This window comes from Mycobacterium sp. AZCC_0083, from assembly GCF_014202335.1.
Taxonomy (GTDB): domain Bacteria; phylum Actinomycetota; class Actinomycetes; order Mycobacteriales; family Mycobacteriaceae; genus Mycobacterium.
The window spans coordinates 1-230,686 of record NZ_JACHGP010000014.1 but is presented as its reverse complement, the minus strand read 5'-3'; the positions used below and the strand labels follow the sequence as shown (position 1 = coordinate 230,686).

The following is a 230,686-nucleotide window of genomic DNA, read 5'->3' as shown; positions in this document are numbered from 1 at the left end:
GCCGCGCACGTACGGGGTCAGCAGGTCGACGACCTTGAGGCCAGTCTCCAGCATCTCGGTGCGGGGCTCGAGCTCCGCGAACGGCGGCGGCTTGCGGTGGATCGACCAGTGGTCGAAGTCCTTGCCGTAGCCAGGCTCGTCGAGGCAGTCGCCGAGGGCGTTGAACACGTGTCCCTTGACGCCGTCGCCGACGGGCACCGAGATCGACTTACCGGTGTCGGTGACCTCGACGCCACGGACCAGACCGTCGGTGGGCTGCATGGAGATGGTGCGCACCAGGTTGTCGCCGAGGTGCTGGGCGACCTCGAGGGTCAGCGTCTTGGCCATCTGCTCGTAGGTGATCTCGGCGTGCAGCGCGTTGAACAGCTCCGGTACGGAACCACGCGGGAACTCGATGTCGACGACGGGGCCCGTGATGCGGACGACCCGGCCTGCGGTCTTCTCTGCGGTTGCAGTCATTTCCTCTTCGCTTCCTACGGGGCCTATTTGGCGTCGGCGAGCGCGTTGGCGCCGCCGACGATCTCGCTGATTTCTTGGGTGATCTGAGCCTGGCGTTCGCGGTTGGCTTCCAGCGTGAGCGCCTTGATCAAGTCGTCGGCATTGTCGGTGGCCGCCTTCATGGCGCGACGGCGCGATGCGGACTCCGATGCGGCGGCTTCGAGCAGTGCCGAATAGACGCGCGTGGCGACGTACCTCGGCAGCAGGGCGCCGAACAACGCTTCCGCGTTGGGCTCGAACGAGAACAGCGTGTGAGGGCCGCTCTCCTCCTCGCCGACGTAGTCGATCACCATCGGTGCGATCCGTAGGGTCACCGCCGTTTGGGACAGCATCGACTTGAACTGCGTGAAGACGATGTGGAGTTCGTCCACACCAAGGATGCCGTCCTCGCCCGGGTCGTCACCTCCATCGTCGGCCCCGGACATGAACGTGGTGACCAGGGTGTCCGCGATCTCCTTGGCTTGCTCGTACGTCGGCCGCTCGGAGAATCCCGTCCAGGACTCGGCCACGTCGCGCTCGCGGAACTTGTAGTAGCCCAGCGCCTTTCGGCCGACGGCGTAGACCACCGGTTTCTTGCCCTCTTCCCGCAGCAGCGAGAAGAGCTCCTCGGACTGACGCAGGACGTTGGCGTTGTAGCCGCCACAGAGACCACGGTCGGACGACACCACCAGCACACCTGCCCGCTTGGGCGACTCCCGCTCGACGAGCAGCGGGTGGTCCAGCGCGCTGGCACCCGCCAGCTCGGTGAGCATGTTCGTGATCTCTTCCGAGTAGGGCCTAGCCGCCTGAACCCGGGCCTGCGCCTTGGAGATTCGCGACGTGGCGATCAGCTCTTGGGCCTTGGTGATCTTCTTGATCGACCCAGCCGAGCGGATGCGTCCGCGTAACTCTCGCAGTGTGGCTGCCATCGGTTACCTATTTCTTCTTCGGCGCCGGCTTGCGGATCTTGACGGATTCCTTCTCGACGTCGTCGGGATCGAGCGCCTCGGCCTCAGCCTCGTTGTCGACCACCGAGCTGCCGTCGGAGGCGGCGAAGCCCTTCTTGAAGTCGTTGACGACCTCGACCAGCTTCTCCTCGGCCTCCTCGGGGAGCTTCTTGCTCTCCCTGATGTTCTTGAGGATGTCGTCGTGGCTCGCCTTGACGTGCTCGAGGAACTCGGCCTCGAAACGCTTGACGTCCTCCACCGGAACCGAATCCAGATGCCCCTTGGTACCGAGGAAGATCGCGACGACCTGCTCCTCGACCGACAGCGGGCTGTACTGAGGCTGCTTGAGCAGCTCCACCAGCCGCGCACCACGCTCAAGCTGCGCCTTCGACGTCGGATCCAGATCAGAGGCGAACGCGGCGAAGGCTTCCAGCTCGCGGTACTGCGAGAGATCCAAGCGGAGACTTCCTGCCACTTCTTTCATTGCCTTGATCTGGGCGGCGCCGCCGACGCGGGACACCGAAACGCCGACGTTGATGGCCGGTCGCACGCCCTGGTTGAACAGGTCGGTCTCAAGGAAGCACTGGCCGTCGGTGATCGAGATGACGTTGGTCGGGATGAACGCCGAGATGTCATTGGCCTTGGTCTCGATGACTGGCAGCCCGGTCATCGAACCTGCGCCGAGTTCGTCGTTCAGCTTGCCGCAGCGCTCCAGCAGACGCGAGTGCAGATAGAACACGTCGCCGGGGAAGGCTTCGCGGCCCGGCGGGCGGCGCAGCAGCAGCGAGATCGCACGGTAGGCGTCGGCCTGCTTGGAGAGGTCGTCGAACACGATGAGGACGTGCTTGCCGTCGTACATCCAGTGCTGTCCGATGGCCGAACCGGTATAGGGCGCAAGCCATTTGAAGCCGGCCGGGTCGGACGCCGGTGACGCGACGATGGTGGTGTACTCCATCGCGCCACCGTCCTCGAGAGCGCGCTTGACGCTCGCGATCGTGGTGCCCTTCTGACCGATCGCGACGTACACGCAGCGCACCTGCTGCTTTGGATCACCGGTGGCCCATGCCTCGCGCTGGTTGAGGATCGTGTCGACGCAGACCGCGGTCTTGCCGGTCTTGCGGTCGCCGATGATCAGCTGGCGCTGGCCGCGGCCAATCGGCGTCATGGAGTCGATGGCCTTGATACCGGTCTGCAGGGGTTCGGAGACGCCTTGCCGCTGAACCACCGACGGAGCCTGTAGTTCCAGGGCACGCCGGGTGTCGGTCTCGATGTCGCCAAGGGCGTCGATCGGCTGGCCGAGCGGGTTGACCACGCGACCAAGGAACGCGTCGCCGACCGGCACCGACAGAACCTCGTTGGTGCGCTTGACCTGCTGGCCCTGTTCGATCTTCTCGAAGTCGCCGAGGATCACCGCGCCGATGCTGTGCTCGTCGAGGTTGAGCGCTACGCCGAGCACGCCGCCGGGGAACTCGAGGAGTTCCTGCGTCATGACCGAGGGCAGTCCCTCGACGTGGGCGATGCCGTCACCGGCGTCTACGACGGTGCCGATCTCTTCACGCTCGGTATCGGCGGAAAACGAGGATACGTAGTCCTCGATGGCACCTTCGATATCAGTAGCGGAGATTGTCAACTCTGCCATGTTTTCGTCTTCCTACCTTGTCCTCTGGATGAGCGTGTGGTCAGTCAGTCCGGCAGCTGTGTCTGTGCGGCAGCCAGGCGGGATGCGATGGCGCCCTCGATCACCTCGTCGCCGACGGCGATCGACAGGCCGCCGAGGAGTTCCGGATCGATGTGCAGTTGCACGGAGACCGGGTGTCCGTAAATGCGGGTGAGCACCTCGGTGAGCCGGTTGCGTTGGGCGTCGGTGAGATCCGCAGCCGCGGTGACGTGCGCGACGACCTCGCCCCTGCGGGACACGGCGAGCTCGGCGAGGTCGATGACGGCCTCGTCGGCACGCTCACCGCGCAGCAGTCCGACGGTCTGGGTCAGCAGCGCAGCAGCGGTACCGTTTATCCCGGAATTCTCGATGACCTTGTTCAGCAACGCGATTCGACCCTCGGCGGGTGTCGTGTAGTCGCTGAGCAGTGTCACGAGCCGCGGCTCGGCGTCGAGCACCCGGCCGAATCGGAAGAGCTGATCCTCCACCTCGTCGACCTCACCAGCGACCTCGGCACGCTTCAGCAGTGCCAGACGGGCGGTGTGCTCGATGCCGTCGACCAGGTTCGACACCGTCGACCACCGTTGCGAGACGGCGGTACGTACGAGGTCGAGAGTCGGGCCGCCGACCTTGCCCGACAGCAGGGTCTCGACGAGGCGGACCTTGGGTGCCGCATCGTCGGTCGGCTCCGCGAGGTGCCTGGCCAACCCGTGTTCGGTGATCAACAGCTTGCCAACCGATGCCAACTCGTCGGCCAGCTTGGTCAGCTCGTCCGCGTCGAAATCGCTGGTCACGTTGTCGAACTCAGCGCCGAGAGCGGCGAGCGCGTCGCGGCTGGCGGCCCGCAACCGAGCGGTGGCGCCAGTTTCGATCACCGCTTCGGACGGCGCCATCTGCTCGAGGTCGTCGAGGAAGCGGTCGACCGTCGCGGCCTGCGCGCCGGGATCGGCCACGTGGTCGCGCACCAGGCCCGCAGCCTTCTGTACTGCCTCGTCTCCGAGGCCCTGGCGCAGGTGCCGGATGAGCTGCTGGCGCATCAGCTGAACATGCTGGGCGCCTTGGGCCTTGATCCGCTCTGCGTCGACGCCCGCCTGCTCGGCGAGCTGAGCGGCGATCCGCTCGGAGTCGTGCTTGGCCTCGTCGGTGACCTTGGTCGACTCCGCCTTGGCCTTCTCGAGCGACTTGGCGTGCTCGGCGTCGGCGTCCTCGAGTTTCTTGGCTGCTTCGGCACTTTCGGCCAGCGCAGTCCGGACGGCGTCCTGCTGCTTCTGCATCAGGGTCTTCACCGGCGGTACGACGTAGCGCCAGATGATGAACGCGATGACGGCGAAGCCGATCAGCTGTCCGATGAAGGTCGACATCTACTGGCTCACATTCCTGGGCGAACCGCCCACGTCGACGCCGAGGATGCGGCTGGCCAGCGTTGCCGACAACCCGTCCACCGACGTCTCCAGCTCGGACTGCGCCGCTGAACCCTGTTGGGACAGCTGCTCGTCCGCCTGCTGCACGGTCTCGGCGACTTCTCCGCTCGCCTCGGCCCGCTTCTCTTCGATCACCTGTCGGCCTGCCGTACGAGCCTCGTCGCGGATCGACGATGCCTCGGTGCGCGCGCCGGCCATCGCCTTGTCGTAATCGGCTTGTGCGGCGGCGACCTGCTCGGCCGACTTGCGGCTGTCCGCAGCGGTCTTGGCCAGCATGGCCTCCCGCTCGGCCAGCACCTTGCTGACCGGTGGCACAACCCACTTCGTGATCACGGCCAGCACGATCAGGAAGATGGCCAGCACGACGAAGAAGGTGGCGTTGGGAACCAGGAAGTTGCTCTGACCCCCGCCGCCTTCTTCCGCTGCCTGGCTGGCCGCCAGGATCGTTGCGCTCAGTTCACCCATGCTGTCGGTGTACTAGCCCGAGTAGGCCGGCGTGGCGAAGACGAACAACGCCATGAAGGCCAGGTTGATGAAGTACGCAGCCTCCACCAGACCGACGGTGATGAAGAACGGGGTGAACAGCCGGCCCTGGGCCTCGGGCTGCCGGGCAATGCCGGAGATCAGGGCGTTACCGGCGATGCCGTCACCGATGCCGGCGCCGATCGCGCCGCCACCCATGATCAGACCGCCGCCGATCAGCGCACCCGCCGTGATGAGGGCGTTTGCATCCATTCCTATTTCCTCCTTGATAGCTGGTGGCGGTGCCACCAGGACTCTGGTCAAACGGGTCGTGCAGGTCTAGTGGGGCTCTTTCTCGTCCGCGTGGTCCAGTTCCATCGACTGGCTGAAGTACAGGATGGTCAGCAGCGCGAAGATGAACGCCTGGATCAGACCGACGAAGAGATCGAAGGTCTTCCAGATGGCGTTCGGCGCCCACTGGATGTACCAGGGGAACAGCGCGATCAGCCCGACCAGGATGCCGCCGGCGAACATATTGCCAAAGAGTCGCAGGGACAACGAGATCGGCTTGGCGATCTCCTCCACGATGTTGATCGGCGCCATGAACGTGACGTGTCCCTTGACCACCTTCTTGACGTGGCCCCAGGCGCCGCGACGCCAGATGCCCGCGGCGTGATAGGCGAGGAATACGAACACCGCGAGCGCCAGCACGTAGTTGATGTCCGAGGCGGGCGGCTTGACCAGCTCGGTGGCCACCCCGTCGGACCCGGCGAACTGCACCGGCAGCACCGACAGCCAGTTGGACACCAGGACGAACACGAAGATCGTGACGGCCAGCGGGAGCACGAACGGCGCGACCTTCATGCCGATGGCAGCCTCGATCTGCTGGCGCATCTGGATGGTGATGGCCTCGAAGAACAGCTGCACTCCCCCGGGCACGCCGGTGGAAGTCACCTTGGCGCGCAGGAAGAACGCCAACGCGATGACGACGATCGCCGCGATGCTCGTCCCGATGATGGTGTCGAGGTTGAACGTCAGGCCGAGCCAGTGCACCTCTTCGTGGTGCCCGACGTGGATTGCCCCCTCGGCGAGAACGGACTCAGTCATTGGTGTCAGCTCAATCCTTCGATTCCGTGTCGATGACTTTCAGACCTTCGGTGCGGATCTTCTTCATTACGGGCAGGCTGGTGCTGAGCACCAGCAGTGCCTGGAAGATCGCGAGACCGAAGAGCACCGCGATGCCGCCGTGTGCCTTGAAGAGGAACGCGATGGTCATGGCGATGACGGTGATGACCAACAACCGCGTTGCGGAGTTGACGGCCATCTTCTTCTTGAGTGGGTGGTCCGTTGCGGTGATCGATTCGACGGCGCGGCGGACCAGGAGTGCGTTGAGCAAACCCAGGATCAGGCCGACGCCGAAGAAGACTCCGAAGAAGATGTGGCCGGTGTATCCGGCGGCCGCGATGGCGAGTGCGGTCAGCGCCAGGCAGATGAGGAACAGGCGGACCGGCCGAAACGCCACTGACGGAAACACCAACGGCGCGTCCTGCGCTGGCGTCGTCACTGCTTCACCTCAATCCCGTTTTCACGGAAGTCGTCCCCTTTGACGAGCGAAGTTCCGGTGCGTGCCCGACGAGCGTATCGAAGGGCGTCGGGCGCGCTGGATTCACCCAAGGGGAATCTCCCTTTGTCGGTCGTAATTCGGCGCCGATCGGTCGATGAACCGATGGGCCCGGGGGCCGGCAACCCGCGAGGTTTTTCGGGTTCTACCAGCACGGTACCACATAGAAGTAGGCCTAAAACAAGGCCTACTACTATTTGTCGTACTTGCTAGTCTGGCAGGTCGCTGGGTACCTCTCCGCCCCGCCGAAGCAGCGGGATGAGCGTGATGACGATCGCGACGAAGATCGCGACCAACATGACCCCGCCGGTGTATCGGGGATCGAAGAAGATCGTGCTCGCCGCGCCAAGCGCGACGATGCCCACCCACATGTAGATCAGCAGAACCGCGCGCCGTTGCGAGTGGCCGATCTGCAGCAGTCGGTGGTGCAAATGCATCTTGTCCGGGCTGAACGGACTGCGCCCGGCGCGGGTACGCCGCACGATCGCCAGCAACATGTCGAGCGCCGGCACGAACAGCACCGCAATCACCAGAAGGAACGGCGACAGCAGCGCGAACACGTCGCGCGCGCCGTACGAGACCTGTGAGATCGGGCCTGCCGCCGTGGTCGACGCCGCCGCGAGCATCAGCCCGATCAGCATCGAGCCGGAGTCCCCCATGAAGATGCGGGCGGGGTCGAAGTTGTGCGGCAAGAAGCCGAGACACGCGCCTGCGAGCACCACCGAGATCACGGCGGGCGGGTAGAACAGCACATCGCCGCCGTGGTCGCGAAGCAGCCCGATGGAGAAGATGCAGATCGCGGCCGCGGTGATGAGGCCGAGCCCCGCGGCCAACCCGTCCAGGCCGTCGACGAAGTTCATCGCGTTGACGATCGACACCGTCAGCGCCAGCGTCAGCAGGATCGACGTGACCTGGTCGAGCACGATGGTGCCGACACCGCCGATCGGGATGTAGAGCACGCTCCACGCCACGCCCATGGTGACCAGCACACTGGCCGCGGTGATCTGGCCCGCGAACTTCGTGAGCGCGTCAAGACCCCACCTGTCGTCGATGAGGCCGATCGCCATGATCAGGCCACCGGCCACCACGACGGCCGGCATGCCCGACGAATAGACGAAACCCCGTGTCAGCGCGGGCAGCTGGGATGCCAGCAGGACCGCGGTCACCACGCCGACGTACATGGCGAGGCCGCCCATCCGTGGCGTCGGCTGGGTGTGCACGTCGCGGTCGCGTGGATAGGCCACCGCACCCAGCCGGGTCGCGAGTGCCCGCACCCACCCGGTTGCGAAGTAGGTGATTATGGCGGCGGTCAGGCCGACGAGGGCGAGCTCGCGCAGCGGCACACCCGCGCCTTGATCCGACAGGGCAAGCGTGCCCGTCGCGAACAGCGCATCGCTCACCACGCGGTGAACCGTACTTGACCGAGCTGTGACGCACGAAGCCGTCAATGGGCTGAGGGGTGTGGCGGATTGCCCTGAGCCGGCGAACCGGCCCCCCATCGTCCGTACGTGCCCTGGATCTTCAGCAAACCTGAGTTCAGGCCGTGAGCGTCTCGGCCTCGATGCCGAGCACGTCGGCGATGGCGGCCGCGGTGACCGGGCCCTCCCGGAGCACCTTCGGCTGCGCGCCGGTGAGGTCGACGATCGTGGAGGCGGCCTGCTGTACCGAGGTGCCGCCTTCCAGGTACACCTCGACCAGGTCGGCGAGTTGCTCGCGGGCGTCGGCGGCGGTGACGGCGGCAGCCCTGCCGGAGATGTTGGCACTCGACACCGCCATCGGCCCCACCTCGCGCAGCAGCTCGATCGCGATGGGGTGCAGGGGCATGCGCAGCATGACGGTGCCGTACGCATCGCCGAGATCCCACTGCAGCGACGGCGCCTGCCGCACGACGAGGCTCAACGCGCCTGGCCAGAAGGCCTGGATGAGTTCCCTTGCGGCGTCGGGCACCGAGTACACCAGTCCGTCGATGGTGTGCCACGACCCGACGAGCACGGGGACCGGCATGTCGCGGCCGCGGCCCTTGGCGGCCAGCAGTGCGGCCACGGCGGTGCCGTCGAAGGCGTCTGCACCGATGCCGTAGACGGTGTCGGTGGGCAGCACGACCAGGCGACCGCCCTTGAGCGCACTGATCGCCGACGCGATTCCCGCCTGACGCTGGCCGGGGTCGGAGCAGTCGAACAGTTCGGTCATGCGTCTAGCTTCTCACTCCACTACGGGTTGCCGTCACGAAGCGGGGGCGCCCCGCGAGGTCGGGACGGGACACCGCGTCGGTGAACACACCGGCCCGATCGAACAGTGCCGTCGTCGCGTCGGCCGTGGTGTCGTCGTGCTCGACGCCGATGGAGGCCCCGGGCCGCAGCAGCCGGGCCGCCAGGTCGACGATCGGGCCGATCACCCGCATGCCGTCGGGGCCGGCGAACAGTGCGTGCTCCGGATCATGTTGGGCCACTTCGGGATCCAACTGAGCATCGTCGGGAATGTAGGGCGGGTTGACCACGATCAGGTCGACCGTACCGTCGTGCTGGGACAGCAGACCGGGCGCGGTGACGTCAGCCTCGATGAGTTCGATCGTGGTGGCGGCACTGTTGCGCCGCGCGTACGCCAGAGCGTCGGCGGAGTCGTCGACGGCGATGATCCTGGCGCCGGGCCGATCGTGGGCCAATGCGACGGCAAGGGCGCCGGATCCCGTGCACAGATCCACGATCAAGGGTTGGGCTGGAAGCGGTTGCGCAAGCGCCCATTCCAGCAGGGACTCGGTCTCGGGCCGCGGTATGAAGACGCCAGGACCGACGGCCACGGTCACGGGTCCGAACGCCGCACTCGACGTCAGATGCTGCAACGGGATCCGTCGGGCGCGGGCGTCGATCACGTCGCGGTACCGGCCGAAGAACGGTTCGTCGGGTTCGTGGAATGCAAGCCGGCCGCGGTCGATGCCCGCGATGTATGCCGCGAGCTGCTCGGCGTCGACCCGAGGGGTGCCGACGCCCGCCGCGGCAAGCGTGCCAGTCGCATCGGCGATCGCCCGACGCAGCCGCGTCATGCCTGCTGCAGCCTGGACTGCTTGTCGGCGGCGGCCAGCGCATCGAAGAGCGCGTCGAGCTCACCGTCGAGCACCTGATCGAGGTTGTGCGCCTTGAAGTTGATCCGGTGATCGGCGATCCGGTTCTCCGGAAAGTTGTACGTGCGGATGCGCTCGCTGCGGTCCACGGTGCGGATCTGGCTGGCCCGGTCGGCCGATGCGTCGGCCGACGCCTGCTCCTCCGCCAGCGCCTGCAACCTGGCGGCCAGCACCACCATGGCACGCGCCTTGTTCTGCAGCTGGGAGCGCTCGTTCTGGCAGGTGACGACGATGCCCGTGGGCAGATGGGTAATGCGGACTGCGGAGTCGGTGGTGTTGACGCCCTGCCCACCCTTGCCGGACGAACGGTAGACGTCGATCCGCAGATCGGACTCGTCGATCTGTACCGCCTCCACGTCCTCGGGTTCCGGGTAGATGAGCACGCCCGCCGCCGACGTGTGCACGCGCCCTTGGGATTCCGTGACGGGCACCCGCTGTACCCGGTGCACACCGCCCTCGAACTTCAGCCGTGACCACACGCCGTCGGCGGAGTCGCCCTTGCTGGCGATGGTGATCGTGGCGTCCTTGTAGCCGCCGAGGTCGGAGAACGTCTCGTCGAGCACGGTCACGGTCCAGCCATGGCGCTCCGCGTACCGGATGTACATCCGGGCCAGGTCGGAGGCGAACAGCGCCGATTCCTCGCCACCCTCGCCGGACTTGACCTCGAGGACGACGTCGTCGCCATCGTGCGGGTCGCGCGGTGCAAGGAGGTCGGCGAGCTGGGTGCTCAGTTTCTCGACACTCGCCTCGAGTTCGGGCACCTCCGCGGCGAACGATTCGTCATCGGCGGCCAACTCGCGAGCGGCCTCCAGGTCGCCGCGGGCAGCCTCCAGCTTGCGCTGGGTCGTCACGATCGGCGCGATCTTGGCGAATCGGCGGCCGACCTTGCGGGCCGCCCCAGCGTCAGCGTGCAGGTTCGGGTCGGCGAGCTGGCGCTCCAAGTCGGCATGCTCTGCCAGCAGCGCATCAATTCTTGGTGTTGCATCCGTCATCACGACCTCCTTCCCCTAAACGCAAACCGACGCCCGTTCTGTTCGGATTCGACAGATCGGGCGTCGGTAAGGCAGCTACTTGTCGGCGTCAGCCTTGGCGGCACCGGCGCGCTTGCCGTAGCGCTTCTCGAAGCGTGCGACGCGGCCGCCGCTGTCGAGGATCTTCTGCTTGCCTGTGTAGAACGGGTGGCACTGGGAGCAGACCTCGACCACGATGTGGCCGCTCTCCTTGGTGCTACGAGTCTGGAAGGTGTTGCCACAACCGCAGACCACGGTGGTCTCGTTGTAGGCGGGGTGAATACCCGATCTCATGATGGTCCTCTTCGTTAGTTGGCCGCCGGGTCGCCCGAGCCCTGACCTAAAGGTCTTCGAGCGTGAACCGGAACCGAGGTGACGGTTCATTATGCCAGGTCAACCGCCAACCTCCTAAACGCACGCGTACCGGCCGCTATTCCGTCCCGCTTCCACAGCACCCGACCGTCTGGGTCGACGCCGAGGCCGATCAACTCGCGCTTGAGGATCTTGTTGGTCGCCGTGCTTGGCAGGTCGGCGGCGATCCACACGTAACGCGGCCAGGCCTTCGGCGACAGGTCGCGCTGCGCGGCGAGGAACTCCGCGAACGCTTCGGGGCTCAGTTCCGCATCGTCACGCAGCACGATTGCGGCCATCACCTGATCGCCGACGTACTCGTCGGGCACCGGGTACACCGCGACCCGGCTGATCACGGGCAACCGGAGCAGGATTCGCTCGATCGGCGCGGTCGTGAGGTTTTCGCCGTCGACGCGCATCCAGTCGGCGGTGCGACCGGCAAGGTAGATCCAGCCGTCGGCATCGCGGTAGGCCAGGTCACCCGACCAGTACATGCCGTGACGCATCCGCTGGTCGGTGGCGCCGGGATCGTTGTAGTACCCACGGAACAGTCCGCTGCCGGAGGTGTTGACCAGCTCGCCGATCGCCGCGTCGGCGTTGGCCAGGGCACCCGTCTCGTCGAAGCGCGCGACGTCGCACTCCCGAACCGTCTCGGGGTCGTAGATGGCGACGCCGGGGAAGCCCTTTCCGATCGAACCGGTCGGGCAGTCCTCGGGCCTGGCGACGATCACCGCCGTCTCGGTCGACCCGAAGCCGTCCCACACCGTGCATCCGAAGCGGCGGCCGAATTCGTCGATGTCGCGGTCGGCGGCCTCGTTGCCGAACGCGGTGCGCAGCGTGTTGTCCGCATCGTCGGGTTGTTCGGGGGTGGCGAGGATGTAGGCAAGCGGCTTGCCGACGTAGTTCATGTAGGTCGCGCGATAGCGCCGGACGTCCGGCAGGAACCTCGATGCCGAGAACGCGGCGGGTGCCATGGCGGCCCCGGAGCCGAGCGCCACGCTCCAGCCCGCATAGACGGCGTTGGAGTGGAACAGCGGCATGGCCAGGTAGCAGACGTCGGAGCCCGTCAGTCCGTACCGCTCGACCAGCGCTCGCCCGGCGAACAGCACCATCGCGTGCGGCACCTCGACCGCCTTGGGGTCACCGCTGGTGCCCGACGTGAAGATCATCATGAACGTGTCGTCCGCCCCGACCTCGCGATGCGGCACCAGGGCGGGCGCGGCGGCGAGCAGATCCGCCCACTGCCCGGTCGACACGTCGAGGACGGTCACGCCGGGCAGGTCGACATCGATGTCAAGGTCGTCGAGGAGGTGCCGGTGTTCGGCATCGGTCAGCACGATCTGACAGTCCACCCGCGTGATGTCGCGGGCCAGGGCGTCGCCGCGACGGGTGGTGTTGATGCCACACAGGACGTATCCACCCAGGCCTGCAGCGGCTAGGGCGGTGAGCATGTCGGGGGTGTTGCCCATCAGGACGCCCACGTGCAGCGGTCGCTGAGGATCGGCTGCAGCAATCAGCGCGGCCGCCTGCGCTGCGGCCTCACCCAGGTGTTCGCGCCACGTCCACGACCGGTCGCCGTACTTGACCGCAATCCCGTCCTGCTCGGCCCGTTCGCGAAGAAGGTGCTGCAATGTATCCGCCATCGTTGGCCGCCTCGATCCGATTGGCTGAACAGATAGTGCAGAGTGTCTACCATCTTCGACCGGCCACGCGGTAGCGTCTGGCCACTGGCAGACTGAGCGACGCTTGCGGAGCGAACATCTGGCACGCAACCGTCAACCAACCGAATCGATCAGGAGTCGCCGTTGACCGGCACCACGTCACCCCCTCCGGCCACCAGGACGGTCCGCGAACGCCTGATCGACGCGGCCGAGGTGTGCCTGCGCGCTAGGGGGATTCGCGCGACGACCGTGTCCGAGGTCGCAGAGGTCGCGGGGGTTTCGAGAGGCTGGCTCTATCGCCACTTCCCGGACAAGGTGTCACTGCTGGGCGCGGCCATCGTGCGTCTCAACGACACGTACTGGTCGGAGGCGCACGCCGTGCTCGAACGGGTCGACGGGCTCGATGAACAGCTCGCGGCCGGCATCCGCCACGGCCGGACGGCATATGACGACCCGGGCGCGCTGCTGATGAAGTTGCGTCGCGACGAGCCCGATGAGTTCGCGGCGTGCGCGGGCGCCGGTGTGCAGGGCCTGGTGCCCGATATCGCCAGCTTCTGGTCGCGGTACCTGGAGGCCGCACGGGACTCTGGTGAGATACATGCCGACGTCCACGTCGGCGAGGCATCGGAATGGGTTGCCCGAGTGATCATTTCGTTTGCGACCGTGCCAGGGCAGCTGCTCGATCCAGCCGATCACCAAGCGGTGCTGACGCATGTCCGCCGCTACGTGATGCCCGGCTTGCGGGCCGATCCCGCCGTCTGACGTCGACCCAAACAACGCAGAAACCCCGCACGCGCAGGTGGCGTGCGGGGCTTCTGTCTCAAATGGCTAGTCGGAGTCCATGTTCTGGGGCGTGGTCTTGGAGACCTGCACCAGGAACTCGTAGTTCGTCTTGGACTTGCGCAGCTGGCTCATCAGCAGATCGATGGCCTGGTGCGAATCGAGTCCCGACAGCACGCGGCGCAGCTTGTGCACGACCGAGAACTCGTCGGGGCCGAGCAACAACTCGTCCTTGCGGGTGCCCGACGGGTTGACGTCGACGGCGGGGAACACCCGGCGCTCGGAGATCTTGCGGTCGAGCTTGAGCTCGGCGTTGCCGGTGCCCTTGAACTCCTCGAAGATCACCGTGTCACCGGTCGACCCGGTCTCGACCATCGCCGTGGCGATGATCGTCAGCGAGCCACCGTCCTCGATGTTGCGCGCCGCGCCGAGGAACCGCTTCGGCGGGTACAGGGCGGTCGAGTCGACACCACCGGACAGGATGCGGCCCGATGCCGGGGACGCGTTGTTGTACGCGCGGCCCAGCCGGGTGATCGAGTCCAGCAGCACGACGACGTCGCTGCCCTGCTCGACGAGCCGCTTGGCCCGTTCGATGGCCAGCTCCGCGACGGCGGTGTGATCTGACGGCGGGCGGTCGAAGGTCGAGGCGATGACCTCGCCCTTCACCGAACGCTGCATGTCGGTCACTTCTTCGGGTCGCTCGTCGACCAGGACCACCATCAGGTGGCATTCCGGGTTGTTCGTGGTGATCGCGTTGGCGATGCTCTGCAGGATCATCGTCTTGCCGGCCTTCGGCGGCGACACGATCAGGGCGCGCTGGCCCTTGCCGATCGGCATGATCAGGTCGATGACGCGGGTGGTCAGCCGGTCGGGCGTGGTCTCGAGCCGCAGCCGCTGGTTCGGGTACAGCGGGGTCAGCTTCTGGAACTCGGGGCGCTTCCTGGCGTCCTCGATCGATCCACCGTTGATGGTGTCGAGGCGGACCAGCGGGTTGAACTTCTGCCGCGGGTTCTGGCTACTGCCACCACCGCCGCCCTCGCCCTCGCGGGCGATGCGGACCGCACCGGTCACGGCATCGCCGCGGCGCAGGCCGTTCTTGCGGACCATGTTCATCGACACGTAGACGTCGTTCGGTCCGGCCAGGTAGCCGGAGGTACGGACGAATGCGTAGTTGTCGAGCACGTCGAGGATGCCTGCGACGGGCTGGACGACGTCGTCCTCGCGCAGTTCGGTGTCACGGTCGCCACCGCCGCCGCCTTCGGCGCCTGTGCGCTCGCCGCGCCGTCTGCGATCGCGGAACCGACGGCCGCGTCGGCCCTGGCGGCCGTCGCCATCGTCGTCATCGTCGTCGTTGTTCGAGTTGCCGCCACCCTGGTTGGACTGGTTACCACCCTGGTTGGACTGGTTGCCGCCGCCCTGGTTGGACCGGTTGCCACCGCCCTGGTTGGACCGGTTGCCACCGCCCTGGTTACCGCCGTCGTTGGACCGGTTGTCCTGACGGGAGTTCTGGGCGCGCCTCTCGTCGCCCTTCTCGTCCGTCTTGGGAGCCTTGCTCTCGGTCTTGTCTTCGGCCTTCTCGGCCTTGACCTCGGATTGCGCGTCGACCTTCGGCTCAGCGCTTTCCTCAGCCTTGACCTCTGGCGTGTCGTCCACCTTGGTCTCGGCGTCCGCGGCCGGCGTGCCGGCCTGGCGTGAGGCGCCTCGACGCTCGCGGCGCGCACGGACCGGCTGTTCGGCGGGCGCGTCGGCGGCGTTCTCGGGGCTCTCGGCGGCCGGAGCGTCCGCGGGTGCGGTCTCCGGAGCATGGCCATTGGTGTCGCTGTTGCCCTCGGCGCGCCGCTCGCGGATTGCCGCGATCAGCTCGCTCTTGCGCATCCCGGATGCGCCCTTGACACCCACCTCGTTGGCGAGCGCCCGCAGGTCAGGCAGGACCATCCCGGTTAGTGAGCCGCTGCGCTCGCTACGGCTGGCGGTGGCCACCGGCGCGGGAGCGGCGACGGCGGAATCCGCCGAAACCGGCTCGGAGATGTCTGGATTCACGGAGTCCGGCGACACGACGTCGCTGCTGTCCGTGGTGAAGAGGTCCGTATCAGTCACGGATTTCCTTTCTTTCCCTCGCTGATTTCGATCGCGCGAGGGTTCATCGCACTCAGCGGAAACGCCGAGTGCCGAGGTCCCACCGTCGCCGATGCAACGGTGATCGCTGGGGTTCGCCGCGATACGGCGAGCCGTCATCCACGAGAAGAATTGGTGGTCGTCCTAGTGTCGGCGCAGAAACAGACGCTGCGATTGCTGGACGAGAGCGAGGATAACCCGCATTGGTGTGGGAAGCAAGAAACACCCTGATTCGCATGTGACTCGTGTCAACTTCGAATCGACACACCGGATGTCCATCGGACACCCTCACCAACCAACATCTCGCTGACGGTGAACCCGCTGGCGGCGCCGAACTCCAAGGCTTGGGCTGGCAACTCCGACTCGGTAGTGAGCGCGATAACCGCAGGTCCAGCCCCAGAAAGCACCGCTGGAATGCCACAACGCCGCAGGATGGTGAGATATTCCGCCGATGCGGGCATGGCGGCGGCGCGTTGCGGTTGGTGCAGCCGGTCGGCGGTGGCTGCCATGAGCAGATCGGGCCGCTCGGTCAACGCCACCACGAGGAGCGCCGCGCGGCTGAGGTTGAACCGTGCGTCGACGTGGCTGACCGCATCGGGAAGCAAGACCCGGGTCTCGGCCGTCGACGAGCGCACCCGCGGGATTGCGGGGAACAGGTGGATGTCGGGGTGCAGACGCAACGGAGCTGCCGCGTAGCGGGCCCGTGGGCCGTCGCCTTCGGTCCACGACACCACCGCACCGCCCAGCACCGCGGCGGACGCGTTATCCGGGTGGCCCTCGAACTCCGAGGACAGCTGCACCAGCTCGGTGTCCGTCAACGGCTTCGAATCCGTTTGAACAACAAGACCGTTGGCGGCGGCGATCCCGCCGACCACGGCGGCCGCCGACGAGCCGAGGCCACGCGAGTGCGGAATGTCGTTTCTGCAGAACACCTTCAGACCCGCGGCTTCGACTCCCGCTGCGGCGAGTCCGCGCTCGATGGCGCGCACGACGAGGTGCGACGAGTCAAGCGGTACTTGGCCCGCCCCCTCCCCCTCGACCTCGACCAGAAGGCCGGAATCGGTTGTCTGGACCTCGATTTCGTCATAGAGGCTGAGTGCGAGACCGAGACTGTCGAATCCGGGGCCAAGATTCGCACTCGACGCGGCGACCACGGCGTTGGCCGCCAGGCCGGCAGGCAGAATCCGAGTCATCCCGCCCCTTCCTGCTCCTCGCGTGCGCGCAAATCCACCCCTACGCCAGTCCGAGCTTGGCCACCACCGCGACGGGGTCCACCGGAACGGCCTCGACGACGGGCATGCCCTTCAGCGCGGTATCCGGATCCTTGAGCCCATTGCCCGTGACGGTGCACACCACGGTGGAGCCCCGCGCCACCCAGCCGTCCTCGACCGACTTCAGCAGACCCGCGATGCTGGCCGCCGACGCCGGCTCGACGAACACACCTTCGGAGCGTGCGACCAGGTGATAGGCCGCCAGGATCTCCTCGTCGGTGGCGGCCAGGAACCGGCCGTTCGACTGCTGCTGGGCCTCGACGGCCGACGTCCACGACGCGGGCGCGCCGATCCGGATCGCGGTGGCGATCGTCTCGGGGTTCTTGACCGGCGCACCGTGCACCAGCGGTGCCGCACCCGCGGCCTGCGTGCCGAGCATGCGTGGCAGCCGGTCGGACAGACCGTCGCGGTGGTATTCGGTGTAGCCCTTCCAGTACGCGGTGATGTTGCCCGCATTGCCGACGGGCAAGGCGTGCACGTCGGGCGCGGTACCCAGCGCGTCGACGATCTCGAACGCCGCGGTCTTCTGCCCCTCGATGCGATACGGGTTGACCGAGTTCACCAGTGCGATGGTCGGGAAGTCCGCGGTCAGCTTGCGCGCGAGTTCCAAGCAATCGTCGAAGTTGCCGTCGACCTGAATGATCTTGGCGCCGTGCATGACCGCTTGCGCGAGCTTGCCCATCGCGATCTTGCCCTGCGGGATCAACACCGCGCAGGTGATGCCTGCACGCGCGGCGTACGCCGCCGCCGAGGCCGACGTGTTGCCCGTCGACGCGCAGAGCACCGCCTTCTGACCGCGGGCTACCGCCTCGGTGACCGCCATGGTCATGCCGCGGTCCTTGAAGGAGCCCGTGGGATTGAGCCCCTCGACCTTCAAATGCACTGTGCAACCGGTGAGTTCGCTGATCCGCTTGGCGTGGATCAGCGGCGTGCCGCCCTCGAGCAGGGTGATCGGCGTCCAGTGATCCTCGACCGGCAACCGGTCGCGATAGGCGCCGATCAAGCCCGGCCACGGTTGGTGCACCGCGGTACGAGCGCTCATTCCGTGGTTCCTTCCAGGCGCAGCACGCTATTGATGCTGTCCACGACGTCGAGATCGGCAAGCGCGCCGACGGTGTCCGACAGTGCCGCATCGGTGGCGAGGTGGGTCACCACGACGATGCGGGCACCGCAGCGCAGACCACCATCGTCGACCATGCCCTCCTGGCGCACCTCGGCGATGCTGACCTCGCGCTTGGCGAATTCAGCTGACACGGAGGACAACACACCCGGCCGGTCGGCGACGTTCATGCTGACGTAGTACCGGGTCGGGATGAAGCCGATCGGTGCGATCGGCAGCTCGGCGTACTTCGACTCCCGTGGCCCCAGCCCGCCCTGCACCCGGTTGCGCGCGGCCATGACCAGGTCGCCCATCACCGCCGACGCGGTGGGGGCACCGCCGGCGCCCTGGCCGTAGAACATCAGGCGACCGGCCGCCTCGGCTTCGACCACCACCGCGTTGAACGCACCGTTGACCGACGCCAGTGGATGCTCCAGCGGCACCAGCGCCGGGTACACCCTGGCCGAGACACGCTGTTGTCCCTCGTCGTTGGTGATTCGCTCGCAGATCGCAAGGAGTTTAATCGTGCAGCCGAGCGCTCGCGCGGACGCGAAGTCCGCCGGGCTGACGTTGGTGATGCCCTCGCGGTAGACGTCGTCGGCGGTCACCCTGGTGTGGAAGGCGATCGACGCCAGGATCGCCGCCTTCGCCGCGGCGTCGTAGCCCTCGACGTCGGCGGTCGGATCGGCCTCGGCGTAACCCAGCGCGCTCGCGTCGGCAAGGGCGCCCTCGTAGTCGGCGCCCGTGCTGTCCATCGCGGAGAGGATGTAATTGGTGGTGCCGTTGACGATTCCGGCCACCCGCAGCACGGTATCGCCAGCCAGTGACTGTGTCAGCGGACGGATCACCGGGATCGCACCCGCCACCGCGGCCTCGAAGTACAAGTCGACGTGAGCGCGCTCGGCGGCGGTCGCCAACTCGCCGGTGGACTGCGCCAGCAAGGCCTTGTTGGCGGTGACGACGGACTTGCCGTGCTCCAGCGCGGTCAGGATCGCCTTGCGGGAGGGCTCCACCGGGCCCATCAACTCGACCACGATGTCGACGTCGTCGCGGGAGACGAGTTCTTCGACGTCGTTGGTCAGCAATTCGATCGGTACACCGCGGTCGTCGGCGACCCGGAGAACGCCGATGCCACGCAGTTCGAGCGGCGCGCCGATCCGGGCGGCCAGGTCAGCAGCGCTGGCCTCGATGATGCGGACAACCTCGCTACCGACGTTGCCCAATCCCAATACCGCCACGCCAACTGGCTTCTCGGCTGTGCTCATGCGCGATCCACCTCCTCTACTCGCATTGTCTTCATTGAGTACCTACCTCCAAACTCAGCAGATCGTCGATCGTCTCGCGGCGAAGAATCAACCGCGCCTTCCCATCCCGCACGGCGACCACCGCGGGGCGGCCGAGCAGGTTGTACCTGCTCGACATCGAATAGCAGTACGCGCCGGTGGCGGCGACGCCGATCAAGTCCCCCGGCGTCACGTCGTCGGACACCCACGTGTCGCGGACGACGATATCGCCACTCTCGCAGTGTTTTCCGACGATGCGGGCCAGGGTCGGCGTGGCATCGCTGAGCCGGGAGACCAGCCGCGCGTCGTACTCTGCGGCGTACAGCGACGTCCTGATGTTGTCGCTCATCCCACCGTCCACACTGACGTAGCGGCGGTACCTATCCGATGCGACGGCTACATCTTTGACGGTGCCAACCTCGTAGAGCGTGATGGTGCCGGGACCGGCGATGGCCCTGCCCGGCTCGACGACCAGCTTCGGCGCAGGTAGGCCGACAGCGGCCGACTCGTTGCGCACGATGGCGTCGAGCTTGGCCGCCAGGTCGTCCATCGGCGGCGGATCGTCCTGCGGCAGATAGGAGATGCCGAGGCCGCCACCAAGGTCGACGATGGAGATCTGCGCGGTCTTCTCGACACCGAACTCGGCGACCACGTCGCGCAGCAGCCCGATCACTCGGTGGGCGGCGAGCTCGAATCCGGCAACGTCGAAGATCTGCGACCCGATGTGGCTGTGCAGGCCGACGAGCCGGAGGTGGTCGGCGGCGAACACGCGGCGCACGGCGTCCATCGCGGCGCCGCTGGCCAGCGACAGCCCGAACTTCTGATCCTCGTGGGCGGTCGAGATGAACTCGTGGGTGTGGGCCTCGACGCCGACGGTGACGCGGACCAGTACGTCCTGCACGATGCCCGCGTCGCCTGCGATGGCGTCCAGGCGATCGATCTCGGTCATCGAGTCCAGCACGACGTGTTCGACGCCGGCCTTCACCGCCGCGATGAGTTCGGCGACCGACTTGTTGTTGCCGTGCAACGCGATCCGCTCCGCCGGGAATCCCGCGTGCAACGCCACGGCGAGCTCGCCGCCACTGGCGACGTCGAGCGACAGACCTTCCTCGTCGACCCAGCGCGCCACCTCGGAGCAGAGGAACGCCTTGGAGGCATAGCGCACGTGCTCGCCGCCGCCGAACGCCGCGGCGATGTCGCGGCAGCGGGACCGGAAGTCGTCCTCGTCGATCACGAATAGCGGCGTGCCGTACTCCTCCGCAAGCGCGGTCACCGATACGCCCGCGATGGACACGGTGCCGTCGGCGCCGCGAACGGTGTTGCGCGGCCAGACGTTCGGGGCGAGCGTCAGCATCTCCGCGACCGACTGGGGACGGGCCGGTGCACCGGAGTGATGAATCTCCTCCGCGTGCCGCGGACCGGCGGGATGCGCGTTCACATCCGCTCCGGGGCGCTGACGCCGAGGATCTGCAGACCGTTCGCGATGACCTGGCGGGTGGCTGCGCACAGCGCAAGCCGCGCGGCGTGCAGGTCGCCAGGGGCCTCGTCGCCCTGCGGCAGCACCCGGCAGGAGTCGTAGAACCGGTGGTAGTCGCCGGCAAGGTCTTCGAGGTAACGGCAGACGCGGTGCGGTTCGCGAAGGGACGCAGCGGATTTGAGGATCCGCGGGAACTCCCCGAGCGAGCGCATCAGGGTGCCCTCCCGGTCGTGGGTGAGCAGTTCCAGATGCGAGGTGTCGGCAGCGATTCCGAGTTCGGCGGCGCTGCGCGCCAAGGCCGAGAGCCGGGCGTGCGCGTATTGCACGTAGTAGACCGGGTTCTCGGCCGACGCGCTGGACCACAGCTGCAGGTCGATGTCGATCGGAGAATCGACCGAACTGCGGATGAGGACGTACCGCGCGGCGTCGACGCCGATGGCGTCCACCAGATCGTCGAGCGTGATGACGGTGCCCGCCCGCTTGCTCATCCGGACCGGCTGGCCGTCGCGCACCAGGTTCACCATCTGACCGATGAGCACCTCGACGGTGGCGGGGTCGTCGCCGAGCGCCGCGGCTGCCGCCTTGAGCCTGGCGATGTAGCCGTGGTGGTCGGCGCCCAGCATGTAGATGCACAGGTCGAAGCCGCGCTGCCGCTTGTCCAGGAAGTAGGCGAGGTCACCGGCGATGTAGGCCGCATTGCCGTCGCTCTTGATGACGACGCGGTCCTTGTCATCGCCGAACTCGGTGGTGCGCAACCACGTTGCGCCGTCCTTCTCGTAGATGTTGCCGGTCTCGCGCAGCTTGGCGATGGCCTGCTCGACCCGGCCGCTGGTGTGCATCGAGTCTTCGTGGGTGTACACGTCGAAGTCGGTGCCGAAGTCGTGCAGCGATGCCTTGATGTGGGTGAACATCAGGTCGACGCCGATGGCTCGGAACGTCTCCTGCTGCTCGTCGGCGGGCTGTTCCAGGACGTCGGGAACCTTGGCGACGATCTGGGCGGCGATGTCGGCGATGTAGTCGCCCGCGTAACCGTCCTCGGGGGCCGGCTCGCCCTTGGCTGCCGCCACCAGGGACCGGGCGAACCGGTCGATCTGCGCGCCGTGATCGTTGAAGTAGTACTCCCGGACCACGCTGGCGCCCTGGGTGGCCAGCAGCCGGCCGAGCGCGTCGCCGACGGCGGCCCAGCGGGTGCCGCCGATGTGGATGGGCCCGGTCGGGTTGGCCGAGACGAACTCGAGGTTGATGTTCTTGCCCGCCAAGTCGGCGGAGTTCCCGTATTCGGCCCCTGCGGACAGCACGTTGTCGACGACGACGGCCTGGGCCGACGCTTCGATGCGCAGGTTGACGAAGCCCGGCCCGGCCACCTCGGCGGCGGAGAGGCCCGAGGTCGCGGTCAGGGCGGTGGCCAGCCAACCGGCCAGCTCGCGGGGGTTGACGCCGACCTTCTTGCCCAGCTGAAGTGCCAGGTTGGTGGCGTAATCGCCGTGCTCGGGATTGCGGGGCCGTTCGATCGTCACGGTCTCGGGCAGCGCCGCGGTGTCGAGGCCGTGCTCGGCCAGGACCGCGGCGGCGGTGGTCTTGAGCAGCTCTGCCAGGTCGGCGGGGGTCACGAGGGACCATCCTATGGTCTGGGGTGGTCACGCCCCGAATCGATTAACGGGGCGGGAGCGCAGGGGCGGACTGACCTCGGGGTGTGATTGGCCCGGCCGCGATGCGTTAGGCTGTCCAGGCCCAATGGCGCACCGGTTTCACCCTTGCGCCCCCGTAGCTCAGGGGATAGAGCGTCTGCCTCCGGAGCAGAAGGCCGCAGGTTCGATTCCTGCCGGGGGCACTTCTTAACCAGCGCAGATACGGTCCCGTGCACGATTGGTGCAACTGTGACAGTCACACGGTCGTCAGCACTGAGCTTCGAATCTGCTGATGACGTCAAAGACCGCTTGAGTTGCCACGAAATGCATAAAAGGGCCCCCGGGTCGCTTTACAGCGGCTACCCTGGGGGCCCGTTGCCGACTAACGCCGACATGCTAGGGGCGCCTAGCGGCGCCGACAAACACGCTACTCTAGGTTCTCGCATTAGCCAACTCCCGCTGTGCGCGATCTGGGATGGGGACAGCCGTGAAGGGGATGCGGGCGCATCTGGGACGACATCCGGTCGAGATCTTCTGCGGCCTGGTGTTAGCTGCTGTCGGTGTCGTGCTCACGACGGTCGGTACCGGTGAGCACGGAGAGGCCTACCAGATCTATACAGGTGGCCTCGCAACCACCTTCGGCGGCATCCTCCTTTCCTGGACGGTCGGCAAAGAAGTCTCGAAGGCTGAAGCACTAGGAGAAGTTCGCTCGCGTTTAGGGCTTGTGAGCAAGACCTTGGGCCAAGCCGCAGGCCAGATGAGCAGAGTCGTTGATCAGTGTGTCGATCACAGTCTGCCCGCCGAGACCGGTTTCGCGATGGTGGGCCAGCAAGCACAGTTGGTAGGCGCTCAGGTATCCGCCATACAAGGAATCCTTGGCGATCCGTTCGAAATTAACGATCTTGTCACTACTATCGCGGAGCTTGAGAAGCTTGCTGAGCGGCTCGACAGGGGAGATCGCGGGGCGATTGAAAAGGTTGCTCAAGAGCTACGAGAAGAATTGAAGGTTCGCAGCAGCGTCGCACCGCGCTTGGACGAGTCTGCGACGTGCCCAAAATGCGACACATTGCAAAAAGTTTCGATCGGCGGCTACCCAGGCGACACATCCGCCAACACTTGTCGGCAATGTGGGCAATCTTTCAATGTCCACCGACGGTCAGATGGCTCTATCTTCTCAAGGCTGCGAGCATCCGCTGGGACGCCCTCGACTCAGCTCCCCGAGACTGCTCGAACTCTGGCTGGACCGTGCCCCGGTTGCGGCAGCGAAGTGAGGATCAAGGCCCCAACTGAAGGAGGCCACAAATTCGCAGTATGCCTCGAGTGCGCCACAAGCGTGATATTCACTGCATCGGGCTCACAGATAACCTCCGATGGGAAGTTCGAGCAGATGTCAGCTGGAGTCGTCGCTCGTCACGGTTCGGGCGGATCCGGGGCGAAACCGGTGGTTAACTGCGACAAGTGCTCACGCGATCTCAGATGCGTTATGCATAAGAACGGTACGCATTATGCAATTGACAGCACTTGTCGAAGACTCTTGACTGTGTCAGACGCCAACTTCTCTGCCTGGCGGACGGAAAACGAGCCAGAGACGTTGGCAATGACTAATGGCGAGGTCCCGGTCGCCACATCGGAGTGACAAACTCGGCGGAACCAAGGACTACTGATGCGCACTGCCGCGGGCCCGTCGACCACCAAGCCGTACGCCGTCCGATCGCACGTGCAGCACGCCCACGTTATGTATGCGCGCCACCGTGGCGTCCCCGCGGCCCCCAGGGCTTGAGACCGACGAGACACCAGTTCGGTCCGAGCCGACGAGACACCAGTTCGGTCCGAGCCGACGACCCACCGGGCAATATGACGCATGGAGATACTTCGGGTCAACGCCTGGTCTTCAACTCACTCGGCTCATGTGCGGCTTTCATCGCCACGGCTGACGCAGACGTACCGGACAAGCCCGACGACGAGTGAGTCCGAAGGGTTTCTATGAGGCCACGCCAAGTAGTTGGGCTGTCACATCTTGGCCGAGGTATGTAAGCAACGAATTCGGGCCGCGAGCGTCTACCGGCGGAGGTGACGCGACGACGTTTCCGATGACTTGGCCGACCAAGACCTCCCACGGCTTGTTTGAAGCGAACACTTGACCGACGATGATCATCCGCAGATCCTTCAAATCCGCAGACTTGCGATTCATCCCGTCATCTACGAACTTCTTCATTTCACCGAATTTGGGATGGCTTGTCACTCGGTCTTGAGTCAACCACTGCGCGACTCGCCCTTGAATGTCTTCCCAGCTTAAACCAAGCGAAGAAATAACTTCATCGGACAGCAGAAGATTTTCGGCTGCGCGGCATTCCAATTGCATTCGGACAACAAGCGGGATGTCATTCCTAACATCCTCCGATTCGTCTCGATCGCGCAAAGAAAATGCTCGCGCGCCTTCGTAAACTGATTCCATCACCTGAGATAGCCGAAGTTCATATTCTCGCATGAATGGAAGGCCGCCACATTCTACCGGGTACAGCTTCACGGCGCCATTACCGGACCTTACCACTTGTTGCCAGATTCGCACATCATCTTCACCCTCGACGAGCAGAGTCGGAGAATTGCTGAACACACGCGTCAGCGGATGAGCACCAAACACCGGCATCAACTGCTTATATATGTCGTCAACCGGTTCAAATGTAAGGGATTTGGCGCGCGCCTTCATCAGGCAGATATTCGCGCCGGCGTAGTCGACAAGCTCCCCAAGTATCGGTGTGCTATGTGTGGCGATCAGAATGTCGAAATCGAATTCTGTTGTCAGATCGCACAAGAACTGCGTCATCCGTGCTTGTAGATCTGGGTGCAGGTGGACGTCGGGCTCATCCATCAGCAGGAGACCGCGCGACTCGGCGCCAACGTTCTGGACGAAGACCAGCGCTTCAATCGCCAGCGCTATTAGCTCAGACTCACCACTACTAATGTTTCCTGCCGATATTTCTACGTCAGAGTCACGATCGTACATCTTGAAAGCACTGTTGGTTGTTTCAGAACGTATCTCAATATTGTCTAACAACGAATTAATACGTTCCAAATAGTGTGAAAAATATATTCGCGGCGTTTCTCCTGCTTTACTTGCTGTTTCGACCGCGCGGAGTACGCTCAACTCTAGTCGACGATATTGCGAAACTGTTTGTTGCTTAAATTGATTGTACTGATTTACCAGGCGCGTATCTACCAACCAATTTGGTGAATTGATAATATTTTGTTCGACACCCGACTCATACGTAAGTGTTCCCGCGCGCTCTGGCGTGATGTACTTGGACTCGCCCCATCGAGTCCCGCCATTTCTGACGTATCGCTGGAACGCCTTTAGGACGGTGCTCTTACCCGTGCCATTTTTGCCCAACAAGACATTGATTCGACCAAGTCCACTAACTGAATAATCCTCGAACGTGAGCAGTTCAGGGATAGCCACATGGTGATCGTACTGTCTCCACCAAGGAAACGAACAATGACCTCGGCAACACTGTAGATACACCGAGGTCACCGCTCGTCGTCCTGTCCGTTAGGCCAGGCAACTTGGTCGCTGAGCAAATGTATTCAGTTTCTTTGCAGCTGAAGGCCATCTTTGAAGCTCCGGGCCGTTCGCCCGTGCAATTACTTCGGCGGAGTTGCCCGGGCTAAAGCAAGAGCCCAGTTCCCCTATGCTTGATGTCGTGCCAAAACGCACTAATCTCTTTCAGCAGGTCGTTTCGGTCATCTACGAGCACCTCGCTGAAGGCGCCTCAATCGAAGAGTCAGCGATGCTGCCGAATCGACTCACCGGCAAGATGCGCGAAGTCGACGTTGTTTTACGCACATTGGCCGCTGGCCACGCCGTGGTGATCGGCATCGAGGCAGCCTCGCGGCAGCCTGACCCCATCTCGGTCGAGTGGGTGGAGCAGATGATCGCCAAGCATCAGAACCTACCGACGGACAAGGTTGTGCTTGTCTCCGAAAGCGGCTTCACGGACCAGGCTCGCGACCTCGCCATCAAGGAGAACATCGACCCCATCTCACCTGAGACCTTGGGCGATGGAGACCCGGCGTTCTGGATCGTGAACGCCGTCCGATCGCTATGGCCTAAGCAGCTCGAACTCACACCCTGGAGAGCACGCGTCTTCGTCGACCGTCCAGGGGAAGGCGTGAAGTGGTTCCATGCCCCTCAAGACCTGGACATATTCATCCAGGAGGGCGTGGGCATGGATCTCGGAACACTGATCAGTGCGCTTGTGGAAGGTCCATTCCTCTGGGACCGGATCAACGAGCAGATCGGCCTCACCGCCATCGCGCAGGACATGGAAACCTACGTCAATTGCGGTACGGGTCCTGGATTTACACTTGATTTCGACGGCCGACCACACTCGTTATACGTACGCCACGACGATGGCGAGAAATGCGACCTGCAACGCATCGACAGCATCGAAATCACGATGAAGGTCGATGTTCACGTCAATGAGGCGATCTCCCTGCAACATCGACGCCTGGCTGAGATCAACGCGAACTACGCGTTCGGCGAAGGAGCTATTGGGGGTACGGCGGCGCTAATCGTCGCAACAGAATGCGAGGAGGGCGGCAAGTTGTCGATCCGCCTGAACCCCAAGCATAAGAACAAGAAGAACAAAAAGTGACCCGTCACAGGCCAGCGACCGATGCAGCCTGACTATTAGTTGGTCTTCGGTCAACGCGTTCGCACGTTGTGTGCGGGTGGGTGCGGTCGAGCATGCAGGTGAAATCGGTGCCCAGCGAACGAAATCCCGCCGATTTCAGTGACGTGCGCGCACCCGAGCCGGAATCGGCGTGTCGGCGACGGCGAACGGCCCTGGCAGGTTGTTCGCCACGGGCAGAGTCAGCCGAGCAGCGCGGGCAGCGGCACGTGCATCAAACCGCAAGCCGCGCGCAGTAATTCGGCCTCCGGCGGCGCAACTTCGCCATCGTCGAGCACTGCCACCACCATCGCCTCGACGAGCGCTTGCTTGGATCTGGGCTCCAATGCGTCCAGCGCGGCCCAGCCCGCGTCGAGCGTCTGCTGCCACGAGCGGTCGCGCGGCTCGCGAGGTGCGTCCGCATCGCCGTACAGGCGACCCACTGCGGCGTCGAGCGCCCGCCTCGCCGCGTCCTGGTCCCGAGCGCCCGCGGCGGCCATCGTCGCGAGCAGGGTCGTCACCAGTGGCCGCACCGGACCCAGCGAGCCGGTGCCCACCTTGCTGCGATGTGCCGGGTCGGCCGCGTCCTGCAGGTAGCTCCAGATCAGACGGGTGACGCAGTACTCGAACATGGTCACCGTGTCGTCGGCCACGGCGAGTTCGTTCAGGGTGGCCACCAGTGCCTTCTGGTAGTCGCGGGGATGGACGGCCAGCTGCGGAAGCGCCAGTTCGACGAAGGGCAGCCGTAGCTCGCGGGGCAAGGTCGCCATCACGCCAGCCAGCGCCGCGGCGCCGTCGGCCTGCGCCCGCCCCAGTCGATGAGCCACTGCGTCGAGCTGGCGAGCCTGCAGCGGGTCGCCGGTCGGTGCGAGCAGCAAGGCGATGGTGGCAGCAGGGGCGGTGCTCGGCTGGGCTCCGAGGCTGCGCACCTCGGCAGGGAGCCGGGCCCGCATGGCGGCACCCCATTTCAGATCGGCCGGGGTGAGCGTTCCGGCCCGAGCAGCAACGCGCTCGGGTCCGACGGCACGGCGACCGGCTGCGGTGCCGACATCGATGGCCGGTACGAAACCTGCTGCCGCATCCTCGGCCAACCCGTTCGGCGGCTGCTGCGCGTAGTACTTCTGCAGGTCGTCCAGCACCTTCGGATCGAAATTGGGATTGAGCGCCTTGATCCGGTCCGCGAGCGGCGGATGCGTGGCGAACAGCGAGGTAAACGACCGCCGGGTACCTTCCCCGAACAACATGTGACTGACCTCGGCCGCTCCGCGGGCGTCGCGAAGTCGGGAACCCGCCGGTATGCCGCCGATCTTCTTCAGCGCACCCTCGAGGCCGTCGGTCTGCCTGGTGAATTGCACGGCGGACGCATCGGCCAACCACTCCCGTTGCCGTGACACGGCAGCCTTGATCAGGTTCGCGAAGAACACCCCGACGAATCCCAGCACCATCATCGCGAACGCGACCGCGACGATCGGTAGTGCGCCCTTGCTATCGCTCCCGCGACCACCAAACTGCAGGAACCGCAGTCCGATCATCCCGACCAACAGGATTCCGGCCAGCAGTCCGATCAGTCGGATGTTCAGTCGCATGTCGCCGTTGAGGATGTGGCTGAACTCATGCCCGATGACACCCTGCAACTCGTCGCGGTTGAGCTGGGCCAGCGCACCCCCGGTGACGGTGATGGCCGCGTCGGCGGGGGTGAAGCCCGCCGCAAAGGCGTTGATGCCAGGCTCCTGCGGCATCACGAACAAGCGCGGCGCCGGTACTCCCGAGGCCAGCGCCATCTCCTCGACGATGTTGACCAACCGCCTCAGCTGTGGGTCCGTCGTCGTCGGGTCGACCGGGACGGCTCCGAGGGACGCGGCTACGGCCGCACCTCCGTGTCGGAGTGAGAGCATCTTGAAGAACATGCGACCGCCGATGAGCAGCAGGGTGACGGCCGTGACGACGACGACCACGCCGAGAATCGCCGATTCATCGAAGTGCTTGTAGGCCATGGCGATCGCGACGGCGCCGTCGATGCCGGCGACCAACGCCACCACGGCGACCACGAAGAGGAACACCAGCTTGAGCGTGGTGCCCTTGGCTGCCCGCTGGTGGTCGAAGAAGTTCATGACCGCCGATGGCTCAGAACTGGACCTTCGGCGCGTCCCTCATCTCGGGATGCTCCGGCGGTATTTCGAGGAGCACCGCCGGGGTGAAGTTGAACATCCCCGCGTAGACGCTGCCGGGGAACGTCTCGCGGCGATTGTTGTAGTTCATCACGGAGTCGTTGTAGGCCTGCCGGGCGAACGCAACCTTGTTCTCCGTCGAGGTCAGTTCCTCGGACAACTGCATCATGGTCTGGTTCGCCTTCAGATCTGGGTACTGCTCGGCGACGGCGATGAGCCGTCCCAGTGCGCCGTTGAGCTGCTGCTGGCCTGCCGCGAGTTGTTGCATCGCCGCGGGGTCACCCAGGTTGTCCTGAACGGCCGACAGCCCGTTCATCGCGTTGTTGCGAGCCGCCACAACGGCTTCCAGTGTCTGCCGCTCATGCGCCATGTACGCCTTGGCCGTCTCGATCAGGTTGGGAATGAGGTCGAATCGGCGCCGCAGTTGAACGTCGATTTGCGCGAAGGCGTTCTTGTACGCGTTCCGCGCGCGGACCAAGCCGTTGTAGCCGGCGATCACGAAGACGACGAGCAGTACGACGACGACTACGGCGACGATGATTCCGATGACGGTCCCCACGCGGCACACCCCCAGGCAGTTCACAGACTTGTGCAGTTGGCGGAAGCGTACCCATCGGCGTCGCCTCGCGTGCGGTTTGCCGAAGCCTCGTTCGAGCCGCCGCCCGAACTGCCCAAACCCCCTCTGCAAGGAACTGTTAACTTCGAACCGTGCACACCAAGTTCGAGTTCGACTTCGCCACCACGGCGACACCGGACCAGGTCATCGAGCTGATGATCGACTTTTCCCCGAACCGGCCGCACCGCTGGCCCGCGTCGTCGACGAAGGCCTTCGAGGTGTACCGCGTCGGCGACACCGACGCCGACATCCGCGAAGGCCAGGACTTCCCGAAGCTGTGGGCCACATGGCACTACGACTGGTCGGTCCCCGGCTCGGTGACGCTGACCGTCGTCGAGAGTGACGCGATCGCTGCGGGCAGCAACATGTCGCTGACCGCCACGCCCACCGACGGCGGCAGCTCGGTGCACGGTGTCTGGGAGCAGACCTCGAAGAACGCCATCGCGCTGGCCGGGGTCACCCTCATGCGGTTCGTCGGCCCACGATTCCTGTCGACGTACTACAAGAAGGTCTACGACGGGCTGGCGTCTCAAAACTGAGACGGCTCAGGTGAATTCCTTGACCACGTCCGCGACGCGGCGCAGCTGGTCGATGCTGGAACTCGTCGGAATCAGGTGCACTTCGTCGGTGCCGATGTCCTCGAACCGGTGCAGCACCTCGAGCAGCTCCTCGTCGGTGCCGGCCCACCCGGTCGTGGGTGCCATCGCGTCGACGTATTCGGCGGGAATCCAGTTCATGTAGCGGCGGAGGTGGCGGTGCACCTGGGCGCGGGCCTCCTCGCGGTCGCCGAGCGCGAACCAGAAGGACGTCGCCAGATGCGGCTTGGGCTTGCCCGCCTCGGCCCAGGCCACGCGAGCGACGTCGTACAGCTCGTTCTGCTTGTCGACGTCGAGGTCGAGGGTGATGCCGGCAAGTCCCTCGGCCCAGGCCGCCGCGCTGCGCAGGGTCTTGGGTCCGATGGTGCCGACGAGCAGCTGCGGTCCGCCTGACTGCACCGGGGACGGACCGACCGGCAGCACGGACTCGGTGATCTTCTCGCCCGCCCAGACCCGCTTCATGATCGCGACCCGGTCGGCCATGTCCCGCATGGTCTGGGTGGCCGGGTCCGCGCCGACGGCCAGGTAGTCCTCGTCGCGGCCACCCACGCCGAGGCCGACGGTGAGCCGTCCACCGCTCAGCAGGTCGCCCGTGGCTAGCGCCTTGGCCAGCATCACGGGGTCGTGCAGCTGCGGGACGATCACCGTCGTCACCAGGCGCACCCGATCGGTCAGCGCCGCCAGCGCTCCGAGCAGCGTCAGCGAGTCCGGGTTGTCGAATGCGATCCTCTCGCCCCAGCACAGTGACGCGAACGGGCCGCCGTCGATGACGCGGGCCCACGACGTCAGCGTGGCCGCGTCGAGGTTGGTTTCCATTACCGGCATCGTCATCCCGATCTGCACGACCGGATTCTGACATGACGCGCATGGCAGCATGGCTGGCATGCCGATCACCGCGAACTCAGTTGCCCACATCCGGCTCACGGTCACCGACATCGGGCGGTCCCGCAGTTTCTACGAATCGGTCTTCGGCTGGCCCGTCGCGCTCGAGGTGCCCGAGGACGCCGACGACGCGACCCGCGAGCAGTTGGGCTTCCTGTTCGGCGGCGTCCTCTACGACATCGGCGGCACGATCATCGGGCTGCGGCCGGGTGCCGACGACAGCTTCGACGAGGACCGGGTGGGCCTCGACCACTTGTGCCTGCGAGTGGCGAGCAAGACCGAATTGGACTCGGCGGCTGAACATCTCGACGATCTCGGCATCGCTCATGAGCCGATCAAGGACATCGGCCGGGCCTACATCCTCGAGTTCCGCGATCCGGACTTCATCGCGTTGGAGCTCAGCGCGCCAAAGTGATTCAGCGGGTGATGCCCACCACGCGCAGCAGGCTGGGACGGCGCAGGACCAGGCCCACCCACATCAGCACGCCGAAGTAGACCGCGAACAGAGTGGCGCTGAACACTGGGGCCTCGATGCGCATGTTCGCGGTGACGGCGCCGCCGAGGTAGGCGGTGATGCCAAGCGCACCGAGCACGGCCGTGCGCGGAATCGCGTACACCAGCACGCAGATGCTCAGCACGATGCCCATGACCAGTGCCTGCCCTGGAGGAAAGCCGAGTGCTGCGGTGCCTTCCTTGACCTGTTGCACGTTGGCCAGCTTGCCCGCGGCGTCGAACACCAGGAACGCGCCGACGAGCACGCTGATCCCAATGCCGACCTTCTGACTCGTGGGCCGCTTCTGCGGAGCGTCGGCGGCGGCACCGGAGCTGTGGGAGGAAATGACGGTCATGGTGGCTACTCCTGGCTGGTCGATGAATTCGGTACCAGAGCAGACCGGCGTCGCGCGGAAAACTCATCGCGACGCCCGAGCGGGGGGTTAACCCCAATGCCGCGCAGTTAGGGGTGTGACTGGTGTTGCAATTGTGACACGCCGTGTGAGGTGCTGATAAGGCAGCGGAACTCCCGGTATCGATGGATTGTCCTCGCAAGACACCATTTCACCTGGGAGTTCCGCTGTCTGTTCAGTCTGCCATCGGTGCGTGTTCATCGGTGAATATGGGTCCCTTCACGCCCGGTCATCTGGGTGAGTTGACCCGGATCGTGTCCCCTGATCTGGTCGATGCCGCCCTGGAAACCACCGGCGCGACCCAACGGCGTCTGCGGGTGCTGCCCTCGCGGGTCGTGGTGTATCTGCTACTGGCCGCAGCGCTGTTCGCCGAGATCGGCTATCAGCAGGTGTGGGCGCGATTGGTCACCGGCCTGGACCCGGCCAGCGTGGCTTCACCGGGTTCCTCGGCGCTTTCTCAAGCCCTGCGACGAGTGGGGCCCGCCCCGCTACGGGAGTTGTTCTCGCTGCTGCGTGGCCCGGCCGCCGGTGCCACACGCTGGCGCGGACTGTTGGTCTGCGCCATCGACGGCACCTCAATGTTTGTGCCCAACAGCGCGGCCAACGCTGCGGCGTTCGGACGTCAGACCGGCCGGCCCGACGCCGAGTCCGGGTATCCGATGCTGCGCCTGCTCACCGTCGTGGCCTGCGGCACCCGCACCGTCATCGACGCCGTCTTCGGCCCCTACCGGATCGGCGAAACCACCTGGGCACCAACACTGCTCAGATGCCTCAAACCGGGCATGCTGTTGTTGGCCGACCGCAACTTCGCCGCCACCGCCCTCGTCGAACAGATCACCGCAGCCGGTGCGGACCTGCTCATCCGCTGCCGAGACACCCGCGTGCTGCCCCCGATCACACAGCTGGGCGACCACAGCTGGGTGGCCCGGATGGGCACGGTCACCGTACGCGTCATCGACGCCCGCATCAGCGTACGTACCGGCACCGGGGCCACCGGGGTCGGCCACTACCGGCTGATCACCACACTCACCGACGAAAAGCGCTACCCAGCAACCGAACTCGTCTCGCTGTATCACCAACGCTGGGAAGTCGAAACCAGCTATCTGGAATTCAAATCGACCATCCTGGGCGGACGCGTACTGCGCGCCACCACCCCGGCCGGCATCACCCAGGAGCTCTACGCCCTGCTGATCACCTACCAGGCCCTACGCACCGCCATCGCCGACACCACCCTGGCCCGACCCGGTACCAGCCCTGACCGCCTGAGCTTCACCGTGGCCCTACAGGCCGCCCGCGATCAAGTCACCCACGCCGCGACGGCCATCGCCGAGACCACCGTCGACCTGATCGGCCGCATCGGAACAGCCGTGCTGGCCCAGCCACTACCCGCCCGCCGACCACGCTCTTGCCCCCGCGTGGTCAAACGCGCCATCTCCAAACACCGAGCCAAAGGCAACATCGACCGCACCAACCACACCACGACCATCACCATCGAAATCCTCGACGGTTGACAACCAACCGCACACGCTAACTGCGCGGCATTGGGGTTAACCCCCCGAATTCTCTCGGGGTATCGCCGTGTCGGGCGGGGCCGTCAGTCCATAGGTTGAAGGCATGGTTGCAGTCACCACCCCGATCGACGAGGTTCCCACGCCACCCGCCGACACCGTCGAGATCGTCGAAACCCCGGGCGCCCGGCCGTTGGGCCTCGTTCCCACCGCGTCGATGATGACCGGCGCCGCGTTTGGCGTGGTGTGGTTCTGGATTCCCCTGACGATCCTGATCCTCGCCATCTCGTCCATCCCGTCGGTGATCGGCTTCCTGCTCGGCGCCATCGTCTTCATCTATCTGATGCGTGGCGTCGAATGGGTCGAGCGCGTGCGCAGCGAGGCCGTGTTCGACCTCCAGATCCCCGTACCTCTCCGGAAGATGTCGCAGTACAGCGGTTTTCAGCGGTGGGCGCATCAGTTGTGGCTGGACGTCAGCAGCGTCAAGTTCTGGAAGGGCGCCGCGCACCACTATCTGCGCCTGATCTACGACATCCTCGCCGCGGGCGTCGCGTTCGCCCTGTTGTTGTTCGCCTTCGTCGGACCCGCGGCGGCAATCGCGATCAGCCGCAGCGACGACGCCATCGGCATGTCGTTCATCTCGCCGCCGTTGGCCTGGGTGCTGGCCGTCGTCGCCTTCGCGGCCGCCGCCGCAATCCTGGTGTTCGCCCCTGCCGTCGACGCCGCGATCGACCGCTGGCTGCTGTCCCCGTCGGCCACCGCTGCCCTGCAGTACCAGGTCAGCGCGCTGGCCGACGCCCGGCAGGGGGCGGTGTCGTCGGCCCAAACCGAGCGGCACCGCATCGAACGCGACCTGCATGACAGCGTCCAGCCCCGTCTGGTCTCGCTGGCCATGACGATCGGCCTGGCGCAGACCAAGCTCGACAACGACCTCCCCGCGGCCCGCAAGCTCATCACCGAGGCCCAGGACGACGCCAAGAGCGCGCTGGTCGAGTTGCGCAACGTGGTGCGCGGGATGGCGCCGACCATCCTGGCCGATCGTGGCCTGGACGCCGCGCTGTCCTCGGTGGTGCAGCGCACCGAAACCTCGGGCGTGCCAACCACACTGAACATCCATCTGCCGTATCGATTGCCCGACGAAGTCGAATCGGTCGCCTACTTCGTCGTCGCCGAGGCCCTGACCAACGTCGCCAAGCACGCGCACGCCACCCAGGCGGTGGTGACGGTGCGGTTCGACGAGCCGGGAAATGCACTGCACGTCTCGGTGTTCGACGACGGCATCGGCGGCGCGGACGTCAGCGACGGCGAGGACGCAACGGGGCTCCGCGGGCTCGACGAGCGCGTGCGCGCAGCCCGCGGCACCTTCACGGTGACCAGCCCGGTGACCGGACCCACCATCGTCTCGGCGGTGCTGCCATGCGCATCGTGATCGCCGAGGACTCTGCCCTTTTGCGGGCCGGCATCGAACGGATCCTCACCGACTTCGGCCACGACGTGGTGGCGGGCGTGTCCGATGCGACCAACCTGCTGCGGATCGTCAACGAGCTCAAGCCCGACCTCGCAATCCTCGACGTCCGGATGCCACCGACGTTCACCGACGAGGGCATCCGGGCGGCAGCCCTTCTGCGCAGCCAGAACCCGGAGTCGCCGGTGCTGGTCCTCTCGCACTACGTGGAGGAGCGCTACGCCGCCGACCTGATCGCCTCGGACACCAGAGGTTTCGGCTACCTGCTGAAGGATCGGGTGGCCGACGTGCCCACGTTCTTGGACGCCGTCACGGTCGTGAGTGGCGGGGGGACCGTGCTGGATCCCGAGGTGGTCTCCCAGATCCTGGTCCGGTCCCGCCGCCGATCGGCCCTCGACGAGCTGACGCCACGCGAGCAGGAAGTCCTGCAACTGATGGCTGAGGGTAGGACCAACTCGGCCATCGCGGGTGCCCTGCACGTTTCGGTCGGCTCGGCCGAGAAGCACATCGCGTCGATCTTCGCCAAGTTCGACCTGGCCCCCGACGACAGCGAGAACCGCCGCGTGCTTGCGGTCCTGCGCTACCTCGAATCCTGAACCGCTGAAAGGGTTTCCATCGTGACGACCACCATCGCTCCTCCCCCACCCGCCCCAGCAGCTCCGCCACCGCTGACCCCCGGCAGCCGCACCGCGGTGCGGGTCCTGCTCGTCGCGGCTGCCGCGGTGCTGCTGATCGGAACGGTAAGCAGCCTGGCCGTTGCGGCGTTCGGCCTGAGCGCGCTGCGCATGACCACCGACACCCAGCCCCTGCCCGCCGCCATGAAGTCGCTGACCGTCGACACCGCCGACTCCACGACGCTGGTGCGCATCGTGGCCGACCGTGCGGCAGCCGAACCGCGGGTGGACCTCCGCCAGGTCGACTCGCGACAGTCACCAGGTGCAGCGGTGTCGGTCACCAACGAGCCGGGCGGCACCCGCGTGACCGTCGCATCGCAGTCCGGCAAGTTCATGGACTGGAATCGCGCGGGCGAGCTCACCGTGACACTGCCGCCCGATCTGGCGCGAAAGCTGTCGGTCACCGTGCAACAGGAGGACGGCGTGGTGATGGCCCAGGCGGACCTGGATCAGTTGGTCGCCCGAACGACCGATGGGGCCATCATGCTGAGCGGCTCGGCCCGGCGCATCGAGATCACCAGCCAGGACGGATCGGTGATCACTAAAGAACCGATCTCGGTCACCGAATCGTTCAGCGCCACCACCTCCGACGGCGACATCTCCGTGGACTTCAAGAACGCCGCACCAAAGACCGTCGACGTGACCAGCCGAGACGGTGACGTCACCATCGCGCTCCCGCCGCACGGCCCCTACCTGGTCGATGCGAACACCGACTACGGAGACGGGTCGACGGAGGTCCAGGTACCTCAGACGAACGACCCCGACGACGCGGCGGCGCTGGTCACCGCACGGTCCGAAGACGGCAACGTGGTCGTGACCACGCTGGGTCACAGCTGACCCCGACGGTCGTCGCCGCCGACATGTGAGCCGTCTATGAATCCGTTGAGCGATCGCACGAGGGTGGAGAGACTGTGAAGATGACGACACCGCAGGTCAGCGGTTCGACTCGACGGCAGGCCGTCCTTGGTGAGCTGCCAAGAACGCTGCCCGCCGACGACGAGCGCGACCTGTCCAACCTGATTCGGATGGCGCTGCGTGACGAGGGCTGGGGAATCGATGTCGCACACCACGCGGCGGAATTCGACCACATCGTCGCGCAGTTGCGGAGCGTGTTGTGCCGGTCGGCCTACCCAACCCCTGCGCGTGACGAGCCAGTCACCGTCGGTGATCTCGTCCTGGACGACGCCAGTCGGACCGTGACGCGGGCCGGATCGTCGATCTCGTTGACCTCCACGGAGTTCGAGCTGTTGCGCTACCTCATGCTCCACCAGGGGCGGGCGGTGAGCCGCAAGGAGATCCTCGCCAGGGTCTGGAACTACGACTTCGGTGGCCGGTCGGGCATCGTCGACCTCTACGTCTCGTACTTGAGGAAAAAGGTCGATGCCGGGCGCGCGCCCATGATTCATACCGTGCGCGGTGTGGGGTATCTGTTGCGCTCCGCTGAATAAGCGGGATGCGGGCCCGAGGCGCAATTTCTCGGCGCGAGTTCATTCATCGCGCGCGAATCATTTCGCAATTTTTAATGAGCATTCCTGGCCATACCAATACGGGAGTGTGGCGTCGTTTATCACGCCACACTCCCGTCGCAAATCAATGCACCCCGACCGCGTCAGCACGCCACGTCGACGAGCACGGTCTTCGCCAGAATCGTCTCGTTCGGCGACCCGCCCCCGCGCGAGTCGACGGTGCTGAAGGTCTGACCCTGCCGGACCGACGTCACCGTGCACGTCGCCAACGGCGCAGCTCCAGACCGGTTCACGATCACGTGGTAACCGCTGGACTCGAGCGTTCGCACCATGTCGTCGACCTTCGACGGACCCCCGGGCGCCGCGGCGGCGACGCCCGCCAGCCCAAGCACCGAGGCAGCCATCGCACCCGCGGCGAGCGCGGAAAACGTATATCTCTTCATCCCCGTAAATCTCCTTTAGTGTCCGCGGAATCCGCTCCGCTTCCCAATGAATTCGACACCTCCAGAATAATGCAGTTCCAAGCACATTCCTGGTTCTCATAGAGAACGCAAAGATAACGAATTGAGGCATGTGACAAGTCGCCAAAGAAACGGTCAGCGAGCACGCAGTCCGTCGACGGCTTGGGTCAGCGCGGTCGCGGCGCGGTCCACCGCGGAAAGATCCTCGGCGTCGGCCGCCTGCCGCAACTCCTGCATCGCGCCGTCAACGACCTCGGGTGCCTGCACCCCGTGCCGGGTGCGCTCCCACACCCGGTCCAATGCCGCCACGTCGGCCAGCAGGAAACCCGCATCGTCTGCTGCGACGTCGACGGGAAGCTCACGCGCCCACAGGGCCAGCTTGGCCAGATCCACGTCGATCACCCGCTGGTACAGCAGGCGCAGGTCGAGCTCATTCTGGGCGATGCGCAGCGCGGCCGCCTGCGCCGACCCCTCATTGGTGGCGCCGTTGAGCGCCTCGATGTCGGCCTTCATCTGTGACGCCATCTGCGGGGGAATCCCCTTGGAAAGCACCCCTTCCCAAGCGCGACCCAACGCCGAGGCGGCTTGCTTCACGTCATCACCGCCCACGGACGCCGTCGCCTCGAAAACCCTTGCGGTGGCCGCGGACAGCGCGCCGAATTCCGCGGGAGCAGGCCCTTGCCTGCTGTCGGTCGGCACCGCCAGCGACACCGCTTCCAGTTCGCCACCTGGGCTTCCGGTGGAGAATTCGCCGTACCCGGGAGCGAAGACCTTTCCCTCACGCGTCCCGTCCATGTGCAATTCCATGACTTCGATTGCCCCACTGATGTTTCCGCTTGGGCCGGCGACGGTCTGGTTGACCTTCTGGACACGCACCTCCTCGAACACGACCTCCGGCGCGTTCTCCGGGCGGTAGATGTTCCCGACGGCCGGCATGGCCGGCATGATCATCGCGGCCGGTGTCTTGTCGCTGGCCACCCACGTTCCCTTGGTATCGGCCACCTTGCCGTCCTCGAAGTTGGAGACATCCTCACCGAAGTACCACACCGAGCCGTCGTCGGCCTGCGCGTACGAGTCGATCGCCACCTCGTGGATGCGACCGTCCGAGTAGGCGACGTACTGGATGATCGCGGTGTCGACCGTTTGTCCACGCCGCTGGAGCGGCTTGGTCCCTGGCAACAGGGTCACCTCGGTGCGAAACGGCTTGCCGTCGACCTGACCGCCCATGATCACCTGCTTGACCTCGCTGGTCGGATGCAGTGGGTTGGTGATCGGGATCGGCTTGCTGAACACCGGTGTCACGAGGTCGACCCGGTCACCGCCCGGCGCGATGGGCAGGCACTCGTCGGTCTTCTTCCCGGATTCGTCGACCACATTGATGCATTCCACGGCGGGCGGGGTGGACGGGCTGTGGGAAGAGTCCTTGCCACATCCGGCATCCAGCGCGACGACGATTGGCGCGCAGATCAACATCGTGGCCAGGCGACGACCGGCGGTGGCATTCACAGTCGGCCCTAGTTGCCGTCGCCGTCGGGCTCGGTGTCTGCACCCGGCCCGTCGGTCTTGTTGCCGACCACCACGAAGTTCTGGTCGAGCTGAACGTCGACCTGGCTACCGTCACCCAGAGTGACCTCCACCTGGTAGAGGCTCTCCTCGTCGCCAACCTCGGTGCCGGTCACGTTGCCGCCGCCCGTGAATGCCAACGCGGCCTGGCTGGCCTTGGCCAGCGCATCGCCGGTGATCGGCGTTCCCTCGCCGTCGTCGGGTTGTGCCGCCGCGATACCGGTCCCGATCGCGACCGCGGCGACCCCAGTCGCTGCGGCAATTCCGATCTTTTTGAGATTCATGGCGGCGATGCTGCCCTGGCTTACCTGACCGCAGCCTGAACCGAAGTCAGCCGTTGTCGGCGGGGAAATGTCACTCCGACGCGCGCCCCGCCGAGTGGCGATCGAGAAATCGATACCGAGCCGCCGTGCGCCCGGACGACCTCGTCGACGATGGCCAAACCCAGACCGCTGCCACCGTCGTCGCGGGACCGCGCTTCGTCGAGCCGAACGAACCGCTTCAGCACCCGTTGTCTTTCGGCCTCGGGAATCCCCGGCCCGTCGTCGCCGACCGTCAACACCACGTCGCCGCCGCGATCGGCGAGGGTGATGTCGACCCGGGTCGCGGCGTGCCTGGCGGCGTTCTCGCCGAGGTTGCGCAACACCCGTCGCAACGCATCGACGTCCCCGTGTACTCGCGCCGCCCCCACAGCCGACGTGTCGACCTGCAACGAGGTGGTGGACCGCAGGCGCCGGGCCTCCTCGAACGCCAGGTCGTCGAGGTCGACGGGCGCACGTTGCGGCGGGACGTGTTCGTCGGCCCGAGCCAGGACCAGCAGGTCCTCGACCAGTCGTTGTATCCGGAGTTCCTCGGCCAGCACCACGTCGGCCAGTTCGGTCGTGGTGATTCTGTCCGGATGTGCGAGGGCGACCTCGGCATGCTGGCGGATCGTGGTGATGGGCGAGCGCAGCTCGTGCGATGCGTCGGAAACGAAGCGCCGCTGACTGTTTCGGGCTTCTTCCAGCCGGGCCAGCATGCGGTTCATCGTTGCGGCCAGCCGTCCGATCTCATCGTCGACGTCCGGCTGCGGAACCCGCCTGTGCAGTTGTGCGGCGGAGATCTCGTCGACCTCGCGTCGGATCGCCTCGACCGGGGCGAGCGCGCGGCCCACCATCGCCCAGGTGGTGACCGCCACCACCACCAGCAGAACCGGCAATCCGACCAACAGCAGACCGGTGACCAGCGTGGTGGTCTCGAAAACGCCAACCAGCGCACGGGCCACCAGCACCGTTCGCGGACCTTGGGGAGTCTGTGTGCCCTCGGCGACGGCCAGAAAGTCGTCGTTGTCCAGTGGCGTGGGGACCTGCGCGGACTCGCCTGGCTGCAACCGCGCCACCGCGGGTTGACCGGTGACATTGCGGCTTGACGCGACCACCGCGCCGTCCGGGCCAAGCACCTGAATAAGCTGCTCGTCGCTGCCGGCAACCTCCAGAACCGGCGGCTGGCCCGATTCGAGCTGACCCGCCACTTCGAGTGCCTGGGCGCGAGCGGGATCCTTGACCTCGTCGACGAGCGTGTAGCGCAGCACGATGAGAAGCACCGCCGCCCCAGCGACGAGCGCAACACCGACGACAATCGTCGCCACGACCGTGGTGGCCGCCCGCACCGTGCCCACCCGGGCGCGGATCCGTCGAACTACCTCACCCATGGTCGGCGACCAGCCGGTACCCGGCGCCCCGAATGGTTTCGATCGTCGGCTCGTCCAGCTTCGTCCGGAGCCGTCGCACGTATACCTCGACGATGTTGGGATCACCGTCGAAATCGAAGTCCCACACGTGGTCGAGGATGTCCTTCTTGGAAAGCACCTCGCCGGGATGGCGGATCAGGAACTCCAGGACCGCGAACTCGCGGGCGGTGAATCCGATTTCCTTGTCGCCCAACCACACCCGACGTGCCGCCGGATCCAATCGCAATTCGCCGACCTCGAGCACCGTGGGCCGGGGGCGTGCGCCTCTCCGCAGCAACGCCCGCAGCCGGGCGACCAGCACCGCGTATGCGAACGGTTTGGCCAAGTAGTCGTCGGCGCCGGTGTCCAGACCCTCCACAACCTCGGCGACCCCGTCCTTGGCGGTGAGCATCAGGATCGGGGTCCAGTTGCCGTCGCTGCGGAGCGTCCGACACACCTGGTATCCATTCGCGCCGGGCAGCATTACATCGAGAACGATTGCGTCGAAAGGGTTTTCCCGCGCCATCCAGATGCCGTCGATGCCGTTGTGCGCGACATCGACGGCGAAACCCTCCGCCTCGAGTCCCTTTCGCAGGCCCGCGGCGAGCCGTCGCTCGTCTTCGACCACTAATAGACGCATCGTGGGGCAATGATCGCAGGCCGAAACTGACGTGCGGCTGAATTCGTGGGGCTACGCCAGGCCCGACATGATCTTGGCGACCGACGCCGCCTTGGCCTGCCGATAACCGGTGCCTGCCCACACGTTGGTGCCGTGCGGATCGCCGGCCCGCACCGCTGCGGCTCGCAGCGGGCTGGTCAGGTAGTGGATCTCGGGATAGCCGAACGGCGCCTCGGCATCGTGCTCGTCGATGAAGCGATTGCGTAGGCCCCGCGCGTACCGCCCGGAGAAGGACCGCGTCACGACGGTCTCGGTGAACTGCGGGTCCTGCAGCGCCGCACGGTGCACTGGGCTGCTGCCCGCTTCGTCGGCGAGCAGGAACGCGGTTCCCAAGCTTGCGGCCACCGCACCGGAGGCCAATACGTCGGCGACGTCGACGGCGGTCATCAACCCACCCGCAGCGATCACCGGCACGTCCAGGCGGACGGTCGTCGCGCGGAGCAGCTGCGAGAGCGGCTGGGTGGGCGGCGTGGCCGACGGGTCGAGCGTCCCGCGGTGCCCGCCCGCCGCCGGACCCTGTGCCGCGACTGCGTCGACGCCGACGGCGACGGCCAGCTCCGCCTCGGCGAGGGTAGTGATCGTGCCGACCGTGGTGATGTCCGCGCCGCGTAGTCGCGCGCACTCCGCGGCGTCGGGCAGCCCGAACGTGAACGACACCACCTCGGGCTTGAGGTCCATCACCACCTCGAGCTTCGCCGACCACTGGTCGTCGTCGTATCGGGGTTCGCCGAGGTGGGCGTCGTAGCGCGCGGATTCACTCTCGAGGGCCTGCGCGTAGCGGTGGATCGCGTAGGGCAGGGCGGCACTCGAGCGCACCACGAAGAGGTTCACGCCGAGCGGACCCGACGTGAGTGCCCGTGCGGCCGTGATGCGTTCGGCGAGAGTCTCGGCGCTGAGGTAACCGGCGGCGAGGAAGCCGAGGCCGCCGGCGTTGGTCCCGGCGGCGGCGAGCTCGGGAGTCGTTGGTCCGCCCGCCATGGGGGCGACGATCACCGGCACGTCCAGTGCACGCAGGTCCAGTCCGGCCATCACCGCACCGCCTTTCCAAACATCAGGCAGTCCTGCGGTTCGGGACCGAGATTGGGAAATACCGCGTACCGCGCGAGGCGGCCTTCGAGGGTGAGGCCGCTTCGTCGGAGAACTCCGGCCGACCCCGGGTTGTCGACGTGGCAGTACGCCGAAACCCGGTACACGGTCGGATCGCGCCGAGCCTCGTCGATCAACAGCTGGGCCACCTCCGACATGATTCCCTGCCGCCACCACCGGCGGCCGATGCAGTACCCAAGTTCTACCGTGTGCGGCGCAGGCCTGCGCCAACCGCAGGTGCCGAGGAATTCGCCGCTGTCGCGGGTTTCGATGATCCACGTCGGGTCGGCGCCGACGTTGAACAGCCTGGTGATGACGCGGCGGGTCTCGTCGACTCCCCGGTGCGGGGTCCAGGACATGTAGCGCGACACTTCGGGGTCGGAGGCCATCCCGTCGAACATCGCTTCCGCGTCGTCGACGTGCGGCGCACGCAGTCGGACACGCGCACCTGTCAGCGTCGCCGGCCGGACCGGGTGGTTCGCCATGGCTCCATCCTGCAGTGCTGTGCTCGCGGCGTCGAAGGTGGTTGACTCGATTGAATGGCCATCACGTTCAACCACACCATCGTGGCCGCCAAGGACCGTCGCGAATCAGCGGACTACTTCACCGAGCTCTTCGGGCTTCCGCCTGCCGCGGAGTTCGGACACTTCCTGGCGGTGACCCTCAATCACGGCGTCAGCCTCGACTTCGCCCAGGCGCCCGACGACGCGGACATCCATCCGCAGCACTACGCGTTCCTGGTCTCCGAAGCCGAATTCGATGCGATCTACGGCCGCATCCACTCACGCGGGCAGGAGCACTGGGCCGACCCTCGTGGCGCCCGTCCCGGCGAGATCAACGACAACGACGGCGGCCGCGGGGTCTACTTCCAGGACCCGTCCGGGCACTACCTGGAGATCATCACCCGGCCGTACGGGTCCGGCGGCTGAGCACCCGCGACGCCAACAGGGTCACGCCGTCGCCGTTCAGTCGTACGAGCGCGCTGGGCCGATCCCCCAACACGGACACCAGGTCGGCCGCGCGGCCACTGACCTGGGGCCCGTCCACGCCGTGGGTCCAGTCCGCGTCGGTCGCGGACAGCCTCAGACCGCGGCTGTTGCGGTACGCCGGGACGAACGGATTCGGAAGCGACACTTGCGTGTTCAGCACGGCGATCAGCACGTCCTCGGCAATCGCGGGCTCACGGTCGAGCGCATAGAGGATGTCGAGTTCGTGGGTGACGTGATCGCCGACCATCATCCGTCGCGGCAGCAACCGGCCGATGCCCTTGGGCTGGTCGATCAGCCGCGAGAAGTCCTCGAGCAGCTCGGCGGGCGACCGCATCTGCGCCAACGAGCACGCAAGCGTGGTGTTGGCGCCGTCGAACGAGCCGCCATGCCTGTACATCTCGGCCACCACAGGGCCAAGACCTCCGCCGTACCCGACGACTAGGTGCGCCAACACCTGGTGATTCGTCCATTCGTCGCACAGGCTCGGTGCGGACCACTCGTCGGGGCTCAGGGTCGACGCGACGTCCAGGAATCGAAGATCGTTGGGACGCAACAAGTCACGACTGGACATCGAGGTGCTCCTTGAGGAAGGCCGTCTGGTCGGCGAGCACCCGACTGACCAGCGGCGGGTGGTAGATCGCGAAGTGGTCCGACGCGTAGTGCCGGGCCACCCCGTTCGGTGCACGCCACGCCACCAGCGCCGCGTAGCGCGGGTTCATCAGGTTCTCCTCGTCGCAGACGCAGACTAGGAGCGGCGCGGTGACGCGGCGGGCGCACCGCAACGCCGACGTGGTCACCATCGCCACCGCGTCGGCCGCGGCGATCCGGTTGTCGAAGCCACAGCCGGGCGGGACGGTGGAGTTCCAGCCGGCCTCCGCTCCTGGCGCGGTCACCATCGCGAGGCTGCCCGGCGGGCCGACGATGGGCACGTGCCTGCGGCCGCGGCGGGTCACTGCGCGCACGGCGTCCTCGACGATGGCTGGGGTCAGCCGCAGTGGACCCGAGATGCCAAGGCTGCGTGCCGCACCCGGCCCGTGCACGATCGGGCACTGGATCACGGCGGCCGCGAGGTCGGGCCGGGTGGCGGCCACACGGACCACGTTCATGCCGCCGAGGCTGGTCCCCCATAGCGCGAGCCGTGCCGGGTCGACGTCGGACCGCTTGCCGAGGTAGGCCAGTGCCGCGGCGACGTCGGCCCGCTGTCGGGGCATCGAGATGCGTTGTCGCGGTTGCCCGTCGGAGGCTCCGGTGTGGCGGTAGTCGAACGCCAGCGTCGCGATGCCCGCTGCCGCGAAGTGCTGCTCGTATTGCGCCAGCATCATGTCGTGCGTCGCGCCGAGACCGTGGACCAGCACCACGGCAGGGTGCGGCCCTGCCCCGGCGGGCAACGTCAACCATGCCGCGCACGTGGTTCCGCCGGACGGGAAGTCGACGCGATGGGTCGGAATCTTCGTGGATGCTGAGCCGGGCATGACCCTCCTCGATAGGTACGGTGTACGTATTCGCTACACTGCATCACGTACGTTGTACTTGTCAAGGTCCCGCATGGGAGGAAACGTGAGAGCGCGATTCACGGTCGACGAAATCGCCACTGCGGCTTTGGGAATCGTCGACGAATCCGGACTGGGTGCGCTCAGCATGCGTTCGTTGGCCGCCGCGCTCGGAACCGGGCCGATGACCGTCTACAACTACGTCGCCGACAAGGAGGGGCTGGAGGAACTCGTCGTCGCCGCCGTGGTCGCCGACGTCGCCGTGCCCGCCCCAACGTCCGATTGGAAGCGCGACGTCCACGCGATCGCGACCGCGATGTGGAGCGGTGTGCGCGCCCACCCCGCCGCCATCCCGCTGGTGCTGACCCGCCGGATGTCATCGGCCACCGGTTTCGCGATCGCCGACGCGCTGGTCGGCGCCTTGGAGCGAGCGGGGCTGGCGGACGAGGACCGGCTCTACGCATTCCACGCAGTGCTGGGCTTCGTCGTCGGGGCGGCGCAGGCGGAGCTGGCGGGCCCGCTGGCGCGTGGCCGATCGGCCGACGCGACGGATGCCGCCGCGCGGATCGGCGCGGTCGCCGGCGAACAGCACCCGCACATCGAGGCGTTGTCGAAGGTCGCCATGCGGACGTCGGTCGAGGAGGACTTCGACGGTGGGCTTCGGATGCTGCTCGACGGGATCGCGCTGCGCAGCCGCTGAATCAGCCGTGCCCGCGCTTCTCCTCTTGCGCGAGGTAATCGCCGGCCAGCCGGCTGACGTGTTCGGGTAACTCCCCGAACGCCACGTCGGCCAACGTCGTCTCCTCGAGCACTGATCGCATGCTGGCCCGCAGGGCGCGCCACACGTCGGTCAGCGCCGCGGTGGGCCCGGAGTACGGCAGGTCGCCGAGCGCGATGTCGCGGACGCTGGCCAGCGGGCCGTCGATGCAGCGCATCACGTCGGCGATGCTGATGTCGGCGGCGGGCTGGGCGAGAGCGTAGCCGCCGTCGCGACCGCGGTGGCTGCGCACCAACCGGTCCGTGCGCAGGTCGGAGAGGATGTCGACGAGGAACTGTGGCGGGATGCCCTGCGCCTTGGCCAGGTCGTCGGTCTTGACCAGCACGCCCTCGTCAACCGTTGCCAGCTGGACCATCGCACGGATGGCGTACTCCGCCTTCGCCGACATCCGCATACGGCGCATTGTGCCACCGACCTTTGCGCGAACCCTGCAAGCCGGATCCATTCTCGGGGTCTCTTCGCTCCTGTGCGCCGGATAGACCACCATCAACACATGACCACACGCGTCACCTGCTGTCAGATCCCCCTGAACATCGGCGACACCACCGGAAACCGCACCACCTCCTCCGCCGCGATCGAAGGAGCCGCCCGCGACGGCGCACAAATCGTCGTGCTGCCGGAACTGGCGTCGTCGGGCTATGTGTTCGCCGACCGCGCCGAACTCGCGTCCCTCGCCGAGACCCGCGACGGCCCCGCCGTCACCGAGTGGGCCGATCTCGCAGCGGCCTTCGGCCTGACGATCGTCGCGGGATTCCCCGAAGCGGCGGGCGACAAGGTCTACAACAGCGCCGCGGTCGTCGACAGAACCGGGTTGCGCGGCGTCTATCGCAAGGCCCACCTGTGGGATGCGGAGAACGCGGTGTTCGACCGCGCCGACGACCTGCCGTTGCTGGTGGACACCGAGCACGGCCGCATTGGCGTGATGATCTGCTACGACGTCGAGTTCCCAGAGTGGGTCAGGGTGGCGGCCCTGGCCGGCGCCGACCTGCTGTGCGCGCCGGTCAACTGGCCGCTGCTACCCCGCCCGGAAGGCGAGCGGCCGACCGAGGTCGTGCGCGCGCTGGCAGGCGCGGGCATGAACCGGATGCCCATCGCGGTGTGTGACCGCGCTGGCGTCGAACGCGGCGTTGACTGGATCGGCGGCAGCGTGATCATCGATGCCGACGGCTACCCGCTGGCCATCGCCGAGTTCGGCAAGCCGGGCGTCGTCACCGCCGACGTCGACCTGGCCGAGTCGAGGGTGAAGAAGTTCAACGAGCACAACGACGTTCACGGCGACCGGCGAACCGACCTGTACCGCCGCACCGCACTACTCGACTGAGGGCCGGCCCGTCATGGCACGCACCGACCCAGGCAACGCGATGCCCGGCGTGAGGTCCGGTGCGGGCTGCGGTTCGCCGTAGTTGACCGTCATCGGCACGACGCCCGCCCAGGCGTCGCCCGCGACGTCCTCGTCCGGGTCCTCTGGCCAGCCGTCGCTGATCTTCAGCGACCAGCTGTCGGCGCCGATCGGCATGCGCAACGCCAGGGTGGCGGCGAGTTCCTTGCGCGTGCTCTTACGCAATTCGGCGACGCGCCCAGGGATGAACTTCTCGGTCACCGTATCGAGGTAGCCGAGCTTGTCGGCCTCGGGGACCTGCTCGAAGACGCCGAACACGGTGGCACTTCGATACTGGAACGACGACTCGAATGAGCTACGCGCCACCACGACGCCGTCCAGCGTGGTCACCGAGACCGCGGCTGGGGCACCGGCGGCCAGCGCACGCATCCACGGCGAGCCCGTCGAACCGTGGATCACCAATTCGTCGCCGATCCTGGCGAACCCGGTCGGGAAGATCACCGGGTGACCATCGCGGACCAGCGCGACGGTGGCCAGCGGCGTGCTGTCCAGGAGTTCGTCGAGCCGGGGGCGTGAGGTGTCCTGTTTCTCGCTGATCCGGGTAACGCGGGTCGAGGGCTGACTCATGTTCGTCATGATGCCTTGAACTGCGGTTCAACGCGACCGATTGAGCCCCAAATCCCGGCCCCACCAGCACTTTCAGGGTCAGTCATGGCGCGCGCCTTGGTGAGGCAGGTCGGGCGCCGTCAGTCCGGGATCGCAACCGCGTCGGGCACCACGACGGCGAACAGGTCGGCGATGCCCGCCAGGCTTGCGGACTGGACGGTCGCGGCAGCTACCGATTCGCCGCCGAGGCCAGGCAGCGACCGGGTTGCGGTTGCGGCGGCCACCACGGTCGGCGCATAGCCGAGGTTGAAGGCGCCCCGCGCGGTCGAGTTGACGCACATGTGCGTCATGAAGCCGGCGATGACGAGATTCGACGCGCCGACCGCCTTGAGACGCTCCTCGAGATCGGTCTGCACGAACGAGTTCGGGTATTGCTTGACCACCACGGGTTCACCGTCGCGCGGCGCCACCCTGGCGACGATCGCGCCGCTCTCGCCGTCGACGTCATACAGCGAACCCGGACCGTCGGAGTGCTGAATATGGATGATCGGAATGCCCGCCGAGCGGGCCCGGTCCAGCAACACCGCGGCCTCGTCGAGTGCGGCCTGCACGCCCTCGAGTTCCATGACGCCGTAGGTATAGGTCTTCTGGCAGTCGATGAGGACCAGCGTCGAATCGGCCAGCGCCGCGGGCTCAAGAGGAAGCTCGGACAGGGCACGCAGCGTCGGGTTGCTCATGTCGTCGAGCGTACTGCGGGCTCAGTCCGCCCATCTGCGAACGATGTCCGCGCACACGTCGAGAGCCGTCTGGATCGCCGGTTCGCCGCTATAGTCGAGCCGCGCAGTCGCGATGAACGCGAACCAGTCCTCCGTGCTGTTCTGATCGTAGCTGTGCATCCAATACTTTTGTTCTTGCCCACCCGGTGGCGCCCAACGCATTTCGTGCCCGCGGACGAACTCGGAGACGGCCGCGAGCTGACGCACCTGTTCGGCCACCTCGGACAGATGCCCGTCGTAGATCTCACGTGCCGTCGTGCTGGCACCGAACGCACGGAGGAAATCCGCTTCGAGCGTCGGGGCTGCCGACGCTTTTCCGGCGACGGCGTCCCAGATGGGCTGCGCGATGAACGCGTAGACGATGACGTCTCCGTCGAGCACGGTCGATGGCGGATAGAAGTTGCCGTAGCGCTCCCAGCACGAGCAGGTCCGTTCGATCACGGAGACCAAGTCCTCGATGCCGCGACCGGCTCATACCCGGTGGCCGTGTGCCGCAGGATCACCGCAGGCGCGCCGACCCGATCGACGCTGACGCCGGTCAACATGCACGTGCAATCGTAGAAACCCACCACCGAAATTCTGCCACCGTCGCAGGGCAGGTCCATGCGGCAATTAGCCTGCGGTGACGGCCAACACCGCCTCGGCCAACTCCGGTCGGCACACGATGAGGTCGGGTAGCGACACGTCTACCTGGTTGTAGATCAACGGCGAGCCGTCGATGCGGGAGGTGAACAGACCTGCGGCCCGGGCCACGGCAACCGGCGCCGCGGAGTCCCACTCGTACTGACCGCCTGCGTGCACGTAGACATCGGAGATGCCCTGCACGACCGAGGAGACTTTGGCTCCCGCCGAACCCATTTCGACGAGCGTGCCGCCCAGAGCGTCGCGGACGGCCAGCGCCACCGCGGGTGGGCGGGTGCGCGAGACGACGATCCGCGGGGTGGCTGGCGCTGCGGGCGGCGCGGCGACGTCGGGGGTGGCCAGGGTGACGCCTTGGGCGGGCAGCGCAACGGCGCCTGCCACCAACTCGCCCGCTTCCCACAGCGCGACGTGTACGGCCCAGTCCTCGCGGCCGAGTTCGGAGAACTCACGCGTGCCGTCGAGCGGGTCGACGATCCACACCCGGTTGGCACTCAGCCGTGCCGAATTGGCCTTCTCTTCTTCGGAGGCCTCTTCGGAGAGCACCGCGTCCTCGGGGCGTTCCGCAGCAAGGGCCTTCATCAGATATTCGTGAGCGCGCCTGTCTCCAGCGTCCTTTCGCTCGGAGACGGTGGCTTCCGCGAACTCGATGCGCACGCCGAGCAGCAGTTCACCCGCCTCGGTGGCCAGCCGTGCCGCCAGCTCGTGATCTGCGGCCAACCCCCGGTCGCTTCGCTGGAGCCGCGCTTGCGCGGACTGCCCGCCGGTCACCGCGGCGCGCTGATCATGTCGACGACCTGCTGTGCCAGCGCCTCCACCGACTGATCCGGCGTGAGGCGAAGGTCCGGCTTCTTCGGCCGCTGATACGGGCTGTCGATACCGGTGAAGTGGGTGATCTCCCCCGCCCGTGCCTTCGCGTAGAGGCCCTTGGGATCACGACGTTCGCAGTCCTCAATCGGGGTGTCGCAGAACACCTCGAAGAAGTCGTAACCCTGGTCGGCGTGCACCTTGCGGGCCAATGCGCGGTGCTCCGCGAGTGGACTGATGGCGGGTACCAGCACGATCTGCCCGGAATCGGCGAGCAGCGTGGCGATGTGGGCCAGCCTGCGGAGGTTCTCGGCGCGGTCGGCCATCGAGAAACCGAGGTCGGCGTTCAGCCCGTGGCGCAGGTTGTCGCCGTCGAGAACGTAAGCGGGACGGCCGCTTTCGAGCAGCTTCTGCTCGACCAGCATCGCCACCGACGACTTACCCGAACCGGAAAGCCCGGTGAACCACACCGTGCTCCCCCGCGACAGGCGGTCCTGCGCGGTGACGAGGTTCTGGTGCCGAATGGCATTGGGGCTCGCCGTCCGACCTGCGGCAGGTGACGTGTCGCGGACCATGCCGGCAGCGACGGTGCCGTTGGTGTCGGGGTCGATCAGGATGAACGATCCGGTGGCGGCATTGCGCGAGTACTCGTCGAGTAACAACGGCACCTGCGTGCGCAGCGTGACACGTCCGAGTTCGTTGAGCTTCAACGCCGTAGCGCCCTTGTCGCGGTGCAGCGTATTGACGTCGAGCCGGTAGTCCAGCGCGGTCACCTTGGCGCGCGTCGTGCGGGTGGTGTGCTTGATGACGTAGTCACGGCCCGGCTCCAGCGCCGTCTCGTCGGCCATCCAGCAGACGGTGGCGTCGAAGTCCTGGGTGGCGTGCGGCTGGTTGTTGACCCGCGTGATCATGTCGCCGCGGGAGATGTCGATGTCGTCGGCCAGGCTGATCGACACCGCCATCGGCGGAAATGCCTCGGCGACTTGACCGCTCGGACCCTCGATCACGGTGATGCGGCTGGTCTTGCCCGTTGGCAGAACCACGATCTCGTCACCGGGACGCATGACACCGCTGGCCACCGTGCCCGCGTAGCTGCGGTGGTCGGCGTGCTCGCGGGTCTGCGGCCGAATCACGTACTGGACCGGGAAGCGCACGTCGACGAGGTTTCGGTCCCCGGCGATGTAGACCTCTTCGAGATGGGTGAGCAGTGCCGGGCCCTCGTACCACGGGGTGAGATCCGACTTGGTCACCACGTTGTCGCCGTTGAGCGCCGACAGCGGGATGGACGTCACGTCGTGGATGTCCAGCCGTGCGGCGAATTCGTGGAAGTCGTCGCGGATCTTCTCGAATCGCTCCTCGTCCCAGTCGACCAGATCCATCTTGTTGACCGCAAGCACGATGTGGCGGATGCCCAGCAGGGACGCCAGGAAGGCGTGCCGACGCGACTGTTCGAGCAATCCGTGTCGGGCGTCGACGAGCACGATCGCCAGTTGGGCCGTCGACGTGCCGGTCACCATGTTCCGGGTGTACTGCGTGTGCCCTGGGGTGTCGGCGATGATGAATTTCCGCTTGGCCGTTGCGAAGTAGCGGTAGGCGACGTCGATCGTGATGCCCTGCTCACGCTCGGCGCGCAGGCCGTCGGTCACCAGGGCGAGGTCGGTGTAGTCGTGCCCGCGCTCCTTGGAGGTCTTCTCGACCGCGGCCAGCTGGTCCTCCATGACGGCCTTGGAGTCGAAGAGCAGCCGACCGATCAGGGTCGACTTGCCGTCGTCCACTGAGCCCGCGGTGGCGATGCGCAATAAGGTTGCCATCAACTGTGCTTTCTCTTCTTCGCGCAAGCGCTCATCAGAAATAGCCCTCTCGCTTGCGGTCTTCCATGCCAGCCTCGGAAATCCTGTCGTCGGCGCGGGTGGCGCCCCGCTCGGTGAGCCGCGATACGGCCGTCTCGGCGATCACCTCGGACACCGTGCCCGCCGACGACTCGACGCAACCGGTGCACGTGACGTCGCCGACGGTGCGGAACCGCACGGTCTTCTCGACGATCTCCTCGTCCTTGCGCGGCTGCAGGTACTTGTGCACCGCCAGGAACATGCCGTCGCGCTGAAACACCTTGCGCTGGTGGGCGTAATAGATCGACGGCAGCTTGATCTTCTCGGCGCCGATGTAGGACCAGATGTCGAACTCGGTCCAGTTGGACAGCGGGAACGCCCGGATGTGCTCGCCCTTGTGGTGCCTGCCGTTGTAGAGGTTCCACAGTTCGGGCCGCTGCACCTTCGGGTCCCACTGACCGAACTCGTCACGGAAGCTGAACACCCGCTCCTTGGCCCGCGCCTTCTCCTCGTCGCGGCGCGCGCCGCCGAATGCGGCGTCGAACTTGTTCTCCCGGATGGCGCGCAGCAGCGTGAAGGTCTGCATCGGGTTGCGCGACGGGATGGTCTCGACCACTCGGCCGGCATCGATGTCGTCCTGCACCTTGGCGACGACGAGCCGCACCCCCGACTCGGCGACCAACTCGTCGCGCGCCTGCAGTACTTCGTCGAAGTTGTGGCCGGTGTCGACGTGCATGACCGGGAACGGCAGCCGGCCGGGCCGGAACGCCTTGATGGCCAGGTGCAACATGACGATCGAGTCCTTGCCGCCGGAGAACAGCAGGACCGGCCGCTCGAACTCGGCGGCGACCTCGCGGATGATGTGGATGGCCTCGGCCTCGAGCGACCGCAGATGGCTCAGCTCGTAGCGGGCCGCCTGCGGATCGACCTGAACCTCCGTCATGACTTCATCACTAAGTTGGTAGATATGACCAGAATTGCAAGCATGACCAGGAATGTAACGAACGGGGCAGTACGGTGTCAATGTTCTACCTGCGCGAGCAGACGCAAACGGCCCTGAAGCGGCCCAAATGAGGGCCCTTTGTGACTGCTCGCGGGAAGTCGCTCACGGCCCGATCACCGCACCGAGGTACTTCTGGCTCAGGGCCGCATACGTTCCATCGTGCTGCGCGATGTTGAGCCACTGGTTGATCCACTGCTGCAGGTCACTCGCGGACCGCGGAACGAGATAGGCCTTCTGCTCGAAGGTGAACGGGTGGTCCAGACTCTGGCCGCACAGTTGCCGGTCTTGATTGGCCTCCCAGCGGATCTCGCTGGCGTCGGTGATCATGACGTCGGCCGCATTGCTGGTGAGTTGCCCGAAGATCGTGTTGTTGTCCGGATAGGTCACGATCTGCGCATTGTGCAGGTGCTCCTTGTCGAAGTCGGCATTGGTGCCGCCGGGGTTGACCACCACTCGGACACCTGGCCGGTCCATGTCGCCGAGCGTCTGGAACTTCGAGGCGTCCGCGCACCGGACGATGGCAGCTTTTCCATCACGCAAGTAGGGCGCGCTGTAGACGGCCTGCGTGGCGCGCTTGAGCGTGATGCTGATTCCGCCCATGGCGACGTCGCACTTGGTGTCCAGATCGCCGACCAAATTCGCCCATGTCGTCGGCACCAGGTCCAGCCGAACTCCCAACCGAGCGGCCATGTCGTGGGCCATCTCGATGTCGAGTCCGCTCCAATTGCCGGCTGCGTCGCGATAGGTGAACGGGCGGTAGTCGCCGGTGCTGCAGACACGGACCGTGCCGCGCTGCAGAACTTGCTGCAGGCCGGCCGTCGGCTGCGACGTGGGAGCCGACGTCGTCGTCGAGCTGCACGCCGCAGCGAGCACGACAACCAACGCGGAGAACACGGCCAGCCGGATCGACCTCATCCGCCCATCCTCCACGCCGACCAGCTCCGTTACCCCACAGGTAATTGATCGGCCCCAGATACTGGAGGCATGTCTCTTCCCGCAACCGCGCCCACTGGCGCCGAGATCATGGCCCAGTTCATCCCGCAGTCACCGTTCGTCGCCAAGCTCGGCATCGTCGCCGAGGTGCTCGACGGCGACGAGGTGCGGCTGCGGATGCCGTGGGACCCGACGAACGTCACGCTCGGCGACATGGTGCACGGCGGCGCCATTGCGTCACTGGCCGACGTCACCGTGATGGCGGCGGCGTGGGCAGGCGTCGAGGCAGCTCCGTCGCTGCGCGGGGTCACCGTGTCGATGGCGATGCAGTTCCTCGCCCCCGCCCGCGCGACCGACCTAATCGGCGTCGGCCGCGTGTTGCGGCAGGGCAGGTCGCTGGTCAACTGCGACGTCGACGTGGTGACGCCGGACGGCGAGCTCGTCGCGAAGGCGATCGCGACCTACAAGGTCGGCTGAGTCAGTCGTTGGGCGTGATGACCGCGCGGCCCTGAATCTTGCCGTGGTGCAGCAGGTCATAGGCGTGCGCGGCATCGTCGAGCGAGAAGTGTTCGACGAGCATCTTGATCTTGCCGGCTTGGGCGAGGGTGACGACCTCGATGAGTTCGGGGATCGATCCCCAGAACGGTGATGCGACCGAGCACTCGTGCGGCGGGCTGTTGAAGTTGACCGGCAAGGTCGCGTTGCCGACTCCGACGATGGCGAGGTGCCCGAGGACGCGCGATACCTGGGCAGCCATCGTGAGCGTCGGGGTGACGCCGACCAGGTCCAGCACCAGTTCGGCGCCCTGTCCGCGGGTGATGTCCTTGATGCGCTTGACGGCATCGTCGCCGGACACCAGCCCCTCATCGGCACCCATCTCCTTGGCGATCTTCAGTTTGTCGTCGGAAGTGTCCACCGCGACAACGGCTGTCGCGCTGCTGAGCGCCTTGAGCACCTGGATCGCCATCTGGCCGAGTCCGCCTGCACCGATCACCACCGCCGTCGAACCCGGTCCCAGCAGATGCACGGAACGCTTCACAGCGTGATAGCTCGTCAGGCCCGCATCGGTAAGCGGAGCCGCCTCACGCGGATCCAGGCTGCCCAGCGGGATCAGGTAGCGGGTAGCCGGAACTAGGACGTATTCGGCCATTCCGCCGTCGGTGCCACCGAGGCCGCCCGGGCTCGGCTTTCCCGGTGTCTCGCAGTAGTTCTCCATTCCCTTGCGACAGTTCATGCACAGGCCGCACCCCCACGGTCCGTACACGATGACGGGATCACCTTGCGCGAAACCCGTTGCGCCAGGCCCCATCTTCTCGACCCAACCCGCGTTCTCATGCCCAAGCGTGAAGGGCAGCGTGAACGACCGTGACCCGGCCGGAGCTTCGAGGAGATGAAGATCCGAGTGACAAGCTCCCGCGCCGCCGACCTTGACCAGCACCTCCCCCGGCCCAGGATCTGGAACCGGGACATCACGAAGTTGGCCAGGCTGTTGCCATTCGACGAACTGGAAGGCCTTCACCCGTCAGGCCCTCCCTTTCCCGTCGCTTCGCTCGCCTTGATCCGGTCGAACTCGACCTGGAGATGCAGCGGCCCGCGGAAGATCTGGTTCTGCCGGTACGGCGGCGGATCGACGACCAGTCGCGGATTCTCGACGCGCCTCAGGAACGTCTCCAACGCGATGTTGACCTCCAGTCGTGCCAGTGGACCACCGACGCAACTGTGCACTCCTCGGCCCCAGCCCACGTGTTGGTTGTCCTGGCGCTGGATGTCGAACTTCTCGGGGTCGGGGAAGCGCTTGGGATCGCGGTTGGCCGCGCCATACAGCAGATGCACCGCAGAGCCTGCGGGGATCACGGTCCCCCCAACCTCGACGTCGGCGGTCACGCTGCGGCTTGGGAAGAACTGAACTGCGGACTGCAGCCGAAGCACCTCCTCGATGGCCTTTGGGATGAGTTCTGGCTTCTCGCGGAGCAATTCGAGCGACTCGGGATTGCGCAGTAGGAGCAGCACAGAGTGTGCGATCGTGTTGACAGTCGAGTCGTGACCCGCGATCAGCAGCAACATCGCGTTGGCAGCAGCCTCTTGCGGTGTCATCGGCCCGTCCGGACCGTCCTTGTCGTTCACCAGCTTCGACAGCACGTTGTCCTGTGGATCCGTCAGGAACCCCTGTATCAGCTCGGCCATATAGGCCGTGAGTGCAGCCGTACTTTCCTTGCCCTTTTGCGCGCGGGCCCGGCCTTCTTCGGTCGCAGCGTCCGGGCCCATGTCGGCGCCCGCCATGAAGTCGAAGATCCAGCCGTGGAAGGTGGGTTCGTCCTTCAACGGGACACCGAGGATCTGGCAGATCACCGCGACCGGCACCGGATAGGCATAGTCATCGACGACGTCGAAGACGTTGGCGCCCTTGGCCTTGATCGCGTCTAGCGAGTCGTTGCACAGTGCCTGGATGTCGACTGCCATGTTGGGGATGACATCTGGGGAGTGTGGTGGCGCGAAGTGCCGCATCACCTGCCTGCGTTGCTTGTCGTGCTTGGCCGGGTCGGACACGATCAGGCTCGGTTCGGTGCCATAGGCCTGCATGTGCTCGGCGCCGATGTCGGGTTGCACGTGAGCCGCCGGTTTGGCCGAGATGGGGCTGCGGCTCATGTCAGAGCTGACATGGGGGTCGTGCGCGAGCTGGAGGAGCTCGCGGTAGCCGGCGACCACGTAGACCTTGTCGGCCACCTGTACGACGGGCGTCTTGCGGAGTTCGTCGAAGAACCGGTATGGGTCGTGCCTGTTGTCGTATCGCATCGCCTCGGTCCAGGCGGTTTCTGCGGTTGTCATGGCTGCTCTTCTCTAGCGGACTCTTGGACGGAATTCGGCGCCTCGCGACGTCGGATCATGGCCGGTGAGAACGACATCCGGAATCCCGGTCGGTTCGCGCGGATCCGGGAATCGGGCCGACATCACCTGTGTATCCGTTGGCAGGTCATATCCCGGTGGCGGGGGTGGGAACGGCGCCGAACGCTCGATCATCGCCGCGTAGTACTCCAACCACTTCCCGTGGTTGAAGGTGATGGCCCCGACGATGCGGCCGTTCTTGCCGAAGGCGGCGGCGAAGCGGAGATCCTCGACCGAGCCCTGGGTGAACACGATCTCGTCGCCGAAGGAGCACACGCCGCAGCCCTTGATGTTGACGCCGAACTGCCCGGACCAGAACTGCGGCAGCGGCAGGTGCGGGCGGCGTCCCATCTCGAGGTTGACCATGTTGTGTGCCGCAGTCTGGGCGCCCAGTACCGCGGCGTCCACGTGCTCGATGGACATGAACTGATACTCGTAGAGCACATGTGGTGCCCGTGCGATATCGCCTGCGACGAAGATGTTGTCGGTCACCACACCGTTGACGTCGAAGGCACGGCAGCCGGCATCGCAGGCCACACCCCAGAACCCGGTGGCGAGTTCAGCACCTTCGAGCCATTCGACGTTGCGGATGGAACCCAGCGACGCGACCACCACGTCGACGTCGAGCGTGGTCCCATCGGAGAGCTTCGCGCGCCGGACGTGTCCGTCGGCGTCGCCTTCCAACGCCTCCACCGCGACACCGGTACGCAGGTCGACTCCTGCGTCGCGCTGCATCTTGGCCGCGATGTCACCGATCACTCCGCCGAGCGCACCGACCAGCGGTGCGCTGGCTCGCTCCGCGACCGTCACGTCCAGTCCGAGATCACGGCACACCGAGGCCATTTCGGAGCCAATGAAGCCGGCCCCGACGATCAACACCCGCTTCGGCCCGGCCTTCAGCGCCGCCTGCAACTCAGCCGCGTCATCGCTGGTGCGCAGCGTGTACAGGCCCTTCAGCTTGGCCTCTTCTGGGTTGAACCACTGCCGGGACCGGACGCCGGTGGCGATCAGCAAGCGGTCGTAGGGCACCTTCTCGCCGGTGGCCAGCAACACCTCGTGGTTGTCACGGTCCAGCCCGGTCGCCGCAACGCCAAGGCGCCAGTCGGCGTCGATCGCTCGCATGCGTGGCAGCTTGGTGTTACCCGCGGGCACCCAACCCTTCAGCACCTGCTTGGACAGCGGCGGGCGGTCGTACGGCTCGTGCACCTCGTCGCCGATCAACGTCAGCGATCCGGTGAATCCTTCGTCCCGCAACGCTTCCGCGGCGCGCAGCCCGGCCAGCGAGGCGCCGACGATGACGATGCGACCCGTTGCCTTGAAACTGGTGACCAGATCAGAGACGAGCGATGCCGTCGTCATTTCGTCGTCCTGTCCGATGGCGGATCCATCTCCGCGATGATCGCCTGTACCGGGCAGGACGCCACCGCCCGCGCGACCTGCTGACGTTGTGAGTCATCGGGATTCGGGTCGTATGCGAGCGCTTCCTCCCCTTGCAATTGAAGGACGTCCGGCGCCAGCGGGACGCATTGCGCGTATCCCAGACAACGATTCAGGTCGACGACGATGCGCATGCGTGATCGGCTCCTTCTCAACCGGCGCTGAGGGCTGGTCAGCGCAGCTCCCGAGATTCGGGGGAACGGCGCTGACGGTACGGTAAATAGAGCTCCCGAAAGCAGCTTTCAGCACAGTCGTCGCTCCCGCAAAGAGCGGCTCACCGCGCGAGGTCGCCGGGGGTTCGGCCGATCCCTACATCGGCGCGTTGGCCGGCTGGAACGCCCCGGAGCCGTCGTCGTCCTCTTCGGCGCGGATCACGTGCACGACGGCGTTGATCAGGGCCAGGTGGGTGAATGCCTGCGGAAAGTTGCCGAGGTGGCGTCCGGTGCGCGGCTCGATCTCCTCGGCATACAGGTGCAGCGGGCTGGCGAAGGACAGCAGTCGCTCACACAGATGTTTGGCTCGGCTGATCTCGCCGATCTCGACGAGTGCCGACACCAGCCAGAACGAGCAGATGGTGAACGAGCCCTCCGCGCCGGACAGCCCGTCGTCGGTCTCCTCGGTGCGGTAACGCAGCACCAGTCCGTCCTCGGTGAGCTCGTCGGCGATGGCCAGCACCGTCGCACGCAGCCGCGGGTCGTCGGACGGCAGGAAGCGGTTGAGTACGGCCAACAACAGCGAGGCATCCAAGGCGTCGTCGCCGTAGCGCTGGGTCAGCGCGCCGCGCGCATCGACGCCGTTGGCCAGGATGTCGGCCTTGATCTCCTCGGCGATCGCCCGCCACTGCTGGGCGTAGCTCCTCTCGTTGTGCAGTTCTGCGAGTTTCGCGCCACGGTCGAGCGCCACCCAGCACATGATCTTGCTCGAGGTGAAGTGCTGCGGTTCGCCACGCACTTCCCAGATGCCGCGGTCGGGTTCACGCCAGTGCTTGATGGCCTCCTCGACCTGACTCTTGAGCACGGGCCACAGCGTCTCCATGATCTGTTCGCGCGATTTGGCGTGCACGTACACCGAGTCGAGCATGGTGCCCCAGATGTCGTGCTGCTTCTGATCGAACGCGCCGTTGCCGATCCGCACCGGCCGGGAGTTGTCGTAGCCGGAGAGGTGGTGCAACTCCTCCTCGACCAGGGTGCGTTCCCCACCGACGCCGTACATCACCTGAAGTGGGTGGGGCTCATCGTCGTTGGCGCCCGACACGTCGGCGATGAATGCGAAGAAGTCGTCGGCCTCACGGTCCAGGCCCAACGTGTACAGACCCCAGAGCGCAAACGTCGAGTCCCGGATCCAGGAGTAGCGGTAGTCCCAGTTGCGTTCGCCCTGAAGGGTTTCCGGCAGCGACGTGGTGCTCGCCGCCAGGATGGCTCCCGTCGGCGCGTAGCTGAGGCCCTTCAGCGTCAACGCGCTGCGCTGAAGGTAGGCCCGCCACGGATGGTCGGGGAAGTCGCCGACGTTGATCCACTGCCGCCAGCATTCGCTGGTGGTCCACATCTTGTCCGCGGCCTCGGCATAGGTCTGCGGTGCGGCATTGGAGGAGAAGCTCAACGCGACGAAGACGTCGTCGCCTTCCTTCAGCCTGGTGCGGGCCCTCGCCTGCCTGCCGTCGAGTCCGATCCGCAGGTTGGTGGTCAAGCGCAGGGTCGGGTGGGCATCCGGATCACGCTTGGCCCTGGCTATCGCCTCCCCGTATCCCTCGGCCGCGTACTCCCAGCCCGCCGGGATGCGGCTGTAGTCGAAGGAGGGCTCGCAGTCCATCACCAACTCGACGGTGCCACTGACGCACTTCACGGTGCGCAGCAGCGTGTGCTCGGCGTCCCAGTCGGTCGGGGTGCGGCGATGCGTGCGCGATCTGCTCTCGATGTCGTGCCACTGACTCATCACCAGGGTGTCCCTGACGATCATCCAGCCGGTGTTGGTCTGCCAGGTGGTCTCCAGAATCAAACTGCCCGGCAGGTATCGCCGCGCCGCGGGCACCGATACGCCATACGGGCTGATCCGAAAGTGCCCGGCACTGCGGTCCAGGATGGCGCCGAAGAAGCTCGGGGAGTCGGGGCGCGGCGCACACAGCCACTCCACCGACCCGGCCGACGAGATCAAACAGGTGTTCTCGCAATCCGAGAGGAATGCATAGTCGGCGATCGGCGGAAACGGATTTCGCGGATTGCTTGCCACGTAGGGCACCGGCGCGGTCGTATCGAGTCGCACGGGGGCGCCGTTCTCATCCGCGGGCGTCGTGCTCTGCAGGACCATGTCGACATCATCGACCGTCGGGTGCTCGGGCGGAGGTAATCGGGTGACATCGCTAAAGCGAGACCTCGTTGAGCTTGCCCGTCGCCACGTCGAAGACGAAGCCGCGCAACGACTCGTGCTTGGTCACGAACGGGCTGGCCTCGATGCGTCGCAGCGACTGCCGCACGTCCTCGTCGACGTCCTGAAACGCCTCGGCCGCCCACTCCGGCTTGAGGCCCGTCTCGTCCTGGATCTGCTGCTTGAAGCCGTCGTCGGTGAACGTCAGCATCCCGCAGTCGGTGTGGTGGATGAGGATGATCTCCTTCGTGCCAAGCAGCCGCTGACTGATGGCCAGCGAGCGGATCTCGTCGTCGGTCACCACACCGCCGGCGTTGCGGATGACGTGCGCCTCCCCCTCGTTCAACCCGAGGATCCGGTAGACGTCGAGGCGAGCGTCCATGCAGGCGACCACCGCGACGTGCTTGCTCGGCGGCAGAGGCAGCGGACCGCTGAACGATTCGGCATAGGCCTCGTTGTTCTTCAGGTACTCGTCGGTCACGGACATGTGGGACCTCCTGACGATCGCGGACATACGCTAGTAGGACGCTACCCGGATTCCGATGGTGCGAATCGGGCTGATTTCATCCCCGCGTCACGCGTGCGGCTGCAGGTCGTAGACGGTAGTACCGCCGACGTCCATCTTGGTGAAGTGCTGCTCGACCCACGTGGTGATGTCGTTCGCGACACCGGTCCGGTGGTTCATCGGGCCGCCTTCCTTGTCGTTGCCTGCGATGAAGTACCGCACCTGGCCGTCGGCCACGTCTTGCTGGAACTGCGCCAACGTGGGCGACGGGTCGCCACCGCTGAATCCACCGATCGCCATCAGTGACGTGCCGGTCTTGAGCTCCAGTTGGTCGATCGTGTGCGAACCGATCGCGGCTGCGGCCCAACGGTTGTCGGTGTCCTGCACCATGGCCTCCAGCGCGGCGTTGTCCCCGCCGCGACCCCCTGGGCCCTGTCCACCGGGACCGCCGCCGCCGAAGCCGTCCTGCTTGGCAGGTCCTGACGTGCTCACCGGCCCGTCGTGTACGGACGACATCGTCTCGATCGAGTACGCCGCCGTCGCGCCGAGGCCGAACAACGCAGCGGCCACGGCGACCACGACGGTCGCGCGGCCCAGCCGGTGCAGGCCGACGGCGACCACGGCCGCCACGATCACCGACCCGAAGAGCACGACCCAGCGCAGCGCAGGCCACCAGTCCGGGGTCCGGTTCAGCAGGACGAACGCCCATACCCCGGTCACCGCCAGCATGGTCGCGAGAGTCAGGCGGGCAGGCCAGGTGTCCTTGCGGCGCAGGAGTTCTGCCACCGAGATGCCGACCAGCGCGGCGATGGCCGGAGCGAGGGCGACCGTGTAGTACGGATGCACCGTGCCATCCATGAAGCTGAACACGGCACCGGTCACCAGTAGCCAACCACCCCACAGCAGCAGGCTGGCCCGCACCTGACCGGTGCGCGCGGTGCGCCAGGTCAGCCACAACCCGGCAAGCAGGCCGATGATCGCGGCGGGCAGCAGCCAGGAGGACTCGGTTCCGAAGGACAGGCCGAACATCCGGCCGATACCGGGCTCGCCGCCGAAGAACACGTTGCCACCGCCACCAGGGCCACCGCCACCAGGGCCACCGCCACCGCCACCCGGGCCACCGCCACCGACGATGCGTTGGATTCCGTTGTAGCCCAAGGCTAATTGCAGAAGGCTGTTGTCGGTGGAGCCGGCGATGTAGGGCCGCGAGTCCGCGGGCCACAGGCTGACCAGCGCGACGTACCAGCCTGCGGAGACGACCATGGTGACGCCGCCGACCAGCAGGGCGCCCAACCGCTTCCACAAGCCGATGGGGGCGGCGACCAGGAACGCCAGCGCGAGGCCCGGCACGATGAGGAACGCCTGAAGCATCTTGGTCAGGAAGGCGAAGCCGACGACGCATCCGGTCAGCGCCATCCAGCGCGTGCTGCCGTTCTCGATGGCCCGCACCGTGCAGTACGCCGCAACGACGAGCAGCAGGACCAGCAGCGCGTCGGGGTTGTTGTACCGGAACATCAGCGTCGCCACGGGCGTCAGGGCCAGCACCGCACCGGCGATCAGCCCTGCGCCGGGGCCGCTGCTGCGCTTGACGGTGAAGTACAGCACCGCGACGGCGGCCACACCCATCAACGCCTGCGGCAGCAGCATGGTGAACGCGTTGAACCCGAACAGCCTGCCGGACAAGCTCATAACCCACATCGCCGCAGGCGGCTTGTCCACGGTGATGGCGTTGCCCGCATCCAGCGACCCGAACAGCCACGCCTTCCAGGACTGGGTGCCTGCCTGCGCGGCGGCGGCGTAGAAGCTGTTCGCCCAGCCCGACGAGCCGAGGCCCCATAGGTACAAAACCGCAGTACCGGCCAGCAGGGCGAGCAGGCCGGGTCGGGCCCATCGCGGGTCCGGTACGGCCGCGGGTTCGTCGGCTGCGTCCGGACGGACGTCTACGGTGATCGTGGTCATCGTTTCCTCGGGTCTCTGGTTTGACGAAGGGGAAGGGTTAGCGGGCACGTCGGGGGTGAAACACCCAGCCGCGCAACAACACGAAGCGCACGGCGGTGGCGACCAAGTTGGCCAGTACCAGCACGGTCAGCTCCACCAATCGCTGCGGTTGGTCGACGACGCCGTTCAAGACGGCCAGCGCGCCGCTGGTGATGGCCAGCGCGATGGCGAAGACGATGAGCCCCTCGACGTGGTGGCGCGCGGCTTTGCCGCCGCCGGTGACGCCGAACGTGAACCGCCGGTTGACCGCAGTGTTTCCGATCGCGGTGACGAACAACGCGACGAGGTTCGCCGCCTGCGCACCGATCCAGCCGTGCAGCAGCACGAACAGCACGAGGTAGGCGGCCGTCGACGCGGCACCGACCGCGCCGAACCTGACCACCTGACGGAACAGCGAGCCAGGCGCGGCCGACCGGCGTGACGAACCCAGTTGGGCGGCAATCGCGTTGACCGGGATGGAGCCACTGGCGAAGCCGCGCAGCAGGCGCCCCACTCCCTTCAGGTCCGCGGTCGCGGTGGCGATGATGTCGACCCGGCTGTCGGGGTCGTCGACCCAGTCGACAGGCACCTCGTGAATCCGCAGTCCGCTGCGTTCGGCGAGCACCAGCAGCTCGGTGTCGAAGAACCAGCCGGTGTCGGCGACGTGCGGCAGCAACCCGTGCGCGACGTCGGCGCGAATGGCCTTGAAGCCGCACTGGGCATCGGAGAACCGAGCCGACAGCGTGGACTTCAGGATGAAGTTGTAGCAGCGCGAAATGATCTCGCGCTTGGCGCCGCGTACGACGCGCGAACCACGGCTCAACCGGGTGCCGATCGCGAGATCGGAGTGCCCGGAGATCAGCGGGGCCACCAGCGGGGCCAGCGCGGCGAGGTCGGTGGACAGGTCGACGTCCATGTAGGCCAACACGGCGGCGTCGGACTCCGACCACACCTGATGCAGTGCGCGACCGCGACCCTTCAGTTCCAGGCGCACCACCCGGACGTCGACGAGTTCGGCGGCCAGTTCCGCGGCGATGCGCGGGGTGTCGTCGACGCTTGCGTTGTCGGCGATCGTGATGCGCACCGGGTACGGGAACGTGTCCCGCAGATGGCGGTGCAGCCGGTGCACCGAGTCGGCCAGCGCCGCCTCCTCGTTGTAGACCGGAACCACCACGTCGAGCACCGGTACGCCGAGTTCCGCTGCCGCCAGCGCGGCGTTGGGCCGGGACCCGAAGCGACGCATCGAAACGGCGTCGGGGCGAAGGGCTTCGGAGAAGGCGATGTCTGTCATGAGATTCATGGTCGGCCGGTGCTGTGTGGCAACCGTTGGCGCCAGCTATGCGCCGCCTATGAGTTCTTCGGCGCTGCGGTGAGGTCGTAGACGACGGTGCCGTCGACGGTCAGCGGCGTGTAGTGAGTCTCGACCCACTCGCCGATCTCGGCGGCCGCGCGACTGCCGCCGTTGTCGTGACCGCCGAACCCTCCGAACATCACCCGGCCGCGGACGAAGTAGTGGATCTTCCCTGCGGCGACGTCGGACTGAAACTCTTGGAGCGTCGGCGATGGATCGGTGCCGTTGAACCCGCCGACCGCCATCACCGGCGCCCCGCTGCCCAACTGGTAGCCCGCGGCGTTGTTGGATCCGACGACCGCCGCGGCCCACGTGAACTGGTCGGCGTCGGCGGTCAAAAGCTCCGACAAGCCTGCTCCTGGCACCGGGCTGTCGAGCAACCCGCCGCCCATGACACCGAACCCACCCGGTCCGCGCGCCGGTCCGACCGACGGCATGGCGCCGCTGTGCGGCGTCGCCACCGTCGCGAGCGTATAGGCCGTCGGCGCAGCCAAGCAGGCCGCGATGGCGAGTCCGGCCGCGGTAAGGGCCACTCGTCGCGGCAGTCGCGCGACGACCAGGAGCAGCACCGCAGCGCCCACCCCCGCGACTGCGATGAGGAGACGCAACCAGTCCAGCCAGTCGCCGTGCCTGGTCAGCAGGGCGGCGGCCAGGACAACGGTGATGGCAACGGTGGCCGACATCGCCGTCGCCGCCCGGACATCGGAACGATTGCGCCACAACAGCGTTGCCCCGATTCCGAGCACCGCGGCGATGGCGGGTGCCAGAGCGACGGTGTAGTACGCGTGCACGATGCCGTTGGCGTAGCTGAACACGACAGCGGTGACCACCAGCCAGCCGCCCCACGAAATCAATGCGCCACGTTGCGCGTCGGTGCGAGGCGCCCGGCGGGTCAGCAGCAGTCCGGCGACCAGGCACACCAGCGCGGCGGGTAGCAGCCAGGCGATGTAGGCGCCCATGCCGCTGCCAAACAGACGGCCCCAGCCGACGTCGAAGTTCATGTTGCCGAGGCCGCCGGGCTCGTTGCCGGTGAGGCGACCGAAACCGTTGTAGCCCAAGGCCAGTTCGACGATGCTGTTGTTCTGGGAGCCGCCAATGTATGGGCGCGCCGACGCCGGCCACAGCTCGACGAGAAGCAGATACCAGCCACCCGAGGCGATCAGCGCGGTCAGGGCGCCTGCCAATCGCAGTACGCGGGCGCGAAGGGGCACGGCGGCCGCAATCAGGTAGGCCAGCCCGAAGCCTGGCAGCACCAGGAACGCCTGCAGCATCTTGGCCAGGAAGCCGAAACCCACCGCGGCCCCAGCCCCGACTAGCCACCACCGGCTGGCGTCGCGCTCACACGCGCGCTGCACGCAGTACGCGCCAGCGACGAGCAGCAGCACCAGCAGCGCATCGGGATTGTTGAACCGGAACATCAACGCGGCGACGGGTGTCAGCGCGAACACCGTGCCGGCCAGCAGGGCCGCCCCCGGACCCGAGACGCGCCGGACCGCGGCGTACAGCAGCGCGACCGCGGCGACGCCCTCCAGCGCTTGCGGCACCAGCACGCTCCACGAGCTCAGCCCGAAAACGCGCACCGAGAGGTCCATCACCCAGATCGCGGCGGGAATCTTGTCGACCGTGATCGCATTGCTGGCGTCACTGGATCCGAACAGCATTGCCGTCCAGTCCTGTCCACCAGCCTGCGCCGCGGCGGAGTAGAAGGCGTTGGCCCATCCGCTGGCCGACAGATTCCACAGGTAGAGCGCGGCGGTGACCGCCATCAATACGCCGAATGCCACCCGCTCGCGCCCGCCGACGCGGGGCCGCACCACGGTCTCCTCGTCGGAGTCGGCGGCAGGCGTCGATGCGCGCGGCAGTACGGCGGTCACCGGTTGATTCTCACGGACCTGGCTAGGCGTCCGATTTGCCCGCGCTGTGGGTCGTCTGTGAACTGCCCGGGAGCCGGACCACGAATTCAGTACTGCCGGGCCGACTCTTGACGTCGATCGTGCCGTCGTGCGCCTTGACCACTGCTGCCACGATGGCCAGCCCGAGACCGGTGCTCCCGCTCTGACCGGACGCCGTCGGAGCTCCGGGGCCGAATGTCGCCGCCGGGGCGGCTCCGGGCCGCGACCGGGACGAATCCCCACGCGCGAACCGTTCGAAGACCTCCGGCTGCAGCGTCGATGGAATGCCAGGACCGTCGTCGGCGACCGACAGCACCACCGCACCGGTGTCGTCACGCCCGAGTGATGTCGTCACCGACGTCCCGACGGGGGTATGCGTCCTGGCGTTGGCCAGCAGGTTCCCAAGCACCTGGTGCAACCGCGCATCGTCACCGACCAGCAACACCGGCTCGTCGGGCAGATCGAGCGACCACTTATGCCCTGGACCGGCGATGTGCGCGTCGCTGACGGTGTCGACGACCAACCGGGACAGGTCGACGGTTTCGCGGATCAACGGACGACCGTCATCCAGCCGTGCGAGCAGCAGCATGTCCTCGACCAACTGCGTCATCCGTCCGGTCTCCGACTCGACCCGGCTCATCGCGTGGGCGACGTCGTCCGGGAGTTGGGCGCGCTTGCGCTGTGCAAGCTCGGTGTAGCCGCGAATCGCCGCCAGCGGCGTGCGCAACTCGTGGCTGGCGTCGGCGACGAACTGCCGCACCCTGGTTTCGCTGGCGTGCCGGACCGACATGGCCCCCGCGATGCGGTCCAGCATCCGGTTCAACGCGGAACCGAGCTGGCCGATCTCGGTGTGGCGACTCTCCGGGTCGACGCTCACGATCAGCGTCGGCAGACGCACCTCGCCCTTGTCCAGCTCGAGGTCGGCGACCTCGCGGGCCGCAGCGGAAACCCTTGAAAGCGGAGCCAATTGGCGACGAATGATCCAGACGCCCGCAATGGTCGCGCCAACCAGAGCCAGCACGGCGATGACGCAGAACATGCCGACAACCCACAGCAGGGTGTTGTCCACGGCGGCGGTCGGCAGACCGGTCACGATCGTCTGCCCGCCGTGCCGAGCGTGCATTCCGATCACCTTGTAGCGGCCGAGACCATCCAGCACGACGGTCTGCGGCTTCCGATTCGGCTCGACTTTCGCCAGCTGCGCATTGGCCGCGGCACTCACCGAGGACCGGCCACCGTCGGCGGTGATCACCCCGGCGTCCACCGAACCGTCCCGCTCGACGACGGCGCCCACCGTTCGGGCGGCCTGGCCAGGAGCGTTCAAGAATCCGGGGCCAGGGCCGGACTCCGGGTCGAACAGCTCCCGGTACATGGGTCCCGGTAGTGGGCCGGGGACGCCGGGCGGCAGGGGATGATGCTGCGGATCGCGATCGCCGGGCTCCATCGGTGGGCCGGGCTCCATGGGTGGACCGGGGCCTTCTGGCAGACCGAGACCATCCGGCGGACCCGGATACATGTGCGGTTCGGAGCCGTCGCGTCGCCCCAGAATGACCGTTGGCCCACCGAACATGGGTGGCGGACCATCGAAGATGGCGGTCGAGCGCCTGCCGGCCTCGACCAACTGATCGTCGAGCTGATGCGACAGGAAGCGCTGAAGCGCGAAGTCGGTGGCACCGCCGATGCACGCACATACGGTGGCAAGCAGCACGACCTGGGTGACCAGCAGCCGAACCCGCAGCGACCACGTGCGCGGCAACCAGAACTTGGTGCGCGACATGTTCGCCTCCGGCTCAGCGTCCAATGTTCGCCTCCGGCTCAGCGAGCCGGCTTGAGGACGTACCCTGCGCCTCGCAACGTGTGGATCATCGGCTCGCGTCCACTGTCGATCTTCTTCCGCAGGTACGACACGTACAGCTCGACGATGTTGGACCGGCCGCCGAAGTCATAACTCCACACCCGGTCCAGGATCTGCACCTTGCTCAAGACGCGCTTGGAATTGCGCATCATGAACCGCAACAGTTCGAACTCGGTGGCGGTCAGCGTGATGGGTTCACCGGCGCGGGTGACCTCGTGACTGTCCTCGTCGAGCACCAGGTCCCCGACGACGATCTGCGCGCCACCCGCTTCGTTCGCCACGCCGGTGCGCCGCAGCAGGGCTCGCAACCGCAGCACCACTTCCTCGATGCTGAACGGCTTGGTCACGTAGTCGTCCCCGCCCGCGGTCAGTCCGGCGATGCGATCCTCGACCGAGTCCTTCGCGGTCAGCAGCAGCAGCGGCAGCCCGGGGATCTGCTCGCGCAGCCGGTGCAGGACGTCGAGGCCGCTCATGTCGGGCAGCATGACATCGAGCACGACGACGTCGGGCGGATTGTCTCGGGCCAGCGAGATCGCCGTCGCGCCGTCGCCTGCGGTGGCGATGTCCCAGCCCTCATAGCGCAACGCCATGGAGACCAGCTCGGCCAACACCGGCTCGTCGTCGACGACGAGCACGTTGATCGGCTTTCCATCCGCCCGGCGCATCACGACGCGCGCGGGATCCTTGTCGGTATCCCTGTCATGGACTGATCCGTTCGCGGTGGTCACGACTCCCAGTATTCGCGCACCCGATAGGCAGGTGCTGTGGTGATTCTATGCGCGAGCTGTGAAGCCCGACATACACATCGTCGGCAGATTCGGCGCACAGCCGACACACGAGTAAAACCCGCACAGTGTTCCCATGGACACCTGGAACCTGCGTGGAACCGCGGTCGCCGTCGGCGTCGCAGCCGTCATCGCCGGTGTCGGCGGAGCCGCGGTGTACGCCGCCACCGATGACGGCCCGCGCATGATGGGCACGCACACAGGCGGGGCCACGACCTTTGGCGATCGTAACGCCGGGCCACCGCGCGACGACGCGATGAGAGCGGCGGCGCCGGATTCCGCTTCGCTGCACGGCGAGTACGTGGTGGCCAACGGGACCGGCGGGTTCAACACGAAGATCTCCCAGACGGGCCGTGTCACCGCCATATCGCCCACCTCCGTCACCGCGCGCAGCGACGACGGGTACAGCGAGACCTATGTGATTGCAACTGCTGGTGTTGCCGCCACCCCGCCCTTCGCCGTCGGCGACGAGGTGACGATCGAGGCCACCCGCACGGGACAGACGGCGACGGTCACCGGGATCGGTGAACCGAGCATCACGGGGCAGCGAGGCCAAGCCCAGCCGCGCTGACCCCGCAATATGAGTGGCTTACGGGGTCGCGAAGCCCTCGGGCGTCGTCGCCGTCACCGGCGGGGTTGCGACCGGTGTCTGCGGCGCCGACGGGGCCGTCGTCGTGGTGGTGGCGGTTTCCCCGAGAGTCGCCGAAGGCGTGTCGGATACGACGGTGTCGGACGGCCCGTGGACGGCCCCGAGGGCCACCGTCAACGCACCCATGCCGACGACCGCACCGGCACCCGCGGCCGCAGACATCAACTTCAACCTGGTGGAATTCACCTCTGATCACTCCCAATTCGATCTCACGTCGGCAACGAAGGGGCAAACGGAACCCCTCCATCCGATGGGTAACCGAATCGGGTGGAGAACAAACGCAGGAAGGATCCTGCCGCTAGTCGATGCCTACGGCAGGCCGACCTCCTCCGATGGCAGCGGCGCGGGACCCTTGATCGACGGCGACGCCTCAGCGACGGCGGGTGCGGTGGGCGGCGTCGTCTCGGTGCTGGTCGCGCCGACGGTCATCGTGCTGCTCTTCGCCATGTCCTGACCAGCGTGTTCCTGCGCGAATGCGGCGTTCATGCCACCGAGAGCCACGACGGCGCTGCCGCCGATGATCGCGGCGAATACCTTGACGTTCCTTCGATTGATCGAACTCATCTCAAATCCTCGAGTCGGGGAATGGGTCATTGGATCTGGGTATCGAGTGAACGCCCCTCGACTGTGAGGACGCTGGTCTTGAGGTAAGAGTTGGCTACGCGCTCGCCGCGCCCAAAACACCACCTCACAGCCGTCCCGTCACAGATCTCCTACCCTGTGCCCATGCGGAATCCGGCGGGCGCGACGTGACGCGTTTCCTGGCCCGCCGGTTGCTCAACTACGTCGTGCTGCTGGCGCTGGCGTCGTTTCTCACGTTCAGCCTCACCTCACTGACCTTCGAACCGCTCGACAGCCTCTTGCAGCGCAACCCTCGGCCGCCCCAGTCGACCATCGACGCGAAGGCAGCCGAACTGAATCTCGACAAGCCCATCCCGATTCGGTACGTGCAATGGGCATCGGACGCGATCCACGGTGACTTCGGCACCACGGTGACCGGCCAACCGGTCTCCGAGGAACTGTGGCGACGCATCGGCGTGAGCCTGCGCCTGGTGATCATCGGCTCCCTGCTGGGCACCATCCTCGGCGTCGTGATCGGCGCGTGGGGTGCGATCCGCCAGTACCGGCTCTCCGACCGTGTCATCACGGTGCTGTCCCTGCTGGTGCTCAGCACGCCCACCTTCGTGGTGGCCAACCTGTTGATCCTCGGCGCGCTGAAGGTCAACACGGTGCTGGGGGTGCAGCTGTTCGAGTACACCGGCGAGACATCGTCCGACGCGGTGGGCGGAGCGTGGGATCAGTTCGTCGACCGCCTGCAGCATCTGGTGCTGCCGACGTTCACGCTGGCGCTCGGCTCGATTGCCGGGTTCAGCCGCTACCAGCGCAACGCGATGCTCGACGTGCTCGGCCAAGACTTCATCCGCACCGCCCGCGCCAAGGGCCTGACGCGGCGACAGGCCTTGTTCAAACACGGGCTACGCACCGCCCTGATCCCGATGGCGACCCTGTTCGCCTACGGCGTCAGCGGCCTCGTCACCGGTGCGGTGTTCACCGAGAAGATCTTCGGATGGCACGGCATGGGCGAGTGGGTGGTGCAGGGCATCGCCACCCAGGACACCAACATCGTCGCCGCGATCACGGTGTTCTCCGGGGCCACCATCCTGCTGGCCGGACTGCTGTCCGACGTGATCTACGCGGCGCTGGATCCGAGGGTGCGGGTGTCGTGAACGAGCCGATCACCACCGAATCCGCGTCGACGGCGAAGTCCGGCCTCGACGCTCACCAATTCGCGTCGCGCCGAACGCTGGTGCTGCGACGATTCCTGCGCAACCGGCCGGGCGTGGTGTCGCTCGCGATACTGGCGCTGCTGTTCATCGGGTGCTACGCACTGCCGCCGTTCCTGCCCTACGGCTACACCGACCTCGACTACTACGCGTTGCAGCAGCCCCCCACGCTCAACCACTGGTTCGGCACCAACTCGCTGGGCCAGGACCTGCTGGCTCAGACGCTGCGCGGGATGCAGAAGTCGATGCTGATCGGCGTGTGCGTCGCGTTCATCTCAACGATCATCGCCGCGACGGTCGGCTCCATCGCCGGTTTCTTCGGCGGCTGGCGCGACCGCACGTTGATGTGGGTGGTGGACCTGCTCTTGGTGGTGCCAAGCTTCATCCTGATCGCGATCGTCACGCCACGCACCAGGGAGTCCGGCACCGTCTTGTGGCTCATCCTGCTGCTTGCCGGGTTCAGCTGGATGATCAGCGCACGCATCGTCCGCGGCTTGACGATGAGCCTGCGTGAACGCGAATTCGTCACGGCGGCAAGGTACATGGGCGTCAGCAACACCAGGATCATCGCCCGTCACATCGTGCCCAACGTGGCGTCGATCCTGATCATCGACACCGCGCTCAACGTGGGCGTGGCGATTCTGGCCGAAACCGGATTGAGCTTCCTCGGATTCGGCGTGCAGCCACCCGACGTCTCCCTTGGCACGCTGATCGCGGACGGCACCAACTCGGCGACGACGTTCCCCTGGGTGTTCCTGTTCCCCGCCGGCGTTCTGGTGCTGATCGTGTTGTGCGCCAACCTGATCGGCGACGGCCTGCGCGATGCGCTGGACCCGGACAGCCGCAAGCCGCGAAAGCGGTCTAACCGCCGATGAGCGCTTGCGCGAAGAGGAAACTGTCATGAGCCTGCTCGAGGTGACCGACCTCGCGGTCACGTTCGCCACCGACGCCGAGGAAGTAACCGCGGTGCGCGGGCTGAACCTGCGCGTCGACGCGGGCGAGGTGGTCGCGGTGGTCGGCGAGTCCGGCTCGGGCAAGTCGGCCTCGGCGATGGCGGTGATCGGGCTGTTGCCCCCGCACGCCGAGGTGTCCGGGTCGGTGCGCCTGGACGGCGAGCAACTCATCGGCCTCGACGATGCGCAGATGTCGCGCATCCGAGGCAAGAAGATCGGCACCGTCTTCCAGGATCCGATGTCGGCGCTCACCCCGGTGTACACCGTCGGCGACCAGATCGCGGAGTCCTTGCAGACCCACCAGCGGGGCATCGGCCGGGCGGCCGCCCGTGCGCGCGCCGTCGAACTCCTCGAGCTGGTCGGCATCGCCCAGCCGGACCGGCGGGCCCGCTCGTTCCCGCACGAACTGTCCGGCGGTGAACGCCAACGCGTCGTCATCGCCATCGCGATCGCCAACGACCCCGACCTGCTCATCTGTGACGAGCCGACGACCGCGCTGGACGTCACCGTGCAGGCGCAGATCCTCGAAGTGCTCAAGACGGCTCGCGACGTCACCGGCGCAGGCGTGCTGATCATCACGCACGACTTGGGCGTCGTGGCCGAATTCGCCGACCGCGCGCAGGTGATGTACGCCGGGCGTGCGGTGGAGGTCGCGCCGGTGCAGACACTCTACCGAGACCGCCGAATGCCCTACACCGCAGGGCTTCTCGGCTCGGTCCCCCGGCTGGACGCCCCGCAAGGTACCCGGCTGGTGCCGATCGCAGGCGCGCCCCCGTCGCTGGCGGCACTGCCGCCCGGCTGCCCGTTCGCGCCGCGCTGCCCGCTGGTCATCGACGAGTGCCGCACCGAGGAGCCGTCGCTCATCGAGGTCGAGACCGGTCACACGGCGGCGTGCATCCGCACCGACGACGTCGCCGGACGTACCGCCGCAGAGGTCTACGGCGTCTCCACCGAGTCGCCCCCTGTCGATGCCGACCCCGACGCCCCCGTCGTCATCCGGGTCGCCGATCTGGTCAAGACCTACAAGCTGACCAAGGGCGTGGTGCTGCGCCGCCAGATCGGCGAGGTGCGCGCCGTCGACGGCGTCAGCTTCGAGCTTCGCGAAGGCCACACGTTGGGCATCGTCGGTGAATCCGGCTCTGGCAAGTCGACCACTCTGCACCAGATTCTGGACCTGACCGCCCCGCAGTCCGGCACCATCGAGGTGCTCGGCGCCGACGTCGCGAGCCTCGACCGTGCGGGCAGGCGGGCGTTGCGCGGTGACCTGCAGGTGGTGTTCCAAGACCCCGTCGCCGCCCTCGACCCCCGGTTGCCGGTGTTCGACGTCCTCGCTGAGCCCTTGGCGGCCAACGGTTTCGGCAAGGCACACATCGACGACCGGATTGGCGAGTTGCTCGGCGTTGTCGGGTTGCGTCGCGAGGACGCCAGCCGCTACCCGGCCGAGTTCTCCGGCGGGCAGAAGCAGCGCATCGGCATCGCACGTGCGCTGGCACTGCAACCCAAGATCCTTGCCCTCGACGAGCCGGTCTCCGCGCTCGACGTGTCGATTCAGGCCGGCATCATCAACCTGTTGCTCGACTTACAGCAGCAGTTCGGGTTGTCGTATCTGTTCGTCTCGCATGACCTGTCGGTGGTCAAGCACCTCGCCCACCGGGTGGCCGTGATGTTCAACGGCGCGATCGTCGAGCAAGGCGACGCCGACCAGGTGTTCGCCGACCCGCAGGACCCCTACACGCAGCGATTACTGGCCGCGGTCCCGCAGCCGTCACGTTAGAGTCGGCGTCGTGAAGATGCGACGCCTGAGCGTGGCCGCGCTGGTCCTGGCCCTGACGATTGCCGGGTGCTCGGGTGGCGACCAGAAGCCGCCGTCGGCGGGTGGCGAGGCCGAGGTCGGCACCACCAGCGACATCAATCCGCAGGATCCGGCCACACTGCGCCAGGGTGGCAACCTCCGGCTGGCGCTATCGGCATTACCGGCGAACTACAACACGCTGCACATCGACAACGAAGCCTCCGGCGCGGCGATGTTGCGGGCCACCCTGCCGCGCGCGTTTCGCATAGCGCCGGACGGTTCGATGATGGTCAACGCCGACTACTTCACCAGTGTCGAACTCACCGGCACCGACCCGCAGGTCGTCACGTACACCATCAACCCCAAGGCGGTGTGGAGCGACGGCGCTCCAATCACCTGGGAGGACATCGCTTCTCAGATCAACGCCACCAGCGGCAAGGACAAGGCGTTCGCATTCGCGAGCCCGAACGGAAGCGAACGCGTCAAATCGGTCACCCGCGGGGTCGACGACCGACAGGCGGTGATCACGTTCGCCGAGCCCTTCGGAGACTGGCGAGCCATGTTCGCAGGCAACACCATGCTGCTGCCGAAGAGCATGACGGCGACCCCGGAGGCCTTCAACAAGGCACAGCTCAACGGGCCGGGACCGTCGGCAGGACCGTTCATCGTGTCATCGATAGACAAAACCGCGCAACGCATCACGTTGACCCGCAACCCGAAGTGGTGGGGCACACCGCCCCTCCTCGACAGCATCACCTACCTGATCCTCGACGACGCCGCTCGCGTCCCGGCGCTGCAGAACAACGCCATCGACGCCACGGCGATCGGCTCGCTCGACGAGTTGACCATCGCGCGGCGCACGGCGGGAATCTCGATCCGGCGCGCTCCCGCATTGAGCTGGTACCACTTCACGTTCAACGGCGCACCCGGTTCGATCCTCGCCGACAAGGCGCTCCGGCTGGCCGTCGCCAAGGGCATCGACCGGCAGGCCATTGCCAATGTCAGCCAGCGCGGGCTGGTCGACAATCCCGTTCCGCTGAACAACCACATCTACGTCGCCGGTCAGGAGGGCTACCAGGACAACAGCGCCGTCACCGCCTTCGACCCGGAGAAAGCCAAGCAGGAACTCGACGCACTCGGCTGGCGGATGAACGGTCAGTTCCGCGAGAAGGACGGCCGCCAGCTGGTGATCCGCGACGTGTTCTTTGACTCGTTGTCCACCAGACAGATCGCTCAGGTCGCGCAGAACAGCCTCGCGCAGATCGGGGTGAAACTGGACCTGGTGACCGCGCCCGGTGGCACCTTGTTCACCGACTACATCACGGTCGGCAACTTCGACATCGGCCAGTTCAGCTGGGTTGCCGATCCGTTCGCTCTGTCTTCGCTGACGCAGATCTTCGCCTCCGGCGGCGAGAGCAACTTCGGCAAGATCGGCAGCCCCGAGATCGACGCTCAGATCGAGAAGACTCTCGACGAACTCGACCCCGCGAAGGCGCGCATCTTGGCCAACGAGTTGGACAAGATGGTCTGGGCCGAGGGCTTCAGCCTGCCGCTGTTCCAGTCGGCGGGCAATTCCGCGGTGCGCAGCACCCTGGCGAACTTCGGGCCCGCAGGTCTTGGCGACCTGGACTACACCAAGATCGGCTTCATGAAGTAGTGACGTAGCGGACCACCCGCGGCGACACCTGGTTCATTGTCCAGTTGCGCTGAGCGGCTTGGTAGTTCGTTCGGTCGTCAGGCACCTTGTCCACCATGTGGCCGTGACGTTCAATCGAGCAGGGCGCGGTTCCACAGCCGTCACGTTAGAGTCGGCGTCGTGAAGATGCGACGCCTTGGCGTGGCGGCACTGGTCGTGGCCCTGACGATTGCCGGCTGCTCGAGTGGCGACCAGAAGCCGCCGTCGGCGGGCGGGGACGCCTCGGTCGGCACCACCAACGACATGAACCCGCAGGACCCGGCCACCCTGCAAGACGGCGGCGCACTGCGTCTCGCGTTGACCGCGTTCCCGGAGAACTTCAACACGCTGCACATCGACGGCAACACCGGCGACAACTACAGCCTTCTCAAGCCCGTCATGCCCCGCGCGTTCCGCATCGCCGCGGACGGCACCGCGACCGTGAATACCGATTTCTTCACCAACGTGGAGTTGACCAGCACCAATCCGCAGGTGGTCACCTACACCATCAATCCCAAGGCGGTGTGGAGCGACGGCACCCCCATCACGTGGGAGGACATCAAGTCGGAGATCGACGCGACCACCGGCAAGAACAAGGCCTTCACCATCGCCGGGCCCAACGGCGCGGACCGCGTCGGCAGCGTGACCCGCGGCGTGGACGACCGACAGGCGATCATGACATTCGCCAAGCCGTACGCCGACTGGAAGGGTCTCTTCGCCGGCAACGGGATGCTGCTGCCGAAGGCCGTCACGGCAACGCCGGAGGCCTTCAACAAGGGCTTCCTCACCAATCCGCCCCCGTCCGCAGGGCCGTTCATCATCTCCTCGATTGACCGGACCGCACAACGCATCACGTTGACGCGCAACCCGAAATGGTGGGGCACCCCGGCGCGGCTGGACAGCATCACCTTCCTGGTGCTCGACGACGCCGCCCTCATCCCGGCACTACAGAACAATGCGATCGACGCATCCGGTCTGGCCTCACTCGACGAGCTGACCGTGGCGCGGCGCACCCCCGGCATCGTGATTCGCCGGGCGCCGGGCCTGCAGTGGTACCACTTCACGTTCAACGGAGCCCCCGGTTCGATCCTCGCGGACAACGCATTGCGGCTTGCTGTCTCCAAGGGCATCGACCGCCAGACCATCGCGAACGTCACGCAGCGTGGGCTCGCCGACAATCCCGTACCGCTGAACAACCACATCTACGTGGCCGGCCAGGCCGGCTACCAGGACAACAGCGCCGTCACCGCCTTCGACCCGGAGAAGGCCAAACAGGAACTCGACGCGCTCGGCTGGCGGATGAACGGCCAGTTCCGCGAGAAGGACGGCAAGCAGCTCGTCATCCGCGACGTCTTCTACGACGCGCAGAGCACGCGGCAGTTCGCCCAGATCGCGCAGAACAGCTTGGCCCAGATCGGCGTCAAACTCGAGCTCGACGCCAAGGCAGGCAACGGCTTCTTCAGCCAGTACATCACCGTTGGCAACTTCGACATCGCCCAGTTCGCATGGGGTGCCGACGCCTTCCCGCTGTCCGGTCTCACGCAGATCTATCTGTCCACCGGAGAGAGCAACTTCGGCAAGATCGGCAGCCCGGAGATCGACGCCAAGATCGAGGAGACGCTGGAGGAACTCGATCCGGCCAAGGCACGGGAGAAGGCCAACGACCTCGACAAGCTGCTGTGGGACGCGGGTGTCAGCCTGCCGCTCACCCAGTCGTCAGGCAATGTCGCCGTGCGGAGCAATCTCGCCAACTTCGGCGCCGCAGGTCTGGCCGACGTGAACTACACCGCAATAGGTTTCACGAAGTAGTGACGCGGCGGACCACCCGCGGTACCACCGACGGCACCGCAGACTCCGCGACCGCGGCCGCCCCGATCGCCCGGACCAGCAGACGAACGCCGATGCCACCTGGTGCCGTGTCCAGTTGCGCTGAGCGGCTTGGCAGTTCGTGCAGTCTTCCGGCGTAGACGGACTTGACGACGTCGAGCGCGGTGCGCTCCCTGGTGTCGATGACGCTGTGCCCTGCGGTGGGCAGGTCGACGAGCGCGGCATCGGGCAACAGTGAGACGATGCGTTGCGCGACCGCCCGCGGGGTGATCAGATCGCGGCCGCCGGAGATCACCGCGGTCGGCCACCCGAAGCTCGGCATCGATGCGATCAGGTCGTAGGGTTCGGCCACGAAATCGACGTCTCCGGTGGCGGTCTCGCGAAAGGCGACGGCCGGGTCGAGCGGCCCGCCGTCGGGCACGGCAGCATAGTTGAGTTCGCGGTAGCCGATGCGGCCGACCAGATCGGGTTCGTGGTGATAGGGCGTCTTGCGATGCAGGAGAAGCCGGGTACCCAAACCCATTGCGCCCCACAACCAGTCGTGGCCCGTGAGGAGTAGGTCGAGCTGGCGGCGCAGTACGTCCGGGCCTGCTAGCCCGTACATTCCCGCGGCGAGCTGGGCGGTCACGGGGGTGAGGACGTCGTCGTCGACGAGACGTCGCACCTTGGTGGCCAACTCGGCGGTATCCGGGTCCGCCCCCTCCCACAGCACGCGCCGGGTGGCCGCCCGCACGGCGTCGATGTCGTCGGCGGACAGCAGCGGTGAGTCCAGGATCATCGCGTGCACGCGGCCGGGATGCCGCACCCCGAGACCCGCGGCCAGGTAGGTGCCGTACGACGTGCCGTACAGCACCGCCGACTGAACGTGGGCGTCGTCAAGCACCGCGGCGATGTCGTCGACGGCGGCATCGACGGTCAGTGCCTCCGGCGGTAGATCGGTACCGGTGTCGTCGTGCCGGGACATGCCCACACCACGGTGCTCGATCATGATGACGTCGAGGCCGTCGACGGCCGCCCTGCGCCGCAGTCCCCGGTACAGCGCGATCGACGCCGCACCTGGACCGCCAGGGATGATGACCAGCGGATGTTCCGACTTGCGGCCCGTGCGGGCGTAGTAGAGGTCGAACTCCTCGTCGGCCCGACCAGGCACGCCCACCGGCCGCCGGACCGGGCGGACGCCGGGAAGCCCGGCGAGCCTGTTGTGGACTTTGCGCCGTTTGGCGTTCATCGTCATCGCCTCCCATTCTGCCCCGCCTCGGCTGACCTTTCCTGGCAGTTCACGTCTTCGTTTCGTACCCGTTCGACAGACTCCTCAGACAGTCACCGAACGGCGTTCTTAGGTTCGGGGTGATCCAAAGCCGTGCACGGCCCCGCGCTGCTTGCGTAGAACGGTTGCCATGACCACTGTCGAGAACGCCAACCGAATCCTGCCCGGTTCGCCAGAGTGGACCGAGTTACTGGCCGGCATCGGCGCAGGCGCCAAGGACCGAGACCTCAACGACGAGAACCCCTTTGATCAGGTGACCGCGCTCAAGCGGGCCGGCTTCGGCACGCTGCGCCTGCCAACCGAGCTGGGCGGCGCCGGATACACCGTGCCGCAACTATTCTCCGCGGTGATCGACGTGGCGCATGCTGATCCCATTGTGGCGCATATCTTCCGGACCCACTTCTGGTTCACCGAGGAGCGTCTGCGTACACCTGGCGACCCCGTCGGGCAGCGTTGGCTGAGCAAAGTTGCCGACGGCAAGATCTTCGGCAACGCGTTCAGCGAGAAGGGTTCGCTGGCGGTCGGCAGCCTGGTGTTCAACACCCGGCTGCTGCCCGACCCCGCCGCTGGATTCCGGCTCACCGGGGAGAAGTACTACAGCACCGGCACCCTGTTCGCCGACTACTTGACCGCAACCGCGACTACCGACCACGACTCGGTGGCCGTCGTGATCGTCCCCGCCGACAGGACCGGCGTGCGCCTCATCGACGACTGGGACGGCTTCGGTCAGCGCCGTACCGGTACCGGCACCACGATCTTCAAGGACGTGGCGGTGTCTGCCGAGGAGGTGCTGTCCGACTCTCCCTATGACGCCGAGCCGACGCCGACCGTGCAGTATGCGTCGCTGCAGCTGTACATCCACGCGGTCGTCGCAGGTGTGCTGGAGGCCGTCGTCGACGACGGCGTAGCGCTGTTGCGTTCGCGCGAACGCAGTTTCAGCCACGCCACCACCGAGAAGCCAACCGACGATCCGTTGCTGCAGCGCCAACTCGGCGTGCTGGCCAGCACGGCCTACGTGGCCAGGGCTGCCGTCCTCGACGCGGCAGAGGCGATCGGGCGGGCCACCGCGTCGGACTCCGGCGACGGCCCCGACCCGGTGCTGGCCGCCGAAGCACAGCTCAAGGTCGCCAAGGTCAAGGTGCACCTCGACGACGTCGCGCCAGAAGCGGCGACCCGGCTGCTCGAACTGGGCGGCGCGAGCGCGGCCAGCAGGCAGCGCAACCTGGACCGGCATTGGCGCAACATTCGGACCATCACGCTGCACAACCCGGTGGCCTACAAGGCCCGCGTGATCGGCGAGAACCTGTTGCACGGCACGGCCCTGCCCGCCAACGCCTACTTCTAGCCCCCTCCCCCAACTTTGCAGCGATTTGTGCACGCTAGGTGGCGGTGGCGGCAACCAGACGTGCACAAATCGCAAGAGAGGTAAAGCACGTGACACGTCAACTGCACCTCGGTGGCTTCCAGATCGCCTCCCAGGTCACGCACTCACATGCGGCGTGGCGGCATCCGGCAAGCGACACCGGGTTCACCCATCCCGAGTACTACCACCGCCTCGGCAGAATCCTCGAGCGCGGCAAGTTCGACTTCGTGTTCTTCGCCGACCTGCTGGCCGCGCCAGTGCGTTACGGCGACGACATCACCGAGCCGCTGCGCCGCGGAACCCAGGCGACGGCGACACTCGACCCCTCCATCGTGGCGGCCAGCATCGGTGCGGTGACGTCCAAGTTGGGCATCGCAATCACCAAGTCCGCCACGTATTTTCACCCCTACGAGCTTGCCCGCATCTTCGCAAGCCTCGACCACATCACCAGAGGCCGCGTGGCATGGAACATCGTCACGTCACTGACCCAGAGCGAGGCACAGAACTTCGGCCACGATGAGCACCTGGAGCACGAGTTCCGCTACGAGCGAGCCGACGAGTTCGTCCGCACCGCGTTGGAGCTGTGGTCCAGCTGGGATCCCGACGCGCTGGTGCTCGACAAGACCAACGGTGTGTTCGCCGATCCGTCGCGGATCCGTCCCGTCGACCACGACGGGCAGTACTTCCGCACGCGGGGCCCGTTGAACGTGCCGCACTCGCCGCAGGGTCGTCCCGTGCTGATCCAGGCCGGCTCGTCGAGCACCGGTAGAGACTTCGCCGCGCGGTGGGCAGAGGCGATCTTCGAGATCGACCCGACGCCGGAGGGGCGTCGCGCCTACTACGACGACATCAAGTCACGGGCAGTCAATTTCGGCCGCGACCCCGACCAGGTGCTGATCTTCCCAGCCTTCATCCCGTTCATCGGTGAGACCGAGTCGATCGCCCGAGAGAAGCAGGCGTTCCACAACGTGCTGGCCGATCCGATCTCCGGCCTGATCACGTTGAGCGTGCACACCGATCACGATTTCTCGCAGTACGACCTCGACGCTCCTGTCGAGGACGTCAAGGTGACCGGCACCCAAGGCCTGTTCGACACCGCTCGTCGCGTCGCCGACCGGGACAATCTCACGCTGCGCGACGTCGGCAAGTGGTACGCGCAGGGTGTCCTGTTGCCGCAGTTCGTCGGGACGGCCGCGCAGGTAGCCGACCAGATCGAGGAGTCGTACAACGCAGGCGAGGCCGACGGGTTCATGGTGTCGGCGGCCCAAACACCGGGCACCTTCAATGATTTCGTCGACTCGGTGGTTCCGGAGCTGCAGCGTCGCGGCCTGTTCCGCACCGAGTACACGGGCGACACGCTACGAGACCACCTAGGGCTCGAGCCTGCCACCTTCAGCGCGCCGACGCGGCTGCGCCCAGTCGCCAGCTAGCACTAGCGGCGGGGACGGTTAGGCCTTCCAGACGGTCTTGAGGTTGCAGAACTCGCGGATCCCCGCGGCAGCCAGCTCGCGGCCGTAACCGGAGTCCTTGACCCCGCCGAACGGCAACTCCGGGTAGGACACCGTCATACCGTTCAGGAACACCGCACCGGCGTCCAGATGGCCGATGAACCAGTCCTGTTCTGCCGCATCATTGCTCCACACTGCCGAGCTCAGCCCGAAGGTGGTCTGGTTGGCCACCCGTACCGCCTCGTCGCGATCGGCGACCCTGTAGAGAGAGGCGACCGGCCCGAACGTCTCCTCCATCACCACGCGCATCTCATCGGTCAGACCGGCAAGCACGGTCGGCGAGTAGAACCAGCCAGGGCCATCGGGAGCACCGCCACCGGTGAGCACCTGGGCACCCTTGGCCACCGCGTCGTCGACCAGTTCGGTCAGGTCGTCGCGTCCGGACGCGGTGGCAATGGGCCCGACGTCGGTGGCTTCGTCCATCGGATCACCGACCACCAGAGCCTTCATCTTCGAGACGAACAGGCTGGCGAACTCGTCGTAGACGTCGGTGTGGACGATGAAACGCTTTCCTGCGATGCAGGATTGGCCATTGTTGGAGGTCCTTGCCTTGACCGCGACCGTGGACGCTTCGTCGAGGTCCGCGCTGGGCATCACGATGAAGGGATCGGAGCCGCCCAGTTCGAGCACCGCCTTCTTGATCTGACCGCCTGCCGTAGATGCGACGGAGCGACCTGCCGGTTCCGAGCCAGTCAAGGTGACCGCCTTGACCCGATCGTCGGAGATGACCGCCTCGACGCCGGCCGAGCCGATCAACAACGTGCGGAACGAGCCGGTCGGGAAGCCGCCCTTGTCGAAAAGGTCATCGAGGTAGAGCGCGGACTGCGGCACGTTCGACGCGTGCTTGAGCAGACCGGTGTTGCCTGCCATCAACGCAGGCGCGGCGAATCGGATGACCTGCCACAGTGGGTAATTCCATGGCATCACCGCCAGCACGACGCCGAGCGGCTGCCACACCGTCCAGGCCTGCGACGCCGACACCGTCGAGGCATCGGCGAGTGGCTCGTCGGCGAGGAAGGACTCCGCGTGCTCGGCGTAGAACCGCATGTTCTTCGCGCACTTGAGTACTTCGCCGCGGGCCTGGCCAAGGGGCTTGCCCATCTCGAGAGTGAGCATCCGGGCTACCCGCTCGACGTCGGCCTCCAGGATGTCCGCGGTGGCGTTCATCCACTGGGCACGTTGAGCAAACGTCGTGTCACGCAACGCATCGGCAGCCGCGGCGGCCTCCGCGATGCGGCGCGCCACCTCGGTGTCGTCGTGGGGTTCGAACGTCTCGACGGTCTCCCCCGTGGTCGGGTTGATGGTTGCGATTGCCATGTGTGCGATTCCTTTCACTTGCTAGCGAAGACTTCGGGGTGACGTGTCAGCTGCAGTCGGGTACGGCGGATGTGGCCGAACAGCACGCGCTCGGCCTCGTCGGGATCGTTCTCCCGGATCGCCGCCACCAGCATGTGGTGTTCGTCGTGCACGATCCGGTTGCTGTCGTCGTCCAGTAACCGGGTGAAGGCACGGCGGTAGTGCTGGGTGGCGTTCCACAGCCGTTCGACCGTTGGGCGCAGAAACGTCGTCTCCGCCGCGCGATAGCTGCCGAGATGGAACTCCCGGTCCAACGCCAGGAAGTGCTCGGTATCGCGGGTGTTGCTCATCTCCTCGGCCAGCTCGCCGAGGCGGTCGACGTCGGCAGGCGTGAGATGGGGCAGGCTGTAGCGCAACAGAAGCGGCTCGATCCGCTCGCGGACTTGGTACAGCTCGGCGCACTCGTCGGCACTCAGGCGTGCGATCCACGCGCCGGCGTTGGCCACCGTCGTGACGAGGCCCTCGGACTCCAGGGTCCGCAGCGCCTCCCGGATCGGCACGCGGCTGGCCCCGTACTGCGCGGCGAGTTCCTCTTGGCGCAGCCGGGTACCTGGCGGATGGGCGCCGTGCAAGATGGCCGCGCGCAGTTCGTCAGCGACACGTGCTCCGGTGACACCGTCACGCACCTGGGGTTGCGCCATCCTGGCTCCGATCGGTGTTAGGGCTTCACTGCGCCGGGGTGTTCGGGTTCCACAACAGCACCGCGGCGTCCTTCTCGTATTCTTTCCCGCGAGGGAAGCTCACCAGCTCGAACTGCATGCCCCAGGGACTGAGAAAGTACACCCATCGCTGGCCTGCGCTGGCATTGCTGCTGGCCGTCGGTTCGCCAAGTACCCGAATGCCTTCGGCGCGAAGGTATTCGACAGCGGCGTCGATGTCGTGGACGTAGAGAGCGAGGTGGTGGCCGCCGATATCGCTGTTGCGCGGGATGGGCGCCGCGGCCTCCGCAGGCTCGTACTCGAACACCTCGAAGTTGGCTCCCGTGCCGCATCGGTAGAAGTGCAGCCGTCGCATCACGGTGCGCGGGTGGACGTTGAGATGTTCGCGCATCCAGTCGTCATCGTGCGCGTAAGGGCCGAGCGTGTAGACGTGCGTGCAACCCAGAACCCGCACGAAGAAGTCGTGGGCTTCTTCGAGATCGGGCACGGTGAAGCCGACGTGATCAGTACCGACCAGACCTGGCAGCGCCATACAACCTCCCGCTAGTGGATCCAATGCCGCCACAATAGTCCAGATTTCTGCATTTTTGTAGCAAATACTGGCCAAAGTGGATCCAATCGGCGTACGTTGACTGAGACCGCCGCCAGTGCCACCGATCGCTCGCGGTCAACGGAAGTAGGGGACATGCCACGCGAACAACGCCTCGAGACCGGCTCCGCCTGGATCGAACTGTCGACCACCGCCGAGGACTGGAAAGCCGCATCGCCACAGCTTCTCGGCACCATGCTCGCCGAGTTGCATCTCATCCGCGCCTTCGAGGAATCCGTCCTGGAGTTGGCAGGCGAAGGACTGGTGCATGGCCCGGCACACTCGAGCATCGGGCAGGAAGGCGGCGCGGTTGGATCCATCGTCGGCCTTCGCTCCACCGACGCCGTCAACGGATCACACCGCGGTCACCACCAGTTCCTCGCCAAGGCCCTGACGCACGTCACGGGCGGTGTGATCGATCCCGCCGCAGCGGTGTCCCCCAAGATCCAGCGGGTGCTGCAACGGACGTTGGCCGAGATCCTCGGGCTGGCCCAGGGCTACTGTCACGGCCGCGGCGGATCCATGCACCTGCAGTGGTTCGAAGCAGGCGCCCTTGGCACCAACGCGATCGTCGGTGGCGGCGTGCCGATGGGCGCGGGCAACGCCTGGGCCCAAAAACACAGTGGTACCAGCGATCTCACCATCAGCTACTTCGGTGACGGAGCCAGCCAGATTGGCTCCGTGCTCGAGACGATGAACCTCGCCGCAGCATGGAAGCTGCCGTTCTGCTTCTTCATCGAGAACAACCTGTACGCCGTGTCCACCCGGGTCGAAGAGATCACCGCCGATCCTCGGCTGTCGGTGCGAGGCCAGGGATTCGGCATTCCTTGCTGGCGCGTCGACGGCATGGACCCGTTGGCCGTGCACCTGGCCACGGAGCAGGCGGCCGAACGGATGCGCAGCGGTGAGGGGCCCGCAGTCATCGAAGTCGAGGTCTACCGGTTCTTCCACCAGAACGGGCCCTATCCCGGCAGTGCGTTCGGGTACCGCGACAAGGAGGAGGAGGCGCACTGGCGCTCTCGTGATCCGCTCGACCGGGTCGCGCGCGAGATGATCGCGCTCGGCTTGATCGACGAGGCGGGGGTGGCGTCGGTGCGCAGCCAGGCGCAGGCTGCGATGACGGCCGCCACGGCCGAGCTGCTCGAGGACGACCCCGACAATGCAGGCAAGCGTCGCATACGTCCAGAACTGTGGCCCGATCCCGGCTTCGTCGACGTCGGGATGCGCGGTGATGCAAGCGAGCTCGGATCACTCACCACCCTGGAACCGACGAAACACGAAGGTCCATGGCGCTCGGTGAAATTCGTCGATGCCGTGGCCGGCGTCATGGACCGCCGGATGGCCTGTGACGATCGCATCGTGGTGTTCGGCGAGGACGTCCACCATCTGAACGGCGGCACCAACGGTGCCACGAAGGGCCTGGCGAAGTACGGCGAGAGCCGGTTGGTGGGGACCCCCATCAGTGAGAACGCGTTCAGCGGCATCGGCGGCGGAATGGCACTCGACGGCCGATTCCGGCCGGTTGTCGAGTTCATGTACCCCGACTTCATGTGGGTGGCCGCCGACCAGGTGTTCAACCAGATCGGCAAGGCGCGGCACATGTTCGGAGGTGACAACCCGGTGCCGTTCGTGCTGCGCACCAAGGTTGCGATGGGCGCGGGCTACGGGTCTCAGCACCTGATGGACCCTGCGGGCATCTTCGTGACCAGCCCTGGTTGGCGGATCGTCGCGCCATCGACGGCCGCCGACTACGTCGGGCTGATGAACGCCGCTCTGGCCCTACAGGATCCGGTCCTCGTCATCGAGCACATCGACCTCTACGGCATCGCCGACAAGGTCCCCGAGGGCGATCTCGACTACGTCATCCCGCCGGGCAGTGCCGCCATCCGGCGGGCAGGCTCCGAGGTCACCGTGATCAGCTACCTGTCGATGGTGAACCACTGCCTCGAGGCGATCGAGGCGACCGACGTCGACGCCGAACTGATCGATCTTCGGTGGCTGGACCGCGCATCAATCGACTGGGACACCATCACCGCCAGCGTCCGAAAGACCAACGCGGTCTTGATCGTCGAACAGGGCGCGCGTGGCAGCTCGTACGGTGGCTGGCTGGCCGACGAGATTCAGCGCAGGCTCTTCGACTGGTTGGACCAGCCCGTCGAACGGGTGTCAGGTACGGAGGCGTCACCGAGCATCTCCAGGGTGCTCGAACGCGCCGCCATCGCCAGGACCGAGGAAGTCGTCGCCGGTCTGGAGAAAGTCCGTGCAGCAATGGGTGTGCGCTGATGGCCACCGTCGTGCGGATGCCCGAGGTGCTGGCCAATGCAGGCGAGGCCGTCATTCAGACCTGGCTCGTGTCAGTGGGACAGGAGATCGCCATTGGTGACCCGCTCGCCGAGATCGAAACCGAGAAGGCCGTCGTCGAATACGTCTCGGAAGTGGACGGGATCGTGGCCCGGCTGATCGCCGAACCGGGCTCGACGATAGCAGTGGGAGAGCCCATCGCCGTGGTGTTGGCGCCAGGCGAGACCGATGCGGACATCGATACCGCCGCGCACAACGGCGTCGCAGTGTCCCCCACACCTGAGCCCGAACTCGCCACCGTTGGTGTCGCCGAGCCCGCCTCGGTGGCCAATGGGCGGCGACTGTTCGCCACCCCGTTGGTGCGAAAGCTTGCGCGCGAACGTGGAATCGAGCTCGAGAGCGTGAACGGCACCGGCCCCGGTGGGCGGATCGTGCGGCGTGATCTGGAACGGCTGCCGCTCGCTGAACCCACCCCCACACCGCAACCGCTGCGCACTGCGGCCGCCGTCGAATCAAACCGACCGGCAACGGGTTTCACGGATGTTCCACTCACGCCGATGCGCAAGGCCATCGCACGCCGTCTCACTGAAAGCAAGACGACGGTGCCGCACTTCTACGTCACCGCGGATTGCCGGGTCGACGAACTGCTCGAGTTGCGGCGTAACGTCAATGCGGCCGCCGCACTCAAGGTGTCGCTCAACGACTTCATCTTGAAAGCGGTTGCCGGGGCCCTGATCGAGGTACCCGACGCCAACGCGATCTGGAATGGCGACTCGATCCGCCGCTACGAGGGCGCCGACATCGCGGTGGCCGTAGCAGTGGACGGCGGCCTTCTGACGCCGGTGCTGCGCGACGTGCACACCGCGTCGCTGTCCACAATAGCCACTCAGACATCCGATCTCGCTCGGCGCGCCAGGGACGGGCGGCTCCAACAGCACGAGCTCGAAGGTGGCAGCTTCTCGGTGTCCAACCTCGGGATGTTCGGCGTCACGGAGTTCTCCGCGATCCTGAACCCGCCACAGTCCGGCATCCTCGCCGTCGGCGGTGCCATCCAGCGGCCCGTCGTCGTCGATGGCGAACTGAGGGTGGGCACGATCATGACCGTAACGCTGTCGGCCGATCACCGGGTCATCGACGGTGCGGTGGCCGCGACGTGGATGGCGGCCTTCGTCAGGCGCATCGAGAATCCGTTGACCGTGCTGATCTGAACGCGCAGAACGTGATCCGGCCCCGAGCCGGTCACAATGCACGAACACAACGACGACGAAGCGGCCGCCATCACGTTGATGGCGGCCGCTCGTACGTGCGCTGGGCTCAGTACTTGTTGGCGATGACGAGTTCCTGTGCCGGGAACAGCGTCAGGATCCGCGGCCCATCGGCGGTAACGACCACTTCTTCCTCGATGCGTGCGGCCGAATAACCGTCCGAGGCAGGGCAATACGTCTCGAGAGCGAAGACCATGCCCTCCTTGAGCTCGATCGGCTCGGTCATCGAGTTCAGCCGCGAGATGATCGGGCGCTCGTGCAGGCCCAGGCCGAGGCCGTGCCCGAATTGCAGTCCGAACGCGGCGAGTTCGTTGTCGAAGCCGAACTCGGTCGCCTTCGGCCAGACGGCGGCCACCTCGTCGGTGCCGACGCCGGGCCGGACCATGTCGATTGATGCGTCCATCCATTCGCGGGCCTTGGTGTAGGCGTCGTGCTGGCTGGAGGTCGCGCTGCCGACGTTGAACGTGCGGTAGTAGCACGTGCGATAGCCGTTGAAGCTGTGGATGATGTCGAAGAAGGCTTGATCCCCCGGCCGGATGAGCCGGTCGGTGAAGTTGTGCGGGTGGGGATTACACCGCTCCCCGCTGATCGCGTTGACGGCCTCCACCTGATCCGAACCCATCGCGTAGAGCCGCTGATTCACCAGCGCGACGATCTCGTTCTCCCGGATCCCGGGCTTGAGTGCCTCGAAGACGTCCTGATAGACCCCGTCGACCATCGCGGCCGCCTGGGTGAGCAGCATGATCTCGTCGGCGGATTTGATCTCCCGCGCGTCGAGCATGCGCTGCTGGCAGTCGACGACGTTCAAACCTTGCCGCTGCATCTCGAACAGGAATGCGGGCTCGACGATGTCGAGCCCGACCGGGGCGTCGCTCAGGCCGGCGTCCTCGAGGATTCCCTTGATCTCGCGGATGGCCGACACCATCAGGCCTGCCGACGGCGCGACGGCACCCCGCATGCCGAGCATGCCGGGGCGGCAGTTCTCGTCGGGCAGCCAGTTCGAGTAGAGCTTGTGATGGCGTACCGCAGAACCGAAGTCCCACAACCAAGGATCGTCGGCCGTACGCGTGAGCAACGCGTACCGCGTCATCTTGTCGCCGAGCGCGCCACCGATCCAGGTCTGGGTCGTGTAGCGGATGTTGTAGAAGTCGAACAGCAGGAACGCACCGCACTCACTGGCCTCCAGCGCCGCCTTCGCTCGACCGAGCCGGTAGTTGCGGAGCCTGGCGAAGTCGACGCGTTCTTCGTAGTCGACACCCATGTGGCCGGGCGCCGGAAGCGGTCGCGAGTCACTCATCCGCGGGGATTCCCAGGCCGTCGTCGACGTCGGCCTCTTCGGAGACCAACTCCACTCCCGAGCGCCTGGCCTGCTCCAGCAGCAAGGTCGCGAAGTCCTCGCTGGTGTAGCCGGCACCGACCGCCGACGACACCATTTCGGCGGTCACCGCGGCGACGGGCATCGGCACGCCGTACTCGCGGGCGGCTTCGAGTCCGAGGTCGAAGTCCTTGCGCAACAACACGTTCGTGAACGTGGGCGTGAAGTCGAGGTTCACCAAGGCAGGCGACTTGTACCGGGTGAAGACCGATCCCATGACTGAGTTGTTGAGGAATTCCAGGAACGCCTGCCGGCTGGTGCCCCCCTGCTCGGCGAGCACGGTGATCTCGGCGAGCGACTGCGCGACCACGCCGAGGAAGACGTTGTGGCAGATCTTGACGAGTCGGGCGACTTCGCCTTCACCGACGTAGGTGACGCCCCGGCCGAGAGGGCGCAGCAGGTGCTCGGTGCTCTCGTAGGCCTCCCGCGGACCCGAGACCGCGAGGGTGAGCTTGCCCGACCTGACCACCTTCGGGTTGCCGCTGACCGGCGCGGCCAGAAACGCGGTCCCCTTGGCGGCGGCCAGGCCGCGGATCTTCTCCGAGATGGCCGCCGAGACGGTCGAGCAGTCGATGATGATCTGGGGTGAGTCGTCCGCGGTGAGAAGCCCGTCCTCGCCGACGATCACGTGCTCGAGATCGTCGGATGCGGCAACCATGACGAAGACGACGTCGCGATCGGCGAGTTGTGCTGGGGTGTCGACCAGCTTCGCGCCCCGCGCGGCCAGTGGCTCCGCCTTGGACCGGGTGCGGTTGTACACCGACACGTCGTGACCGGCATCCAACAGGCGTTCGATGAGCGCGTAGCCCATGCGTCCGGCGCCGATCCACCCAACGCTCTTGCTCTTGTCGTTGATTTCCATTGACTCTCCCGGCTCGACTGCAATCGGTTGCAATCCTGCCGTGCGGTCTGGCTCAAGTCAACACCGCAGCATGTGCGGGTTTCATGAAGGATTCGTCGCACCAGGGACGAGCCGCAGGTAGCGAACGGTTGCAGACGCTTGCAGCGACCAGGGGCAGAGCGCTAAGAGCCCTCAGCGGGGACGAGGCGCTGGCACCGGACCGGTCGAGGACCGGACGACCATCGTCAGTGGCAAGAGCAGTGAACGCGGATGGCGGTCGGGGTCATTGAGCACTTCGAGCAGCAATCGGGCCGCTTCGGCGCCGATCTCGTAATGCGGGATGCGCACGGTCGTCATGGGCGGTGAGACCTTGTCCATGAACGGCATGTCATTGAATCCGACCACGCTGATGTCGTCCGGGCAGCGCAGGCCGCGTTCGGAAAGGGCGTCGTAGACGCCAAGGGCAAGCAGGTCGTTACCCGCCAGCACCGCGGTGAACTCGGGACCAGAGTCCAACAGAGTCCGCATTGCCTTCGCACCCGCCTGCTCGGACCATTCGTCGCAGATAACCGTCCGCGTGCTCTCGGCAGGGAGTTGAAGTTCCTCCAGGCTGGACAGGAATGCGCGACGCCGGGTCACGCCGGTCGACAGGTCCTGCGGCCCCGCGAGATGCACGATCTTGGTGTGGCCCAGATCGACGAGATGCTGCATCGCCAGTGCCACACCTGCCGCGTCGTCGGAGGTGACCGATGGGATGTCGGCGCCGTTGGTTCGGCGGTTGACCAGCACCATGGGTGTCGACGCGGCAGCGAGTTCCTCGAGCAACGGGTGCTTCAAATGCGCGGTCGCGAACACGAAGCCCTCGACGTTGCGCTGACGGAACGATTCGACCGCCGTCTTCTCCACGTCGGGTCGGTTGTCGGTGTTGACGATCCACGCGTTGTAGCCGATGGTGCGTAGCACGTCCTCGACTCCCCGCACGATGGGCGGGAAGAGCGGGTTGGTCAGGTCGGGGATCACCAGCCCGATGCTGGCCGAGCGAGATGTCTTGAGGCTACGGGCGATTGGGTTGGGCGAGTAGCCCATCTCGGCAGCGACCTTCTTGATTCGGGCAGCCGTTTCGACGTTGACCAAACTCTCGGTCTGCTGGTTCAAGGCGCGCGAAGCAGTGGCCGGATGGACGCCGGCCATGACCGCAACCTCACGCAGCGTGGCTCTGTGCACTGACCCCCACTCCCCTCCTCGACTGCAATCGGATGCAGCGTCCCGTCAATGATGGCGTGACCCCCGCGCACGTGCAATATACCCAGACCACTCGCAGGTGAACGATGGGCCGGCGCGGCAGCTCACGTGTGTCGGCCCGTGCCAAGGCCTGCAGTTGCCAGCACCGTGTGCCAGGTGGACGCCACCACGTCGAGATCCGGGCTCGGGCTGTGCCGACGTCTGAGGTTGATAAGGGTGTCGATCGACGGCTCGTCAACGCGTCCATCGGTGATCAAACCGTGGGTGGGATCCAGCAGGCAGTCGAGGTGCGCCTGGGCTTGCGGCTGCGCCAACCCGAGCAATCGTCCTGCAGCCTCGAGCACCTCCCCATGCAACTGACCGGCGACGACGTCACGAGCGGTGTCGATCACCACCTCTGCGAGACGTTCTCGCGGACCGGTGATTTCGGGGTCGTCGGCGGACATCGCCGCCATGACGGTGCCGAGATAGGGACCGACGTCCGCGACCGTACTCACAACACGGCACCCGGCTGCGATCGCCCGCAGCTCGTTGCCTGCATTGAGGACCGTGGCCGCGCACGCTCCCTGCGCCAGCGCCGCAGCGCGCCGAGGGGTCGATCCCAATGACTCGATCGTATATCCGTCCTTGCCGAGGCCTGCGCTCTCCAGGAGGGCGAACGCGACGAACGCGAACCCCGACCCCGGCACGTCGACCCCGACGACACGGCCACGGACGTCCGCGACGTCCGTCACCGACGGCGCGAGGCACAACGACAGCCCGAGTCCCCGGTCAACGCCGGCGAGAATCTCCACCGGTAGGTTGCGCTGGAGTGGATTCGCGCTCAGGAACCGATAGGCGAGAACGTTGTCCGGGCTCGTCATGACCACGTCGAACTCACCGGCGTCGAGCGATCGGAATTGAGCAGGCGACGAGGGCACCGGGGTCTCGGTGACGTCGAGTTCGGCGCGGTCCAATCGCCCGGTGGAGCGGGCGACGTCGATCAACAGCGACGGCGTGAACGTTCCGATGCGTAGCTGAGCGCGGGTCATGACCACATGCTGCCATAGCTGCAATCGTTTGTAGAGAGTCTTGTTGATTGCCCACGTGGTGGGTTCCTAGCGGGCCTCCGACCTTTTCTTCGAGTGCCCATTGACATGACCCACGTCACATCGCAGGATGGAGCAAACGATTGCAGTAACAATGCGAGTGCAGAGATAGAGGTTGCGATCTTCATGAGTCAGGCCGTTCCATCGGTGACCCAACGCCCGCGACCGAGCGCCGACGACGCACCGACTACCCAGCCACCACTGATCGACATTCGCGGCGTCAGTGCCGGATACGAGAACAAGCGGCAGAAGACACGGCTCATCGCCCTTCGGGACGTGAACTTGGACGTGCAGCGCGGCGAATTCCTCGCCATCGTCGGCCCGTCCGGCTGCGGCAAGACCACGCTGATCAACATGATCGCCGGATTCATGAAACCCCTCGAGGGCACGATCCGGGTCCATGGGGAGCTCGTTCACGGACCAGGCGCCGACCGGGCCATGGTGTTCCAGGACTATGCGGTGCTGCCATGGCGCACGGTGTACAAGAACGTCATGTTCGCGCTGGAGAACCGGCACCCCCGCCCCTCCAAGGAGGTATCGGCGGAGCGCATCGCCCATGCCCTCGAACTCGTCGGCCTGACCGGATTCGAGAAGTCCTATCCGTACGAGCTATCTGGCGGAATGCGTCAACGGGTCGGGATCGCAAGAGCATTGGTATCGGAGCCGGAGATCCTGTTGATGGACGAACCGTTCGGTGCCGTCGACGCCATGACGCGCGAGGCGATGCAGGCGGAGTTCGAGAAGATCATCGCCCACACGGGCCAGACCGTCTTCTTCATCACCCACTCGATCGACGAGGCCCTGACGCTGGCCGATCGGGTGGTCATCGTGTCCAACCGACCGGGCCGGGTCAAGGAGATCCTCGACGTCGACCTGCCAAGACCCCGCTTCGACGAGGGCGTGCGGCGAAGCGAACGCTTCGGCCAATTGCGCGAACACATTTGGAACCAGCTCCAGGCCGAGGCACTGGGCGCGAAGGCGGGAGGGGACCGATGAGCGCGGGCACACTGCCGACGACGAAGCCAGGAGCCGACTCGAACTCGGTCACCGAGGCCATCACGCGCAGCAGATGGGCGCCGTTCCGGAGCTTCTTCATCACGGTGATCAACCTGACGCTGTTCTTCGTGATCTGGCAGCTGGTCGCACTGTCGGAAGTCATCAACCCGTTGTTCTTCCCCAAGGCCACCGACATGTTCTCGGCGCTCTACCACGGCTTCGTCGACGGCATCATCGGTCCGGAATTGCTCCACAGCGTGCAGAACTTCACGGTCGGCATGTTGATCAGCGCCGCGATCGGCATCCCGCTCGGGCTGTTGATGGGCGGCGTGCGGATCGTCGACCTGATCCTGTCCCCCTACGTGTGGGCGATGACGGCGTTGCCGCGCGTCGCGCTCATCCCCCTTCTGATTCTCGTTCTGGGCTTTGGCAATTCGATGCAGCTCACGATCATCGTGCTGTCGGCGGTCTTCCCGATCATGGTCAACTGCATGGAAGGGGTGAAGACCGTCGATCCGTCGCTGGTGCGCGCCGGTCGCGTCTTCGGTACCAGCGAGGCGCAGCTGTACCTCAAGGTGATCCTGCCGTTCACGCTTCCGTTCGTCGTCAGTGGCATCAATCAAGGCATTGCCCGTGGACTGGTCGGGATGCTCATCGGGGAGTTGCTCGGCGGCGGCGGAAAGGGGCTCGGATTCCTGCTCGACCGAGCGGGCGACCAGTTCGATGCGCCAATGATGTACGCCACCTTGGTGCTGCTCGCGGTCCTCTCGGTGGGGCTGGTGCAGGGAATGCGATGGATCGAACGCCGGGCCGCACCCTGGCGCGACTTCTCGCGTGCGTAGACACCCAAAAGATTTCCCCGACTTCACAACAAGGAGAAGTGCATGAGGAAAAGCAAACGATTGCTCGCATTGCTCGGCGTGGGTTTGACGTTCGCGATGGTGCTCACGGGTTGCGGTGGGGGCGCGAGTAGCGGTGGCGGTCAGGCGACCAGTACTCCGACCAACGCAGACGAGATCGATGGCAAGATCGACACGTCGAAGGTGAAGAAGTCGCTCACCGTCGCCGTGGACAACCCGTACTACCTCTTCCACGAGGACATCCTGGTAGCGCAGGACAAGGGCTACTTCAAGGAAGTCGGCATCGACAACGTCGAGATCATCACCGTCGAGGATCCGCTGCCTGCGCTCATCGGAGGATCGGTGGACTTCGCGCTGTACGACACCGACACCACCATCGCGGCGGCGAACAAGTCGAAGTCGGGAGTGCGGTACCTGTCGCCCTACCTCGGCGGTGAGGCGAACATCCTCGGCGTGCACGAAGGCATCAACACCGCTGCCGACCTCAAGGGCAAGACCATCACCGGCGGACAATTCGGCAGCCGCAACGACTTCCTGATTCGAAAGCTTCTCAAGGACAACGGTCTCAACCCCGATACGGACGTCCAACTGGTGAGCACGGGAGGTCAGTCCAACGAGCGTCTGCAGAACCTGATCGCAGGCACGGTCGACGGCGCCAGCCTGCAGCTCCGACACAAGGCACTTATCGAGAAAGCGGGTGGCAAGTTCCTGTTCCAGGAGCTGGGACGGGCACCGCAGAACGGTTGGGCCGCCAACAAGATCCTGACCGAGAGCCCCGAGACCGCAGCCGCGTTCCTGACTGCGACGCTGAAGGCACGCCAGTTCATCAACGACATGAAGAACAAGGACGCGGTGCTTGACCTGATGGCCTCCAAGGGTTTCGACCTCCCGCAGCCGTACCGCGATGCGTACGCCGATGAGCAGAACGCCAACTACCACACCGGCGACGGAGGCTTCGACGTCAAGGACATGGATCAGTTCGTCAACGAGCAGATGGATCTGAAGGTGATCCCACCGGGAACCAATTGGCACGACTACGTCGACCTGGTCCCGCTGTGGCGCGCGCAGAAGGCGCTTGGCCTGCCCTTGCGGCCCAACCCCGCCGACTTGACCAAGTGACGACGGAAACCGCCTCGGCCCAAGGTCTTCGGCTCCTCGGCCAGCACGACCTCGACGGACGTGGCGACGGCATGCAGATCATGCGTCATGGCGACGCACTGTACGTCGGACACGCCGGGACCAGCGGGGCAGGCACGTCGATCCTCGACGTGTCCGCCCCGGATCGTCCACAACTGGTGTCGCAGTGGGACGCGCCCGCCAATACCCACACCCACAAGGTGCAGGTCGCAGATGGGCTCTTGCTGGTCAACCACGAGCGGTTCCCGTACCGGCCCAAGAAGCCGTTGGGCCCGCACTCGGCCGGTGTCGCGGTCTACCGGATCGACGAACCGTTCGAGCCGAAGCAGGTCGGGTTCTGGGAGTCCGGGGGCAAGGGCGTCCACCGCATCGTCTGGGAAGGCGGACGCTACGCCCACATGTCCGGTGCGCCAGACGGATTCACCGACCGCATCTGGATGACCATCGACCTGATCGAGCCCGAGAAGCCCGTGCTCGCCAGTCGGTGGTGGTGGCCTGGGCAGTCGAGCGGCGGGGGCGAGACCGCCGACTGGCCCGACGGTCATCGGGTCGCGGCGCACCACGGGCTCGTCGAGGGCAAGTACACCTATCTGGGTTATGACGACGCGAATCTGGTCGTGCTCGACACGTCCGATCCGACGACCCCCCGGGAGGTGTCACGCCTGCAGTGGGGAGGTGGGGCGACCCACACCTGTATGCCGCTGATCGGTCGCGGACTGCTCGTCGTCACCGACGAACAGCAACACGACGGCCCGCACGGCGAGGAGCGACGGATACACCTGATCGACATCGCGGACCCGTCGGCACCGCGATACCTGCGGACGCTGCCCGCTCCGGGAAAGCCGTACGACGAACTCCCCCAACGCTACGGACCCCACAACCTGCACGAGAACCGGGACGGGTCCTACCGCAGTGATCGGCTGGTGTTCGCAACCTACTTCAGCGCCGGCCTACGGGTGTACGACGTGTCGGATCCGCAGAATCCGCGGGAGGTCGCGCACTGGGTGAGCGAGGCACCGGCAGGTTCGGCCGTGCCGCAGTCCAACGATCTGTTCGTCGACGAGCACGGCCTCATCTGGGTCACCGACCGCGGCACCGGCGGGGTCTTCTGTCTGGAACCGCTGCCGGAACTGGCCGATCTGATGACCCAGGCGGCTTCGTGAGCGGAGCCCCACCCGGCTTCACCTCCGACGGTGTCGAATTCATCGGGTACCACGATGTCGGCGGCAAGCCCGTGTTCAAGCTGGCCATGCAGGTCGTCGACAAACGCTGGTACCTGTATGCCAGCCACTTCTGGGAACCTCGGCTGTCGATCTTCGACGTCTCCGACCCCACCGACCCCCACCTCGTCGGCGCGATCGAGGGACCCGACCATGCCGCGACCTGGCAGGTGCAGGTCGCCGACGGGCTCCTGGTCCAGGGCATGGAGCATCGTCCGCAGGCCTGGGGAGGCGATCCCGCCCTCAACGCCGCCGAGGGCATCCGGTTGTTCGACGTCAGCGATCCTGTGACGCCGAAGTTGTTGAGCGAGTGGCACACCGGTGAGCATGGTGTGCATCGCAATCACTTCACCGGTGGCCGCTACGTCCACGTGACGGCGAGCCGCCGCGGGTTCGACGGCAACATCTACGTGATCCTCGACATCGCCGATCCGCGGCGTCCCGAGGAGGTGGCGATGTGGTTCCTCCCGGACCAGTACGTGGCCGCCGGCGGAGCCTGCAATTCAACTCGAGCAGGGGCCACCCCGCCGCGGCGCATCTCGTTGCACGGACCGCCGTACGTCCTCGGGGATCGCGCCTACCTCAGCTACGGGGCCGCTGGAGTCGTCATCCTCGACATCTCCGACATCCAGCGACCGAGGCTCATCTCTCGGCTGGACATCGGGGCCGCCTTCTCCAGCATGATCGCGACGCACACCGTCGTCCCCCTGCCGTCGCGAAACCTGTTGCTGGTCAATACCGAAGCCATCGCGGAACGGCAGCAGGAGCCGTACAACTTCGCGGGCATCGTCGACGTCAGCGATGAGCAGAACCCGCGCCTGATGTCGCTGCTGCCGATCCCCTCGCCTGCTGCGGGTGCTGGGTATCCGAACTTCAGCACGCGCGGCGGCCGGTTCGGTCCGCACAATCAGCACCATCCACAAGGGCCCGAGCTCCTCGCCGACGACGACCTGATGTTCATGACGTGGTTCAACGCGGGGCTGCGGGTCTACGACATCAGCGACGCGTATCTACCGCGTGAGATCGCCTGGTACCTACCGGATGACCCCACCGAGCGGCGTGGCCTGCTGCCGAAGACGTTGGTCACGCAGTCCGAGGACGTCCTGGTCGATGCGCGCGGCAACATCTACTTCTCCGACAAGAACCACGGCCTGCACATCGTTCGGCTGACCGGACGCTGAGCGGTCAGGGCACCGACATCGGCGCCGACAGCCCGAGGTCGGCGAGCACCGTCCGTGCGGTGTTGCGCCCCGGCCGCCCCGACACCGAACCACCGGGGTGCGACGTCGAGCCGGTCAGGTAGAGGCCGGGGACGTCGGTGCGATAGTCGAGCCAGCCAGGGATGACGGTGCCGTCGTCCATCGCGAACTCGCCGCCATGACACGATCCGCCGATGTTCGACAGATTGTGCGCAGCAAGCGATGTGGGCGATTCGGGTCTGATGGCCAGGATGTCCGCGCCCTCGATCCCGTCGATGTGGCGGCGTGCGATGTCCAGAAGCACCTGCGCGTACGCCATCGCATCGGCATCCGACCACGCGCCACCGTCGTGGAGCATCGGCGCCGCGGTCAGGAACTTGAACGTGCCGCCCGGTGCCCGGTCTGGATCGACCGCCGTCGACGACATCATCAGCAGCCACGGGTCCTCGATCTCGATGCGCCCTGACGACAGTCCCTCGACCTGGCGCACCAGCCCTTCCGGGCTGCCGAGTCCCCCTGCGGCCGACGTGATGGATCCGCTCCCCGATCGGTAGCGAGCGTCGGCACGAAGCGCGAAATGCACGGCGAACAAGGGAATCCCCGGGCGCCAGCAGCGTGCGGCCTCGTCAGCGACCGTCGATGCGGTGTTGAGCATTGCGGGTAGTTCGCGTAGATGGCTGCCTGCGACGACGGCCCTGCCTGCTCTGAACTCGCGCCCGTCATCGGTGCGCACCCCGACACAGCGCCCCTCCTCCACCAGGACCGACCGCACCCATGCCGACGTCTCGACCGCACCGCCGTGGTCGGTGATGTGGGCCGCCAGAGCATTCGGCAACGCGCCAGAGCCTCCGACGGGGGTCGCCCAGCCGTAGGCCAGGCGGCCGGCCATGATCGCGGCGGGCAGCGCACCGGTACCTGGTCGCTGCGGCGGCTGGATCGTGGCGAAGCTCATCCAGGCCATTACCCTGCGCGACACCGGATGCTGGAACGTCGAGGCGATGACGTCCCACGCGCTGCGCTGCCGCAGCTGTTCGTAACTGCGCGACCAGGATTCGTCGGGCAACGGAAGCCCAGCAGACACGTACGCATGCGCGACCCGCTGGCCGGCGCTCCAGTCCTCGATCATCGTGACGAGCGCGTCGGCGTCGGCGCGAGAGTAACGGGCGAACTCCGCGGCGGTGTCGGCCAAGTTCGGGTGGACCGTCAGCAGGTCGCCGTCGGGCAGCGGGAAGGCCACTGCCGGGTCGGTGACGATGTACTTCAGCCCATAGCGTGCGATCAACCCGAGTTCGTCGTCGCGGATCAGCGGGTTCGACTGCAGCACGACGTGGGCCGTCGAGCACGAGTCGTGATGCCAGCCCGGCAGTGTGAGCTCTTCGGTCACCGTGTTGCCACCGATCACGTCGCGACCTTCGAGCACGGTTACGGACAAACCGGCCTCGGCCAGGTATGCCGCGCAGACCAGCGCGTTGTGCCCGCCGCCCACCACGATGACGTCGCTGACCGCCGAGGCTGGAGCCACTTTCGTCCTTCCGTCGATACATCGCTGCTGCTACGGTAGACGCTGACCGCAATCGTTTGCAATAGCCGGATCGAAGGGGACTCGAGCATGGACGAATACGTCGCATCCGCCCGTTCGCACTGGGGTCCCCGGTTCACCGCCAACGGTGTACCCGCGGCCGACTTCGATCGCGTGATGGCCGGGCTGCAATCCTGGGACGACTGGTGTACCGCCTGGTCGGCCGCGGCGAGCGTGCACGAGGCACTCGGACTCGAGGCGCTCGAAGACGGCCGACTTCGCTCCGCGGGCGCACACCTGAGCACCGCGGCCGTCGTGTATCACTTCGCGAAGTTCGTCTACGTCCGCGATCTCGAGCAGATGCGTACCGCTCACCAATCGGCCGTGCGCTGCCTCGACGCCGCACTGCCGCACCTAGACCCGCCCGGTGAGCGGATCGAGATGCCGTTCGAGGGCTCCACGATGTACGGGATTCTGCGCAAACCCGAAGGCCCATCGCCTCATCCGACCGTGATCTGCGTGCCGGGCCTTGATTCGACCAAGGAGGAACTACGCGCGACCGAGCAGCTCTTCCTCGAACGCGGCCTCGCCACGTTCAGCGTGGACGGCCCCGGGCAGGGCGAAGCCGAATACGACCTGCCGATCCGCGCGGACTGGGAGGTGCCCGGCCGGGTCTTCGTCGACACGCTCATCGCCCGCGACGACGTCGACGCCGACCGCATCGGGGTATGGGGCGTGAGCCTCGGCGGCTACTACGCACCCCGATTCGCCAGCGGCGACGACCGGATCAAGGCGTGCGTGAGCCTTTGTGGCCCATACACTTTCGGTGAGAACTGGGACGTCCTACCGCCACTGACACGCGAGACGTTCATGGTCCGGTCACGCTCGAAGAACGAGGACGACGCCCGCGCCTTGGCGCTCACGCTCACCATGACCGGTCGGACGTCGTCCGTGCGGTGCCCGACGCTGGTCATCGCGGGTAAGAAGGACCGGCTGATCCCGTGGCAGCAGGCCGAGCGGCTGCACCACGAGGTGGCCGGAAGCGACTTCCTGGCACTGGAGGACGGCAACCACGGCTGCGCCAACGTGCTTGCCGCACACCGGTATCGCACGGCGGACTGGATGGCGGCTCGCCTCAAGGCGTGACCGCTCAGGACTGCGCGTCGATGGCTGCGACGATGTTGTCGGGTGTGAACGGCAGCGTCCGTACCCGCACGCCGAGGGCATCGGCCAGAGCATTACCGATCGCCCCAGGCACCGGTCCCTGAGTCGCCTCGCCTGCGCCGAGCGGCGGCTCGTCGGGACGGTGCAACAGGTGCACCTCGACCTGGGGCACCTGGTCGAATCGCGCGATCGGGTAGGACTCCCAGTCGGTGCTGGTGACCGAGTGCCTGTCGAACCGGACCTGTTCGAACAAGGCCCAACTGGTCGCCTGGATGGCGCCGCCCTCGACCTGGTTGCGAACCCCATCGAGGTTCACGGCCTGGCCGACGTCGACGGCGATGGTCAGTCGGGTGACGCGCAACCGGTCGGTCGCCTCCACGTCGGCGACGACGGCGCAGTACGAGCTTCGATTCTTGTAGCGGCAGAACGCCACACCGCGACCCCGCCCCTCGGCGAGCGGCGCTCCCCACCCGGCTGCGTCGGCGGCGGTGCTGAGCACCTCGCGTGCGCGGGGGTCCGACAGGTGGGCGAGCCGCATCTCCAGCGGGTCGCGCCCGATCGCCAGGGCCAGCTCGTCGATCGCGGACTCCACGGCGAACGTGTTGAGGTTGCTTCCCAGCGAACGCAGCGACGACGTGCGGATCGGCATCGTCAGCAGCCGGTGGGCTGTCACGTCGACTCTCGCGAAGTCGTAGTACGGGTCGGCATTTCGCTGCGAGCCGTATCCTCGATCGGCAGGTGGGTCCACTGCTGGAGGGAGCATCGGGACGCCTGCGCGGTGCGCATCGGCCAGCAGTACGTGGCGCGGTGCATATCCCGGGCGCGACATGTGTCCGTTGCTCCACAGTTCGTAGGACCAGTCGGTGATCGTGCCGTGCTCGTCGACGCTGGCGGTGACGTCGGCGACCATGGCCGCGCCGAACGGTCCCCACGACAATTCGTCGGCGCGGCTCCAGAGCACCCGCACGTGCGTGCCGGGCATCCGGGTGGCGAGCAATGCGGCATCCATCGCAACGTCGTCGGCAGCGTTGTGGCCGTAGGCGCCTGCGCCCTCGACGTGCTGCACGACGACCGCTTCCGGACTCAGATCCAGGGCCGCCGCGATCGCACGGCCCAATGTGAACACACCTTGGCTGTGGCACCACACCGCGAGGCGTCCGTCGTCGTAATGCGCGACGGCACAGCTGGGCCCGATCGACGCGTGCGCGAGGTAGGGCCTCGAGTAGGTGGCGACCACGGTTGGCGCGTCGCCATGCCGAGCGCCGTCGGTGCGGACGTGACTCGTCTCGGCATCGGCAGTTCGCAACCAGCCCTCGAGGTCCTGCGGGTCGGGCAGCTCGATGCCCTCCGACCACGATGCCGCGACTGCCAGCGCAGCGGCCGCCTGCGTGGCCTGACCCTCGCGACGGGCAATGACGGCGAGGAAGTCGCCATCGCGCACGACCTGCTCGACACCGGGCATCGACGAAACATGTTCCGCGGGAGCATCTTCGAGGTGTGCGCCAGGGCCAGGCGGGCGCACGACTCTGGCGTGCAGCATGCCGTCGAACTCCAGGTCGTGGATGAAGCGTGGACGGCCAAGCACCTTGTCGGGCAGGTCGATACGAGCCAGGTCCTTCGATGCCGGAGAGGCGAGCTCGACGTCGAGGGTTGGGTCGCCGACCCGGACGTTCAGGTCGACGACGCCGGAAAGCTCGCCATATGACGCGATCCGGCTGCCGTCGGGACCAACGAACGCACCGGACACAAGCCGGACGTCGGCGACGTTCAATTCGGCCTTGCGCGCGGCCGCGCGACGGAACAGCTCGCGCGTCTCCGCGCACACGCGCCGCACCGCCGCCCCGGAGACCGTGATCGACAGGCTGCCTGCGGTGTATCCCTCGTCGGGTGACGTGACGGTGTTGGCAGCGGCAGCCGTGACGGTCTCGGGCGCAACGTCGAGTTCGTGGGCTGCGAGCTGAGTCAGCGCGGTGAGGATCCCCTGCCCGAGCTCGACCTTGCCGACCCGCAGCCCCATGGTTCCGTCGGCGGCGACGGTCAGCCACGTCGAGATCCACGGGTTGGTGATGAGCGACGGGGGCAGCTGGGTAGTCACGTTTCGGAACCTGCCGCCGCGAGCACGGCATCGACGAACCGCCCGTGTGTCCCGCAGCGGCACAGGTTGCGTTCCAATGCCGCTGAGACCTCGTCGCGGGTCGGCCGGGGATTGTCGCGCAGCAGCGCGGCGGCGCTCATGATGATCCCTGCGATGCAGTAGCCGCACTGCCCGGCCTGCAACTCGAGGAACGCGGACTGCAGCGGGTGCAGGGCGCCTGCACGGCCGAGGCCGGCCAGCGTCCGAACTTCACCGCGGACGTACTCGACGGGGGTATCGCACGACGGCGTCGGATGACCTTCGATCAAGACGATGCACGCCCCGCACTGGCCGAGCCCGCAGCCGAACTTCGGTGACTTGTCGCCGATGTCGTTGCGCAGCACCTCCAGCAGGGACGTGTCCGCGGGAACGTCGACGTCGTACTCCCGGCCATTGACCGTCAGTGTGAACGAAGCCACGTCGCCGTTGTATCAGGCTTGGCTGGTGGCAGCCCAGTAATGGGGGTCCGCCTTGCTGACGACCAGCTCCTCGGCCGTCTCGAAGCCGGGGGCCATCGACGCGGTGGTGCCTGCCATGTACTGATGATGGTCGATGCCGAGCAGCCGGATCCAGCTCTGCTGGCCGAAGGTCAGCGCGATGCAGCAACCCAGCTCGACGAGCTCCTGCTCGGAGAAGTGGGTGTGCAGCCGGGCCCAGAGCCCGTCGAGGTCTTGGCTGCCCCAGGCGATGGCCTCGGCGTACGCGAGCGCCGCCTTCTGGCGGTCGTCGTACAGGTCGGAGGTCTCGAAGTTGAGGAGTTGGTCGTACTGCTGCTCCTGCAGGCCCGCCGTTGTGGCCTTCTCCGATCGCTGGTTGCCGCAGAACTCGCACTTGACGGTCCTGGAGATGTACACCCGGCACAGGTCCTTGATCGCGTGATCGACTACGCCACTATGGAACTGGGACTGCCAACTGTCGGCGAAGGCCCAGAAGGCCTGCGGTGAATGAGCGCGGACAGCGGAGCTCTCGGGCCGCGGTGTGCCGTGCTTGGCACAACGCTCCATCTCCGCCTTCATGCGCTCGTCCATCAGCTCCAAGGGTACGTAACTGATCGCCGGGCTCATTGTCGCTCCTCGTTTCTGCAATCGATTGTCGCCAGTATGTGCCCGATCAGCTCGGAGCGTCAAGGTTCGATGACGTTGGCGCGCAGGCTCAGCCGCCGAGATGCTTGTCGAGGAACTCGATTACCCCGTCGATCGCGCGTTCCTGCACGTCATCGACCTCGACCGTGCCGTCGGCGCGGGTGATCGGGAAGATGTAGCCGTGCAGCGGATGGTCCCAGGAGACCCACGTGGCGTCCTTCCCGCTGGCGTCCAACAGGTCGTAGCTCAGCCGGAAGATGCCCTGCAGGTGGTCGTCGTCGCGGCCCATCACCAGCACGGGTAGCGAGATGGGCGCGATTCGCTCGAGCGCGAGCGGCTCGTTGATCCGCGAGCGTACGAACGCGGTATCGCGCATCTGCATCTCCTCGATGTTTCGCAGCTCGGTCTCCGGGTTCATGAAGGCCGAGTCGTCCGGGGTCAGATCGAGGAATTCGTGATTGGCGGGCTCGCAGGCGACCCCGGCCTTGAGCCGGCTGTCGTACTGCGACGCGATCTTGAACAGCATCTCGCCTGCATGGCTCACTCCGACGTGGCCGAGTCGCTGGGGGTCGATCTGCGGGTGCTTGGCCACGTGGTCGAGGATGGCGATTTCGTCCTCGAACTCCAGCGGCGAACGGTTCATCAAGTCCATGCCCTGCCGCTGGTCCACGACGAGGTGTCCGCCGTTGTGGAAACCGAGTTCGACCTCGGTCCGGTACCGGCCCCACGCGCAGGCGTAACCCGCGTCGAGAAGGCGCTCCATCATGTAGCCGTGGGTCTTGACCCGTCGGCGCAGCCAGTCAAGACCGCCGCCGCCGTTGCCGTATGCGAGGAACACGAAGGGCAGGTCAGTGGCATCCTCCGACGGCAGCCGAAGGGCGTAGGGCGCGTACAGGCCGTCCCAGGTCTCGGCCAGGTGATACGTGACCGGGCGCGACGAGCCCTCTACGGGTTCGGTGATCGCCGGATAGCCCTGTGCGGACATTGCGCCACTCCAATCGCTTGCTGCAACCGATTGCACCGTAGCACCCCTCGCGATTTGTGCACATGCAGTAGCGCTCATCGCAACCCAGCGTGCACAAATCGCAGAGAAGGGGTGGGAGGGGGTTAGTTGCGGGTGGAGCGGATCAGATCGGCGGCCTTCTCGCCGATCAGCACCGACGGCGCGTGGGTGTGGCCGCGGATGATCGTCGGCATCACCGACGCGTCGGCCACCCGCAGCCCGTCTACGCCTCGGACCCGCAACTGCGGATCCACCACGCTGTCGTCGTCGGAGCCCATCCGGCACGTGCCTACCGGGTGATAGAGCGTGTGCGACAACGTGTTCAGTGCGTGCTCGAGTGTCTCCTCGTTGAGCTCGCGCGCACCGGCAGGCCGGGCGATGCCACCGAGAATGGTTCGCATCGTTGGCGATTCGGCGATCCTTGCGGTGATCCGCAGCCCCTCCATGAGCGCCGCGCGATCCTCGCCTGCGTCGTCGGAGAGATACCGCGGATCGATGATCGGTTTGGCCAACGGATCCGCCGATGCGAGCGAGATCGTGCCAGTGCTCTTGGGTTTCAACAGAATCGGACCCATCACGACGGCGTGGCCGGTATATGGCTCACCGATGCCCTCGTCGAAGAACGGGGCAGGGGCGAAGATCAGCTCGAGATCCGGGAGCGCCAAATCCGGCCGGCTGCGCACGAACCCGTAGGCCTCGCCGACGTTCGACGTGAGCATGCCACGGCGCCGGGCAAGGTAGTTGACCAGTTGCAGGGGCTTCTCCGCGGCGAACAGGGTTTGACAGTCGGCGTCGAAGCCGAGCGGGACCACCAGGTGGTCGAGCAAGTTCGCGCCAACCTCCGGTGCGTGGTGCACCGACTCGATACCGTGCTCTGCGAGTTGGTCGCGGTCGCCGACACCCGACAGCATCAGCAGTTGCGGCGTATTGATGGCGCCTGCGCACAGCAGCACCTCGCGACGGGCCCTGACCACCTGGCGCCGGCCGTCGGTGTCGATTTCGACGCCAACGGCGCGGTTGCCGTCGAAGAGCACCCGCGTCACGTGCGCGTCGGTGAACAACCTCAGGTTCTGCCGGCGCAACGCCGGCTTGAGGTACGCGTCGGCAGTGCTCCACCGCGCTCCCCTGCGCTGCGTCACCAGAGTTTGGGAAAACCCTTCCGGCGACGGCAGATTCGGCGCCTCAACGTGATGACCCTGTTCCTCGACGGCGGACAGAAAGGCTGCGGTCGAACTGCACGGGCTGCGCTGCGCCGACACGACGAGTGGCCCCTGCTCGATCCGCGTGAAGTACTTCTCGATGCCGGCGAACGACCAGTCCGCGCTGGCCCGCTCGCCCCACTCGTCGTAGTCCGCGGCGAACCCGCGCACCCACATCATGGCGTTCATCGACGACGAGCCGCCGAGCGTCTTGCCGCGGGGCCAGTAGATCTGGCGGCCGTCGAGTTGCTTCTGCGGCTCGGTCAGGTAGTTCCAGTCGACCGGGCCACCGAAGAGCTTGGCGAAGGCGGCAGGGATGTGGATGAACTTGTCCTTGTCGGGCGGCCCGGCCTCCACGACCGCCACCCGTACGCCCGGCACGGCACTGAGTCGACTGGCAAGTACCGAGCCGGCCGAGCCGGTACCCACAACGATGTAGTCCGCGTCCACGTCGCGTGAGTGTAGGAGGCCTAGCGCCGCTATGCAGTCAATTCGATGTGCACCGCGCCGCCGACGGTCGCGTAGCGCTCGGGGCTGCAGGTCAGCACGATGACCTGCCCGTCGCCGCCGACGGCGTCGAACACCTCGCCCATCTTGGTCAGCCGGTGGGCGTCGGTGAATCCGAGGGCGTCGTCGATCAGGACGGGCACGCCGTCCTCCTTGGCGACCAGTGCCGCACCCGCCAGCCGCGCCACGATGCCGAGTTGCTCCTTGGCGCCTCCCGACAGCGAGTCGTACGGCACGGTGCGTCCGGCCAGGGTGCGGCTGCAGATGCGCAGTTCGGCGTCGATCTCCACTTCGAAGTCCGCGCCGAATACGATGCGGCCCAACCGTTCCACCTCGCCGCGGAAGGGCTCGACGTAGCGCAGCCTTGCGTCGTCGCGGTGCCGCAGCATCACCGAGCGCAACACGTTCACCGCGTCGGCGCGCCTGCCGAGCCGGGCATGCTCGGCGACGGCGCGCTGGAGTTCGATCTGCGCGGCGTCCAGCTGACCACGCCGTCCCTGCGTGCCGTACGCCCGCAGCTGGGCGGTGGTGTCCCGCAGCTGCTCGCCGAGCTCCTCGTGCCCGAGCACCAGCGCGTCGTGGCAGCGGACGGCGTCGTCGAGCTCCTCGGCGACGGTCACGGGCGCAACGCCTGCGAGCTCGGCCTCGACGGCCTGCAATCCGGCCCCGACCTCCCTGGCAGTCTCGGCCGCGGCGTTCGCCCTGACCGAAAGCGCGTCGTCGGTGGCCGACTGCCGCTGCGTGGCCAGCAGCTCGCCGACCCTGGTCAGTTCCGTCTTGGCGGTGATCAGCTGCTCCCGCAGGACCGTCGCGCGGGTGGTGTGGCCCATCGCCGCAGCCGCCGCCGAGGTGGCCGCTTCGCGAAGGACGTCGCACGCGGCGACGACCCTGCGATGTTCGGCCGTCGCGGTCTCCAGCTCGGACCTGGCACCCTCGGCGTCACCCTGCACGTCGGCGTGCTGAGCCTCGTGCAGCTCGGCAAGCCGTGCCCGCATCGCGGCAACCGAGTGGTCGCCGGCCAACGCCTCGCGGGTGGCCCGCACGCGATCGCCAGACGCCAGCAGGTCCCGCCGCCGTTGGTCGAGCATTCTGGCAGCGTCCATGTCGGCCGCCCCTGCACGTTTCAGCAGGGCGGCCAGGTGCGCACGCGCGGCGTCGAGCAAGGCCTGCGTATCGGCCGCGGGCTCACCGGGCAGCACGCGCACCGTCAGCACTCCCGGCAGCTCGACGTCCGTGGCCCCTCCGGCACTCGCCGACCAACTCTGGCCGGCGGCCAGCGCGACGACCTCGCCTGCGATCCGCAGCTCGACGTCAGCCTCAGCCGTCAACTCCACACGGGCGGAAGCCGATTCGGCCCGCGCGGCGGCCAACTCGACCGCAGCGGCGGCCGTCTCGAGACCTCGCATCGAACCGTCCACCATTGCGATCCCCGCGAGGTCGCGGTCGATGCCGAGCAACTCGCGGTCGGCGGCGTCGATCTTGGTCAGCTTGGCCGCCAGCCGCTCGGCTAGCTCGCGGTGGGCGATCTGCTCGGCGGTGCGGCGCGCGGTGTCGACCCCGACCTGGCACGCGTCGACGGCGGCCTTGGCCTCGACCAGAGCAGCATCGGCAGCGGTCTTCGCTTCGCGGGCGGTCGCCTCCTCGGTACCGGCCTCCTCGGCGGAGCGCTCCAGGTCGGCGATCGTGGCGGTCCGGGCGTCGAGGTCGGTGCAAAACTGACGGCGTTGGTCGAGCGCCGCGACGGCTGCGACACGCTGCTGCTGCGCCGCGTCGGCGAGTGCGCGAGCCTGCGCGAGCCGATCGGTCAGTGCCTTGACGGTTGCGGCCGCCGCGCGCGCCGCGTCAAGGCGCTTGGCGGCGTTGGCGCGATCGAGTGTCACGCGGGCAAGGCGGTCGGTCAGCTGGCCATGCCTCATCACCGCGTCGTCGACCTCCGCGACCGCCGTCGCGCACTCGGCCACCCCGAGCTCCGCAGCACGCAAGCCGGTGATCGCCGTGCCCCAGTCGCCGGTGGGCCGACCGGTCGCGGTGAAGTATTGGCGGAACTCGGCGTCGATGCGGTCGACGAGCAGCGGCTCGGCCCCGGACAGCTCCACCGCCTGCCCGGCGGCGGCGTCGAGTGCGCGGGACAGCGCGTCGGATCCGGACAGATCGACCGGCGCGGTGGCCCCCGCCTGCAACACCCGCTGGGCCTGCCAGAGGTCGATGTCGACGGTTTCCTTGAGGATCGCCTGCACGCGCTCGTGCGCCTCGTCGCCGGTGAGCTGCTCGCGGCGCGGTTCGGTCAGCGTCAGCTCCGTGACGGGCCGCTTATGGAAGCGCTTGAAGTACTCGAAACGGTACGGCCCGGTCGAGATCACCGCGCGGATCTCCGCGCCCTCGTCGACGTGTGTGGGCTTGACCTGCTTGACCTCTTTCTTGGCCGAGCGGTCCTTGGAGTGCAGCAGCAGGTCGAGCGCCTCGATCATCGACGACTTGCCGATCTCGTTGGCGCCGCTGATCACCACCACGCCGCGGTCGGGAAACTCGATGTCGCGGTGGGCGATTCCGCGGTAGTTGCGCAGAGTGAGGCGGTGCAGCTTCACGCGGCGTCGCCCCTGTCCACCAGTCGCAGTAGCAGTGCGAGCGCGGCGCGGGCGTCCTCGGCCTGCTCACCACCGTCGCGCGCGGTCGCCACCAGCTCGTCGACGGCCGCGGCAGCGAATCCCCCGATGCCGAGGTCGTCGAACTCGCCGTCGGCGGGCACCACGACGACGTCGGTCTGGCTGTCCCACGACGTCAGCGCCGCGAAGAGTCGGGTGTGCTTGTCGATGCATGCGTCGAGCTCGGCCTTGTCGGTAACGGTCAGTGAGCCGGTCAGCGCCAATTGCACTACGGTGCGGTCCTTGTCGGGCATCAGGTCGAGATTCAGGCCGAGATCGGTGATGTCGCGGCTGTTGTCCACCGTGAACCGCATCGACACGAACCGCCAACGCCCCACCTTGCGGGCATCCACCCGCACTGCCCGTTCCGCATCGCGTTCGTCGATGTCGACGACGAGCACGTGACCCGGATCGGACTCGATGTGGTCGTAGTTGGTGACCTCGGGCGCACCGGAGTACCAGACCCGGCCCGTGGTGCCTACCTCGGTGCGAGAGTGCTTGTCGCCCAATGCCACATAATGCACGGCGCCCCGCGCCAGCGCGGCCTCCACCGCCGCGAGCCTTATCAACGACACCTTGTCCCGGTCCGGCTCGAAGACGTCGACGCCACCATGGCCGACGACGATGCGGGTGATCCCGTCGGCGGGCAGGCCGTCGAGCACGTCGCCGACCAGATCGATGGTGGGCGCCTTGGAACGCCAAGGGGCGGCAACGATCTCAAGACCCGGCCGCACTTCGTGTACCCCTGCACGGTCGAGCACCGTCACGTTGTCAGGGCACTCGGCAAGGAACAGTGCGCTGGTGTAGACCGACGACGCGTCGAGGGGATCGTGGTTGCCCGGCAGGAGGTAGACCGGAACCGCGATGGCACGCATGGCCTCCAGCGATTGGCTGACGACGCGCGGGCTGAGTTGGTTGTGCTCGAACACGTCGCCCGCCACGACGACGAACTCGGCCCCGACCTCGGCGGCCAGCGGTCCGAGGCCTGCGACGGCCTCGCGGCGTGCTGCCGAATACCGCGGCTGCGCCTCACCGTTGAGGAAGTAGCGGGTCATGCCGAGCTGCCAATCGGCGGTGTGCACGAAGCGCATCCCGGCGTCCTCCTCGCTCTCGTCTCTGGATGGGGCAAGGCGAGTGTAGGTCCGGCCGCCGACAAGTCGGCGGACCTCGACCGGCATGTGGGCGGGCGGTCACGTCAGCCCTGCGCCTGGGTAGTGTGCGCGCGGGTGCGGTAGGCCGCGACGCGACCCACGACGAGATCGACCAGCAGGAACCCTGCCAGGCTGATCCCCAGCAGCGGCAGGAACCAACCGACCGCCACCGTGATGACGGCCCCCACGACCAGGACCGCCGGGTGCAGTCGCCGGATACCTCCCCGCACCGGCGGCCGCCCGACCGCCCAGTCCGACCCGCGGGTCGGGCGCCGCTGCCACCACATCCGGTAGCCGCGCACGATCACCGTCACCAACGCGACCGCGACGCCGAGAAGCAGCAGTTGGTTGAGCCAGCCGAACAACAGGCCCATGTGCATGCGGATGCCCCAGTCGGCCAGCTCCGCCATCACCGAGTAGTCGCGGTCGTAGTCGAGCACGCCCGTCACCCGCAGGCTGGCCGGATCGACCGCCGCGGCGTTGGTGGTCAGCCGGTAGGGCTCGTCGATCTCGGCGACGCCGACGGCCCCGTCGGCCGCAACGGGCAACGTGATCTCCACGGGAGCGGCCACACCGGCACCGCCCGCGGCCAGGACCACGCCGTCGAGATCGACGGGACCGACGCTGGTACTGGGCACGGTCAGCGCCGTATCCAGCTGTGGCCGTTGCCAATTGAACTCTGCCCGCAGAGCGGTCACCGTGGCGCCCGCGTACGTCGACCACGTGATTCCGGTCGCCGAAAGGAAGAGCAGCATCGGCAGGATCCAGACGCCAACAGCGCCATGCCAGTTCCGCGTCCTGGCCCGGCCCTCGGTCGTGCCGTCGATCCGCATCAGACGGCCCTGCCTGCCCCGTCGGCGATCCCCGCGGACCTTCACCAGCCACAGCGCGACACCGCCGAGCGCCACCACCCACAACCAGGACGCGGCCAATTCGCTGTACAGCCGGCCTGGTTCACCCAGTTGCAGATGCCGGTGCAGGCCGTCGAGCCACGTGCTCAGCGGCAGGTAGCCGAACCACACCTGTTCCTGGCCGAGCGCGCGGCCGGTGTGAGGATCGACGAACACCGCCCGCTCGGTGTCGGCACCGAGCCCAGGATCGGCGAACGTGACCCGGGTGGAGTCGCGTGATCCTGGAGCTGGTCGCAGGCCCGTCATCGTCAGGTCCGGGACGCGTGCCTGCGCGGCGGCGGCCTGTGCCGACAGCGGAAGCGATTCACCGGCCGGCTCGACGGACAACAGGTCTCGGTAGACGAAGCGCTCGATGGTCGGAGCCATCGCGTAGAGGGACCCGGTGATGGCCGCGATCAGGATGAATGGTGCGACGAACACGCCCGCGTAGAAGTGCAGGCGGCGGATCAGGGGTAGGACTGTGCGCCTTGGTGACGAGGCCGCCGGCGCAATGGCGGCGTCGGGTTTGGAAACGGATGACGACATGGCAGAGCTTCTTTCGTTCGCAGCCGATGGACCGTGCGCGCACGATCGAGGCGCTGCACGGCGGAAAGCCGGGCGGCGTGTCGACGCCGTCCGGTCGGGAGTGCCGCCCTCAGGCGGCGGCGAACGAAGGTGGCCCGCGGGTTGCGCGGCCGGAGCCTGCGAGGGTCCGCGCGGCAAGGCCGGGAGCCCACCACGGGATTCCCGGCCGACGGGTCGGGCCGGTGCCGCGAAGAGCGACCAGCACGACGACCAATTGCCAGAGCACGGCGGCGATCGCACCGAACAACCGCTCCGCCGAGCAGATCAGCGCTGCAGCGCCGAGCGCCGCGAGCGCGTGTGCGGCAACCATCGGTACCGACCAGTGACTGCCGTGCGGGTGCGACGATGCGAGCACCAGCAGGTAGTGGCCGAGCGCCTGGCCCGCCGAGAGGTAGAGCGCCACGACCGGCAACCGGCGCTGCAGCTCCGCGGGCGACGACGACGCGGCGCCCACCACCGCGGAGCCGAGCACCAGGAGGACGATCGCCGAACTACCTGGCAGCATCGCACCGCCAAGACCGTGAGCCGCAACGGCGACGGCGCCCGAGATCGCGCCGACCAGCACACCGCGCACCCGCGCGGCGTCGGTTCTGGCGATGCCCACCTGCCGGAGCGTACCGGTACCGCTACGTTGACTCCCATGAGCAGGACGCTGCTGTTGCTGAGACATGCGAAGTCGGATTACCCGGCAGGCGTGCCCGACCACGAGCGGCCGTTGGCTGCGCGGGGCACCCGCGAGGCGCCGCTGGCCGGGGACTGGATCCGGGCGAACGCACCCGCCGTCGACGCGGTGCTGTGCTCAACGGCCACGCGGACCCGCGAGACGCTGGCGCGCACCGGGATCGACGCTCCCGCGGAGTTCGTCGACCGGCTCTACGACGCCGTGCCAGGCACCGTGATCGACGTGATCAACGGCGTGAGTTCACTATTCGACACCGACGTCGAGACGCTGCTGGTGATCGGTCACGAGCCCACCATGTCGAGCTTGGCCCTCGGCCTGAACAACGAGGGCAACGAGACCGCGGCGCAAGACATTGCGATGAAGTTCCCCACCTCGGCGATCGCCATGCTCGGCATCACCGAGCCGTGGGACCAGCTCGCCTTGCGCGGAGCGTCGCTGCTCGCATTCCACGTGCCGCGGTAAAAGCACGCCCACACTCCCTGGGTCGCTACGCTGGAGCCGCGCTTGCGTGGACTGCCCGCCGGACTACGAGTTGGTGGCGAGCGTCAACTCCATCAGCTTGATCGCCATGCTGCATGCGTCGATGCCAGGCTGTTGTGGGTTCACCCACCAGCCGACCACGCCGCCCGCGTCGCTGGCCACGCCGCACGCACCCTTGCCGTCGTTGGGCTTCATCACGATCGACTGCACGCCCGCGATCGACCGATTCTCGACCTGATACTTCAGGTTGTCGGCGACCTTCTTCTCATTGTCGAGGCTGCCCTGCTCGAACCAGAACCGGGTGATGTCGATCAGGCCTGCGGGGTTGGCGGCCTGCCAACGGCAGATCGCGCCGACGAAGGTGCTCTGGATGTCGAGCGGGTCGGCACCCACGGTCTTCGCGAGGATGTCCTCGGTAAGCACGTCGCATTCCTTGAGCAGGTTCGGGTACTGCTTCTCCGAGTTGTCGTTGCGCGGGTTGTCGCCCGCGCCCGCCTTGGCCGCTGTGCCCTCCACCGTGCGTGAACAGCCCAGCAGCATCGTGAAGGTCGCGAGCAACGCCACCGTGCCCGCCAACACCCTGCGGGTTCCGTTGCGCCCGGTCACTTGGCGTTCACGATCGACTGGCGGGCGAGTTCCTTGGCGACGTCGCAAGGATCGGGGAACGGCTTCTGACTGAAGCTGATCGACCACTCGATGAAGTCGTCGTCGTACTGGATGCCGATCTCGCACAGGCTGGTGCCGAGGACCACGTCGTCACCCATCGCGATGAACCCGCTGTGACCCTCGATGTTGATGTCCTCGACGTTGGCGCGGGATAGTTCCTCGGTCTTGCGTTCGCGGCCGATCGGGCTGCCGCGATACCAGGAGAAGGAGAAGTGCGGCCCGAGGATGCCGCCGCCGGCCAGCCATTGGCATCCGACCGAGTTGCGGGCCGTGTTGACCAGCCCGGTGACCCTGGTCTGTTCGGTGACCGTCTGATCGGTTACGCCACCGCACTCGGGGAAGAACGGGCCGTGCTTGGCTCCGGCAACCTGAGCGGCGGTCGATGGAACGTCGGGCCCCGTCGGCTGATCCGACCCGCCACAGGCGGCGATCAGCGGAATCACAGCTGCCGCCATCACAGCAAACTTGGCGGCCGGCCCCTTGGCGTTGCGCCTGCTGCTCAGGTCGCAGCGTCGTCCAATCACGCCCGCAACTGTAGCGGCAGCCGTGGTCGACAACCACCGACATGCCGATTGACCTGGCCTTTTCTCGGCATGTTGGGGAGTGCGGACGGACAGTATCCGGTCGTTGCCGGTGTGCAAGAGTTACGGGATGCTCTGGGCGCTGCTACGGCAGTACGTGCGGCCCTACCGTTGGCTGCTGACGATCGTCGCGGGGCTCCAAGTGATCAGCTCACTCGCTTCGCTCTACCTGCCGACGATCAACGCGCAGATCATCGACGACGGAGTGGCCAAGGGGGACACCGACAGAATCACCCAGCTGGGCGGCATCATGCTCGGGGTCACCGCGATGCAGGTGCTGTGCGCGGTGGGGGCCGTCTTCTACGGGTCGCGGGCGGGCATGGGGTTCGGGCGCGATCTGCGGTCGGCGATCTTTCACCACGTGACCGGCCTCTCGGCCGAGGAGACCGCCCGGTTCGGCGCGGCGACGCTGCTCACGCGCACCACCAACGACGTCCAGCAGATCCAGCTGCTGGTGGCCATGACGTGCACCATGTTGATCACCGCGCCGATCATGAGCGTCGGCGGCATCGTGATGGCGGTGCACCAGAATGCGGGCCTGTCCTGGCTGCTGGTGGTCAGCGTGCCGGTGCTCGGGGTGGCCAACTACTGGATCGTTGGGCACCTGCTGCCGCTGTTCCGCAACATGCAGCGCCTCATCGACGGCATCAATCGGGTGATGCGCGAACAATTGTCGGGCATCCGGGTGATTCGGGCGTTCGCGCGCGAACCGCTGGAGCGGGGGCGCTTCGCGAAGGCCAGCCAGGACCTGTCGGACACCGCGCTCTCGGTCGGGCGCTGGCAGGCGTTGATGCTGCCGGTGACGACGCTGGTCATCAACGTGTCCAGCGTCGCGTTGATCTGGTTCGGCGGCAAGCGAATCGACGACGGCGAGATGCAGGTGGGTTCGCTCATCGCGTTCCTGTCCTACTTCATGCAGATCCTGATGGCCGTGCTGCTGGTGACCATCATCCTGGTGCTGCTGCCGCGCGCGGCGGTATGCGCCGAACGCATCACCGAGGTGCTGTCCACCGTCCCCGCGATCACCAGTCCAGAGCATCCCCTCCGGCCCGAGAAGGTATCCGGCGAGATCAGGATAGAGGCGGCGACGTTCCGCTACCCTGGCGCGGACCGCCCAGTGCTACAGGATGTTTCGTTCACCGCACGGCCCGGCTCCACGACCGCGGTGGTCGGTTCCACCGGCTCCGGCAAGTCGACCCTGGTGTCGCTGATCTGCCGGTTGTACGACCTGACGGGCGGCGCGGTGATCGTCGACGGCATCGACGTGCGCGACTACGACACCGACCAGCTGTGGTCTGCGATCGGCTTGGTCCCGCAGCGCGGCTACCTGTTCTCCGGGACCGTTGCGGAGAACCTGCGCTACGGGAAGGCCGACGCGACCGACGACGAGATGTGGGAGGCGCTGCGGGTGGCCGCGGCCGACGGCTTCGTCTCGGCACATCCCGAAGGCCTTGACATGCCGGTCGCCCAGGGCGGCATCAACTTCTCCGGCGGCCAGCGCCAACGGCTGGCCATCGCCCGCGCCGTGATCCGCCGCCCGGCCGTCTACCTGTTCGACGACGCCTTCTCTGCATTGGACGTGCACACCGACGCCCGCGTGCGGGCGGCGCTGCGCGAGGTGTCCGCGGACGCGACGGTCCTCATCGTCTCTCAGCGCATCTCGACCGTCGCCGAAGCCGACCAGGTCGTGGTCATCGACGACGGTGCGGTGGTGGGCACCGGCACGCACGCATCGCTGCTGGTGGATTGCCCGATCTACGCCGAGTTCGCGGACTCGCAATCGGTGGGCGCGGAATGACCGCGCCCATGGGGCGGCCGATCCGCGGGGCCGTGCAGGCGCCGACGATGCGGTCCCGTGACTTCAAGGGTTCGGCGGTCCGGTTGGTGAAACGCCTTACCCCGCAACGCACGATGACGGCGACGGTGCTGCTCCTCGGCGTCGCGGGCATCGCGTTCGGCGTGATCGGCCCCCGCATCCTCGGGCACGCCACCGACCTGCTGTTCAACGGCGTGATCGGCCGCGCGTTACCCGCGGGGCTCACCAAGGAGCAGGCGATCGAGGCGGCAAGGGCCCGTGGCGACAACACGTTCGCCGACCTGCTGTCCGGAATGAACGTCGTGCCAGGCCGCGGCGTCGACTTCGACGCGGTCGGCCGCACCCTTCTGCTGGCACTCGGGCTGTATCTGATTGGCGCGCTGCTGGTTTGGATTCAGGCCCGACTGCTCAACGTCGTGGTTCAGCGCACCATGGTGCGGCTGCGTGCCGACGTCGAGGACAAGATCCACCGGATGCCTTTGTCCTACTTCGACTCCCGGCAGCGCGGCGAGGTGCTCAGCCGCGTCACCAACGACGTCGACAACATCCAGTCGTCGCTGTCGTTGACCATCGCCCAGCTGCTGACCTCGGTGCTGACGGTCGTCGCGGTACTGGTGATGATGCTGACCATCTCGCCGCTGCTGACCCTGATCACCGTGCTCACGGTGCCGCTGTCGTTGCTGGCGACCCGGTCGATCGCGCGGCGATCACAGAAGCAGTTCGTCGCGCAGTGGCGCAATACCGGCAGGCTCAACGCCCACATCGAGGAGACCTACAGCGGGTTCACCGTGGTCAAGACGTTCGGCCACCGCGAGATCGCCGAGAACAAGTTCAGCACGCTCAACGGAGACGTGTATGAGGCCAGCTTCAAGGCACAGTTCCTCTCCGGCCTGGTTTCGCCTGCCACGACGTTCATCGGCAACCTCAGTTATGTCGCCGTCGCCGTAGTCGGCGGCATTCAGGTGGCGACCGGGCAGATCACGCTGGGCAGCATCCAGGCGTTCATCCAGTACGTGCGCCAGTTCAACCAGCCGCTGACCCAGGTGGCGGCGATGTACAACACGCTGCAGTCCGGGATCGCGAGCGCCGAACGGGTATTCGACCTGCTTGACGCCGACGAGCAACCGCCCGACCCGACCTCGCCGGTGCCGGTGGACCCGCGCGGCCTTGGCCGGGTGGAGTTCGATCACATCCACTTCGCCTACCGGCCCGGTACACCCGTCATCGAGGACTTGTCGCTGGTGGCCGAACCGGGCAGCACCGTCGCGATCGTCGGTCCGACAGGTGCCGGCAAGACCACGCTGGTCAACCTGCTGATGCGGTTCTACGAGGTGGATTCGGGCCGCATCCTGATCGACGGCGTCGACATCTCGGCGCTGCGGCGCCACGACCTGCGGTCCAGGATCGGAATGGTGTTGCAGGACACGTGGCTGTTCGCGGGCACCATCTACGACAACATCGCCTACGGCAGTCCCGGCGCCACCAGGCCGGAGGTGATCGAGGCCGCCAAGGCGGCGCACGTCGACCGGTTCGTACATACGTTGCCGAAGGGGTACGACACCGTGGTCAGCGACGACGGCGGCAACATCAGCGCCGGTGAGAAGCAGTTGATCACCATCGCAAGGGCGATCCTGGCCCGTCCGCGGCTGCTCATCCTCGACGAGGCGACCAGCTCGGTGGACACTCGCACCGAGCTGTTGATTCAGCAGGCCACGGCCGAGTTACGCCGCGACAGAACCAGTTTCATCATCGCGCACCGGCTGTCGACGATTCGTGACGCCGACATGATCCTGGTGATGGAGGCGGGACGCATCGTGGAACGCGGCAGCCACGCCGAGCTGCTTGCTCGGCGTGGCGAGTACTGGGCCATGACGCAGGTGTGAGGCAGATCCGAACACCTCGCGGCCGATCCCCCCCGGTCGGCCGCGGGTGCGCAGGGCCGTTGGGTACGGGCGCGTCGGTTCCCCCGCCGCCGTTATCCCCCGATTCGGCGGCACCGCGCCCGCACCCAGGCCCTGCGCTTGTCTGATTCCGGCCGACGTTGTCCCCTCGGCACCGCGCCCGAAATGTTCGACGGGGAAAAAGTACCGAGCAAACGGGTGGTCAGGAATCGGGGAATACCCTTGATCTGTCGATCCGCTTAGAGGTCGGGGCCCTCGGCGCGCAGGTCATCGACCGTCGACATGGCCTCCCGCAACTTGCCAAGCCACTCGTCGGCGTGCTCGCCAACCAGCCGCACCGACCACGCCAGCGCATCGGATCGCGACCGCGCGACGCCGGCGTCGACCAGCGTGTCGAGGACCTGGCGCTCCGGTTGCTTGAGCCGGGTCATCACCGGCACGGCGATGTGGGTGAACAGAATCCGTTCATAGTTTTCGGTCCCTATCACTCCAATTTCTATGCCCCAGGCCACCTTGCGCGCGTAGCGGCTCTCGGTTTCGTCGGCGATGCGCATCCGCTCCGACCGGGTCTCCTCGCGGAACCGGGCGGCGCGCCCGGAGGCGTGGGCCTCGCTTTCCTCGCCGACCTGGTCGGGAAGGCGGCCGATGACGGTGATCTCCTCGCGGTCGACGACCACGGTGGGATCGCCTGCGAACCAGCCGTCCGGGAGCCTGCCTGCGATCCACTGTGCCGCGTCGCCCGCTTCGGGCTGCTCTGACTGTTGCCAGCCGCCGGAACGTCCTGGCCGGCGGCCGTGGGTGTGATGGTGTTGTCTCATGATTACATAATTACACCGTTACAGAGGAAAGAGTACGCACTTCTCCAAGAGCGAACGCCGACGTCAATCGGGTTCTAGCGGCGCTTCAGTGCCCCGTACAGCGCGGCGCCGCCACCCAGCACCAGTGCGACGAGGAGCAGCCCCGCCCACGCGGCACTGCCGGTGAGGAGCCACACGACGCCGACGACCAACAATGCCGGCGTGGTGAGGAACAGCACCATGCCCGGGTGCTGCTTGATGACCGCGACGGCGCTTCGCGCCCGCACCGGGTCGATTTCCTTAGCCATCTGCTCAGGATGCCACTTCGAGGCGTTGCCCAGGCGTTTCCAGGTCGACGAAAGGTCTCCGGGCCCCTGATGCCGTCCCACTTGCCGTCGCGATTGCCATAGGGTCCAAAGCGACGAGTTCGACGTCCCATCAATTCGACACGGCCATCAACCCGAGGAGCAAAAGGTGACTGAACCTGGCAGCTGGCAACCCGACCCCGACGGCCGCTTCGAATACCGCTGGTGGGACGGCAGGAACTGGACCGATCAGGTCAGCCATCAGGGCCGAACCGGCACGGCGCCGATGGGCGGCGGCGCTCCACAGGGTGGCGGCCAGGCCGGTGCGCACGAGGCGCCTCACGCCGGGCAGCAAGCAGCGCCTCAGGCCGCTGCGCCTGGGGGCGGTGACGGTTTCGCAGGTATCACCGGTGATCTTGTCGACGGGCGCTTCAGCGAGAAGGAAGCCAAGCCGATCGCGAACCAGAACTCCAAGATGCTCCGGGTCCGACTCGGTGAACCGTTCATGGCCCGGCAGGGCGCGATGGTCGCCTATCAGGGCAACGTCGAATTCGCCTACGAGGGCGGCGGCGCAGGGAAGTTCCTCAAGAAGGCGCTGACCGGCGAGGGTCTGCCGTTGATGAGGTGCCAGGGTCAGGGCGACGTCTTCCTCGCCGAGTTGGCCCACGACGTGCACGTGCTGAATCTGAACAACAGCGGCCTGTCGATCAGCGGCAAGAACGTGCTCGCCTTCTCGGCAAGCCTCGACTGGAACATCGAGCGGGTGAAGGGCGGCAGCATCGCGACCGGTGGCTTGTTCAACACGACGTTGCGCGGCAGCGGCTGGGTGGCGTTGACGACGGACGGTCCGCCGGTGGTGCTCAACGCGGCGGAGGCGCCGACGTTCGCGGACACCAATGCGGTGGTGGCGTGGTCAGCGAGCCTGCAGACGCAGCTCAAGACCAGTTTCAAGGCAGGAGCCTTGATCGGAAGGGGCTCGGGCGAAGCGCTCCAGGTCTCGTTCCACGGGCAGGGGTTCGTCATCGTCCAACCCTCGGAGGGCATCCAGATCCCGACCGCGTAGGGGAGCCCACTACCTATACCCCCTATGGGTATATAGTGGAGGCATGAGCATGGTCTTGGAAGTGCGCGGTATGAGCTGCGGGCACTGCGTGTCAGCCATCACGTCTGCCGTGTCTGCGCTGCCCGGCGTCGCCGGAGTTGACGTCGACCTGGGCGCCGGCACGGTCCGCGTCGGCGGCACGCCCGACGCGGTGCAGGTGGCGGCCGCGATCGAGGACGCCGGGTACGACGTCACGTTCGCGGCGTAGGCGCGCATGAGCAACCTCACGCTCGCCGTCGGCGGGATGACCTGTGCCTCGTGTGCTGCGCGAATCGAGAAGCGGCTCAACAAGATCGACGGTGTCCACGCAACCGTCAACTTCGCCACCGAGCAGGCCACGATCGACTTCGGTGGCGACGTCTCCCGCGACGAGTTAGTCGCCGCCGTCGAGGCCACCGGCTACACCGCGACGCTGCCTGCCGCCGCTCAGCTCCCCGAGCAGTCCTGGCTGCCCCGGCTGCTGGTGTCCGCCGCGCTGAGCGCACCGGTGCTGGTGCTGTCGATGGTGTCCGCGCTGCACTTCGCGGGCTGGCAGTGGCTGGTCTTCGCTCTGACCACGCCCGTGGTGCTCTGGGGTGCGTGGCCGTTCCACCGCGCGGCGGTGGCGAACCTGCGGCACGGCGCGGCGACCATGGACACGTTGATCTCGGTCGGCGTGCTCGCCGCCTACGCGTGGTCGACGTGGACGGTGTTCGGTGACCCGTCAGGACACCTCTACTTCGAAGTCGCTGCGATCGTCACCACCTTCATCCTGGCCGGACGCTTCTTCGAGGCACGCGCCAAGAAACAGTCCGGCGCCGCACTTCGCGCACTGTTGGACATGGGCGCCAAGGACGTCGCGGTGCTGCGCGACGGATCCGAAAACCGAATTCCGGTAAGCGAACTCGCGGTCGGCGACGTCTTCGTGGTAAGGCCCGGCGAGAAGGTCGCGACCGACGGGGTGGTGACCAGCGGCGCGTCGGCGATCGACGTCTCGATGCTGACCGGCGAGTCGGTGCCCGTCGAGGTCGGGCCAGGCGATGACGTCGTCGGGGCATGCGTGAACGTCGGAGGGCTGCTGCACGTTCGGGCCACCCGGGTTGGCTCCGACACGCAGCTGGCCCAGATGGCCCGGCTCGTCGCAGAGGCGCAGAGCGGCAAGGCCGAGGTGGCCCGGCTCGCCGATCGCGTTTCGGCGATCTTCGTCCCGATCGTGATCGGGTTGGCGCTGCTGACGCTCGTCGGCTGGCTGGTCGCGGGCGGCTCACCGAACGCGGCGTTCACCGCTGCCGTCGCGGTGCTGATCATCGCGTGCCCGTGCGCACTGGGACTCGCGACGCCGACCGCGCTGCTGGTCGGCACCGGACGCGGGGCGCAGCTCGGGATTCTGATCAAGGGCCCACAGGTGCTCGAGTCGACCCGACGCGTCGACACCGTCGTACTGGACAAGACCGGCACCGTGACGACCGGCCGGATGGCCGTCATCGCCGTACATCCCGTCGCCGTGCATCCCACCGACGACGAAACCTTGCGGTTGGCAGGCGCATTGGAGAGCGGCTCCGAGCATCCGATCGCGCGGGCGGTCGCGGCCCACGCCGCCGAAGCTGGACCTCTGCCGACCGTCGTCGACTTCGCCAACCACGGCGGAAGGGGCGTGACCGGCGTGGTGGACGGCCACGCGGTGGCGGCAGGCCGGCTGTCCTGGCTCACCGAGCGGGGCCTCGTCGCGCCGGCGGATCTGCGCACGGTCGCCGACGACGCAGAAGCGGCGGGTCGCACCCCGATGTGGATCGCGGTGGACGACCGGATCGGTGCGGTGATCGTGGTCGCGGACACCGTGAAGGACAGTGCGGCCGAGGCGATCTCGAGCCTGCGCAGTCTCGGCCTGACCCCCGTTCTGCTGACCGGCGACAACGAGCGGGCCGCAAGGACGGTGGCCGATCAGGTGGGCATCGACGACGTCATCGCCGAGGTGCTGCCCGCCGACAAGGTCGATCACGTCAAGCGTTTGCAGGACGAGGGCAAGGTGGTCGCGATGGTCGGCGACGGCGTCAACGACGCCGCGGCACTGGCCCAGGCCGATCTCGGACTCGCGATGGGAACCGGAACCGACGTCGCGATCGAGGCATCGGATCTGACGCTCGTCAGCGGCGATCTGCGCGCCGTGCCGGACGCCATCCGCCTGTCGCGCGCGACGTTGCGCACCATCAAGGGCAACCTGTTTTGGGCCTTCGCCTACAACGTGGCCGCCATCCCGCTGGCCGCACTCGGCCTGCTCGACCCGATGATCGCCGGCGCCGCAATGGCTTTCAGCTCGGTGTTCGTGGTGACCAACAGCCTGCGGCTGCGCAGGTTCACGCCGTCACGCTGAGGACCGTCACCACTCCTTGAGCACGCGGAGCTTGTTCGCGCTCACCATGGCCTCGCGTCGGAGCCTGGTCAGTTCGGGGTAGAACGCGTTGTCCTTGTTGCTCGCCTGGCCGTTGAGCGGAAGGTCGAAGGCGGCGATCAGCTTCTCCTCGAGATGCCACGGCTCGGGGTGCACCAACCAAGAGACGAGCGCGTTGTCGGCCATCCACTGGTTGAGAACGGCCTCACCCCCTGCGAACGTGCGCCGGTCCCCCGTGCCGATCCTGCGCAGCTTGAAGCCGAGCTCGTCGCCGAGCAGCACGCCGAGCGTCTTGCGCAGAGTCGAGCCCTCCGCGTCGGCCTTGCCACCGCCGAAGTGATACCGGATGCGCTTGCGCAGATCCTGGGTGCTTGGTGGCTTTCCGTTCTTGGGCGGCGCGGTCGGGCTGATCCCGACGTAGAGCAGCGTCAGGCCGTCCCGCTGTTCGCATCCCGATGCGTCGATGGCTCCAGGCACAGTGCGGAACCACCAGCCTTGCACGCCCGGCATGCTGGGCACGGGTCCCGGATCGGTGAACACTTCGGCTCGCGTAAAGGTCCGAGCAGCAAGGAAATCCGCCTGCCTGTTCGTACTGCGCCCCTGTGCCATGCACACTCCGATCGTCGTTGTCGATGGCGAGCCGACCTCAGCCCTCTGGAGCCCGCCTGGCCCGGAACAGCTTCACGTCGTCCGTGATGCCCTTCAGCCGCCGCGCACCGGCGAACGACCACGCGAAACGGTCGTCGTCGCCTATCGCCTCTCGGGTTGCCTCCGACACCAGTATCGTCCCTGGCCGCGCGGTCCCCGTCACCCGGCTCGCGAGGTTGACCGGACTTCCGAACCAGTCGGCTGCCCGACTCACCGCCATCCCGGTGGCCAATCCCACCCGAACACGGGGAAAGTCGTCATCCACCTCGGTGGCATCGACCAGGTCGAGCACCGCATCCAGCATCGCCACCGGATCGGGACTGACCAGCATCACCTCGTCGCCGATGCTCTTGATGTACCGGACCGGCGGCACCGCGACCTCGCGGGCCATGTTCACCAGGCGGTGTGCCAGCTTCTCGAGGACCTCGGGCTGAACGACCTCCCCGAGGCGGGTGAACCCGACCAGATCGGCGAACGCGATCGTTACCAGACGCGCCCCAGGCAGGTGCCGTCCTTCGGCACGCTCGGTGGTGCTGACCGCCTCGGTCTCCACCGCGTGCAACAGCTGCAGGCGCAGCATGCCCTCGATCAGAGGACCGAGCATCGGCGCCACGACCCCGATGAGCGCCTCGGATGCCTTCGCGGTGTCGAGTTCGGTGGCACCGGGCTCGAACGTCGCCCCCAAAGCGGCGGACCGCATCACGTCGGCAGCACGGGTCAGACCTTCGGCGAGCACCTGGACGACTTGCACGATCTGATCGGGGGCGAACCCCAACTCGCGGAACGTCTTCACGTAGGCGAACGCGTCCCCGTCCACCCGCGTGAGAACGGCCGCATCGGGATCCTCCACGCGCGGCAGGCCGACGGCGCGCTGCAGCCGCTGCAGCAGCTCGAGGTCGATGCCGTTGTGCTCGCTGATCTCGCGAGCGGACACCAAGGTCCCGTCGTCACCGAGTGCCCGACGTGTCGCCAGCAGCATCGGCGCGAACGAATCGCGGATCTGCTCGGTGGTGAAACCGCCTGCGAGCAGCCACTCGATCAGCTCGGCGCGTTCGGCACGCGCCTTGCCCTCCAGCCCATTGAGCAGTCCGGACGCTGCGATGTCGACGGATTCGGACACAGGGTCAACGTATACCGCGTGCCGCCAGGATCGCCGGGGCCGTCGACGATGCCAGCAACGTGGTCATGTCCTCGGGATGCCGGACGTCGACGACGGCGGCCTCCGGAAACCGGTACGGCCTGCCAATCACCAGCCCGACGAACTGCTTGCGCAGCCGCGACATCTCGGCGCGAACGGTGACCACACGCGAGCGGTCCCCATAGAGGTCGTCGGCCAACTCCTGCGCCGACCGGCCCTGCCGGTGGGTCGCCAATACGAGCAGGATCTCGGCATGGCGCGGCGAGATGTCGCGCCGCCATCGGCCGATCTGTCCAACCACGTCGAGTCCCGGTGCCGCGCCGTCGCGCAGATCCAGGGTGATCCTGGACGCTCCCGGCCCGTCCCCGATCTCGTCGACCAGGCGGACCAGCCATCCCCCCGGCAGCGATTCGACGTCGCAGGCACCGAGCGACGGTATCCAGGTTCGTCCGGGTACTCCGTTGTCGGGCAACATGATCCGGTTGTGCGGTGGCAGCGAGTCGACTGCGGCGACCCAGCCATCCGGATCCACCGCCAGCGCGGCCCTGCCGACCCTGGCGAGGATGGGCGCGGCCACGGTGCGCAGTCGGTTGAGCGTGCGGTCGTGGGCCTCGCGCAACTGCGACTCGGCCAGCCGGGCAACCAGGTCGACCAGTGCGATCGTGGTGGGGTGCACCGTGGTGGCAGGCCCCGACACGTCGACGATGCCGACCACCTGCCCGGTGCGGGGGTCCCTGATCGGGGCCCCCGCGCACGTCCACGGATGATGACTGCGCAGGAAGTGTTCGGCCGAGAACACCTGGACGGCGCGGTGCGAGGCAAGGGCGGTCCCGATGGCGTTGGTACCGACGGCGTTCTCGCTCCAGGTGGCACCCTCGACGAAGCCGAGCCGGTCCGCGTGGCCCAGCACCCGCGTTGAGCCGTGCCGCCACAGCACGCGGCCGCGTGCGTCCGCCACGACCAGGATGTTGTCGCCACCCTCGATCACGGATTCCAGGCCGCGGGACACGTCGTCGAGTACGGAGAACAGCCCAGAGGCCTGCCGCAACGCGTCCAGCCCACCGGCGTCGACATCCGGCGGGCAGTGCCGCTCGGGATCGATGCCCTTGCCGAGCAACCGGTTCCAGGAATCGGCGATGACGTCACGCGGGCGTGCAGGCCCGCGGTTGCCCGCCATCGTCGCGTCGTAGACCTCGGAGAGCAGCATGGCGTAGCTGCGCGGGTCGTCGCCGACCGCAACCGCGGGTTCTGGCCTCTCGGCTCGACTTGGCATCACCTCGATTGTGCGCTGCGTCACAGCCGGTGTCACGCGGGGGCGACCATCGGCGTCACCGGTACACCATGCCGCCGTCGATCAGCCCCGCCTGGCCGGTCATGTAATCGGCACCGGGTCCTGCCAGATAGGCCACGAAGCCGGCCACGTCATCCGGCGTCTCGGCGCGACCGAGCGCGATGGTGGCGGCGAACTTCTCGAACGTCTCACCTTCCGCCGCGCCGGTGAGCTCGGCGAACCGCTTGTCGATCTCGACCCACATGTCGGTGCCGACGACGCCTGGGCAGTAGGCGTTGACGGTGATCCCGTCGGCCGCGTGCTCCTTGGCCGCCGCCTGCGTCAGCGCGCGCACCGCGAACTTGGTGGCACTGTAGGGCCCGAGCATCGCGAACCCCTCGTGCCCCGCGATGGACGACGCGTTGATAACTCGGCTGATCTTTCCTTTTTCTTTGTTCCCCAATTCCTTGAACTTCGCCACCGCAGCCTGGATGCCCCACAACACGCCGTCGACGTTGATCGCCCACAGCCGGGCCAGCTCCTGTGGAGTGACCTCGCTGATCGGGCCCACCAGTGCGACTCCGGCGTTGTTCACCATCACGTCGAAGCCGCCGAGCGCGGTCGCCGCGTGGTCGACGGCCGCGAACACCTGGTTCCGATCGGACACGTCGGCAACGAACGTGGTTGCCTTCGACCCGATTTCGGCGACCTCGTCGGCGACGTTGTTGATCCCGTCGGCGGCGACGTCGACGAGCGCGACGTCGGCGCCGAGGCGTGCCAGTTCGAGTGCGATGCCTCGTCCGATTCCGCGGCCCGCACCCGTGACGAGCGCGACCCCATCGAGCAATGGGGCTGCAATGGATCTAGTCATTTGGGATTCACCAGGACCTTCATCTTGGTGCCCGCGTGCAGCGCCTCGAAGCCTTCGTCGATGACGTCGTCGATCGCGATCGACGTCACCCAACCGGTGGTGTCGTACATGCCCCGAGCCATGAGGTCGATGACCGCGGCAAAGTCGGGAGCGGTGTAGCAGAGCGAACCTTGGATGCGGGACTCGTTCATCACCAGGTTCAACAGCGGTGTGGTCAAGGGCTTTTCGTAGATGGCCACGCTGACCATGGTCCGGCGCGCACCGACGCACGCCAACGCCGTCTCGACGGCAGGTGCCACGCCCGCTGCGTCGTACACAGCGTCAGCACCTCGGCCGTCGGTGTGGTCGGCGATGAACGCGGGCACGTCGACGCTCGTGGGATCGAGCGTGCTGGCACCGAGCGTCTCGATGGCCGCCCGCCGGGTCGCTGATGGCTCCACCACGAAGACATCGTCGATCCCCTTGCCGCGCAACGCGAACCACAGGCCGATGCCGATGGGACCAGCACCGAACACCATCGCGGTCCCCTCCCGGTTGGGGTCGCCGAGGGTGGCCGCGTGATACGCCACCGACATCGGCTCAACCAGCGCGCCGAGTTCCAGCGACACGTTCTCGGGCAGGCGGTGCAGCATGTCGGTCGGGACCACCGTGTACTCGGCCATCCCGCCGTCCGACATCAGCCCGTGGAAGCCGATCTGCGCGCAGATGTTGTAATTGCCCGCCTTGCACGCAGGGCAATGCCCACAGCGGTAGAGCGGCATGATCGCCACCCGGTCGCCCTCGGCGTAGTCGGTCACCCCTGCGCCGACGTCGGTGATGACGCCGGAGAATTCGTGGCCCATCGTCAACGGCATCTGCTGACCGGTCAGGGCATGCGGCTCGGTGGGGATGAAGATGGGCCCGGCGTAGTACTCGTGCAGGTCGGTGCCGCAGATGCCGTTGAACCCGACCTTCACCTTGACCGTGCCCGCGGTCGGTTGGGGTTCTGGGACGTCGGCGACTTCGAGCTTGTTCGGTCCGTAGTAGACAGCTGCTTTCATTCGGCATGTCTATGTGACCGGTGTCACGGGCCGAAAGAGTTGCAGCACGTTGCACGTGCCCGCTCGGGTCCAGAGTTGCAACCCGATGCAACTCTTGCCACCGCCCCCGGCGACGGTGTGTCCTGACTCACATGACCGACACGATGGAAAAACCGGCGACTGCCGGGCTCACGCCCCAGGCCCGCGTCGACGCATGGCTCGCCGACTTCGAATCGGCACTGGCCACCCGCGACGTCGAGCGCGCCGTCGCCAAGTTCGCCGTGGACTCGTTCTGGCGCGACCTGATCTCCTTCACCTGGAACATCAAGACCATGGAGGGCCGCGAGGGCATCGCCGACATGCTCACCGAGCGGGCGGCCGCCACCGACGCAGGCGGATTCAGGACCCGCGAGACGCCGACCGACGACGGGGGCGGCGTCGTCTCCGCGTGGATCGAATTCGAGACGGCCGTGGGGCGGGGTGTCGGTCATCTAAGGCTCAGGAGTGACGCAGGAACGGACACGGCATGGACGCTGCTGACCGCGCTTCAGGAGCTGAAGGACCACGAGGAGCCCAAGGGCACGTCACGGGTGATGGGCGCGGTGCACGGCAGTGATCCCGACACGCGGTCGTGGTCCGAGAAGCGTCGCGACGAAGAAGCCGCGCTCGGCTACACCACACAGCCGTACACCGTCGTCGTCGGCGGCGGGCAGGGCGGCATCGCACTCGGGGCCCGGCTGCGTCAGCTCGGCGTGCCTGCCATCGTCGTCGACCGCCACGAACGACCGGGTGACCAGTGGCGCAAGCGGTACAAGTCGCTGTGCCTGCACGACCCGGTCTGGTACGACCACCTGCCATACCTGCCGTTCCCGCAGAACTGGCCGGTGTTCGCGCCGAAGGACAAGATCGGCGACTGGCTCGAGTTCTACACGCGCGTGATGGAGGTGCCGTACTGGTCGAAGACGACGTGCCTTTCGGCGACCTTCGACGAGGCCGAGCAGCTGTGGACCGTGGAGGTGGACCGCGACGGCGAGCGCCTGACGCTGCAACCGACGCAGCTGGTGCTTGCCACCGGGATGTCCGGCAAGCCAAGCGTGCCAACGTTTCCCGGCCAGGACGTGTTCGCAGGCGATCAGCACCACTCCAGTCACCATCCCGGACCGGACGGCTACGTCGGCAAGAGCGCCGTCGTGGTCGGCTCCAACAACTCGGCGCATGACATCTGCAAGGCGCTCGTCGAGAACGGCGTCGACGTGACGATGGTGCAGCGGTCCTCGACGCACATCGTCAAGTCGGACTCGTTGATGGATCTCGGTCTCGGGGACCTGTATTCGGAGCGGGCGGTGAACTCGGGGATGACCACCGAGAAGGCCGACCTGACGTTCGCCTCCTTGCCGTACCGAATCATGCACGAGTTCCAGATCCCGATCTACGACGCAATCCGCGAGCGGGACAAGGACTTCTACGCCTCCCTGGCCGCCGCGGGGTTCGACCTGGACTGGGGCGAGGACAACTCCGGTCTGTTCATGAAGTACCTGCGCCGCGGGTCGGGCTACTACATCGACGTCGGCGCCTCCGACCTGATCGCCGACGGCAGCATCAAGCTGGCCCACGGACAGGTCGACCACCTGACCGAGGATTCGGTGGTGCTCGCCGACGGGACGGTCCTGCCCGCCGACGTCGTGGTCTACGCGACGGGATACGGCTCGATGAACGGCTGGGCTGCCGACCTGATCGGACAGGACGTCGCCGACAAGGTCGGCAAGGTGTGGGGACTCGGCTCCGACACGCTGAAGGACCCCGGACCCTGGGAGGGCGAGCAGCGCAACATGTGGAAGCCGACCCGGCAGGACAACCTGTGGTTCCACGGCGGCAACCTGCACCAGTCGCGGCACTATTCGCTCTATCTGGCGCTGCAGCTCAAGGCGCGCTACGAAGGCATCCCCACGCCGGTGTACGGATTGGCCTCTGTTCATCATTTGAGTTGATGGGTGCATCATTTGAGGTGATGACCGAACCGCTGCGCGAGGGGCTGACACCCGTGGTGGGCGACGGTGCGCGGGTGCTGATCCTCGGCTCGTTCCCGAGTGAGCGGTCGCTGCAGTCCGGTGAGTACTACGCCAACAGACGCAACCAGTTCTGGCCGCTGCTCGGAGCCGTGTTCGGCTTCGACCCCGACCTGCCCTACGAACGGCGGATCTCAGCGGTGACGCAGCACGGCGTCGCCTTGTGGGACGTCGTGCATAGCTGCCGTCGGGCAGGCAGCATGGATGCCAAGATCGACCGGAAGTCATTGGTGGTGAACGACTTCGGGCCGCTGCTCACCGACTACCCGACGATCGAGCGGGTGTTCGTCAACGGACTGACGGCGTTCGACTTGTTCGAGCGCCACGTCGACACCGCGCTTTCCGCCGTCCGGTTGCCATCGAGCAGCGGGGCGCTGCCCATGACCTTCGCGGACAAGCTCGTGCGGTGGCGCGAGGTCGGCTAGCGGTAGCGCCGTCGGCGGGTTTGGTGGTCCCCTCATTAGGGGTAATCCCGAGCGATGAGGCGCAACATCGTCAACAAATTGCTGGGCATCGGCATGGCGTTCGTCGTCATCGCCGGCCTGACGGGCATCGCGAGCGCGGGTACGGCCAACGCCTTCTCCCGGCCAGGGCTGCCCATCGAATATCTGGAGGTACCGTCGGCGGCGATGGGCCGCAATGTCCGCATCGAGTTTCAGGGCGGCGGCTCCCACGCCGTCTATCTTCTGGACGGACTGCGGGCCCAGGACGACTTCAACGGGTGGGACATCAACACCGCGGCGTTCGAGTGGTTCTACGAGTCCGGCCTATCCCTGGTCATGCCCGTCGGCGGCATGTCCAGCTTCTACACCGACTGGTACGAGCCGGCGGTAGGCAACGGCACCACCCAGACCTACAGGTGGGAAACGTTCCTGACCAGCGAGTTGCCCGCGTGGCTGGCGAAGAACAAGGGCATCTCGGAGAGCGGCAACGCCGCCGTCGGTCTGTCGATGAGTGGATCGACCGCACTCGTGTACGCGATGTACCACCCGAACCGGTTCAGGTACGCCGGTTCGTTGTCGGGCTTCCTCAACCTGTCCGATCCGTTCTGGCCGCCGCTCGTCGGTCTCGCGATGAACGACTCCGGCGGGTTCAATCCCGGCGCGATGTGGGGTCCACCCGGCGATCCGGCATGGACGCGCAATGACCCCACGGTCAACGTCGCCCCGCTCGTCGCCAACGGCACCCGCCTGTGGATCTACTGCGGCAGCGGAACACCCGGCGATTTGGAGGGCGCGGCCAGTGGCATTCCCCAGCAGTTCCTCGAGAACTTCACGCTGAAGTCCAACCTGACCTTCCAGAACGCCTACGTGGCCGCGGGTGGCAAGAACGCGACGTTCAACTTCCCGCCCACCGGCACGCATACGTGGGCGTACTGGGGAGCGCAGTTGCAGGCAATGAAGCCCGACATTCAGCGCTCTCTGGGAGCTCGCTAGTCGACCGGCGGACGACGGTGCGCCCACGGCCTTGCGGACTCGATCTGCGTGCCGAGCGATAGCAGCGTCGCCTCGTCGAACGGCCTGCCGACGATCTGGATCGACGTCGGAATCCCGTTGCCGTCCAGTCCCCACGGCACGACCGCGGCCGGCTGACCCGTCACGTTGAAGATCGCCTGGAACGGCACGCGCGACGCCACCAGCGCCAGCGTCGAGATGGCACCGCGGCGCTGATAGGCGCCGACGCGCGGCGGCCCGACTGCCGTGCCCGGCGTGATCAGCACGTCGACGTCGTCGAAGATTGCGGTGACGCGGGCGGTGACCTCAGCCTCGGCCGTGCTCATCGCGGACACCCTCCGGTCCGACACCAACCCGCCGATCCTGGCGAAGGTGCGGGTGCGACGGTCGAGGCGTTGGGGCCGCGGCAGCGCTGCGACGTCGTCGTGGACGCCGCGGAAGTAGCGCGGCAGCGCCTGGCCGTACACCGCGCTTGGCGGATAGTCGGGATCGCGTTCGACGACGTCGTGGCCAAGCTCGCGCAGGAGTGCGCCCGCCTCGGCGACGGCGGCCCGTTGTGCCTTGCCGATCCGCGCGGCCAGCGGAGGCGGCACCTTGGTGCTCAAGGCGATCCGCAGCCGGCCCGGTGCGCGCGCCGCCGCGGCGACGAAGCCGCCGTCGGGCGCATCGGTGGCCGTCACGTCGAGGAACAGTGCGGCGTCCTCGACGGTCCGTGCGAGCGGGCCGTTGACGCTCAGCCCGCACCACGCCCCGTCGTGCGGCGCCAGCGGCACCCGATCGCGTTGTGGCTTCATGCCGAACAGCCCGCCCCACGTCGACGGGATGCGGATCGAGCCCATGCCGTCGGAACCCAACGCCAGCGCGGCAAGTCCGGCCGCCATGGCCGCTCCGCTGCCGCCGCTGCTGCCTCCCGGCGCGAACTCCGTGTTCCACGGGTTGCGGGTCGCCCCGAACGTCAAGGTCTCGGTAAACGGCCAGATCATCATCTCGGGAACCGTGGTCTTGCCGACGATCACGGCGCCGGCCTCACGCAGCCGACGCACCACCTCGGCATCCTGCGTGCGGGCGGGCCCGTGTGCGCTGGTCCCGTAGGTGGTGACCTCACCGGCGACGTCGACGTCGTCCTTGATCGCGATCGGCACGCCGAGCAACGGCAGCCGCTCCCCCGCGTCCAGCCGGTCCTGGGCCGCCGCCGCCTCCCGGCGGGCGGAGTCGGTGAGAACGACTCGGTAGGAACGCAATTCGGGGTCCAGCCGAGCAATGCGGTCCAGGTAGACGTCCAGCAGTGCCGGCGCGGTGACGGTGCCCGCGGCGAGCAGGCGAGCCTGCTCGGCAGCACCGGCGTAGACGAGATCACGAGGGTCCATTCAGGCCATTCTGCTAGCCGTATCGGGCGGCGTATTCGCCGGGCGTGCACCCGAGCATCGAACGGAAGTCGTTGATGAAGTGTGCCTGGTCGTACCAGCCCAGTCGGACCGCGAGGTCGGCGAAGTCGACCGACGGATCCGTCTCGATCTCCAGCGCCGCATGCTGCAACCGGTAGCGGCACAAGACCCATTTCACCGGAACACCGACGTAGCGACGAAACACCCGCTGCGTGGTGCGCGAACTCCACGGCGAATGCGTCATGACCTGGTCGACGCGGTGCAACGTGTCGTCGTCGCGGATCCGGTCGACCAGCCCGGTCAGCGCCGCATAGGTCGGGTCGCGCTCTTGGGTACCTGCGGCAATGGCGTCGTCGAGGCCGCTCGATGCCGACTCGACGTCATCGTCGAGACGTATTGACGCACCGAATAATTCGTCGTCGGCGGGTTGCACCCGCCCAGTCAGCGGGGCGGCGTCCCGGTCGAAGCGAGCCGTGAACCCGCCTGGCCGGAATCGCGCCCCGACCACGGCGCCGCGCTCGCTGATGGTGGTGCGGAACACCCGCTCGACCACGCCGTGCACCAACGTGTTCGGCAGCGAAAACCCATGGCGCGGGCCATCACTGCCCCACTCGTGGGTGAGGTGCAGCGACGGAAACGTGATCACCGCGCTGTCGACCGGCTCCTGCCCGCGCAGGTCCCAGCTCACCGACCAGAAGTGTTCGACGAACTCCGCGGTGGCATCCGATGGCGCCCACCGAGCGAGGTCGAACGCCGCCGTCGTATTCGCGCGGCCGACGAGTCCGCGCATCGGGGCTTCTGTCGCGTTTTTCCAAGCTGCCACCGCACCACCCTACGAAGATCGGGAGACATGAGCGTCAAACCAATTCCGGAGGGCTACACCAGCCTCACCCCATTCCTGTGCATCGACGGCGCTGCCGAGGCGATCGACTTCTACGTTTCGGTGTTCGGCGCCAAACTCGTCGAGCGGATGGGCGGCTCGAACGGCATCGTCGCGCACGCCGAACTGGACTTCGGTAGCGGCCGGCTGCAGCTATCCGACCCGCAGGAGGCCTACAAGCTGGCCGCACCCGAGCGCGGCGAGTTCGTCACTCACTCCGTTGCGCTGTACTGCCCCGACGTGGACGATGTCGTCGCGCGGGCCGAAAACGCAGGCGCGACGATCCGCGAGCCTGCGCAGACCTTCGTCACCGGCGACCGTTTCGCGTCGATCCTCGACCCGTTCGGTCAGCGCTGGACGGTGATGACTCGCGTCGAGGACGTCTCGGCCGAAGAGCGCGACCGCCGGATGGCCGAATGGGCCAGCGAGAACGTCTGAGACATCAGCCGAGCCGCCGGACACGGAAGAGCTTCGCCTCATCGCTGACGCCCTTGAGGCGCCGGGCGCCGATCGGCGTCCAGTCCAGACCCCGCGCGCCGCCGACGGCATCGCGCGTCGACTCGGCGGCGAGGACGGCCCCGGGACGGGCCGCGCCTGTCACGCGGCTGGCCAGGTTCACCGGACTACCGAACCAGTCGCCAGCCCGGCTGACCGCGCACCCGGTCGCGAGTCCAATCCGTAACGGCGGCAAGTCGTTTGCGATCGCGGCCTCGGACAGGTCAAGCGCAGCCTGCAAGAGCGGCACCGGCTCGAAGCAGACGAGCATCACGGCGTCACCGATCGACTTGACGAACCGCACGGGATTGATCGCCGCCTCGTGGGCGAGTTCGGCGAGCATGCTGGCGACGTGCTCCAGCTCTTCGGGCGGTAGCGATTCACCCAGTGTGGTGAAGCCCGCGAGGTCGGCGAAACACACGGTCACCATGCGCGCACCCGGCAGTCCTCCCGCGGCCCGCTCGGTGGCATTCACTGCCTCGATCGCAAACGACTGCCGCAGTTGCAGGCGAATGAAGTCCTCCATCATCGGCCCGAGCATCGGGGCGGCCCTACGCGCGAGATCTTCCGACGCTTCGGCGATTTCGATCTCGGTCACGCCAGGCCGCAGCAGCGTCTTCAGCGCTGACTCTCGCATGATCGCGGCGGCATGCGCGAGGCTCTCCGTCATCACTCGCGTGACCGCAACCGCGTCGTCGGGAGCGATGCCCAGGTCGAGAAGGAACTTCGCTCCCGTCGCAGCCTCGGCGTCTGCGCGCAGCAGCACGGCCGCGTCGGGATCCTCGATCCGTGGCAGGCCCATGGAACGGTGCAGACGCTGCAGCAGTTCGAGCTCGATTCCGGCTTCCTCGCAGACCTCGCGCGCAGACACGTAGTCCCCGTCGTCGCCGAGCACCCGGTTGGCCGCCAACATCAGCGGAGCGGCGACCGACCCGCGAATGTGGTCGAGGTCGAACCCCCGGGCGAGCAGCCACGCGATCAGGTCGGCGCGCTCTTGGCGCGCCTGCCCGTCGAGACCGTCTAGCAGGCCCAACGCTTCGATGTCGACGTCCGGTGCCACACGCTCAATCTATGCCTCGACGGGCGCGGGACCTACCTTTCGCGCACCGTCGAGGAACAGGTCCACCACGGCGTCGGTGGCCGCCTCGGGCGTGATCGTCCCCGCCACCGTGAGCCACAGCGAGCGCTCGAGCAAGGCGCTGAACATCTCGAACAACACGTCGGTGGGCGGGTCGGCGCGCAGCACGCCTTCCCGCACACCGCGATCGATCACTTCGCGCACGGGCTGGATCACACGCTGTTTGTCGACCGAGTCCGGATGGTCTTCGTCCTGCGTGATGAAGGCGGCGTACTTGGCGCCGGTACGCATGAAGACGCTGGTCAACCTCGCGATTGCACGTTCGACGGAGAGACCGCCCAGGTTCGCCGCCTCGATGCCCTCGGTCAGTTCGGCGATACCGGCCTCTTCTGCGCCCTGCAACAGCGAATCGCGCGTCGGGAAGTGCCGGTACAGCGTGGCCCGGCCCACGCCCGCCTCGTCGGCGATCTCGGCCATCGCCGCGTCGGGACGTCGGCCGAGCACCCGCGCAGCGGCTTCGAGGATCACCGCGCGAGTCCGTTCGGTGGTGCCGGCGGCATTCGTCACACGCCAATGCTAGCGTCTCAGGACGAGACATCATTGTCTCGCCCCGATGTATGCTTCGTCTCATGAGCACTCGGGAGCTTGGACACACCGGAATTCACGTTTCACCGATCGGCCTAGGCACGATGCAGTTCTCCGGGGCGGGACTGATTTCGGCCTTCTTTCGTCCGCTCCCCCAATCGCAGGTCGACGTGATCGTCAAGACCGCCGTCGACGGCGGGATCAACTGGTTCGACACCGCCGAGGCGTACGGGCGCGGCAAGTCAGAACGCCGCCTGAGCAGCGGCCTCGAGTACGCCGGCATCAAACCGGGCGATGCCACCGTCGCCACCAAGTGGGCCCCGCTGCTGCGCACCGCGAAGAGCATCGAGCGCACCATCGGTGACCGGGAAGTGGCGCTCGACCCCTTCACCGTCGATCTGCACCAGATTCACACGGGCTACGGCAGTTTCTCGCCCGTGCGCACCGAGGTCGAGGCGATGGCCCGGCTGGTGGAAGCCTGCGACATCCGATCCGTCGGAGTCAGCAATTTCTCGGCAAGGCAGATGGAGATCGCGCACGAAACCCTGGCCGCGCGCGGAATCCCGTTGGCCACCAATCAAGTTCAGATCAACCTCTTGCACCGCAAGATCGAGACCAACGGCGTGCTGGACACCGCACGACGGCTCGGCGTCACGTTGATCGCCTACTCGCCGTTGGCCAGCGGGATGCTCACCGGAAAGTTCCACGACGACCGCAGCCTGGTGGCAGAGTTGCCGCGGGCGCGACGGCTGATGACCGGCATCAACGACAAGCGACTGGACCGCACCGCTCCCCTGATCGACGGCATGCGCGAGATCGCGGCTACTCACGATGCGTCGATCAGCCAGATCGCCCTCGCGTGGCTGATCACCTACTACGGCGACACCGTCGTCGCGATCCCCGGCGCGTCGAAACCGCACCATGCCAAGGAGGCCGCCGGGGCGATGAAGATCGCGCTGAGCGAGCAGGAGACGCAACGGCTCGCCGAGCTGTCGGCGGCCGTCACCGGCTAACGTAGCGAGGGTGTCCTGCGTCTTCTGCGCCATCGTCGCCGGCGAAGCCCCAGCCATCCGCATCTACGAGGACGACGACTACCTGGCCATCCTCGACATCCGTCCGATCGTTCGCGGGCACACCCTGGTCATCCCGAAGAAGCACACCGTCGACCTGACCGATACCCCGGCGGACACCATCGCCGACCTCGTCCGGATCGGGCAGCGCATCGGCAAGGCAGCGCGGGCGTCGGAGCTTGAGGCGGATGGCAACAACATCGCCATCAACGACGGCAAGGCCGCGTTTCAGAGCGTGTTCCACATCCACCTGCACGTGGCGCCGCGAAAGTCCGGTGACAAGCTGTCCTTCGTTAAGGGGCTGGTGGTGCGGCGCGATCCGGAACGGGAGGCCACCGGGCGCATCCTGCGCGAGGCGCTGGCCAAGATCGACGCAACCAAGGAGTGATGGCAACATGCCGCTGTGGGAGCGCTACATCGGTGTCCCGTTACTGGGGCTGCACGACAAGATCTACAAGCGGACCAACGGCCGGATCGGGCACCACATACCGGGTGGTCCGCCCAGCCTGTTGTTGCACACCGTCGGCGCGAAGACCGGGTTGAAGCGGACGACGCGGCCGATTCCGGTCATCGCGCTGACGCCTTAGACCACGGTCGCCTTGGCGACGTCGCTCAATCCGGTCGCAGCATTGCCGAGCGCTGGGTGAGCACATCGCCGTTCACCGAATGCACATCGGCGTATATGGGCTCGAAGACGCGGCGAATGAACTTCCATTCGCCGTCGATTCGCGCGAAGCGGTCGTAGTAGACGCCGTACTGCTCGACGTTGACCGCGGCTCCGCCTGCACCGAACTCGGTATCGGCCAGACCCACCCCACGGGCCAACTCGTGCACGGTCGTGGTGGCCTCTGCCCGGTCATCGTCGGTCAGCGTGATCACCGAAGAATGCGGCGTTTGGATGAGGAGGTCGTACGCGGACGTCGCCGTCAGAAACTCCATGAATGCCGCGCAGCCTTCGAACCGCAGCCCCAGCCTTGGGCTCTCCCACGTGGCGTCGGGAGCGAACAGCGGTTCGCATTGTCGCCAGTCGCAGCGCGTCACTGCATCGGAGTACCGATCGACGAGGTCTCGAATCTCAAGCCGATCCAGCCATGCGCGCGCCTTGGTTTCCGACGACCTCTCGGCCACGGGCCGAGCCTAGACCAGTTGTGCGCCGCGGCGCGGTTAGAACAGCTCCTTTGCGAGCAGTTCCAGTGTCCGCTCGCGGGCAGGTGCGGTCGCGGGGTCGACGCCGCGGTAGGCGGACGCGACGGGGTTGACCATCACCTCGTCGACGCCGAAGTGCTCGGCCAAGTCGCGCACCTGGTCGGCCGCCTCGGTCGGTGACCCGATGATGGCGCGGGCCACACCCGCGTCGACGATGGCCTGCTGCTGGTGGGTCAGTTCGACGCCCCGCGCGTCCTCGACGAGGTCGAGTGCACGCAGCGGCTGGCCCGTGCGCAGCCACGCCATCATGTGCAGGTTCGGCAGCATCAGCTCTTCGGCCTCGGCGCGGGTGGGCGCCACCGACGCGTTGACGGTCATGAAGGTGGTGGGTTCCTTCGCCAAGTCGCTTGGCTTGAACTCCCCGCGGTAGACGGCAAGAGCCTCCTCGGTGCCCTGACCCGAGAAGTGGTGGGCGAACACATAGGGCAGGCCCTTCGCTGCGGCGAGGTGCGCCGAATAGAGCGACGAGCCGAGCAGCCACAGCCGCGGCTCGCTGGCGGCCGCGGGCGTCGCCTTCAGAACGTAGTTCTGGTTCATCAGGTTTCGGCCCCGCAGTGACACCTGCACGCCGGACGCGCTCATCAATGCGGCGACGTCGTCGAGGTACTGCGGGAAGTTCTCGATGTCGGTGTCGTCACGGCCTGCGGCGCCGCGCAGCGCCATCGACGTGACGGGATCCGAGCCGGGAGCGCGGCCGATGCCGAGGTCGACGCGGCCCGGCGCCGCGGCCTCGAGCAACGCGAACTGCTCGGCGACCGCAAGGGGCGCGTGGTTCGGCAGCATGACGCCACCCGAGCCGAGGCGGAGCTGGTGGGTCTGCGCGGCGAGGTAGGCGATGACCACGGGCGGGCTGGTCGCGGCCACGGCCGGCATGTTGTGGTGCTCGGCCACCCAGAAGCGGGTGTAGCCCAGCGCGTCGGCGGTCTGCGCCAGCCCAACGGTCGCTGCCAGCGCATCCGAGGTGGTCTGGTCGCTGCGGACGGGGAGGAGGTCAAGGACGGAAAGTCGCACGTGAGGGTAAACGCGGCCGCTGCGTCATACGTTCCCCACCTCGCGATTTGGGCGTGCTCCGTTGCGCTCAGCGCGACTCAGCACGCCGAAATCACACGTGGGCGAGGCGTTTGGCGGCGGCGAAGACGTCGTCGAGCATCGCCGGGGTGAGCCTGCCGGTGAAGGTGTTCTGCTGGCTGGGGTGATAGCACCCGATCAGGTCAACCTCGCCGGTCGCCGTGCCGAGCGTCGCCATCGCGAGGTGCCCGAACTTCGGCTGCGGGACGGGCACGGCGCCGCCTCCTGCGCGGATCATGTCGAGAGCTGCCCGCCACGCGAACCCGCCGAGCGCGATGATGACCCGCACGTCGGAACCGACCAGCCGCCACTCGGCATCGAGCCACGGCGCACACGTCGACCGCTCGGCAGGGCTCGGCGCGTTGTCCGGCGGCGCGCACCGCACCGCGGCCACCATCCGAGTGTCGTTGAGCGCCAACCCATCTGCGGCGTCCACGCTCAGCGGTGAGGTGGCCAATCCGGCCCGGTGCAGGGCGGCGAACAGAAAGTCGCCAGAGCGGTCGCCGGTGAACACCCGGCCGGTCCGGTTCGCGCCGTTCGCCGCGGGCGCCAGACCGAGCACCAGAATGGCGGGCCTGGCCGCGCCGAAACCGGATATGGGCCTGCCCCAGTACGGCTCGACGGCGAAGGAGCGGCGCTTCTCGACGGCGACGCGCTCGCGCCAGTCGACCAGCCGCGGGCATGCCCGGCACACGCTGATCTCCGCATCCAGATCGTCGAGCGCCATGGCCCGTTTGGCCACCGACCGCACGCGGGCCGCCGTCGTCGCGACCACGGTGTCGGACAAAGCCGGATCTCCCGGCCAGCCCGCCCCTGCTGGCACCGGCGAGTCGAAGAGCTCGCCCGTACGGGGATGCGGCAGCTTCACCCCACCACTCTGCACGCCGGGAAACTCCTTCGCGGTCCTGGCATGCCCGCTGTTAGATTCAGCCCCGATACCCCATGACTGACTCCAAGCGCGGGCCTAGTTACCTGATCCTGTTCGCCGCGCTGATGGCGGGCGCGGGCAACGGCATCTCGATGATCGCGTTCCCCTGGTTGGTGCTGCAGCGCAACGGATCCGCGCTGGAGGCGTCGGTCGTGGCGATGGCAGGGACGTTGCCGCTGCTGGTGGCGACTTTGATCGCGGGTGCGGCGGTAGACTACCTCGGGCGACGCCGGGTGTCGATGATCTCCGACGCGCTGTCGGCGCTGTCGGTGGCCGCGGTCCCGGTGATCGCACTGACGTTCGGGGCCGACGCGATCAACGTGGCGGTGCTGGCCGGCCTGGCCGCCCTCGGCGCGTTCTTCGATCCCGCAGGGATGACGGCACGCGAGACGATGCTGCCCGAGGCGGCGAAGCGGGCAGGCTGGACGCTGGACCATGCGAACAGCGTCTACGAGGCGACGTTCAACCTGTCCTACATCGTGGGTCCGGGTATCGGCGGCCTGCTGATCACCACCCTCGGTGGCATCAACACCATGTGGGTGACCGCGGGGGCCTTCGGGCTCTCCATCGTCGCGATCTCCGTGCTGCGCCTCGAGGGTGCCGGCACGCCCGACCGCGACTCCCTTCCCGAAGGAGTGTGGTCGGGGGTGGTCGAGGGACTGTCGTTCGTGTGGAACATGAAGGTGTTGCGCACGTTGGCGTTCATCGACCTCGCCGCGACCGGGCTCTACATGCCGATGGAGTCAGTCCTGTTTCCGAAGTACTTCACGGACCGCAACGAGCCCGCGCAACTGGGCTGGGTCCTGATGGCACTGTCGGTCGGCGGCTTGATCGGCGCGCTGGGATACGCCGTCATGTCGAAGTACATGAAGCGGCGCACCACGATGTTGATCGCCGTGCTGACGCTGGGCGTGGCGATGACGATCATCGCGTTCCTGCCGCCCCTTCCGGTGATTCTGGGCTTGAGTGCGGTCGTCGGCTTCGTCTACGGGCCAATGGCGCCGATCTACAACTACGTCATGCAGACCCGCGCGCCTGCGCACCTGCGCGGCAGGGTGGTTGGCGTGATGGGCTCGCTGGCGTACGCCGCGGGGCCGCTCGGCCTGATCATCGCCGGGCCGCTGGCCGACTCGGCGGGCCTCAAGACGACGTTCCTCGCGCTCTCCATACCGATGGTGATGCTGGGCCTGATCGCGCTGGGGCTGCCCTCATTGCGCGACCTTGACCGTCCGGTGGAGCAGGCATGAACCCACGGGACATGCGTGCCGCACTGCGGTCACTGCCCGTGTTGACCGGCGAGGCGCCGCCTTCGATCCGCACCAGCTCCCCCGCCGAGCCGATGTCGATGTTCGTCGAGTGGTTCGGCACCGCGGTGAATGCGGGGTCGCTGCGCTGACCTTCTACTGGCCACAGCTGGTCCGTCAGGTCCGCGTGCGTGGACCCGTGGTCCCCGATCCGCCCGCGGTCGCGTCGGCCGATTTCCTCGCCAGGTCGGCCGGTGCGCGCGCCCTGGTGTTGCTGCGGAAACAGAGGGAGCCGTTCTCGGACGACGACGATCTGGACCCACGCGCTGGCAGGGCGTTCCCGAGCGCCGCCATCAGCGACTGCTCTACACCCGCTCCGAGACCGGCTGGTCCAAGAGCCTGCTCTGGCCCTGATCGGGCATCTAAACGCCGCGTTTTCGACGGTATGCAATATGGGTAACCCGCACGCAGATGTGTTCGACGTCACAATCGAGGTAAGCCCGTGTACCAACAAGTTCTTGATCCGGTCGCCAACTCGCTCGCGTGGAGCGCCGCGGTTGCGGCACTGCCGCTGCTCCTGCTCTTCGTCTTGCTCGGCGCGTTGAAGATCACCGCCTGGGTGGCGTCGCTGATATCGCTCGCGGTGAGCATCGTGATCGCCGTCGCGGTCTACGGGATGCCCATCGGGCAGACCCTCCTTGCCGGGACCGAGGGCGCCGCATTCGGTTTCTTCCCGATCCTGTGGATCGTCATCAACGCGATCTGGGTCTACCAGATGACCGTCACGACAGGACATTTCGACGTCCTACGCCGGTCATTCAGTCAGGTGAGCGATGACCAACGGATCCAGGCCATCCTCATCGCGTTCGCGTTCGGCGCGCTGATCGAGGCGCTCGCCGGCTTCGGAACCCCGGTCGCGGTGACGTCGGTGATGCTGATGGCGCTCGGCTTCAGACCGCTGAAGGCGGCCGTGCTCGCGCTGGTGGCCAACACCGCGCCCGTCGCATTCGGCGCCATGGCGACGCCCATCATCACGCTCGGCAAGGTCACCGCCTTGTCGCCCGACACGCTCGGCGCGATGGTCGGCCGGCAGACCCCGCTCCTTGCGCTGTTCGTGCCGTTGGCGCTGGTGGCGATCGTCGACGGCCGGCGGGGCATCCGCGAGACGTGGCCTGCCGCGGTGGTGTGTGGCGTGGTGTTCGCCATCGCGCAGTACGCCACGTCGAACTTCGTGTCGGTGCCGCTGGCCGACGTCGTCGCGTCGCTGGTGTCCGCCGCGGCGGTCGTCCTGCTGGTCCGGGTTTGGCAGCCCCAGCACGTCTACACCGAGCCTGCGGTGGTCGGCTCGGCGCTGGGGGTCCCCCCGCTTGCGGGCGAGAGCGCAGCGACAGGGGGATCAGATCCGGCCACGGGGGGCGGCACCGACCTCGCCGAGGAGGACCACGACGACACCCGCGCCGACATCGTTCGGGCGTACGCGCCCTACGGGATCATCATCGGGGTCTTCGTGATCTGCCAGATCCCCGCGGTGAAGAAACTGCTCGATTCGGCGACGTTCGCGGGGAACTGGCCCGGTCTGCATGTGATCAATGCCGACGGCGACCCGTCCACGCTGACCAAGTTCACCCTCAACCTGCTCACCACTCCGGGCACCCAGATGCTCGTCGCAGGCGTACTCACGATGGTCGCGCTGCGGCTGTCGGTGCCGCGGGCACTCAAGGCTTACGGGACGACGCTGCATCAACTCCGCTGGGCGATCCTGACCGTGATGGCGGTACTCGCACTGGCGTTCGTGATGAACCTCTCCGGGCAGACGATCACTCTCGGCACGTGGATGGCCGCCGCGGGCGGGGCGTTCGCGCTGCTGTCGCCGATCCTCGGCTGGCTCGGCGTCGCGGTCACCGGCTCCGACACCTCGTCGAATTCACTGTTCGGTGCGCTGCAGGTCGCGGCCGCGAACCAGGCCGGGCTGTCGGACGTCTTGATGGCCGCGTCCAACAGTTCTGGCGGCGTTCTCGGCAAGATGATCTCACCGCAGAACCTCGCCATCGCAGCAGCTGCGGTCGGCCTCGACGGGAAGGAGGGCGACATCTTCCGCCGGGTCATCCTGTGGAGCCTGGGGTTCCTGGTCCTGCTGTGCATCCTTTCCGGGCTGCAGGCCTCACCCGTGCTGTCGTGGATGGTGCCGTGACTGTTTTGGTTGGTGCCGTGACACACCTCGTAGCATCGACGGAGTGGTCACAGACATGCTGGCTGAGCTGATCGCCGAACTGCCCGACGGCACCGTCGTCACCGATCCCGACATCGTCGCGTCCTACCGGCAGGACCGCGCCGCCGACCCGAACGCGGGCACCGCGATCGCCGTGGTCAGACCGCGTCGCACCGAGGAGGTACAGACGGTGCTGCGGTGGGCCACCGCGCACGCGGTACCCGTCGTGCCGCGCGGCGCAGGCACGGGACTCTCGGGCGGTGCCACCGCCGTGAACGGCGGCATCGTGCTGTCCACCGAGCGCATGCGCGACATCGTCGTCGACCCCGTGACCCGCACGGCCGTGACGCAGCCTGGGTTGTTCAACGCCGAGGTGAAGAAGGCGGTCGCCGAGTACGGGCTGTGGTATCCGCCCGATCCGTCGTCGTACGAGATCTGCAGCATCGGCGGCAACATCGCGACCAACGCGGGCGGCCTGTGCTGCGTGAAGTACGGCGTCACGACTGATTACGTGCTTGGCATGCAGGTGGTTCTCGCCGACGGCACCGCGGTGCGCCTCGGTGGCCCGCGCCTAAAAGACGTTGCGGGACTGAGCTTGACCAAGTTATTCGTCGGTAGCGAGGGCACCCTCGGCGTGATCACCGAGGTGACGTTGCGGCTGCTGCCGCCGCAGCACAGGGGCTGCACGGTGGTGGCGTCGTTCGACTCGGTGGCGGCTGCCGCCGATGCGGTGCTCGCGATCACCGGCAAGATCCGGCCATCGATGCTGGAGTTCATGGACTCGGTCGCCATCAACGCCGTCGAGGACAAGCTGAAGATGGGCCTTGACCGCAAGGCCGCCGCGATGATGGTCGCCGCGTCCGACGACCGTGGCCCCGCAGGCGTCGAGGACACCGAGTACATGGCGCGGGTGTTCACCGAACACGGTGCGACCGAGGTGTACTCCACCGACGACCCCGACGAGGGCGAGGCCTTCGTGGCGGCGCGGCGATTCGCCATCCCCGCGGTCGAGGCCAAGGGGTCGCTGCTTCTCGAGGACGTCGGAGTGCCGTTGCCCGCGTTGGCCGATCTGGTGTCCGGGGTGGAGAAGATCGCCGAGCGACACCGCCTGATGATCTCGGTGATCGCCCACGCCGGCGACGGCAACACCCATCCGCTTATCGTGTTCGACCCCACCGACCACGACGAGGCCGACCGCGCCCAGCTGGCGTTCGGCGAGATCATGGATCTGGCCGTCGGCCTTGGCGGGACGATCACCGGCGAGCACGGCGTCGGCCGACTCAAGCGGCCATGGCTCGCGGGCTATCTGGGGCCAGAGGCGATGGAGCTCAACCGCCGGATCAAACAGGCATTGGACCCGGACAACATCCTCAACCCCGGCGCCGCGATCTAGGCCAGACACGAACACGCCCTCCCCGGGTGCGGGGAGGACGTGCTGTTCGGGGTCAGTTCATGTGCCCCGGGCCGTGGTGGCCCTGCCAGCCGGGGACCTGCGTGGGCGCAGGCGTGGCGTAGTAGTCGGGGTAGTACTGGTAGCCCGGGCCGACCGGAGCCGGCGCGGTGGTGGTTGGGGCGGCGGGATCGGCGTTGGCCATGCCGGCCAGGCTGAACGCGGCAGCGCCGATGACGCCTCCGGCCAGTGCAGCGAGCGCGCAGTAGCGCCCGAATCTTCGTGTGGTGCTGGTCATTTCATCAATCCTCTTGTGTGAGTGTGCTTCTCGATTGACCACCGGAAGATGTTCCGGCGATGAAATGACCATGCCTTGGTTGGGGCGCGCCGTATGTCGGGCGAACGGTGGATGAGGGGGATGAAAGTCGTGTCCCCCGATCGGCGGACACGTCGGCGAGCGCGCGCAAAATCCTGATGTTTTGCGGCGTGTCGCGTGCAAACACGCGCGCTCGCGGGAGGGGCTAGGTGTCGGTAATGACCAGATCCGCCTTGCTCCTGGTGGCGGCGATCAGATCGGCATTGCGTTGGTCGACGTCATTGACCCAGGCGACGGCATCATCGGGCGACTTCCCGAATCGGATGTGCCGGTTGACCAGTCGCTGTCGTCGAACGTCGTCGTCGAGGTCGTAGAACCAGACCGTGTCGAGGAACGAGCGAGCCCGTTCCCACGCGGCGCCGTCGAGCAGCAGGTAGTTCCCCTCGGTGATCACCACCCTTGCGCATCGCAGGACGGGGATGCTGCCCGCGATGGGCTGCTCGATGGTCCGATCGAACGCAGGCGCCAACACGTCGTCATCGGCCTCCCGGAGCCGCTGCAGCAGCGCCGCGTATCCGGCGGCATCGAAGGTGTCAGGGGCGCCCTTGCGGTCGGCGCGGCCAAGCCGGCTCAACTCCACGTCGGCGAGGTGGTAGCCGTCCATCGGCACGTGTGCGACGTGCGATCCGATCCACGGCCGGTCCGGATCGGAGATGTCGGGCAGGCGATCCGTCCACTCCGCGCGCCACGACAGCAGCTCCGAGACCAGGGCTTCGGCCAGCGTCGTCTTGCCAGCACCGGGTAGTCCGACGATGCCGACGATGACCCGGCCACCCTTCCGCCGGCGGACCAGATCATCGATGCGGCTGCATAATTCGGCGAGAATGGCCTCCTTCACGCGGCGGCTCGGCTGAGGAAGAGTTGTTCGGTGATGAAGTGGTGGGCGTGCACGGCGAGATCGGCGCCGTCGGTCCACAGGTTGCGCCAGATGGCCAGGTCGTTCGACAGACCTTCCATGACGACGGCCGATGAGAAGCTCTCGAAGGTGATCGGCCCTGCGTAGCCGATCGTGTCCAACGCACGGAAGAAGGGGGCGAAGTCCAGGTGCCCCGAACCCAGGTAACCCCGGTGGTTCTCGCCGATGTGGACGTAACCCAGCCGGTCGCCGACCAGCAGCACGGGGCGCACGAAGTCGTCCTCCTCGATGTTCATGTGGTAGGTGTCGAGGTGGATCAGGACGTTGTCGGCGCCGATGTCATCGGCCAACCGCAGTGCGTCGGCCGCGGTGTTGATGACGTTGGTCTCATAGCGGTTGCAGATCTCCAGACCCAGCGTCATGTCGAGCTCGGCTGCCTGACTGGATAAGTCGCGGAGTACCGCCACGACGTTGGACCGCCCGCCTGCCGTCAGTGCATGACCGTACTTGCCGAGCGCGCTGTAGAGCGCACCGGTGAAGTGCGTTCCTCCGAGCCGATGGGTCAGTTGCAGTGAACCGGTGAGTAATTCGGCCCCACGCTTGACGACCTCGGGGTCCTCACTAGACACGTCGGCGCTGAAGGCAAGCCCACGCGAGCAGGCCACCTTCAATCCGGCCGCTTCGAGTTCTGCCCGCGCGGCGTCGGCGTCCATGTTGAGCGAGTCGTGCAGCGAGAACTCCAGCAGGTCGTAGCCGGCCGCCTTGGTGTTGGTGATGGCGGTAGTGACCGATTCGGGCGCGGTGTCCCCCACCCATACCAGGGCGTGGATGCCGATCGGATTGATAGCAGACATTGAGGTGAAACTCCTTGATCGAGACGGTAAGTGGCATCAAGCGGGGATGGCGCCGGTGATCAGGCCGACGACCTCCTCGCCGGTGGTGGTGGCAGTGCGGCGCCCGCCGACGCAGCGTCCGGCCCGCATGACCCACACGTGGTCGGACAGGCGAAGGACCTGCTCGAAGTTGTGACTGATCAGCAGCACTGCGTGGCCGTCATCGCGAAGCTTGCGAATCAGCTCTTCGACCTTCGCGGTCTCTTGGACGCCCAGTGCGGCCGTTGGCTCGTCCATGATCACCAGCTTCGAACTGAAACTGGCTGCTCTGCAGATCGATACCGCTTGTCGCTGTCCGCCGGAGAGTCTGCGCACCCGCGAGGTGACCGCAGGCACGTTGACCGCAAGGGCCGAAACCATCCGATCCGCTTCGCGTTTCATGCCGCGGCGGTCGAGTAGCCGGAAGGGGAAGGCGCCGATCGTCTTCTCGCGATTGAGGAACAGGTTCTGCCAGACGGTCAGGTCCTCGACGAGTGCCAGGTTCTGGTGCACCGTCTCGATTCCGGCGTCGCGCGCATCGTCGGGGGTGCGGAATGTCACGACGTCGCCGTCGAAGGTCATCTCGCCGGCGTCGGGCCGGTGGATCCCCGACATGCAGCGCACGAGCGTGGACTTGCCTGCCCCGTTGTCGCCGACGAGCGCGGTGATCTCGCCCCGGCGCAGCGTCAGACTGACCTCGCGTAGCGCCTTGACTGCGCCGAACGACAGCGACACGTTCGTGACGGTGAGCAAATCTCCTGTCGAGGTCATTTCTGGAACCTCGAGAGCAGAGCGGCCAGCACCACGACGATGCCCACCGACAGCGGTTGGTAGAACTCCGAAACGCCGACCAGCGTCAGCCCGTTGGTCAGTGCGGTCAGCAATAGCGCACCGAGCACGGGCCCGATGATGCTTCCCCGTCCACCGACCAGGCTGACACCGCCCAACACCACGGCCGCAACGGAATTCAGCAGGAACGCGGTGTTGGCGGCAGGCTCTGCCGCGCCGACGCGGGCGACGAGCAGGATGGCTGCCAGCCCCGCGAGGGTGCCCGCGATGACGTAGACGGCCAGCTTGACCCGCATGGTCCGAACTCCGGTCGCTGCGGCGGCCTCGACCGACCCGCCGGTGGCCAGCACGTGGGTGCCGAACCGGGTGCGGAAGTAGACGACGTGCGCGATGACGTCGACGACCACGGCGATGATGAATGAGTAGCCGAAGATCCCGATCCCGCCGCTGGACAGCTTGAGCAGCAGCGGATCGATGACGGTGGTCGGCTTGCCGTTGGCAAGGATCAGGGCAAGGCCCGACGCGGCGGACAGCGTGCCGAGCGTGGCGATGAAGTCGGTGATCTTGCCCTTGGACACGATCAGTCCGTTGACGACGCCGATGGCGGCGCCCGCCAGCAGCGCCACCAGCATGGCCAGCCACAGCTGGTGGGTGTGCACGTACGTCAATCCGAACGACACCGCCGCGAACGTCATCGTCGAAGCGACCGATAGGTCGATGCCCCCGGTGGAGACCACGAACGTCTGCCCGATCGTCAGCACGATCAAGATGGCCGCCGACACCAGCATCGCCTCGACGTTGCCCGGTGTCAGGAAGGTCGAATTGGCGCTCTGAAAGATGACGACCAGCAGGACGAGACCGACCAGCGAGGCCCACTCAGCCCAGAACGACAGGTCCTTCGCCCGCTCAAGGACGGCGTTGCCCGGCTGCGCCCCGCCCGGTGGTGCCTCCGCGGTGGGCGCGGTCACTTGAGGAGCGCCGTGAACGGATCGGCGTACTCACCAAACGGCTTGGGGGTGGCCGCGATGGCCTGGTCGGCGTTGTCCTTGGTGACCAGTTCCACGGGGGCGGCGACGTTGGCGGGCAACGTCTTTCCTGCGGTGACGGCCTTGCAGGCTTCGACGCCCATCTGGCCGATCACGAATGGATACTGAGCCACCACCGCGGACAGCTCGCCACTCTTGACACCCTCGAGGGCCTCCTTGAGCCCGTCGACGCTGACGATCTTCACCGCGCCGATCTTGTTGGCCGAGGCGACGGCCCGAGCCACGCCAAGGGCCATGTCGTCGTTGGCGACGAAGAAGCCGGCCAGATCGGGGTTGGCGCGCAGCAGCGTGCTCGCCTGGGTCAGGGCTTCCTGGCGGTCCCAGTTGGCGGCGACGGTAGGGAGAATCGTGATCGACGGCTGCGCCTTGGCGGCCTCCTGAAAGCCTGTGATCCTGGCCGCGCTGGTGACGTCACCGGACGTGCCGCCGATCGCGACGACCTTGCCGCCGCCGGGGAGGAGTTTCAGCATCTCGCCGGCTGCCAGCTTGCCCGCCGCCTCGTTGTCGGTGCCGATGTAGCTGGCGATCGTGGCATTGGCCTGCTTGGCGGCGTCGGGGTCGACGGGCGAGTCGATGTTGACGATGGTCTTCTTCCCCGCGGCCAGCTTCGCGATGCCCTGAATCAGGTTGGTACCACTGATCGGATTGACGATGAAGCAGGAGTAGTCCTGGTTGGCCAGTGCGGCGAGCTTGTCGGCCTGACCCGTGGTGTCGGTGACCGAGGTCGCCGCCTGAACCTCCACCTTGACCTTGTTGGCGCTGGCGGCATCCTGCACCCCGCTCTGCATCGTCTGGAAGAACGGGTTGTCCAAACCCTTGAGGATTGCCGCGACGCTCGGCTCACTCGAGGACGACGAGCACGCGGACAGCGCCAACGTTGTTGCCAGCACCACAGCCCCCGACAACACGGCCCCCGGTGCCGTGTCCGACTTGACCGTCTTCGATGACCTCAGTGGCACCTGCATGAGTGATCTCCATCCTCGTTATGTTCGATTAACGATGACTTTAAACTAAAGTTATACAAAAGCAAGGATCCGTGTAGCATAAGCATCCGAGTACCACCGGCGGAGAGGACGCGGGCGACATGACGGTCGAGTCCTCGACGCCCGCGGGCCGAAACGCCGACCTGTTTCGCATCGCCACGATGTTCCGCACCGAAGCGACCTTGAGCCGCGCCGACGTGGTCCGACGCAGCGGCTTGTCCCGCTCCACGGCCAATCAGCGTCTCGACGCGCTGGTCTCGGCGGGGCTGGTGGTGGCCGCCGACACGAGCGCGACGGGAGGCCGTCCCGCAAGCCTTTTCGCGCTGAACAGAAACCGCGGCCTACTACTGCTTGCCGACGTCGGCGCCACCGCCATGCGCAACGCTCTCTGCAATCTGAGCGGCGAAGTTCTGGCCGAAATCGATCACGGCATCGACATCGCCACCGGTCCCGACCCGGTACTCGGTCAGATCAGCCGCGACTTCTCCGATCTGCTGGCGCGCAGTGGACGCTCCGCAAGTGAGGTTCTTGGGATCGGCCTTGCCGTCCCTGGACCGGTCGACTTCGCCGCAGGACGGGTGGTCAGCCCGCCGATCATGACCGGGTGGGACCGCTTCGACATCCGCGGTTGGTTCGCAGGCGACTTCGGTTGTCCTGTCGTGGTCGAGAAGGACGTCAACGCGATGGCCGTCGGAGAGCACCGCGCGATCCATCCAGACGTGCCCAACATGATGATGCTCAAGGTGGGCACCGGCGTCGGCAGCGGGCTGATCGCCTCGGGCCAGATCCACCGCGGCGCAGACGGAGCCGCAGGCGACATCGGCCACATCCATCTCCGACTCCCCCACGGCCATCCCGAGGGTTACGCCGAGGAACCGCTCTGCAGGTGCCGCAACACCGGTTGCGTCGAAGCCTATGCAGGAGGGTGGGCCATGGCCCGCGACCTACGCGCTGCGGGCAAGGACGTCGAAACGGTGAACGACGTCGTGCAATGTCTGCGGAGTGGGGACACCACCGCCCAACAACTTCTGCGCCGCGCGGGCCGCATCCTCGGGCTGGCCGTTGCCGACGCAGTCAGCTTGTTCAACCCCAGCATCATCTCGGTGTGCGGCCAACTCGCCGGAACCGAAGAGCCGCTCTTGGCGGGCATCCGCGAAATCGTCTACCAACGCTCGCTGCCGCTGGCCACGCGCAATCTGCAGATCGTCCGCAGCCAACTCGACCCGCGAGCCGGCTTGGTCGGCCTCGCGGTCCTGTTGTCCGACGAGATCTTCTCGCTGGAACGCATCGGGGCACTCACTTCGTAGGCGCGCTGACTATCAGCCCAATGTTGACACGCGGCGCATTATGTCGTATTCATAAGACATGTCAGCTGCTTTGTCTCATCGCATGCCTGCCCGATTCCAGCTCGGAAGGGCTGAGACCTGGCCGAATCCCTGGCCGATGTACAAGACACTCCGCGACGACGACCCCGTGCACCACGTCGTCCCCGAGGACAAGCCCGAGGACGACTATTACGTCTTGTCCCGGCACGCGGACATCTTCACCTCGGCCCGCGACCACCAGACGTTCTCGTCGGCGCAGGGTCTGACGATCAACTACGGCGAGCTCGAGCTGATCGGTCTTGCCGACAACCCGCCGATGGTGATGCAGGATCCCCCGGTGCACACCGAGTTCCGCAAGCTGGTGTCCCGCGGATTCACTCCGCGCCAGGTCGAGTCCGTGGAGCCGAAGGTCCGCGAGTACGTCGTGGAACGCATCGAGCGCATCCGCGCCAACGGCGGCGGCGACATCGTCGGCGAGCTGTTCAAGCCGCTGCCGTCGATGGTCGTCGCGCACTATCTCGGCGTGCCCGAAGGGGATCGCAACCAGTTCGACGGCTGGACCGACGCGATCGTCGCCGCCAACACCGCGGAGGGCGGTATCGGCGGCGCGCTCGAAACGCTCGGCGACGCCCTCGGCGGAATGATGGCCTACTTCACATCACTCATCGAGCGGCGCCGCAGCGAGCCCGAGGACGATACCGTCTCGCATCTGGTCGCCGCGGGTGTCAGCGCCGACGGTGACATCGCAGGGGTGCTGTCGATCCTGGCCTTCACCTTCACGATGGTCACCGGCGGCAACGACACCACCACTGGGATGTTGGGCGGCTCGGTGCAGCTGCTGCACCAACGTCCCGATCAGCGTCGGCTTCTCGCCGAAAACCCCGATCTGATAGGCGGTTCCGTCGATGAGTTCCTGCGCCTCACGTCGCCAGTGCAGATGCTTGGCCGCACCGTGACCCGTGACGTGACGATCGGCGACACCACCATCCCCGAAGGTCGACGTGTGATGTTCCTCTACGGGTCGGGCAACCGCGACGAACGCCAGTACGGTTACGACGCAGGCGAACTCGACGTCACGCGCAAGCCGCGCAACATCTTGTCCTTCAGCCACGGAGCGCATCACTGCCTCGGGGCGGCCGCCGCTCGCATGCAGTCCCGCGTCGCACTGACCGAGCTGATGTCGCGCATCCCCGACTTCGAGGTCGACGAGGACGCAATCGTCTGGGCCGGTGGCAGTTACGTGCGACGGCCGCTGTCGGTTCCGTTCACGGTGGGCCGGCGGGCAGGAGCGAAGCGACCCGGGGATGTGTCCTAGCGTGGCGGGTGACTGGCTGGCCGCGCGGCGCACCGAGGTGGCCGCCGACCGGATCCTCGACGCGGCAGAGGACCTGTTCACCAGACAGGATGCCGCCACCGTCGGGATGAACGAGATCGCTAGGGCGGCAGGGTGTTCCCGCGCGACGGTGTATCGCTACTTCGAGAACCGGGACGCGCTGTACACCGCCTACGTGCACCGTGAGACGTATCGGGTGTTCAGCGCGACGGGCAAGCGCATCGCGGGCATCGCCGATCCGCAAGAGCGGCTCCTCGAAGGCGTCGTCGCATCGTTGCGCTGCGTCCGCGAAAGTCCTGCGCTGTCATCGTGGTTCGCCTCGGCCCAACGCCCGATCGGTGGCGAGATGGCCGAACGCTCGGAGGTCATCAAGGCACTGACGGAGGCCTTCCTCGGCTCCCTCGGCATCGACGACGTCGAGCAGCGGGCGCGCTGGCTGGTCCGTGTGATGATCTCGCTACTGGTGTTCCCCGGTCACGACGACGCCGACGAGCGGGTCATGCTCGAGGAGTTCGTGCTGCCGATGGTCGCACCGACTCTGGGGGTCATGCCACCCAGTACGCCTGGACCTTGATCGACTTGCGCGGAATCTTGTAGTCCTCGCGGAAGATCTTGGCCACCGCGCGAGTGGTGCGGTTGTCACACGCCACCCAGCCGAAGTGGTCGGCGGCGTCGAACGCGGATGCGCCGACGGCCTCCCCAGAGCCTCGCCTGCCTTCTTGCGATCCACCCACGTCACCTCGGCCGTGCCGGCCGGAAGCTCGCGATCGTCATCGTGGGCGGACTCGAGGAAGACCTTGGAGGGCTTGACGATGCCACCCCCCGTCGCTTCGCTCGCCCGGGCGATGGCGTCGAGCAGCGAGTTGATCGCAGGAAGCGACGCGGCGTCGCCCACGATGACGTACCCCGCGGGCGAGCTCTGGCAACGTGAAGTTGTTGCCGAGCACCGTCACCTCGTGAGAGGGCCGTGTGCGCGCTTCGCGTCGGCTCTGCGCCTACGGCGTCGAAGTGCGAGTGACGCTCGCCAACACCGCAGAGCCGACGCGAAGTGACAGGTCAGCCGATCGAGTCGACCGCCGCCAGGATGTCGGGCACCTCGCTGCGGGTCGTGTAGTTGGGGTGCACATCGACCCAGCGGATCACCCCCGCGGCATCGACGACCACCGTCGTGGGCATCGGCAACGTCACACCACCATCGGCGTTGTGCTCGGCCAGATCCAGTCCGACCTGCTGCTGAGCTGTCGCGGCCTCCGCGGAGGGCTCGGTCAGAATGCCCAGCACAGAGGCGAGCTGGTTGCCGGGGTCGGACACCACCGCGTAGGTCAATTGGTTGGTTTCCGCGGCGCTCAGCGACCCGTCGGGCTTCTGCGGGCTGACCGCGATCATGACGAAACCGCGATCGGCAAGGGCGGGCGCCAATTCGGCCTCGTACGTGCGCAACGCGATATTGCAGAACGGGCACCACGCGCCGCGATAGAACACCACCACCGCGGGCCGCCCGGCGCGCACCTGCGCCAAGGACGTCGCGCCGCCGCGAACGTCGAGCAGCTCGCCGTCGGGCATCGGCGCACCCGGTGCGCTCACCCCCGCGGGCACACCCGCCTCGTCCAGCTCGGCCTGTTCGGCGGCGAACGCGTCCATCGCCTCCGCAGGCAATGCGGTGGCGGGTCCCACCAGGAACGCCTGCGCCTGCTCCCCGATGCTGGATGTCTGAGTCGTCATGGGACCGCCTTCACGAAAGATTGGATTGATCACTCCATAAAAGCACTCAGATTTTGGATTGTCCACTCCAGAATCTTGTAGGGTTGCTGGATGGTCACCGCGAAGGGGCGTGCCACCCAGGATCGGATCGTGGCCGCCGCCGCCACCCTGATGTGTACCCGCGGGGTCGCCGCCACCAGCACCGAAGACGTCCGCGCGGCGGCGAAGGTCAGCTCATCGCAGATCTATCACTACTTCGCCGACAAACGGTCGCTAACCCGCGCCGTCATCGAGCACCAGACCGATGCCATCGTCGGGACCCAGGAAACGATGCTGGCCCGCCTCGACACCGTGGACGCATTGCGCGCATGGGCCGAGTTCATCGTCACGTTGCAGCGGAAGGGCGGTTACCGCGGCGGCTGCCCACTCGGCACGCTGGCCAGCGAACTCGCCGAGAACGACACCGCTGCGCGTGAAGACCTCGCAGCGAGCTACCGACGCTGGCAACGGGCGATCCGCGCCGGCCTGGCCGCCATGGCAGATCGCGGCGAGTTCGTGGCCGGCACCGATGTCGACAGACTGGCGACCGCACTCCTGACCGCACTGCAGGGCGGACTTCTGCTGAGCAAGACGCTGCGCGACGGTGAGCCCCTCGAGATCGGGCTCAACACCATGATCGACCACATCGAATCGTTCACGGCCGCAGGCAGTTCCTCTAGGTCTTGACCCGGGTGACCCTGTGCAACAACCACGCCAGAGGAATCGTCACCAGCAGCGTGACCACGAACAACCACCACATCGACCCCGTGTAGATCGGGAAGTGGAGCACCTCGACCATCACCAACTCCATCGTGACCAAATGGATCAGGAAGATCTCGTAGGAGATCTCGCCGAGGAACACCATCGGCCGGCTCGCCATGAACTGGGCGTACCAACCGCGATTGCCAAGTGCCAGCGGTGCGACGGTCAGCGTGGCGATGACGGCGTAGAACGCGGCCTTCGCCAATCCCTCGCGCAGTTCGGACGGCGACGTGGTTGGCGCACCGGCGATCGGTGTCGAGGCGATCAGGTAGCAGACGATCGACAGCGGCACGCACACCAGTGCGTAGGCCGCAGCACCCGTCTCCCGCAACACCGCAAGCATCATGCCGCCGATGAACCACGCCAGATACGTCGGCAGCCACAGCCGCGCACCGTCGGGCAGCCAATGAGTGGTGTGCACCAGCACCAGCCACGCAGGCGTGATGCACGCCAGCGCCGTCAGCCCCACCATCAAGCGGATCGGGCGAAACCGCCTGCGGCACAGCACCCCCAGAAGAAGCCAGGCGAGCACGGGCAACGCCACGTAGAACGAGACCTCAACGGCAAGGCTCCACATCTGGGTCAGGCCCTGATGCAGGTAGGAGAACAGGTAGTCGTCGGTGTAGATCTGCGTGAGGGTGAGGTTGCGGAACAGGCCGAGCCAGGTGTGGCCGGGATTCGGTCCGGCAGTTCGGAAGTGGTACAGCGCGTAGGCCGCAAGCACCGTGATGACGTAGGCGGGCATGATGCGCCGCACCCGGTGCCAGGCGTATCGCCGCACCGACGGCGCGTCCCTGCCCTGTACCGAAGCACGCACCCACGGGCTGAACAACAGGAAACCGGACAACACGAAGAAGATCGGCACCCCGATCTCCATGCGGGAGTAGATCAGTCCGGCGTAGCCGAGGTTGTACTTACCGGTGGTGTAGGCCGCGTGCGTGAGCATCACCAGGATTGCGGCGACCGCACGGATGCCGGTGAGCGAATCCACTCGACCGGCTGACACCGATTCGAGCCCGCCCCGTGCGTCGAGTTCCTGGCGCAACGTCACTTCGGCTTATGGCGCGCCTTGGACCCACGTTCGGGTTCCAGTTTGATCGGGACACCCTGGATGCGGGTGTGCTCAAGGGCTTTCAACGTCTGGTGCGACAGCTTCGCAGGCAGCTCGACCAGCGAGTAGTCGAGCTTGATGGAGATGTGACCGAAATCGCTGCGGTGCAGCCCGCCCTCGTTGGCGATCGCGCCGACGATGGCACCGGGAGCGACCTTGTGCTTCTTGCCGACCGCGATGCGGTAGGTCGACAGATCGCTGCGGCGCTCGCGTTGCTTGCGCGGACCGTCGTCGCGTGCGGGACGGTCCTCACGGCGGCGCGGGTCCGGCGGCGGTTCGCTCATCAGGAACTCTTCGCCGTTGCGGCTCTGCACGGCAAGCGCAGCGGCGATATCGGTCAACGGCACGTCGTTGTCGCGCTCGTAGTCCTGAATGAGCTTGCGGAACAACTCGATTCCCGGCGAGGTGAGCATCTCGGTGATCGAGTCGCGGAACTTCTCGACGCGCTGGGCGTTGACGTCGTCGACCGTCGGGAGTCTGGACTCGACGAGCTTCTGGCGGGTGACCCGCTCGATCGAGTTGAGCAGGTGCCGCTCCCTTGGCGTGACGAACAGCAGCGCGGCGCCGGAGCGCCCGGCGCGGCCGGTGCGCCCGATGCGGTGCACGTAGGACTCGGGGTCGTGCGGGATGTCGTAGTTCAGCACGTGCGAGATGCGATCCACGTCGAGACCGCGAGCGGCGACGTCGGTGGCGATCAGGATGTCGAGCTTGCCGTCCTTGAGGTTGGCGATGGTGCGCTCGCGCACGGCCTGCGGGATGTCACCGTTGATGGCCATCGCGGAAAACCCACGCGCCCTCAGCTTTTCGGCGACTTCCTCGGTGGCCTGCTTGGTCCTGACGAAGACGATCATCGCTTCGAACGGCTCGACCTCGAGCAGTCGAGTCAGCGCGTCCATCTTGCGTGGCCCGGCCACCTGGATATAGCGCTGCGTGATGTTGTCGGCGGTCGCGGTCTTGGACTCGACCCTCACCTGGACGGGGTCGTGCAGGTACTTGCTGGTGATCTTGCGGATCGCGGGCGGCATGGTCGCCGAGAACAGGGCGACCTGCTTGTACTCGGGAGTGCCCTCGAGGATCCGTTCGACGTCCTCGGCGAAGCCCATCTGCAGCATCTCGTCGGCTTCGTCGAGCACCAGGTAGTCGAGATGCGATAGATCCAGGCTGCCCTTCTCCAAGTGATCGATGACACGACCAGGAGTGCCGACGACCACTTGGGCGCCGCGCTTGAGCCCGGCGAGCTGCGGGCCGTAGGCGGAGCCGCCGTAGATCGGCAACACGTTCACCGGCAGGTGTGCGCCGTAGCGGCTGAACGCCTCGGCGACCTGCAGCGCCAACTCGCGCGTGGGGGCCAGAACCAGCGCCTGCGTGATGCGGCTGGACGTGTCGATCTTCGAAAGGATCGGGATCGCGAACGCCGCCGTCTTGCCCGTTCCGGTCTGCGCGAGCCCGACGACGTCGGATCCCGCCAGCATCGGCGGGATGGTGGCGGCCTGGATGGCCGACGGGGACTCATATCCGACGTCGGCGACGGCCTGCAGCACAGCGGGGTGAATCTGCAGGTCGGCAAAGGTGGGCGCGGCGTCGTGCGCGTCGGTGTCAGGCGAGGTCATCGAGGTAGGAGTCTACGGGTAGATCGCGGCCTCATCTGCCGCGCGGCGGGCCTCGGGTAGCGTGCCCTGTTGTGAAGTGGGTCGCGATCCTGGCGGCGGCGTTCGTGCTTGCCGGATGCGGGGCCAGCGACTCCACCGTCTCCAAGACACCAGAGCCCTCGGTGATCGAGACCGCCACCTCCTCGACGCAGGCCCGAGAGCCGACCGTCGTGGCCGGTCCTGGAGCGCCCCCCGCACCTGCAGATCCCTGCGCGGTGAACCTCGCCGCACCCGAGATCGCCAAGGCCGTGTCCGATCTTCCGCGTGACCCGCGCAGCAATCAGCCGTGGAGCTCCGAGCCGTTGGCCGGCAACTACAACGAGTGCGCGCCGTTGTCGGTGGTCATCGTGAAGGCCAACACCAACGCCGAGAACGCGAACACCCGCGCGGTGATGTTCCACCAGGGCAAGTTCATCCCGACCGGTGTGCCCGACACCTACGGTTTCAACGGCATCGACTTGACGGTCACCACCGGCGACACCGTGGCACTGATGTACGCCAGCGGCACCAGCGGGCTGAAGAGCGTGGTGCGGTTCCACTGGAACGGCAACGGCGTGGAGCTGATCGGCAACACGGGCTAAGGCACGCCGGGTCCGTCGGCCCACTGACCTACAGTGGCGGACGTGTTCCTCACATCCGAGGGAGCCGACGGCAAGGTCATCTACAGCGCCTCGGATCTCGCCGCCGCGGCACGTTGCGAGTACGCACTGTTGCGGGCTTTCGACGCCAAGCTCGGCCGTGGCCCAAAGGTGTCGGTCGAGGACGAACTGCTCGCCCGCACTGCGACTCTCGGCGACGAGCACGAACGCCGTCAGCTCGACGATCTGCGGGCCGAGTTCGGCGGCGACGTCACGATCATCGGCCGTCCGCCATACACCGACGCGGGTCTGGCCGCGGCCTTCGACCAGACCATGCGGGCGGTCGAGCGCCGCGCCCCCGTCATCTACCAGGCCGCGATGTTCGACGGCCGGTTCGCCGGTTTCGCGGACTTCCTGGTGCTGGACGGCGACCGGTACCGGCTGCGGGACACCAAGCTCGCGCGCTCGGTGAAGGTCGAGGCGCTGCTGCAACTCGCCGCCTACGCCGACACCCTCGCCAGGCACGGCGTACCGGTGGCCGACGAGGTGGAACTCGTCCTCGGTGACGGGGTGGTCGCGAGTTATCGGGTCGACGAGCTGCTCCCGGTCTACCTGCCGCGGCGGGCCGCGCTGCAGCGGCTGCTGGACGGCCATCTCGCCGGCGGGGCCGCAGTGTCGTGGGACGACCAGCAGGTGCGGGCCTGCTTCCGTTGCCCCGAGTGCGACGTGCGGGTCCGCGAGCACGACGACCTGCTACTGGTCGCAGGCATGCGGGTCAGCCAGCGCGCACGACTCATCGACGCGGGGGTCAGCACGCTGCACGACCTGGCCGGCCACGTCGGCCCGGTTCCTGAACTGTCCGCGCGCACAGTGAAGACGCTCACCGCGCAGGCCCGTCTTCAGGTCGCCGACCGGGTGGACGGCAAGCCGCCCTACGAAGTGCTCGACGCCCAGCCGCTGATGGTGCTGCCGGACGCGAACAAGGGCGATCTGTTCTTCGACTTCGAGGGCGACCCGTTGTGGACGGTCGACGGCCGCGAGTGGGGTCTGGAGTACCTGTGGGGCGTGCTCACCACCACCGACGAGTTCACCCCGTACTGGGCGCACGACCGGGCCAGTGAGCGGCAGGCCCTCGTCGACTTCCTCGCCATGGTGCGCAAGCGGCGCAAGCGCTATCCGGACATGCACGTCTACCACTACGCGGCATATGAGAAGAGCACGCTGCTACGGCTGGCGGGCCGCTACGGAGTCGGCGAGCACGATGTCGACGAGATGCTGCGCAACGGTGTCCTCGTCGACCTGTACCCGTTGGTACGCAAGAGCATTCAGGTCGGTACCGAGAGCTACAGCATCAAGTACCTCGAACCGCTCTACATGGGCAACGAGCTGCGTAGTGGCGAGGTCACCACGGCAACCGACTCGATCACGCAGTACGCCCGGTTCTGCGAACTGCGCGACGCGGGAAGTGCCGACGACGCGGCGATCGTGCTCAAGGAGATCGAGGACTACAACCGCTACGACTGCCGGTCGACGCGTCGGCTGCGCGACTGGTTGATGGCGCGCGCCATCGAGTCAGGGGTCCCGCCGCGCGGCCCGCTGCCAGTGGCCGAGCGCGGGGAAGCCGAACCCGCGGACGAACTCGAACGCCGACTGCTCAAGTTTGCAGGCGACGGCATCGAGGAACGCACCGCCGAGCAGACCGCCGTGGCGATGGTCGCGGCAGCGCGCGGGTTTCACCGGCGCGAGGACAAGCCGTTCTGGTGGGCCCACTTCGACCGAGTCAACAATCCCGTCGACGAATGGGCCGACAACAGCGACGTCTTCATCGCCGACCGGACCGAGATCGTCGCCGACTGGCACCAACCGCCAAGGGCACGAAAGCCGCAGCGGCATGTGCGACTGACCGGTGAACTCGCGAACGGCGACCTCGACCGGGAGATGTACGCGCTGTATGACCCGCCCGCGCCCGCCGGCCTTGCCGACGACCCCGACCGGCGGGCGTTCGGCTCGGTGACGGTGCTTGAGTGTGACAATCCCGAAGCGCCTACCGTGGTCCTCGTCTGCGAGCGCCAACCCAAGGACGGCGACGTGTTCGAGCAGTTGCCGTTCGCCCTGACACCTGGCCCGCCGATCAACACCAAGCCGCTGCAGGAGTCCATCGCGACCACAGCTGCCGTCGTCGCGGCCGGACTGCCCGCGCTGCCGCCCGACGCCGTCACCGACGTCCTGCTACGCCGCGCGCCCCGCACGGTCACTGGTGATCCGCTCCCCCGCGGCGACGGACGCGATGGCGCCATCGCTGATGACATTAAAAAGGCACTCCTCGACCTCGACTCGTCCTACCTCGCGGTGCACGGGCCGCCCGGCACCGGCAAGACGTTCACCACGGCCAAGGTCATCGAACGCCTCGTCAACGCGCACGGGTGGCGAGTCGGAGTGGTCGCACAGTCGCACGCGGTGGTCGAGAACCTGTTCGCCGACGTCATCCGCGCAGGCGTGGACGGGGCGCTGGTGGCCAAGAAGCTCAACTCCGAATGCCGGGGCTGGACCGAGATCACCAACCCGGAGTTCGCCGGCTTCATCGCCGGGCACGACGGCTGCGTCGTCGGCGGGACGGCGTGGGACTTCGCCAACGACAACAAGATTCCGCGCACGAGCCTGGATCTGCTGGTCGTCGAGGAGGCCGGTCAATTCAGCCTGGCCAACACCATCGCAGTGGCGCCCTCGGCCAGGAATCTAATGCTGCTCGGCGACCCGCAGCAGCTGCCTCAGGTCAGTCAGGGCACCCACCCGGAGCCGGTGAACGAGTCCGCCCTCGGCTGGCTGGTGGAGAACCACCACATCCTGCCTGCCGACCGCGGCTACTTCCTCGACCTGTCCTACCGCATGCACCCCGCGGTGTGCGGCCCGGTGTCCCGGCTGTCCTACGACGGGCAGCTGCACTCCCGCGAGGACGTCAGCGCCGCCCGCCGGTTGGAAGGCGTGACGCCGGGCGTGAGCGTGCTGAGCGTCGACCACGACGGCAACTCGACCGACAGCCCCGAGGAGGCTGACGCGATCGTCGCGGAGATCGGCCGCCTGCTCGGCACCCCGTGGACCGACGAGGCGGGCACCCGGCCGTTGGAGCAGAAGGACGTCCTGGTCGTCACGCCGTACAACGCACAGGTGGTGACGCTGCGGCACAGGCTCGACGCCGCCGATCTGCCAGACGTCGAGGTGGGTACCGTCGACAAGTTTCAGGGCAGGCAGGCGGCCGTCGTGTTCGTCTCGATGACGGCCTCATCGGCGGACGACGTGCCACGCGGAATCTCGTTCCTGCTCAACCGAAACCGGCTCAACGTCGCCGTAAGCAGAGCCAAGTACGCGGCGGTGATCGTGCGCTCGACGCTGCTGACCGAGTACCTGCCGTCGACGCCGCAGGGCCTGATCGACCTCGGTGCGTTCCTGGCGCTCACGCCCTCGTGTGATACACCGACGGAGTGACTCCCACCCTGACCGACCGGCTCGCGGCGATCGTCGGAGCCAGCCACGTCAGCACCGACCCCGACGTGCTCGACGGCCGCAGCGTCGACCACACCGGCCGCTACCGGGGCCACGCGGGCGCACTGGTGCGGCCCGGCTCCGACGAGGACGTCGCCGCGGTCTTGCGGGTCTGCCGTGACGCCGGCGTCTACGTGACGGTGCAGGGTGGCCGGACGTCGCTGGTGGCGGGCACGGTGCCCGAACACGACGACGTGCTGCTGTCCACAGAACGGCTCGCGGGCATCGGCGAGGTCGACACCGTCGAGCGCCGCGTGCACGTTGGTGCCGGGGCCACGCTAGCCGCGGTGCAACGCGCGGCGACCGCCGCGGGCCTGGTGTTCGGCGTCGACCTGGCGGCAAGGGATTCAGCGACGGTCGGCGGCATGGCGTCGACCAACGCAGGCGGCCTGCGGACCGTGCGCTACGGCAACATGGGCGAACAAGTGCTCGGGCTGGACGTCGCACTGCCGGACGGCTCGCTGGTCCGCAGGCACAGCGAGGTCCGCAGAGACAACACCGGCTACGACCTGGCGGCGCTGTTCGTCGGTGCCGAGGGCACGCTCGGCGTGATCACCGGACTCGATCTGCGGCTGCATCCCTCCCCCGTCCATCGGGTCACCGCCGTCGCCGGGTTCGCCGACCTCGGCCCGCTGATCGAAGTGGGCCGCGAGTTCCGCGACGCCGACGGCATCGCCGCCCTCGAGCTGATCGACGCGCGGGCCAGCGCGTTGACCGCAGAGCACCTTGGCATCAACGCGCCGGTCGAAGGCGCATGGCAGCTGCTGATCGAGTTGGCGGGCGACACCGACCAGACCGAGCGGCTGGCCGACGCGCTCGAGCACGCCGACATGGCAGGCGAGCCCGCAGTCGGCATCGACGTCAACGCTGCGCAGCGTCTCTGGCAGGTGCGCGAGGCGGTGGCGGAGGTGCTCGGCCGCTATGGCCCGCCGCTGAAGTTCGACGTCTCCCTTCCGCTGGCGAGGATCGAGGGCTTCGCGGCGGCAGCCACCGAACTCGTCGCCGAGCACGCGCCGGACGCGATCCCGGTGTTGTTCGGTCACATTGGTGAGGGAAATCTGCACCTGAACCTGGTGCGCTGCACGCTCGAAGGTGACCGCGAGAAGGCGCTGTACTCGGCGATGATGGCGCTGATCGCGACCTTCTCCGGCAACGTCAGCTCCGAGCACGGCGTCGGCAGCCGCAAGCGCGACTACCTGTCGATGTCCCGCACGGATGCCGACATCGCCGCGATGCGCGCCGTGAAGGCGGCGTTCGATCCTGGCGGCTACCTCAACCCCGCGGTGCTGTTCGGCTGACTCAGTCGCGGAACCGCATCGAGTGCTTGCCGTAGGTGCCCGCGTCGTCGTCACTGCCGCGGGCGTGCCTGCCGCCGCGGCTTGGCTCGGGCACCGGCGGCGGTACCTGGAAGTGCTGGTCGTGGTCGACGTGAAAACCGTTGTGGGCGAATCCGATCGGCTCGGGGGCCGGCTCGGAGACCGGCTGGGGCGCCGCGGGCCTGCCGTCGAGCAGATCGTCGAGGATGCTCCGCCACGGCGCATCCTCCGGCTCGACGGGCGCCTCGCCGGGCTCGTCGTCCAGCAGGCTGTGCCAGGTCTCGACGGGACCGCCGTGCCACGTGTCGGCGGGCGCGTGCAGCGGATGCTCGACGTGCACGTGCAGAACTTCGGTGTCGCTCTCGTCGGCGGGGATCACCTCGGCGACGGGCGGCGAAGGAATGGGGGCCACCGCTTCTGCCACTCTGGGTACAACGGGGTGGCTCGTCGCGGGACGCGGTTCGTCCCAGTCGATCGTGTACTCGACGTAGTCGTCGTCGTCGGGGAAGTAGTCGGGCGGCAGCGTATCGACCCGGGAACGGGCACGCGCGGCCCGGAACGGAACCCGAAGCGCTGCGGTGAACGACTCGAGTTCGTCGGGGCCGTCGTCGGCCCGATCCTGCACGCGGGGCGGGCCTTCGCCGAACCCGCGCAGGAACACCGCGGCGACGACGCCGAACAACGCGACGAACGCGGGTAGCAGCAGCGCCTGCGACAGAGCGGCCGAGAAGGGCTCGTGCAGGTACGGGGGCAGCTTGGTGACCGATCCCTCGGCACCGGGTCGCTCGCCACCGCCGGGCATCTCGGCGCTGATCCGCGACGTCATGAACGCGGCCATGCTGGCGCTGCCCAGCACGCCGCCGACCTGCCGGGTGGCGTTGTAGACGCCCGAACCTGCGCCAGCGAGTGCGGCCGGAAGGTGGCGGGTGGCGGTGGCGGCCAGCGGCGACCAGATGAAGGCCATCCCGATGCCCATCGCGATGAACGGCAGCACCAGCCGCCAGATCGGCGTCGTCGGCGTCATCTCGATCGACAGCCAGGTCAGCGCGATCGCAAGCAGCGAGAAGCCGAACCCGACGATCGGCGTCGGATGCTCGCGGTCGACGAGCTTGCCGACGAACGGAGCCAGCAGACCCGTCGCGACCGCCATCGGCGCCATCAACAGTGCGGCCCGGGTCGGCGTCAACCCGCACACCGCCTGCGCGTAGAACATGACGGGCACCACCATCGCCGTCACCGCGAAGCCGATCACCGCAATGCCGACGTTGGAGAGGCTGAAGTCGTTGTCGCGGAAGATGTTCAGCGGAATGAGGGGCTCGCGGGGATTGACTGCCTGCCAGTAGATGAAGCCCCCTGTGCACGCCACGCCTGCGGCGATCATGCCCCAGATCCACAGCGCCCAATCGTGTGACTGGCCCTCCTGCAGCGCGAACACCACTAGGAACATCCCGACGCCGGACAGCACCACCCCGATGACGTCGAAGCTGTGCTTCTCGGTGGGCAGGACGGGAACCAGGAAGTAGGCCAGCGCGATGCCAACGATGCCGATCGGCACGTTCACGATGAAGATCCACTGCCAGCCAAGCGCGTCGACCAGGACGCCGCCTGCCAGCGGTCCGACGAGGGTCGCCACGCCTGCGGTGGCGCCCCAGACGCTCAGCGCGACGCCGCGGCGTTCTGGCGGGAAGATCCGGGTGATCGTCGACAGCGTCTGTGGGGTGAGCAGCGCCGCGCCGACACCCTGCACGACGCGTGCCGCGATGAGCATCTCGATGCTGCCCGACAGGCCACACCACAGCGAGGCGGCGGTGAACACGGCCAGCCCGACGATGTAGAGGTTCTTCGGCCCGAACCGGTCACCGAGCCTGCCAGCCAGCAGCAGCGGCACCGCATAGGCCAGCAGGTAGGCGCTGGTCACCCAGATCACCGCGTCGAAGTCGGCGTCGAGGTGATCCATGATCGACGGATTGGCCACCGACACGATCGTGGCGTCGACCAGGATCATGAAGAAACCGACCAGAAGGGCCCACAACGCGTTCCACGGATCGGGCGCCGCGGCGTTCGGATGGACCGGTGGGCCCAACGCGCCGGGCGCAACCATTCCCCGTCGCTTCGCTCGCCCCGAGGTCATCACCGCACCCGGGTCGGCGCGCGACCCAGCACGACCCGCGCCGTGGCGATCCGGGCCGCGTGCGGAGGAACCAGTTGGGGAAGCACTGTCTGCAATATCCACTCGGCCATGCGAAACGAAGGTGTCTAGCCGACGCTACGGACCGACCCGAATCCCGACAAGTTCAATGCCCAGTCGCTTCGCTCGCCCCAGTCACCGTCACGCAGGGTCGGCGACCATCCCCACCGCGACGGCATCGTCGTCGCCTGGATCGCGCACACCGACCGCGAGCAGCGCCAACAGTGCAACCACGACACCCACCGTCATCACCACGGCAAGGGCCAACTCGTCGTTGCCCAGCACGCCGACCAGCGGCGCCACCGCGGCACCGAGGCCGAACTGCCCGGCACCCAGCAACGCCGCCGACGTTCCGGCGGCCTCCTTGTGCCGCGACAGCGCAAGGGCGGGCGCATTGGGAATCACCAGGCCCATTGCCGCCAGGATCGCCCACACCGGCACCACGAACGCGGCCAGCCCGCCAACACCTGCCGCGGCGAGTCCGACGAACGTGGCCCCGAGCAACGCGGAGGCCGTGAGCGCCCACACCACGATGGTCGCCGGGCTGAACCGTCGCAGCAGGACCACGTTGAGCTGCGTAGTGCCGATCAGCGCCACCGCGCCTGCGCCGAAGACCAACGCAAACTCCTGCTGATCAAGGCCGTAGCGGCCCTGCAGCACGAACGATGCGCCCGCGATGTAGGCGAACAGGCCCGACATGCCAAGCGCGGCGACCAGCACCAGGACGACGAACCGCTTGTCGCGGAACAGGCTGCCGTAGGTGGCGAGGATGCCCTTCACCTTCAGCGGCCTGCGATGCGACTTGGGCAGCGTCTCCGGCAGCGCCAGCACGGCGAGCAGCAGCAGTAGGCCTGCCAGCACCACCAGCACGGCGAACACCCAGTGCCAGGACGCCTTCAGAAGCACTGCCGCGCCCAGCGACGGTGCCACCACCGGTGCCACCCCGAGAACGAGCATCAGCCGCGACATCACGGTGGCCGCCGCCGTATCGGTGAACAGGTCGCCGACGATCGCGATGGCCACCACCATCGCGGCGGCCGCACCCACGCCCTGCAGGCTCCTGGCCACGCCGAGCACGACGATGTTCGGCGCAATGAGGCACATCACCGAGGCGAGCATGTGCAGCACGATTCCCGCCATCAGCGGACGGCGGCGTCCCAACGAATCCGACAGCGGACCGACTATCAGCTGCCCAAGGGCCAGCCCAGCCAACGTGCCGGTCAACGTCAGCTGAGCCACCGACGACGACACCGACAGCTCGTCGGCGATGCGTGGAAGTGCGGGCAGGTACATGTCGATCGTCAGCGGCCCCAACGCGACCAGCAGACCCAGCACGACGATCATCCGGGTCCTACTTGGTGAGGGGCGCGTATCTACTGCCACGGTTTCGGCGCTCCTGAGGTCCACGTTGGGCGATGATGCCATGAAAATGATTAGCACCGCGTATCAATATTTTCTTCCCGAGAGCCGTGAGAGCTACTGAACGTGACCGCCGTCACCGCGGGGCACCCCGGGGCCACCGTCGATCGTTGTGCAACCAAGTAGCCTGGCAATCAGCAGGTACGCCACAGGAAGGCCCAACGAATGAGCGCTCGTTCCAGCACCAAGAGCCGAGTTCCAGCGGTCGGCAAGGATTCGGACGACCACCCGAGCGTGGCTGCCCGGGCGCTGTCGCAAATCATCGAGCGCGGGGCGCGCGTGCAGGGCCCCGCCGTCAAGGCCTACGTCGAACGACTTCGTGAGCACGATCCGGAAGCGACGCCTGCCGAGATCGTCGGCAAGCTCGAGAAGCACTACCTGGCCGCGGTGATGGCCAGCGGCGCCGCCGTCGGCTCCGCTGCCGCCTTCCCCGGTATCGGCACGCTCGTTGCGCTGTCCGCGGTGGCCGGCGAGACGGTGGTGTTCCTCGAGGCAACGGCCGTTTTCGTGCTCGCCACCGCCGAGGTCTACGGCATCCCCGCCGACCACAGGGAGCGCCGCCGCGCACTGGTGCTTGCCGTGCTGGTCGGCGATGACGGCAAGCACGCCGTCGCCGACCTGATCGGGCCGGGCCGCACCAGCGGTGCGTGGATCTCCGACGGCGCGGCATCGCTGCCGTTGCCCGCCGTGTCCCAGCTCAACTCGCGGCTGCTGAAGTACTTCGTCAAGCGCTATACCCTCAAACGAGGCGCGATCGCGTTCGGCAAGCTGCTGCCCGTGGGGATCGGCGCCGTCGTCGGCGGTGTCGGCAACCGGATGATGGGCCGCAAGATCATCGCCAACTCCCGGCAGGCGTTCGGCAACCCGCCGCCGCGCTGGCCGTCGACGTTGCACGTGCTTCCCGTGGCGCCGCAGCCGCAGCAGTAGCCCGCTCTGGAGCCTGTTACGGCGAACACAAGGATCACAAGCCCGTTGCCGTGGTCTGCTCCGGTCGCGAGGGATAGCCTTTATTCGGCAAGCGTGCGGGATAACCGCAAAGAAGAAGTCAGCGAGCGAACACCACGCTCGCCGGGGCAGAAGGAAACGAGGCGAGTAGCTGCCGTGAGCAGTTCACCTTCACCATTCGGACAGAACGAGTGGCTGGTCGAGGAGATGTACCGCAAGTTCCGCGAGGATCCCTCGTCGGTTGATCCGAGTTGGCACGAGTTCCTCGTCGACTACTCCCCCGAACCGACTACGGACGCAACGGCTTCGAACGGCAACGGACAGCCGTCCGCACCGTCGACGCCTCCCCCGGCCCCGGCAGCGGCGCCGCCCGCACCCAAGGCAGCGACGCCTGCAGCATCCGCGCCAGCCAAGCCGGCGCCCGAGCCTGCCAAGGCCGAGCCCGACAAGGCCAAAACGCCAGCTGTGACACCCGCCGAGGGCGACGAGGTGGCCGTGCTGCGCGGCGCCGCCGCGGCCGTCGTCAAGAACATGAACGCCTCGCTGGACGTGCCGACGGCCACCAGCGTGCGTGCCATTCCGGCGAAGCTGATGGTCGACAACCGCGTCGTCATCAACAATCACCTCAAGCGCACCCGCGGCGGCAAGATCTCGTTCACCCATCTGCTGGGCTACGCGATCGTGCAGGCGGTCAAGAAGTTCCCCAACCTGAACCGCCACTTCGCCGAGCTGGACGGCAAGCCGAACGTGGTCACACCGGCTCACACCAACCTCGGGCTGGCCATCGACCTTCAGGGCAAGGACGGCAAGCGCCAGCTCGTCGTCGCCGCCATCAAGCGTTGCGACACAATGCGTTTCGGCCAGTTCATCGCCGCCTACGAAGACATCGTGCGGCGGGCGCGCGACGGCAAGCTGACGGCAGAGGACTTCGCAGGCGTCACGATCTCGCTGACCAACCCCGGCACCATCGGCACCGTGCACTCGGTGCCACGCCTCATGAGCGGCCAGGGCGCGATCGTCGGCGCGGGCGCCATGGAGTACCCGGCCGAGTTCCAGGGGGCCAGCGAGGAGCGGATCGCCGAGATGGGCCTCGGCAAGCTGATCACGCTCACGTCGACCTACGACCATCGCATCATCCAGGGCGCGGAGTCTGGCGACTTCCTGCGCACCATCCACCAGCTGCTGCTGTCCGACGACTTCTTCGACGAGATCTTCCGGGAACTCGGCATCCCGTACGAGCCGGTGCGGTGGCGGACCGACAACCCCGACTCGATCTTCGACAAGAACGCCCGCATCATCGAGTTGATCGCGGCGTACCGCAACCGTGGCCACCTGATGGCCGACATCGACCCGCTGCGGCTGGACAAGACGCGGTTCCGCAGCCATCCGGACCTGGACGTGAATAGCCACGGGCTGACGCTGTGGGACCTGGACCGGGTGTTCAAGGTCGATGGGTTCGCCGGCGCCGAGTACAAGAAGCTGCGCGACGTGCTCGGGCTGCTGCGGGATGCGTACTGCAGGCACGTGGGTGTCGAGTACACGCACATCCTCGAACCCGAGCAGCAGAAATGGATGCGCGAGCGCGTCGAGATCAAGCACGAGAAGCCGACCGTCGCCGAACAGAAGTACATCCTGTCCAAGCTCAACGCGGCTGAGGCCTTCGAGACGTTCCTGCAGACCAAATACGTTGGCCAGAAGCGGTTCTCGTTGGAGGGCGCCGAGACCGTCATCCCGATGATGGACGCGGTGCTCGACCAGGCCGCCGAACACGGCCTCGACGAGGTCGTCATCGGCATGCCGCACCGCGGACGGCTCAACGTGCTTGCCAACATCGTCGGCAAGCCCTACTCGCAGATCTTCAGCGAGTTCGAGGGCAACCTGAACCCCTCGCAGGCACACGGCTCCGGCGACGTGAAGTATCACCTCGGCGCGACCGGCAATTACCTGCAGATGTTCGGCGACAACGACATCGACGTGTCACTAGTGGCCAACCCGAGCCACCTCGAGGCCGTCGACCCGGTGCTCGAGGGCATCGTGCGCGCCAAGCAGGACCTCGTCGACAAGGGCGACGGCCCGGATGGCTTCACCATCGTGCCGGTGATGATGCACGGCGACGCCGCGTTCGCGGGGCAGGGCGTGGTGGCCGAGACGTTGAACCTCGCGCTGCTGCGCGGGTACCGCACCGGCGGCACCATCCACATCATCGTCAACAACCAGATCGGCTTCACCACCTCACCGCAGGACTCCCGCTCCTCGGAGTACTGCACCGACGTCGCGAAGATGGTCGGCGCGCCGATCTTCCACGTCAACGGCGACGATCCCGAGGCGGCGTCGTGGGTGGCCAGGTTGGCAGTCGACTTCCGTCAGCAGTTCAAGAAGGACGTCATCATCGACATGTTGTGCTACCGCCGCCGCGGGCACAACGAGGGCGACGACCCGTCGATGACCCAGCCCGGCATGTACGACGTCATCGACACCAAGCGAGGCGTTCGCAAGACCTACACCGAAGCGCTGATCGGCCGCGGCGACATCTCGATCAAGGAGGCCGAGGACGCCCTTCGCGATTACCAGGGTCAACTCGAGCGGGTGTTCAACGAGGTCCGCGAACTCGAGAAGCACGAGATCGAGCCCAGCGAATCCGTCGAAGCGGACCAACAATTACCTGCGAAGTTGAGCACCGCGGTGGACAAGTCACTGCTCGCGCGGATCGGCGATGCACACCTGGACGTACCCGAGGGCTTCACCGTGCATCCCCGCGTCAAGCCGGTGCTCGACAAGCGGCGCGAGATGGCCTACGAGGGCAAGGTCGACTGGGCCTTCGGCGAGCTGCTCGCGCTGGGCACCCTCGTATCGGAGGGCAAGCTGGTTCGGCTGTCCGGCCAGGACGTCCGTCGCGGCACGTTCACCCAGCGCCACGCGGTGATCATCGACCGCAAGACCGGCGCCGAGTTCACCCCCCTGGAATTGCTCACCATGAAGGAGGACGGCACCCCCACGGGCGGCAGGTTCATGGTCTACGATTCGGCACTCTCCGAGTACGCGGCGGTGGGCTTCGAGTACGGCTACTCCGTTGGCAACCAGGACGCAATGGTGTTGTGGGAGGCGCAGTTCGGCGACTTCGTCAACGGTGCCCAGTCCATCATCGACGAGTTCATCAGCTCCGGTGAGGCCAAGTGGGGCCAGCTGTCGGACGTCGTGCTGCTACTCCCACACGGCCACGAAGGCCAGGGCCCCGACCACACGTCGGGCCGCATCGAACGGTTCCTGCAGGTGTGCGCCGAGGGCTCGATGACCGTCGCGATGCCGTCGACGCCCGCGAACTACTTCCACCTGTTACGACGTCACGGCATGGACGGGATCCACCGCCCGCTGATCGTCTTCACCCCGAAGTCGATGCTGCGCAACAAGGCCGCCGTCAGCGACATCCGCGACTTCACCGAGCAGAAGTTCCGCTCGATCCTCGAGGAGCCGACCTACGAGGATGGCGATGGCGACCGCTCGAAGGTGAAGCGGATCCTGCTGACCAGCGGCAAGATCTACTACGACCTGATCGCCCGCAAGCACAAGGACAACCGCGACGACATTGCGATCGTCCGGGTCGAGCAGCTCTACCCGCTGCCGAGGCGACGCCTTGGCGCGACGCTCGACGAGTATCCGAACGCCGAGCAGTTCCGGTGGGTACAGGAAGAGCCGGCCAACCAGGGCGCATGGCCGACGTTCGGGCTCTCCATGCCCGAGCTTCTGCCGGACAAGCTGACCGGCATCAAGCGGATCTCGCGGCGGGCCATGTCGGCGCCGTCGTCGGGCAGCTCGAAGGTGCACGCCGTCGAGCAGCAGGAGATCCTCGACGAGGCGTTCGCTCCCCTGTAACTGGTCCCGTCCTTTGCGCGAGCGCGCGTGTCTGTACCTCGACACGCCGCCGCGCGACGGCATTCTGCGCGCTCGCAGGCGGTGTATGCGGGACCGGCGGTATCGGCTAGCCTGACACTCACTCAACACGCGTCAAACAACAGGGAGTGCACATGCAGGGCTTCGCCGGCAAGGTCGTGGTCGTGACGGGCGCAGGGTCGGGCATCGGGCAGGCGCTGGCGGTCGAACTGGGGCGCTCGGGCGCCAAGGTGGCGATCAGCGACGTCGACACCGAGGGCCTCGCCGTCACCGAGGAGCGCCTGAAGGCAATCGGCGCGCCGGTCAAGGCCGATCGACTGGACGTCACCGAACGCGAGGCGTTCGAGCTCTACGCCGACGCCGTCAAGGCGCACTTCGGCAAGGTCAACCAGATCTACAACAACGCGGGCATCGCATATACCGGCGACGTGGAAGTCACCCAGTACAAGGACATCGAGCGGGTGATGGACGTCGACTTCTGGGGTGTCGTCAACGGCACCAAGGCCTTCCTGCCCCACCTCATCGAGTCCGGCGACGGTCACATCGTCAACGTGTCGAGCATCTTCGGCCTGTTCTCCGTGCCCGGTCAGGCGGCCTACAACGCGGCCAAATTCGCCGTGCGCGGCTTCACCGAGGCGCTGCGCCAAGAGATGACAGCAGCCAAACACCCCGTGAAGGTCACGACGGTGCACCCTGGCGGCGTCAAGACCGCGATCGCACGCAACATGACCGCGGCCGAGGGCATCGACATCAAGGAACTCGCCCAGACCTTCGACAAGAAGCTGGCAGGCACCACGCCCGAGAGGGCGGCGAAGATCATCCTCGAGGCCGTGCGCAAGAACAAGGCGCGCGTGCTCGTCGGCCCGGATGCCAAGGCGCTCGACCTCATCGTCCGGATCACCGGGTCGGGCTACCAACGCCTGTTCTCGTCGGTGATCGCCAGGGCGCTGCCGTCCGCGCACTGACGCTCGCGGGGCCGCGAGCGTGCGCAGAATGCTGGCGATTAACGGCGTGTCGTGCAACAGACACGCACGCTCGCGGAGGTGGGGCGCTAGTGGCCCAGCGGGTGGGCGTCCAGCCAGGCGCCAGCCACCGCGCCGGGTTCCTTGCCTTCGGCGACCTGACGCCGCATGTCGGCTAGGGCGCCGGTGTCGAGCTCACCCGCGATCTGATTGAGCGCAAGCACCTGCTGCTCGCCCAACTCGTTGCGCCGGTACAGCGGCACCACGTTCTCCGCGCGGATCAGGGCCGTGCGGTCGGACAGCACGACGGCGTCGTCGGGCAGGTTCGGCGCGGCGGTCGACGTCCACGCGGCGTTCACCTGGCCAGCCCGCAATGACGCGAACAGCGTTGCCGTGTCGGGGAACTCGCGCGTCGCCGGCAGTCGGCACGCGCCGACCGTAGCGGGGACGGCTGCGCCCTTGACGGTGCCGAGCTTCAGTTCGCCACAGTGGGCGACCAGGGCCGTCACGTCGCGCCGCTTCCAGGCACCCGCCGTCGTCTTGGTGACCGCCAGCGCCGGCTTGTCCTGGGCGGACTGGGTGTAATCGCCAGCGCCGATGCCCTCTGGCAGCGCCGAGATCATCGACCGATACACCTGCTCATCGGCGCGCGCCGTCGAATCCGGATCGAAGCGTTGCAGCAGTCGCCCGATGAATCCCGGCACCACCGTGACGTCGCCGGTGTCGAGATCTGCGACCGGATCGTGGCTCGACTCGACGTGCGCAGGGCTGCCGTAGTACCTCAGTGCCGCCGCGTACACCTGCGCCAGCAGCGCCGACTCGGGATCGTCACCCGCGCCGACCGCGACGGACGGCGCCCCAGTCTGACCCCCACAGCCTGCGACGAGCAGCGCAACGAGCGCGACCGCCAGTCGGCGCATCGCGCGGCTCAGGCCTTCGACGCCGCTGCCACCGCGGCCGCAACGGCAGGACTCACCCGCGGGTCCAGCGCGCTTGGCACGATGTGGTCGACGGCAAGGTCGTCGCCGACGACGGAGAAGATCGCCTCGGCGGCGGCCACCTTCATCTTCTCGGTGATGCGGCGCGCGCCTGCGTCGAGCGCCCCGCGGAACACCCCTGGGAAGGCCAGCACGTTGTTGATCTGGTTCGGGAAGTCGCTGCGGCCCGTGGCCACTACGGCGGCGTGCTTGCGCGCTGCGTCGGGGTGGATCTCGGGGTCGGGATTCGACATCGCGAACACGATGCCGCCAGGCGCCATCGTCGCGATCAGCTCTTCGGGAACGAGCCCGGCCGAGACCCCCAAGAACACGTCGGCGCCGTCGAGCGCTTCGGCGATGCCATCGGTGAGGCCGCGCGGGTTGGTCCTGGTGGCCAGCTCGTCCTTGAAGGGGTTCATGTCGTCGCGCCCAGCGTGCAGAATGCCTTGGCTGTCCAGCACCGTGATGTCGGCGATCCCCTTGGCCAGCAAGATGTTCGCGCAGGCGATACCGGCGGCGCCCGCACCCGAGATCACCACCTTCAGCGTGTGCATGTCGCGATCGAGCACCTTGGTGGCGCCCAGCAGCGCAGCGAGCACGACGATCGCGGTTCCGTGCTGATCGTCGTGCATGACCGGGCAGTCCAGAGCTTCGATCACACGCCGCTCGATCTCGAAGCAGCGGGGGGCAGAGATGTCCTCGAGGTTGACCGCGCCGAACGTGGGGCGCAATCGGATGATCGTCTCGACGATTTCGTCGGGGTCCTTGGTGTCCAACACGATCGGGATGGAGTTCAGCCCGCCGAACGTCTTGAACAGCGCGCTCTTGCCCTCCATCACCGGCAGCGAGGCGGCGGGGCCGATGTCACCGAGGCCGAGCACCGCCGTACCGTCGCTGATGACCGCGACAAGTCGGTTGGCCCAGGTGTACTTCTTCGCCAACGTGTGATCGGTCGCGATGGCACGGCTGACCTGGGCGACGCCCGGCGTGTAGGCGATCGATAGCGCCCGCTGGGTATCCAAGGGCGCCTTCAGCTCGACCGTGAGCTTGCCACCCTCGTGGGCTTCGAAGATCTCTGCGTCATCGATGACGACTTGGGGTGTACGCACCGCTTCAGTCACGGCGCCAGGGTACTTCACTGCGGCAGCTCACTCGGCCGGGTTGGCCACTCGCGAATGGATCGACTGGCAGAGCGATGCCAGCCTTTGGGCGTACCATTTGAACGTTCGATTCGGCCCCGACGGGGCTTCTTCGCCCGCCGAGGGGAGGTCCGCGCATGCCGTCGTTCCGAGCATTGCAACCTTCGATGCTGCGCCCTACGACTCGCCGAGGGCCCACCCTCGACGCCCAGTCGATCCACGTGCCCGTCGCACGCGCGATGGTCGACTGCGGCGTCTACGCCGACGGCATTCGACTACCCGGCAAGTACACCCACGCCGCCGCCCTGACCAAGGTGCGTGAACTCGAAGAGGCAGGCACCGCGGCGTTCGTCTGGATCGGCCTGCACGAACCCGATGAACACCAGATGCAGGCCGTGGCAGATGTCTTCGGCCTACACGAGCTGGCCGTTGAGGACGCGGTGCACGCTCACCAGCGGCCCAAGCTGGAGCGCTACGACCAGACGTTGTTCCTGGTGCTCAAGACGGTGAACTACGTGGAGCACGAGTCGGTGGCGCTGGCCCGCGAGATCGTGGAGACCGGCGAGATCATGATCTTCGTCGGGCCCGACTTCGTGGTCACCGTCCGGCACGGCGATCACGGCGGCCTTGCCGGGGTACGCAGGCAGATGGACTCCGCGCCCGCCAATTGCGCGCTAGGCCCCTACGCCGTCATGCACGCGATCGCCGACCACGTCGTCGACGCCTACCTCGACGTCACCGATCTGGTCGAAACCGACATCGACGCCATGGAGGAGAACGTCTTCTCAGCGGACAGCGATACCGACATCGAGCACATCTACATGATGAAGCGGGAGGTCGTCGAGCTGCGCAGGGCGGTCGCGCCGTTGACGCTGGCGCTGCAGCGGATGGGGACCGATCACAACGACCTGATCTCCAAGGAGGTCAGGCGCTACATGCGCGACGTCCTCGACCACAACACGCAAGCCGCCGACCGGATCGCCAGCTACGACGAGATGCTCAGCTCGCTGGTGCAGGCCGCGGTCGGCAAGGTGTCCATGCAGCAGAACCTCGACATGCGCAAGATCTCGGCGTGGGTGGCGATCGCTGCCGTGCCGACGGCGTTGGCGGGCATCGAGGGCATGAACTTCGACCACATGCCGGAACTGCATCAGGTGTGGGGTTATCCCGCGGTGCTGCTGGTGATGGCGACGGTCTGCGTGATCCTGTACACCACGTTCCGGCGCAACCACTGGCTGTAGGTCAACTCGAGAGCTGCGCGGTGCGCCACGCGCCCGGCGAGATGTCGTGACTGCGTCGGAACGCTCGACTGAACGCCTCCTCGGATTCGTACCCCACGCGTCGGGATACCGCGCCGACGCTCAGGTCGGTCGTCCGCAGCAGGTCGTCGGCGAGGTGCATTCGCCACTCCGCGAGATACCTGATGGGTGACCGACCGAGGACCTCGCGGAACCGTTGATCCAGTACCGAGCGGGAAACCGCTGCGGCGCGAGCGATTTCGGCCAACGTCCACTTCTTCTCCGGCGCGGCGTGCAACGCCGCCATCGCTGGGGCAAGCACCCCATCGTGCAGTGCGGCGATCCAACCACGTTCGGCCATCGGTGCGGTAGCGAGATGAATCCGCAGCACCTCCGTGAGCAACAGTTCCGGCAGTCTCGTCGAGGGCGGCGGCGCCGGAAGTGACTCCGTGGTCACCTCGAGCGCGTAGTTGATGCTCGACGCGACCCAGCGCGCTGCTGGACCGTGGGGTACGCGAACGACGAACACGGGAGGGAAGGCCCGCATGGCAGGATCGAAAAGCGGATCCTCGGAATACATGTGGCCGCAGACGATGTCGGTGCGATCTCCTCCGGCACCGTGCAGGAGAACCGGCATGGTCGCCCACGGCGGCCGGCTCATCAGGTTCAGGATCGACACGCGTTCGGCTGCTTGGGCTCCGCCCATTAGATAGTCGTCGCCATAGGGCAACACGATGACGTCGCCTCGGTTGGCCCAGTGTCGTTCACCGTCGCCCACCGAGATCCAGCACCGCCCCGCCGCGACGATGTGGAACATGATCATTCGCTCGGCGCCCGGGCGAAGTAGCCCGGCCAGTTCGGTCAACGGCGATTCGAAGGCCCAGCTTTCGGTGAACTCGGCGCGGAAGAAGATGGCGCCGTCCAAGCGCAGATTCTCCAGAGCGGTACGCAACGGCATCGGCTGCACGTCTGTCACAGTTTCGGATCCGCGTAATCCGGCGTTTCGGCAAGGAGTTCGGGTTGTTCGGTCATTGGCTGCTCCCCTCCGCCGCTAGAGGCTGATGGTGTCACACACCAGAGCCCGAAAACGGGCCGAATAGACGAGGAAACCAAGCAATGGCGAAATACGTGATCGAACGCATCATGCCGGGCGCCGGTCGGCTCTCAACCGCAGAGCTGCGTGCCGCGTCCGCGGTATCGAACGAGGCCCTTGCCGCCCTTTCGCCCCGCGTCAAGTGGCAACAGAGCTTCGTCACCGACGACAAGATCTTCTGCGTCTACATCGCCGACGATCCCGACGCCGTACGTGAGCACGCCCGACTTGCCGGCCTGCCCACTGACGCCATCCATGAGGTGGGCGCCGTCATCGATCCGTCGACCGGAGACGTCTGAACTAACCTGCGCATCCCAATCATCTAGCCGTAGACCAGCATTCATCCCGCAGCAAGGAACAACCATGACCACACATCACCGGGCGGCCATGGCCGCCGCATTCGCCGGCCTCGCGCTGACAGCGGCCGCAGCGCTACCACCGGCCCTGGCACACGCCGACCCGACAACGTTGGTGATGTCGAGCACCATCCACATGGTGGTGAGCGACTCGACCCTTTCCCCGGGCGGCAACTTCATGGAGCAGGTGATCTACGTCGACGGCGTGGTCTCGATGTCCCAGGCCGCCGCGCAGGACACGATCAACCACCACGCCGACACCTTCGCGTTGCGGTTCTGGGGAGACGACAACGACGACGACCTCCTTTTCGGGCCCGTGAATGCCGACACCTTCGCGGCGCGCGACGGCCTGCACTTCCAACGCGCTGCCGCGCTGACCCACGCCCAGCTGGACGAGGACAACGGGACCTTCGAGAACATCGGTGACGGCGGCTACGACGAGATCTACGTCGGTGCACGCTTCCTCGACCGCAACGGCAACACCATCTCGAAGGTGGAGAGCAACCGCATCACCGGAGACCTGTAGCCTTCGTCCGCCCCGATAGCGCCGCACACCGGTGTGACCCGCGATCGGGTTCGGGATTTCGTCTCCGCGGATGATCGTTCGTCGGATGGCGATGGCGTTAGGCCGCCTTGCCGTCCGGCGGGTTCAGAGTCACTCGATTGATGAGTCGTGTTGTCGCCGTTGGTCGCCGACTCGTCGGATGCCAACGGCTCGTTGAGAACCGCGGCGTCGTCGGGCGCCGCCGACGGGTCGTCGACTACGGGTTCGTCGTCGGCCGCCTGCTGGGGTGTCCATGCGTCATCGGGGGGTGGGTGCAGCTCTTCGGGTCGGTGGTAGTGGTTGATGCGGGATTGTCCGGTGTCCAAGTGCGGTGGCGGAATCCACTCGACATCGTGGTGGTCGTTGAGGCGGGTGCTCCAGCCCTCAGGCCCGACCATCCGGTTGTCGGGTCCGCAGGCAAGGCCGAGGTCATCGACGTTGGTCAGTCCGCCGTAGGTCCAGTCGCGGGCGGCGTGATGGGCCTGGGTGCCGTAGGCGGGCACGGTGCAGCCGGGTTTGGTGCAGCCTCCGTCGCGGGCGATCAACATGATCCGCTGCGCGACAGAGGCGGTGCGCCTCGCCCGGAACAGGTTCAGGGCGGAGCCCGTGGCTCCGTCGAACACCGCAAGATAATGGTGGGTGTTGGCGTCGGCGGCCAGCTGCAGGACGTCGGTTAGCGGCAGGACGGTGCCACCACCGCTGACACCGACCCCAGCCCGGGATTCCAGGTCGTGCAGGGTGGTGCGCACGATGATCGTGGTCGGCAATCCGTTGTGCTGCCCCAACTCAGGCTTGTCCAGCGCGGACCGCCCAATGAAGGCAAAGGCGTCGTGGCGTCGCTGCGCCACGCTGCGGGCGTCAGCGTCGATCTGGTCCTGCGTCGGCGTCCCCGAGGTAGCGGGCTGCGGGTCGTCGGGGTTGCACATGCCCGGCGCGGCGAATTTCGCGAACAGGGCCTCCCAGATCGCCCACGCCGCAGGGGTGAGCTCGGCGGTGAGGTGGATCGTCCCGTCGGGTTGTTGAGGCCCCTTGCTGATGCCCCGGCGCCGCGCCCGTTCGGCGTCGTCTGGGACGGGTCCGTCTTGATCCAACAGGAACAGCTTGCGCGCCACCGTGTCGGCGAGCTCCTTGGGGCCGTTGCCGGCGGCGTGGCGGACCCACTCCACCTCGATCTGGGCGCGGGTGGCGGGGTCCAGCAGGCGGGGCAGGCGGGCCATGCCCTTACCGATCACGTCGACGTGCTCTCCGGTGATCAGCCCCAACGCTTGCGCGGCGGCGGTGGCGGGCAGCACCGGTGCCAGCGGCTGACCCGACAGCGCTCGCCGCGGCCCCAACACAGCGGCAGCGGCCAACCGGCGGTGCGCCTCGGTGCTCGACAGTCGCCACCGGATCATCAGCACCTCGCGCCACGACTTGGCACCCAGTTCGCCCGGCGTGGCTTGGGTTTGCAGCTGGGCCAGCATCCGGTGGCGCTGGGCGGGCAGTTGGCAGTCCAGGATTTCCAGCTCATCGGTGGCGGCGAGGAGTTCGTCGCGGGTCAGCGTGTCGATGTCGCAGGCGGCCAGCTCCTCGTAGGCAGCGTGGAACGCGGTCAGCGCTGAACGGACCGCCTCTACCTGCATTACTCGAACATATGTTCGAATCCTAAGGATTTGGCGACGTAGTTGATGAGAGAACTCGAAGAGAAAGTCGTCACATCAGTGACTTCTGAAACACAAGTGGCGCAAGGGATTATCCCTTCCAGGACGCCACCAACATGCTAGCGCGGCTGAGCAGCCGGCCGCGAAGGGTCGAGCACGTCGACGCCGTCCACCCGCCAGGCCTCCCGCATCGCCTCGGCCCCCTTGAGCCGCACCCACGCCGCCTCCGTCGCCGTGATCGGCGTCGCCGACAGCACCGTCACCTGCCCCAGCGGCGCGGCGAGCTCGACGTCGCCGATGTCGCTGACGCTCAACAGCACTGCCGTGAAGGGTGCCCCCTCCCACAGCCGCGTCTCGAGGTCGACGAGTGCGTCGGCGCCGAGCACCAGCCCCTCGACCGCAGGCGCCGCGGCGACGACCGCGATCGATCGCGCCAGCCCGGTTGGCGTCGGGCCGCGCAGCGCCACCACGACCTCGGCCCGCGGACCGGTCGTGGGATCGGCCATCATGTCCGTCGGATCGCCCATCGGATGGCGCGAACAACCAAGGGAGACATAGCGATACACGCCGTCTCCATCCGGCCCGTAGCGCAGCACATCGATGGACTCCGCGCCGAGGAACGTCACGCTTGCCGAAACGGGCTCGGCGTCGATCCCTGCCGCGGCGAAGTGCTCGTCCAGCCGTGCGCGGACCGTTGCCAGAATGTCGGTCACGCCGAGCTAGTCGATGGGCGGGATCGAGAGGTTGACTCCCGTGTCGGCGTCGAACAGCGTCAGCTTGGAGCGGTCGAAGGCCAGTTCCACGGTCTGTCCTGAAGTCACGCTGGACTCGGCGGAAACCCTTGCCACGAACTGATTCTCGGATACTCCGGACTCGGCGGCCAGCTCCGCGAGCTGGGCGGCCTGCGCGCCAGCACCCTCGGTCCGGAAGTGCAGGTACTTGTCGGCGCCGAGCGACTCCACGAAGTCGACGGTCACCTCGAACGTCAGCGCCCTGATCCGCGTGTAAGTGTCGATCAGCGCGGCATCCTCGATGTTCTCGGGACGCACACCGACGATCACGTTGGTGGGCTTGGCGTGCTTCGCCAACATCTCGAGGGCCTCTGGGGAGAGCAAGATCTCATCGCCGAAGGGCAGCCGAACGCCACCGTCGGTCAGTGACGCGGGGAAGAAGTTCATCGCGGGCGACCCGATGAAGCCGGCCACGAACAGGTTGGCCGGGCGGCTGTAGAGCTCGTCGGGCGTGCCGATCTGTTGCGCCACCCCGGCCAGCATGACCACGACGCGGTCGCCGAGCGTCATCGCCTCGGTCTGGTCGTGCGTGACGTAGATGGTCGTGGTGCCCAGCCGGTTCTGCAGGCGAGCGATCTCCGAACGCATCTGCACGCGTAACTTGGCGTCGAGGTTGCTCAGCGGCTCGTCCATCAGGAATGCCTTGGGGTCACGCACGATTGCGCGGCCCATCGCCACCCGCTGCCGCTGCCCGCCGGACAGTTGCCCTGGCTTGCGATCCAGAAGTTCGGTGAGGTCGAGGACCTTCGCCGTCTCCTCGACCTTGGTCGCGATGTCGGCCTTGCTCACCTTGGCCAGCGTCAGCGGAAACGCGATGTTCTGTCGCACGGTCATGTGCGGGTAGAGCGCGTACGACTGGAACACCATCGCGATGTCGCGGTCCTTGGGCGCCTTCTCGTTGACCCGCTCGCCGCCTATGCTCAACTCACCAGAGCTGATGTCCTCGAGCCCGGCAATCATGTTGAGGGTGGTCGACTTTCCGCACCCCGACGGCCCGACCAGGATGATGAACTCGCCGTCGGCGATGCTGATGGACAGATCCTTCACCGCCACGGCACCACTGGCGTAGCTCTTGCTCACGTGATCCAGCACGATCTCGGCCATCGAATTACCCCTTCACCGCACCGGACGTCAAACCGGCGACGATCCGCCGTTGGAAGATTAATACGAAGATGATGATCGGCACGGTGATCACCATCGCGCCGGCGGCAATGGACCCCGTCGGCTCCTCGAATTGCGAACTACCGGTGAAGTTGGCGATCGCCACCGGCGCCGTGATGGCGCGCTGGGTGGCCGTCAACGACAGAGCGAGCAGCAGGTCGTTCCAGGCGAAGATGAACACCAGGATGCCCGCCGTCACGATGCCGGGCGCCGCGAGCGGTGCGATCACCTTGCGGAAGGCCTGACCCGGCGTGGCACCGTCCATCTTCGCCGCCTTCTCGAGATCCCAAGGGATCTCCTTGAAGAACGCCGACATGGTGTAGATCGCCAGCGGCAGCGCGAACGTGATGTAGGGAATGATCAGGCCGGGCCATGTATCGAAGAGCCCGATCCGGCGCTCGATGTTGAAGATCGGGGTCACCAGCGAGATCTGCGGGAACATCGCGATCAGCAGTGCGACGCCCACCAGGGCCTTCTTGCCGGGGAACGCAAGCCGCGCAATCGCATACGCGGCCATCCCTCCGATGACCACCGCGATCACCGTCGTGATCAGGCCGATGCCGATCGAGTTGACCAGGGCCGAGCTGAAGATGTTCCCCTGAAAGATGGCCTTGTAGTTGTCGAACGTCACCTGGGCGGGAATCAGCCTGCCGTCCTTGACACTTGACGACGGCTTCAACGACAGCGACAGGATCCACAACACTGGGATCAAGGCGTAGAGCAGCACGATGATGTTGACGACGATCCAGCCCGTCGCCCGCTGTGCACCCACCCGCTCAGTCACTAGCGACCCTCCGCTTCCGAGCCGGGCGCCGACGCACCGAACACCTTGATGTAGATGAACGCGATCACGGCGACCGACAGGAAGACCAGCACGCTGATCGCCGACCCCAGACCAAGGTTGAAGGCCTTGAACAGGTTGTCGTAACCCAGGATCGACACCGAGCCGGTGTCATTCGCGCCGCCGGTCAGCACGTAGATGTTGTCGAAGATGCGGAACGCGTCCAGTGTGCGGAACAGCAACGCCACCAGGATGGCAGGCTTGATCAGCGGCAAGATCACCTTGACCAGACGCTTCCACGCGCCTGCCCCGTCCATCTGGGCGGCGTTGAGCAGGTCCTGCGGCACCAGCGCGAGACCGGCCAGCAGCAGCAGCGCCATGAACGGCGTCGTCTTCCACACCTCGGCGAGGACGACGATGGCCAGCGACGGCAGCTGCTCGGTTAGCGGCGCGCTGCCCGCAGGCAGCAGATTGGCCAGATATCCGGTGCCGGGTGTCCATGCGTAGTACCAGCTGTAGGACGCTGCGACGGTGACGATCCCGTACGGGATCAGGACTGCGGTGCGCACCGCGCCCTTGGTGAAGATGGTCCGGTGCATCATGAGCGCCAGCGCCATGCCGAGCACGAACTCGATGACCACCGAGACGATGGTGATGGCAAGTGTCACGACGAACGCCGTCCACCAGTACCTGTCGGTGAGGATGGTCTGGTAGTTCGCGAACCCGACGAACTTGATGTCGTCGGGCGCGGCCAAGTTGTAGCGCTGCAGGCTCAGCCACACCGCATAGCCGATGGGATACGCGGTGACGGCCAGCATGAGCACGACCGCGGGACCGATCAGCCAGAACGCCAGCCGCCGTTCCGACTTGTGGTCGTCGGTGGCGCCGCCGGCCGCCTGCCGCTCCTGGACGGACTCCGTCACGGAATCAGCCCCTTCCCGTCGATGGCCTTCTGCACCTGGTCGGCGAGCTCATTGGCGGTGCGCTCGGGGTCGATCGCGGTGATCGGCGCCAGCGTCGCCGAGATGCGCGTCGACACCGCCTGGTAGACGGGCGTTGCGGGGCGCACCGCGGCATTGGTGAGCTGCTCGCGGATGATCGCGTACTGCGGATACTTGGCCTGGAACGCCGGATCGTCGTACAGCGATTCGCGCACGGCGGGCAGGCCGCCCTCGATCGAGGTGTACCGCTGGTTCTCCACGTTGCGCAGGCAGCGGATGGCCTCGAATGCCTCCGCCTTGTGCTGGCTGTTCTTGCCGACCGCGAGGTTCAGCCCGCCGATCGTCACCTTGGCAGGCTCGCCGGGCTTCACACCGGGGTAGGTCGCGAAGCCGAAAACCTTCTTGCTGGCGTCGTAGGCGGCCTCGAATTGCGCGTCGTCGGGCGCGAACGTGCCGACGTCGTTGATGGCCTTCACCAGATCCGCACGCTCGTTGAGTGGCAGGAACGAGACGCCGCCCTTGACGGCGTTCTCGAGCAGCGAGGGCAGCACGAACGGCCAGTTCACCTCGAGCGCGGCTTTGCCTTGTTCAAGGGCCAGTCGTGCGGTGGCCTCGTCGGTCTGCGTGATCGACGGGTCGGCGCCAGGCGCGGTGGCAACCGCCTTGATGATCTGCAGCGCCTTGACCGTCGCGGCGCGGTGCTCGGGGGTGTCGGTCAGCGTGACGGTCTTGCCGTCGTCGGAGAGGACCTGACCGCCCGCACTCGTCAGCAACGTGTTGAACCACACCACCAGACCCTCGTACTGCTTGGCCTGCACGGCGACCCAGCTCGGCTTGCCTGCCGCGTGCAGCCGGGTCGCCTCGGCCACCACCGCGTCCCACGTCTCGGGTGGGCTGTCCATCAAATCGGCTCGGTACCAAAGCAATTGGGTGTTGGTGGTGATCGGCGCGGCGTACAGCTTGTCCTGCCACTCCGCGGTCTTGAGCGGCCCTGGCAGCGTATTGCCGCGGGCATCGGCCTCGGCCTGGCCCGCCGGATCATCCGAAAGCGGCAACGCCCAACCAGCTTCGGCGAACTCGGCCGTCCAGACCACGTCGAGCGCCATCACGTCGAGGGTCTTGTCGTTGCCGGTGAGCCGCCGCGCCAACTGCAGGCGCTGATCGTCTGCTCCCTTTGGCAAGCTGATCTGCTTGATGGTGAAGCGCCCGCCGAGCTCGGCGTTGCAGCGCTTGGCCACGGCGGTGAACGTCGCCATCTCGTTCGCCGGTGTGTAGTAGTTGACGACGATTCCGTTGGCCTGAGAACTGCATGCCGAAACCATTGACGCCGTCGTCAGCGCAGCCAACACCGCAGCCCGCAGCCGCAGAGTGCGCACGCCCGCCTCCTGTCCGCGCGAGTTCGTCCCGCGCGCAAACCGTAGAGCGATGTGCGCGTGATGTGCAACACTTTCGGCCCCGCGCGTCGCAATCGTGATCTGCGGGCGTCACTCAGCGAACTGGCGAGGCGGCCTGCCGCAGGATCAGATCTTCAAGCGCGCCAGCAGATCCCGGCCCTGCTCGGCACCCTGCGGATCGCACAGCACGTCGTAGCGCCCGGCGACCAGTTGCATCGTCGAGCTGAAATCTCTTGTGCCGCGAGCCATCGCGTACTGCAGACCCGAGGTGATGAGGCCGAAGAACACACCGGCAACCAGACCGGCGATCAGCGAACCCCACGGACTCGGGCTGAAGAAGCCGAGCACCAACCCGATGAACAAGCCAAGCCACGCGCCGGTCAGTGCACCGCCGCCGAGCACCCGCGGCCACGTCAGTCGTCCGGTGACGCGTTCGACCTGCATCAGATCGACGCCGACGATGGTCACCTGTTCCACCGGAAACTCTTGGTCGGACAGATAATCCACCGCGCGCTGCGCCTCGGCATAGGTCGGGTACGAGCCGATCGGCCAACCCTTCGGCGGCGTCGGCAGCCCGGCCGGGCCGCCGCGGCCCGGCTTCTGTCCAGGTTGTAGCGGACTGGTCATGATTTCATCTCCTCCGGCCTACGGACAGCCAACCAGGCGACGTCCACCCGGACAACGCCCCGGCGCCCCCAATCGTGCCCCGGATGACGACCGACCACCGACATTCGAGCCGTGCGCTAGGTTTGACGCCATGACGAACCCGGGCGAAGACGCAGGCCAGACGCCGTCACCCGAGGCTGGAACCGGGGCGGCCGAGCCGACATCGGCCGGCTACGAGGCGCCACCGATCGAGCAGTCCCAGCAACCTTCTGACGACGCGGCGTCACCATCGGTTGACACGCCGTCGGCCGAGCCACCGGCTCTCGACACACCGCCCTACGGCACACCCGCCATCGATGCGCCCGCCTACCAGTCGCCGATCGAGACACCTGCTTACTCGCCGCCGATCGATCCACAGGCCTACCCGCCGGCCACCGATCCGCAGGCATACCCGCCACCCGGAGCCGGCTACCCGCCGCCCTACGGCGCGCCCCCGCCCTACGTGGCGCCCCCGTCTTATGGTGCTCCCCCGCCCTATTCGCCACCCCCGTCCTTTCCGCCACCCCCGCCCTATGGGGCTCCCCCGCCGGGATACGGCCCTCCTCCTGGGTATGGCGCTGCGCCGGGTTACGGCCCTCCGCCGGGGTACGGCGCTCCCCAGGGATACGGCCCTCCGCAGGGATACGGCCCTCCGCAGGGATATGGCGCCTACGGTTCCCCAGTCCAGGGCACGAATGCGTTGGCGATCGCGTCGTTGGTCGCCTCGGTCATCTGGCTCTGCGGTATCGGCTCCATCGCGGGCATCGTGATGGGCGTGGTAGCGCTCACCCAGGTCAAGCGCACGGGTGAGCACGGCCGGGGCTTGGCCATCGCAGGCATCGCCGTCGGTGCCGTGACGCTGATACTGGGCTTCGCTCTGACCGCGATGACCTGATCATGACCAACGGTCCCGAACAGCCCTACCCCGGCGAATTCCCGCCTCTGGAGAACTCTCCTGTGGAGTATCCGAACGGCCCCGGCCTGCCACCTCCGGTCTACGGAGCCGGCTATCCACCGCCTGGCCCCGGCTATCCACCGGCACCTGGTTACCCACCGCCGCCCGCCTATCCGGCCCCCGGATATCAGCCCTACGCAGGCGGATACGCCTACGGGACCGATCCGTACGACCCCTACCGGTCGATGAAGCCACCCGGCACCAACGGCAAGGCGATCGCGGCGCTGGCCTGCGCACTGGCTGGCCTCGTGTTCTGCGGATTGCCGTCCATCGTCGGGCTCATCCTTGGCATCATCGCGATGCGCGAGACCAAGCGCACGGGCCAGGATGGCTACGGTCTCGCGCTGGCCGGTGTCATCGTCGGCGCCCTGGTCACCGTGGGAGTGGTGCTGTATTTCCTCTTCATCATCGGCCTCTACGCCAGCGACTGGTCATACGTCTAACCGCTACTCGGGCGGCCGGAACGGCTCGCCAGTGCGGGCCATGCCCGCCGCGCGTCCCTTGCCGGCGATCACCAGCGCCATCTTGCGACTGGCCTCGTCGATCATCTCGTCGCCGAGCATCACCGCACCCCTGGCGCCGCCGGCCCGCGACGTGTGCCAGTCGTAGGCCTCCAGAATCAATTCGGCGTGGTCGTAGTCGTCCTGGCGCGGGCTGAAGATCTCGTTGCCCGCGGCGATCTGGTCCGGGTGAAGCACCCACTTGCCGTCGTAGCCGAGCGCAGCCGACCGTCCGGCGATCCGGCGGAACGCCTCGACGTCGCGCACTTTGAGATACGGCCCGTCGATGGCGTTGATGCCGTGCGTGCGTGCGGAGATCAGAATGCGCATCAGCACGTGGTGGTAGGCGTCGCCGACGTCGTAGCCCTCGGGTTGCTCGCCGACCACCAGCGTGCGCATGTTGAGGCTGGCCATCATGTCGGCGGGCCCGAGCACCAGTGCCTGCACGCGCGGCGCGGCCGCGATCGCGTCGAGGTTGGTCAGCCCACGGGCATTCTCGATCTGCGCCTCGACGCCGATGCGGCCGGGAGGCAGCCCGTGGACGGTCTCGAGTTGGGTGAGCAAGAGGTCGAGTGCCTGGACGTGCGAGGCGTCGGTCACCTTGGGCAGCACTACGAGGTCGAGGTGTGATCCCGCCGACGCGACCACCTCGATGACGTCGGCGTGGGTCCACGGCGTGGTCCAGTCGTTCACCCGCACGCCCCGCAGCTGACCGGCCCAGCCCGACTCGGCAAGGGCGCTCGCAACCCGAGCGCGAGCCTCTGCCTTGGCATCCGGCGCGACGGCGTCCTCCAGATCGAGGAACACCTCGTCGGCGGCCAACTGCTTGGCCTTCTCAATCATCTTGTCGCTACTACCAGGAACCGAAAGACACGTTCGTCGGGGGCGATACAGGTTGTCCACGTGCTAACTCTCTACCCTTTGAGTCATGGTGGCGGTGAACAGGGTCTACGCGGCCCGACTCGCGGGGATGGTGGTGCTCGGTCCCGACGGGGAGTCCATCGGTCGTGTCCGGGACGTGGTGATCAGCATCAGCGTCGTCCGCCAACAACCGCGGGTGCTCGGCCTGGTCCTCGAACTGCTCACCCGCAGAAGGATTTTCGTACCGATCCTGCGGGTGACCGCCATCGAACCCAACGCGGTTACGTTGACCACCGCCAACGTGTCCCTGCGGCGGTTCACGCAGCGCCCCGGCGAAGTGCTGGTACTCGGTCAGGTGCTCGACACCCGCGTCCGCGTGACCGACCCCGAGCTGGAGAACCTCGCGGGCATCGACGTCGTCGTCGTCGACATGGCGATCGAGCAGGTGCGGTCGCGCGACTGGTTGGTGACCAGGATCGCGGTGCGCAACAATCGCCGGCTCGGCCGTCGCACCGCCGTGCACGTGGTCGACTGGCAGAACGTCGTGGGCCTCACCCCCTCGGCTCTGGCGCTTCCCGGCCAGGGCGTCGCGCAGCTGCTGGCACAGTTCGAGGGGCAACGCCCCATCGAGGTGGCCGACGCCATTCGCGAGCTGCCCGCCAAGCGGCGCCACGAGGTAGTGAACGCACTCGACGACGAGCGGCTGGCCGACATCCTCCAGGAGCTGCCCGAGAGCGAGCAGGCCGAGCTCCTCGAACAGATGGACACCGAGCGCGCCGCCGACGTCCTCGAGGAGATGGACCCCGACGACGCCGCCGACTTGCTCGGCGAGCTCGGCGCCTCGCGCGCCGAGCAGCTGCTCGCCCGAATGGATCCCGAGGACTCCGAGCCGGTTCGCCGACTGCTCAAGCACTCCCCCGACACCGCAGGCGGCCTGATGACCCCTGAGCCGGTGGTGCTGGCCCCCGACACCACCGTTGCCGAGGCGCTGGCTCGCGTGCGCGACCCCGATCTGACGCCCGCGCTGGCCTCGCTGGCCTTCGTCGCGCGGCCGCCGACGTCCACCCCGACCGGACGGTATCTGGGCTGCGTGCACCTGCAACGGTTGCTGCGCGAGCCACCAGCGGCGCTCGTCGGCGGGATCGTCGACAAAGATCTGCCCAACCTCAGCCCCGACACCTCGCTGGCTGCGGTGACGCGGTACTTCGCCGCCTACAACTTGGTGTGCGGGCCGGTGGTCGATGAAGAGAATCACCTGTTGGGCGCCGTCACCGTCGACGACGTCCTCGATCATCTACTGCCGCACGACTGGCGGGTCAGCGGCGACGAACCCGAACTCCCCGCCGGTAACGCCGCGACCGGAGGTGGGTCGTGAGCGACCTGTCGGGTCGTCAGCGCCTCGACACGCCGCGGTTGTCGCGGCGTCGGTTGACACCGCAGTTCGACGTCGAGGCCGCAGGCCGGTTCGGCGAGTCGTTCGCGCGGTTCCTCGGCACCGGTCGCTACCTGGCGATGCAGACCGTGTTCGTGGTCGTCTGGATTCTGCTGAACCTGTTCGCGTTGTCGCTGCGCTGGGATCCGTACCCGTTCATCCTGCTCAACCTGGCCTTCTCCACGCAGGCCGCCTATGCCGCGCCGCTCATCCTGCTGGCGCAGAACCGCCAGGAGAACCGCGACCGGGTCGCGCTCGAGGAAGACCGGCGCCGTGCCGAGCAGACCAAGGCCGACACCGAGTACCTCGCCCGCGAACTCGCTGCGCTGCGACTGGCGGTCGGCGAGGTCGTGACCCGCGACTACCTCCGGCGCGAGCTCGAGGAATTGCGCGATCTGCTCAATCAACAGCTGCCGTCCAAGGGCGGCACGGGGAAGAAGAAGCGGGCAAACCAGGCGGCCCAGGCAAGCGACTCGCCGGACTCCGCCGAGCCAGCCGAGACCGACTCGGGCATTGCCGCAACAGAGGAATGACGACCTAGGTATGGTGACTTGGTTCACTACGTTGCTCGGTCACGCTAGGACGGTTGAGTGCGCATAGCGGGAGACCCGGCCTCCGTAGCCTCCGCAGCCCTGGCAAGGGTGCGGAGTAGCGCGGGCCGCGTGATGCGCACGCCCGCCTTCGGCATCGCGGTGCTCGTCCCCCTCGTGCTCGCGGGCGCGGTCGGCGCGTCGGCGCCATCGCATCGCACGACCGTCGACGACAACGGGATCACGCCGCTGGCCTCCGTCGCACGAACCGGCGACGGCGCCACCGTGGTTGCGGCCATCAAGATGCCGTCCCCGTTCCGCATCGCCGCCGCGAGTCCGTCGGCGCCGCCGTCGATGATGGTGAATTCACCTGGCAGCCTTCGCATTCCGGCAATGGCGTTGAATGCCTACCGCAATGCCGAAAGCATGATGGCCAGCGCCTACCCGGCCTGCGGCATCAGCTGGAATCTGCTTGCGGGCATCGGCCGGATCGAGTCGATGCACGCCAACGGCGGCGCCACCGACGCGCACGGCACGCCCGTCCAGCCCATCTACGGCCCTGCCCTTGACGGCACGCTGGCAGGCAACGAGGTCATCGTCCAGAGCGTGCAGGCAGGCCGGGTCACCTTTGCCCGCGCTATGGGCCCGATGCAGTTCCTGCCAGGCACCTGGGCCCGCTACGCCTCCGACGGCGACGGCGACGGCAAGGCCGACGTCCAGAACCTCTACGACTCGACGCTCGCCGCGGCCCGGTATCTGTGCAGCGGCGGCCTCAACCTTCGCGACCCTTCCCAGGTGATGGCGGCCATCCTGCGCTACAACAACTCGGCGGCCTACGCACAAAACGTGCTCGGCTGGGCCGCGGCGTACGCCACGGGCGTGGTCCCGGTCAACCTGCCGCCGATCACCGGACCTGCTCCGCTTGGTGACGCCCACCTCGACGCCAACCCCGAGGGCCTCGGCCCGGATCTGCCGCTCAACGCAGCGGGACTTCCCGTTGGCGATCCGCTGTCGCTGATGACGCTGCTACCCGACACCGCCGGTCGACTGGGCCCCGGCTTCGCGTCGGGACCGCTGCCTGGCCCTGGCACCGTGGCGCCGCAGCAGAACTGCCAGGTGTTCTGCCTGACCCCGCAGGCTCCGGCTCCTTCGCCCGAGGAGCTGCCGCCAGCGCAGTTCGCGGCACCTGCACCGTTCGCGCCGCCTCCGCTCTTCCCCGCGCCACCACCGCCGCCGCCGTTCGGCGCGCCACCTGAACCGGCACCCGTCGCGCCCGTCGCACCGGGGATGGGGCCTCTGCCGGGCCCGGCGGCCTGACCCAGCCGGTCATCCCGTCGCTTCGCTCGCCCACGTGCCAAGTCGACGGGCGCCGTCGGCTTAGACTCGCGGGTGATGTCCTCTACACCGAATGACCTGGAATCCGCGGTCCGCGCCGGGCTGGCCAAGGTCGTCGACCCCGAGCTGCGCAGGCCGATCACCGAAGTCGGCATGGTCAAGAACGTCACCGTCGAGGCTGACGGTGGCGTCCACGTCGAGATCTACCTGACCACCGCGGCGTGCCCGAAGAAGAGCGAGATCGACGAGCGCGTGCGCCATGCCGTCGCGGACGTTCCCGGCACCGGCGCGGTGAAGGTCACCCTCGACGTGATGAACGACGAGCAGCGCGCCGAGCTACGGAAGCTGCTCCGCGGGGATTCGCGGGAGCCGGTCATCCCCTTCGCGCAGCCCGGTTCACTGACCCGGGTCTACGCGGTGGCGTCCGGCAAGGGCGGCGTCGGCAAGTCCAGCGTGACCGTCAACCTGGCTGCGGCCATGGCGGCCCGTGGCCTGTCGGTCGGCGTGCTCGACGCCGACATCTACGGCCACTCCGTGCCGCGGATGATGGGCACCGAGGAACGGCCTACCCAGGTCGAGTCGATGATCCTGCCGCCCATCGCGCATGACGTGCGGGTCATCTCGATCGCCATGTTCACCCAGGGCAACACTCCGGTGGTGTGGCGCGGACCGATGTTGCACCGCGCCTTGCAGCAGTTCCTCGCCGACGTGTACTGGGGCGACCTGGACGTGTTGCTGCTGGATCTGCCGCCGGGTACGGGCGACATCGCAATCTCGGTGTCGCAGTTGATCCCTGGCGCGGAGATCCTGGTGGTGACCACCCCGCAGCTGGCCGCGGCGGAGGTCGCAGAGCGGGCGGGTGCGATCGCCCTGCAGACCAGGCAGAAGATCGTCGGTGTGGTCGAGAACATGTCCGGCCTTCTGCTACCGGATGGCACCACGATGAACCTGTTCGGCGAGGGCGGCGGCGCGCGGGTGGCCGAAAGCCTGTCCCGCTCAGTCGGTGCGGACGTGCCACTGCTCGGTCAGATTCCGCTGGATCCGGCGCTGGTCGCCGCTGGCGATTCGGGTGTGCCGCTGGTACTCAGTGCGCCGGACTCGGCGGCGGGCAAGGAACTGCGCAAGGTCGCCGACGCGCTGTCGTCGCGCAAGCGCGGGCTGGCCGGGATGTCGCTGGGCCTGGACCCCGCGGGGCGCTAGACCCGGCTTAGGTCGCGTCGCTGTCGAACGGGGTGACGTCCGGCGGCGGCAGGGGCGTTGGGGCAGGTGGCGTTGGCGGCACATCGGCCGTCGAATTGGCGGCAGGCCCACCCGGCGAAACGGGCTTGTCGAAGTTGCCGGTGAGGAAGGAGTCGTCACCGTCGAGCAGATGCTTGGTCAGGGCGGCCCGCGGCGACATACCCCGCAGCTTCTGCAACTCGCTCAGCGGTTGACGCAGATCGTCGAACTCGGGGCCAAGGTCCTCACGCAGTTGACTGGTCGCACCACTGAGGTACTCGCGGGCCTGCCTGATGCTGTTCGTCGTCCAGCGGATGGCGCCTGGCAGGCGTTCGGGGCCGAGGATCACCAGACCGGCGACCACCAGCACCAACATCTCACCCCAGCCGATGTTGGCGAACACGGCTAGGCAGCAGGGTTGTCGGGAGCGGGGTTGACGATCAGCGTGACGGGGCGGCCATCGCGGACCACCTCGATCGGAGCGTCCTGGCCGATCTTGAGCTGTCGTACCGCGACGACCATCTCGTCGGCGTCGGCCACCTTGCGGTCGCCCACCTTGACCACGACGTCGTTCTCGAGGAGGCCTGCCCTGTCCGCGGGCCCGCCGCCGACGACGTTCTTGATCAGCGCACCGGAGGCCACCGAGTTGCTCACCGACACCGCGTTGAGGCCAAGCGTCGGATGCGAGATCTTGCCGTCCTTGATCAGCGCCGCAACGGTGTCCTTCACCTCGTTCACCGGGATGGCGAAGCCGAGCCCACTTGCGCTGTCCGACAACGACTTACCGGCCGTGTTGATACCGATGACCTCGGAGCTCATGTTGATCAGCGGGCCGCCGGAGTTGCCGTGGTTGATCGACGCGTCGGTCTGAACTCCGTCGATCACGGTGTCGGTGTCCGAGCCGTCACCCGACAGCGGCACCGGGCGATGCAGGGCGCTGACGATGCCGTGCGTGACGGTGCTGCGCAGACCCAGCGGAGCGCCTGCGGCGATGACTTCCTCGCCCACCCGGATCTTCTCGGAGTCACCAAGGCGGGCCACGGTCAGGTTGTCGACGTTGTCGACCTTGAGCACGGCGACGTCGGTCTTGGGGTCGCGGCCCACCAGGTTGGCTGGGACTTCCTTGCCGTCGTTGAACACCACCGAGATCTTGAACGCGCTCGGGTTGTTGGCGGCTTCGGAGATCACGTGGTTGTTGGTGACGATGTAGCCGCGGCCGTCGACGACGACGCCAGAGCCCTGGGAGCCCTCGGTGTCGCTGATGGCTTCGATGGTCACCACGGAGTCCGCAACGGCGGCGGCCACAGTGGCGAACCGGCCTGCCGGGGCCTCGGGGTTGTTGTCGGTCTGCAGCGTCACCTTGGAAGTGGTGAAGGCCTCGACCGTCTGAGCGGTCTTGTTGCCGACCCATCCGCCGACGAAGGCGATGAGGAGGGTGATGATCAACAGGGTTACCAACGCGAGCCAGGACACCTTGCCGCCGAAGAGCACGTCGCGCACGCCCAGCTTTCCGACTGGGGCATAGATCACGGTGGGGGCCGACTGCGGCACTGCTGGGGTTCCGAGCGACGGGATCGCAGAGGGATCGCGCCACGGGTCGGCGGGCTGGTCGGAGTCCCCGTCGCGCTCGGCGTCCAGTGCACCCGCATCGGCCGGGTGCCGCTGCAGGGAGTCACCGCTGCCGTTCTGCGGGCCGAACGCCTGGGCGAGCACGGGATCGGGCGCCTGATCGGTGGGCGTGTAGTCACCCTGGTCGCGCACCGCGTCAGTGCCGAGGAACGAGCCACTGAAACCGTCGGGCCTGCCGAACGCCCGTGTGGCAGCGGGATCGACGGGCGGTCGCGACACCGGGCGCGGTGCCAGACGGTTGTTATTACCGGACTGGTCCTGATTGCTCACCCGTTAGTCACTCTCCATTAGAGCGGCCGCCTGCCCGGCAGCCGCTGGTCGATCGACGCCCATCCAGCCTACCGGCGCTTGCGACGAGCCCGCGTCGTCCCGTCAGCAAACTGCGCGTCTTCCGCCTCAATGGGCGGCTCGGGTGGCGGATCATGCGGGATCTGGGACAACAATCCCAGCAAAGCACTCGGCACGATGATCGGGCACGAGTCCCGCAAAGCACTGCGCGCCTGCCCCTGTGCCTCGACCTCGGCCGCACACTGCGGACAGAGCGACAAGTGGGTCGCGGCACGCAGGTGCGACTTCATCGTCAGCTCGCCGTCGACGAAGGCCGCGACGGCCTCGATCGACAGGTGCTCGGTCGATCCGAACCGTCGCGGGCCGACCGGCGCGTCACTTTGCGAGGCGAACTGGGCGGGCAGCCACGAGAATGCGCGACGGAACACGTCTCCCGGGTCGGCCATCACCCACTCCTCTCCGGTCCTTCGCATCATCAGATCAACACTCTCACTTCGAATGTAACCCGATGGGCCGGGCCGGACACTACTGAACGCTAGGCGGATTTGGCCGCGGCGTCCGAATACGCGTCACCGTGCAGTGCCAGGTAGTCGCGCAAAGCCTGCCGTCCGCGATGGATTCGGCTGCGCACCGTGCCCAGTTTGACGCCAAGCGTGGCGCCGATTTCCTCGTAGGACAGACCCTCGATGTCGCACAGGACCACCGCGGCGCGGAATTCCGGGGCCAGCGAGTCCAGGGCCGCTTGCAGGTCGGGACCCAGCCGCGAGTCGTGGTAGATCTGCTCGGGATTCGGCTCGTCGGCGGGCACCCGGTCGTAGTCCTCGGGCAGCGCCTCCATGCGGATGCGGCTGCGGCGGCGAACCATGTCGAGGAACAGGTTCGTGGTGATGCGGTGCAGCCATCCCTCGAACGTGCCCGGCTGGTAGTTCTGCACCGAGCGGAAGACCCTGATGAACGTCTCCTGGGTGAGGTCCTCCGCGTCGTGCTGGCTGCCGGACAGACGATATGCCAGGCGATACACCCGATCGGCGTGCTGGCGCACTAGTTCGTCCCACGACGGCATGGCGGCCTTGTCACCGGTGGCGTCGAACACCGCGGTGCCCGTCAGCTCATCGGATGGCTCAACCCATTCGCCGTCTCCGGGTTGCTCGAAATGAGCCATGAACACGGGTGCAGGTGTGGTGGTCGTCGGATCCTCCAGGTCACTAGCGGAGCCACTATTACGGGTCAGCGGCTCAACACCCGCGGCAACCGAATCGTCGCCATGGTTATTCCCCGGCCGCCGGCTTCCGTCGTATTCCATGGGAGTACCTTTTCCGACCCTGGTGAGCTTGGCATATGAGCAAACTGAACATTTCCTGAGAATGCGGGCTACCCCCAACCCGAACTGGGCAAACCTGCCCACCATGACCTGAATCTGGCGTCCCGGCGCGGGCGTGTCGCGATGTTCGTGATCACGATTCGCTTACGCTGCGGGGCATGGCCAGCACCGACGAGAGTCCGGCACGGCCCAGTCGCGCTGAATCCATCGTGACGCACGCCGAGCAGTCGATCACCGAGGACGCGATCACGGCGTCGGCCCGGGAGCGCGCCGACGACAGCGGAGCGGGTGCCGTCACCCCCGCGGTCGGCGCATTGTTGAGCGTCCTTGCGAAGCTGGCGGGCGCCAAGGCAGTGGTGGAGGTCGGCACCGGCGCGGGCGTCAGCGGACTGTGGTTGCTGTCCGGGATGCGGACCGACGGCGTCCTGACCACCATCGACGTCGAACCCGAGCATCAGCGGCTGGCCAAGCAGGCGTTCGTCGAGGCAGGTATCGGGCCGTCGCGGACGCGGTTGATCGGCGGCCGGGCCCAGGAAGTGCTCACCCGACTGGCTGACGACTCCTATGACCTGGTGTTCATCGACGCCGAGCCGGCCGATCAACCGCAGTTCGTCGTCGAAGGCGTGCGGTTGTTGCGGTCGGGCGGCGCGATCGTCGTGCACCGGGCCGCCCTCGGCGGCCGCGCGGGAGACGCCAGCGCCGCCGACAAGGAGGTCAGTGCGGTGCGCGAAGCCGCACGGCTGATCGCCGAGGACGAGCGACTGACGCCGGTGCTGGTCCCGCTTGGCGACGGCCTGCTGGTCGCCGCGCGCGACTGACTCATCTTTTTCTCCGGTTTCGGCGTGAAGCGTCACGCTGAGCGCTACTGATCACGCCCAAATCGATCTTTACGCATTCTTGACGCGTGTCTTCCTTGACCGACGGCTGAACGCGCGTTTAGCGTACTAAACATGCGTTCAGCGGATGACTTGACGGCCACGGCACGGATCCGCGACTCCGCGATCGAACAGTTTGGCCAGCACGGTTTCAGCGTTGGGCTGCGCACGATTGCCGAGGCAGCGGGCGTCAGCGCCGCGCTGGTGATCCACCACTTCGGGTCGAAGGACGGGCTCCGCAAGGCCTGCGACGACTACGTCGCCGAACAGGTCCGCGATGCGAAGTCCGAGTCGATCCGGACCACCGATCCAGCGGCGTGGTTCGCGCAGATGGCCGAGATCGAGTCCTACGCACCGATGATGGCCTACCTGGTGCGCAGCCTGCAGTCCGGCAACGAGCTGGCCAAGGAGTTCTGGCGCCAGATGATCGACAACGCCGAGGTGTACATCGAGGAGGGCGTCCGAGCCGGCACCATCAGGCCCAGCCGCGACCCGCACGCCAGGGCCATGTACCTGGGCATGGCCAGCGGCGGCGGCTTCCTGCTCTACCTCCAGATGCACGACAACCCAACCGATCTGCGCGCAGTGCTGCGCGACTACGGCGACGACATGGTGCTACCCGCCCTGGAGGTCTACACCGAGGGCTTGATGGCGGATTCGACCATGTTCGACGCGTTCCTCGCATTGCGCGAAAAGGGCATCCCATTCAGCACATCCCAACAAGGAGAACAGAATGACAGCGACGTCCCTCCAAAGGGCTAACGCCAGCGGGCGATCGCAGCTTGCGGTCGAAATCCGGGGCCTGTCCAAGTCTTTCGGCCGGACCAAGGCACTCGACGGCCTCGACCTCTTCGTGGCGCATGGCGACGTCGCTGGGTTCCTCGGGCCCAACGGCGCCGGCAAGTCGACCACGATCCGGGTTCTGCTCGGTCTGCTCAAGGCCGACGACGGGGCCGCGCGGCTGCTCGGCGGCGACCCATGGCGCGACGCGGTCGCGCTGCACCGCAGAATCGCCTACGTGCCAGGCGATGTGACGTTGTGGCCCAACCTGACCGGCATGCAGGCCATCGACTTCCTGGCCCGCCTGCGCGGCAACGGCGTCGACACCCGGCGTCGTGACCAGTTGATCGAGCGCTTCGAACTCGACCCGCACAAGAAGGCCCGCACGTACTCCAAGGGCAACCGGCAGAAGGCGGCCATCGTCGCGGCGTTCTCCACCAATGCCGAGCTCTACATTCTCGACGAACCGACGTCCGGCCTGGACCCGTTGATGGAGAAGGCCTTTCAGCTGTGCGTCGAGGAGGTCGCAGGCCGCGGCGCAGCGGTGCTGCTGTCCAGCCACATCCTCGCCGAAGTGGAGAAGCTCTGCGACAACGTGACGATCATCCGCGCCGGCCGCGCCGTGAAGTCAGGAACACTCGACGAGCTGCGCCACCTGATGCGCACGACCGTCACGGTGCGCACCCGCACCGACGGCCAGGCGCTGCAACGCGCCCCGTTCGTACACGACTTCTCGATCCACGACGGCCACTACACCTTCTCGGTCGGCCGCCACGATCTGGATCGCGCGATGGCCCAGCTCAAGGATCTGGGGATCATCGACCTCACCGTGACGCCCGCATCGCTCGAGGACATGTTCCTGCGCGAGTACCAAGGGGCGACGCGATGAGAGCCACTGCCGTCGCGCCACGAACCACGGGGTACCAAGCCGCACCGGGCGGCTCCCAGTGGACGGGCACGCTGCACCTTCTCCGGCTCGCGCTGCGCCGCGACCGCGTCCGGCTGTCGGTGTGGATCGCGATCCTCACGGTGATGATGGTCTACGCACCGAACACCGTGAAGATGGCCTACCCGGAAGAGGCCCAGCGGTGGGCCCGCGTCAACCTGCTCAAGACACCCGCCGGAATGATGTTGGGCGGGCCCATGTTTGGCGGCAACGAAACCGACCTCGGCGCGATGATGGCCAACGAGCTGATGCTCACGCTGATCATCGCGACGTCGATCCTCGCCATTCTCACCGTGATTCGGCACACCCGCGCCGAGGAGGAGAACGGCGCAGCGGAATTGGTGCTGTCATCGGTGGTGGGCAGGCATGCCCGCACGTACGCCGCGCTGATTCTCATCGGTGGGGTCAACGCGATCCTGGCCGTCACCATGACCCTGGCCATGACGGCGATCGGCTTCGACGTCGTCGACGCCGCGGCGATGTGTCTCGGCGTGACCGGTGTGGCGATGGTGTTCGGTGCCGTCGCCGCGGTCACCGCCCAGCTGTGGCGTCAGGCACGCACGGCCACCAGCGCCGCGATGGCGACGCTGGCACTGGCCGCCCTGGTGCGCGGCGCTGGCGATGTCATCGACAATTCTGGCAGCGCGCTGAGCTGGTTCTCCCCCATCGCCTGGGCGCAGCAGATGCGCGCGTTCGTCGACGTGCGGTGGTGGCCGTTCGCCCTACTCGTCGCGCTGGCCGTGCTGCTGATGGCAGCGGCGACGGTGCTGGAGAGCCGACGCCAGCACGACGCCGGGAACATCCCGTCGTCCGGTGAGCGGCCGAACGCCCGGCCGATCAGAAACGTGCTGAGCCTGCACCTGACGCTGCAACGCGGCCAGACCATCGGCTGGACCGTCGGAATGTTCCTCGGCGGCTTGACCTTTGGTTCGATGACGAAGTCGCTGCTCGACGCGGCCAAGGACAACGAACTGCTCGCCAGGGTGCTTGCCGCCCAAGGCAACGACGGCGTGTACACGACGATGACGCAGTTCCTGGCGGCCGCCGCCACCGCGTATGTCGTCACGGCCGTCATGCGGGTGTGGAGCGACGAGCAGTCCGGGCTCGGCGAGGCCGTCCTGGCAGGCGCGGTGTCGCGGTGGCGGTGGCTGTTCAGCGCCGTAGCAGCGGCGCTGATCGGATCGGCGGTGCTGATGTTCTTCGCAGGACTTGGCAACGGGCTCGGCGCAGGGCTCACGCTCGGCGAACCCGGCACCATCGTCAAGCTGACGCTCGCGGGCCTGGCCTTCGTCCCCGCGATGGCGGTGGTCGCGGGCATCGCGGCGCTGGCCGTTGCCCTGCGCCACGCGTGGATCGGTTGGCTTGCAGTCACCTTCGTCGTCACGTCGCTCTACCTCGGGGCGCTGCTGCGGTTGCCGAAATGGCTGATCGATTTATCGCCGGTCGGCCGCACGACGGCGCCGTCCAACGTCCCCGTCGTCGCGTTGGCCGTGATGGTCGTCGTCGCGGCCGCGCTGACGCTGCTGGCCGGCGCGATCTACCGGCATCGAGATGCGCTGTAGAAGGAACGAGAAGAGATCATGAAGACCGCACTTCAAGCGCTGACGTCATTCGTCGTCGGGCTGGTGCTGTTCGTACTGCTGGTGTTCTGGCCGGCAGGCACATTCGATTACTGGCAGGGGTGGGCGTTCATCGCGGTGTTCGCGGCATCGACCACGATCCCGAGCATCTACTTGGCGGTGACCAACCCCGCCGCCCTCGAGCGACGGATGGAGGTGGGGCCAGCGGCCGAGGCGCGGCCCCTGCAGAAGGTCATCATCACGTTCGCGTTCTTCTCGCTGGCAGCGATGATCGTGGTGAGCGCGTTGGACTTTCGCCTCGGCTGGTCCTTCGTTCCCGCTGAGGTCTCCGTGGTCGGCGACGCCTTGGTCGGTGTTGGGCTTCTCATCGCGATGATCACGACTATCCAGAACGGATACGCCGCCGCGAACATCAAGGTCGAGTCTGCACAAACGGTCGTGTCGACGGGCGTGTACTCCGTTGTCCGCCACCCGATGTACTTCGGAAACGTCGTGCTGATGATCGGCATCCCGCTGGCACTCGGGTCGTATTGGGGACTTCTGTTCGTGATACCCGGCTTGGCGGTGCTCGTCACCAGGATCCTCGACGAGGAGAAGGTGCTGACACAACAGTTGGCCGGCTACGCCGACTACGCCCAGCGGGTGCACGCCCGGCTGGTGCCCTACGTGTGGTGATGGAGGAATCATGAAGATCGTCGTGCAAGCTGTAGCGTCGAGTCTCTTCGGACTGGCGTTCTTCTGCGTACTGCTGTTCTGGCCGGCAGGGACCCTGAACTATTGGCAGGCATGGGTTTTCATCGCCGTCTTCATCGTCACCACGATCGTCCCCAGCGGCTATCTCGCAGTGAAGGATCCGGCGGCACTTGCGCGGCGGATGAAGGCCGGGCCGATCGCCGAGACCAGATTCATCCAGAAGCTCGTCATCACCGGGACCATGCTCGCGGTCATCGCGGTGCTCGTCGTCAGCGCCCTCGACCATCGGTTCGACTGGTCGCACGTGCCGATACCCGTCGTCGTGCTCGGCAACGTCCTCGTCGGTGTTGGGCTGGCATTCGCGCAACTCGTCGTCATCCAGAACAGTTATGCGGCCGCGACGATCACGGTGGAGACGGACCAGAAGGTCGTCTCGACGGGCGTGTACGGCCTGGTCCGGCATCCGATGTACGTCGGTGCTCTGATCATGATGGTCGGCACACCGCTCGCGCTCGACTCGTACTGGGGACTGCTGGCGACCATCCTGGCCGTGCCGATCCTCGCGCTGCGCATCGAGGACGAGGAGAAGATGCTCCGCCAGGAACTCGACGGGTACGACGAGTACACACACAAAGTGCACTACCGGCTGGTGCCTGGCGTCTGGTGACGGCGGGCGGCCCACCACACGACGAGGAAAGCCACGACTACGGTGAAGCGCAACATCGTGTTCGAGATCATCGTGGCGTGGGGCTCCGTCAGCGCCATGTAGACGATGTCGAGGACGCCACTCGCCGCGTGCAGCACGACCAGCGTCGTCAGGATGAGCCGCAGGGCCGCCCAGTCGGTGATGCGGGTGGCACCGAACGACAGCAGCGCGACGGCGAGCTCGGCAGCGGCGACAAGATAGACGAGCAGATAGTCTCCTCGCGCGACCATGATGCCCACTGCCGAGGGGATCAGCGTCGGAAACGCGATCAGCACCACGCCCCCGGCCAGCGTGATGAGGCCGTGCAGTACGAATACGGTCCGTAGCGTTCTCATGTCGTCCTCCCGGTCATATCCGTGGTCATTGAAACGTCATCACGATGACGAGCCACGCCGGCGGATCATGACCATAGGAGGTGCACGGATGCGCGCAGAGCAGTTCGAGGAGCACCGGCCGCATCTGCGGGCGGTCGCCTATCGCATGCTCGGGTCGCTCACCGAGGCCGACGACGCCGTACAGGACGCGTGGTTGCGAATGGACCGCACCGACGTCCGCGACGTCCGCAACCCACGCGGCTGGCTGACCACCGTCGTCGCGCGCATCTGCCTGGACATGCTGCGGGCCCGCAGCGCCCGGCCCGAGGGGCCGCTCGACGAATCCCTGGCCATCGCCGCTCCCGATGCCGTCGACCCGGAAGCCGAAGCGGTGCTCGCCGATTCCATCGGCGTCGCGTTGCTCGTCATCCTCCAGACACTGTCACCGACCGAGCGGCTCGCGTTCGTGCTGCACGACATGTTCGACCTTCCGTACGCCGAGATCGCCCAGATCGTCGGCCGCTCGGAGAACACCACCGCGCAACTCGCCTCCCGGGCGCGGCGCCGCGTGCGTGGCAAGACTCCCGACCACGCAACGGATTTGGTGCGCCAGCGTCGGCTCGTCGAGGCGTTCCTCGCGGCGGCCCGCGACGGTGACTTCGATGCGTTGCTTGCGGTGCTCGACGCCGACGTCGTGTTGCACGTGGACGCCGTGGCGGCGGGCATTCCGACGACGATCCGCGGCGCCAAGGCGGTAGCCGCCAACGCGCAGGCCTTCTCGCCCAACTCGCGGTTCGCCGAGCCCTTGCTGATCGACGGCGCCGTCGGCATCGTCGTCGCCCCCAAGGGACGGCTGGCACTGGTGCTGCGCTTCGGCGTCGTCGGCGACAAGATCGCCGAGATCGCCATCGAGGCCGACCCGCAGCACCTGAGTCGCCTCAATTTGGCCGTTCTCGACTGACCACCTGACAATTGATCGCATGACACAGCGACCGTGCCCAGGCGGCGGCAAGAATTGGTCGGTGGACAAGGCGGGTAGGCCGATATGCCCGCGCTGCTTCCGCGCACTCACCACCGTGGCAGGCAAGGGGCGGTCGGTGCGGAACACGCCAAAGGTCCCGCCGCACGACAAGCCCCTCCCGCGCGATCAGCAGCGCGATCAGCAGAAGGTCCGGCGGCAAAGCTGAGACACTGGCGCCAGGGGCGAGCGAAGCGACGGGGGGAAAGCGCACGTGGAGCTGCTGACCGGCTTCGGGCTGGCCACCGCGGCGGGACTCAACGCCTACATCCCGCTGCTGGCGCTCGGACTGTTGTCCCGGTTCACCGACCTGGTGACGTTGCCCCACGCGTGGGCGTGGCTGGAGAACGGCTGGGTGATGTCGATCGTCGCCGCCCTGCTCGTCGTCGAGGTCGTCGCCGACAAGATCCCCGCACTCGACAGCGTCAACGACGTCATCCAGACGTTCGTCCGGCCGACCGCGGGCGGCATCGTGTTCGGGTCGGGCACGGCCGCCCAGACCTCCGCAGTCACCGACCCCGGCGCGTTCGCGCAGTCGGGCCAGTGGATTCCGATCGCCGTCGGCGTGGTCACCGCCCTGGTCGTGTCGCTGACGAAGTCGACGGTGCGCCCGGCGGCGAACGTCGCCACCGCCGGCGTGGCCGCTCCGGTGCTCAGCACGATCGAGGACGTCGCCAGCGTCGGCCTGGTGTTCGCGGCGATCCTGCTGCCGGTTCTGGTGTTGGTCGGCGTGGTTCTGTTGGGCTGGGCGGTGTTCCGGATCCTGCGCAGGCGCCGACGCAAGGCCGCCGCGGGTTAGCGAGCGCGCGCAAACTCCTGCAGAACCACGGCGTGTCGGCCGCAAACACGCGCGCTCGCCGAGGGACGACGAGTGCCTTAGACCCAGATGCCCTTGCCGACCGCGACCACGCCACCGGCGCTGATCGCGAACCGCTCGCGGTCCTTCTCCAGATCCACGCCGACCATCTCGCCGGGCCCGACCACGACGTTCTTGTCGAGGATCGCGTGCCGCACCACGGCGCCACGGCCGATCCGGACACCGGGCATGATCACGCTGCCCTCGACGATCGCGCCATCGTCGATGACGACGTTGGACGACAGCACCGAATTGCGCACGGATGCCGCCGAGATGATGCTGCCCGCACCGACCACCGACTCCTGCGCGGAGCCGCCGTTGACGAACTTGGCGGGCGCCAGGTTCTCCGGCTCCCCCCGGATCGGCCAGCGCCGGTTGTACAGGTTGAACACCGGGTGCACTGACACCAGATCCATGTGCGCGTCGTAGAACGCATCCAGCGTGCCGACGTCGCGCCAGTAGCCGTGATCGCGCTCCGTCGCACCGGGCACTTCGTTGTCGTTGAAGTCGTACACCGCCGCCATGCCGTCGGCCACCAGCCGCGGAATGATGTCGCCGCCCATGTCGTGATCGGAGTCGTCGTCGTCGGCGTCGGCGCGGATGGCGTCGACGAGCACCTTGGTGCTGAAGATGTAGTTGCCCATCGACGCGAACGTCTGCTCGGGGTCATCGGGCGTGCCGGGTGGGTCCGCGGGCTTCTCCACGAACGCGCGGATGCGGCCGGAATCGTCGGCGTCGATGCAGCCGAACGCGGTGGCCTCGGCCCGTGGCACCCGAATGCCTGCGACCGTCGCCCCCGCGCCGCTGTTGATGTGGAACTGGAGCATCTGCTCGGGGTCCATCCGATAGATGTGGTCCGCACCGAACACGACGACGTAGTCGGGGTCCTCGTCGTAGATCAAGTTCATCGACTGGAGGATCGCGTCGGCCGATCCGGTGTACCAGCGCGGGCCAAGACGCTGTTGCGCGGGCACCGGCGTGATGTACTCCCCGGCAAGCCCGGAAAGCCGCCAGTTCTGCGAGATGTGGCGGTCCAGCGAATGCGACTTGTATTGCGTGAGAACACAGATCCTCAGGTATCTGGCGTTGACCAGATTCGATAGCACGAAGTCGATGAGCCGGTAAGCGCCCCCGAACGGAACCGCAGGCTTGGCCCGGTCGGCGGTCAGCGGATAGAGACGCTTGCCCTCACCGCCAGCCAGGACGATTCCCAGCACGTGTGGCAATTCCCTCATGGGTCAAACCTATCGGCCTCTACCAGCCGCGGCTAGGCATTGACACGATTGACCGCGAGTCTTGACGGGCTGTAGGTCAAGACAATTGGGTGCGGTGACAGCCATGGACTACTACCGTCTTCACCATGCGGGTGGCGATGATGACACGGGAGTATCCGCCCGAGGTGTACGGCGGTGCGGGGGTGCATGTCACCGAGCTCGTCGCACAACTTCGGCATCTATGCGAGGTCGACGTGCACTGCATGGGCGCGCCACGCGACGGCGCCTTCGTGGCGCAGCCCGATCCCGCGCTGCTCGGCGCCAACCCGGCTCTGTCGACGCTGTCGGCCGACCTGGTGATGGTGAACGCCGCCGCCTCGGCGACGGTCGTGCACTCCCACACCTGGTACACCGGGATGGCAGGCCACCTCGCCGCGCTGTTGCACGGCGTTCCCCATGTGCTGACCGCGCATTCGCTCGAGCCGATGCGGCCGTGGAAGGCCGAACAGCTCGGTGGCGGCTACCGCGTGTCGTCGTGGGTGGAGCGCACGGCAGTGGAGGGCGCCGACGCCGTGATCGCGGTGAGCGCAGGCATGCGAGAAGACGTGCTGAGAACCTATCCGGCACTGGACCCCAACCGGGTGCACGTCGTGAAGAACGGCATCGACACCGACGTCTGGTACCCCGTTGCGGACGCGAGGAGCAAGACAGGAGATGCGCCGCAACCGGGTGACTCGGTGCTCGCCGACCTCGGCGTCGACCTGACGAAACCGATCGTGGCGTTCGTCGGCAGGATCACCCGGCAGAAGGGCGTCGCGCACCTCGTCGCGGCGGCGCACCGGTTCGCGCCGGACGTTCAGCTGGTGCTGTGCGCGGGCGCGCCGGACACCCCCGAGATCGCGGCCGAGGTCGCGGCGGCGGTTCAGGCTCTTGCCGAGGTACGCGCCGGGGTGTTCTGGGTGCGGGAGATGTTGCCGACCCCGAAGATTCGCGAAATACTATCGGCTGCAACGGTTTTCGTCTGCCCGTCGGTCTACGAGCCGCTGGGCATCGTGAACCTGGAGGCGATGGCGTGCGAGACGGCGGTCGTCGCTTCGGACGTCGGTGGCATTCCCGAGGTGGTGGCCGACCAGAAGACCGGGCTACTCGTGCACTACGACCCGGACGACACCGCGTCCTTCGAGGCCGGGCTCGCCGACGGGGTGAACGCGCTTGCCGCCGACCCGGGTCGGGCCCAGCGCTACGGGCAGACGGGACGCCAGCGCTGTATCGATGAATTCTCCTGGGCGCACATCGCCGAGCAGACACTCGACATCTATCGAAAAATCGCCTCGTAGCGATCTCGGTGCACTGAGCGCACGCATCCCCCCGCGTGCTACGGCACTAGCTGGTGACGCCCTTGAGCTCGTCGCCGAGGGCTGCGGCTTCGTCCGGAGTCAGTTCGACGACAAGACGCCCGCCACCCTCCAGTGGTACCCGCATAACGATGCCACGCCCCTCCTTGGTTGCTTCCAACGGACCGTCGCCGGTCCGGGGCTTCATCGCCGCCATCGACTGCTCCCTCTCCGAACGTGCGGACCCGCGTGAGCGGATCCCTCCAGCCGGGACTGCCACCCGTCGGCAGCTCCCAGCACTGAACTGCAACTGAACTTCCTACATTGTTCCCTATGACGGGCCTTCGATGTGCAAAGACCCGGCCAAGGGTGCTCGCGCGGCGTCGCCACGACGGCGCTCAGGCCTCGACGGCTACCCAGCACGACGCGAGGTGGTCGTCGACCATTCCAGTGGCCTGCATCAGCGCGTAGGCAGTGGTAGGGCCGACGAACTTGAACCCGCGGCGCTTCAGTTCCTTTGCCATCGCCGTGGACTCGGGAGTGACCGCGGGCACACCGGCCGAGTCGACGGGACGAGGCCGCGCAGGCGGAGCGAACGACCACAGCAACTCGCTCAGATCGGCGTCCAGGTCGGCGACCGCGCGAGCATTGGCGATGGTGGCTTCGACCTTGGCGCGGTTGCGGACGATCCCGGTGTCGGCCATCAGCCGCTCGACGTCGCGTTCGGTGAATCGGGCCACCTTCGAGACGTCGAACTGCCTGAAGGCACGCCGAAAGTTCTCCCGCTTGCGCAGGATGATCAACCACGACAGCCCACTCTGGAACGCCTCAAGCGACATCCGCTCGAACAGTTCCCGAGTTCCCCGCAGCCGGCGGCCCCACTCGTAGTCGTGGTAGTCGCGGTACATGACGGAATCGGGAGCGGCGGAACGTGATCCGGTGAAGTCGGCCCAAGTGCAGCGAATCCGCCCGTCCTCCTCGACGGAGACGGTCATCAGTTGATCCGTTCTTCATCGGGCAACGCGTGCGCGCCCTCGTGCACCTCTTCGCCGGTCTCTTCTTCTCCGGTCTCGCTGGTGTCCTCGTCGAGGGACTGCACGGCACGCACCGAGTCGAGCTGACCACGCAGCAGATCGAGCTCCTGGCCCAACCGGTCGAGCACCCAGTCGACCTCGCTGGTCTTGTAGCCGCGCAGCGTCTGGGTGAATTTCACGGCGTCGACGTCGGACGCGGTCACCCCCGATGCGGGCAACACCGTTGCGGTGGTCCCCCTCGGCAGCGGCGGCAACCGCTCGCCGCGGCCGAACAGCACGCTGCCAAGACCGAACAGCACGGTGGCCACCAGGATGAGCACGACCAGGTACAGCAGAATCAAGGTCACGGCATCGATACTGCCTGAGTGCTACGACGCGGCACGCGTTGGGCAGTTACCTGGGGCGCAGGGTAGCCATCGGCGGGCGGTCGGCCAGCGACACCGTCGACGTGCGGGCGGTGTAGTCCTCACCGTCGGCGAAGAACTGGGTGAGGCCCATTCCGGAATCGGGGACGCCGCACCGGGACAGCAGCGTGGCGATCACCTGCCTGCTCATCGACGCGAGCTCGGTGATCGGCCGGTTGCGGTGGGTCCGCACGCCGAGGTTCACCTGCGCGATGGCGTCGAGACCCAGCCGGTCGTAGGTGTCGATCAAGAGGCCGATCTCGACGCCGTAGGCCGGCGCGAACGGCACCGACGTCAGCAGTTCGCGGGTGCCTGCGTACTCGCCGCCCAGCGGCTGCAGCAGACAGGTCAACTCCGGGCGCAGCGCGGCGAGCAGGGGCCGTGCGACGAGTTCGGTGACGCGGCCTCCGCCGTTGGCGTCCTCCCTGCCGCTCACCTTCAGCGGGCGGCGGTAGAAACCCTTGACCAGGTGTACGCCGTCAGTCGTCAGCAGCGGACCGAGCAACTTGGGCACGAACATCGGGTCCGGATCGATGAGATCGGAGTCGACGAACACCACCAGGTCGCCGGTGGTCGCGGCGAGCGACCGCCACAGCACCTCGCCCTTGCCGGGCTGTGGCTCGACCTCGGGCAACGCGGCCTCGCGGCTGATCACCTTGGCGCCTGCCGCGAGGGCCCGGATCTCGGTGTCGTCGGTCGAGCCGGAATCCAGCACGACCACCTCGTCGACCAGCCCACCGAGCAGCGGCGTGATGGTCTCGACCACCGAGCCGACGGTGTCCTCCTCGTTGAGCGCGGGCAGGACCACCGAGACCGTCCGTCCGGCCTTGGCCGCCTCGAGTTCGGCGATGGTCCACGTGGGCCTGCGCCATGTGTGATCGGTCAGCCAGCGGTGGCCAGCTACTACGTCGGCGGCGAGATCAGGTGTCAACGTCATGCCAGTCCCCTCGTGGTCCGCGTCGGTGGACGCACCCCTTGGATCGACGCGACCATTTCCAGTACGCGCCGAGTGGGACCGACCTCGTGCACGCGGAACATGGCAGCCCCCGCCTCGGCGGCCAGTGCCGTCGCTGCCAGGGTGCCCTCCAGGCGTTCGGTCAACCCCACACCCAGAGTTTCCCCGACGAAATCCTTGTTGCTGAGAGCCATCAGGACGGGCCATCCAGTGTTAACAAGGTCTTTTACCTGGCGCAACAAACTAAGACCATGGTGAGTGTTCTTACCAAAATCGTGCGTCGGATCGATCAATACGGCGTCCCGCGCGACACCCGCAGCAACCGCGCGTTCGGCCGCAGCGGTGACTTCGGCGATCACGTCGTCGACGACACCGCGCTCCGACACCCCGTAATTCACCCGAAACGGCCTGGTCCGCGGCGTCGCGCCACCCGTGTGTGAGCACACCAGGCCCGCGCCGAACTCGGCGGCGACGTCGGGCAACCCGGGATCGGCCCCGGCCCAGGTGTCGTTGATCAGGTCGGCGCCCGCCGCGCAGGCCTGTTTTGCCACCGCCGCGCGCCAGGTATCGACGCTGATCAGCTGGTCGGGGAAGGTGCCACGGAGCCATTCGATGAACGGCACGACGCGGGCGGTCTCCTCGTCGGCGTCGACGTCGCTGCCAGGGCCTGCCTTGACGCCTCCGACGTCGATGACGTCGGCACCGTCCTCGACCGCCCGGTAAGCGGCTGCCTTGGCCGCGTCGTCGGTGAACGTCGCGCCACGGTCATAGAACGAGTCCGGCGTCCGGTTCACGATCGCCATGATCAGCGCGCGATCGGCCGCGACGGGTCGGCCCAAGAACGTGGACTGCACGCTTCCAGGCTACGGGCGCGTCACCTACACGCGATTTGTGCACGTGCAGTTGCGTTCAGGACTTGGGGCGCTGCCCGTCCAAGACCTCGGCGGGGTACTCGTCGTAGAACGGCACGTAGCCCTCGTCGCGGCCGGCCAGCACGTACAACGGGTCATCCCCCGTGTCAGCGGTGTCGTAGCCCTGCTTGCGCAGGTCGACCTTTTGATTCTTGAACGTCGAGGTGTGCGCCAGGGTCTCGACGACCCGCGCGAACAGCGGCACCGCGTAGGCGGGCAGGTGCCCGTAGGCGGCGCTGGCCAGCGCCTTGCCGTCGAACTCCTCGCCCTCCTTGAGCTGGATGGCCACCATGCCCGCACGTCCACCCGCGCCGGGCACCTCGACGCCGAACACCGTGCACTCCTCAACCTGCGAGTCCGTCGACACCGCGGCTTCGACCTCGGTGGTGGCAACGTTCTCGCCCTTCCACCGGAACGTGTCGCCGAGGCGGTCGGTGAACGCCGCGTGCCCGAATCCCTGCGAGCGCATCAGGTCGCCGGTGTTGAACCAGACGTCACCGTCCTTGAACGCGTTGCGGACGAGCTTCTTCTCGGTCGCGGCTTTGTCGGTATAGCCGTCGAACGGCTGAAAGCTGCTGACCTTGGACAGCAGCAGGCCCGGCTGCCCCGTCTTCACCTTGTGGACGCGGCCGTCCTGGCCGCGCTTCGGTTCGCCCGACTCGTCGTCGTACTCGACGAAGGCGATGGGCGACGGGCAGATACCCGTCGTCTTGTCCACGTTGAACACGTTGAGGAACGCGGTGTTGCCCTCGCTCGCGCCGTAGAACTCGCACACCCGCGGGATGCCGAAGCGGTTGGTGAAGTCGTCCCAGATAGCTGGACGCAACCCGTTGCCCGCGATGACCCGTACGCGGTGTCGGCGGTCGGTCGGCTTCGGTGGCTGGTTGAGTAGGTAGGCGCAGACCTCGCCGATGTAGACGAAGGCGGTTGCGTCGTATCGGATGACTTCGTCCCAGAACTTCGAGGCCGAGAACGACTTGCCAAGCGCCAGTGCAGATCCCGAGTTGAGCACCGACGACAGCGCCACCGTGAGTGCGTTGTTGTGGTAGAGCGGCAGGCAGCAGTACAGGGTGTCGTCACTGGTCAGCCGCATGCCGAGGCCGCCGAACCCGGCGAGCGCCCGCAGCCAGCGGTAGTGCGTCATCACGCTGGCCTTCGGCATGCCGGTCGTGCCCGAGGTGAAGATGTAGAACGCCTTGTCCTTGGCCAGCACCGCCGCCGTCGTGGCCGGGTTGGTGGTCGGCGCGGTGACGGCGAGCTGTTGCAACTCGTCGACCGTCATCAGCCCGGTGGTGTCGGCGCCGCTCTCCCCGATCAACTCGATGAGATCGGTCTCGGCCACCACTGCCCTTGCGCCGAGCAGACCAATGCTGTGCGCCAGCACCTTCCCGCGCTGGTGATAGTTCAACATCCCGGCAACGGCACCGCACTTGACCACGGCGAGCATCAGCAACACCGATTGCGGCGAGTTGCGCAGCATGACGCCGACCACGTCACCGTGACCGACGCCGCGCGCGGCCAGCACTGCGGCGTAGCGGTTGACCGTCTCGTTGGACTCGCGGTAGGTCAGTTGCTCGTCGCCGAACTTGATGAAGACCTTGCCGCCGTAGCGGGCGGCACGGTCCTGGAATACCTTGCCGATGGACGTCTTGGCCGTCGGCCTCGCCCCGAATCCGGTGATCACGCCGCGCAAGATGGTCGGCGCATCCATCAGCAGACCGGGCAGGCGAGGCGCGATGTCCAACAGGCCGACGCTGCCGCGGGTCCCCGATTTCTCGTCACTCATGGCGCTCAACCCTAGTGGGCACGGAGTTCGCCGGTGACGGCCGTCACCCGGCCGGAGCGCATGCGGCCAACGCCGCATCGACGTCGTCGACCACGACGAGCCGATCCAGTGCATCAGGGCCGACGTAACCCGTCTTGGCGAGGCCGCGCAGCCACTCCAACAAGCCCTCATAGTGGCCGATCGGGTCGAGCATCACCAGCGGCTTGCCGTGCATGCCGAGGTACCCGGCCGTCCAGGCCTCGAAGAACTCCTCGAGCGTGCCGATCCCGCCGGGCAGCACGATGAAGGCGTCCGCGCGGTCCTCCATGACCTGCTTCCGCTCGCGCATGGTGTCGGTGACGATCAGCTCGTCGGCGTCGACATCGGCGAGTTCGCGGTGCACCAGGGCCTTCGGAATCACGCCGACCGTCTTGCCGTTGTGTGCTCGCGCGGCGCTGGCCAGCGCGCCCATCGCCGAGACGTTGCCCCCGCCCGACACCAGCGTCCAGCCGCGGTTGGCGATCGCGGCACCGACCCCGGTCGCCAGCGCCAGCAACTCGGGATGCTTCGGCCCCGACGCGCAGTACACGCACACGGCCCACGGGCGGTCCTTCGTTTCCGAGCTCTCAACGTCTTCTGGCACGCCGCCAACCTTAGGGAGCGCGGCAACTGGATTTCTGGCACGGCCGACATTTGGCGCATTCGTCGGTCCGGCCGCTCGGGCGCACCATAGGATCCGGCGGTGCCTGTCGAGTGGGTGACCGCGCCGGAGGAACCGTTGCTCGGCCAGCTCGAAGCGGCCGTTCGCAGCCGTGCCGGAGCCATGCTCGTTGGGCCGGCCGGGGTTGGCAAGACGTCACTGGCCCGTGCGGCCGTCGCGAATCTCGCCGATGAGTTCGGCCGCGTCGCGACGGTCACCGGAACCGTCGCCGAGTCGGCTGTGCCGTTTGCTGCGTTCGGCGATCTGATCGAGATCTCCGACACCGGAAAGACGGCGGCGGTGCTGCGCAGGGCGCGCGAGTCCATCGGCGATGGCGTGTTGTTGTTCGTCGACGACGCCCATGCCCTTGACCGGCTGTCCGCGGCATTGGTGTACCAGCTCGGGGTGAGCGGTGCGGCGCGGCTGATTGTGGTGACCGACTCCGACGAGTCGATGCCGGACGGGTTGTCGACGTTGGTGCGCGATCAGCTGGTGGCCCAGATCGACGTTCTGCCAACCGGATACGACGCGCGCGCGCTGGACGAACAGGTGAGCGCGTTCGTCGCAGGACTGCCGGAGCCCGCGCGGGCGGTGCTGGAGTTCGTGGCCGTATACGAACCGCTGCCCGTCGCCGTGCTCGCCGATCTGGTGGGCGCCGAGGCGGTTTCGGCCGCGGCCTCTGCGGGTGCGGTGGTGGTCGACGGCGACGACGTACGGCCCGCCCATCCGGCGTTCGCACGCGCGGCCCGCATCCATCTTGACCCCGGGCGGGAACGACGCGCGCGCACCGAACTCGTCGAAAAGCTGCCCGCCACAACGAATGTCGTCGAGCGGTTGCGGCGCGCGGTGCTGACGCTACACAGCGACCGGCCGCTGCCCGTCATCGAACTCGTCGCGGTCGCCGACGAGGCGTTGCGGCTCGGCGACCTGGGGCTCAGCGAGCGGTTCGGGCGGGCGGCGTTGGCCGACGGGGGCTTGGCGGCCAGGCTGCCGTTGGCCTACGCACTGGCCTGGCAGGGCCGCGGCCGCGACGCCGACGCCGTGCTCGCCGACGTCGATCCGGCGGCGTTGACGGAGACCGAGTTGATGGCGTGGGCGCTGCCGCGGGCGGCCAACCAGTTCTGGATGCTGTCCGAGCCGGAGCGGGCGACGGCGTTCCTGCAGAGCACCCGCAACCGGGTGACGACGCCGACGGCACGCACCACGCTCGATGCCCTGTCGGCGACGTTCGCGATGAACGCGGGCAGTCCGAGCCGGGCCATGCAGGTCGCCACCGAAGTGCTCGCGTCGCCCGACGCCGACGACACGGCGGTCGGCTGGGCTTCGGCGGCAGCCGCATTGAGTTCGGCCCGGATGGGTCTGTTCGCCGGCGTCGATGGTTTGGCGGAGCGAGCGGTGACCGCCGGGCATCCCGGCCTGCTGCGGTTCACCTCCGGCTTCGGGCAGACGACCGCCCGCTTGTTGGACGGCCAGTTGGACGACGCTCAGGCGTTGGCTCAGCGACTCCTCGACTACACCCAGAGCCAACAACCCGGGCGCGCGATCGGCGAGGTGTTGGTGGCCGACGTGCTGATCGCACGGGGTGAGCTCGACGAGGCAATCACGCTGCTGCGTGGTGCCGCCGCGGCCCTGGCGCCGACCGGCTATTCGTGGGGCCCGCTGGCCTGGATGATGTTGGCGCAGGCGCTCGGTCAGCAGGGGCAGACCGCTGAGGCGGGTCGCACGCTGGCCAGGGCGGAGGCCCGGCACGGGCTGAAGTCCATGTTGTTCGCCCCCGAACTGTACTTGGCCAAGGCGTGGACATGTGCCTCCCGGCGCGACGGCCACGGTGCGATCAATGCGGCCAGGGAAGCCGCCCGCGCGGCCGAGCGGGGCGGCCAGTCGGCGGTGGCGCTGCGCGCACTGCACGACGCGGTGCGACTCGGCGACGTCCGCGCGGCCGACGGCATTGCCCGCCTCAGCCTGGATTGCACTGTCGGCAGGCTCGCCCTCGATCACGGGCGCGCCCTGGCCGCCGGCGACGCCGCCGCGCTGGACTCGGTGGCGGCAGCGTTCGACGGGATTGGCATGCAGGGCGCGGCATCCGACGCAGCGGCGCAGGCCGATCGGGCGCGGAAATAGGTGCATTTGCGGACGTCGGCCGGCGATTAGAATCGGACGAAAGCAATCGAGTGAGGTGTTCGGGTGAGCGTCCTTGACGCCTTCTTGTCAACGTGGTCGAACGCGAAGGCAACTTTTGGCGAGGGCAGCCCGCTGACCGGCGATCGATATGACGGCAGCAGTCAGCTCCGTCAACTGCAGGGCAACCTCGAAGCTGCGGCGCCCGGATCGCGCTGGACCGGCGCCGCGGCCGATGCCTACGGCACGGCGAATGCCGACCACGGCAAGGTGCTCGGGCAACTCGCCGGACTCGATCAGCGCCTCGGCGCCCAGATAGATCAGTCCTCGCAGGTGGTCGCGACGGGCCGCAACGATCTAGACGCGGTCCGCAAGTGGGTGGTGGACGCAGCTGCCGCCGTGCCCAATGGTGCGAACCGCGAGCAGACCCTGATGCCCATCGTCTCCAGGGGGCTAAGTCAGGTCACCGACATCGTCTCGAAGTCCAATGAGGACCTCGTGCAGATCGGTGCAACGATCAGTGCCCTCGGCAGCGAATATGCGGCGTTGGGCGATCAGAAGGTCAACATCTCCGGGGGATTCGACCATGAATGAACCGCTCTACGTCCAGGCCGATGGCCTGCGCACCTTCTCCCAGGTCCACGACGAGGTCGTGTCCGCGCTGTCCCAGATCATGGGTTCGGCCGCATCGGAGGCGCTCGGCGTCGAGACCTCGCACGGGCCGATCGCGTCAGCGGTGAGCAGCGCACTGAGCCAGGTCCTCGGCAGCCGCGGGGGCTCGTTGCAGGCCACGTCGACCTCCGGCGAGACCATCTCTGCGCTGCTGCAGAAGGCCGCTCAGTTGTACGAACAGGGTGACCAGCAGGGTGCCGACACGCTCAGGAAAGCGGCAGAGGCGTTGCAGGCCAACGAGGCTGGCGGCGGGGGCGGTGCCGCAGGTGCCGGCGCGGCAGGCGCAGGGACCGGAGGCGCGGCAGGCGGCGGTGCCGAACAGATGGGCCAGATCGCAGGTCAGGTCGGGCAGCAGGTCGGCCAGATCGCCCAGGGTATCGCCCAAGCGCTGCAACAAATCCCGCAGCAGGTCATGCAGGGCGTCCAGGGCATCGTTCAGTCGGCCACCCAGGCTGCCGGGGCGGCGGGTGCCGGAGCCACAGGCGCCAAGGCCGACGACAAGGACAAGCCCGAAGACAAGGAACCCAAGACCGACGAACGCAAGGACGATCCGCCCATCAAGCGCGCCGAGGCCGAACCCGGGAAATCCGCCGAGCAAGGCAAAGCCCCCGAAACGCTGCCGGAGGTGAAGCGGGCCGAGCCCGCGCAGACCCGTCCGCAGCAGTCGCCGCCGGTCTAGACGAGCCGTCCGTCGGCGAGCACCATGCGCCGTTGCACCCCGATCGCGTCGAGGAAGCTCTCGTCGTGGCTGACCACCACGAAGGCTCCCCGATACGAGTTCAGCGCCGCTTCCAACTGACCGACGCTGACCAGGTCGAGGTTGTTGGTCGGCTCGTCGAGCAGCAGCAATTGCGGCGCCGGCTCGGCGTTCAACACGCAGACCAACGTCGCCCGCAACCGTTCGCCACCCGATAGCGCCCCCACCGGCAGATGGATGTGGTCACCGCGAAACAAGAACTGCGCCAACAGATGCATGCGCCGAGTGTGGGTCAGGCTCGGTGCGAACACGGCGAGACTCTCGGCCACGGTGCGGTCGGGGTCGAGCAGGTCCAGCCGTTGGGACAGGTAGGCGATCCTGCCGTCGGCGCGCTGCACGTCGCCCTGCTCCGGCTGCAAGTCACCAGTGATGATCCGCAGCAGCGTCGATTTGCCCGCACCATTGGGACCGGTCAGCGCGATCCGCTCCGGGCCACGGATGTCCACGTCGATACCGTTGTCCTCGAATACCTTTCGCCCTCTCCTGCTGATCTGAACACCGCGCGCGGCGAGGACGGTCCGCCCGACGGGTACGTCGGTGTCGGGCAGGTCCAGCACGATGGCGTCGTCGTCGCGCAACGCGCGTTCGGCGTTGTCGAACCGTGCCCTGGCGTCGTCGATCCGCTTGGCGTGCACGTCGTCCGAGCGGGCGGCCGACTCCTGGGCATCGCGCTTGAGCTTGCCCGCCACGATCTTGGGTATTCCAGCGTCCTTGACGTTGCGGGCCGCGGTACCCGAACGTCGTGCGGCGCGCTCCCTGGCCTGCTGCATCTGGCGCTTCTCACGCTTGAGCATCAACTCCGCGTTGCGGACGTCCGACACAGCGGCACGTTGCGCGGCGTCGACGGCGTTCTCATACTCGGTGAAAGTGCCTCCGTAGAAGACGATCTCACCCCGATGCAGCTCGGCGATCCGGTCCATCCGGTCCAGAAGCACCCGGTCGTGACTGACCACCAGCAAGGTGCCGCCGAAGTCGTCGAGCGCGCCGTACAGGCGGTGCCTTGCGTCGACGTCGAGGTTGTTGGTCGGCTCATCGAGCAGCAGTACGTCGGGCCGCCTGAGAAGTTGAGCGGCCAGGCCGACCGACACCACCTCTCCGCCGCTGAGCGATCCCAACGGCCGATCCAGCGCGAGGCCTGCCAACCCGAGCCGGTCGAGCTGGGCGCGCAACCGCTCCTCGACGTCCCAGTCGTCGCCGATCGCGGCGAAGACCTCCTCGGAGGCGTCGCCGTCGGCGAGTGCGGCGAGCGCGGCGATGACGGGGGCGACGCCGAGGACGTCGGCGACGGTCCGGTCGGCGTCGAAGGGCAACGTCTGCGGCAGGTAACCCAGAATGCCGGCGGCGGTGACGGCGCCTGCAGTGGGCCGGTACTCGCCGGTGATGAGCCGCAGCAGCGTGCTCTTACCTGCACCGTTGGGCGCGACGAGACCGGTGCGGCCACCGGGAATCGTGAACGACAGGTCGGTGAACAGCGGTGTGTCGTCGGGCCAGCCGAACGACAGATGTGAGGAAACGATGGACAAGAGGGAGCACTCTCGGTGAGGTCCGCGGCATCGAGCCACGGCATGCGGAATGGACGACCAACACGAGCTCCGGGTTATCCGGAGATGTCGTCTCCCAGCATGTTTACGGCCCACCTCTGTTCGATTACGCGTACGCCAGCCATGTTAGCGCCGTCAGGCAAGCAGATATTTCCGCAGCATCTCGGTGGCCGCGGTGATCTGGTCGACCTGCACGTGCTCGTCGACGCGGTGGGCGAGGTTCGGGTCGCCCGGCCCGTAGTTCACGGCAGGGATGCCCAGCGCCGCGAACCGGGCCACGTCGGTCCAGCCGTATTTGGCGCGCACCTGTCCGCCTGCGGCCTCGATCAGCGCCGCCGCGGCCGGGTTGGTCAGACCGGGTAGGGCGCCTGGCGCAGCGTCGGTCTGCTCGATGTCGACGTCGAGGCCGTCCAGCACGTCCTGCACGTGTGTCAGTGCCTGCTCGACGCTGCGGTCCGGCGCGAACCGGAAGTTCACCGTGACGGACGCGGCGTCGGGGATCACGTTGCCCGCGATCCCGCCGTCGATGCGGACGGCGGAGAGCCCCTCACGGTAGGTGCAGCCGTCGATGTCGACGTTGCGGGGCCGATAGCTCGACAGCCGCTCCAGCACCTTGCCCAGTTTGTGAATGGCGTTGTCGCCCAGCCACGATCGCGCGGAATGCGATCGCGTGCCCGCGGCCCCGACCACGACGCGGAGGGTGCCCTGGCAGCCCGCCTCGATGAATCCCCCCGACGGCTCGCCGAGGATCGCCACGTCGGCGCGTAGCCAGTCGGGTAGTTCGCGTTCGATCCGCCCGAGGCCGTTCGCGCTCGACTCGATCTCCTCGCAGTCGTACATCACCAGCGTGATGTCGTGCGACGGGTCGGCGACGGTGGCGGCCAGGTGCAGGAACACCGCGTCGCCCGACTTCATGTCGGACGTGCCGCAGCCGTACAGCTCGCCTCCCCCGGTACCCGAGACGAAGCGGCTTGGCACGTTGTCCGCGGCGGGCACGGTGTCGATGTGCCCGGCCAGCATCACCCGTGACGGCCTTCCGAGGTTGGTGCGGGCCAGCACGGCGTTGCCGTTGCGGATCACCTCGAAGCCGGTGGCCTGTTCGCGCAGGGCGGCCTCGATCTCGTCGGCGATGCGCTGTTCGTGGCGCGATTCGCTGGGAATGTCCACCAGCGCCGCCGTCAGCGCAATCGGATCAGCGCGTAGATCGAGCACACCTCAAGGCTAGATGGTGCCCGGGAATAGACGGATCAATCCAGGACTTGTAACCACCACTAGACAGACAGGTCTACTCAATCAAGGAGTCAGAGATGACGCAAGACACCGAGCAGGTCGCTCTCGTCACTGGTGCGACGTCGGGCATCGGCAAGGCCGTGGCACTCGACCTGGCGCGCGACGGGTTCGACGTGATCGTGCACGGACGCGACGCCACCCGCGGTGCCGCGACGGTCAAGGAAATCGAGGCCGAGGGCGGACACGCCCGGTTCGTGGCTGCCAACCTCGGCGATGCCAACGCGGTCGTCGCACTCGCGCAGGCGGCGGGAGAGGTCGAGGTGCTGGTGAACAATGGTGGCTTCTCCTGGTTTGGACCGTCAGCCGAATTGGACACGGCCACGTTCGACGACCTGTTCGCCAGCAATGTGCGTGCCGCATACCAGCTGGTCGCGGCACTGGCTCCCGGGATGGCCGCGCGCGGCCACGGAAGCATCGTCAGCGTCGACAGCATGGCCGGGCACGTTGGTCTGGCCGGCGGCGCGGCGTACGGCGCGACCAAAGCGGCGCTGACGGCGATGACGAGGGCATGGGCGGCCGAGTTCAGCCCGTCGGGCGTGCGCGTCAACACCGTGGCTCCAGGCCCGGTGTTCACCGACGATTCCAAGCGCGACCTCATCGAGAACCTCGCCACCACAACCCTGTTCAAGCGAGGCGCGCAACCCGAGGAGATCTCCGGAGTGGTCGCGTTCCTCGCCTCACCAAAGGCCAGTTACATCACCGGCGCGGTCATCCCGATCGACGGCGGCCGGACGGCGGTGTGACGACGTGACCGATACCTACGAGCCAAGCCCGAGCGACCGCGTACGCGAACAAGTTTCGCTGTACGAGGCGACCGACGGACGCGACGGTGGCACACTGGAGGGCCGACCGGTCGTGATCCTCACCACTGTCGGCGCCAAGACTGGCAACATCCGCAAGAACCCCGTCATGCGAATCAAGGAGGGCGACGTCTACGTCGCGGTCGCGTCCAACGCGGGAGCCACCTCCCACCCCGCGTGGTACCGCAACATCGTCGCGCATCCTGAACTGTCACTGCAGGACGGCGCTACCGTGCTCCGCGTGCGGGCCCGCGAGGTACACGGTGACGAGAAAGCCAGCTGGTGGAAGGTCGCCGAACGGGATTGGCCGCACTTCCCGGAGTACCGCGCCAAGGCGGGTGACCGCGAGATCCCGGTCATGCTGCTCGAACCCGTCGCTGCCGAAGAAGGGTGAGCAGATGGCCACCACGACGGACGGGAACGACATCGAGCGGCGACCGGCCCGCGCACGGTTGCTCGATGCCGCCAACGAACTCTTCTACAACGAAGGAACACAGACGGTCGGCATCGACCGGATCATCGAACGCGCAGGTGTGGCAAAGGCGTCGCTCTACAACACCTTCGGCAGCAAGGAAGAGCTGGTGAAGGCGTACCTGCAGTCCCGTCACGCGCGCACCACCGAGAGACTCAACGCAGCGGTCGATCGGCACACCGATTCCGTCGAGCGCTTGCTGGCGGTCTTCGAAGCTCAAGGCGAGACCTTTGCCCAGCCCGACTTCCGCGGATGCGCGTTCATCTCGGCCAGCGCCGAAGCACCGGCAGGGGGGCTGATCGAGCGGGCGGCCGACGAGTACCGCCACGACGTTCGCGCACTGCTCATCCGACTGGCGCGAGAAGCGGGTGCTCGTGACCCGGCGAACCTCGCCCATCAGCTTCATCTGCTCTACGACGGCGCCGGAATCAACGCGTGGATGGACCACGACCCAGCCGCCGCAGTCGCCGCGCGCGCCGCCGCCGCAACGCTGCTCGATGGTCAGATCCAGTAGCCTTTGACGACGTGACTTCTGCATCTGGCGTCGGCGTGGCCACCATCGCGGCCGACGGAACGGTTCTCGATACGTGGTTCCCCGAACCGGAGCTCGGTACCGACGGCCTGTCGGGCACGACGCGACTCTCGGTGGCCGAGGTCACCGAGGAGCTGGGCGCCCTGGCCGGCCGCGACGACGAACGCCACGTCGAGACGGTCGTGGTGCGCACCACCATCGCGTCGCTCGACGACATGCCCGCCGACGCCTACGACGCCTACCTGCGGCTGCACCTCCTCTCACACCGCCTGGTCACCCCGCACGGCGCCAACATGGACGGCATCTTCGGCGTCCTGGCCAACGTGGTGTGGACGAACTACGGACCGTGCGCGGTGGAGGGCTTCGAGCTGACCCGCGCCCGGCTGCGTCGCCGCGGACCGGTCACGGTCTACGGCATCGACAAGTTCCCAAGGATGGTCGACTACGTGGTGCCGACGGGTGTTCGCATCGCCGACGCGGGCCGTGTGCGGCTCGGCGCGCACCTGGCATCGGGCACGACGGTGATGCACGAGGGCTTCGTCAACTACAACGCAGGCACGCTCGGCACGTCGATGGTCGAGGGCCGGATCTCGGCGGGCGTGGTGGTCGACGACGGCTCCGACGTCGGCGGCGGCGCATCGATCATGGGCACATTGTCCGGTGGCGGCAAGGAAGTGATCTCGGTCGGCAAGCGCTGCCTGCTCGGCGCGAACTCCGGGCTGGGCATCTCGCTCGGCGACGACTGCGTGATCGAGGCGGGTTTGTACGTCACCGGCGGAACCAAGGTGACCACATCGGACGGTCAAACCGTCAAGGCCAAGGACCTCTCCGGCACGAACAACCTTCTGTTCCGACGCAATTCACTGTCCGGCGCAGTCGAGGTGGTCGCCCGCGACGGCCGCGGCATCACGCTCAACGAGGCACTGCACGCCAACTGACGCGTCACCCGCAGCGCGGAGTCACCCTCAGCATTGCCACACCGTGCCCCGGCACCGTCGCCTCGACGTCTCCGGTGGTGGTCGCGTCGGTGTGTGCCCACAGATCGCGCACGGCGAAGCAGTTGGCAGCGGAAAGGCCGATCGTCGTTGCGTCGGTGCGAATCGAGACGGGGCCCGGGTCCGCATTGAACAGCGCCACCGCCGCTGCGCCGTCGGCGAGTGGCTTCACGATCACCCGGTCGTCGTTCGGCAGCGGGAGGCCTTGCACCAGGAGCGAATCCTGATCGACGGCGATCACGTCGCGATTGGTCAGGATGTCGCGGGTCTGCTGGGTCATGGAGCGGACGTCGTTGCCCGCGAGCAGCGGCGCGGCCAGCATGGCCCACAGCGAGAAGTGCGCGCGCTGCTCGGCATCGGTCAGATCGGGTCGCGGCGGCCCCAGCACCATCGTGGGGTGGGTCGTGGCGAACGCGGCCCACGGGATGCCGACCACCAGCATGTCGGGGTCGTTGACGTGGGCCGGGCCGCTGCGCGGCGCCACCGGGCCCGCCGCGGTGAACTCCTGGCTGACGCCGGCGACACCCTCCGACCACAGGTCGGCATCGCCCCAGGCCGGCACCAGGTCGCTGCCGTCGCGGCTCACGTCGGCGATGTGGGACCAGTCGTACTCGGACCCGGCGTCGGGATCACCGGAGCTGTTGGGGTTGATGCTGTAGACGATGTGACGACCGCTGGCGCGCAACGCATCTCGCATCGCGAGGAAGTACTCCACCTGCTCGCTGTGCCCGCCCTGCAGCCGGCACCAGTCGTACTTGAGGTAGTCAACGCCCCAGTTGGCGAACGCCTGCGCGTCGGCCCGTTCGTGACCGGCCGCCCCGATGCGCGGATCCTGTCCGCAGCCCTGGTTGAACGGGCTGTGGTAGATGCCCAGGTACATCCCGCGGACGTGAGCGTACTGCGCAAGCGCGGCGATGCCGTGCGGAAACCGCTCCGGGTCGGCGCGCAGATTGCCGTCGGCGTCGCGGGTCGGGGCCGCCCAGCCGGCGTCGAGATTGACGTACCGGTACCCGGCGTCGCGCATGCCCGAGGACACCATCGCGTCGATGGTCTGCTCGACGGTCCGCTCGGTCAGCGGTATGCCGGAATTCCACGAGTTCCAGCCCATCGGCGGCGCCTGCACCAGAGGTGCCTCCGGCGTCGGCGACGTACACGCGGCGAGCACGCCGATGCACAACACCAGGCACGAGAGTCGACGCACGCGGCCATCCTGACATCGCAGTCTGCGAGCCAGGATCGAAGCTCCTGTGCGCTTCGTTCGGGGTTGCGGCTCAGTCGCGGGCGGCGAGGATGCAGAACTCGTTGCCCTCGGGGTCGGCAAGCACCACCCACGACTGCTCGCCCTGACCGATGTCGACGTGCCGCGCCCCGAGCGCGACGACCCGGTCCACTTCGGCCTGTTGATCGTCGGGCCGGAAGTCGAAGTGGATGCGGTTCTTCACGACCTTGTCCTCGGGCACCGCGATGAAGAGCCAGATGGGGCCAGCGCTGGGCGGGGTCAGCAGCACCACGTCGCCGTCGTCGTCCAGTTCCTGGGGCCAGCCAAGCACCTGCGACCACCACGCGGCGAGCGCGGTGACGTCGTGGGCATCGATGCAGATCTCGTCGAACTTCAGCGTCATGTGAGCAACTCCTTCTTCAGAACCTTGCCCATCGCGTTGCGGGGCAAGGCAGCGACGATCCGCACCTCGCGGGGCCGCTTGTGCACTGAAAGTTGTTGTGCGACGAAGTCGATCAGGTCGGCCGGCTCGGCGTCGCCGACGACGAACGCGACGATCCGCTGGCCGAGGTCGTCGTCGGGAACGCCGACCACCGCCACCTCGCTCACGCCCGGGTGCCCGAGCAGCGCGGTCTCGATCTCGCCTGCACCGACCCGGTAGCCGCCCGACTTGATCAGGTCGACGGACTCGCGGCCGACGATGCGGTGCATACCCGAGCCGTCGACCACCGCTACGTCGCCGGTCCGGTACCACCCGTCGGCGTCGAGGACCTCCGCGGTGGCCTCCGGCCGGTTCAGGTATCCGTCGAAGAGCATCGGGCCCCGAACCTCAAGGCGCCCAATGGTTTCGCCGTCGTGCGCCACCTCTGCGCCGTCGTCGTCGATCAGCCTGCTCGACACCCCGGCCAGCGGAAGTCCGACCCAGCCTGGCCGTCGTTCCCCGTCAGCGAGGGTGCTCAAGGCGATCAACGCCTCGGTGCTTCCGTAGCGCTCAACGGGTGCGTGGCCGGTGAGCCGGACGAGCTCGTCGAACACCGGCACCGGCAGGGGTGCGCTGCCCGACACCAGCAGCCGCGCAGGAGCCAGCGCCTTCGCGGCGTTCGAGTTGCCGACGATGCGCGACCAGACCGTCGGCACCCCGAAGTACAGCGATCCGCGTGCCTCGGCGTATGCCTCGGGTGTTGGTCTTCCGGTGTGCACCAGGCGATTTCCGATCCGCAACGACCCGAGCAGCCCGAGCACCAGGCCGTGCACGTGGAACAGCGGCAGGCCATGCACGAGCGTGTCGTCGGGTGTCCACTGCCACGCCTGCGCCAACGCGTCGATGTCGGCGGCGATCGCTCGTCGGCTGATCACCACGCCCTTGGGTGGACCGGTCGTCCCCGAGGTGTAGATGACCAGCGCGGTGGCGTCGGGCGCTGGCTCCTGGTAACGGTGCCATGACCGGGCGTGCAGCCGGACCGGGACGTGCGGCAGGCCCTCGGTTTCCTCAGGCAGCTCCCCCAACCATGCCTGTGCACCGGAATCGGTGAGGATGTGACGGCGTTCGGCGGCACCGACGTCGGAGGGCACCGGCACGAGGGCGACACCCGCGATCAGGCAGCCGACGACGGCGAGCACCGTCGACGCGGTCGGCGTGGCCAGCACGGCGACGCGCCGCGCACCCGCAATGCGTTCGGCCACCGATGTCGCCCCACCGACGAGGTCGCTGCGACTCAGCGTCGCTCCATCGATGCGTACGGCGTCGGCGATGTCCAGTCCCCTGGCAACTGCGGCGGGGTTCAACGAGGCCAGCAGCACGACTGCGAGGCTACCCGCTGCACCTCATCCGTCGAGACGTAGCGCAGGTTGACGGGGCATTCACTGAGCTTGCCGATTACGCTGGGGCGACCAGTGAGCGCAACGTTGACCCTGGTCCAAAATCTGTTTGGAGGAGACCTATGCGTTGGCGGCTGCCGAATCGGGCGATGACGGGAATGGCGATCGTCTCTGTGGCGCTGCTCGTAAACGGTTGTGAGGCGACGGCCGGTGGTAGTCCACCGACCGCTGAGAACACCCCGCAGGCACCCGTCAGCGCACCGGAGGCTCCGCTGCCCGAAGCCCCACCCAACCAGTCGGCGGCGCCGTTCGACGGACTCGACGCCCGCGTCCGTCAGGCCACCGCCGACGCGGCGAAGTCCGGCGCCAACCTCGAGACCGTGGTGTTGGACCGCGACACCGGCCAGACCGTCTCCAACGGGGTCAACAAGCCCTTCCCGATCGCGTCCGTCGTGAAGCTGTTCATCGCCGACGACCTGCTGCTGCAGGTGTCGCAGGGCAAGACGACACTATCCCCTGCCGACCGCGCGTCGCTCGACGTCATGCTGCGCTCCTCCGACGACAGCGCGGCGCAGAACTTCTGGGACCGCAGCGGCGGAAACGCCATCATCGCGCGCGTCAAGGCGCGGTACGGATTACCGGGCACCACGGCGCCCTACAACTCGCACTGGGACGTCACCACAAGTACCGCAAGCGATCTCGTCCACTACTACGACATGCTGTTGGCCGGTACCGGAGGGCTGCCACCCGAACAGGCCAACGTCATCATCGGCGACCTCGCGCAATCCACACCGACGGGAACCGACGGGTACCCGCAGCGGTTCGGCATCCCCGAGGCGCTCTTTGCCGAGCCGGTCGCGGTCAAGCAGGGCTGGTTCTGCTGCTGGAGCGGCGCCAACCAGTTGCACGTGTCCACCGGCATCATCGGACCCGATCACCGCTACGTGATGGCGATCAGCTCCCTCGATCCCACCAGTGCCGCAGCCGCCCGCACGAATATGACTCAGGCCGTCAAGACGATGTTCCCGGGCGGCAGGATCTAGCGCCGCTGGATTCGAACGGTTGGGATTTCCCAGCGGTTGCGAGGCCCTCGGGCCGGACGTGGCGGTGGCCGTGGCAATGAATGTTTCGGCCGCGCGTCACCTTGATCGCGAACCGGACACGGCCCGCCGACGCAACACAGATAACAGCAGCCACATTGTTAACGTCGCCCAGTGCTGGACTCTCTCGGGACTACCGACCTACGGCCATCGCGCCCGGTTTCCCGGCGCGACGCACTGCGCTACGTCGCCGCTGCGTCGGCGCTGGCCGGGCTGGGTGCGGCAGCAGCAGCTGCCGGCGCGCCCGCGGCGTCGGCCGCCGCTCCCACACTGATCGACTACGCCATGCGCCAGATTCCGGCCCGAGACATCCGGGCCGCAGGCCACTCCGGGGTGATCAACTACGTCTCGACGTCGCGTCCGGGCTCGTCCTTCGGCGCCAAGCCGATCACCCTGCCCTACGCGCAGTCACTGACCGCCGCTGGGCTGGCGATCGTCAGCAACTACCAATACGGCAAGCCGGGCGGGACCGCACCGTCGGACTTCACCCGCGGGTATGCCGGAGGCGTCGCCGACGCTCGCACCGCCTGGCAGTTGCATACCGCCGCAGGTGGCGGCAAGAGTGCACCGATCTACTTCAGCGTCGATGACGACGTCAACCGCGACGCCTGGAACAACGTTGTGCTGCCGTGGTTTCGGGGGATCAACTCGGTGATCGGCGCTCAGCGCACCGGCATCTACGGCGGCATCAATGCGTGCCAATGGGCCACTGCCGACGGAGTGATCGGACGCTCACAATCGCCCGGCCACGTCTGGGCATGGCAGACGCGGTCGTGGTCACGCGGCCAGATCTACCCCGCCGCCGTTCTCTATCAGCGTGTGGTGAGCACCGCGTCGAATCCTGGCCCGGTGGTTGGCGGACTCGAAGTCGACGTCAGCGACGCCCTGGCTCAAGATGTCGGCCAGTGGAACCTGCATCCGTGAGGTCCTAACCCACCCAAGCCGACCACTCCGATGTTCGTGCCGCAGCGGCGCTCGGCCGAGAACCGAGCCATCCGTCAGCGTGTACTGGACGGTGGCCAGCACTGACGGCGGTACGATTCTGCCGATCGTGTGGCTTCTCAAAGCCAGTGTCCACTCACGGGACTGAACGTCCTGTCGAACTCTCGACCGCCCGTTTTCCGGGCATCGACCCTTCACCGCGGCAGGGCCGCCGCACTCACCGACAGATGCGAACCGATGTCAGGCCGGCCGTCTACCATTCCTCCGGCACCCCTCCCGGCATCGATGGAAAGGACGACGAGTGAGTTACACCGCCGCCGACATCACCGAACTCGACGATGTCCAGCACACACGCCTGCGGCCGGCGGTCAACCTCGGTCTGGACGTGCTCAACACCGCGTTGCGCGAACTGGTCGACAACGCGATCGAAGAGGTCGCCGATCCCAGCCACGGTGGAGCATGCGTGACGATCACCTTGCACGCCGACGGCTCGGTCAGCGTCGCCGACGACGGCCGCGGCCTGCCCATCGACTCCGACCCGGTGAACGGGAAGAACGGCATCGTCAAGACGCTGGGTACCGCCCGGGCGGGTGGCAAGTTCTCCGCGCACACCGACGCAGCCAGCACCGGCGCCGGCCTGAACGGAATCGGCGCCGCCGCAGCGGTGTTCATCTCCGCCCGGACCGACGTGACGGTGCGCCGGGCCGGAAAGACCTACCTTCAGAGTTTCGGCGGCGGCTACCCCGGCGTGTTCGACGGCAAGGACTTCGACCCGAACGCCCCGTTCACCCGCGCCGACGCCCAGAAACTGCGCGGCACCGGCAATCGCAAACCCGACGCGCACGGCACGACGGTACGCATCCTGTTCGACCCGGCCGTGGTGCCGGATTCCAGCGTGGACATCAACGAGGTACTGCTGCGGGCGCACGCCGCAGCCCGCATGTCGCCAGGGGTGCACCTGATCGTCGCCGACGAAGGCTGGCCGGGCGACGTGCTGCGGCCCGAGTTGCTCGAACCGTTCAACGGCCCATGGGGCACCGACACCCTGCTGGACCTCATGTGCGTCGCCGCCGGCACTCCGGTGCCCGGCGTGCGGGCCGCGGTGGACGGCCGCGGTGAGTACACCACCGGCCGGGGCCCGACGCCGTTCCGGTGGTCGTTGACCGCCGGACCTGCCGAACCGGCGACTGTCGCCGCGTTCTGCAACACCGTACGAACCCCGGGCGGCGGATCCCATCTGACGGCCGCGGTGAAGGGGTTGTCCGAAGCGTTGGCCGACCGCGCGTCCCGCATCCGCGATCTGGGCCTGGCCAAAGGCGAGGACGGCCCGGAAGCACAGGACTTCGCCGCGGTCACAGCGTTGGCCGTCGATACCCGCGCTCCCGATGTGTCATGGGATTCCCAGGCCAAGACCGCGGTGTCCTCCCGGTCGTTGAACCTGGCGATGGCCCCGGATGTGGCGCGCGGCGTCACCATCTGGGCGGCCAACCCCTCCAACGGCGACACAGTGTCGCTGTGGACCAAGCTGGCGCTGGAGGCGGCCCGGGCACGGCGCAGCGCCGAGGGCGCGAAGGCCCGATCCCGCGCGGCATCGAAGGCCAAAGGCCTTGGCACGAATCTGTCGCTGCCGACGAAGCTGCTACCCAGCCGGGAGACCGGACGGGGTTCGGGTGCCGAGCTGTTCCTGTGCGAGGGTGATTCTGCGCTAAGCACCATCAAAGCGGCGCGAGACGCCACCTTCCAGGCGGCTTTCCCGCTGAAGGGCAAGCCGCCCAACGTCTACGGGTTCACCCTGAGCAAGGCGCGGGTCAAGGACGAGTTCGACTCGATCGAGCGCATCCTGGGCTGCGGGGTGCGTGACCACTGCGACCCGGAACTGTGCCGCTATGACCGGATCCTGTTCGCCTCCGACGCCGACCCCGACGGCGGCAACATCAACTCGAGCCTGATCTCGATGTTCCTGGACTTCTACCGGCCACTCGTCGAAGCCGGGATGGTCTACGTAACGCTGCCACCGCTGTTCGTGGTCAAGGACGGCACGCAACGGATCTACTGCCAGGACGAGTCCGAACGCGATGCTGCCGTGGTTCAGTTGAAGGCCACCTCCAAACGCAAGGTGGAGGTGCAGCGGAACAAGGGTCTCGGCGAGATGGATGCCGATGACTTCTGGAACACCGTGCTGGATCCGCAGCGGCGCACCGTGATTCGGGTGCATCTCGATGACGGTGAAGCGGAACTGCACCACACCTTGTTCGGCGGACCGCCAGAGGGCAGGCGCACGTGGATGGCCGATATCGCCGCCCGCGTCGACACTGCCGCGCTGGACCTGACGTAGGAGATCGACGTGACCGCCATCATCGAGCAAAATCCCGACCTGGTGCTCGACCAGAGCGCCGATGATTACTGGAACCACTACCAGCTGACCTTCGCGCTCTACAGCGTCAGTGACCGCGCCATCCCGTCGGCGTTCGACGGGCTCAAGCCGGGCCAGCGGCGCCTGCTGTATCAGATGCACGATTCCAGGCTGCTGCCCGGCAACAAGCCACAGAAGTCCTCGAAGGTCTGCTCCGCGGTCACCGGCAACCTGCATCCGCACGGCGGCGCGTCGATGTACGGGGCCGCGGCGCTGATGGCAGCCGAGTTCCAGCGCGTGAAAGTGATTGACGGACAAGGTGCTTTCCCTCGGATCCAGGGTGACATCCCCGCGGCCGATCGCTACACCGAGATGCGGCTGTCCGCACCCGGCGCGGCACTGACCGCCGAACTCGACGATCACGCCGTACCGATGGTGCAGACGTTCGACGGTGAGTGGACCGAACCGACGATGCTGCCGGCACAGTGGCCGGCGCTGCTCTGCAACGGCGCGATGGGCATCGCGGAAGGCTGGGCCACCAAGGTGCCCGCGCACAATCCGCGCGAGATCATGGCCGCCTGCCGGGCGCTTCTGGCCAGGCCGAACACAACTGACGACACCTTGATGAAGCTCATTCCCGGGCCCGACTGGGGATGCGGTGCCACCGTGGTCGGCACGGCCGGGCTGCGGGAGTACATCACGACCGGGCGCGGGCAACTCACGGTACGCGGCACGGTGTCGGTGGACGGCAAGAACGTCATCGTCACCGAGCTGCCGCCCGGGGTCGCGAGTAACACTGTGCAGGAGAGAATTCGAGCGTTGGTCGAATCCGGGGAGATGTCGGGTGTGGCCGATATGTCCGATCTGACCGACCGCCGCAACGGGCTGCGCATCGTGGTCACGGCCAAACGCGGCCAAAGCGCCGAGACGATCCGCGATCAGCTGCTCGCCCTCACTCCGCTGGAATCGACGTTCGCTGCCAGCCTGGTCGCGCTCGACGAGGACCGGGTGCCGCGCTGGTGGACGGTGCGCGAGCTGATCGGCGCTTTCCTGCACCTGCGCGATTCGGTGGTGTTGCGGCGCAGTGAATACCGGCTGGAGAAGGTCACGGCACGGCGTCACTTGGTAGCCGGCCTGATGACCATCCATCTGGATATCGACGCCGCGGTGGCGGTGATCCGTGGGTCCGACACCGTCGACGACGCCCGACAGGGGCTGCAGGAGCGGTTCTCGATCGACGAAGAGCAAGCCAATTACGTTCTGGCTCTGCAACTTCGCCGACTGACCAAGCTCGACGTCATCGAACTGCAAGCCGAAGCGGACAAACTGGACGCCGAGTTCGTCGAGCTCACCGAGCTGGTGACCAATCCCGATGCGCGCCGAAAGGTGATCGACCAGGAGTTGGTGGAAACCGCAAAACTGTTCAAAGGCCCCGAGTTCGATCGCCGGACCGTCCTGGACGCATCGGCCAGCCCGGTGACGTCTGGGTCCGATGACGACGGCGCACGCGAGCGGAAGGTGAACACCTCCTGGCGTCTTGACGACCGCGGTGTCTTTTCCGACAGCCACGGTGAGCTGCTGACGACGGGTCTGGGTTGGGCAGTGTGGACCGACGGTCGGATCAAGTTCACCAACGGGAGCGGCTTACCGTTCAAGATCCGCGACATCCCGGTGGCACCGGATATCACCGGGCTGCTGCGATCGGGAGTGCTGGCGCCCGGCTCTCATCTGGCGCTGGTGACGCGGCGTGGGAAGGTGCTGCGCATCGACCCCGCCGCGGTGAATCCGCAGGGCGCTGCCGGCAACGGCGTGGCCGGAGTGAAGCTGGCGGCGGAAGCCGACGAGGTCATCGCCGCGCTGCCACTCACGTGTGAGAACGGCGAGGCCATGCTGTCCATCTCCGAAAAGGGCTGGAAAGTAACCGAAGTCGCCGATATCCCCGTGAAGGGCCGCGGTGGCGCCGGCGTCGGGTTCCACCCGTTCGTCCACGGCGAGGGTGCACTGCTCTCGGCGTCGGTCTCTGCGACCGGGTTCGCGCGCGGCAAGAAGGCCGTGCGGGCCGAGAACCGGGCGAAGGCGTCGGTCAAGGGGTCCGGTGAGGACGTAACACCGGCCGAGTAGGCGGCACGGATCTCGCAACCGTGCTGTGGGTGTCTCTCCTCCCCCGAACTCCACGGTCTCTCCGCCCGAGGAAACCACCAGGTTCTAGAGACCGCCTATTACGCTCAACACCGGAGCGCAGCCGCCGGCTGAGTTCTGCGATCAGAAAGTCGCGGCGGTCGAGTGCCCCAGCGTTACCGCATCCGCCCCCGACTACCGCCAGATTCCTTTCCGGCCTTCACGCGTAGGAGCCGCAAATGACCCGATCGGTGTCCCCACGATTCTGGCTAGCGCGGATCCGGCCGGTGGTGGTCGCAGTGACGGCCACGGCAATGGTGGCGTCGGCTGCGTGCTCATCTACGGTCCCGGTGACTTCTGGTGGGTCGGCGACATCAAGCGCGCCGGCCAGCACTCCACTCTCACATGCGGTCGCAACCCAGCTCGATGACGCGATCGGTCAGGCCATGACAAAGGTATCGATCCCCGGGGCAATAGTCGGCATCTGGGGTCCGGCGGGAAACTATGTGCGGACCTTCGGTGTCGCCGACAAGGCGACCGGTGCGCCTATGTCAACCGACATGTATATCCGAATCGGCAGCGTGACAAAAACATTCACCATTACCGCCCTGCTGCAACTGGTCGATCAGGGGAAGCTGGCGCTCGACGATCCGATCTCGAAGTACATGTCCGGCGTACCGTCGGGCGACCAGATCACGCTGCGCGAGCTGGCCCAGATGCGCAGCGGACTGATCACATTCGATGACGTGACGCAGTTCTCCGATCCATACATAGCCGACCCACACAAATCCTTTACTCCTGCCCAGTTGCTCGGCTACGCACTCGACAAACCGCTACAGTTCCCAC

Annotated in this window: 216 protein-coding genes, 1 tRNA gene and 3 pseudogenes (1 of these 220 cut by a window edge); 89 read left to right on the top strand and 131 right to left on the bottom strand. The window is 67.0% G+C overall.

Annotated features, from left to right (window positions below; genetic code table 11):
- The 14 genes from atpD to fadD1 form a co-directional block, all read right to left on the bottom strand.
- Positions 1–459 carry the 5' portion of a F0F1 ATP synthase subunit beta gene (gene atpD, locus HNP02_RS30795; protein ID WP_184444418.1) on the bottom strand. The gene continues 969 nt to the left of window position 1, outside the view, so only the first 459 of its 1,428 coding nucleotides appear in the window; it begins with the start codon at positions 457–459; the stop codon falls past the left edge of the window.
- A gap of 23 nt (positions 460–482) precedes the next feature.
- Positions 483–1,406 carry a F0F1 ATP synthase subunit gamma gene (locus HNP02_RS30790; protein WP_184444417.1) on the bottom strand — a complete coding sequence of 308 codons (924 nt, stop codon included), beginning with the start codon at positions 1,404–1,406 and terminating at the stop codon, positions 483–485.
- A 7-nt stretch (positions 1,407–1,413) separates the two neighbouring features.
- Positions 1,414–3,063, bottom strand: coding sequence for a F0F1 ATP synthase subunit alpha (atpA, locus tag HNP02_RS30785; RefSeq protein WP_184444416.1), 1,650 nt, complete (start codon positions 3,061–3,063; stop codon positions 1,414–1,416).
- Positions 3,064–3,107: 44 nt separating this feature from the next.
- The gene (locus HNP02_RS30780; RefSeq protein ID WP_184444415.1) at positions 3,108–4,442 is read right to left on the bottom strand and encodes a F0F1 ATP synthase subunit B/delta; all 1,335 of its coding nucleotides are present in this window, start codon (positions 4,440–4,442) and stop codon (positions 3,108–3,110) included.
- Positions 4,443–4,967 (bottom strand): F0F1 ATP synthase subunit B, encoded by a 525-nt coding sequence (locus tag HNP02_RS30775; protein WP_184444414.1) that lies wholly within the window; start codon positions 4,965–4,967, stop codon positions 4,443–4,445.
- A 12-nt stretch (positions 4,968–4,979) separates the two neighbouring features.
- A complete protein-coding gene (locus HNP02_RS30770; protein WP_036395845.1) occupies positions 4,980–5,237 on the bottom strand; it encodes a F0F1 ATP synthase subunit C in 258 nt (85 codons plus the stop codon).
- 66 nt (positions 5,238–5,303) lie between these two features.
- Complete coding sequence (gene atpB / locus HNP02_RS30765; protein ID WP_184444413.1) at positions 5,304–6,071, bottom strand: F0F1 ATP synthase subunit A; 768 nt, start codon at positions 6,069–6,071, stop codon at positions 5,304–5,306.
- Positions 6,072–6,081: 10 nt separating this feature from the next.
- A complete protein-coding gene (locus tag HNP02_RS30760) occupies positions 6,082–6,528 on the bottom strand; it encodes an ATP synthase subunit I (RefSeq protein WP_184444412.1) in 447 nt (148 codons plus the stop codon).
- 266 nt (positions 6,529–6,794) lie between these two features.
- On the bottom strand, positions 6,795–7,988 hold the full coding sequence (locus HNP02_RS30755; protein ID WP_184444411.1) for a glycosyltransferase family 4 protein: 1,194 nt from the start codon (positions 7,986–7,988) through the stop codon (positions 6,795–6,797).
- A 133-nt stretch (positions 7,989–8,121) separates the two neighbouring features.
- Positions 8,122–8,775, bottom strand: coding sequence for an L-threonylcarbamoyladenylate synthase (locus HNP02_RS30750; protein ID WP_184444410.1), 654 nt, complete (start codon positions 8,773–8,775; stop codon positions 8,122–8,124).
- A gap of 4 nt (positions 8,776–8,779) precedes the next feature.
- Positions 8,780–9,625: a peptide chain release factor N(5)-glutamine methyltransferase gene (gene prmC / locus HNP02_RS30745; protein WP_184444409.1), complete on the bottom strand. Its 846-nt coding sequence runs from the start codon at positions 9,623–9,625 to the stop codon at positions 8,780–8,782.
- Complete coding sequence (gene prfA / locus HNP02_RS30740) at positions 9,622–10,695, bottom strand: peptide chain release factor 1 (protein WP_184444408.1); 1,074 nt, start codon at positions 10,693–10,695, stop codon at positions 9,622–9,624. The genes prmC and prfA overlap by 4 nt, the downstream gene beginning before the upstream one ends.
- Positions 10,696–10,770: 75 nt before the next feature.
- Positions 10,771–11,007: a 50S ribosomal protein L31 gene (gene rpmE / locus HNP02_RS30735; protein ID WP_184444407.1), complete on the bottom strand. Its 237-nt coding sequence runs from the start codon at positions 11,005–11,007 to the stop codon at positions 10,771–10,773.
- Between the two features lie 89 nt (positions 11,008–11,096).
- Positions 11,097–12,707 carry a fatty-acid--CoA ligase FadD1 gene (gene fadD1 / locus HNP02_RS30730; protein WP_184444406.1) on the bottom strand — a complete coding sequence of 537 codons (1,611 nt, stop codon included), beginning with the start codon at positions 12,705–12,707 and terminating at the stop codon, positions 11,097–11,099.
- 162 nt (positions 12,708–12,869) lie between these two features.
- On the opposite strand from fadD1, the gene HNP02_RS30725 reads away from it, so the two are divergent.
- Positions 12,870–13,487, top strand: coding sequence for a TetR/AcrR family transcriptional regulator (locus tag HNP02_RS30725; protein ID WP_184444405.1), 618 nt, complete (start codon positions 12,870–12,872; stop codon positions 13,485–13,487).
- A gap of 66 nt (positions 13,488–13,553) precedes the next feature.
- On the opposite strand, the gene rho is transcribed toward HNP02_RS30725, so the two are convergent.
- From rho to argS, 6 genes are all read right to left on the bottom strand, one after another.
- Positions 13,554–15,602, bottom strand: coding sequence for a transcription termination factor Rho (gene rho, locus HNP02_RS30720; RefSeq protein ID WP_184444404.1), 2,049 nt, complete (start codon positions 15,600–15,602; stop codon positions 13,554–13,556).
- A 266-nt stretch (positions 15,603–15,868) separates the two neighbouring features.
- The gene (gene thrB / locus HNP02_RS30715; RefSeq protein WP_184444403.1) at positions 15,869–16,813 is read right to left on the bottom strand and encodes a homoserine kinase; all 945 of its coding nucleotides are present in this window, start codon (positions 16,811–16,813) and stop codon (positions 15,869–15,871) included.
- Positions 16,814–16,853: 40 nt separating this feature from the next.
- Complete coding sequence (gene thrC, locus HNP02_RS30710) at positions 16,854–17,933, bottom strand: threonine synthase (RefSeq protein WP_184444402.1); 1,080 nt, start codon at positions 17,931–17,933, stop codon at positions 16,854–16,856.
- Positions 17,930–19,255, bottom strand: a complete 1,326-nt coding sequence (locus HNP02_RS30705) for a homoserine dehydrogenase (RefSeq protein ID WP_184444401.1) — start codon at positions 19,253–19,255, stop codon at positions 17,930–17,932. Before HNP02_RS30705 ends, thrC begins: the two co-directional genes overlap by 4 nt.
- Positions 19,256–19,286: 31 nt before the next feature.
- Positions 19,287–20,627 (bottom strand): diaminopimelate decarboxylase, encoded by a 1,341-nt coding sequence (lysA, locus tag HNP02_RS30700; RefSeq protein WP_184444449.1) that lies wholly within the window; start codon positions 20,625–20,627, stop codon positions 19,287–19,289.
- Positions 20,628–20,707: 80 nt separating this feature from the next.
- Complete coding sequence (gene argS, locus HNP02_RS30695) at positions 20,708–22,360, bottom strand: arginine--tRNA ligase (RefSeq protein WP_184444400.1); 1,653 nt, start codon at positions 22,358–22,360, stop codon at positions 20,708–20,710.
- 148 nt (positions 22,361–22,508) lie between these two features.
- Here argS and HNP02_RS30690 point away from each other — a divergent pair.
- Positions 22,509–22,581: transfer RNA gene (locus tag HNP02_RS30690), tRNA-Arg, on the top strand.
- Positions 22,582–23,093: 512 nt separating this feature from the next.
- Here HNP02_RS30690 and HNP02_RS30685 read toward each other — a convergent pair.
- Together HNP02_RS30685 and HNP02_RS30680 are read right to left on the bottom strand one after the other, a co-directional pair.
- Complete coding sequence (locus HNP02_RS30685) at positions 23,094–23,363, bottom strand: hypothetical protein (RefSeq protein ID WP_184444399.1); 270 nt, start codon at positions 23,361–23,363, stop codon at positions 23,094–23,096.
- A 996-nt stretch (positions 23,364–24,359) separates the two neighbouring features.
- Positions 24,360–25,835 (bottom strand): AAA family ATPase, encoded by a 1,476-nt coding sequence (locus HNP02_RS30680; protein ID WP_184444398.1) that lies wholly within the window; start codon positions 25,833–25,835, stop codon positions 24,360–24,362.
- Positions 25,836–26,076: 241 nt separating this feature from the next.
- On the opposite strand from HNP02_RS30680, the gene HNP02_RS30675 reads away from it, so the two are divergent.
- Positions 26,077–27,030, top strand: coding sequence for a hypothetical protein (locus tag HNP02_RS30675; RefSeq protein ID WP_184444397.1), 954 nt, complete (start codon positions 26,077–26,079; stop codon positions 27,028–27,030).
- A gap of 218 nt (positions 27,031–27,248) precedes the next feature.
- Here the strand turns inward: HNP02_RS30675 and HNP02_RS30670 are convergent, their stop codons facing one another.
- Complete coding sequence (locus HNP02_RS30670) at positions 27,249–29,156, bottom strand: M48 family metallopeptidase (protein ID WP_184444396.1); 1,908 nt, start codon at positions 29,154–29,156, stop codon at positions 27,249–27,251.
- A 13-nt stretch (positions 29,157–29,169) separates the two neighbouring features.
- Positions 29,170–29,772, bottom strand: a complete 603-nt coding sequence (locus HNP02_RS30665) for a LemA family protein (protein ID WP_184444395.1) — start codon at positions 29,770–29,772, stop codon at positions 29,170–29,172.
- A gap of 149 nt (positions 29,773–29,921) precedes the next feature.
- On the opposite strand from HNP02_RS30665, the gene HNP02_RS30660 reads away from it, so the two are divergent.
- Entirely contained in the window at positions 29,922–30,368 is a 447-nt protein-coding gene (locus HNP02_RS30660) for a hypothetical protein (protein ID WP_309241746.1), read from the top strand.
- A gap of 6 nt (positions 30,369–30,374) precedes the next feature.
- Here HNP02_RS30660 and HNP02_RS30655 read toward each other — a convergent pair whose 3' ends face one another.
- Positions 30,375–31,256 carry an LLM class flavin-dependent oxidoreductase gene (locus tag HNP02_RS30655; protein ID WP_184444447.1) on the bottom strand — a complete coding sequence of 294 codons (882 nt, stop codon included), beginning with the start codon at positions 31,254–31,256 and terminating at the stop codon, positions 30,375–30,377.
- A gap of 52 nt (positions 31,257–31,308) precedes the next feature.
- On the opposite strand from HNP02_RS30655, the gene HNP02_RS30650 reads away from it, so the two are divergent.
- The gene (locus HNP02_RS30650) at positions 31,309–31,722 is read left to right on the top strand and encodes a VOC family protein (protein WP_184444394.1); all 414 of its coding nucleotides are present in this window, start codon (positions 31,309–31,311) and stop codon (positions 31,720–31,722) included.
- Between the two features lies 1 nt (position 31,723).
- Here HNP02_RS30650 and HNP02_RS30645 read toward each other — a convergent pair whose 3' ends face one another.
- A complete protein-coding gene (locus HNP02_RS30645) occupies positions 31,724–32,155 on the bottom strand; it encodes a DoxX family protein (RefSeq protein ID WP_184444393.1) in 432 nt (143 codons plus the stop codon).
- A gap of 266 nt (positions 32,156–32,421) precedes the next feature.
- Between HNP02_RS30645 and HNP02_RS30640 the strand changes: the two genes are divergently transcribed.
- From HNP02_RS30640 to HNP02_RS30620, 5 genes and pseudogenes are all read left to right on the top strand, one after another.
- Complete coding sequence (locus HNP02_RS30640) at positions 32,422–33,723, top strand: IS4 family transposase (RefSeq protein WP_184444392.1); 1,302 nt, start codon at positions 32,422–32,424, stop codon at positions 33,721–33,723.
- 103 nt (positions 33,724–33,826) lie between these two features.
- Complete coding sequence (locus HNP02_RS30635; protein WP_184444391.1) at positions 33,827–35,149, top strand: sensor histidine kinase; 1,323 nt, start codon at positions 33,827–33,829, stop codon at positions 35,147–35,149.
- Positions 35,137–35,781 carry a response regulator transcription factor gene (locus tag HNP02_RS30630; protein WP_184444390.1) on the top strand — a complete coding sequence of 215 codons (645 nt, stop codon included), beginning with the start codon at positions 35,137–35,139 and terminating at the stop codon, positions 35,779–35,781. The genes HNP02_RS30635 and HNP02_RS30630 overlap by 13 nt, the downstream gene beginning before the upstream one ends.
- Positions 35,782–35,802: 21 nt before the next feature.
- Positions 35,803–36,696 (top strand): DUF4097 family beta strand repeat-containing protein, encoded by an 894-nt coding sequence (locus tag HNP02_RS30625; protein ID WP_184444389.1) that lies wholly within the window; start codon positions 35,803–35,805, stop codon positions 36,694–36,696.
- Between the two features lie 254 nt (positions 36,697–36,950).
- A pseudogene (locus tag HNP02_RS30620) lies at positions 36,951–37,307 on the top strand (winged helix-turn-helix domain-containing protein); the annotation flags it as partial.
- A gap of 161 nt (positions 37,308–37,468) precedes the next feature.
- On the opposite strand, the gene HNP02_RS30615 reads toward HNP02_RS30620, so the two are convergent.
- From HNP02_RS30615 to HNP02_RS30585, 7 genes are all read right to left on the bottom strand, one after another.
- On the bottom strand, positions 37,469–37,768 hold the full coding sequence (locus HNP02_RS30615) for a hypothetical protein (protein WP_184444387.1): 300 nt from the start codon (positions 37,766–37,768) through the stop codon (positions 37,469–37,471).
- A gap of 153 nt (positions 37,769–37,921) precedes the next feature.
- Positions 37,922–39,292, bottom strand: a complete 1,371-nt coding sequence (locus tag HNP02_RS30610; protein ID WP_255507121.1) for a hypothetical protein — start codon at positions 39,290–39,292, stop codon at positions 37,922–37,924.
- A gap of 8 nt (positions 39,293–39,300) precedes the next feature.
- Positions 39,301–39,633 carry a PepSY domain-containing protein gene (locus HNP02_RS30605; RefSeq protein WP_184444386.1) on the bottom strand — a complete coding sequence of 111 codons (333 nt, stop codon included), beginning with the start codon at positions 39,631–39,633 and terminating at the stop codon, positions 39,301–39,303.
- A gap of 20 nt (positions 39,634–39,653) precedes the next feature.
- Positions 39,654–41,039 carry an ATP-binding protein gene (locus tag HNP02_RS30600; RefSeq protein ID WP_184444385.1) on the bottom strand — a complete coding sequence of 462 codons (1,386 nt, stop codon included), beginning with the start codon at positions 41,037–41,039 and terminating at the stop codon, positions 39,654–39,656.
- Positions 41,032–41,697 (bottom strand): response regulator transcription factor, encoded by a 666-nt coding sequence (locus HNP02_RS30595; RefSeq protein ID WP_184444384.1) that lies wholly within the window; start codon positions 41,695–41,697, stop codon positions 41,032–41,034. Before HNP02_RS30595 ends, HNP02_RS30600 begins: the two co-directional genes overlap by 8 nt.
- 51 nt (positions 41,698–41,748) lie before the next feature.
- Complete coding sequence (locus HNP02_RS30590) at positions 41,749–42,765, bottom strand: nitronate monooxygenase (protein ID WP_184444383.1); 1,017 nt, start codon at positions 42,763–42,765, stop codon at positions 41,749–41,751.
- A complete protein-coding gene (locus HNP02_RS30585; RefSeq protein ID WP_184444382.1) occupies positions 42,765–43,307 on the bottom strand; it encodes a GNAT family N-acetyltransferase in 543 nt (180 codons plus the stop codon). Before HNP02_RS30585 ends, HNP02_RS30590 begins: the two co-directional genes overlap by 1 nt.
- Before the next feature lie 54 nt (positions 43,308–43,361).
- Here HNP02_RS30585 and HNP02_RS30580 point away from each other — a divergent pair, with 54 nt between their 5' ends.
- Positions 43,362–43,751: a VOC family protein gene (locus HNP02_RS30580; protein WP_184444381.1), complete on the top strand. Its 390-nt coding sequence runs from the start codon at positions 43,362–43,364 to the stop codon at positions 43,749–43,751.
- Here the strand turns inward: HNP02_RS30580 and HNP02_RS30575 are convergent.
- Together HNP02_RS30575 and HNP02_RS30570 are read right to left on the bottom strand one after the other, a co-directional pair.
- Positions 43,723–44,382 (bottom strand): maleylpyruvate isomerase family mycothiol-dependent enzyme, encoded by a 660-nt coding sequence (locus HNP02_RS30575; protein ID WP_184444380.1) that lies wholly within the window; start codon positions 44,380–44,382, stop codon positions 43,723–43,725. The genes HNP02_RS30580 and HNP02_RS30575 overlap by 29 nt on opposite strands.
- Positions 44,369–45,283: an alpha/beta hydrolase gene (locus HNP02_RS30570; RefSeq protein WP_184444379.1), complete on the bottom strand. Its 915-nt coding sequence runs from the start codon at positions 45,281–45,283 to the stop codon at positions 44,369–44,371. The genes HNP02_RS30575 and HNP02_RS30570 overlap by 14 nt, the downstream gene beginning before the upstream one ends.
- Positions 45,284–45,368: 85 nt before the next feature.
- Here HNP02_RS30570 and HNP02_RS30565 point away from each other — a divergent pair, with 85 nt between their 5' ends.
- Positions 45,369–46,001: a TetR/AcrR family transcriptional regulator C-terminal domain-containing protein gene (locus tag HNP02_RS30565; protein ID WP_184444378.1), complete on the top strand. Its 633-nt coding sequence runs from the start codon at positions 45,369–45,371 to the stop codon at positions 45,999–46,001.
- 1 nt (position 46,002) lies between these two features.
- On the opposite strand, the gene HNP02_RS30560 is transcribed toward HNP02_RS30565, so the two are convergent.
- Positions 46,003–46,473, bottom strand: a complete 471-nt coding sequence (locus tag HNP02_RS30560; RefSeq protein ID WP_184444377.1) for an RrF2 family transcriptional regulator — start codon at positions 46,471–46,473, stop codon at positions 46,003–46,005.
- Between the two features lie 99 nt (positions 46,474–46,572).
- On the opposite strand from HNP02_RS30560, the gene HNP02_RS30555 reads away from it, so the two are divergent.
- Entirely contained in the window at positions 46,573–47,400 is an 828-nt protein-coding gene (locus HNP02_RS30555) for a nitrilase-related carbon-nitrogen hydrolase (RefSeq protein WP_184444376.1), read from the top strand.
- Here HNP02_RS30555 and HNP02_RS30550 read toward each other — a convergent pair.
- The 7 genes from HNP02_RS30550 to HNP02_RS30520 form a co-directional block, all read right to left on the bottom strand.
- Complete coding sequence (locus HNP02_RS30550; RefSeq protein WP_184444375.1) at positions 47,389–48,054, bottom strand: pyridoxamine 5'-phosphate oxidase family protein; 666 nt, start codon at positions 48,052–48,054, stop codon at positions 47,389–47,391. The genes HNP02_RS30555 and HNP02_RS30550 overlap by 12 nt on opposite strands.
- Positions 48,055–48,164: 110 nt before the next feature.
- Positions 48,165–48,761 (bottom strand): cysteine hydrolase family protein, encoded by a 597-nt coding sequence (locus HNP02_RS30545; RefSeq protein WP_184444374.1) that lies wholly within the window; start codon positions 48,759–48,761, stop codon positions 48,165–48,167.
- Between the two features lie 21 nt (positions 48,762–48,782).
- Positions 48,783–49,241 (bottom strand): hypothetical protein, encoded by a 459-nt coding sequence (locus tag HNP02_RS30540; protein ID WP_184444373.1) that lies wholly within the window; start codon positions 49,239–49,241, stop codon positions 48,783–48,785.
- Between the two features lie 171 nt (positions 49,242–49,412).
- A complete protein-coding gene (locus HNP02_RS30535) occupies positions 49,413–50,159 on the bottom strand; it encodes a 3'(2'),5'-bisphosphate nucleotidase CysQ (RefSeq protein WP_184444445.1) in 747 nt (248 codons plus the stop codon).
- A 47-nt stretch (positions 50,160–50,206) separates the two neighbouring features.
- On the bottom strand, positions 50,207–52,129 hold the full coding sequence (cysN, locus tag HNP02_RS30530) for a sulfate adenylyltransferase subunit CysN (RefSeq protein ID WP_184444444.1): 1,923 nt from the start codon (positions 52,127–52,129) through the stop codon (positions 50,207–50,209).
- On the bottom strand, positions 52,092–53,018 hold the full coding sequence (gene cysD, locus HNP02_RS30525) for a sulfate adenylyltransferase subunit CysD (RefSeq protein WP_184444372.1): 927 nt from the start codon (positions 53,016–53,018) through the stop codon (positions 52,092–52,094). The genes cysN and cysD overlap by 38 nt, the downstream gene beginning before the upstream one ends.
- Positions 53,019–53,180: 162 nt before the next feature.
- Positions 53,181–53,993, bottom strand: coding sequence for a transporter substrate-binding domain-containing protein (locus tag HNP02_RS30520; RefSeq protein WP_184444371.1), 813 nt, complete (start codon positions 53,991–53,993; stop codon positions 53,181–53,183).
- Positions 53,994–54,098: 105 nt separating this feature from the next.
- Here HNP02_RS30520 and HNP02_RS30515 point away from each other — a divergent pair, with 105 nt between their 5' ends.
- Positions 54,099–54,488, top strand: coding sequence for a PaaI family thioesterase (locus HNP02_RS30515; RefSeq protein WP_184444443.1), 390 nt, complete (start codon positions 54,099–54,101; stop codon positions 54,486–54,488).
- 1 nt (position 54,489) lies between these two features.
- Here the strand turns inward: HNP02_RS30515 and HNP02_RS30510 are convergent, their stop codons facing one another.
- The 11 genes from HNP02_RS30510 to HNP02_RS30460 form a co-directional block, all read right to left on the bottom strand.
- Positions 54,490–55,530, bottom strand: coding sequence for an NAD(P)-dependent alcohol dehydrogenase (locus tag HNP02_RS30510; RefSeq protein WP_184444370.1), 1,041 nt, complete (start codon positions 55,528–55,530; stop codon positions 54,490–54,492).
- Positions 55,527–56,837, bottom strand: a complete 1,311-nt coding sequence (locus HNP02_RS30505; protein WP_184444369.1) for a cytochrome P450 — start codon at positions 56,835–56,837, stop codon at positions 55,527–55,529. The genes HNP02_RS30510 and HNP02_RS30505 overlap by 4 nt, the downstream gene beginning before the upstream one ends.
- A gap of 12 nt (positions 56,838–56,849) precedes the next feature.
- Positions 56,850–58,253 carry an NAD(P)/FAD-dependent oxidoreductase gene (locus HNP02_RS30500; protein WP_184444368.1) on the bottom strand — a complete coding sequence of 468 codons (1,404 nt, stop codon included), beginning with the start codon at positions 58,251–58,253 and terminating at the stop codon, positions 56,850–56,852.
- Positions 58,250–58,465 carry a ferredoxin gene (locus HNP02_RS30495; RefSeq protein ID WP_184444367.1) on the bottom strand — a complete coding sequence of 72 codons (216 nt, stop codon included), beginning with the start codon at positions 58,463–58,465 and terminating at the stop codon, positions 58,250–58,252. Before HNP02_RS30495 ends, HNP02_RS30500 begins: the two co-directional genes overlap by 4 nt.
- A 175-nt stretch (positions 58,466–58,640) precedes the next feature.
- Complete coding sequence (locus HNP02_RS30490) at positions 58,641–60,635, bottom strand: glycoside hydrolase family 15 protein (RefSeq protein WP_184444366.1); 1,995 nt, start codon at positions 60,633–60,635, stop codon at positions 58,641–58,643.
- 52 nt (positions 60,636–60,687) lie between these two features.
- Positions 60,688–61,179, bottom strand: coding sequence for a carbonic anhydrase (locus HNP02_RS30485; RefSeq protein ID WP_184444365.1), 492 nt, complete (start codon positions 61,177–61,179; stop codon positions 60,688–60,690).
- 87 nt (positions 61,180–61,266) lie between these two features.
- Positions 61,267–63,156, bottom strand: coding sequence for a glycosyltransferase family 39 protein (locus tag HNP02_RS30480; protein WP_184444364.1), 1,890 nt, complete (start codon positions 63,154–63,156; stop codon positions 61,267–61,269).
- A 37-nt stretch (positions 63,157–63,193) separates the two neighbouring features.
- On the bottom strand, positions 63,194–64,474 hold the full coding sequence (locus HNP02_RS30475) for a glycosyltransferase (RefSeq protein ID WP_375373725.1): 1,281 nt from the start codon (positions 64,472–64,474) through the stop codon (positions 63,194–63,196).
- A 47-nt stretch (positions 64,475–64,521) separates the two neighbouring features.
- Positions 64,522–66,399, bottom strand: coding sequence for an ArnT family glycosyltransferase (locus HNP02_RS30470; RefSeq protein ID WP_375373724.1), 1,878 nt, complete (start codon positions 66,397–66,399; stop codon positions 64,522–64,524).
- A gap of 22 nt (positions 66,400–66,421) precedes the next feature.
- On the bottom strand, positions 66,422–68,194 hold the full coding sequence (locus tag HNP02_RS30465) for a cell wall metabolism sensor histidine kinase WalK (RefSeq protein ID WP_184444362.1): 1,773 nt from the start codon (positions 68,192–68,194) through the stop codon (positions 66,422–66,424).
- A gap of 38 nt (positions 68,195–68,232) precedes the next feature.
- Positions 68,233–68,937 (bottom strand): response regulator transcription factor, encoded by a 705-nt coding sequence (locus HNP02_RS30460; RefSeq protein WP_149374796.1) that lies wholly within the window; start codon positions 68,935–68,937, stop codon positions 68,233–68,235.
- 196 nt (positions 68,938–69,133) lie between these two features.
- On the opposite strand from HNP02_RS30460, the gene HNP02_RS30455 reads away from it, so the two are divergent.
- Positions 69,134–69,628: a hypothetical protein gene (locus tag HNP02_RS30455; protein ID WP_184444361.1), complete on the top strand. Its 495-nt coding sequence runs from the start codon at positions 69,134–69,136 to the stop codon at positions 69,626–69,628.
- Between the two features lie 18 nt (positions 69,629–69,646).
- On the opposite strand, the gene HNP02_RS30450 is transcribed toward HNP02_RS30455, so the two are convergent.
- Positions 69,647–69,868, bottom strand: coding sequence for a hypothetical protein (locus tag HNP02_RS30450; RefSeq protein ID WP_221318208.1), 222 nt, complete (start codon positions 69,866–69,868; stop codon positions 69,647–69,649).
- A gap of 147 nt (positions 69,869–70,015) precedes the next feature.
- Positions 70,016–70,270 carry a hypothetical protein gene (locus tag HNP02_RS30445; protein WP_184444359.1) on the bottom strand — a complete coding sequence of 85 codons (255 nt, stop codon included), beginning with the start codon at positions 70,268–70,270 and terminating at the stop codon, positions 70,016–70,018.
- 185 nt (positions 70,271–70,455) lie between these two features.
- Here HNP02_RS30445 and HNP02_RS30440 point away from each other — a divergent pair, with 185 nt between their 5' ends.
- The 5 genes from HNP02_RS30440 (at position 70,456) to HNP02_RS30420 (ending at position 77,719) form a co-directional block, all read left to right on the top strand.
- On the top strand, positions 70,456–71,433 hold the full coding sequence (locus tag HNP02_RS30440) for an ABC transporter permease (RefSeq protein ID WP_184444358.1): 978 nt from the start codon (positions 70,456–70,458) through the stop codon (positions 71,431–71,433).
- Positions 71,434–71,441: 8 nt separating this feature from the next.
- A complete protein-coding gene (locus HNP02_RS30435; protein ID WP_184444441.1) occupies positions 71,442–72,365 on the top strand; it encodes an ABC transporter permease in 924 nt (307 codons plus the stop codon).
- Positions 72,366–72,390: 25 nt separating this feature from the next.
- A complete protein-coding gene (locus tag HNP02_RS30430; protein WP_184444357.1) occupies positions 72,391–74,217 on the top strand; it encodes an ABC transporter ATP-binding protein in 1,827 nt (608 codons plus the stop codon).
- Between the two features lie 10 nt (positions 74,218–74,227).
- Entirely contained in the window at positions 74,228–75,892 is a 1,665-nt protein-coding gene (locus HNP02_RS30425; RefSeq protein WP_309241745.1) for an ABC transporter family substrate-binding protein, read from the top strand.
- Between the two features lie 165 nt (positions 75,893–76,057).
- The gene (locus tag HNP02_RS30420; protein ID WP_184444439.1) at positions 76,058–77,719 is read left to right on the top strand and encodes an ABC transporter family substrate-binding protein; all 1,662 of its coding nucleotides are present in this window, start codon (positions 76,058–76,060) and stop codon (positions 77,717–77,719) included.
- Here HNP02_RS30420 and HNP02_RS30415 read toward each other — a convergent pair.
- Complete coding sequence (locus HNP02_RS30415) at positions 77,709–78,971, bottom strand: alpha/beta fold hydrolase (protein WP_184444356.1); 1,263 nt, start codon at positions 78,969–78,971, stop codon at positions 77,709–77,711. The genes HNP02_RS30420 and HNP02_RS30415 overlap by 11 nt on opposite strands.
- Positions 78,972–79,134: 163 nt before the next feature.
- Here HNP02_RS30415 and HNP02_RS30410 point away from each other — a divergent pair, with 163 nt between their 5' ends.
- Positions 79,135–80,349, top strand: coding sequence for an acyl-CoA dehydrogenase family protein (locus HNP02_RS30410; RefSeq protein WP_184444355.1), 1,215 nt, complete (start codon positions 79,135–79,137; stop codon positions 80,347–80,349).
- Between the two features lie 89 nt (positions 80,350–80,438).
- Positions 80,439–81,797, top strand: a complete 1,359-nt coding sequence (locus HNP02_RS30405) for an LLM class flavin-dependent oxidoreductase (RefSeq protein ID WP_184444354.1) — start codon at positions 80,439–80,441, stop codon at positions 81,795–81,797.
- Between the two features lie 18 nt (positions 81,798–81,815).
- Here the strand turns inward: HNP02_RS30405 and HNP02_RS30400 are convergent, their stop codons facing one another.
- The 3 genes from HNP02_RS30400 to HNP02_RS30390 are packed head-to-tail and all read right to left on the bottom strand — an operon-like array spanning position 81,816 to position 84,422.
- Positions 81,816–83,192, bottom strand: coding sequence for an NADP-dependent succinic semialdehyde dehydrogenase (locus HNP02_RS30400; protein ID WP_184444353.1), 1,377 nt, complete (start codon positions 83,190–83,192; stop codon positions 81,816–81,818).
- Between the two features lie 14 nt (positions 83,193–83,206).
- Complete coding sequence (locus tag HNP02_RS30395; RefSeq protein WP_184444352.1) at positions 83,207–83,872, bottom strand: GntR family transcriptional regulator; 666 nt, start codon at positions 83,870–83,872, stop codon at positions 83,207–83,209.
- A 25-nt stretch (positions 83,873–83,897) separates the two neighbouring features.
- Entirely contained in the window at positions 83,898–84,422 is a 525-nt protein-coding gene (locus HNP02_RS30390; protein ID WP_184444351.1) for a VOC family protein, read from the bottom strand.
- 153 nt (positions 84,423–84,575) lie between these two features.
- Here HNP02_RS30390 and HNP02_RS30385 point away from each other — a divergent pair, with 153 nt between their 5' ends.
- Positions 84,576–86,762: a thiamine pyrophosphate-dependent enzyme gene (locus tag HNP02_RS30385; protein WP_184444350.1), complete on the top strand. Its 2,187-nt coding sequence runs from the start codon at positions 84,576–84,578 to the stop codon at positions 86,760–86,762.
- Entirely contained in the window at positions 86,762–87,988 is a 1,227-nt protein-coding gene (locus HNP02_RS30380; RefSeq protein WP_184444349.1) for a dihydrolipoamide acetyltransferase family protein, read from the top strand. Before HNP02_RS30385 ends, HNP02_RS30380 begins: the two co-directional genes overlap by 1 nt.
- A gap of 106 nt (positions 87,989–88,094) precedes the next feature.
- Here the strand turns inward: HNP02_RS30380 and HNP02_RS30375 are convergent, their stop codons facing one another.
- The 4 genes from HNP02_RS30375 to HNP02_RS30360 form a co-directional block, all read right to left on the bottom strand.
- Positions 88,095–89,342 carry a Xaa-Pro peptidase family protein gene (locus tag HNP02_RS30375; RefSeq protein WP_184444348.1) on the bottom strand — a complete coding sequence of 416 codons (1,248 nt, stop codon included), beginning with the start codon at positions 89,340–89,342 and terminating at the stop codon, positions 88,095–88,097.
- Positions 89,335–90,282: an NAD(P)-dependent oxidoreductase gene (locus HNP02_RS30370; protein ID WP_184444347.1), complete on the bottom strand. Its 948-nt coding sequence runs from the start codon at positions 90,280–90,282 to the stop codon at positions 89,335–89,337. Before HNP02_RS30370 ends, HNP02_RS30375 begins: the two co-directional genes overlap by 8 nt.
- Positions 90,283–90,453: 171 nt before the next feature.
- Positions 90,454–91,485 carry a LacI family DNA-binding transcriptional regulator gene (locus tag HNP02_RS30365; protein WP_184444346.1) on the bottom strand — a complete coding sequence of 344 codons (1,032 nt, stop codon included), beginning with the start codon at positions 91,483–91,485 and terminating at the stop codon, positions 90,454–90,456.
- Positions 91,486–91,607: 122 nt separating this feature from the next.
- Positions 91,608–92,534: a hypothetical protein gene (locus tag HNP02_RS30360; RefSeq protein ID WP_184444345.1), complete on the bottom strand. Its 927-nt coding sequence runs from the start codon at positions 92,532–92,534 to the stop codon at positions 91,608–91,610.
- Positions 92,535–92,717: 183 nt separating this feature from the next.
- On the opposite strand from HNP02_RS30360, the gene HNP02_RS30355 reads away from it, so the two are divergent.
- From HNP02_RS30355 to HNP02_RS30335, 5 genes are read left to right on the top strand one after another with little or no spacing between them, the layout of a single operon-like run.
- Entirely contained in the window at positions 92,718–93,587 is an 870-nt protein-coding gene (locus HNP02_RS30355) for an ABC transporter ATP-binding protein (protein ID WP_184444344.1), read from the top strand.
- On the top strand, positions 93,584–94,429 hold the full coding sequence (locus HNP02_RS30350; RefSeq protein WP_184444343.1) for an ABC transporter permease: 846 nt from the start codon (positions 93,584–93,586) through the stop codon (positions 94,427–94,429). Before HNP02_RS30355 ends, HNP02_RS30350 begins: the two co-directional genes overlap by 4 nt.
- Before the next feature lie 42 nt (positions 94,430–94,471).
- Positions 94,472–95,566, top strand: coding sequence for an ABC transporter substrate-binding protein (locus HNP02_RS30345; RefSeq protein ID WP_184444342.1), 1,095 nt, complete (start codon positions 94,472–94,474; stop codon positions 95,564–95,566).
- Positions 95,563–96,747, top strand: a complete 1,185-nt coding sequence (locus HNP02_RS43845; RefSeq protein ID WP_184444341.1) for an LVIVD repeat-containing protein — start codon at positions 95,563–95,565, stop codon at positions 96,745–96,747. Before HNP02_RS30345 ends, HNP02_RS43845 begins: the two co-directional genes overlap by 4 nt.
- Positions 96,744–97,985, top strand: coding sequence for an LVIVD repeat-containing protein (locus HNP02_RS30335; protein WP_184444340.1), 1,242 nt, complete (start codon positions 96,744–96,746; stop codon positions 97,983–97,985). Before HNP02_RS43845 ends, HNP02_RS30335 begins: the two co-directional genes overlap by 4 nt.
- A 4-nt stretch (positions 97,986–97,989) precedes the next feature.
- Here the strand turns inward: HNP02_RS30335 and HNP02_RS30330 are convergent, their stop codons facing one another.
- Positions 97,990–99,525 (bottom strand): NAD(P)/FAD-dependent oxidoreductase, encoded by a 1,536-nt coding sequence (locus tag HNP02_RS30330; RefSeq protein WP_184444339.1) that lies wholly within the window; start codon positions 99,523–99,525, stop codon positions 97,990–97,992.
- A gap of 87 nt (positions 99,526–99,612) precedes the next feature.
- On the opposite strand from HNP02_RS30330, the gene HNP02_RS30325 reads away from it, so the two are divergent.
- The gene (locus tag HNP02_RS30325; RefSeq protein WP_184444338.1) at positions 99,613–100,668 is read left to right on the top strand and encodes a S9 family peptidase; all 1,056 of its coding nucleotides are present in this window, start codon (positions 99,613–99,615) and stop codon (positions 100,666–100,668) included.
- A gap of 4 nt (positions 100,669–100,672) precedes the next feature.
- Here HNP02_RS30325 and HNP02_RS30320 read toward each other — a convergent pair whose 3' ends face one another.
- The 9 genes from HNP02_RS30320 to HNP02_RS30280 form a co-directional block, all read right to left on the bottom strand.
- On the bottom strand, positions 100,673–102,781 hold the full coding sequence (locus HNP02_RS30320) for a molybdopterin cofactor-binding domain-containing protein (RefSeq protein ID WP_221318206.1): 2,109 nt from the start codon (positions 102,779–102,781) through the stop codon (positions 100,673–100,675).
- A complete protein-coding gene (locus HNP02_RS30315; RefSeq protein WP_184444337.1) occupies positions 102,778–103,239 on the bottom strand; it encodes a (2Fe-2S)-binding protein in 462 nt (153 codons plus the stop codon). Before HNP02_RS30315 ends, HNP02_RS30320 begins: the two co-directional genes overlap by 4 nt.
- Before the next feature lie 12 nt (positions 103,240–103,251).
- Complete coding sequence (locus HNP02_RS30310; RefSeq protein WP_184444336.1) at positions 103,252–103,884, bottom strand: carboxymuconolactone decarboxylase family protein; 633 nt, start codon at positions 103,882–103,884, stop codon at positions 103,252–103,254.
- A gap of 88 nt (positions 103,885–103,972) precedes the next feature.
- A complete protein-coding gene (locus tag HNP02_RS30305) occupies positions 103,973–104,887 on the bottom strand; it encodes a S9 family peptidase (protein ID WP_184444335.1) in 915 nt (304 codons plus the stop codon).
- Positions 104,888–105,009: 122 nt separating this feature from the next.
- Complete coding sequence (locus HNP02_RS30300; protein ID WP_184444334.1) at positions 105,010–106,554, bottom strand: GMC family oxidoreductase; 1,545 nt, start codon at positions 106,552–106,554, stop codon at positions 105,010–105,012.
- 29 nt (positions 106,555–106,583) lie between these two features.
- Positions 106,584–109,196, bottom strand: coding sequence for an AAA family ATPase (locus tag HNP02_RS30295; protein WP_184444333.1), 2,613 nt, complete (start codon positions 109,194–109,196; stop codon positions 106,584–106,586).
- Positions 109,193–110,344 carry an exonuclease SbcCD subunit D gene (locus tag HNP02_RS30290; protein ID WP_184444332.1) on the bottom strand — a complete coding sequence of 384 codons (1,152 nt, stop codon included), beginning with the start codon at positions 110,342–110,344 and terminating at the stop codon, positions 109,193–109,195. Before HNP02_RS30290 ends, HNP02_RS30295 begins: the two co-directional genes overlap by 4 nt.
- A 104-nt stretch (positions 110,345–110,448) precedes the next feature.
- Positions 110,449–111,840, bottom strand: coding sequence for a PepSY domain-containing protein (locus HNP02_RS30285; RefSeq protein WP_184444331.1), 1,392 nt, complete (start codon positions 111,838–111,840; stop codon positions 110,449–110,451).
- 109 nt (positions 111,841–111,949) lie between these two features.
- Positions 111,950–112,483, bottom strand: a complete 534-nt coding sequence (locus HNP02_RS30280) for a hypothetical protein (RefSeq protein ID WP_184444330.1) — start codon at positions 112,481–112,483, stop codon at positions 111,950–111,952.
- A gap of 36 nt (positions 112,484–112,519) precedes the next feature.
- On the opposite strand from HNP02_RS30280, the gene HNP02_RS30275 reads away from it, so the two are divergent.
- Positions 112,520–113,023 (top strand): histidine phosphatase family protein, encoded by a 504-nt coding sequence (locus tag HNP02_RS30275; RefSeq protein ID WP_375373723.1) that lies wholly within the window; start codon positions 112,520–112,522, stop codon positions 113,021–113,023.
- Between the two features lie 63 nt (positions 113,024–113,086).
- Here the strand turns inward: HNP02_RS30275 and HNP02_RS30270 are convergent, their stop codons facing one another.
- Both HNP02_RS30270 and HNP02_RS30265 read right to left on the bottom strand, forming a co-directional pair.
- Complete coding sequence (locus HNP02_RS30270) at positions 113,087–113,581, bottom strand: DUF3558 domain-containing protein (protein WP_184444437.1); 495 nt, start codon at positions 113,579–113,581, stop codon at positions 113,087–113,089.
- 62 nt (positions 113,582–113,643) lie between these two features.
- The gene (locus HNP02_RS30265) at positions 113,644–114,162 is read right to left on the bottom strand and encodes a DUF3558 domain-containing protein (protein ID WP_184444436.1); all 519 of its coding nucleotides are present in this window, start codon (positions 114,160–114,162) and stop codon (positions 113,644–113,646) included.
- A 196-nt stretch (positions 114,163–114,358) separates the two neighbouring features.
- On the opposite strand from HNP02_RS30265, the gene HNP02_RS30260 reads away from it, so the two are divergent.
- On the top strand, positions 114,359–116,086 hold the full coding sequence (locus HNP02_RS30260; protein WP_184444435.1) for an ABC transporter ATP-binding protein: 1,728 nt from the start codon (positions 114,359–114,361) through the stop codon (positions 116,084–116,086).
- Positions 116,083–117,987: an ABC transporter ATP-binding protein gene (locus HNP02_RS30255; protein WP_184444328.1), complete on the top strand. Its 1,905-nt coding sequence runs from the start codon at positions 116,083–116,085 to the stop codon at positions 117,985–117,987. Before HNP02_RS30260 ends, HNP02_RS30255 begins: the two co-directional genes overlap by 4 nt.
- A gap of 257 nt (positions 117,988–118,244) precedes the next feature.
- Here the strand turns inward: HNP02_RS30255 and HNP02_RS30250 are convergent, their stop codons facing one another.
- Both HNP02_RS30250 and HNP02_RS30245 read right to left on the bottom strand, forming a co-directional pair.
- Complete coding sequence (locus tag HNP02_RS30250; protein WP_184444327.1) at positions 118,245–118,823, bottom strand: hypothetical protein; 579 nt, start codon at positions 118,821–118,823, stop codon at positions 118,245–118,247.
- 74 nt (positions 118,824–118,897) lie between these two features.
- Positions 118,898–119,110, bottom strand: coding sequence for a hypothetical protein (locus tag HNP02_RS30245; protein WP_184444326.1), 213 nt, complete (start codon positions 119,108–119,110; stop codon positions 118,898–118,900).
- A gap of 166 nt (positions 119,111–119,276) precedes the next feature.
- Here HNP02_RS30245 and HNP02_RS30240 point away from each other — a divergent pair, with 166 nt between their 5' ends.
- The 3 genes from HNP02_RS30240 to HNP02_RS30230 are packed head-to-tail and all read left to right on the top strand — an operon-like array spanning position 119,277 to position 122,559.
- Entirely contained in the window at positions 119,277–120,170 is an 894-nt protein-coding gene (locus HNP02_RS30240) for an AIM24 family protein (RefSeq protein ID WP_184444325.1), read from the top strand.
- A gap of 43 nt (positions 120,171–120,213) precedes the next feature.
- The gene (locus HNP02_RS30235) at positions 120,214–120,417 is read left to right on the top strand and encodes a cation transporter (protein WP_184444324.1); all 204 of its coding nucleotides are present in this window, start codon (positions 120,214–120,216) and stop codon (positions 120,415–120,417) included.
- Positions 120,418–120,423: 6 nt separating this feature from the next.
- Positions 120,424–122,559, top strand: a complete 2,136-nt coding sequence (locus tag HNP02_RS30230; protein ID WP_184444323.1) for a cation-translocating P-type ATPase — start codon at positions 120,424–120,426, stop codon at positions 122,557–122,559.
- 6 nt (positions 122,560–122,565) lie between these two features.
- Here the strand turns inward: HNP02_RS30230 and HNP02_RS30225 are convergent, their stop codons facing one another.
- From HNP02_RS30225 to HNP02_RS30205, 5 genes are all read right to left on the bottom strand, one after another.
- A complete protein-coding gene (locus tag HNP02_RS30225; RefSeq protein WP_309241744.1) occupies positions 122,566–123,117 on the bottom strand; it encodes a GIY-YIG nuclease family protein in 552 nt (183 codons plus the stop codon).
- 106 nt (positions 123,118–123,223) lie between these two features.
- Positions 123,224–124,345: an adenylate/guanylate cyclase domain-containing protein gene (locus HNP02_RS30220; RefSeq protein WP_184444321.1), complete on the bottom strand. Its 1,122-nt coding sequence runs from the start codon at positions 124,343–124,345 to the stop codon at positions 123,224–123,226.
- Positions 124,346–124,349: 4 nt separating this feature from the next.
- Positions 124,350–125,636, bottom strand: coding sequence for a helix-turn-helix domain-containing protein (locus HNP02_RS30215; RefSeq protein WP_184444320.1), 1,287 nt, complete (start codon positions 125,634–125,636; stop codon positions 124,350–124,352).
- A 55-nt stretch (positions 125,637–125,691) separates the two neighbouring features.
- On the bottom strand, positions 125,692–126,504 hold the full coding sequence (locus HNP02_RS30210) for an acetoin reductase (RefSeq protein ID WP_184444319.1): 813 nt from the start codon (positions 126,502–126,504) through the stop codon (positions 125,692–125,694).
- Positions 126,501–127,544 carry a 2,3-butanediol dehydrogenase gene (locus HNP02_RS30205; protein WP_184444318.1) on the bottom strand — a complete coding sequence of 348 codons (1,044 nt, stop codon included), beginning with the start codon at positions 127,542–127,544 and terminating at the stop codon, positions 126,501–126,503. The genes HNP02_RS30210 and HNP02_RS30205 overlap by 4 nt, the downstream gene beginning before the upstream one ends.
- A 131-nt stretch (positions 127,545–127,675) precedes the next feature.
- Between HNP02_RS30205 and HNP02_RS30200 the strand changes: the two genes are divergently transcribed.
- Genes HNP02_RS30200 through HNP02_RS30190 form a run of 3 tightly spaced genes read left to right on the top strand, consistent with a single transcriptional unit; the run spans position 127,676 to position 131,025 of the window.
- Positions 127,676–129,511 carry an NAD(P)/FAD-dependent oxidoreductase gene (locus HNP02_RS30200; protein WP_184444317.1) on the top strand — a complete coding sequence of 612 codons (1,836 nt, stop codon included), beginning with the start codon at positions 127,676–127,678 and terminating at the stop codon, positions 129,509–129,511.
- Positions 129,511–130,014 (top strand): DNA-deoxyinosine glycosylase, encoded by a 504-nt coding sequence (locus HNP02_RS30195; RefSeq protein ID WP_255507112.1) that lies wholly within the window; start codon positions 129,511–129,513, stop codon positions 130,012–130,014. Before HNP02_RS30200 ends, HNP02_RS30195 begins: the two co-directional genes overlap by 1 nt.
- Before the next feature lie 54 nt (positions 130,015–130,068).
- A complete protein-coding gene (locus tag HNP02_RS30190; protein ID WP_184444316.1) occupies positions 130,069–131,025 on the top strand; it encodes an alpha/beta hydrolase family protein in 957 nt (318 codons plus the stop codon).
- Here HNP02_RS30190 and HNP02_RS30185 read toward each other — a convergent pair.
- Entirely contained in the window at positions 131,022–132,410 is a 1,389-nt protein-coding gene (locus tag HNP02_RS30185; protein WP_184444315.1) for an amidase, read from the bottom strand. The two genes, HNP02_RS30190 and HNP02_RS30185, sit on opposite strands and share 4 nt — an antisense overlap.
- A 13-nt stretch (positions 132,411–132,423) precedes the next feature.
- A complete protein-coding gene (locus tag HNP02_RS30180) occupies positions 132,424–133,251 on the bottom strand; it encodes a helix-turn-helix domain-containing protein (RefSeq protein WP_184444314.1) in 828 nt (275 codons plus the stop codon).
- A gap of 27 nt (positions 133,252–133,278) precedes the next feature.
- On the opposite strand from HNP02_RS30180, the gene HNP02_RS30175 reads away from it, so the two are divergent.
- A complete protein-coding gene (locus tag HNP02_RS30175; RefSeq protein WP_184444313.1) occupies positions 133,279–133,746 on the top strand; it encodes a glyoxalase/bleomycin resistance/extradiol dioxygenase family protein in 468 nt (155 codons plus the stop codon).
- 4 nt (positions 133,747–133,750) lie between these two features.
- Here HNP02_RS30175 and HNP02_RS30170 read toward each other — a convergent pair whose 3' ends face one another.
- Both HNP02_RS30170 and HNP02_RS43840 read right to left on the bottom strand, forming a co-directional pair.
- Positions 133,751–134,863: an adenylate/guanylate cyclase domain-containing protein gene (locus HNP02_RS30170; protein ID WP_184444312.1), complete on the bottom strand. Its 1,113-nt coding sequence runs from the start codon at positions 134,861–134,863 to the stop codon at positions 133,751–133,753.
- Between the two features lie 9 nt (positions 134,864–134,872).
- Positions 134,873–135,448 carry a TetR/AcrR family transcriptional regulator gene (locus HNP02_RS43840; protein ID WP_184444311.1) on the bottom strand — a complete coding sequence of 192 codons (576 nt, stop codon included), beginning with the start codon at positions 135,446–135,448 and terminating at the stop codon, positions 134,873–134,875.
- Positions 135,449–135,510: 62 nt separating this feature from the next.
- Between HNP02_RS43840 and HNP02_RS30160 the strand changes: the two genes are divergently transcribed.
- The 3 genes and pseudogenes from HNP02_RS30160 to HNP02_RS30150 all read left to right on the top strand — a co-directional run.
- Positions 135,511–136,479, top strand: coding sequence for an aldo/keto reductase (locus HNP02_RS30160; protein WP_184444310.1), 969 nt, complete (start codon positions 135,511–135,513; stop codon positions 136,477–136,479).
- A gap of 10 nt (positions 136,480–136,489) precedes the next feature.
- Positions 136,490–136,924 carry an HIT family protein gene (locus HNP02_RS30155; RefSeq protein WP_184444309.1) on the top strand — a complete coding sequence of 145 codons (435 nt, stop codon included), beginning with the start codon at positions 136,490–136,492 and terminating at the stop codon, positions 136,922–136,924.
- Between the two features lie 7 nt (positions 136,925–136,931).
- A pseudogene (locus HNP02_RS30150) lies at positions 136,932–137,090 on the top strand (nitroreductase/quinone reductase family protein); the annotation flags it as partial.
- Between the two features lie 58 nt (positions 137,091–137,148).
- On the opposite strand, the gene HNP02_RS30145 reads toward HNP02_RS30150, so the two are convergent.
- From HNP02_RS30145 to HNP02_RS30135, 3 genes are all read right to left on the bottom strand, one after another.
- Positions 137,149–137,664 carry a nuclear transport factor 2 family protein gene (locus HNP02_RS30145; RefSeq protein ID WP_184444308.1) on the bottom strand — a complete coding sequence of 172 codons (516 nt, stop codon included), beginning with the start codon at positions 137,662–137,664 and terminating at the stop codon, positions 137,149–137,151.
- 36 nt (positions 137,665–137,700) lie between these two features.
- Positions 137,701–138,753: an LLM class flavin-dependent oxidoreductase gene (locus HNP02_RS30140; protein ID WP_184444307.1), complete on the bottom strand. Its 1,053-nt coding sequence runs from the start codon at positions 138,751–138,753 to the stop codon at positions 137,701–137,703.
- Positions 138,754–138,844: 91 nt separating this feature from the next.
- Positions 138,845–139,693, bottom strand: coding sequence for a uracil-DNA glycosylase (locus HNP02_RS30135; protein ID WP_309241743.1), 849 nt, complete (start codon positions 139,691–139,693; stop codon positions 138,845–138,847).
- Positions 139,694–139,752: 59 nt separating this feature from the next.
- Between HNP02_RS30135 and HNP02_RS30130 the strand changes: the two genes are divergently transcribed.
- The 5 genes from HNP02_RS30130 (at position 139,753) to HNP02_RS30115 (ending at position 144,584) form a co-directional block, all read left to right on the top strand.
- Positions 139,753–140,985, top strand: coding sequence for an MFS transporter (locus tag HNP02_RS30130; RefSeq protein ID WP_184444306.1), 1,233 nt, complete (start codon positions 139,753–139,755; stop codon positions 140,983–140,985).
- Positions 140,982–141,134, top strand: a complete 153-nt coding sequence (locus HNP02_RS43040; RefSeq protein ID WP_255507111.1) for a hypothetical protein — start codon at positions 140,982–140,984, stop codon at positions 141,132–141,134. The genes HNP02_RS30130 and HNP02_RS43040 overlap by 4 nt, the downstream gene beginning before the upstream one ends.
- Positions 141,115–141,396 carry a pyridoxine 5'-phosphate oxidase C-terminal domain-containing protein gene (locus HNP02_RS30125; RefSeq protein ID WP_255507110.1) on the top strand — a complete coding sequence of 94 codons (282 nt, stop codon included), beginning with the start codon at positions 141,115–141,117 and terminating at the stop codon, positions 141,394–141,396. The genes HNP02_RS43040 and HNP02_RS30125 overlap by 20 nt, the downstream gene beginning before the upstream one ends.
- Before the next feature lie 88 nt (positions 141,397–141,484).
- On the top strand, positions 141,485–143,173 hold the full coding sequence (locus HNP02_RS30120) for an L-lactate permease (RefSeq protein WP_184444305.1): 1,689 nt from the start codon (positions 141,485–141,487) through the stop codon (positions 143,171–143,173).
- A gap of 43 nt (positions 143,174–143,216) precedes the next feature.
- On the top strand, positions 143,217–144,584 hold the full coding sequence (locus HNP02_RS30115) for an FAD-binding oxidoreductase (protein WP_184444304.1): 1,368 nt from the start codon (positions 143,217–143,219) through the stop codon (positions 144,582–144,584).
- Between the two features lie 52 nt (positions 144,585–144,636).
- On the opposite strand, the gene HNP02_RS30110 is transcribed toward HNP02_RS30115, so the two are convergent.
- The 6 genes from HNP02_RS30110 to HNP02_RS30085 all read right to left on the bottom strand — a co-directional run bounded on the left by HNP02_RS30110 (position 144,637) and on the right by HNP02_RS30085 (position 149,485).
- On the bottom strand, positions 144,637–144,879 hold the full coding sequence (locus HNP02_RS30110; RefSeq protein WP_184444303.1) for a hypothetical protein: 243 nt from the start codon (positions 144,877–144,879) through the stop codon (positions 144,637–144,639).
- Positions 144,880–145,102: 223 nt separating this feature from the next.
- Positions 145,103–145,795, bottom strand: coding sequence for a nucleoside/nucleotide kinase family protein (locus HNP02_RS30105; RefSeq protein ID WP_184444302.1), 693 nt, complete (start codon positions 145,793–145,795; stop codon positions 145,103–145,105).
- A complete protein-coding gene (locus tag HNP02_RS30100) occupies positions 145,792–146,667 on the bottom strand; it encodes a sugar phosphate isomerase/epimerase (RefSeq protein WP_221318205.1) in 876 nt (291 codons plus the stop codon). The genes HNP02_RS30105 and HNP02_RS30100 overlap by 4 nt, the downstream gene beginning before the upstream one ends.
- Positions 146,668–146,703: 36 nt before the next feature.
- Positions 146,704–147,456: an ATP-binding cassette domain-containing protein gene (locus tag HNP02_RS30095; RefSeq protein ID WP_184444301.1), complete on the bottom strand. Its 753-nt coding sequence runs from the start codon at positions 147,454–147,456 to the stop codon at positions 146,704–146,706.
- Complete coding sequence (locus tag HNP02_RS30090) at positions 147,453–148,442, bottom strand: ABC transporter permease (protein ID WP_184444300.1); 990 nt, start codon at positions 148,440–148,442, stop codon at positions 147,453–147,455. Before HNP02_RS30090 ends, HNP02_RS30095 begins: the two co-directional genes overlap by 4 nt.
- Positions 148,439–149,485, bottom strand: a complete 1,047-nt coding sequence (locus HNP02_RS30085) for a substrate-binding domain-containing protein (RefSeq protein ID WP_184444299.1) — start codon at positions 149,483–149,485, stop codon at positions 148,439–148,441. The genes HNP02_RS30090 and HNP02_RS30085 overlap by 4 nt, the downstream gene beginning before the upstream one ends.
- Positions 149,486–149,604: 119 nt before the next feature.
- Between HNP02_RS30085 and HNP02_RS30080 the strand changes: the two genes are divergently transcribed.
- From HNP02_RS30080 to HNP02_RS30070, 3 genes are all read left to right on the top strand, one after another.
- Positions 149,605–150,810, top strand: a complete 1,206-nt coding sequence (locus HNP02_RS30080) for an ROK family transcriptional regulator (RefSeq protein WP_184444298.1) — start codon at positions 149,605–149,607, stop codon at positions 150,808–150,810.
- Between the two features lie 82 nt (positions 150,811–150,892).
- Positions 150,893–152,143 carry a cytochrome P450 gene (locus HNP02_RS30075; RefSeq protein ID WP_375373722.1) on the top strand — a complete coding sequence of 417 codons (1,251 nt, stop codon included), beginning with the start codon at positions 150,893–150,895 and terminating at the stop codon, positions 152,141–152,143.
- Position 152,144: 1 nt separating this feature from the next.
- Positions 152,145–152,735 carry a TetR/AcrR family transcriptional regulator gene (locus HNP02_RS30070; protein WP_184444296.1) on the top strand — a complete coding sequence of 197 codons (591 nt, stop codon included), beginning with the start codon at positions 152,145–152,147 and terminating at the stop codon, positions 152,733–152,735.
- On the opposite strand, the pseudogene HNP02_RS30065 reads toward HNP02_RS30070, so the two are convergent.
- Together HNP02_RS30065 and HNP02_RS30060 are read right to left on the bottom strand one after the other, a co-directional pair.
- Positions 152,707–153,120, bottom strand: a pseudogene (locus HNP02_RS30065) (siderophore-interacting protein); the annotation flags it as partial. The gene HNP02_RS30070 and the pseudogene HNP02_RS30065 sit on opposite strands and share 29 nt — an antisense overlap.
- Before the next feature lie 97 nt (positions 153,121–153,217).
- On the bottom strand, positions 153,218–153,883 hold the full coding sequence (locus tag HNP02_RS30060; protein ID WP_184444295.1) for a peroxiredoxin-like family protein: 666 nt from the start codon (positions 153,881–153,883) through the stop codon (positions 153,218–153,220).
- A 90-nt stretch (positions 153,884–153,973) separates the two neighbouring features.
- Here HNP02_RS30060 and HNP02_RS30055 point away from each other — a divergent pair, with 90 nt between their 5' ends.
- Positions 153,974–154,588 carry a TetR/AcrR family transcriptional regulator gene (locus HNP02_RS30055; protein WP_184444294.1) on the top strand — a complete coding sequence of 205 codons (615 nt, stop codon included), beginning with the start codon at positions 153,974–153,976 and terminating at the stop codon, positions 154,586–154,588.
- Here the strand turns inward: HNP02_RS30055 and HNP02_RS30050 are convergent.
- A complete protein-coding gene (locus HNP02_RS30050) occupies positions 154,578–155,714 on the bottom strand; it encodes an acyltransferase (protein WP_184444293.1) in 1,137 nt (378 codons plus the stop codon). The two genes, HNP02_RS30055 and HNP02_RS30050, sit on opposite strands and share 11 nt — an antisense overlap.
- A complete protein-coding gene (locus tag HNP02_RS30045) occupies positions 155,711–157,384 on the bottom strand; it encodes a DEAD/DEAH box helicase (protein WP_184444292.1) in 1,674 nt (557 codons plus the stop codon). The genes HNP02_RS30050 and HNP02_RS30045 overlap by 4 nt, the downstream gene beginning before the upstream one ends.
- 71 nt (positions 157,385–157,455) lie before the next feature.
- On the opposite strand from HNP02_RS30045, the gene HNP02_RS30040 reads away from it, so the two are divergent.
- The 3 genes from HNP02_RS30040 to HNP02_RS30030 are packed head-to-tail and all read left to right on the top strand — an operon-like array spanning position 157,456 to position 162,839.
- Positions 157,456–158,004, top strand: coding sequence for an LppP/LprE family lipoprotein (locus HNP02_RS30040; protein WP_309241742.1), 549 nt, complete (start codon positions 157,456–157,458; stop codon positions 158,002–158,004).
- 42 nt (positions 158,005–158,046) lie between these two features.
- The gene (locus HNP02_RS30035) at positions 158,047–161,484 is read left to right on the top strand and encodes a TM0106 family RecB-like putative nuclease (protein ID WP_184444291.1); all 3,438 of its coding nucleotides are present in this window, start codon (positions 158,047–158,049) and stop codon (positions 161,482–161,484) included.
- A gap of 8 nt (positions 161,485–161,492) precedes the next feature.
- Positions 161,493–162,839 carry an FAD-binding oxidoreductase gene (locus HNP02_RS30030; protein ID WP_184444430.1) on the top strand — a complete coding sequence of 449 codons (1,347 nt, stop codon included), beginning with the start codon at positions 161,493–161,495 and terminating at the stop codon, positions 162,837–162,839.
- 1 nt (position 162,840) lies between these two features.
- On the opposite strand, the gene HNP02_RS30025 is transcribed toward HNP02_RS30030, so the two are convergent.
- Complete coding sequence (locus HNP02_RS30025; protein ID WP_184444429.1) at positions 162,841–164,958, bottom strand: MFS transporter; 2,118 nt, start codon at positions 164,956–164,958, stop codon at positions 162,841–162,843.
- A 228-nt stretch (positions 164,959–165,186) separates the two neighbouring features.
- Entirely contained in the window at positions 165,187–166,470 is a 1,284-nt protein-coding gene (locus tag HNP02_RS30020) for a multidrug effflux MFS transporter (RefSeq protein ID WP_184444290.1), read from the bottom strand.
- Between the two features lie 159 nt (positions 166,471–166,629).
- Here HNP02_RS30020 and HNP02_RS30015 point away from each other — a divergent pair, with 159 nt between their 5' ends.
- The 3 genes from HNP02_RS30015 to HNP02_RS30005 all read left to right on the top strand — a co-directional run bounded on the left by HNP02_RS30015 (position 166,630) and on the right by HNP02_RS30005 (position 172,262).
- A complete protein-coding gene (locus HNP02_RS30015; RefSeq protein WP_184444289.1) occupies positions 166,630–167,391 on the top strand; it encodes a hypothetical protein in 762 nt (253 codons plus the stop codon).
- Between the two features lie 225 nt (positions 167,392–167,616).
- Entirely contained in the window at positions 167,617–171,279 is a 3,663-nt protein-coding gene (locus tag HNP02_RS30010; RefSeq protein ID WP_375373726.1) for a multifunctional oxoglutarate decarboxylase/oxoglutarate dehydrogenase thiamine pyrophosphate-binding subunit/dihydrolipoyllysine-residue succinyltransferase subunit, read from the top strand.
- Positions 171,280–171,431: 152 nt separating this feature from the next.
- Positions 171,432–172,262 carry an SDR family oxidoreductase gene (locus tag HNP02_RS30005; protein ID WP_184444287.1) on the top strand — a complete coding sequence of 277 codons (831 nt, stop codon included), beginning with the start codon at positions 171,432–171,434 and terminating at the stop codon, positions 172,260–172,262.
- Between the two features lie 86 nt (positions 172,263–172,348).
- Here the strand turns inward: HNP02_RS30005 and HNP02_RS30000 are convergent, their stop codons facing one another.
- Positions 172,349–173,179: a glycine betaine ABC transporter substrate-binding protein gene (locus HNP02_RS30000; protein WP_184444286.1), complete on the bottom strand. Its 831-nt coding sequence runs from the start codon at positions 173,177–173,179 to the stop codon at positions 172,349–172,351.
- 8 nt (positions 173,180–173,187) lie between these two features.
- A complete protein-coding gene (locus HNP02_RS29995) occupies positions 173,188–174,357 on the bottom strand; it encodes an NADP-dependent malic enzyme (RefSeq protein WP_184444285.1) in 1,170 nt (389 codons plus the stop codon).
- Between the two features lie 155 nt (positions 174,358–174,512).
- On the opposite strand from HNP02_RS29995, the gene corA reads away from it, so the two are divergent.
- Positions 174,513–175,616, top strand: coding sequence for a magnesium/cobalt transporter CorA (corA, locus tag HNP02_RS29990; protein ID WP_184444284.1), 1,104 nt, complete (start codon positions 174,513–174,515; stop codon positions 175,614–175,616).
- 1 nt (position 175,617) lies between these two features.
- Here corA and HNP02_RS29985 read toward each other — a convergent pair whose 3' ends face one another.
- Positions 175,618–176,589, bottom strand: a complete 972-nt coding sequence (locus HNP02_RS29985; protein ID WP_309241741.1) for an AraC family transcriptional regulator — start codon at positions 176,587–176,589, stop codon at positions 175,618–175,620.
- A 140-nt stretch (positions 176,590–176,729) separates the two neighbouring features.
- Here HNP02_RS29985 and HNP02_RS29980 point away from each other — a divergent pair, with 140 nt between their 5' ends.
- Both HNP02_RS29980 and HNP02_RS29975 read left to right on the top strand, forming a co-directional pair.
- Positions 176,730–177,005 carry a DUF4242 domain-containing protein gene (locus HNP02_RS29980; RefSeq protein WP_184444283.1) on the top strand — a complete coding sequence of 92 codons (276 nt, stop codon included), beginning with the start codon at positions 176,730–176,732 and terminating at the stop codon, positions 177,003–177,005.
- A 64-nt stretch (positions 177,006–177,069) separates the two neighbouring features.
- Positions 177,070–177,588, top strand: coding sequence for a hypothetical protein (locus HNP02_RS29975; protein ID WP_184444282.1), 519 nt, complete (start codon positions 177,070–177,072; stop codon positions 177,586–177,588).
- Here the strand turns inward: HNP02_RS29975 and HNP02_RS29970 are convergent.
- The 7 genes from HNP02_RS29970 to HNP02_RS29940 form a co-directional block, all read right to left on the bottom strand.
- On the bottom strand, positions 177,507–179,228 hold the full coding sequence (locus HNP02_RS29970) for an HNH endonuclease signature motif containing protein (RefSeq protein ID WP_184444281.1): 1,722 nt from the start codon (positions 179,226–179,228) through the stop codon (positions 177,507–177,509). The genes HNP02_RS29975 and HNP02_RS29970 overlap by 82 nt on opposite strands.
- 137 nt (positions 179,229–179,365) lie before the next feature.
- Positions 179,366–179,959 (bottom strand): suppressor of fused domain protein, encoded by a 594-nt coding sequence (locus tag HNP02_RS29965; protein ID WP_184444280.1) that lies wholly within the window; start codon positions 179,957–179,959, stop codon positions 179,366–179,368.
- Positions 179,960–179,965: 6 nt separating this feature from the next.
- Positions 179,966–181,141, bottom strand: a complete 1,176-nt coding sequence (locus HNP02_RS29960; protein WP_184444279.1) for an ABC transporter ATP-binding protein — start codon at positions 181,139–181,141, stop codon at positions 179,966–179,968.
- A 4-nt stretch (positions 181,142–181,145) separates the two neighbouring features.
- A complete protein-coding gene (locus HNP02_RS29955) occupies positions 181,146–181,970 on the bottom strand; it encodes a carbohydrate ABC transporter permease (protein ID WP_184444427.1) in 825 nt (274 codons plus the stop codon).
- Positions 181,971–181,981: 11 nt separating this feature from the next.
- Positions 181,982–182,902 (bottom strand): carbohydrate ABC transporter permease, encoded by a 921-nt coding sequence (locus tag HNP02_RS29950; protein WP_184444278.1) that lies wholly within the window; start codon positions 182,900–182,902, stop codon positions 181,982–181,984.
- Complete coding sequence (locus HNP02_RS29945; protein ID WP_309241740.1) at positions 182,899–184,296, bottom strand: ABC transporter substrate-binding protein; 1,398 nt, start codon at positions 184,294–184,296, stop codon at positions 182,899–182,901. Before HNP02_RS29945 ends, HNP02_RS29950 begins: the two co-directional genes overlap by 4 nt.
- Before the next feature lie 144 nt (positions 184,297–184,440).
- Positions 184,441–184,941 (bottom strand): general stress protein, encoded by a 501-nt coding sequence (locus HNP02_RS29940; protein WP_149374020.1) that lies wholly within the window; start codon positions 184,939–184,941, stop codon positions 184,441–184,443.
- Between the two features lie 130 nt (positions 184,942–185,071).
- On the opposite strand from HNP02_RS29940, the gene HNP02_RS29935 reads away from it, so the two are divergent.
- Together HNP02_RS29935 and HNP02_RS29930 are read left to right on the top strand one after the other, a co-directional pair.
- Entirely contained in the window at positions 185,072–185,854 is a 783-nt protein-coding gene (locus HNP02_RS29935) for a DUF4190 domain-containing protein (RefSeq protein ID WP_184444277.1), read from the top strand.
- A 2-nt stretch (positions 185,855–185,856) separates the two neighbouring features.
- A complete protein-coding gene (locus HNP02_RS29930; RefSeq protein WP_184444276.1) occupies positions 185,857–186,357 on the top strand; it encodes a DUF4190 domain-containing protein in 501 nt (166 codons plus the stop codon).
- Between the two features lie 3 nt (positions 186,358–186,360).
- On the opposite strand, the gene HNP02_RS29925 is transcribed toward HNP02_RS29930, so the two are convergent.
- The gene (locus tag HNP02_RS29925; protein WP_184444275.1) at positions 186,361–187,317 is read right to left on the bottom strand and encodes a CoA ester lyase; all 957 of its coding nucleotides are present in this window, start codon (positions 187,315–187,317) and stop codon (positions 186,361–186,363) included.
- A 25-nt stretch (positions 187,318–187,342) separates the two neighbouring features.
- Between HNP02_RS29925 and HNP02_RS29920 the strand changes: the two genes are divergently transcribed.
- The 4 genes from HNP02_RS29920 to HNP02_RS29905 all read left to right on the top strand — a co-directional run bounded on the left by HNP02_RS29920 (position 187,343) and on the right by HNP02_RS29905 (position 191,772).
- A complete protein-coding gene (locus tag HNP02_RS29920; RefSeq protein ID WP_184444274.1) occupies positions 187,343–188,650 on the top strand; it encodes a magnesium transporter MgtE N-terminal domain-containing protein in 1,308 nt (435 codons plus the stop codon).
- Entirely contained in the window at positions 188,647–189,240 is a 594-nt protein-coding gene (locus tag HNP02_RS29915) for a DUF1003 domain-containing protein (protein ID WP_184444273.1), read from the top strand. Before HNP02_RS29920 ends, HNP02_RS29915 begins: the two co-directional genes overlap by 4 nt.
- A gap of 132 nt (positions 189,241–189,372) precedes the next feature.
- A complete protein-coding gene (locus tag HNP02_RS29910; protein ID WP_184444425.1) occupies positions 189,373–190,554 on the top strand; it encodes a lytic transglycosylase domain-containing protein in 1,182 nt (393 codons plus the stop codon).
- 75 nt (positions 190,555–190,629) lie between these two features.
- A complete protein-coding gene (locus tag HNP02_RS29905) occupies positions 190,630–191,772 on the top strand; it encodes an Mrp/NBP35 family ATP-binding protein (protein WP_184444272.1) in 1,143 nt (380 codons plus the stop codon).
- Positions 191,773–191,779: 7 nt separating this feature from the next.
- On the opposite strand, the gene tatB is transcribed toward HNP02_RS29905, so the two are convergent.
- The 4 genes from tatB to sigE all read right to left on the bottom strand — a co-directional run bounded on the left by tatB (position 191,780) and on the right by sigE (position 195,010).
- A complete protein-coding gene (gene tatB, locus HNP02_RS29900) occupies positions 191,780–192,193 on the bottom strand; it encodes a Sec-independent protein translocase protein TatB (RefSeq protein ID WP_184444271.1) in 414 nt (137 codons plus the stop codon).
- Between the two features lie 2 nt (positions 192,194–192,195).
- Entirely contained in the window at positions 192,196–193,689 is a 1,494-nt protein-coding gene (locus tag HNP02_RS29895) for a S1C family serine protease (RefSeq protein WP_184444270.1), read from the bottom strand.
- Between the two features lie 68 nt (positions 193,690–193,757).
- Positions 193,758–194,153, bottom strand: a complete 396-nt coding sequence (gene rseA / locus HNP02_RS29890) for an anti-sigma E factor RseA (protein WP_184444424.1) — start codon at positions 194,151–194,153, stop codon at positions 193,758–193,760.
- Between the two features lie 89 nt (positions 194,154–194,242).
- Positions 194,243–195,010, bottom strand: coding sequence for an RNA polymerase sigma factor SigE (sigE, locus tag HNP02_RS29885; protein WP_184444269.1), 768 nt, complete (start codon positions 195,008–195,010; stop codon positions 194,243–194,245).
- Between the two features lie 176 nt (positions 195,011–195,186).
- On the opposite strand from sigE, the gene HNP02_RS29880 reads away from it, so the two are divergent.
- The 6 genes from HNP02_RS29880 (at position 195,187) to HNP02_RS29855 (ending at position 200,569) form a co-directional block, all read left to right on the top strand.
- Positions 195,187–195,846 carry an O-methyltransferase gene (locus HNP02_RS29880; RefSeq protein WP_184444268.1) on the top strand — a complete coding sequence of 220 codons (660 nt, stop codon included), beginning with the start codon at positions 195,187–195,189 and terminating at the stop codon, positions 195,844–195,846.
- 132 nt (positions 195,847–195,978) lie between these two features.
- The gene (locus tag HNP02_RS29875; protein WP_184444267.1) at positions 195,979–196,665 is read left to right on the top strand and encodes a TetR/AcrR family transcriptional regulator; all 687 of its coding nucleotides are present in this window, start codon (positions 195,979–195,981) and stop codon (positions 196,663–196,665) included.
- On the top strand, positions 196,637–197,572 hold the full coding sequence (locus HNP02_RS29870) for an ABC transporter ATP-binding protein (protein ID WP_184444266.1): 936 nt from the start codon (positions 196,637–196,639) through the stop codon (positions 197,570–197,572). Before HNP02_RS29875 ends, HNP02_RS29870 begins: the two co-directional genes overlap by 29 nt.
- Complete coding sequence (locus HNP02_RS29865) at positions 197,569–199,191, top strand: ABC transporter permease (protein ID WP_184444265.1); 1,623 nt, start codon at positions 197,569–197,571, stop codon at positions 199,189–199,191. Before HNP02_RS29870 ends, HNP02_RS29865 begins: the two co-directional genes overlap by 4 nt.
- 18 nt (positions 199,192–199,209) lie before the next feature.
- Positions 199,210–199,884 carry an isoprenylcysteine carboxylmethyltransferase family protein gene (locus HNP02_RS29860; protein ID WP_184444264.1) on the top strand — a complete coding sequence of 225 codons (675 nt, stop codon included), beginning with the start codon at positions 199,210–199,212 and terminating at the stop codon, positions 199,882–199,884.
- Positions 199,885–199,894: 10 nt separating this feature from the next.
- Complete coding sequence (locus HNP02_RS29855; protein ID WP_184444263.1) at positions 199,895–200,569, top strand: isoprenylcysteine carboxylmethyltransferase family protein; 675 nt, start codon at positions 199,895–199,897, stop codon at positions 200,567–200,569.
- On the opposite strand, the gene HNP02_RS29850 is transcribed toward HNP02_RS29855, so the two are convergent.
- Positions 200,542–200,943, bottom strand: a complete 402-nt coding sequence (locus HNP02_RS29850) for a hypothetical protein (protein ID WP_184444262.1) — start codon at positions 200,941–200,943, stop codon at positions 200,542–200,544. The genes HNP02_RS29855 and HNP02_RS29850 overlap by 28 nt on opposite strands.
- 88 nt (positions 200,944–201,031) lie before the next feature.
- On the opposite strand from HNP02_RS29850, the gene HNP02_RS29845 reads away from it, so the two are divergent.
- Genes HNP02_RS29845 through HNP02_RS29835 form a run of 3 tightly spaced genes read left to right on the top strand, consistent with a single transcriptional unit; the run spans position 201,032 to position 202,739 of the window.
- On the top strand, positions 201,032–201,883 hold the full coding sequence (locus HNP02_RS29845; protein ID WP_184444261.1) for a sigma-70 family RNA polymerase sigma factor: 852 nt from the start codon (positions 201,032–201,034) through the stop codon (positions 201,881–201,883).
- Between the two features lie 19 nt (positions 201,884–201,902).
- Positions 201,903–202,109 (top strand): hypothetical protein, encoded by a 207-nt coding sequence (locus tag HNP02_RS29840; RefSeq protein WP_184444260.1) that lies wholly within the window; start codon positions 201,903–201,905, stop codon positions 202,107–202,109.
- Between the two features lie 45 nt (positions 202,110–202,154).
- On the top strand, positions 202,155–202,739 hold the full coding sequence (locus HNP02_RS29835) for a DUF4126 domain-containing protein (RefSeq protein WP_184444259.1): 585 nt from the start codon (positions 202,155–202,157) through the stop codon (positions 202,737–202,739).
- Between the two features lie 77 nt (positions 202,740–202,816).
- Here HNP02_RS29835 and glgC read toward each other — a convergent pair whose 3' ends face one another.
- Positions 202,817–204,031, bottom strand: coding sequence for a glucose-1-phosphate adenylyltransferase (glgC, locus tag HNP02_RS29830; protein WP_184444258.1), 1,215 nt, complete (start codon positions 204,029–204,031; stop codon positions 202,817–202,819).
- A 125-nt stretch (positions 204,032–204,156) separates the two neighbouring features.
- On the opposite strand from glgC, the gene glgA reads away from it, so the two are divergent.
- Positions 204,157–205,347 (top strand): glycogen synthase, encoded by a 1,191-nt coding sequence (gene glgA / locus HNP02_RS29825; protein ID WP_184444257.1) that lies wholly within the window; start codon positions 204,157–204,159, stop codon positions 205,345–205,347.
- A 46-nt stretch (positions 205,348–205,393) separates the two neighbouring features.
- Here glgA and HNP02_RS29820 read toward each other — a convergent pair whose 3' ends face one another.
- From HNP02_RS29820 to HNP02_RS29790, 7 genes are all read right to left on the bottom strand, one after another.
- On the bottom strand, positions 205,394–205,561 hold the full coding sequence (locus tag HNP02_RS29820; RefSeq protein ID WP_003406247.1) for a DUF3117 domain-containing protein: 168 nt from the start codon (positions 205,559–205,561) through the stop codon (positions 205,394–205,396).
- Positions 205,562–205,742: 181 nt separating this feature from the next.
- Positions 205,743–206,339, bottom strand: coding sequence for a DNA-3-methyladenine glycosylase I (locus HNP02_RS29815; protein ID WP_184444256.1), 597 nt, complete (start codon positions 206,337–206,339; stop codon positions 205,743–205,745).
- Positions 206,339–206,725, bottom strand: coding sequence for a DivIVA domain-containing protein (locus HNP02_RS29810; RefSeq protein ID WP_184444255.1), 387 nt, complete (start codon positions 206,723–206,725; stop codon positions 206,339–206,341). Before HNP02_RS29810 ends, HNP02_RS29815 begins: the two co-directional genes overlap by 1 nt.
- A gap of 46 nt (positions 206,726–206,771) precedes the next feature.
- Positions 206,772–207,719 (bottom strand): glucosyl-3-phosphoglycerate synthase, encoded by a 948-nt coding sequence (locus tag HNP02_RS29805; protein WP_184444254.1) that lies wholly within the window; start codon positions 207,717–207,719, stop codon positions 206,772–206,774.
- On the bottom strand, positions 207,716–208,540 hold the full coding sequence (gene folP, locus HNP02_RS29800) for a dihydropteroate synthase (RefSeq protein WP_221318221.1): 825 nt from the start codon (positions 208,538–208,540) through the stop codon (positions 207,716–207,718). The genes HNP02_RS29805 and folP overlap by 4 nt, the downstream gene beginning before the upstream one ends.
- A gap of 106 nt (positions 208,541–208,646) precedes the next feature.
- Entirely contained in the window at positions 208,647–210,434 is a 1,788-nt protein-coding gene (gene fadD6 / locus HNP02_RS29795; protein ID WP_184444252.1) for a long-chain-acyl-CoA synthetase FadD6, read from the bottom strand.
- A gap of 43 nt (positions 210,435–210,477) precedes the next feature.
- Positions 210,478–211,056: a TIGR00730 family Rossman fold protein gene (locus tag HNP02_RS29790; RefSeq protein ID WP_184444251.1), complete on the bottom strand. Its 579-nt coding sequence runs from the start codon at positions 211,054–211,056 to the stop codon at positions 210,478–210,480.
- A 99-nt stretch (positions 211,057–211,155) separates the two neighbouring features.
- Between HNP02_RS29790 and HNP02_RS29785 the strand changes: the two genes are divergently transcribed.
- From HNP02_RS29785 to HNP02_RS29775, 3 genes are all read left to right on the top strand, one after another.
- Positions 211,156–213,234, top strand: coding sequence for an AAA family ATPase (locus HNP02_RS29785; RefSeq protein ID WP_184444250.1), 2,079 nt, complete (start codon positions 211,156–211,158; stop codon positions 213,232–213,234).
- 63 nt (positions 213,235–213,297) lie between these two features.
- A complete protein-coding gene (locus HNP02_RS29780; protein ID WP_184444249.1) occupies positions 213,298–213,825 on the top strand; it encodes an EspA/EspE family type VII secretion system effector in 528 nt (175 codons plus the stop codon).
- Positions 213,818–214,582, top strand: coding sequence for an ESX-1 secretion-associated protein (locus tag HNP02_RS29775; RefSeq protein WP_184444248.1), 765 nt, complete (start codon positions 213,818–213,820; stop codon positions 214,580–214,582). The genes HNP02_RS29780 and HNP02_RS29775 overlap by 8 nt, the downstream gene beginning before the upstream one ends.
- On the opposite strand, the gene HNP02_RS29770 is transcribed toward HNP02_RS29775, so the two are convergent.
- Both HNP02_RS29770 and dapE read right to left on the bottom strand, forming a co-directional pair.
- A complete protein-coding gene (locus HNP02_RS29770; RefSeq protein WP_184444247.1) occupies positions 214,579–216,183 on the bottom strand; it encodes an ABC-F family ATP-binding cassette domain-containing protein in 1,605 nt (534 codons plus the stop codon). The two genes, HNP02_RS29775 and HNP02_RS29770, sit on opposite strands and share 4 nt — an antisense overlap.
- Before the next feature lie 153 nt (positions 216,184–216,336).
- Positions 216,337–217,413, bottom strand: coding sequence for a succinyl-diaminopimelate desuccinylase (gene dapE, locus HNP02_RS29765; protein ID WP_184444246.1), 1,077 nt, complete (start codon positions 217,411–217,413; stop codon positions 216,337–216,339).
- Positions 217,414–217,508: 95 nt separating this feature from the next.
- On the opposite strand from dapE, the gene HNP02_RS29760 reads away from it, so the two are divergent.
- Genes HNP02_RS29760 through dapD form a run of 4 tightly spaced genes read left to right on the top strand, consistent with a single transcriptional unit; the run spans position 217,509 to position 220,233 of the window.
- On the top strand, positions 217,509–218,234 hold the full coding sequence (locus HNP02_RS29760) for an SDR family NAD(P)-dependent oxidoreductase (RefSeq protein WP_184444245.1): 726 nt from the start codon (positions 217,509–217,511) through the stop codon (positions 218,232–218,234).
- 4 nt (positions 218,235–218,238) lie between these two features.
- The gene (locus tag HNP02_RS29755) at positions 218,239–218,685 is read left to right on the top strand and encodes a nitroreductase family deazaflavin-dependent oxidoreductase (RefSeq protein ID WP_184444244.1); all 447 of its coding nucleotides are present in this window, start codon (positions 218,239–218,241) and stop codon (positions 218,683–218,685) included.
- Between the two features lie 4 nt (positions 218,686–218,689).
- Positions 218,690–219,277: a TetR/AcrR family transcriptional regulator gene (locus tag HNP02_RS29750; RefSeq protein ID WP_184444243.1), complete on the top strand. Its 588-nt coding sequence runs from the start codon at positions 218,690–218,692 to the stop codon at positions 219,275–219,277.
- 11 nt (positions 219,278–219,288) lie between these two features.
- Complete coding sequence (dapD, locus tag HNP02_RS29745) at positions 219,289–220,233, top strand: 2,3,4,5-tetrahydropyridine-2,6-dicarboxylate N-succinyltransferase (protein WP_184444242.1); 945 nt, start codon at positions 219,289–219,291, stop codon at positions 220,231–220,233.
- Positions 220,234–220,237: 4 nt separating this feature from the next.
- On the opposite strand, the gene HNP02_RS29740 is transcribed toward dapD, so the two are convergent.
- The 3 genes from HNP02_RS29740 to HNP02_RS29730 form a co-directional block, all read right to left on the bottom strand.
- Positions 220,238–221,491, bottom strand: coding sequence for a glycoside hydrolase family 27 protein (locus HNP02_RS29740; protein ID WP_184444241.1), 1,254 nt, complete (start codon positions 221,489–221,491; stop codon positions 220,238–220,240).
- Positions 221,492–221,561: 70 nt separating this feature from the next.
- A complete protein-coding gene (locus tag HNP02_RS29735; RefSeq protein ID WP_184444240.1) occupies positions 221,562–221,912 on the bottom strand; it encodes a VOC family protein in 351 nt (116 codons plus the stop codon).
- Entirely contained in the window at positions 221,909–223,309 is a 1,401-nt protein-coding gene (locus tag HNP02_RS29730; RefSeq protein ID WP_184444239.1) for an acyl-CoA synthetase, read from the bottom strand. Before HNP02_RS29730 ends, HNP02_RS29735 begins: the two co-directional genes overlap by 4 nt.
- A 140-nt stretch (positions 223,310–223,449) precedes the next feature.
- Between HNP02_RS29730 and HNP02_RS29725 the strand changes: the two genes are divergently transcribed.
- The 5 genes from HNP02_RS29725 to HNP02_RS29705 form a co-directional block, all read left to right on the top strand.
- Positions 223,450–224,370, top strand: a complete 921-nt coding sequence (locus tag HNP02_RS29725) for a serine hydrolase (protein ID WP_184444238.1) — start codon at positions 223,450–223,452, stop codon at positions 224,368–224,370.
- Between the two features lie 171 nt (positions 224,371–224,541).
- Positions 224,542–225,351, top strand: coding sequence for a DUF1906 domain-containing protein (locus HNP02_RS29720; protein WP_184444237.1), 810 nt, complete (start codon positions 224,542–224,544; stop codon positions 225,349–225,351).
- Positions 225,352–225,670: 319 nt separating this feature from the next.
- Positions 225,671–227,704: a toprim domain-containing protein gene (locus tag HNP02_RS29715; protein WP_184444236.1), complete on the top strand. Its 2,034-nt coding sequence runs from the start codon at positions 225,671–225,673 to the stop codon at positions 227,702–227,704.
- Positions 227,705–227,713: 9 nt separating this feature from the next.
- The gene (locus tag HNP02_RS29710) at positions 227,714–229,843 is read left to right on the top strand and encodes a DNA gyrase subunit A (protein WP_184444235.1); all 2,130 of its coding nucleotides are present in this window, start codon (positions 227,714–227,716) and stop codon (positions 229,841–229,843) included.
- A gap of 296 nt (positions 229,844–230,139) precedes the next feature.
- A partial coding sequence (locus HNP02_RS29705; protein ID WP_309241739.1) for a serine hydrolase domain-containing protein occupies positions 230,140–230,686 on the top strand: 547 nt, incomplete at its 3' end.

Coding starts and splice junctions, on each gene's coding strand:
- HNP02_RS30000 (WP_184444286.1), bottom strand. CDS start 173,179: ATGCGCCGACTGGCGGTCGCGCTCGTTGCGCTGCTCGTCGCAGGCTGT.
- HNP02_RS29815 (WP_184444256.1), bottom strand. CDS start 206,339: ATGACCGTCTCCGTCGAGGAGGACGGGCGGATTCGCTGCACTTGGGCC.
- HNP02_RS30270 (WP_184444437.1), bottom strand. CDS start 113,581: ATGCTGCTGGGCTGTTCACGCACGGTGGAGGGCACAGCGGCCAAGGCG.
- HNP02_RS30485 (WP_184444365.1), bottom strand. CDS start 61,179: ATGTCCGTGACCGACGAGTACCTGAAGAACAACGAGGCCTATGCCGAA.
- HNP02_RS30410 (WP_184444355.1), top strand. CDS start 79,135: ATGACCACTGTCGAGAACGCCAACCGAATCCTGCCCGGTTCGCCAGAG.
- HNP02_RS30125 (WP_255507110.1), top strand. CDS start 141,115: ATGCGGGGTCGCTGCGCTGACCTTCTACTGGCCACAGCTGGTCCGTCA.
- HNP02_RS30385 (WP_184444350.1), top strand. CDS start 84,576: ATGCCACGCGAACAACGCCTCGAGACCGGCTCCGCCTGGATCGAACTG.
- HNP02_RS30185 (WP_184444315.1), bottom strand. CDS start 132,410: ATGGACCCTCGTGATCTCGTCTACGCCGGTGCTGCCGAGCAGGCTCGC.
- HNP02_RS30645 (WP_184444393.1), bottom strand. CDS start 32,155: ATGACCGTCATTTCCTCCCACAGCTCCGGTGCCGCCGCCGACGCTCCG.
- cysD (WP_184444372.1), bottom strand. CDS start 53,018: ATGACGGAGGTTCAGGTCGATCCGCAGGCGGCCCGCTACGAGCTGAGC.
- HNP02_RS30005 (WP_184444287.1), top strand. CDS start 171,432: ATGCAGGGCTTCGCCGGCAAGGTCGTGGTCGTGACGGGCGCAGGGTCG.
- HNP02_RS30505 (WP_184444369.1), bottom strand. CDS start 56,837: ATGACAACCGCAGAAACCGCCTGGACCGAGGCGATGCGATACGACAAC.
- glgC (WP_184444258.1), bottom strand. CDS start 204,031: ATGAGGGAATTGCCACACGTGCTGGGAATCGTCCTGGCTGGCGGTGAG.
- HNP02_RS29775 (WP_184444248.1), top strand. CDS start 213,818: ATGAATGAACCGCTCTACGTCCAGGCCGATGGCCTGCGCACCTTCTCC.
- HNP02_RS30415 (WP_184444356.1), bottom strand. CDS start 78,971: ATGACGATGAACGCCAAACGGCGCAAAGTCCACAACAGGCTCGCCGGG.
- HNP02_RS30260 (WP_184444435.1), top strand. CDS start 114,359: ATGCTCTGGGCGCTGCTACGGCAGTACGTGCGGCCCTACCGTTGGCTG.
- HNP02_RS30580 (WP_184444381.1), top strand. CDS start 43,362: ATGGCCATCACGTTCAACCACACCATCGTGGCCGCCAAGGACCGTCGC.
- HNP02_RS30450 (WP_221318208.1), bottom strand. CDS start 69,868: ATGTCTGCGGCCGCGGGTGCCGGTGCGGTCGTCGGCATGGGTGCGTTG.
- HNP02_RS30615 (WP_184444387.1), bottom strand. CDS start 37,768: ATGAAGAGATATACGTTTTCCGCGCTCGCCGCGGGTGCGATGGCTGCC.
- HNP02_RS30655 (WP_184444447.1), bottom strand. CDS start 31,256: ATGACGATGCCGGTAATGGAAACCAACCTCGACGCGGCCACGCTGACG.
- HNP02_RS30395 (WP_184444352.1), bottom strand. CDS start 83,872: ATGGCGCAACCCCAGGTGCGTGACGGTGTCACCGGAGCACGTGTCGCT.
- HNP02_RS30290 (WP_184444332.1), bottom strand. CDS start 110,344: ATGCGCTTCGTGCACACCGCCGATTGGCAGCTCGGCATGACCCGCTAC.
- HNP02_RS30475 (WP_375373725.1), bottom strand. CDS start 64,474: ATGAATCTCATGACAGACATCGCCTTCTCCGAAGCCCTTCGCCCCGAC.
- HNP02_RS29975 (WP_184444282.1), top strand. CDS start 177,070: ATGACCACACATCACCGGGCGGCCATGGCCGCCGCATTCGCCGGCCTC.
- HNP02_RS29910 (WP_184444425.1), top strand. CDS start 189,373: ATGCGCACGCCCGCCTTCGGCATCGCGGTGCTCGTCCCCCTCGTGCTC.
- HNP02_RS30605 (WP_184444386.1), bottom strand. CDS start 39,633: ATGAATCTCAAAAAGATCGGAATTGCCGCAGCGACTGGGGTCGCCGCG.
- HNP02_RS30460 (WP_149374796.1), bottom strand. CDS start 68,937: ATGCGCCGGGCGGATGGAAAGCCGATCAACGTGCTCGTCGTCGACGAC.
- HNP02_RS29935 (WP_184444277.1), top strand. CDS start 185,072: ATGACGAACCCGGGCGAAGACGCAGGCCAGACGCCGTCACCCGAGGCT.
- HNP02_RS30390 (WP_184444351.1), bottom strand. CDS start 84,422: ATGGCGCTGCCAGGTCTGGTCGGTACTGATCACGTCGGCTTCACCGTG.
- HNP02_RS30595 (WP_184444384.1), bottom strand. CDS start 41,697: ATGCGTCTATTAGTGGTCGAAGACGAGCGACGGCTCGCCGCGGGCCTG.
- HNP02_RS30210 (WP_184444319.1), bottom strand. CDS start 126,504: ATGACTAGATCCATTGCAGCCCCATTGCTCGATGGGGTCGCGCTCGTC.
- HNP02_RS30650 (WP_184444394.1), top strand. CDS start 31,309: ATGCCGATCACCGCGAACTCAGTTGCCCACATCCGGCTCACGGTCACC.
- rpmE (WP_184444407.1), bottom strand. CDS start 11,007: ATGAGATCGGGTATTCACCCCGCCTACAACGAGACCACCGTGGTCTGC.
- HNP02_RS30480 (WP_184444364.1), bottom strand. CDS start 63,156: ATGACCACGATCACCGTAGACGTCCGTCCGGACGCAGCCGACGAACCC.
- HNP02_RS30590 (WP_184444383.1), bottom strand. CDS start 42,765: ATGGCCGGACTGGACCTGCGTGCACTGGACGTGCCGGTGATCGTCGCC.
- HNP02_RS30325 (WP_184444338.1), top strand. CDS start 99,613: ATGGACGAATACGTCGCATCCGCCCGTTCGCACTGGGGTCCCCGGTTC.
- HNP02_RS30670 (WP_184444396.1), bottom strand. CDS start 29,156: ATGAACTTCTTCGACCACCAGCGGGCAGCCAAGGGCACCACGCTCAAG.
- HNP02_RS30430 (WP_184444357.1), top strand. CDS start 72,391: ATGAGCCTGCTCGAGGTGACCGACCTCGCGGTCACGTTCGCCACCGAC.
- HNP02_RS30780 (WP_184444415.1), bottom strand. CDS start 4,442: ATGTCGACCTTCATCGGACAGCTGATCGGCTTCGCCGTCATCGCGTTC.
- HNP02_RS30570 (WP_184444379.1), bottom strand. CDS start 45,283: ATGCCCGGCTCAGCATCCACGAAGATTCCGACCCATCGCGTCGACTTC.
- HNP02_RS29905 (WP_184444272.1), top strand. CDS start 190,630: ATGTCCTCTACACCGAATGACCTGGAATCCGCGGTCCGCGCCGGGCTG.
- HNP02_RS30545 (WP_184444374.1), bottom strand. CDS start 48,761: ATGAGCAACCCGACGCTGCGTGCCCTGTCCGAGCTTCCTCTTGAGCCC.
- HNP02_RS30285 (WP_184444331.1), bottom strand. CDS start 111,840: ATGTCGTCATCCGTTTCCAAACCCGACGCCGCCATTGCGCCGGCGGCC.
- HNP02_RS29850 (WP_184444262.1), bottom strand. CDS start 200,943: ATGAGAACGCTACGGACCGTATTCGTACTGCACGGCCTCATCACGCTG.
- folP (WP_221318221.1), bottom strand. CDS start 208,540: ATGGCGATCGTGAACCGGACGCCGGACTCGTTCTATGACCGTGGCGCG.
- HNP02_RS30575 (WP_184444380.1), bottom strand. CDS start 44,382: ATGTCCAGTCGTGACTTGTTGCGTCCCAACGATCTTCGATTCCTGGAC.
- HNP02_RS30190 (WP_184444316.1), top strand. CDS start 130,069: ATGAGGCGCAACATCGTCAACAAATTGCTGGGCATCGGCATGGCGTTC.
- HNP02_RS30750 (WP_184444410.1), bottom strand. CDS start 8,775: ATGACCGAACTGTTCGACTGCTCCGACCCCGGCCAGCGTCAGGCGGGA.
- HNP02_RS30640 (WP_184444392.1), top strand. CDS start 32,422: ATGGGTCCCTTCACGCCCGGTCATCTGGGTGAGTTGACCCGGATCGTG.
- HNP02_RS29760 (WP_184444245.1), top strand. CDS start 217,509: ATGACGCAAGACACCGAGCAGGTCGCTCTCGTCACTGGTGCGACGTCG.
- HNP02_RS29870 (WP_184444266.1), top strand. CDS start 196,637: ATGACAGCGACGTCCCTCCAAAGGGCTAACGCCAGCGGGCGATCGCAG.
- HNP02_RS30495 (WP_184444367.1), bottom strand. CDS start 58,465: ATGCGCATCGTCGTCGACCTGAATCGTTGTCTGGGATACGCGCAATGC.
- HNP02_RS30635 (WP_184444391.1), top strand. CDS start 33,827: ATGGTTGCAGTCACCACCCCGATCGACGAGGTTCCCACGCCACCCGCC.
- HNP02_RS29725 (WP_184444238.1), top strand. CDS start 223,450: ATGCGTTGGCGGCTGCCGAATCGGGCGATGACGGGAATGGCGATCGTC.
- HNP02_RS29940 (WP_149374020.1), bottom strand. CDS start 184,941: ATGACCAGTCCGCTACAACCTGGACAGAAGCCGGGCCGCGGCGGCCCG.
- glgA (WP_184444257.1), top strand. CDS start 204,157: ATGCGGGTGGCGATGATGACACGGGAGTATCCGCCCGAGGTGTACGGC.
- HNP02_RS29805 (WP_184444254.1), bottom strand. CDS start 207,719: ATGACGTTGACACCTGATCTCGCCGCCGACGTAGTAGCTGGCCACCGC.
- HNP02_RS29980 (WP_184444283.1), top strand. CDS start 176,730: ATGGCGAAATACGTGATCGAACGCATCATGCCGGGCGCCGGTCGGCTC.
- prfA (WP_184444408.1), bottom strand. CDS start 10,695: ATGACGGATGCAACACCAAGAATTGATGCGCTGCTGGCAGAGCATGCC.
- HNP02_RS43040 (WP_255507111.1), top strand. CDS start 140,982: ATGAACCCACGGGACATGCGTGCCGCACTGCGGTCACTGCCCGTGTTG.
- HNP02_RS30790 (WP_184444417.1), bottom strand. CDS start 1,406: ATGGCAGCCACACTGCGAGAGTTACGCGGACGCATCCGCTCGGCTGGG.
- HNP02_RS30075 (WP_375373722.1), top strand. CDS start 150,893: ATGCCTGCCCGATTCCAGCTCGGAAGGGCTGAGACCTGGCCGAATCCC.
- HNP02_RS30445 (WP_184444359.1), bottom strand. CDS start 70,270: ATGAGTTCGATCAATCGAAGGAACGTCAAGGTATTCGCCGCGATCATC.
- HNP02_RS30200 (WP_184444317.1), top strand. CDS start 127,676: ATGACCGACACGATGGAAAAACCGGCGACTGCCGGGCTCACGCCCCAG.
- HNP02_RS30245 (WP_184444326.1), bottom strand. CDS start 119,110: ATGGCTAAGGAAATCGACCCGGTGCGGGCGCGAAGCGCCGTCGCGGTC.
- HNP02_RS30310 (WP_184444336.1), bottom strand. CDS start 103,884: ATGAGCCCGGCGATCAGTTACGTACCCTTGGAGCTGATGGACGAGCGC.
- HNP02_RS29920 (WP_184444274.1), top strand. CDS start 187,343: ATGGTGGCGGTGAACAGGGTCTACGCGGCCCGACTCGCGGGGATGGTG.
- HNP02_RS30080 (WP_184444298.1), top strand. CDS start 149,605: ATGACGGTCGAGTCCTCGACGCCCGCGGGCCGAAACGCCGACCTGTTT.
- HNP02_RS30345 (WP_184444342.1), top strand. CDS start 94,472: ATGAGGAAAAGCAAACGATTGCTCGCATTGCTCGGCGTGGGTTTGACG.
- HNP02_RS30055 (WP_184444294.1), top strand. CDS start 153,974: ATGGTCACCGCGAAGGGGCGTGCCACCCAGGATCGGATCGTGGCCGCC.
- HNP02_RS30370 (WP_184444347.1), bottom strand. CDS start 90,282: ATGGAAATCAACGACAAGAGCAAGAGCGTTGGGTGGATCGGCGCCGGA.
- HNP02_RS30465 (WP_184444362.1), bottom strand. CDS start 68,194: ATGTCGCGCACCAAGTTCTGGTTGCCGCGCACGTGGTCGCTGCGGGTT.
- HNP02_RS30130 (WP_184444306.1), top strand. CDS start 139,753: ATGACTGACTCCAAGCGCGGGCCTAGTTACCTGATCCTGTTCGCCGCG.
- HNP02_RS30420 (WP_184444439.1), top strand. CDS start 76,058: ATGCGACGCCTTGGCGTGGCGGCACTGGTCGTGGCCCTGACGATTGCC.
- HNP02_RS30195 (WP_255507112.1), top strand. CDS start 129,511: ATGGGTGCATCATTTGAGGTGATGACCGAACCGCTGCGCGAGGGGCTG.
- atpA (WP_184444416.1), bottom strand. CDS start 3,063: ATGGCAGAGTTGACAATCTCCGCTACTGATATCGAAGGTGCCATCGAG.
- HNP02_RS30455 (WP_184444361.1), top strand. CDS start 69,134: ATGGACACCTGGAACCTGCGTGGAACCGCGGTCGCCGTCGGCGTCGCA.
- HNP02_RS29875 (WP_184444267.1), top strand. CDS start 195,979: ATGCGTTCAGCGGATGACTTGACGGCCACGGCACGGATCCGCGACTCC.
- HNP02_RS30175 (WP_184444313.1), top strand. CDS start 133,279: ATGAGCGTCAAACCAATTCCGGAGGGCTACACCAGCCTCACCCCATTC.
- atpB (WP_184444413.1), bottom strand. CDS start 6,071: ATGACTGAGTCCGTTCTCGCCGAGGGGGCAATCCACGTCGGGCACCAC.
- HNP02_RS30585 (WP_184444382.1), bottom strand. CDS start 43,307: ATGGCGAACCACCCGGTCCGGCCGGCGACGCTGACAGGTGCGCGTGTC.
- HNP02_RS30630 (WP_184444390.1), top strand. CDS start 35,137: ATGCGCATCGTGATCGCCGAGGACTCTGCCCTTTTGCGGGCCGGCATC.
- HNP02_RS30095 (WP_184444301.1), bottom strand. CDS start 147,456: ATGACCTCGACAGGAGATTTGCTCACCGTCACGAACGTGTCGCTGTCG.
- HNP02_RS30360 (WP_184444345.1), bottom strand. CDS start 92,534: ATGACCCGCGCTCAGCTACGCATCGGAACGTTCACGCCGTCGCTGTTG.
- HNP02_RS29735 (WP_184444240.1), bottom strand. CDS start 221,912: ATGACGCTGAAGTTCGACGAGATCTGCATCGATGCCCACGACGTCACC.
- HNP02_RS29750 (WP_184444243.1), top strand. CDS start 218,690: ATGGCCACCACGACGGACGGGAACGACATCGAGCGGCGACCGGCCCGC.
- fadD6 (WP_184444252.1), bottom strand. CDS start 210,434: ATGAGTGACGAGAAATCGGGGACCCGCGGCAGCGTCGGCCTGTTGGAC.
- thrC (WP_184444402.1), bottom strand. CDS start 17,933: ATGAGCGCTCGTACCGCGGTGCACCAACCGTGGCCGGGCTTGATCGGC.
- HNP02_RS30705 (WP_184444401.1), bottom strand. CDS start 19,255: ATGAGCACAGCCGAGAAGCCAGTTGGCGTGGCGGTATTGGGATTGGGC.
- HNP02_RS30600 (WP_184444385.1), bottom strand. CDS start 41,039: ATGGGTGAGGTAGTTCGACGGATCCGCGCCCGGGTGGGCACGGTGCGG.
- HNP02_RS30015 (WP_184444289.1), top strand. CDS start 166,630: ATGAGCGCTCGTTCCAGCACCAAGAGCCGAGTTCCAGCGGTCGGCAAG.
- HNP02_RS30235 (WP_184444324.1), top strand. CDS start 120,214: ATGAGCATGGTCTTGGAAGTGCGCGGTATGAGCTGCGGGCACTGCGTG.
- HNP02_RS30230 (WP_184444323.1), top strand. CDS start 120,424: ATGAGCAACCTCACGCTCGCCGTCGGCGGGATGACCTGTGCCTCGTGT.
- HNP02_RS30255 (WP_184444328.1), top strand. CDS start 116,083: ATGACCGCGCCCATGGGGCGGCCGATCCGCGGGGCCGTGCAGGCGCCG.
- HNP02_RS30045 (WP_184444292.1), bottom strand. CDS start 157,384: ATGACCTCGCCTGACACCGACGCGCACGACGCCGCGCCCACCTTTGCC.
- HNP02_RS30250 (WP_184444327.1), bottom strand. CDS start 118,823: ATGAGACAACACCATCACACCCACGGCCGCCGGCCAGGACGTTCCGGC.
- HNP02_RS30085 (WP_184444299.1), bottom strand. CDS start 149,485: ATGCAGGTGCCACTGAGGTCATCGAAGACGGTCAAGTCGGACACGGCA.
- HNP02_RS30020 (WP_184444290.1), bottom strand. CDS start 166,470: ATGGCATCATCGCCCAACGTGGACCTCAGGAGCGCCGAAACCGTGGCA.
- HNP02_RS30350 (WP_184444343.1), top strand. CDS start 93,584: ATGAGCGCGGGCACACTGCCGACGACGAAGCCAGGAGCCGACTCGAAC.
- HNP02_RS29970 (WP_184444281.1), bottom strand. CDS start 179,228: ATGCAGGTAGAGGCGGTCCGTTCAGCGCTGACCGCGTTCCACGCTGCC.
- prmC (WP_184444409.1), bottom strand. CDS start 9,625: ATGACGCGGCTGCGTCGGGCGATCGCCGATGCGACTGGCACGCTTGCC.
- HNP02_RS30375 (WP_184444348.1), bottom strand. CDS start 89,342: ATGAGTGACTCGCGACCGCTTCCGGCGCCCGGCCACATGGGTGTCGAC.
- HNP02_RS30160 (WP_184444310.1), top strand. CDS start 135,511: ATGAGCACTCGGGAGCTTGGACACACCGGAATTCACGTTTCACCGATC.
- HNP02_RS29960 (WP_184444279.1), bottom strand. CDS start 181,141: ATGGCCGAGATCGTGCTGGATCACGTGAGCAAGAGCTACGCCAGTGGT.
- HNP02_RS29820 (WP_003406247.1), bottom strand. CDS start 205,561: ATGGCGGCGATGAAGCCCCGGACCGGCGACGGTCCGTTGGAAGCAACC.
- HNP02_RS30205 (WP_184444318.1), bottom strand. CDS start 127,544: ATGAAAGCAGCTGTCTACTACGGACCGAACAAGCTCGAAGTCGCCGAC.
- thrB (WP_184444403.1), bottom strand. CDS start 16,813: ATGACTCGGATTCTGCCTGCCGGCCTGGCGGCCAACGCCGTGGTCGCC.
- fadD1 (WP_184444406.1), bottom strand. CDS start 12,707: ATGGCGGATACATTGCAGCACCTTCTTCGCGAACGGGCCGAGCAGGAC.
- HNP02_RS30550 (WP_184444375.1), bottom strand. CDS start 48,054: ATGACGAACATGAGTCAGCCCTCGACCCGCGTTACCCGGATCAGCGAG.
- HNP02_RS30500 (WP_184444368.1), bottom strand. CDS start 58,253: ATGACGACGGCATCGCTCGTCTCTGATCTGGTCACCAGTTTCAAGGCA.
- rseA (WP_184444424.1), bottom strand. CDS start 194,153: ATGGCCGACCCGGGAGACGTGTTCCGTCGCGCATTCTCGTGGCTGCCC.
- HNP02_RS30010 (WP_375373726.1), top strand. CDS start 167,617: ATGTACCGCAAGTTCCGCGAGGATCCCTCGTCGGTTGATCCGAGTTGG.
- HNP02_RS30025 (WP_184444429.1), bottom strand. CDS start 164,958: ATGGTTGCGCCCGGCGCGTTGGGCCCACCGGTCCATCCGAACGCCGCG.
- HNP02_RS30265 (WP_184444436.1), bottom strand. CDS start 114,162: ATGGCGGCAGCTGTGATTCCGCTGATCGCCGCCTGTGGCGGGTCGGAT.
- HNP02_RS30355 (WP_184444344.1), top strand. CDS start 92,718: ATGAGTCAGGCCGTTCCATCGGTGACCCAACGCCCGCGACCGAGCGCC.
- HNP02_RS29845 (WP_184444261.1), top strand. CDS start 201,032: ATGCGCGCAGAGCAGTTCGAGGAGCACCGGCCGCATCTGCGGGCGGTC.
- HNP02_RS29840 (WP_184444260.1), top strand. CDS start 201,903: ATGACACAGCGACCGTGCCCAGGCGGCGGCAAGAATTGGTCGGTGGAC.
- corA (WP_184444284.1), top strand. CDS start 174,513: ATGCCGTCGTTCCGAGCATTGCAACCTTCGATGCTGCGCCCTACGACT.
- HNP02_RS29880 (WP_184444268.1), top strand. CDS start 195,187: ATGGCCAGCACCGACGAGAGTCCGGCACGGCCCAGTCGCGCTGAATCC.
- sigE (WP_184444269.1), bottom strand. CDS start 195,010: ATGGAATACGACGGAAGCCGGCGGCCGGGGAATAACCATGGCGACGAT.
- HNP02_RS30060 (WP_184444295.1), bottom strand. CDS start 153,883: ATGACGACTCAGACATCCAGCATCGGGGAGCAGGCGCAGGCGTTCCTG.
- HNP02_RS30400 (WP_184444353.1), bottom strand. CDS start 83,192: ATGGCAATCGCAACCATCAACCCGACCACGGGGGAGACCGTCGAGACG.
- HNP02_RS30110 (WP_184444303.1), bottom strand. CDS start 144,879: ATGACCAGCACCACACGAAGATTCGGGCGCTACTGCGCGCTCGCTGCA.
- HNP02_RS30215 (WP_184444320.1), bottom strand. CDS start 125,636: ATGCCAAGTCGAGCCGAGAGGCCAGAACCCGCGGTTGCGGTCGGCGAC.
- HNP02_RS29860 (WP_184444264.1), top strand. CDS start 199,210: ATGAAGACCGCACTTCAAGCGCTGACGTCATTCGTCGTCGGGCTGGTG.
- HNP02_RS30555 (WP_184444376.1), top strand. CDS start 46,573: ATGACCACACGCGTCACCTGCTGTCAGATCCCCCTGAACATCGGCGAC.
- HNP02_RS29930 (WP_184444276.1), top strand. CDS start 185,857: ATGACCAACGGTCCCGAACAGCCCTACCCCGGCGAATTCCCGCCTCTG.
- HNP02_RS30305 (WP_184444335.1), bottom strand. CDS start 104,887: ATGTCCGCACAGGGCTATCCGGCGATCACCGAACCCGTAGAGGGCTCG.
- HNP02_RS30490 (WP_184444366.1), bottom strand. CDS start 60,635: ATGGTCCTGCAGAGCACGACGCCCGCGGATGAGAACGGCGCCCCCGTG.
- HNP02_RS30275 (WP_375373723.1), top strand. CDS start 112,520: ATGAGCAGGACGCTGCTGTTGCTGAGACATGCGAAGTCGGATTACCCG.
- HNP02_RS30520 (WP_184444371.1), bottom strand. CDS start 53,993: ATGAGGTCGATCCGGCTGGCCGTGTTCTCCGCGTTGGTTGTCGTGCTC.
- HNP02_RS29865 (WP_184444265.1), top strand. CDS start 197,569: ATGAGAGCCACTGCCGTCGCGCCACGAACCACGGGGTACCAAGCCGCA.
- HNP02_RS29855 (WP_184444263.1), top strand. CDS start 199,895: ATGAAGATCGTCGTGCAAGCTGTAGCGTCGAGTCTCTTCGGACTGGCG.
- lysA (WP_184444449.1), bottom strand. CDS start 20,627: ATGCTGACGCTCGCCCCGAACGTCTGGCCGCGCAACACCGTTCGCGGC.
- HNP02_RS30770 (WP_036395845.1), bottom strand. CDS start 5,237: ATGGATGCAAACGCCCTCATCACGGCGGGTGCGCTGATCGGCGGCGGT.
- HNP02_RS30100 (WP_221318205.1), bottom strand. CDS start 146,667: ATGTCTGCTATCAATCCGATCGGCATCCACGCCCTGGTATGGGTGGGG.
- HNP02_RS30380 (WP_184444349.1), top strand. CDS start 86,762: ATGGCCACCGTCGTGCGGATGCCCGAGGTGCTGGCCAATGCAGGCGAG.
- HNP02_RS30560 (WP_184444377.1), bottom strand. CDS start 46,473: ATGCGGATGTCGGCGAAGGCGGAGTACGCCATCCGTGCGATGGTCCAG.
- HNP02_RS30775 (WP_184444414.1), bottom strand. CDS start 4,967: ATGGGTGAACTGAGCGCAACGATCCTGGCGGCCAGCCAGGCAGCGGAA.